General features: G+C 42.1%; 242 protein-coding genes, 3 pseudogenes and 1 riboswitch (2 of these 246 cut by a window edge). Of the genes and pseudogenes, 189 read left to right on the forward strand and 56 right to left on the reverse strand.

Annotated features, from left to right (window positions below; translation table 11 throughout):
- From TV75_RS10415 to TV75_RS10500, 18 genes are all read left to right on the forward strand, one after another.
- Positions 1-2,869, forward strand: the 3' portion of a protein-coding gene (locus tag TV75_RS10415) for a S8 family serine peptidase (RefSeq protein WP_052504519.1). 1,367 nt of this gene lie to the left of the window's left edge; the window shows 2,869 of its 4,236 coding nt (coding positions 1,368-4,236); its start codon lies off the left edge, out of view; it ends in the stop codon at positions 2,867-2,869.
- A gap of 178 nt (positions 2,870-3,047) precedes the next feature.
- Entirely contained in the window at positions 3,048-3,506 is a 459-nt protein-coding gene (locus tag TV75_RS10420) for a VOC family protein (RefSeq protein ID WP_044338685.1), read from the forward strand.
- A gap of 696 nt (positions 3,507-4,202) precedes the next feature.
- On the forward strand, positions 4,203-6,254 hold the full coding sequence (locus tag TV75_RS10425; RefSeq protein WP_172655695.1) for a sigma 54-interacting transcriptional regulator: 2,052 nt from the start codon (positions 4,203-4,205) through the stop codon (positions 6,252-6,254).
- Positions 6,251-7,669 carry a CoA-binding protein gene (locus TV75_RS10430; RefSeq protein WP_044338686.1) on the forward strand — a complete coding sequence of 473 codons (1,419 nt, stop codon included), beginning with the start codon at positions 6,251-6,253 and terminating at the stop codon, positions 7,667-7,669. The genes TV75_RS10425 and TV75_RS10430 overlap by 4 nt, the downstream gene beginning before the upstream one ends.
- On the forward strand, positions 7,644-8,330 hold the full coding sequence (locus TV75_RS10435) for a CoA transferase subunit A (protein ID WP_044338687.1): 687 nt from the start codon (positions 7,644-7,646) through the stop codon (positions 8,328-8,330). The genes TV75_RS10430 and TV75_RS10435 overlap by 26 nt, the downstream gene beginning before the upstream one ends.
- The gene (locus TV75_RS10440; protein WP_044338688.1) at positions 8,317-8,973 is read left to right on the forward strand and encodes a 3-oxoacid CoA-transferase subunit B; all 657 of its coding nucleotides are present in this window, start codon (positions 8,317-8,319) and stop codon (positions 8,971-8,973) included. Before TV75_RS10435 ends, TV75_RS10440 begins: the two co-directional genes overlap by 14 nt.
- Before the next feature lie 10 nt (positions 8,974-8,983).
- The gene (locus tag TV75_RS10445; RefSeq protein ID WP_253275510.1) at positions 8,984-9,973 is read left to right on the forward strand and encodes a TAXI family TRAP transporter solute-binding subunit; all 990 of its coding nucleotides are present in this window, start codon (positions 8,984-8,986) and stop codon (positions 9,971-9,973) included.
- Positions 9,974-10,013: 40 nt separating this feature from the next.
- Complete coding sequence (locus TV75_RS10450; protein ID WP_044338690.1) at positions 10,014-11,984, forward strand: TRAP transporter permease; 1,971 nt, start codon at positions 10,014-10,016, stop codon at positions 11,982-11,984.
- A 12-nt stretch (positions 11,985-11,996) separates the two neighbouring features.
- A complete protein-coding gene (locus TV75_RS10455) occupies positions 11,997-12,842 on the forward strand; it encodes a 3-hydroxyacyl-CoA dehydrogenase (RefSeq protein ID WP_044338691.1) in 846 nt (281 codons plus the stop codon).
- Between the two features lie 13 nt (positions 12,843-12,855).
- Positions 12,856-13,635 carry an enoyl-CoA hydratase/isomerase family protein gene (locus TV75_RS10460; protein WP_082051239.1) on the forward strand — a complete coding sequence of 260 codons (780 nt, stop codon included), beginning with the start codon at positions 12,856-12,858 and terminating at the stop codon, positions 13,633-13,635.
- Positions 13,636-13,648: 13 nt separating this feature from the next.
- Positions 13,649-14,809 carry an acyl-CoA dehydrogenase family protein gene (locus TV75_RS10465; protein WP_044338692.1) on the forward strand — a complete coding sequence of 387 codons (1,161 nt, stop codon included), beginning with the start codon at positions 13,649-13,651 and terminating at the stop codon, positions 14,807-14,809.
- A 3-nt stretch (positions 14,810-14,812) separates the two neighbouring features.
- Positions 14,813-16,003, forward strand: a complete 1,191-nt coding sequence (locus TV75_RS10470) for a thiolase family protein (RefSeq protein ID WP_044338693.1) — start codon at positions 14,813-14,815, stop codon at positions 16,001-16,003.
- Positions 16,004-16,031: 28 nt separating this feature from the next.
- Positions 16,032-17,042, forward strand: coding sequence for an NAD(P)-dependent oxidoreductase (locus tag TV75_RS10475; RefSeq protein ID WP_044338694.1), 1,011 nt, complete (start codon positions 16,032-16,034; stop codon positions 17,040-17,042).
- Positions 17,039-17,452: a PaaI family thioesterase gene (locus TV75_RS10480; protein ID WP_044338695.1), complete on the forward strand. Its 414-nt coding sequence runs from the start codon at positions 17,039-17,041 to the stop codon at positions 17,450-17,452. The genes TV75_RS10475 and TV75_RS10480 overlap by 4 nt, the downstream gene beginning before the upstream one ends.
- Positions 17,449-18,414 (forward strand): NAD(P)H-dependent flavin oxidoreductase, encoded by a 966-nt coding sequence (locus tag TV75_RS10485; protein WP_044338696.1) that lies wholly within the window; start codon positions 17,449-17,451, stop codon positions 18,412-18,414. Before TV75_RS10480 ends, TV75_RS10485 begins: the two co-directional genes overlap by 4 nt.
- A gap of 4 nt (positions 18,415-18,418) precedes the next feature.
- Positions 18,419-19,180, forward strand: a complete 762-nt coding sequence (locus tag TV75_RS10490) for an SDR family NAD(P)-dependent oxidoreductase (protein ID WP_044338697.1) — start codon at positions 18,419-18,421, stop codon at positions 19,178-19,180.
- Between the two features lie 13 nt (positions 19,181-19,193).
- On the forward strand, positions 19,194-20,291 hold the full coding sequence (locus TV75_RS10495; protein ID WP_044338967.1) for a tartrate dehydrogenase: 1,098 nt from the start codon (positions 19,194-19,196) through the stop codon (positions 20,289-20,291).
- Positions 20,292-20,347: 56 nt separating this feature from the next.
- On the forward strand, positions 20,348-21,691 hold the full coding sequence (locus TV75_RS10500; protein ID WP_044338698.1) for a hypothetical protein: 1,344 nt from the start codon (positions 20,348-20,350) through the stop codon (positions 21,689-21,691).
- Between the two features lie 177 nt (positions 21,692-21,868).
- Here TV75_RS10500 and TV75_RS10505 read toward each other — a convergent pair whose 3' ends face one another.
- The 3 genes from TV75_RS10505 to TV75_RS10515 form a co-directional block, all read right to left on the reverse strand.
- Positions 21,869-22,312 (reverse strand): hypothetical protein, encoded by a 444-nt coding sequence (locus TV75_RS10505; RefSeq protein WP_044338699.1) that lies wholly within the window; start codon positions 22,310-22,312, stop codon positions 21,869-21,871.
- 164 nt (positions 22,313-22,476) lie between these two features.
- Positions 22,477-22,893, reverse strand: coding sequence for a hypothetical protein (locus TV75_RS10510; RefSeq protein ID WP_044338700.1), 417 nt, complete (start codon positions 22,891-22,893; stop codon positions 22,477-22,479).
- Between the two features lie 318 nt (positions 22,894-23,211).
- Complete coding sequence (locus TV75_RS10515) at positions 23,212-23,442, reverse strand: hypothetical protein (RefSeq protein ID WP_044338701.1); 231 nt, start codon at positions 23,440-23,442, stop codon at positions 23,212-23,214.
- 219 nt (positions 23,443-23,661) lie between these two features.
- Between TV75_RS10515 and TV75_RS10520 the strand changes: the two genes are divergently transcribed.
- Complete coding sequence (locus tag TV75_RS10520) at positions 23,662-24,384, forward strand: HNH endonuclease (RefSeq protein ID WP_044338702.1); 723 nt, start codon at positions 23,662-23,664, stop codon at positions 24,382-24,384.
- Between the two features lie 213 nt (positions 24,385-24,597).
- Here TV75_RS10520 and TV75_RS10525 read toward each other — a convergent pair whose 3' ends face one another.
- On the reverse strand, positions 24,598-24,897 hold the full coding sequence (locus TV75_RS10525) for a helix-turn-helix domain-containing protein (protein WP_044338703.1): 300 nt from the start codon (positions 24,895-24,897) through the stop codon (positions 24,598-24,600).
- Between the two features lie 254 nt (positions 24,898-25,151).
- Between TV75_RS10525 and TV75_RS10530 the strand changes: the two genes are divergently transcribed.
- From TV75_RS10530 to dcm, 5 genes are all read left to right on the forward strand, one after another.
- Positions 25,152-25,475, forward strand: a complete 324-nt coding sequence (locus TV75_RS10530; RefSeq protein WP_044338704.1) for a nucleoside triphosphate pyrophosphohydrolase — start codon at positions 25,152-25,154, stop codon at positions 25,473-25,475.
- 64 nt (positions 25,476-25,539) lie between these two features.
- Positions 25,540-26,406: a phosphorothioated DNA-binding restriction endonuclease gene (locus tag TV75_RS10535; protein ID WP_044338705.1), complete on the forward strand. Its 867-nt coding sequence runs from the start codon at positions 25,540-25,542 to the stop codon at positions 26,404-26,406.
- Between the two features lie 227 nt (positions 26,407-26,633).
- Complete coding sequence (locus tag TV75_RS10540; protein WP_044338706.1) at positions 26,634-27,035, forward strand: hypothetical protein; 402 nt, start codon at positions 26,634-26,636, stop codon at positions 27,033-27,035.
- Between the two features lie 125 nt (positions 27,036-27,160).
- Positions 27,161-27,934: a GIY-YIG nuclease family protein gene (locus tag TV75_RS10545; RefSeq protein ID WP_044338707.1), complete on the forward strand. Its 774-nt coding sequence runs from the start codon at positions 27,161-27,163 to the stop codon at positions 27,932-27,934.
- A 191-nt stretch (positions 27,935-28,125) separates the two neighbouring features.
- Entirely contained in the window at positions 28,126-29,307 is a 1,182-nt protein-coding gene (gene dcm, locus TV75_RS10550; RefSeq protein ID WP_044338708.1) for a DNA (cytosine-5-)-methyltransferase, read from the forward strand.
- Positions 29,308-29,637: 330 nt separating this feature from the next.
- Here the strand turns inward: dcm and TV75_RS10555 are convergent, their stop codons facing one another.
- The 4 genes from TV75_RS10555 to TV75_RS10570 all read right to left on the reverse strand — a co-directional run bounded on the left by TV75_RS10555 (position 29,638) and on the right by TV75_RS10570 (position 33,116).
- Positions 29,638-29,832, reverse strand: a complete 195-nt coding sequence (locus TV75_RS10555) for a hypothetical protein (protein ID WP_044338709.1) — start codon at positions 29,830-29,832, stop codon at positions 29,638-29,640.
- 652 nt (positions 29,833-30,484) lie between these two features.
- The gene (locus TV75_RS10560) at positions 30,485-31,456 is read right to left on the reverse strand and encodes a type II restriction endonuclease (RefSeq protein ID WP_052504521.1); all 972 of its coding nucleotides are present in this window, start codon (positions 31,454-31,456) and stop codon (positions 30,485-30,487) included.
- Between the two features lie 209 nt (positions 31,457-31,665).
- Positions 31,666-32,736, reverse strand: coding sequence for a hypothetical protein (locus TV75_RS10565; RefSeq protein WP_044338710.1), 1,071 nt, complete (start codon positions 32,734-32,736; stop codon positions 31,666-31,668).
- An 86-nt stretch (positions 32,737-32,822) separates the two neighbouring features.
- Positions 32,823-33,116 carry a hypothetical protein gene (locus TV75_RS10570; protein ID WP_044338711.1) on the reverse strand — a complete coding sequence of 98 codons (294 nt, stop codon included), beginning with the start codon at positions 33,114-33,116 and terminating at the stop codon, positions 32,823-32,825.
- Between the two features lie 198 nt (positions 33,117-33,314).
- Between TV75_RS10570 and TV75_RS21180 the strand changes: the two genes are divergently transcribed.
- Together TV75_RS21180 and TV75_RS10580 are read left to right on the forward strand one after the other, a co-directional pair.
- Positions 33,315-34,952 (forward strand): AAA family ATPase, encoded by a 1,638-nt coding sequence (locus TV75_RS21180; RefSeq protein WP_052504522.1) that lies wholly within the window; start codon positions 33,315-33,317, stop codon positions 34,950-34,952.
- Between the two features lie 33 nt (positions 34,953-34,985).
- Positions 34,986-36,287, forward strand: a complete 1,302-nt coding sequence (locus TV75_RS10580) for an LlaJI family restriction endonuclease (RefSeq protein WP_044338712.1) — start codon at positions 34,986-34,988, stop codon at positions 36,285-36,287.
- Positions 36,288-36,774: 487 nt separating this feature from the next.
- Here the strand turns inward: TV75_RS10580 and TV75_RS10585 are convergent, their stop codons facing one another.
- Complete coding sequence (locus TV75_RS10585; protein WP_044338713.1) at positions 36,775-38,229, reverse strand: 3'-5' exonuclease; 1,455 nt, start codon at positions 38,227-38,229, stop codon at positions 36,775-36,777.
- An 11-nt stretch (positions 38,230-38,240) separates the two neighbouring features.
- Complete coding sequence (locus tag TV75_RS10590) at positions 38,241-40,067, reverse strand: ATP-dependent helicase (RefSeq protein WP_044338714.1); 1,827 nt, start codon at positions 40,065-40,067, stop codon at positions 38,241-38,243.
- Between the two features lie 134 nt (positions 40,068-40,201).
- Between TV75_RS10590 and drmA the strand changes: the two genes are divergently transcribed.
- The 3 genes from drmA to TV75_RS10605 are packed head-to-tail and all read left to right on the forward strand — an operon-like array spanning position 40,202 to position 46,141.
- Positions 40,202-43,549, forward strand: coding sequence for a DISARM system helicase DrmA (gene drmA / locus TV75_RS10595; protein ID WP_044338715.1), 3,348 nt, complete (start codon positions 40,202-40,204; stop codon positions 43,547-43,549).
- Between the two features lie 5 nt (positions 43,550-43,554).
- Positions 43,555-45,366 (forward strand): DUF1998 domain-containing protein, encoded by a 1,812-nt coding sequence (drmB, locus tag TV75_RS10600; RefSeq protein WP_044338716.1) that lies wholly within the window; start codon positions 43,555-43,557, stop codon positions 45,364-45,366.
- A complete protein-coding gene (locus tag TV75_RS10605) occupies positions 45,359-46,141 on the forward strand; it encodes a phospholipase D-like domain-containing protein (RefSeq protein WP_052504523.1) in 783 nt (260 codons plus the stop codon). The genes drmB and TV75_RS10605 overlap by 8 nt, the downstream gene beginning before the upstream one ends.
- A 286-nt stretch (positions 46,142-46,427) precedes the next feature.
- On the opposite strand, the gene TV75_RS21495 is transcribed toward TV75_RS10605, so the two are convergent.
- Positions 46,428-46,670 (reverse strand): DNA cytosine methyltransferase, encoded by a 243-nt coding sequence (locus TV75_RS21495; RefSeq protein WP_082051241.1) that lies wholly within the window; start codon positions 46,668-46,670, stop codon positions 46,428-46,430.
- On the opposite strand from TV75_RS21495, the gene TV75_RS10610 reads away from it, so the two are divergent.
- From TV75_RS10610 to TV75_RS10675, 14 genes are all read left to right on the forward strand, one after another.
- On the forward strand, positions 46,662-47,300 hold the full coding sequence (locus TV75_RS10610) for a DNA cytosine methyltransferase (RefSeq protein WP_044338717.1): 639 nt from the start codon (positions 46,662-46,664) through the stop codon (positions 47,298-47,300). The genes TV75_RS21495 and TV75_RS10610 overlap by 9 nt on opposite strands.
- Before the next feature lie 125 nt (positions 47,301-47,425).
- On the forward strand, positions 47,426-49,168 hold the full coding sequence (locus TV75_RS10615; RefSeq protein ID WP_044338718.1) for a DEAD/DEAH box helicase: 1,743 nt from the start codon (positions 47,426-47,428) through the stop codon (positions 49,166-49,168).
- A gap of 43 nt (positions 49,169-49,211) precedes the next feature.
- Positions 49,212-49,460: a hypothetical protein gene (locus TV75_RS10620; protein ID WP_044338719.1), complete on the forward strand. Its 249-nt coding sequence runs from the start codon at positions 49,212-49,214 to the stop codon at positions 49,458-49,460.
- A 76-nt stretch (positions 49,461-49,536) separates the two neighbouring features.
- Positions 49,537-49,953, forward strand: a complete 417-nt coding sequence (locus TV75_RS10625) for a very short patch repair endonuclease (protein WP_044338720.1) — start codon at positions 49,537-49,539, stop codon at positions 49,951-49,953.
- Between the two features lie 200 nt (positions 49,954-50,153).
- Positions 50,154-52,064 (forward strand): hypothetical protein, encoded by a 1,911-nt coding sequence (locus TV75_RS10630; protein ID WP_044338721.1) that lies wholly within the window; start codon positions 50,154-50,156, stop codon positions 52,062-52,064.
- 355 nt (positions 52,065-52,419) lie between these two features.
- Complete coding sequence (locus TV75_RS22330) at positions 52,420-52,917, forward strand: hypothetical protein (RefSeq protein ID WP_253275511.1); 498 nt, start codon at positions 52,420-52,422, stop codon at positions 52,915-52,917.
- On the forward strand, positions 52,907-53,665 hold the full coding sequence (locus tag TV75_RS10640) for a hypothetical protein (RefSeq protein WP_044338723.1): 759 nt from the start codon (positions 52,907-52,909) through the stop codon (positions 53,663-53,665). Before TV75_RS22330 ends, TV75_RS10640 begins: the two co-directional genes overlap by 11 nt.
- Positions 53,666-53,893: 228 nt before the next feature.
- On the forward strand, positions 53,894-56,203 hold the full coding sequence (locus tag TV75_RS10645; protein WP_044338724.1) for a HelD family protein: 2,310 nt from the start codon (positions 53,894-53,896) through the stop codon (positions 56,201-56,203).
- A gap of 131 nt (positions 56,204-56,334) precedes the next feature.
- Positions 56,335-56,574 (forward strand): hypothetical protein, encoded by a 240-nt coding sequence (locus tag TV75_RS10650; protein ID WP_044338725.1) that lies wholly within the window; start codon positions 56,335-56,337, stop codon positions 56,572-56,574.
- 308 nt (positions 56,575-56,882) lie between these two features.
- Positions 56,883-58,109 carry a DUF819 family protein gene (locus TV75_RS10655; RefSeq protein WP_044338726.1) on the forward strand — a complete coding sequence of 409 codons (1,227 nt, stop codon included), beginning with the start codon at positions 56,883-56,885 and terminating at the stop codon, positions 58,107-58,109.
- 588 nt (positions 58,110-58,697) lie between these two features.
- Positions 58,698-59,585 carry an alpha/beta hydrolase gene (locus tag TV75_RS10660; protein ID WP_044338727.1) on the forward strand — a complete coding sequence of 296 codons (888 nt, stop codon included), beginning with the start codon at positions 58,698-58,700 and terminating at the stop codon, positions 59,583-59,585.
- Between the two features lie 182 nt (positions 59,586-59,767).
- On the forward strand, positions 59,768-61,255 hold the full coding sequence (locus tag TV75_RS10665; protein ID WP_044338728.1) for a phytoene desaturase family protein: 1,488 nt from the start codon (positions 59,768-59,770) through the stop codon (positions 61,253-61,255).
- 15 nt (positions 61,256-61,270) lie between these two features.
- Positions 61,271-61,771 (forward strand): hypothetical protein, encoded by a 501-nt coding sequence (locus TV75_RS10670; RefSeq protein WP_044338729.1) that lies wholly within the window; start codon positions 61,271-61,273, stop codon positions 61,769-61,771.
- Positions 61,772-61,811: 40 nt separating this feature from the next.
- Positions 61,812-62,918 (forward strand): glycosyltransferase, encoded by a 1,107-nt coding sequence (locus TV75_RS10675; RefSeq protein WP_044338730.1) that lies wholly within the window; start codon positions 61,812-61,814, stop codon positions 62,916-62,918.
- Between the two features lie 135 nt (positions 62,919-63,053).
- On the opposite strand, the gene TV75_RS10680 is transcribed toward TV75_RS10675, so the two are convergent.
- Genes TV75_RS10680 through TV75_RS10690 form a run of 3 tightly spaced genes read right to left on the reverse strand, consistent with a single transcriptional unit; the run spans position 63,054 to position 65,153 of the window.
- Complete coding sequence (locus TV75_RS10680) at positions 63,054-63,398, reverse strand: hypothetical protein (protein ID WP_052504524.1); 345 nt, start codon at positions 63,396-63,398, stop codon at positions 63,054-63,056.
- 12 nt (positions 63,399-63,410) lie between these two features.
- The gene (locus TV75_RS22185; protein ID WP_044338732.1) at positions 63,411-64,262 is read right to left on the reverse strand and encodes an SAR2788 family putative toxin; all 852 of its coding nucleotides are present in this window, start codon (positions 64,260-64,262) and stop codon (positions 63,411-63,413) included.
- Positions 64,263-64,277: 15 nt separating this feature from the next.
- Entirely contained in the window at positions 64,278-65,153 is an 876-nt protein-coding gene (locus TV75_RS10690) for a S8 family peptidase (protein WP_253275512.1), read from the reverse strand.
- 432 nt (positions 65,154-65,585) lie between these two features.
- Here TV75_RS10690 and TV75_RS10695 point away from each other — a divergent pair, with 432 nt between their 5' ends.
- The 10 genes and pseudogenes from TV75_RS10695 to TV75_RS21505 all read left to right on the forward strand — a co-directional run.
- Complete coding sequence (locus tag TV75_RS10695) at positions 65,586-66,587, forward strand: LacI family DNA-binding transcriptional regulator (protein ID WP_044338734.1); 1,002 nt, start codon at positions 65,586-65,588, stop codon at positions 66,585-66,587.
- A gap of 18 nt (positions 66,588-66,605) precedes the next feature.
- Positions 66,606-67,559 carry a sugar kinase gene (locus tag TV75_RS10700; RefSeq protein ID WP_044338735.1) on the forward strand — a complete coding sequence of 318 codons (954 nt, stop codon included), beginning with the start codon at positions 66,606-66,608 and terminating at the stop codon, positions 67,557-67,559.
- A 9-nt stretch (positions 67,560-67,568) separates the two neighbouring features.
- On the forward strand, positions 67,569-68,192 hold the full coding sequence (gene hxlA, locus TV75_RS10705; RefSeq protein WP_044338736.1) for a 3-hexulose-6-phosphate synthase: 624 nt from the start codon (positions 67,569-67,571) through the stop codon (positions 68,190-68,192).
- Positions 68,189-68,737 (forward strand): 6-phospho-3-hexuloisomerase, encoded by a 549-nt coding sequence (hxlB, locus tag TV75_RS10710; protein ID WP_044338737.1) that lies wholly within the window; start codon positions 68,189-68,191, stop codon positions 68,735-68,737. The genes hxlA and hxlB overlap by 4 nt, the downstream gene beginning before the upstream one ends.
- Before the next feature lie 16 nt (positions 68,738-68,753).
- Entirely contained in the window at positions 68,754-69,404 is a 651-nt protein-coding gene (locus tag TV75_RS10715; RefSeq protein WP_044338738.1) for a bifunctional 4-hydroxy-2-oxoglutarate aldolase/2-dehydro-3-deoxy-phosphogluconate aldolase, read from the forward strand.
- Between the two features lie 22 nt (positions 69,405-69,426).
- Entirely contained in the window at positions 69,427-70,452 is a 1,026-nt protein-coding gene (locus TV75_RS10720; protein ID WP_044338739.1) for a TRAP transporter substrate-binding protein, read from the forward strand.
- A gap of 65 nt (positions 70,453-70,517) precedes the next feature.
- Positions 70,518-70,997 (forward strand): TRAP transporter small permease, encoded by a 480-nt coding sequence (locus tag TV75_RS10725; protein ID WP_367379309.1) that lies wholly within the window; start codon positions 70,518-70,520, stop codon positions 70,995-70,997.
- A complete protein-coding gene (locus TV75_RS10730) occupies positions 70,994-72,283 on the forward strand; it encodes a TRAP transporter large permease (RefSeq protein WP_172655699.1) in 1,290 nt (429 codons plus the stop codon). The genes TV75_RS10725 and TV75_RS10730 overlap by 4 nt, the downstream gene beginning before the upstream one ends.
- 49 nt (positions 72,284-72,332) lie before the next feature.
- Positions 72,333-72,614, forward strand: coding sequence for a cupin domain-containing protein (locus tag TV75_RS10735; RefSeq protein ID WP_044338740.1), 282 nt, complete (start codon positions 72,333-72,335; stop codon positions 72,612-72,614).
- A gap of 277 nt (positions 72,615-72,891) precedes the next feature.
- A pseudogene (locus TV75_RS21505) lies at positions 72,892-73,017 on the forward strand (Ltp family lipoprotein); the annotation flags it as partial.
- 368 nt (positions 73,018-73,385) lie between these two features.
- Here TV75_RS21505 and TV75_RS22525 read toward each other — a convergent pair.
- The 4 genes from TV75_RS22525 to TV75_RS10750 form a co-directional block, all read right to left on the reverse strand.
- Positions 73,386-73,514 (reverse strand): hypothetical protein, encoded by a 129-nt coding sequence (locus TV75_RS22525; RefSeq protein WP_286163102.1) that lies wholly within the window; start codon positions 73,512-73,514, stop codon positions 73,386-73,388.
- A 119-nt stretch (positions 73,515-73,633) separates the two neighbouring features.
- Positions 73,634-73,819: a hypothetical protein gene (locus TV75_RS10740; protein WP_044338741.1), complete on the reverse strand. Its 186-nt coding sequence runs from the start codon at positions 73,817-73,819 to the stop codon at positions 73,634-73,636.
- A gap of 53 nt (positions 73,820-73,872) precedes the next feature.
- A complete protein-coding gene (locus TV75_RS10745; protein ID WP_044338742.1) occupies positions 73,873-74,703 on the reverse strand; it encodes a type II toxin-antitoxin system SpoIISA family toxin in 831 nt (276 codons plus the stop codon).
- Positions 74,704-75,198: 495 nt separating this feature from the next.
- On the reverse strand, positions 75,199-76,737 hold the full coding sequence (locus TV75_RS10750) for a metal ABC transporter solute-binding protein, Zn/Mn family (RefSeq protein WP_044338743.1): 1,539 nt from the start codon (positions 76,735-76,737) through the stop codon (positions 75,199-75,201).
- 453 nt (positions 76,738-77,190) lie between these two features.
- Here TV75_RS10750 and TV75_RS22530 point away from each other — a divergent pair, with 453 nt between their 5' ends.
- Both TV75_RS22530 and TV75_RS10760 read left to right on the forward strand, forming a co-directional pair.
- Positions 77,191-81,252: a S8 family serine peptidase gene (locus TV75_RS22530; RefSeq protein WP_044338744.1), complete on the forward strand. Its 4,062-nt coding sequence runs from the start codon at positions 77,191-77,193 to the stop codon at positions 81,250-81,252.
- Positions 81,253-81,530: 278 nt separating this feature from the next.
- Positions 81,531-82,100, forward strand: coding sequence for a hypothetical protein (locus TV75_RS10760; RefSeq protein WP_044338973.1), 570 nt, complete (start codon positions 81,531-81,533; stop codon positions 82,098-82,100).
- 134 nt (positions 82,101-82,234) lie between these two features.
- Here the strand turns inward: TV75_RS10760 and TV75_RS10765 are convergent, their stop codons facing one another.
- Positions 82,235-82,975, reverse strand: a complete 741-nt coding sequence (locus tag TV75_RS10765) for a hypothetical protein (RefSeq protein ID WP_082051243.1) — start codon at positions 82,973-82,975, stop codon at positions 82,235-82,237.
- The gene (locus TV75_RS21510) at positions 82,953-83,117 is read right to left on the reverse strand and encodes a helix-turn-helix transcriptional regulator (protein WP_082051244.1); all 165 of its coding nucleotides are present in this window, start codon (positions 83,115-83,117) and stop codon (positions 82,953-82,955) included. Before TV75_RS21510 ends, TV75_RS10765 begins: the two co-directional genes overlap by 23 nt.
- A 152-nt stretch (positions 83,118-83,269) precedes the next feature.
- Between TV75_RS21510 and TV75_RS21835 the strand changes: the two genes are divergently transcribed.
- From TV75_RS21835 to TV75_RS10840, 18 genes are all read left to right on the forward strand, one after another.
- Positions 83,270-83,428, forward strand: a complete 159-nt coding sequence (locus TV75_RS21835) for a hypothetical protein (protein ID WP_156142393.1) — start codon at positions 83,270-83,272, stop codon at positions 83,426-83,428.
- Positions 83,429-83,504: 76 nt separating this feature from the next.
- The gene (locus tag TV75_RS10770; RefSeq protein ID WP_044338746.1) at positions 83,505-85,400 is read left to right on the forward strand and encodes a RiPP maturation radical SAM C-methyltransferase; all 1,896 of its coding nucleotides are present in this window, start codon (positions 83,505-83,507) and stop codon (positions 85,398-85,400) included.
- A gap of 28 nt (positions 85,401-85,428) precedes the next feature.
- The gene (locus tag TV75_RS21840; protein WP_156142395.1) at positions 85,429-85,593 is read left to right on the forward strand and encodes a hypothetical protein; all 165 of its coding nucleotides are present in this window, start codon (positions 85,429-85,431) and stop codon (positions 85,591-85,593) included.
- Positions 85,594-85,627: 34 nt separating this feature from the next.
- Complete coding sequence (locus TV75_RS21845) at positions 85,628-85,792, forward strand: hypothetical protein (RefSeq protein WP_156142397.1); 165 nt, start codon at positions 85,628-85,630, stop codon at positions 85,790-85,792.
- A gap of 81 nt (positions 85,793-85,873) precedes the next feature.
- A complete protein-coding gene (locus TV75_RS10775; protein ID WP_044338747.1) occupies positions 85,874-87,124 on the forward strand; it encodes a M16 family metallopeptidase in 1,251 nt (416 codons plus the stop codon).
- A gap of 14 nt (positions 87,125-87,138) precedes the next feature.
- Positions 87,139-87,690 (forward strand): winged helix-turn-helix transcriptional regulator, encoded by a 552-nt coding sequence (locus TV75_RS10780; protein WP_044338748.1) that lies wholly within the window; start codon positions 87,139-87,141, stop codon positions 87,688-87,690.
- Positions 87,690-88,952 carry an aKG-HExxH-type peptide beta-hydroxylase gene (locus TV75_RS10785; protein ID WP_044338749.1) on the forward strand — a complete coding sequence of 421 codons (1,263 nt, stop codon included), beginning with the start codon at positions 87,690-87,692 and terminating at the stop codon, positions 88,950-88,952. The genes TV75_RS10780 and TV75_RS10785 overlap by 1 nt, the downstream gene beginning before the upstream one ends.
- A gap of 62 nt (positions 88,953-89,014) precedes the next feature.
- Entirely contained in the window at positions 89,015-90,262 is a 1,248-nt protein-coding gene (locus TV75_RS10790; RefSeq protein WP_044338750.1) for an MFS transporter, read from the forward strand.
- Positions 90,263-90,695: 433 nt separating this feature from the next.
- Positions 90,696-91,709, forward strand: coding sequence for a nuclear transport factor 2 family protein (locus TV75_RS10795; protein WP_044338751.1), 1,014 nt, complete (start codon positions 90,696-90,698; stop codon positions 91,707-91,709).
- Positions 91,710-91,928: 219 nt separating this feature from the next.
- Positions 91,929-93,521 carry a sodium:solute symporter family transporter gene (locus tag TV75_RS10800; protein WP_044338752.1) on the forward strand — a complete coding sequence of 531 codons (1,593 nt, stop codon included), beginning with the start codon at positions 91,929-91,931 and terminating at the stop codon, positions 93,519-93,521.
- Positions 93,522-93,659: 138 nt separating this feature from the next.
- Positions 93,660-94,697 carry a LacI family DNA-binding transcriptional regulator gene (locus tag TV75_RS10805; protein ID WP_044338753.1) on the forward strand — a complete coding sequence of 346 codons (1,038 nt, stop codon included), beginning with the start codon at positions 93,660-93,662 and terminating at the stop codon, positions 94,695-94,697.
- Positions 94,694-95,455: an SDR family NAD(P)-dependent oxidoreductase gene (locus tag TV75_RS10810; protein WP_044338754.1), complete on the forward strand. Its 762-nt coding sequence runs from the start codon at positions 94,694-94,696 to the stop codon at positions 95,453-95,455. The genes TV75_RS10805 and TV75_RS10810 overlap by 4 nt, the downstream gene beginning before the upstream one ends.
- A gap of 53 nt (positions 95,456-95,508) precedes the next feature.
- A complete protein-coding gene (locus tag TV75_RS10815) occupies positions 95,509-96,702 on the forward strand; it encodes an ester cyclase (RefSeq protein WP_044338755.1) in 1,194 nt (397 codons plus the stop codon).
- Positions 96,703-96,756: 54 nt separating this feature from the next.
- Positions 96,757-97,983 (forward strand): iron-containing alcohol dehydrogenase, encoded by a 1,227-nt coding sequence (locus TV75_RS10820; protein WP_052504525.1) that lies wholly within the window; start codon positions 96,757-96,759, stop codon positions 97,981-97,983.
- A complete protein-coding gene (locus TV75_RS10825) occupies positions 97,980-99,410 on the forward strand; it encodes an aldehyde dehydrogenase family protein (protein WP_044338975.1) in 1,431 nt (476 codons plus the stop codon). Before TV75_RS10820 ends, TV75_RS10825 begins: the two co-directional genes overlap by 4 nt.
- Positions 99,411-99,456: 46 nt before the next feature.
- Complete coding sequence (locus TV75_RS10830) at positions 99,457-100,080, forward strand: cupin domain-containing protein (protein WP_044338756.1); 624 nt, start codon at positions 99,457-99,459, stop codon at positions 100,078-100,080.
- Positions 100,081-100,083: 3 nt separating this feature from the next.
- On the forward strand, positions 100,084-100,785 hold the full coding sequence (locus tag TV75_RS10835) for an alpha/beta fold hydrolase (RefSeq protein ID WP_044338757.1): 702 nt from the start codon (positions 100,084-100,086) through the stop codon (positions 100,783-100,785).
- A gap of 22 nt (positions 100,786-100,807) precedes the next feature.
- Positions 100,808-101,584 (forward strand): aldolase/citrate lyase family protein, encoded by a 777-nt coding sequence (locus TV75_RS10840; protein WP_044338976.1) that lies wholly within the window; start codon positions 100,808-100,810, stop codon positions 101,582-101,584.
- Between the two features lie 226 nt (positions 101,585-101,810).
- Here the strand turns inward: TV75_RS10840 and TV75_RS10845 are convergent, their stop codons facing one another.
- Positions 101,811-102,629 carry an STAS domain-containing protein gene (locus TV75_RS10845; RefSeq protein ID WP_052504527.1) on the reverse strand — a complete coding sequence of 273 codons (819 nt, stop codon included), beginning with the start codon at positions 102,627-102,629 and terminating at the stop codon, positions 101,811-101,813.
- A gap of 339 nt (positions 102,630-102,968) precedes the next feature.
- Here TV75_RS10845 and TV75_RS10850 point away from each other — a divergent pair, with 339 nt between their 5' ends.
- From TV75_RS10850 to TV75_RS10860, 3 genes are all read left to right on the forward strand, one after another.
- Complete coding sequence (locus TV75_RS10850) at positions 102,969-103,637, forward strand: Type 1 glutamine amidotransferase-like domain-containing protein (RefSeq protein WP_044338758.1); 669 nt, start codon at positions 102,969-102,971, stop codon at positions 103,635-103,637.
- Between the two features lie 351 nt (positions 103,638-103,988).
- The gene (locus TV75_RS10855) at positions 103,989-104,831 is read left to right on the forward strand and encodes a helix-turn-helix domain-containing protein (RefSeq protein ID WP_044338759.1); all 843 of its coding nucleotides are present in this window, start codon (positions 103,989-103,991) and stop codon (positions 104,829-104,831) included.
- A gap of 17 nt (positions 104,832-104,848) precedes the next feature.
- Positions 104,849-105,811, forward strand: a complete 963-nt coding sequence (locus TV75_RS10860; protein WP_044338760.1) for a proline dehydrogenase family protein — start codon at positions 104,849-104,851, stop codon at positions 105,809-105,811.
- A gap of 41 nt (positions 105,812-105,852) precedes the next feature.
- Here the strand turns inward: TV75_RS10860 and TV75_RS22110 are convergent, their stop codons facing one another.
- Positions 105,853-106,002: a hypothetical protein gene (locus tag TV75_RS22110; protein WP_172655702.1), complete on the reverse strand. Its 150-nt coding sequence runs from the start codon at positions 106,000-106,002 to the stop codon at positions 105,853-105,855.
- Positions 106,003-106,686: 684 nt separating this feature from the next.
- Here TV75_RS22110 and TV75_RS10870 point away from each other — a divergent pair.
- The 4 genes from TV75_RS10870 to TV75_RS10885 all read left to right on the forward strand — a co-directional run bounded on the left by TV75_RS10870 (position 106,687) and on the right by TV75_RS10885 (position 109,417).
- Complete coding sequence (locus tag TV75_RS10870) at positions 106,687-107,520, forward strand: S8 family peptidase (protein WP_044338762.1); 834 nt, start codon at positions 106,687-106,689, stop codon at positions 107,518-107,520.
- Positions 107,521-107,533: 13 nt separating this feature from the next.
- On the forward strand, positions 107,534-108,337 hold the full coding sequence (locus TV75_RS10875) for an SAR2788 family putative toxin (protein ID WP_044338763.1): 804 nt from the start codon (positions 107,534-107,536) through the stop codon (positions 108,335-108,337).
- A 17-nt stretch (positions 108,338-108,354) separates the two neighbouring features.
- Positions 108,355-108,909, forward strand: a complete 555-nt coding sequence (locus TV75_RS10880; protein WP_044338764.1) for a hypothetical protein — start codon at positions 108,355-108,357, stop codon at positions 108,907-108,909.
- Positions 108,910-109,201: 292 nt separating this feature from the next.
- Complete coding sequence (locus tag TV75_RS10885) at positions 109,202-109,417, forward strand: hypothetical protein (RefSeq protein WP_044338765.1); 216 nt, start codon at positions 109,202-109,204, stop codon at positions 109,415-109,417.
- Between the two features lie 92 nt (positions 109,418-109,509).
- Here TV75_RS10885 and TV75_RS10890 read toward each other — a convergent pair whose 3' ends face one another.
- Positions 109,510-109,881: a PH domain-containing protein gene (locus TV75_RS10890; protein ID WP_052504528.1), complete on the reverse strand. Its 372-nt coding sequence runs from the start codon at positions 109,879-109,881 to the stop codon at positions 109,510-109,512.
- Positions 109,882-110,388: 507 nt separating this feature from the next.
- Here TV75_RS10890 and TV75_RS10895 point away from each other — a divergent pair.
- A complete protein-coding gene (locus tag TV75_RS10895; RefSeq protein WP_044338766.1) occupies positions 110,389-110,904 on the forward strand; it encodes an SRPBCC domain-containing protein in 516 nt (171 codons plus the stop codon).
- On the opposite strand, the gene TV75_RS10900 is transcribed toward TV75_RS10895, so the two are convergent.
- Both TV75_RS10900 and TV75_RS10910 read right to left on the reverse strand, forming a co-directional pair.
- Positions 110,889-111,071 (reverse strand): hypothetical protein, encoded by a 183-nt coding sequence (locus TV75_RS10900; protein ID WP_044338767.1) that lies wholly within the window; start codon positions 111,069-111,071, stop codon positions 110,889-110,891. The genes TV75_RS10895 and TV75_RS10900 overlap by 16 nt on opposite strands.
- Before the next feature lie 803 nt (positions 111,072-111,874).
- Positions 111,875-112,309 (reverse strand): hypothetical protein, encoded by a 435-nt coding sequence (locus tag TV75_RS10910; RefSeq protein WP_044338769.1) that lies wholly within the window; start codon positions 112,307-112,309, stop codon positions 111,875-111,877.
- 230 nt (positions 112,310-112,539) lie between these two features.
- On the opposite strand from TV75_RS10910, the gene TV75_RS10915 reads away from it, so the two are divergent.
- From TV75_RS10915 to add, 3 genes are all read left to right on the forward strand, one after another.
- On the forward strand, positions 112,540-113,235 hold the full coding sequence (locus tag TV75_RS10915) for a response regulator transcription factor (RefSeq protein WP_044338770.1): 696 nt from the start codon (positions 112,540-112,542) through the stop codon (positions 113,233-113,235).
- Entirely contained in the window at positions 113,225-114,589 is a 1,365-nt protein-coding gene (locus TV75_RS10920) for a HAMP domain-containing sensor histidine kinase (protein ID WP_052504529.1), read from the forward strand. The genes TV75_RS10915 and TV75_RS10920 overlap by 11 nt, the downstream gene beginning before the upstream one ends.
- A gap of 110 nt (positions 114,590-114,699) precedes the next feature.
- A riboswitch (purine riboswitch) is annotated at positions 114,700-114,799 on the forward strand.
- Positions 114,800-114,852: 53 nt separating this feature from the next.
- A complete protein-coding gene (gene add, locus TV75_RS10925; RefSeq protein WP_044338771.1) occupies positions 114,853-115,845 on the forward strand; it encodes an adenosine deaminase in 993 nt (330 codons plus the stop codon).
- A 197-nt stretch (positions 115,846-116,042) separates the two neighbouring features.
- Here the strand turns inward: add and TV75_RS10930 are convergent, their stop codons facing one another.
- Entirely contained in the window at positions 116,043-116,948 is a 906-nt protein-coding gene (locus TV75_RS10930; RefSeq protein WP_044338772.1) for a zf-HC2 domain-containing protein, read from the reverse strand.
- Complete coding sequence (locus TV75_RS10935) at positions 116,945-117,433, reverse strand: RNA polymerase sigma factor (RefSeq protein ID WP_216593408.1); 489 nt, start codon at positions 117,431-117,433, stop codon at positions 116,945-116,947. Before TV75_RS10935 ends, TV75_RS10930 begins: the two co-directional genes overlap by 4 nt.
- 256 nt (positions 117,434-117,689) lie before the next feature.
- Here TV75_RS10935 and TV75_RS10940 point away from each other — a divergent pair, with 256 nt between their 5' ends.
- From TV75_RS10940 to TV75_RS10980, 9 genes are all read left to right on the forward strand, one after another.
- Positions 117,690-118,031, forward strand: coding sequence for a PadR family transcriptional regulator (locus tag TV75_RS10940; RefSeq protein ID WP_044338773.1), 342 nt, complete (start codon positions 117,690-117,692; stop codon positions 118,029-118,031).
- Complete coding sequence (locus tag TV75_RS10945; RefSeq protein ID WP_044338774.1) at positions 118,028-119,038, forward strand: HAAS signaling domain-containing protein; 1,011 nt, start codon at positions 118,028-118,030, stop codon at positions 119,036-119,038. Before TV75_RS10940 ends, TV75_RS10945 begins: the two co-directional genes overlap by 4 nt.
- A 313-nt stretch (positions 119,039-119,351) precedes the next feature.
- The gene (locus TV75_RS10950; RefSeq protein WP_044338775.1) at positions 119,352-119,573 is read left to right on the forward strand and encodes a superinfection immunity protein; all 222 of its coding nucleotides are present in this window, start codon (positions 119,352-119,354) and stop codon (positions 119,571-119,573) included.
- 59 nt (positions 119,574-119,632) lie between these two features.
- Complete coding sequence (locus TV75_RS10955; RefSeq protein WP_044338776.1) at positions 119,633-120,076, forward strand: GNAT family N-acetyltransferase; 444 nt, start codon at positions 119,633-119,635, stop codon at positions 120,074-120,076.
- Between the two features lie 123 nt (positions 120,077-120,199).
- Complete coding sequence (locus tag TV75_RS10960; protein ID WP_044338777.1) at positions 120,200-120,547, forward strand: hypothetical protein; 348 nt, start codon at positions 120,200-120,202, stop codon at positions 120,545-120,547.
- Between the two features lie 353 nt (positions 120,548-120,900).
- A complete protein-coding gene (locus TV75_RS10965; protein WP_044338778.1) occupies positions 120,901-122,034 on the forward strand; it encodes a serine hydrolase domain-containing protein in 1,134 nt (377 codons plus the stop codon).
- Between the two features lie 59 nt (positions 122,035-122,093).
- The gene (locus TV75_RS10970) at positions 122,094-123,074 is read left to right on the forward strand and encodes a Gfo/Idh/MocA family protein (protein ID WP_044338779.1); all 981 of its coding nucleotides are present in this window, start codon (positions 122,094-122,096) and stop codon (positions 123,072-123,074) included.
- 83 nt (positions 123,075-123,157) lie between these two features.
- Entirely contained in the window at positions 123,158-123,646 is a 489-nt protein-coding gene (locus TV75_RS10975) for a GNAT family N-acetyltransferase (RefSeq protein WP_044338780.1), read from the forward strand.
- Positions 123,636-124,175 (forward strand): GrpB family protein, encoded by a 540-nt coding sequence (locus tag TV75_RS10980; protein WP_044338781.1) that lies wholly within the window; start codon positions 123,636-123,638, stop codon positions 124,173-124,175. Before TV75_RS10975 ends, TV75_RS10980 begins: the two co-directional genes overlap by 11 nt.
- Positions 124,176-124,371: 196 nt before the next feature.
- Here the strand turns inward: TV75_RS10980 and TV75_RS10985 are convergent, their stop codons facing one another.
- Positions 124,372-125,367 (reverse strand): tRNA dihydrouridine synthase, encoded by a 996-nt coding sequence (locus tag TV75_RS10985; protein WP_044338782.1) that lies wholly within the window; start codon positions 125,365-125,367, stop codon positions 124,372-124,374.
- 408 nt (positions 125,368-125,775) lie between these two features.
- Here TV75_RS10985 and yiaA point away from each other — a divergent pair, with 408 nt between their 5' ends.
- Entirely contained in the window at positions 125,776-126,246 is a 471-nt protein-coding gene (gene yiaA / locus TV75_RS10990) for an inner membrane protein YiaA (protein ID WP_044338783.1), read from the forward strand.
- A gap of 62 nt (positions 126,247-126,308) precedes the next feature.
- On the opposite strand, the gene TV75_RS10995 is transcribed toward yiaA, so the two are convergent.
- Complete coding sequence (locus TV75_RS10995; RefSeq protein WP_044338784.1) at positions 126,309-127,499, reverse strand: MFS transporter; 1,191 nt, start codon at positions 127,497-127,499, stop codon at positions 126,309-126,311.
- 321 nt (positions 127,500-127,820) lie between these two features.
- Here TV75_RS10995 and TV75_RS11000 point away from each other — a divergent pair, with 321 nt between their 5' ends.
- Positions 127,821-128,444, forward strand: a complete 624-nt coding sequence (locus TV75_RS11000; protein WP_044338981.1) for a DUF421 domain-containing protein — start codon at positions 127,821-127,823, stop codon at positions 128,442-128,444.
- Positions 128,445-128,665: 221 nt separating this feature from the next.
- On the opposite strand, the gene TV75_RS11005 is transcribed toward TV75_RS11000, so the two are convergent.
- Both TV75_RS11005 and TV75_RS11010 read right to left on the reverse strand, forming a co-directional pair.
- Positions 128,666-129,181: a DUF3231 family protein gene (locus TV75_RS11005; RefSeq protein ID WP_044338785.1), complete on the reverse strand. Its 516-nt coding sequence runs from the start codon at positions 129,179-129,181 to the stop codon at positions 128,666-128,668.
- A gap of 192 nt (positions 129,182-129,373) precedes the next feature.
- A complete protein-coding gene (locus TV75_RS11010; RefSeq protein ID WP_044338786.1) occupies positions 129,374-130,471 on the reverse strand; it encodes a hypothetical protein in 1,098 nt (365 codons plus the stop codon).
- A gap of 270 nt (positions 130,472-130,741) precedes the next feature.
- Here TV75_RS11010 and TV75_RS11015 point away from each other — a divergent pair, with 270 nt between their 5' ends.
- Positions 130,742-131,083 carry a n-acetylglutamate synthase gene (locus TV75_RS11015; protein ID WP_172655705.1) on the forward strand — a complete coding sequence of 114 codons (342 nt, stop codon included), beginning with the start codon at positions 130,742-130,744 and terminating at the stop codon, positions 131,081-131,083.
- Between the two features lie 152 nt (positions 131,084-131,235).
- Positions 131,236-131,763 carry an AAA family ATPase gene (locus tag TV75_RS11020; protein ID WP_044338787.1) on the forward strand — a complete coding sequence of 176 codons (528 nt, stop codon included), beginning with the start codon at positions 131,236-131,238 and terminating at the stop codon, positions 131,761-131,763.
- Positions 131,764-131,788: 25 nt separating this feature from the next.
- On the opposite strand, the gene TV75_RS11025 is transcribed toward TV75_RS11020, so the two are convergent.
- Complete coding sequence (locus TV75_RS11025; protein WP_044338788.1) at positions 131,789-132,433, reverse strand: lysozyme inhibitor LprI family protein; 645 nt, start codon at positions 132,431-132,433, stop codon at positions 131,789-131,791.
- Positions 132,434-132,718: 285 nt separating this feature from the next.
- On the opposite strand from TV75_RS11025, the gene TV75_RS11030 reads away from it, so the two are divergent.
- The 10 genes and pseudogenes from TV75_RS11030 (at position 132,719) to TV75_RS11070 (ending at position 143,129) form a co-directional block, all read left to right on the forward strand.
- On the forward strand, positions 132,719-133,987 hold the full coding sequence (locus tag TV75_RS11030; RefSeq protein WP_082051247.1) for a S1C family serine protease: 1,269 nt from the start codon (positions 132,719-132,721) through the stop codon (positions 133,985-133,987).
- 176 nt (positions 133,988-134,163) lie between these two features.
- Entirely contained in the window at positions 134,164-135,051 is an 888-nt protein-coding gene (locus TV75_RS11035) for a peptidylprolyl isomerase (RefSeq protein ID WP_044338789.1), read from the forward strand.
- 84 nt (positions 135,052-135,135) lie between these two features.
- Entirely contained in the window at positions 135,136-135,993 is an 858-nt protein-coding gene (locus TV75_RS11040) for a hypothetical protein (protein WP_044338790.1), read from the forward strand.
- 191 nt (positions 135,994-136,184) lie between these two features.
- Entirely contained in the window at positions 136,185-136,889 is a 705-nt protein-coding gene (locus TV75_RS11045) for a response regulator transcription factor (RefSeq protein WP_044338984.1), read from the forward strand.
- Entirely contained in the window at positions 136,879-138,282 is a 1,404-nt protein-coding gene (locus tag TV75_RS11050; RefSeq protein ID WP_044338791.1) for a sensor histidine kinase, read from the forward strand. The genes TV75_RS11045 and TV75_RS11050 overlap by 11 nt, the downstream gene beginning before the upstream one ends.
- 175 nt (positions 138,283-138,457) lie before the next feature.
- Complete coding sequence (locus TV75_RS11055) at positions 138,458-139,780, forward strand: sensor histidine kinase (RefSeq protein ID WP_082051248.1); 1,323 nt, start codon at positions 138,458-138,460, stop codon at positions 139,778-139,780.
- A 151-nt stretch (positions 139,781-139,931) separates the two neighbouring features.
- Positions 139,932-140,378, forward strand: a complete 447-nt coding sequence (locus TV75_RS11060) for a GyrI-like domain-containing protein (protein WP_052504530.1) — start codon at positions 139,932-139,934, stop codon at positions 140,376-140,378.
- Between the two features lie 419 nt (positions 140,379-140,797).
- A pseudogene (locus tag TV75_RS22350) lies at positions 140,798-141,508 on the forward strand (aminoglycoside phosphotransferase family protein); the annotation flags it as partial.
- A gap of 171 nt (positions 141,509-141,679) precedes the next feature.
- Entirely contained in the window at positions 141,680-142,522 is an 843-nt protein-coding gene (locus tag TV75_RS22355; protein WP_253275522.1) for a serine/threonine protein kinase, read from the forward strand.
- A 199-nt stretch (positions 142,523-142,721) separates the two neighbouring features.
- Positions 142,722-143,129: a YbaN family protein gene (locus TV75_RS11070; RefSeq protein WP_044338793.1), complete on the forward strand. Its 408-nt coding sequence runs from the start codon at positions 142,722-142,724 to the stop codon at positions 143,127-143,129.
- 335 nt (positions 143,130-143,464) lie between these two features.
- On the opposite strand, the gene TV75_RS11080 is transcribed toward TV75_RS11070, so the two are convergent.
- On the reverse strand, positions 143,465-145,219 hold the full coding sequence (locus tag TV75_RS11080) for a S9 family peptidase (RefSeq protein ID WP_044338794.1): 1,755 nt from the start codon (positions 145,217-145,219) through the stop codon (positions 143,465-143,467).
- Positions 145,220-145,373: 154 nt separating this feature from the next.
- Between TV75_RS11080 and TV75_RS11085 the strand changes: the two genes are divergently transcribed.
- The 6 genes from TV75_RS11085 (at position 145,374) to TV75_RS11110 (ending at position 148,692) form a co-directional block, all read left to right on the forward strand.
- Positions 145,374-145,580, forward strand: coding sequence for a hypothetical protein (locus tag TV75_RS11085; protein WP_044338795.1), 207 nt, complete (start codon positions 145,374-145,376; stop codon positions 145,578-145,580).
- Positions 145,573-145,953 carry a hypothetical protein gene (locus tag TV75_RS11090; protein ID WP_044338796.1) on the forward strand — a complete coding sequence of 127 codons (381 nt, stop codon included), beginning with the start codon at positions 145,573-145,575 and terminating at the stop codon, positions 145,951-145,953. Before TV75_RS11085 ends, TV75_RS11090 begins: the two co-directional genes overlap by 8 nt.
- Positions 145,954-146,283: 330 nt before the next feature.
- A complete protein-coding gene (locus TV75_RS11095) occupies positions 146,284-146,958 on the forward strand; it encodes a lysoplasmalogenase (protein ID WP_367379310.1) in 675 nt (224 codons plus the stop codon).
- Between the two features lie 126 nt (positions 146,959-147,084).
- Positions 147,085-147,630, forward strand: a complete 546-nt coding sequence (locus TV75_RS11100; protein WP_082051250.1) for a sigma-70 family RNA polymerase sigma factor — start codon at positions 147,085-147,087, stop codon at positions 147,628-147,630.
- Positions 147,623-148,273 (forward strand): DUF4367 domain-containing protein, encoded by a 651-nt coding sequence (locus tag TV75_RS11105; protein WP_044338797.1) that lies wholly within the window; start codon positions 147,623-147,625, stop codon positions 148,271-148,273. Before TV75_RS11100 ends, TV75_RS11105 begins: the two co-directional genes overlap by 8 nt.
- Positions 148,274-148,341: 68 nt before the next feature.
- Positions 148,342-148,692 carry a DUF4181 domain-containing protein gene (locus tag TV75_RS11110; RefSeq protein ID WP_044338798.1) on the forward strand — a complete coding sequence of 117 codons (351 nt, stop codon included), beginning with the start codon at positions 148,342-148,344 and terminating at the stop codon, positions 148,690-148,692.
- A 62-nt stretch (positions 148,693-148,754) separates the two neighbouring features.
- On the opposite strand, the gene TV75_RS11115 is transcribed toward TV75_RS11110, so the two are convergent.
- Positions 148,755-149,045 carry a hypothetical protein gene (locus TV75_RS11115; RefSeq protein WP_044338799.1) on the reverse strand — a complete coding sequence of 97 codons (291 nt, stop codon included), beginning with the start codon at positions 149,043-149,045 and terminating at the stop codon, positions 148,755-148,757.
- Between the two features lie 282 nt (positions 149,046-149,327).
- Here TV75_RS11115 and TV75_RS11120 point away from each other — a divergent pair, with 282 nt between their 5' ends.
- The 15 genes and pseudogenes from TV75_RS11120 (at position 149,328) to TV75_RS11190 (ending at position 160,156) form a co-directional block, all read left to right on the forward strand.
- A complete protein-coding gene (locus tag TV75_RS11120) occupies positions 149,328-149,837 on the forward strand; it encodes a hypothetical protein (protein WP_044338800.1) in 510 nt (169 codons plus the stop codon).
- Between the two features lie 389 nt (positions 149,838-150,226).
- A complete protein-coding gene (locus TV75_RS11125) occupies positions 150,227-150,928 on the forward strand; it encodes a class I SAM-dependent methyltransferase (protein ID WP_044338801.1) in 702 nt (233 codons plus the stop codon).
- A gap of 309 nt (positions 150,929-151,237) precedes the next feature.
- On the forward strand, positions 151,238-151,438 hold the full coding sequence (locus TV75_RS11130; RefSeq protein ID WP_044338802.1) for a hypothetical protein: 201 nt from the start codon (positions 151,238-151,240) through the stop codon (positions 151,436-151,438).
- A gap of 105 nt (positions 151,439-151,543) precedes the next feature.
- A complete protein-coding gene (locus TV75_RS11135; protein ID WP_044338803.1) occupies positions 151,544-152,488 on the forward strand; it encodes an MBL fold metallo-hydrolase in 945 nt (314 codons plus the stop codon).
- A gap of 65 nt (positions 152,489-152,553) precedes the next feature.
- Positions 152,554-153,051 carry a DinB family protein gene (locus tag TV75_RS11140; RefSeq protein ID WP_044338804.1) on the forward strand — a complete coding sequence of 166 codons (498 nt, stop codon included), beginning with the start codon at positions 152,554-152,556 and terminating at the stop codon, positions 153,049-153,051.
- A gap of 84 nt (positions 153,052-153,135) precedes the next feature.
- The gene (locus TV75_RS11145) at positions 153,136-153,885 is read left to right on the forward strand and encodes a phosphotransferase family protein (protein ID WP_044338805.1); all 750 of its coding nucleotides are present in this window, start codon (positions 153,136-153,138) and stop codon (positions 153,883-153,885) included.
- 85 nt (positions 153,886-153,970) lie between these two features.
- Entirely contained in the window at positions 153,971-154,288 is a 318-nt protein-coding gene (locus tag TV75_RS11150; protein ID WP_044338806.1) for a hypothetical protein, read from the forward strand.
- Positions 154,289-154,494: 206 nt separating this feature from the next.
- Positions 154,495-155,076, forward strand: a complete 582-nt coding sequence (locus TV75_RS11155) for a GNAT family N-acetyltransferase (protein WP_044338807.1) — start codon at positions 154,495-154,497, stop codon at positions 155,074-155,076.
- 60 nt (positions 155,077-155,136) lie between these two features.
- Positions 155,137-155,754, forward strand: a complete 618-nt coding sequence (locus tag TV75_RS11160) for an NUDIX hydrolase (RefSeq protein WP_044338808.1) — start codon at positions 155,137-155,139, stop codon at positions 155,752-155,754.
- Positions 155,755-156,130: 376 nt separating this feature from the next.
- Positions 156,131-156,616 (forward strand): GNAT family N-acetyltransferase, encoded by a 486-nt coding sequence (locus tag TV75_RS11165; RefSeq protein ID WP_044338809.1) that lies wholly within the window; start codon positions 156,131-156,133, stop codon positions 156,614-156,616.
- 47 nt (positions 156,617-156,663) lie between these two features.
- Positions 156,664-157,455: pseudogene (locus TV75_RS11170) on the forward strand (phosphotransferase).
- A gap of 144 nt (positions 157,456-157,599) precedes the next feature.
- Complete coding sequence (locus tag TV75_RS11175) at positions 157,600-158,409, forward strand: class I SAM-dependent methyltransferase (protein ID WP_044338810.1); 810 nt, start codon at positions 157,600-157,602, stop codon at positions 158,407-158,409.
- 60 nt (positions 158,410-158,469) lie between these two features.
- A complete protein-coding gene (locus TV75_RS11180; protein ID WP_044338811.1) occupies positions 158,470-158,895 on the forward strand; it encodes a VOC family protein in 426 nt (141 codons plus the stop codon).
- A gap of 175 nt (positions 158,896-159,070) precedes the next feature.
- A complete protein-coding gene (locus tag TV75_RS11185; protein WP_044338812.1) occupies positions 159,071-159,535 on the forward strand; it encodes a GNAT family N-acetyltransferase in 465 nt (154 codons plus the stop codon).
- Positions 159,536-159,622: 87 nt separating this feature from the next.
- Positions 159,623-160,156, forward strand: coding sequence for a DUF4269 domain-containing protein (locus TV75_RS11190; protein WP_044338813.1), 534 nt, complete (start codon positions 159,623-159,625; stop codon positions 160,154-160,156).
- 89 nt (positions 160,157-160,245) lie between these two features.
- On the opposite strand, the gene TV75_RS11195 is transcribed toward TV75_RS11190, so the two are convergent.
- The gene (locus tag TV75_RS11195; protein WP_044338814.1) at positions 160,246-161,016 is read right to left on the reverse strand and encodes an SGNH/GDSL hydrolase family protein; all 771 of its coding nucleotides are present in this window, start codon (positions 161,014-161,016) and stop codon (positions 160,246-160,248) included.
- Positions 161,017-161,122: 106 nt separating this feature from the next.
- On the opposite strand from TV75_RS11195, the gene TV75_RS11200 reads away from it, so the two are divergent.
- The 5 genes from TV75_RS11200 (at position 161,123) to TV75_RS22115 (ending at position 165,290) form a co-directional block, all read left to right on the forward strand.
- On the forward strand, positions 161,123-162,049 hold the full coding sequence (locus tag TV75_RS11200; protein WP_172655707.1) for an ABC transporter ATP-binding protein: 927 nt from the start codon (positions 161,123-161,125) through the stop codon (positions 162,047-162,049).
- Positions 162,042-163,040 carry an ABC transporter permease gene (locus tag TV75_RS11205; protein WP_082051252.1) on the forward strand — a complete coding sequence of 333 codons (999 nt, stop codon included), beginning with the start codon at positions 162,042-162,044 and terminating at the stop codon, positions 163,038-163,040. The genes TV75_RS11200 and TV75_RS11205 overlap by 8 nt, the downstream gene beginning before the upstream one ends.
- A gap of 189 nt (positions 163,041-163,229) precedes the next feature.
- Complete coding sequence (locus TV75_RS11210) at positions 163,230-163,610, forward strand: hypothetical protein (RefSeq protein WP_044338815.1); 381 nt, start codon at positions 163,230-163,232, stop codon at positions 163,608-163,610.
- 567 nt (positions 163,611-164,177) lie between these two features.
- Positions 164,178-164,969 (forward strand): aminoglycoside N(3)-acetyltransferase, encoded by a 792-nt coding sequence (locus tag TV75_RS11215; RefSeq protein WP_044338816.1) that lies wholly within the window; start codon positions 164,178-164,180, stop codon positions 164,967-164,969.
- A gap of 180 nt (positions 164,970-165,149) precedes the next feature.
- Positions 165,150-165,290, forward strand: coding sequence for a hypothetical protein (locus tag TV75_RS22115; RefSeq protein ID WP_172655710.1), 141 nt, complete (start codon positions 165,150-165,152; stop codon positions 165,288-165,290).
- A 124-nt stretch (positions 165,291-165,414) separates the two neighbouring features.
- On the opposite strand, the gene TV75_RS11220 is transcribed toward TV75_RS22115, so the two are convergent.
- Both TV75_RS11220 and TV75_RS22360 read right to left on the reverse strand, forming a co-directional pair.
- Entirely contained in the window at positions 165,415-165,960 is a 546-nt protein-coding gene (locus TV75_RS11220) for a hypothetical protein (protein WP_044338817.1), read from the reverse strand.
- Between the two features lie 643 nt (positions 165,961-166,603).
- Positions 166,604-166,996 carry a hypothetical protein gene (locus tag TV75_RS22360; RefSeq protein WP_253275513.1) on the reverse strand — a complete coding sequence of 131 codons (393 nt, stop codon included), beginning with the start codon at positions 166,994-166,996 and terminating at the stop codon, positions 166,604-166,606.
- Positions 166,997-167,649: 653 nt separating this feature from the next.
- Here TV75_RS22360 and TV75_RS11230 point away from each other — a divergent pair.
- Positions 167,650-168,264, forward strand: a complete 615-nt coding sequence (locus tag TV75_RS11230) for a TetR/AcrR family transcriptional regulator (RefSeq protein WP_044338818.1) — start codon at positions 167,650-167,652, stop codon at positions 168,262-168,264.
- 172 nt (positions 168,265-168,436) lie between these two features.
- Here the strand turns inward: TV75_RS11230 and TV75_RS11235 are convergent, their stop codons facing one another.
- The 3 genes from TV75_RS11235 to TV75_RS11245 are packed head-to-tail and all read right to left on the reverse strand — an operon-like array spanning position 168,437 to position 172,229.
- Entirely contained in the window at positions 168,437-169,804 is a 1,368-nt protein-coding gene (locus TV75_RS11235; RefSeq protein WP_044338819.1) for a PTS ascorbate transporter subunit IIC, read from the reverse strand.
- Between the two features lie 27 nt (positions 169,805-169,831).
- Positions 169,832-170,098, reverse strand: a complete 267-nt coding sequence (locus TV75_RS11240) for a PTS sugar transporter subunit IIB (RefSeq protein WP_044338820.1) — start codon at positions 170,096-170,098, stop codon at positions 169,832-169,834.
- Positions 170,099-170,117: 19 nt separating this feature from the next.
- Entirely contained in the window at positions 170,118-172,229 is a 2,112-nt protein-coding gene (locus TV75_RS11245; protein WP_044338821.1) for a BglG family transcription antiterminator, read from the reverse strand.
- Between the two features lie 262 nt (positions 172,230-172,491).
- Between TV75_RS11245 and TV75_RS11250 the strand changes: the two genes are divergently transcribed.
- On the forward strand, positions 172,492-172,908 hold the full coding sequence (locus TV75_RS11250; RefSeq protein ID WP_044338822.1) for an HIT family protein: 417 nt from the start codon (positions 172,492-172,494) through the stop codon (positions 172,906-172,908).
- A 181-nt stretch (positions 172,909-173,089) separates the two neighbouring features.
- Here the strand turns inward: TV75_RS11250 and TV75_RS11255 are convergent, their stop codons facing one another.
- The gene (locus TV75_RS11255) at positions 173,090-173,272 is read right to left on the reverse strand and encodes a CsbD family protein (protein ID WP_044338823.1); all 183 of its coding nucleotides are present in this window, start codon (positions 173,270-173,272) and stop codon (positions 173,090-173,092) included.
- A 421-nt stretch (positions 173,273-173,693) separates the two neighbouring features.
- Between TV75_RS11255 and TV75_RS11260 the strand changes: the two genes are divergently transcribed.
- The 9 genes from TV75_RS11260 (at position 173,694) to TV75_RS11300 (ending at position 179,003) form a co-directional block, all read left to right on the forward strand.
- Positions 173,694-174,272 carry a histidine phosphatase family protein gene (locus TV75_RS11260; RefSeq protein WP_044338824.1) on the forward strand — a complete coding sequence of 193 codons (579 nt, stop codon included), beginning with the start codon at positions 173,694-173,696 and terminating at the stop codon, positions 174,270-174,272.
- A gap of 73 nt (positions 174,273-174,345) precedes the next feature.
- Positions 174,346-175,017, forward strand: a complete 672-nt coding sequence (locus TV75_RS11265; RefSeq protein WP_044338825.1) for a Type 1 glutamine amidotransferase-like domain-containing protein — start codon at positions 174,346-174,348, stop codon at positions 175,015-175,017.
- 35 nt (positions 175,018-175,052) lie between these two features.
- Positions 175,053-175,637 (forward strand): class I SAM-dependent methyltransferase, encoded by a 585-nt coding sequence (locus TV75_RS11270; protein WP_044338826.1) that lies wholly within the window; start codon positions 175,053-175,055, stop codon positions 175,635-175,637.
- A complete protein-coding gene (locus TV75_RS11275; RefSeq protein ID WP_044338827.1) occupies positions 175,634-176,200 on the forward strand; it encodes a histidine phosphatase family protein in 567 nt (188 codons plus the stop codon). The genes TV75_RS11270 and TV75_RS11275 overlap by 4 nt, the downstream gene beginning before the upstream one ends.
- A gap of 59 nt (positions 176,201-176,259) precedes the next feature.
- Positions 176,260-176,703 carry a cytidine deaminase gene (locus TV75_RS11280; RefSeq protein WP_044338828.1) on the forward strand — a complete coding sequence of 148 codons (444 nt, stop codon included), beginning with the start codon at positions 176,260-176,262 and terminating at the stop codon, positions 176,701-176,703.
- Between the two features lie 12 nt (positions 176,704-176,715).
- Positions 176,716-177,336 carry a kinase gene (locus tag TV75_RS11285; protein ID WP_044338829.1) on the forward strand — a complete coding sequence of 207 codons (621 nt, stop codon included), beginning with the start codon at positions 176,716-176,718 and terminating at the stop codon, positions 177,334-177,336.
- 73 nt (positions 177,337-177,409) lie between these two features.
- Positions 177,410-178,117: a zinc dependent phospholipase C family protein gene (locus TV75_RS11290; protein WP_044338830.1), complete on the forward strand. Its 708-nt coding sequence runs from the start codon at positions 177,410-177,412 to the stop codon at positions 178,115-178,117.
- 67 nt (positions 178,118-178,184) lie between these two features.
- Positions 178,185-178,409, forward strand: a complete 225-nt coding sequence (locus TV75_RS11295) for a hypothetical protein (RefSeq protein WP_044338831.1) — start codon at positions 178,185-178,187, stop codon at positions 178,407-178,409.
- Positions 178,410-178,448: 39 nt separating this feature from the next.
- Positions 178,449-179,003, forward strand: coding sequence for a GNAT family N-acetyltransferase (locus TV75_RS11300; RefSeq protein ID WP_044338832.1), 555 nt, complete (start codon positions 178,449-178,451; stop codon positions 179,001-179,003).
- 188 nt (positions 179,004-179,191) lie between these two features.
- Here TV75_RS11300 and TV75_RS11305 read toward each other — a convergent pair whose 3' ends face one another.
- Entirely contained in the window at positions 179,192-179,725 is a 534-nt protein-coding gene (locus tag TV75_RS11305) for a GNAT family N-acetyltransferase (protein ID WP_044338833.1), read from the reverse strand.
- Between the two features lie 628 nt (positions 179,726-180,353).
- On the opposite strand from TV75_RS11305, the gene TV75_RS11310 reads away from it, so the two are divergent.
- The gene (locus TV75_RS11310) at positions 180,354-181,547 is read left to right on the forward strand and encodes an MFS transporter (RefSeq protein WP_044338834.1); all 1,194 of its coding nucleotides are present in this window, start codon (positions 180,354-180,356) and stop codon (positions 181,545-181,547) included.
- A 208-nt stretch (positions 181,548-181,755) separates the two neighbouring features.
- A complete protein-coding gene (locus tag TV75_RS11315; RefSeq protein ID WP_044338835.1) occupies positions 181,756-182,256 on the forward strand; it encodes a YcxB family protein in 501 nt (166 codons plus the stop codon).
- Between the two features lie 68 nt (positions 182,257-182,324).
- Here the strand turns inward: TV75_RS11315 and TV75_RS11320 are convergent, their stop codons facing one another.
- Positions 182,325-184,046 carry an ABC transporter substrate-binding protein gene (locus TV75_RS11320; protein WP_044338836.1) on the reverse strand — a complete coding sequence of 574 codons (1,722 nt, stop codon included), beginning with the start codon at positions 184,044-184,046 and terminating at the stop codon, positions 182,325-182,327.
- A gap of 98 nt (positions 184,047-184,144) precedes the next feature.
- On the opposite strand from TV75_RS11320, the gene TV75_RS11325 reads away from it, so the two are divergent.
- The 17 genes from TV75_RS11325 (at position 184,145) to TV75_RS11410 (ending at position 196,241) form a co-directional block, all read left to right on the forward strand.
- Positions 184,145-185,416, forward strand: coding sequence for an MDR family MFS transporter (locus TV75_RS11325; protein WP_044338837.1), 1,272 nt, complete (start codon positions 184,145-184,147; stop codon positions 185,414-185,416).
- A gap of 41 nt (positions 185,417-185,457) precedes the next feature.
- On the forward strand, positions 185,458-186,039 hold the full coding sequence (locus TV75_RS11330; protein ID WP_044338838.1) for an AAA family ATPase: 582 nt from the start codon (positions 185,458-185,460) through the stop codon (positions 186,037-186,039).
- A gap of 223 nt (positions 186,040-186,262) precedes the next feature.
- Complete coding sequence (locus TV75_RS11335; protein WP_044338839.1) at positions 186,263-186,790, forward strand: GNAT family N-acetyltransferase; 528 nt, start codon at positions 186,263-186,265, stop codon at positions 186,788-186,790.
- 318 nt (positions 186,791-187,108) lie between these two features.
- Positions 187,109-187,939, forward strand: a complete 831-nt coding sequence (locus tag TV75_RS11345; protein ID WP_044338841.1) for a glycerophosphodiester phosphodiesterase — start codon at positions 187,109-187,111, stop codon at positions 187,937-187,939.
- Between the two features lie 117 nt (positions 187,940-188,056).
- The gene (locus TV75_RS11350) at positions 188,057-188,242 is read left to right on the forward strand and encodes a DUF4083 domain-containing protein (protein WP_044338842.1); all 186 of its coding nucleotides are present in this window, start codon (positions 188,057-188,059) and stop codon (positions 188,240-188,242) included.
- Positions 188,243-188,276: 34 nt separating this feature from the next.
- The gene (locus TV75_RS11355) at positions 188,277-188,933 is read left to right on the forward strand and encodes a hypothetical protein (RefSeq protein ID WP_052504531.1); all 657 of its coding nucleotides are present in this window, start codon (positions 188,277-188,279) and stop codon (positions 188,931-188,933) included.
- Between the two features lie 118 nt (positions 188,934-189,051).
- Positions 189,052-189,570, forward strand: a complete 519-nt coding sequence (locus tag TV75_RS11360; protein ID WP_044338843.1) for a hypothetical protein — start codon at positions 189,052-189,054, stop codon at positions 189,568-189,570.
- 165 nt (positions 189,571-189,735) lie between these two features.
- On the forward strand, positions 189,736-190,020 hold the full coding sequence (locus TV75_RS11365) for a DUF3784 domain-containing protein (RefSeq protein ID WP_044338844.1): 285 nt from the start codon (positions 189,736-189,738) through the stop codon (positions 190,018-190,020).
- Between the two features lie 13 nt (positions 190,021-190,033).
- The gene (locus tag TV75_RS11370) at positions 190,034-190,876 is read left to right on the forward strand and encodes an alpha/beta fold hydrolase (protein ID WP_052504532.1); all 843 of its coding nucleotides are present in this window, start codon (positions 190,034-190,036) and stop codon (positions 190,874-190,876) included.
- Between the two features lie 358 nt (positions 190,877-191,234).
- Entirely contained in the window at positions 191,235-191,714 is a 480-nt protein-coding gene (locus TV75_RS11375; RefSeq protein WP_044338846.1) for a DUF2975 domain-containing protein, read from the forward strand.
- Between the two features lie 9 nt (positions 191,715-191,723).
- A complete protein-coding gene (locus TV75_RS11380; protein WP_044338847.1) occupies positions 191,724-191,948 on the forward strand; it encodes a helix-turn-helix domain-containing protein in 225 nt (74 codons plus the stop codon).
- Between the two features lie 31 nt (positions 191,949-191,979).
- Positions 191,980-192,774, forward strand: a complete 795-nt coding sequence (locus TV75_RS11385; RefSeq protein ID WP_044338848.1) for a DUF817 domain-containing protein — start codon at positions 191,980-191,982, stop codon at positions 192,772-192,774.
- 270 nt (positions 192,775-193,044) lie between these two features.
- On the forward strand, positions 193,045-194,013 hold the full coding sequence (locus TV75_RS11390; protein WP_052504533.1) for an ATP-binding cassette domain-containing protein: 969 nt from the start codon (positions 193,045-193,047) through the stop codon (positions 194,011-194,013).
- Positions 194,003-194,782, forward strand: coding sequence for an ABC transporter permease (locus tag TV75_RS11395; protein ID WP_172655712.1), 780 nt, complete (start codon positions 194,003-194,005; stop codon positions 194,780-194,782). Before TV75_RS11390 ends, TV75_RS11395 begins: the two co-directional genes overlap by 11 nt.
- 179 nt (positions 194,783-194,961) lie before the next feature.
- Positions 194,962-195,357 carry a transcriptional regulator SpxA gene (spxA, locus tag TV75_RS11400; protein ID WP_044338850.1) on the forward strand — a complete coding sequence of 132 codons (396 nt, stop codon included), beginning with the start codon at positions 194,962-194,964 and terminating at the stop codon, positions 195,355-195,357.
- Between the two features lie 74 nt (positions 195,358-195,431).
- Positions 195,432-195,848, forward strand: coding sequence for an RrF2 family transcriptional regulator (locus TV75_RS11405; RefSeq protein WP_044338851.1), 417 nt, complete (start codon positions 195,432-195,434; stop codon positions 195,846-195,848).
- Between the two features lie 60 nt (positions 195,849-195,908).
- Positions 195,909-196,241 carry an IDEAL domain-containing protein gene (locus TV75_RS11410; RefSeq protein WP_044338852.1) on the forward strand — a complete coding sequence of 111 codons (333 nt, stop codon included), beginning with the start codon at positions 195,909-195,911 and terminating at the stop codon, positions 196,239-196,241.
- A gap of 83 nt (positions 196,242-196,324) precedes the next feature.
- Here TV75_RS11410 and TV75_RS11415 read toward each other — a convergent pair whose 3' ends face one another.
- The gene (locus TV75_RS11415) at positions 196,325-196,558 is read right to left on the reverse strand and encodes a DUF2651 family protein (protein WP_253275523.1); all 234 of its coding nucleotides are present in this window, start codon (positions 196,556-196,558) and stop codon (positions 196,325-196,327) included.
- A 278-nt stretch (positions 196,559-196,836) separates the two neighbouring features.
- Here TV75_RS11415 and TV75_RS11420 point away from each other — a divergent pair, with 278 nt between their 5' ends.
- A complete protein-coding gene (locus tag TV75_RS11420; RefSeq protein WP_044338853.1) occupies positions 196,837-197,775 on the forward strand; it encodes a ring-cleaving dioxygenase in 939 nt (312 codons plus the stop codon).
- Positions 197,776-198,086: 311 nt separating this feature from the next.
- Positions 198,087-199,106, forward strand: coding sequence for a C45 family autoproteolytic acyltransferase/hydolase (locus tag TV75_RS11425; protein ID WP_044338854.1), 1,020 nt, complete (start codon positions 198,087-198,089; stop codon positions 199,104-199,106).
- A gap of 141 nt (positions 199,107-199,247) precedes the next feature.
- Here TV75_RS11425 and TV75_RS11430 read toward each other — a convergent pair whose 3' ends face one another.
- Entirely contained in the window at positions 199,248-199,472 is a 225-nt protein-coding gene (locus TV75_RS11430; protein ID WP_044338855.1) for an IDEAL domain-containing protein, read from the reverse strand.
- 164 nt (positions 199,473-199,636) lie between these two features.
- Between TV75_RS11430 and TV75_RS21185 the strand changes: the two genes are divergently transcribed.
- The 10 genes from TV75_RS21185 to cntE all read left to right on the forward strand — a co-directional run bounded on the left by TV75_RS21185 (position 199,637) and on the right by cntE (position 209,859).
- Positions 199,637-200,308 carry a RibD family protein gene (locus tag TV75_RS21185; protein WP_052504535.1) on the forward strand — a complete coding sequence of 224 codons (672 nt, stop codon included), beginning with the start codon at positions 199,637-199,639 and terminating at the stop codon, positions 200,306-200,308.
- Positions 200,309-200,594: 286 nt separating this feature from the next.
- Positions 200,595-201,443 (forward strand): diaminopimelate epimerase, encoded by an 849-nt coding sequence (locus TV75_RS11440; RefSeq protein WP_044338856.1) that lies wholly within the window; start codon positions 200,595-200,597, stop codon positions 201,441-201,443.
- The gene (locus TV75_RS11445; RefSeq protein ID WP_052504536.1) at positions 201,443-202,249 is read left to right on the forward strand and encodes an rRNA methyltransferase; all 807 of its coding nucleotides are present in this window, start codon (positions 201,443-201,445) and stop codon (positions 202,247-202,249) included. The genes TV75_RS11440 and TV75_RS11445 overlap by 1 nt, the downstream gene beginning before the upstream one ends.
- A complete protein-coding gene (locus TV75_RS11450; protein ID WP_044338857.1) occupies positions 202,246-203,562 on the forward strand; it encodes an opine metallophore biosynthesis dehydrogenase in 1,317 nt (438 codons plus the stop codon). The genes TV75_RS11445 and TV75_RS11450 overlap by 4 nt, the downstream gene beginning before the upstream one ends.
- A gap of 44 nt (positions 203,563-203,606) precedes the next feature.
- Positions 203,607-205,199, forward strand: a complete 1,593-nt coding sequence (gene cntA / locus TV75_RS11455; protein WP_044338858.1) for a staphylopine-dependent metal ABC transporter substrate-binding lipoprotein — start codon at positions 203,607-203,609, stop codon at positions 205,197-205,199.
- Between the two features lie 45 nt (positions 205,200-205,244).
- Complete coding sequence (opp1B, locus tag TV75_RS11460; RefSeq protein ID WP_156142401.1) at positions 205,245-206,177, forward strand: nickel/cobalt ABC transporter permease; 933 nt, start codon at positions 205,245-205,247, stop codon at positions 206,175-206,177.
- Positions 206,178-207,077 (forward strand): staphylopine uptake ABC transporter permease subunit CntC, encoded by a 900-nt coding sequence (cntC, locus tag TV75_RS11465; RefSeq protein ID WP_044338859.1) that lies wholly within the window; start codon positions 206,178-206,180, stop codon positions 207,075-207,077. It abuts the gene before it with no gap.
- Complete coding sequence (gene cntD / locus TV75_RS11470) at positions 207,074-207,880, forward strand: staphylopine uptake ABC transporter ATP-binding protein CntD (protein ID WP_044338860.1); 807 nt, start codon at positions 207,074-207,076, stop codon at positions 207,878-207,880. Before cntC ends, cntD begins: the two co-directional genes overlap by 4 nt.
- A 1-nt stretch (position 207,881) precedes the next feature.
- Positions 207,882-208,628: an ABC transporter ATP-binding protein gene (locus tag TV75_RS11475; RefSeq protein ID WP_044338861.1), complete on the forward strand. Its 747-nt coding sequence runs from the start codon at positions 207,882-207,884 to the stop codon at positions 208,626-208,628.
- A 37-nt stretch (positions 208,629-208,665) separates the two neighbouring features.
- The gene (gene cntE / locus TV75_RS11480) at positions 208,666-209,859 is read left to right on the forward strand and encodes a staphylopine family metallophore export MFS transporter CntE (RefSeq protein ID WP_044338862.1); all 1,194 of its coding nucleotides are present in this window, start codon (positions 208,666-208,668) and stop codon (positions 209,857-209,859) included.
- A 100-nt stretch (positions 209,860-209,959) separates the two neighbouring features.
- Here cntE and TV75_RS11485 read toward each other — a convergent pair whose 3' ends face one another.
- Positions 209,960-210,754, reverse strand: a complete 795-nt coding sequence (locus tag TV75_RS11485) for a sporulation protein (RefSeq protein ID WP_044338863.1) — start codon at positions 210,752-210,754, stop codon at positions 209,960-209,962.
- Positions 210,755-211,311: 557 nt separating this feature from the next.
- Here TV75_RS11485 and TV75_RS11490 point away from each other — a divergent pair.
- A complete protein-coding gene (locus tag TV75_RS11490) occupies positions 211,312-212,124 on the forward strand; it encodes an MBL fold metallo-hydrolase (RefSeq protein ID WP_044338864.1) in 813 nt (270 codons plus the stop codon).
- A 79-nt stretch (positions 212,125-212,203) separates the two neighbouring features.
- Here TV75_RS11490 and TV75_RS11495 read toward each other — a convergent pair whose 3' ends face one another.
- Together TV75_RS11495 and TV75_RS21860 are read right to left on the reverse strand one after the other, a co-directional pair.
- Positions 212,204-213,046: a putative hydro-lyase gene (locus TV75_RS11495; protein ID WP_301280425.1), complete on the reverse strand. Its 843-nt coding sequence runs from the start codon at positions 213,044-213,046 to the stop codon at positions 212,204-212,206.
- Between the two features lie 79 nt (positions 213,047-213,125).
- Complete coding sequence (locus tag TV75_RS21860) at positions 213,126-213,287, reverse strand: hypothetical protein (RefSeq protein WP_156142403.1); 162 nt, start codon at positions 213,285-213,287, stop codon at positions 213,126-213,128.
- A 168-nt stretch (positions 213,288-213,455) separates the two neighbouring features.
- Between TV75_RS21860 and TV75_RS11500 the strand changes: the two genes are divergently transcribed.
- On the forward strand, positions 213,456-214,391 hold the full coding sequence (locus tag TV75_RS11500; RefSeq protein WP_253275514.1) for a cupin domain-containing protein: 936 nt from the start codon (positions 213,456-213,458) through the stop codon (positions 214,389-214,391).
- Positions 214,392-214,539: 148 nt separating this feature from the next.
- Here TV75_RS11500 and TV75_RS11505 read toward each other — a convergent pair whose 3' ends face one another.
- Positions 214,540-215,814 (reverse strand): M14 family zinc carboxypeptidase, encoded by a 1,275-nt coding sequence (locus tag TV75_RS11505; protein ID WP_044338866.1) that lies wholly within the window; start codon positions 215,812-215,814, stop codon positions 214,540-214,542.
- 292 nt (positions 215,815-216,106) lie between these two features.
- Positions 216,107-216,532 (reverse strand): methylmalonyl-CoA epimerase, encoded by a 426-nt coding sequence (gene mce, locus TV75_RS11510; protein WP_044338867.1) that lies wholly within the window; start codon positions 216,530-216,532, stop codon positions 216,107-216,109.
- A gap of 283 nt (positions 216,533-216,815) precedes the next feature.
- Here mce and TV75_RS11515 point away from each other — a divergent pair, with 283 nt between their 5' ends.
- Positions 216,816-217,142, forward strand: coding sequence for a four-helix bundle copper-binding protein (locus TV75_RS11515; protein ID WP_044338868.1), 327 nt, complete (start codon positions 216,816-216,818; stop codon positions 217,140-217,142).
- Positions 217,143-217,199: 57 nt separating this feature from the next.
- Here TV75_RS11515 and TV75_RS11520 read toward each other — a convergent pair whose 3' ends face one another.
- Together TV75_RS11520 and TV75_RS11525 are read right to left on the reverse strand one after the other, a co-directional pair.
- Positions 217,200-217,883, reverse strand: a complete 684-nt coding sequence (locus TV75_RS11520) for a response regulator transcription factor (protein ID WP_044338869.1) — start codon at positions 217,881-217,883, stop codon at positions 217,200-217,202.
- Between the two features lie 18 nt (positions 217,884-217,901).
- The gene (locus TV75_RS11525) at positions 217,902-219,263 is read right to left on the reverse strand and encodes a sensor histidine kinase (protein WP_044338870.1); all 1,362 of its coding nucleotides are present in this window, start codon (positions 219,261-219,263) and stop codon (positions 217,902-217,904) included.
- A gap of 172 nt (positions 219,264-219,435) precedes the next feature.
- Here TV75_RS11525 and TV75_RS11530 point away from each other — a divergent pair, with 172 nt between their 5' ends.
- Together TV75_RS11530 and TV75_RS11535 are read left to right on the forward strand one after the other, a co-directional pair.
- The gene (locus TV75_RS11530) at positions 219,436-220,032 is read left to right on the forward strand and encodes a YdhK family protein (RefSeq protein WP_437176710.1); all 597 of its coding nucleotides are present in this window, start codon (positions 219,436-219,438) and stop codon (positions 220,030-220,032) included.
- Between the two features lie 123 nt (positions 220,033-220,155).
- Positions 220,156-220,986 (forward strand): hypothetical protein, encoded by an 831-nt coding sequence (locus tag TV75_RS11535; protein WP_052504537.1) that lies wholly within the window; start codon positions 220,156-220,158, stop codon positions 220,984-220,986.
- A 163-nt stretch (positions 220,987-221,149) separates the two neighbouring features.
- Here TV75_RS11535 and TV75_RS11540 read toward each other — a convergent pair whose 3' ends face one another.
- On the reverse strand, positions 221,150-222,172 hold the full coding sequence (locus tag TV75_RS11540) for a serine hydrolase domain-containing protein (RefSeq protein ID WP_044338872.1): 1,023 nt from the start codon (positions 222,170-222,172) through the stop codon (positions 221,150-221,152).
- A 214-nt stretch (positions 222,173-222,386) separates the two neighbouring features.
- Between TV75_RS11540 and TV75_RS11545 the strand changes: the two genes are divergently transcribed.
- On the forward strand, positions 222,387-223,004 hold the full coding sequence (locus tag TV75_RS11545; RefSeq protein WP_044338873.1) for an HAD family hydrolase: 618 nt from the start codon (positions 222,387-222,389) through the stop codon (positions 223,002-223,004).
- A 46-nt stretch (positions 223,005-223,050) separates the two neighbouring features.
- Here TV75_RS11545 and TV75_RS11550 read toward each other — a convergent pair whose 3' ends face one another.
- Both TV75_RS11550 and TV75_RS11555 read right to left on the reverse strand, forming a co-directional pair.
- Positions 223,051-224,067, reverse strand: a complete 1,017-nt coding sequence (locus TV75_RS11550) for an ABC transporter permease subunit (RefSeq protein ID WP_044338874.1) — start codon at positions 224,065-224,067, stop codon at positions 223,051-223,053.
- Positions 224,060-224,944 (reverse strand): ABC transporter permease subunit, encoded by an 885-nt coding sequence (locus TV75_RS11555; protein WP_044338875.1) that lies wholly within the window; start codon positions 224,942-224,944, stop codon positions 224,060-224,062. Before TV75_RS11555 ends, TV75_RS11550 begins: the two co-directional genes overlap by 8 nt.
- Positions 224,945-225,060: 116 nt before the next feature.
- On the opposite strand from TV75_RS11555, the gene TV75_RS11560 reads away from it, so the two are divergent.
- From TV75_RS11560 to TV75_RS22535, 8 genes are all read left to right on the forward strand, one after another.
- Positions 225,061-225,735: a hypothetical protein gene (locus tag TV75_RS11560; RefSeq protein ID WP_044338876.1), complete on the forward strand. Its 675-nt coding sequence runs from the start codon at positions 225,061-225,063 to the stop codon at positions 225,733-225,735.
- 150 nt (positions 225,736-225,885) lie between these two features.
- Positions 225,886-227,088: a sensor histidine kinase gene (locus tag TV75_RS11565; RefSeq protein ID WP_044338877.1), complete on the forward strand. Its 1,203-nt coding sequence runs from the start codon at positions 225,886-225,888 to the stop codon at positions 227,086-227,088.
- A gap of 265 nt (positions 227,089-227,353) precedes the next feature.
- A complete protein-coding gene (locus TV75_RS11570) occupies positions 227,354-227,857 on the forward strand; it encodes a DUF1456 family protein (protein ID WP_044338878.1) in 504 nt (167 codons plus the stop codon).
- A gap of 3 nt (positions 227,858-227,860) precedes the next feature.
- The gene (locus TV75_RS11575; RefSeq protein ID WP_044338879.1) at positions 227,861-228,568 is read left to right on the forward strand and encodes a M48 family metallopeptidase; all 708 of its coding nucleotides are present in this window, start codon (positions 227,861-227,863) and stop codon (positions 228,566-228,568) included.
- A 56-nt stretch (positions 228,569-228,624) separates the two neighbouring features.
- Positions 228,625-229,014, forward strand: a complete 390-nt coding sequence (locus tag TV75_RS11580; protein ID WP_044338880.1) for a VOC family protein — start codon at positions 228,625-228,627, stop codon at positions 229,012-229,014.
- A gap of 203 nt (positions 229,015-229,217) precedes the next feature.
- On the forward strand, positions 229,218-229,658 hold the full coding sequence (locus TV75_RS11585; protein WP_044338881.1) for a Dps family protein: 441 nt from the start codon (positions 229,218-229,220) through the stop codon (positions 229,656-229,658).
- A 122-nt stretch (positions 229,659-229,780) separates the two neighbouring features.
- Positions 229,781-230,161, forward strand: a complete 381-nt coding sequence (locus tag TV75_RS11590; RefSeq protein ID WP_044338882.1) for a nuclear transport factor 2 family protein — start codon at positions 229,781-229,783, stop codon at positions 230,159-230,161.
- 142 nt (positions 230,162-230,303) lie between these two features.
- Positions 230,304-230,426, forward strand: coding sequence for a hypothetical protein (locus TV75_RS22535; protein ID WP_258549680.1), 123 nt, complete (start codon positions 230,304-230,306; stop codon positions 230,424-230,426).
- Positions 230,427-230,498: 72 nt separating this feature from the next.
- Here the strand turns inward: TV75_RS22535 and TV75_RS11595 are convergent, their stop codons facing one another.
- Positions 230,499-230,686, reverse strand: the end of a protein-coding gene (locus TV75_RS11595; RefSeq protein ID WP_044339001.1) for a glutathione ABC transporter substrate-binding protein. It continues 1,384 nt past the right edge of the window; only the last 188 of its 1,572 coding nucleotides appear in the window; the start codon falls outside the window, past its right edge; it ends in the stop codon at positions 230,499-230,501.

Consider the following 230,686-nt stretch of genomic DNA (forward strand, 5'->3'; position numbering starts at 1 on the left):
GACCCTTCCAATTGTTTATGCTGGTATGGGAGCGGAAGCTGATTTCACAGGAAAGGATCTGGAAGGCAAGATTGCCCTTATAAGCAGGGGACAAAGCATTCCACTAGTGAATAAGATCCTGGCTGCAAAGGAACATGGTGCAGCTGCCGTGCTCCTATTCAATGATAATCCGGAAGAAGGGCATATCCCTGCGTATTTTGCAGAAGGACGGGAGTATATTCCAACTTTCTCATTAAACAATGCAGAAGGACTGGCTTTGAAAGAAAAGCTTGAATCTGGTCAGAACAACTTTACATTTGGAGAAATGAAAGAAGAGAAAACAAAAGGCGGCACGCTGGCAGAATTCAGTTCCCGCGGACCATCCCGTACAAATTATGATATAAAACCTGAAGTGACGGCTCCCGGGGTCTCTATGATGTCCACCGTTCCGTCTGATGTAGTGAACGGGGATAAAGGGGACGATTATCAATACGCGTATCAACGATTTTCCGGTACCTCCATGTCGGCTCCGGTAGTAGCGGGGATATCGGCACTGTTAATTGGATCCAATCCTGATCTGAGTCCGTCCGATATTAAAACGATCCTGATGAACACAGCAGATCCATTAAGCAAGCCTTACAGCGTATTTGAGCAGGGGGCAGGGCATGTGGATCCGTATGAAGCCATTCATTCAACAATGGAAATCACAGTAACAGATGAAACTCAACTGATTGAAAACGGGGAAACCGAGACGATCGATGAAGAAACAGGAGGTCTTAGTTTCGGTCGAGTCGTTTACACAGGGGATCACATGTTGGATAAACGTTCTGTAAAGCTTACCAACAATGGGAAAAAGGATAAAACATTTGATGTGAAGGTACAATTCCAAACAGGATTGCGTGAATCTAAAGACGCAGAAAAAAATGGAGTAAACGTCACAACCACCGATACCATCACTGTAAAAGGGAACAAAAGTAAAAAAACGTCTGTTTTTCTCTCTATTCCAAAGACAGCAGAAAAGGGGACATACGAAGGTTATGTGACCTATACAAACATAGAAGATCCATCTGAAACGTACCAAATCCCTTTTGGTGTAACATATGAAGAAAATAAATTTGAGAAGTTCGACATTGTATCCGGCCAAACGATGGCGTCAGTGGGGTATTCAGATGTCAATCCCTTTATGAAGAATTATCTTATGATGAATTATCAGGTGAAAGGTCATATCAAACGAGTGGATTTCTTATACGTAGATCCGGAAACGGATGATATAGTCGGTCATGGTGGGTTTGTCAGTGGATTAAATGTAAAGCCAAATAACGGTAATTTAGTATTGAATACCGGTTTTTATTTACCATTCATTGGAGATCAGAAAGAGCCGTTTTCAACGGATCCTGAATACTTGCAATCTCAATTCTCGAATGTGGTGGCTCAGTTCGTTAAACCAGGTAATTATACACTAAGGGCCGTTGCAACAGACGATCAGGGGAACACATTTACCAAAGATCAATATGTGTTTGTAGATAATTCTGCCCCTGAATTCTCTATCACCTCCCTGCCACATGGTGTCTATGAATATGAAGAAGGACAGACATCCGTTCGGGTAGAGGGAAGCATCCAGGAAGAAAATATCGACCACATGAAGAAGTATGGGTTCGATGTTAACCAGGCTTCCAACGAGGTTGTATTATACTACAATAAAGAGGTTCCAAAGTTCAACCAATATATCAATATTCCTAAATATGCGCCAAATGCAGAAGTTCCCTTGAATCCGGATGGAACATTTGCAGCTAACCTGCCGCTTGATGATTCCCTTCCGATTCTTCCGGTTCGATTCTTCGGTGTCGGAATATCGAGTGCGGTGAATTATCCAAACGCACATGCCACCTACTTCGTCAAAAAAGGAACACCATACGTAGATGCGACACCGGACAAGATCAACCCGATGATGGGAGAAACTGTCACCTATACGATCAAAATGAATCATACGTCAGGAATCAAAGATCAAACCATTGCTTTTGATTATTTGAGCGACCATTTTGAGATAGAAAGTGTAACCGTCCATCCGGAATTGGAGAAAAAGGCAAGCGTCCGAATGAATCATGAGGATGCTGCAGGTGGAAATGGAACGAGAAAGCAGACCATTCATTTGACCATTAATGATCCTGAGGGTCTAACCGGCACCACCCCGGCTGTGAATGTAAAAGTGAAAGTCAAAGATGAAAAATACTATGAGGGTGTTTTACAATTACAAAATATAACGTCTACCTATACGAATGGGGAAGGCACTGAAGTCTCTCTTCCTAGTGTAGCTGTGGAATCTTATGTTGACCCGTCCTTTTCACAAGTGAAAGTTCCTATTTTCGCAGAAGGGATTCCGTTTGGAAATGATTTTACCAAAGCAGGAATTGACGGATATGCTACAGATGATTCCAACAATCAGTACGACGGAACGATTGTCATGGAGAATAACGGGATTGCTGAATATCCAAGACTTTATGTTAAATTGCCGATTACAGACAAAGAATTCACCTACACCATCCATGTACCGGGGCACTTTAAATATAGCAACCCATTCACGGTCTTTAAGCAAATCGGGGATAAGATTCGAGGCGAATTTGACACCGAGGGCTTTCCTCAGATGATAGCAGGAGATGTCAACGGTGACCAGGTCATTGATATCATGGACGCCATCTATGTGCAAACATACTGGGGAACGGATCACCGTGATGCGGATATCAACTTTGACGGTATTGTTGATATGAATGATTTCAAATTCATCGAAACGAACTATGGCAAACAAAATCCTACCGATCCACGTGCACCGAAAGCAAAAACAAAATACAAAAATAAAACGCTGGAAACAGTGAAGAAAGAATTAGGAAGCTAATATATTTGATTGAAGCAAGGGGGCAATCCTCTTGCTTCATTTTTTTAGAGCCGGGGGGACCAGACCCTGTAGCTTCGATCTTATAGTCTTCCATCAAAAGTCTTAGACAAACATCACACGAATTCCGGAGCCGTTGTTGTGTCATGGATAGTATGATGAAGAAAAAGGAGGTATCATCATGATTAAAGGGTTATATGAGGCACATCTACCTGTAAGTGATATGGGGAAATCAATCGATTTCTATCAAAAGCTTGGTTTGGAACTGGCGTATGACAACGAGAGGGTTTCCTTTGTCTGGATTGAGAAAGGGAAAAGCTGGCTTGGGTTGTGGGAGGCAGAGGAGGTAAATCTCCCGTATCATGCTTCCATCCGGCATATTGCCTTTCATGTCGAAGTGGAGGATATCATAAAGGCGAAGGAATGGCTAAAAGAAAGAGGAGTCGAGGTGAGGGAAGCGTTCGGGTTTTCACCAGAACGGCAGCCGATCGTCCTTCCAAACAATCCACAGGCCCATGCTTGTCTGTATTTCGTTGATCCCGACGGAAATTCACTTGAATTCATCGCTCCATTGCGATTGGATCATGAAGAAGCGTTTGAGATGATGACGCTTGAGGAGTGGGGGAATAGGAAGGAGTGAAGCAAGGGGACGGTTCCCGTGCTTCTTTTTTATTCTGAGGCAGCAGAACTCAAGAATTCGATACGGATTGTTGAGTGGAACCAAATGCTAGAATAAGTATGTTGACATTATATTAAAATATTCTCATATTAATCGGCAAATATGTTCTTGCGAGTGCAAACATTTGGGGAGTTTTCGTAGACCAGAATTATGTTGTCGCATCTGATATGGGAACAGGGTTAAAAGTTTTACAGAAAAATAATAAGTTAAGTTGGAGGGTTGTTCGTAAAGTCGAAATACTTTTCGGGCAGCCTTTTTTGTATGTTTATGGGCTTTCACCTAATCCGACACAATTTCCGCACAATCATCTCGGTCTTCCCCAGTGAAAGTGCAGGGATGGTTCTACTTCTACTCATTGTATTAAGAAGAAGCATAAGAACTGTCCCCATGATTCAATAGAGTAAAACGTTGCTAAAACGCAACGTTTTTTTAATGAATAAAAGACACATTGGTCTTTTTCCTATTTTTCGACCTTATTCCCTGCTGCATAATGGCACTCACGCAACACATGTTGCGCTATTGCAACATATTAGGATCTAATTTATAGTTTAAATATTGTAAAACATTAGAATAATCAGTATTTTATAGTATTTTTAATGTTGGCACATTTCTTGCAATTGAAATAAATGAGTGGATTACTCAGAGGGAGCGAGCACATTGTTAGTGAAAGATGCAATGACTAGTACTTCTATAAAGTATTTTGAAAACGATTACATTGAAGCTGTTGCAAATCGTTTACTAGAATCTCGAGTGAAGGGCGGGTTGGTTTATAACATTAAGGATGAGCTGGTGGGGTGTTTCACAGAGATTGATCTTTTAAGAGGCTTGCTAAAAAACAAATGCACACTATCTGACATTCATATAACGAACTTTCATTTTTTAAAGGAAACAGATGAATTAAAACATATAACAGAAATGGAGCATGGTATTTGGCCGGTGCTCAATAAGAACGGACAGATTTCTGGATTCTTGACTAAAGATCAGTATTTGACTTCCTATGCAAAGTTCTCTCAACTGGAAGTCAGCCGTTGGGATGCAATTTTCAAGTCTGCCCATAATGGTATCCTCTCCATTGATCTTGAAGGGAAAATCACATCGATCAACCCTCCTGCTGAAAAAATGGCTATGACGTCAAAAGAAAAAGCAATCGGCAAATTTTTGACGGATGTCGTAACACCGAGTGGCTTGCTGAATGTCATCCGAACTGGTAAAGGACACACGGAAAAATATCGTGTGGGAAGAAGAATGTATTTAACGCACCGAACACCACTCTATGATGGTGAAACCCTTACTGGGGCAGTAGGCGTCTTTCAGGATATTTCAGAAATAGAATTTGTTTCGAATGAACTTGAATCCGTTAAACAGCTTTTAAGGGAACAGGAAAGTGTACTGGAAAACTCAACCGATGGAATCTGTATTACAGATGGAGAAGGAATCATTATTAAAAGTAATCAAAGCTTTTGTTCTCTTTTTAATCTCGATTCCGAGACACATGAGACACCAGACTTTATTAAAGAGATCGTCAACAAAGTGGTAGCAAAGGGCAAACGACATAATGTCATGGAACCAAGCATTGGCAACGATAATTCTTTGATCATTACCGCGAACCCCATTAAAAATAGTAGCAATCATATGATCGAGAGAATTGTCATTTATGTGAAAGATATGTCCGAGTTTGATGCATTGAGGAATGAGCTTGAGAAAGCAAAGTCATTATTAGAGACCTTACACTTATCTGAGAAAACAGGTACCTTCATAGCTGAATCTTCAGAAATGAAGAGGTTGATTGAAACCGTGGAACAGGTGGCTAAAGTAGATGTCACAGTGTTATTAACAGGTGAATCTGGAGTAGGAAAAGAGGAAATAGCAAAATTAATTCAACAGGCCAGCCCAAGGACGGACCAGCCATTCGTTAAAGTAAACTGTGGAGCAATACCAGAAACCCTTATGGAATCAGAGCTGTTTGGGTATGAGGGAGGAGCATTTACGGGTGCCTTAAAAAAAGGGAAAGCCGGATTGTTTGAACAAGCAAACAATGGAACGATTTTTCTCGATGAGATTGGAGAGATCCCTACCCATCTTCAAGTGAAACTATTACGGGTCCTTCAGGAAATGGAGATAACCCGGGTAGGTTCAGCAGCTCCCAAGAAGATAGATGTCCGTGTCATTGCTGCTACCAATGAAGACCTGCAAGAACTGGTCCAAGAAGGAAACTTTCGTGAAGACTTATTCTATCGATTGAATGTCATACCGATTTCCATTCCACCTTTAAGAAAGAGAATGGAGGATATACCGCTCCTGGTCGATACGTATTCAAGAATGTTTGCTTCCAAATATGATAAGCATCTCAGATTTACAACGAAAGCCATACAAGTTCTTAGCAGCTACAGATGGCCGGGTAATGTGAGGGAGCTAGTCAATATTCTCGAAAGATTATATGTAACAGCTACAAACTATGAAGTTAGTGAAAACGATGTACGTTCACTGTTTACTAAAACGGATGAACAAAAAACAGTTACTGATAAAGCTATTGTGGTGAATGAAATTTTACCACTGAAGGAAGCGATAGAAGAGCTGGAAAGAGAGCTTATTTATAAGGCGTCGCTCACAGAAAAGTCTTACCGCGGCATAGCCCGGGCTCTTAAGGTGAATCCTTCTACCATTGTAAGGAAGGTTAAAAAATTAGAAGGGGGATCATTAAAATTATGAGTACACTACTACCCATCGTTTCCCCTAAAAGCATTGCAATCATAGGTGCTTCTGAGAGATTTCATCAGAATGCCGGACGTGTGATGGTCAATCTCCAAAAATCAAAATTCGCTGGGGATATCTATCTTGTTAATCCCAATTATGATTCGATTTCAGGGATGACTTGTTATCCAAATGTACTGGAGATTAAGGATGAGATCGATTTGGCATGTATAATCATCCCTTTTATACATACCCCAAAAATTTTAAAAGAATGCGTAGAAAAGCAAGTGAAAAATGTGATCATCCTAAGCTCAGGATTTTCCGAAAGCGGTCCGGATGGAATCATCAGGGAAGAAGAACTTAAAGCAATTGTAAAGGGAACAGATACAAGGGTTTACGGACCGAACTCACCTGGTTTCTATCACTTTATTGGAAATTGGGGAATCTCATTTTCACCTCGATTCGAACCGAAAAATTTTCATAAAGGCTCTGTTGGTTTGATCAGTCATGGCGGAAGCATCGGAAGGGCCGTACTTGATGCGAATGAGAAAGGTCTTGGGTTTTCCTACTGGCTTTCTCCTGGGAATGAGATGGATATCAACATGAATGACTGCTTTGAGTTTTTGATACATGATCCTGATACAGAAACGATTCTATTGGTTATTGAATCGATTTCAGAAGAAGAGCGGTTTTTCCGTCTCCTTCATCAAGCTTATCTTCAGCGTAAGCCTGTTGTCTTACTTCCAATTGGTCACTCGAAGATTTCGAGGATTGCCGTTAAGCATCATCTAGGCAGGAATAATGATTACGCCATTCCATGGGATATGGTCAATCATCCAGGGTTAATAAAGGCAGAGAGTATTGATGAAGTGGTGGCGATCTCCTGGCTTTTCGACTCCTACAAGAAGGCAAAGGGAGGGCGGTCCGTCATTTTCTCATGGGCTGGTGCTACTTCCATTTACTTGGCGGACTTATGCGATAAATATGGGATTGACCTTCCGCCTCTATCTGAGTACTTGCAAAAACAAATGATCCATATTACGGGAATAGAGAAGGCCTTTATGAATCCTTTAGATGTAACCACGATTGTTTATGACGATCTTTCCAAACTGACATCCTGCTTGGAGGTACTTCATGAATCAGGGGACTATGACAATATCATCGTTCCATTTCCGTTCCAAGTAGACTATCAAAATGAAATATTATCAGGGCATATTCAACAGTTGATGAAAGAAAGTAATTGTATTTTTCTCCCTATTTTTATGTCTCAGGGATATAACGATGAGTTGGCCATAGACATTTTGAAGGAGACCAAGAAGCCATATTTCTTTCATGAAAGCACAGCAATAAAATCATTTGCTACTTATGTGAATTACTCGGTATCTCAAAAACAAGGGGAGGAACATGATGAAGAAACGATTAAGTCTGGATGATGCACTTCTACACATTCATAGTGGTGACACATTGTTGGTCGGAGGTTTTGGGCTTTCCGGGACACCGCTGACCCTGATTGATGAACTGGTGAATTCAGATAAAGACAATCTAACGATTATCAGCAATAACCTGGGAGAGGAAGGGCGAGGCCTCGGAAAACTTTTAATTGCCGGAAAGCTAAAAAAAGCAAAGGGATCATACTTCACCACCAACCGGGACGCAGTCAAAGCCTGGTCAAAGGGTGAATTGGAAATTGAACTCATTCCCCAGGGGACATTAGCAGAAGCGATTCGCTGTGGCGGGGCTGGAATCGGTGGTTTCTATACGAAAACAGGTGTGGGGACGAAACTGGCTGAAGGAAAAGAAGAAAAAGAGATTGATGGTGAACCCTACATTTTCGAAAAAGCTATTAAAGGGGATGTAGCCATCATCAAGGCACTGAAGGCTGATACACTGGGGAATTTAATTTATGACAAGACAGCAAGAAATTTCAATCCAGTGATGGCAACGGCTGCGAAGATTGTAATAGCCGAGGTGGATGAAATTGTGGAAGCGGGTTCATTTGCTCCCGAAGAAGTCGTCACACCACATTTATACGTGGACTATATCGTTCAAAACCGCTACGTGAAGGAAGGGGGAAGATACGTTGAGTCAGTATGAAAGAATCACAATTGCTAAGAGGGTTGCCCAAGAATTGAACGAAGATGAAATTGTTAATTTAGGAGTCGGCATTCCCACTCTCATTCCGGATTATCTAGGTGACAAAAAGGTTTACCTTCAATCTGAAAATGGACTTCTCGGGATGGGACCGACACCTCCTGATACAAACATTGATATGGACTTGATCAGCGCAAGTAAAAAGCCGGTTTCCATGGATATCGGCAGCTCCTTATTTGACAGTTCAGATTCGTTCTTGATGATACGAGGAGGTCATATCGACACAGCAGTCCTTGGCGCTTTACAGGTGGACCAAACCGGGGAAGTTGCCAACTGGGCAGTACCAGGCGAAACCATTCTCGGAGTAGGAGGCGCCATGGACTTGGTTGCAGGTGCGAAACGTATGATCATTGCTTCCATGCATTTGTCTAAAGGGGGAAGTTCAAAAATTGTAAAAAAGCTCTCTTTTCCTAGCAGTGGGGTGAGAAAAGCAGACATGATTGTAACGGAACATGCTGTATTCAAGTTCATTGAGGAAAAAATGTATCTAGTTGAAATCCTCTCCGAAATTTCTGTAGAGGAGTTGCGAGAGATTACGGATGCGCAATTTTATTTATTAGAAAAGACAGAAGTTCAAACAAATTAAGGGGGATATAATGATGAGAAAATTTTTAATCGTAGTGGCAGCCTTTTTGTTAGTGGTATTAGCGGCGTGTTCATCTGAAGAAGCCGGAAGCACAAAAAAAGAAAATGCAGAGGGTGCTCCTAAAGACATGGCGTTCGGTTCAGCAACGGTCGGTGGCTTCTGGTATACATTGTCTGGTGCAATGGGGGAAAAAATGAGTGAAGTATACCCAGACTCATCTGTAACAGTAGTAGAGGGTGGCTCTGTTTCTAACCTTCTAGGTCTAAGTCAAGGTACTTTCGCTCTTGGATTCAGTAATGGTCAGACGGTTCCAGAGGCATTAAAGGGAGAGAACGCTTTTAAAGAAAAAGTAGATAATGTCAGCACGGTAGCAACTCTGTATCCGAATGTATTTCATATAGTCGTCCGCGCTGATTCTGATATTAAATCCGTAAAGGATTTAAAAGGGAAGAAAGTGAGCCCGGGGATTAAGGGATATAGTGGTGAACTTGCCTTTCAAGATATCTTAAAGCTTAATGATATGTCTTACGATGATCTTGGTGGAATTGAGTATATTGGTACCGCTGACGGTGCGGATCTTCTCCGTGACGGTCATATCGATGCCATTGTGGGAATGGTAGCAGCACCGGTATCCACGTTCCAAGAACTTGATACTACATTAGGAATTCGCTTAATTCCTTTGGATGATGAAACGATTAAAGGGCTGCATGAGAAGAATGAAGGTTATTTAGAATATACCGTTGAAGGCGGTACGTATTCCAATGTGAAGGAAGATGTGAACACGGTTGCCGGCTATACCGTTCTATTAGTTAATGATGACTTAATGGATGAAGAGACGGTGTATAAGCTTACAAAAATGATGGTAGAAGAAAAAGATACGTGGACAACGTTATCACCAATTATGAAAGACTTTAATGCAGAGTATTCAGTGAAAAACAATGTAGGTAAACTTCATCCAGGAGCAGAGAAATATTATAAGGAAGTCGGTGCTCTTGAGTAAGCGATGTATGTCATTATTTCCATGAAAAGAAGGTGAAAGTATGACTAAACAGGATTCGTCAACAGAAATAGAAGCATCGGAGATTGTAAATCAATATGATGAAGACGGAAACCTTAACAGCAAGCTGCGCTCTTTAAAGGGTGCAGCTGCCAAGATAATTTCCATTGTGGCTGTCCTTATGTCTTTGTTTCATTTATACACGGCGTTCTTTGGCGTATTTGAGTCGATTCTACAGCGGTCTGCCCATCTTTCGTTTGCCCTGATCCTTACATTTGCGATTTATAAACCATCCAAAAAAGCAGTGAAAAATGAGAGCATTCCCTGGTATGACTGGCTGTTTATGATTTTATCGATTGCTTGTTATTCCTATTTTGTGATGAATGCTCAGGTAATTTCTTCACGGATGAGTTATATCGAACCGCTCACCATGCTTGAGATTACTATCGGGATCGTATCAGGCTTATTGTTAATCGAAGCGACCCGCCGTGTGATTGGTAATACGCTCGTCCTCATTATTTTCATTTGTTTAGTGTATGGGATTTGGGGACATTTGATCACGGGTGAACTTTCACATCGTGAATTTACCGCCATGTGGATTATTGATCATCTTTTCTATACAGTGACAGGGATTTTTAGTGTCCCTCTTGGTGTATCAGCAACATTTATCTTCCTGTTTATCTTGTTTGGGAAGTTTTTGGAGGTCTCGGGAGCCGGCCAGTTCTTCATTGATCTTTCTGTTGCAGGTATGGGGAAATATCGTGGCGGCCCAGCCAAAACGGCCATCGTGGCCAGTTCCATCTTGGGAACCATTTCAGGAAGTGCTGTAGCCAACACGGTGACAACAGGTGCCTTTACGATTCCCTTAATGAAGAAAACAGGATATAGAAGCCATTTTGCAGCTGCGGTGGAAGCGGTTTCTTCTACTGGAGGGCAGATCATGCCTCCGATCATGGGAGCATCTGCTTTCATTATTGCTTCCTATCTAGGAGTGCCTTATATGGATATAGCGGTTGCTGCTATAATCCCCGCGGTCCTCTTTTACTGCTGTTTATATTTCCAGGTCGACTTAAGGGCAAAGCGTCTTGGACTGAATGGTTTAAAGAAAGATGAATTACCAAAGGTTTCAAGCGTTTTAAAGCATGGCTTCATGTTCTTTATCCCCCTTGTCGTCATAGTCTTCATGCTGGCATCGGGAGCATCTCCTATGAGGGCAGGTTTATTTTCAATAGGTGTGACGATTTTGGTGGCTGCTTTTAAAAGTTCTACAAGACTATCATTCTCGAAAATGTATAAAGCTCTCGATTTAGGGGCAAGGGCTGCCATTGAAACGGCCATTGCTTGCGCAGCGTCAGGTTTCATTATTGGGATCATAGGGCTGACTGGAATTGGACTGAAATTCAGTGGAATGATCATTGATATCTCTGGTGGAATTTTGATTGTTACTCTCATTTTCACAATGATCACGAGCATCATCCTCGGTATGGGACTTCCAACGGTTGCGGCATACATCGTTCAAGTGCCTTTAACCATTCCCGCGTTGATTGAACTTGGTGTATCACCACTTGCGGCCCATATGTTCGTATTTTACTTTGCCGCTTTATCTGCGATTACACCACCGGTGGCATTGGCTGCATTTGCTGCAGCAGGACTTTCGGGATCGGATCCGATGAAAACAGGAATGACAGCTGTAAGACTGGGGCTTGCCGCCTTCATCGTTCCGTATATGTTTGTTTATGGAGAGACATTGCTCCTGGTAGGGGATGCTCCTCATATCATTCTATCAGTGGTCACATCCATTATTGGAATCATAGGGGTTGCTTGTGCGGCAGAAGGTTGGCTTTTAAGGAATGCTCTTTGGTATGAGAGGATCATCCTGTTTATTGGGGCAATCCTCATGATCAATCCGGGGATTGTAACGGATATCATTGGATTCGCCATTCTGGCACTCGTATTCTTCTATCAAAAATTCAATCCGAAAAGCACGACTGTAGAACATACAATATCCAGCTAAGGGGGCTTTTAGGTGCAAACTATTACAGTGGTAGGCTCGGGAGTCATGGGAAAAGGAATTGCGTATACCTGTGCGGTTTCGGGTTTTAATGTTTACTTGAATGATATAAACGAAGAAATCCTGGAGAAAGCAAAGAACGATATCTTCAGCCTTTTGGAAGGCAGCCTACATAAAGGCTTTATCTCAGAAGATCAATATGGGAAAGCGAAGGATCGTCTACTATTTGAAACAGATTTGGAATCTGCGGCAAGAGATGCAGACCTCGTCATTGAGGCAGTGCTTGAAAAAATGGAATTAAAGATTGATATTTTCAAAAGGTTGGATCAGATCTGTTCCGAAGAGGCCATTCTAGCCACGAATACGTCAACCATGAGTCCGACAGAGATCGGGGCTCAGACGTCACGCCCTGATAAAGTGGTGGCGATGCATTTCTTTAATCCGGTTCATAAAATGAAGCTGATCGAAGTCATCCGGGGCTTGGAAACGTCAGATGAAACCGTAAGGCTAGTGAAGGAAGTCGGTGAGAGACTCAAGAAGGAAACGGTCGAGGTAAATGAATTACCTGGGTTTGTGACTTCCAGGATGAATTGCCTGATTGGAAATGAGGCTATGAATATGCTGATGGAAGGAGTGGCTTCTGCTGAAGATATTGATAAAGCATTGAAGCTGGGACTCAATCATCCGATGGGGCCACTTGAGTTAGCTGATTTAGTAGGGTTGGATACGCGGCTAAGAAATATGGAGTACTTGCATCAGACACTGGGTGAAAAATATCGACCTAGTCCTATCTTACTTAAGTACGTAAAAGCGGGCCGTTTTGGGAAAAAGAGCGGAAGTGGTTTCTATCACTATTCTTAAGGGAGATGAGAGCGTGCATCAATATGAGAATTTGCTTGTTCAAATCGAACAGGGGGCGATGTGGCTGACGATCAACCGCCCAGAATCCCGGAATGCCCTGAACCTCGAAACCCTTCAAGAGATGGAGGATGCTTTCGGATGGGCAGAGGCGAACGATGAAGTAAAGGTCGTCGTTGTGAAAGGGGCAGGGGAAAAGTCCTTCGCTGCAGGAGCGGATATTAAACAGCTTCAGCAAAAGAACATGCTGGATGCCCTGATACCAGGGATGCAGGGGTTATATAAGAATATACAGCAATGTAGCAAAGTGACGATTGCAGCAGTCGAGGGCTATGCGCTGGGTGGAGGATGCGAGCTTGCATTGGCATGTGATATCCGGGTTGCGACAAAAAGGGCAAAGTTCGGTTTGCCGGAACTGAACCTTGGCATTATTCCAGGAGCAGGCGGAACACAGAACCTTTCCAGGATCATTGGGAAGGGACGGGCACTTGATATGATTCTCACCGGTAAGATTATTGATGGGGAGGAAGCAGAAAGAATCGGCCTTGTTTCCTATCTTGCTCCTGAGGGTGAATTGGATAAGCAAATAGAAGAGGTGACAGCTCAGATTTATAAGAAAGGTCCGGTGGCTATCAAACTGGCAAAGTTAGTCGTTCATAAAGGCTATGATATCGATCTTGAGACAGCGATGCTGATGGAGAAGCTTTCACAAGCGGTAGCATTTGGGACAGAGGATAAACAGGAAGGCACTTCAGCCTTTTTGGAAAAACGAGCAGCGGAATTTACTAATCAATAAGGGAGAGGTACAGATGGACTTTAATTTTTCAGAAGATATAAAATTTTTAAGAGATAATGTACGGAAGTTTGTGAAAGAAGCAGCAGAACCTTTGGCAATGGAAATTGAAGAGAAGGATATGATCCCGGAGAAACTGGTTGAAATGTCGAAGGAAATGGGACTCTTCGGATTGAGTATCCCGGAAGAATACGGTGGACTGGGACTCGACATGGTGGGGAAGTGCGCCATATATGAGGAGCTTGGTAAAACTCATAATGGTTATACAACTCTGATCGGTGCTCACACGGGGATTGGGTCAGTAGGAATTGTCGAGTTAGGGACAGAAGCACAAAAGCAGAAATACTTGCCTAAAATGGCTACTGGAGAATGGATTGGTGCATTTGCCTTAACCGAACCAAGTGCAGGCTCCAATGCAGCAGCATTGAAAACCACTGCGGTCAGAAAAGGTGATAAATACATCCTGAACGGTTCCAAGCATTATATTACCAACGCTGTCGATGGGCATGTATTTACCGTAATGGCGGTAACGGATCGTGCCAAAGGAGCGAAGGGGATCACTTCCTTTATCGTAGAAAAGGATTTCCCAGGCTTCGTATTAGGAAAGGTAGAACAGAAAATGGGGCTAAAGGGGTCTCATTCAGCTGAGCTTTTCTTTGAAAATATGGAGGTTCCTGCAGAAAACGTCCTTGGAACAGAAGGACAGGGCTATATCAATGCGTTGAAAATCCTGGCGAATGGTCGAGCCGGTCTAGCGGCAAGAAACCTTGGATCATGTGAGAAGCTTCTTGAACATTGCCTGCAGTATACCCAGGAACGGGAACAGTTCGGCAAACCGATCATCGAAGTACAGGCCGTTCAGCATATGCTTGCAGAAATAAGTATGCAGATCGAGGTTCTTAGATCAATGACATACCGTGTTGCCTGGATGACCGATCAAAAGATGAGGGTAGTGAAAGAAGCAGCCATAGCGAAACTATTTGCTTCGGAAGTATATAACAAGGTGGCGGATTTAGCGGTGCAAATCCACGGTGGAATCGGATATATGAGCGATTATCCAATAGAGCGTTACTATCGTGATGCCCGCATTACTAAAATTTATGAAGGAACGTCTGAAATTCAGCGCAACATCATTGCGAATGAACTGAAACGCGAATCCTCATACGTGGGGGTGTAAGGAATGAATCAACCATACATCGTTGAATCAGTCCGGACGGCGATTGGAAGAATGGGAGGAACGATAAAAGGTGTTCCTGTAGACCATCTTGCCGAGAAAGTCATTAGGGAAGTATTGAATCGAAGTCAGGCTGAAGTGGAAGTAGATGAAGTCATTCTAGGTCAGGCAAAGCAAAGTGCAGACACCTCAAACCTTGCCCGTCTTGCTGCATTACGGGCAGAGCTCCCGATTGAGGTTACCGGGTATACCGTCCATAGACAATGCGGATCGGGACTTCAAGCGATTAATAATGCGGATATGCAAATCCGGCTTGGTTATTCCGATGTTGTGGTAGCCGGGGGAGCTGAAAGCATGAGTACAGCCCCCTATTATATTCGAAATGCCCGTTATGGTTTCCAAGTCGGTAATTCGCAAGTGTTGGATCCAAATACGGAAAGTCAACCTTGCTCTCAGCCAATAGAAAAGTACGGCAACCTGACGATGGGTCTGACAGCGGAAAACCTTGCTGACAAGTATACTATCAGCAGATCCGAGCAGGATGAGTTTGCCCTCAGAAGCCAGGAACTTGCTCAGTCTGCCATCGAGTCCGGACGGTTTGAAAAGGAAATTGTTCCAGTGGAATATAAGGAAAAAAGAAACACTCTTCAATTCAGTACAGATGAACATCCCCGGATCACGACCATAGAAAAGCTCTCCAAGCTAAAGGCCGTCTTTAAAGATAACGGCACTGTGACTGCGGGTAATGCGAGTGGAAGGAATGATGGTGCGTCCGCTGTCCTCATGATGAATGAAGATAAAGTCAATGAGTATGGAATAAAGCCAAAAGCCAAAATCATTGCCCAGTCCGTGAGCGGAGTATCACCTGAAATCATGGGGATTGGGCCAGTGACGTCAACATCTAAAGCTTTAAAGCAATGCGGACTATCCATCAATGATATGGGTCTGATCGAGCTGAACGAAGCGTTTGCTGCCCAGGCGTTGTCAGTGATCCGTGAATCAGGGATGGATATCAACAAAGTGAATGTCAATGGAGGGGCCATTGCGCTGGGTCATCCAATCGGAGCGACTGGAGCAATCCTGATGACGAAACTTCTTCACGAAATGGAACGCAGGGGTGAAAAATACGGTCTAGTCACGCTTTGTATTGGCGGTGGTCAGGGAATCTCGACTATTATTGAGAATCTTCAAGTCTAAAAGGTTAATGCCAAAAGGGAGTGGTGTAATGAATAAGCCTCATGTCGTTCAGGTTCTGCCCATGTACCATCACGACGGGGAGGAGCTCTTGAACAAATACGCGGAAGTTAAGAAGTTTACTAATTTCCACGAAGCGGAAATATCTAATTACCTTCAACATCATCATGTCGATGGAATCATCCTCCGGGCACCTGCCAGGATTACACCTGCGATTTTGGACAGTTGCCAGCAAGTAAAGGCCATTTCCGGGGCGGGTGTGGGACTTGATAATATCGATGTACGATATGCAACGACCAAGAGGATTCCCGTCTTACATGCACCAAAGCTGAATAGTACGGCAACCGCTGAACATGCGGTGAGCCTGCTATTGGCGGTCATGAAAAAAACAGCTTTCTTTGACAGGGAAACGAGAGCAGGAAACTTTCAGTCGAGGGATGGAGAATATACTCATGAACTGGAAGGGAAACATTTAGGCATTGTTGGATTCGGCAGCATAGCTCAAAAAGTTGCTAAGATATTAGTACATGGTTTCGGGATGAAAGCGATGGCGTATGTAAGAAAAATAGACGAAGTGAACCAGAAGGCTGCTGATCAAATTGGAGTGGAATTAACTACCTCCTTGGAGAAAATATTCTCCGAAAGTGATGCAGTGAGTTTACATATCCCTCTTACGAAAGAAACAGATAAACTAGTTGATCATCGATTGCTGACGCTAATGAAAGAAACAGCCGTCCTCATTAACACAGCCCGTGGCGGTGTGGTGAATGAGGCGGATTTAATAGATGTTCTGAATCAGAATCAGATTCTTGGTGCAGGAATTGACGTATTTTCAAATGAACCGCCACCGGAGGATCATCCGTTCTTTCAATTGAAACAAGTGACGATGAGTCCACATATCGGGGGAATCAGCCTTGAAGCAGCCCGTCAGACCTCGATCCTGATTGCAGAGAATCTAATCCGTGTGATCAATGGGGAAAAGCTTTCAGTAATTGCCAATCAAGCCGAACTTTCAGAAGCCGGAAAGGGTGCATTCTCATGACATCAGAGCATTTGCAGAAAGTAAGATCAGATTTTGAAAATAGCCCATTCTGGAATTTTATCGGATTAGAGCTAAAAGAATTGAAAGAAGGTTATGTTCTCCTGTCTCTTCCTATCCAGAAAGAGTTTATTAATGTGAGAAATTCAGTTCATGGAGGCATATATGCGTCTGTACTTGATACAGCCATGGGCATGACGGGTCGAACATTAGGATTCGATGAAGTGGCGACACTCCACTTAGATATTCAATATCTAAAGTCAGTCATGGAAGGGACGGTTTATTCAGAAGCATCGATTATTCATCAAAACCGGAATACGGTCTTCATTGAAGGAAGGCTTAAAAATGAAGACGGTGAACTCCTGGGCCACTGTACTGGAACATTTAAGCTCTCAAAGGGTGAAAGAACATGATGAATACAGCTATAACAAAGATGTTTAACATTCGGTACCCCATCATCCAAGGCGGGCTTCAGGGACTTGGAACCTCTCCTCTCGTTTCGGCAGTATCAGAAGCGGGAGGGCTTGGTCTCATAACAGCAGGTAGCTATTTTTCCAAGGAAGAGATATTGGAAGATATCGACGCTGCAAGAAGACTCACCTCTAAGCCATTTGGAGTCAATATTGCCATTGGGATTCGTAAGCCGATGGATGAATTCGTTGAGGCCGCCATAGAAGCCCGAGTTCCAGTCGTCTTTACTTCAGGAAACAACCCTGAGAAATATATGGCCAGTCTGAAAGGAAACGGGATCAAGGTGGTTCATGTCGTCCCATCCGTCAGGTTTGCCAAAAAGGCGGAAGCAATCGGCTGTGATGCAGTGGTGGTGGTTGGATATGAGTGTGGTGGCCACCCAGGAAGAGAAGACGTCACCAGCCTAACGTTAATACAGAAGGCTGTGGAGGAACTGTCAATACCAGTCATTGCAGCAGGAGGATTCTCAACAGGGAAATCCGCTCTTGCTGCTTTTGCTTTAGGGGCAGAAGGCATCCAGATGGGTACAAGGTTTCTAGCTTCAAAGGAAGTGGTACTCCATGAATCAATTAAAAGGAGATTAATCGATTTACAGGAAACCGATACCATCCTTGTGAAAAAATCGATTGGAAAAGCCATGAGAGTGATGAAAACGGAACGGGCGATGGAGCTTGTCGAAAAGGAGAGAGCAGGAGCCACCCTTGAAGAGATCTTTCCTTATATTAGCGGTGAATCCTATCAGGAATTACTCGCTACAGGAAATGACCATTCAGGCATCATTTCATTGGGGCAGACAATCGGATTAATCAACGAAATTAGAAGTGCTAAGGAAATCATACAGAACATCGTGGCAGAATATGAGCAGCAGCTTGAAAGATTATACCAGAATCATAGAGGGGAGTGAGGACATGCCACACTTAGAGAATCAGGTAGCCATCGTGACTGGGGCAAGCAGGGGAATCGGAAGAGAGATTTCCAAACAGCTTGCCTTAGAGGGGGCCACTGTTTATTTAGTAGACATCCATGAACAGGCTTTATCAGAGACATATCATCAGTTCATGGAAGAGAGTCTATCGGTTAAGGCCATAACAGCAGACGTCACCAAGGAAGCGGAAGTGGAAAAGCTATTCGCCCAGGTGGAAGGGAATCATGGGAAGATAGATATCGTCATTAATAATGCCGGAATCATTCGTGACAATCTATTGTATAAGATGAGTTCCAATGACTGGGACGGTGTAATGAATGTTCATTTAAAAGGCACGTTCCTCTGCAGTAAATATGCCCAGAAATCAATGGTGAAAAATCAGTATGGACGAATCATTAATCTATCTTCCGTTTCAGCACTCGGGAGCAGAGGTCAGGCGAATTACGCTGCAGCGAAGGCTGGGATACAGGGTTTTACCAAGACGTTAGCCATTGAACTTGGGAAATATCATATCACGGTGAACGCGATCGCTCCCGGCTTTATCATGACAGACATGACCAAAGCAGTGGCAGAACGGCTGGAGATCCCTTTCGAGGAACTGATAGAAGCCAAAGTCAAACAAATCCCTGTCAACAGAGCTGGTACACCGCAAGACATCGCGCAGGCGGCAAGCTTTTTTGCGAGCCCGGATTCTTCCTTTATAAGCGGTCAGGTGTTATATGTTGCCGGGGGACCAAAAGCATAGGAGGTCGAGGATGATGAAAAGGATGAAGATTGCCCTTATCCCAGGGGATGGGATAGGACCTGAAGTCGTAGCGGAAGGTGTAAAGGTACTAAAAATGATTGAGGAAGTCGATCCACAGCTTTCTTTCAGCTTTACCGAGTTCCCTTGGGGATGTGAGTATTATGTGGAAACCGGAAAGATGATGGCAGACGACGGGATCGATCAATTGAAGGAATTCGATGCCATCTACTTGGGAGCGGTAGGCTATCCCGGAGTTCCCGACCACATCTCCCTTTGGGAATTACTCTTGGAAATACGCAAGAAGTTTGATCAGTATGTAAACCTCAGGCCGATTAAACTCTTGCACCCTGATTTAACTCCCCTTAAGAATAAAAGTGAAAATGAAATAGACTTCCTGGTGATCCGTGAGAACAGCGAAGGGGAATATGCCGGAGCGGGTGACTGGCTCTTTAAAGGAAAGCCGGAGGAAGTGGTCCTGCAGACGGGCGTTTTTTCCCGGAAAGGGACTGAACGGATTATCCGCTATGCTTATGAAGAAGCACGAAAACAGAAGAAGACGCTGACAAGCATCAGTAAAGCGAATGCCCTTAATTATTCCATGGTCTTCTGGGATGAAGTGTTTAACGAAGTAGGCAAGGAATATCCTGATGTCCAAACTTATTCTTACCTAGTAGACGCAGCAAGCCTTTACTTCGTTCTTCAGCCGGAAAGGTTCGAAATTGTGGTGACATCCAATCTTTTCGGGGATATCCTGACGGACTTAGGAGCTGCCATTACAGGTGGTCTTGGTTTGGCGGCAGGTGCCAATATCAACCCTGAACGAACGTATCCTTCCATGTTCGAACCCATCCACGGTTCTGCTCCTGATATTGCCGGAAAGGGTCTTGCCAATCCCTTAGCTGCCATATGGTCTGTCAGTCAGATGATGGATCATTTTGGTGATGAAGAATGGGGGAATGCGATATTGTCGACCATTCAGGAGATTCTTTCCCGGAAGGATGCTCTCACCCCTGATCTCGGCGGAAGGGCAACGACTGAACAACTCGGGAATGAATTCAGGGATCTACTAAAGCAACATGCGCCCCTTCCGGATAAAGTACAAAGGGGATAAGGGAATCATTCCTGTACAATATAGATTGTTAGAGACTTAAAGAGAGAAGGGACAACATGTTACGTTTTTCTCTCATCATGAGTATGTGTTTACTTTATATTGTTGAAGCTTTTATGCCGAACGTTTTTATTGGTTTGGTTTTTAACATAGTGGCCGTTGCCGTATTTTTGCTTTTCCTTCCTTTATTACAATGGAAAGGTAGGATATTTACACTGAGCCTGTTTGCTGCAGGGGGAATCATTCACTATACAGTTGGAGATACAGGCTTTGATCTAGTCCAGGGAATCACTCAGAATATGCCCCTGTTATCGATTCTCATTTTGGCTCCTCTTCTGTCCGTGCCACTGAGAAGAGAAGGAATCATTGATTCTGTTATCCTTTATTTGAATGAGTTGAAAAACAACCCGCGAAAAACGTTTTATGGCATAAGCACGTTTATGTTGACCCTGGCACCCATCTTAAATATGGGTGCCTTAAGGATTGTTCATGGTTTTGTGGAAAGTATACATCTACCGTCCAAGTTACTATCAAGATCCTATTATGTAGGATTTACCCCGGCAGTCATATGGTCACCCTTTTTTGCTTCTGTAGGGATTGTACTATTTTATTTAGATATTACCTATCTCTCATATGTCGCCGTAGGAGTGATGTTTGCGGCTATTCAAATGACGGTAGGCTTTGTTCTTTTTCGGCCTAAGATCGTAGATGAAACTGCTGCCGCCAAGGAAAGAAACGAAATGATTTCACATGGTAAAGGGCCAAAGAAGGATATGTATCTCCTCTTTGGCTTTGTACTTGGACTGGTTGTGCTGTTGATTTTCATGGAGCAGGTATTCCAGAAGTCCATGCTTCTCCTGGTCAGCATCATTTGTTTTCTGGTTCCTGTAGCCTGGATGATCTTGCGGAAAAGGAAATCAATCGTTAAAGAAGAAATCATTCTCTATAAGAACAAGCTCCACTCGCAGAAAATGGAGACTTGCCTCTTCTTAAGTGCAGGGCTATTCGGGAATGCTGTATCCCATACACGTGTCAAGGAGTTATTGGAGAAGTCCATACAGTGGTCGGCCACACATTCTGTTGGCGTTTTGTTCCTCTTTATCATCCTATTGGTGACCTTTATGGCGTTTCTCGGAGTGCATCAGATTATCGTAACACCGTTGATATTAACCTCGCTTGACTTTACAGCGATGCCTAATGTAGCGGTCGCCAGTGTAGCGTTTATGTGCATTTTCACTTGGATGCTATCATCCGCGATTTCTCCGTTGAATGCTATGAATATAATCATCAGTCAGTGTGTTCAGAGGAATGGTGTAACCGTTGCATTTAAGTGGAATGGGGTGTATTTTCTTTCGATAACGGGGTTGGCGTTTGTGTATGTTTTTGTTTTGAATTGGTTGTGAGGGAGGTCCGTTCCCAGGGTGGGGGACGGACCTTTACATTTGTTAAAAATCAGTTGAAGTGCAAGTTTATTTCAAAATAACAGATTTTATATTACGGTTTTTGGGAAGGATCCCATTTCTTTTTACAATTAGAGGAAGCATTAGAACCTTTATTAATTGAAATCCATTGTTGAATTCTCATCTTTTCTTCTTTAACAATGTAGGGGCCGTCTTTCGAATAACATCCAAAGGTCCATCATATATTTTCTTTTTCACACGAAAATCTCTATTCTTTGCCTCCATAATTCTGCGAAGTTTATCTTGTTTTCGCTCTGCTTTAGTTAACTTCATTTTTTTCAGTAGAGGGCTATCTGGTGTGATTTTAGGTGGGTTATACTCTTGATACTTCACTTTTGCTGGGTCCGTGTTTAGGATCTCCGCTGCTTCCGCAAGCACCAATTCATAATCGTATTCAGGTCTGACTTTTGCAGATAGAATTTCTTTATACAACACCACTCTGGATTTAATACCCTTAGTCTCATTATCGAAGTGCACAATGCAAGCTCCTTTAGCATACCAATGAGAGTAAGTTCCGTTTCCATATACTTCATGCTTTATTTTATCGCCTTTTACAAAATTCATTATTCATCGCTCCCAGACAAATTATTTAATTGTTACTACAGAATAGTTAAATTTACATACATTTTTATACTTGAAAACCAAATATGATAGACAATAAGAGGTAGGTGGTACCGAAGGCTCCGATTAGGTAAAAGAGAAATGTCAGCAGCTTCTTCAATTCTTCTTTAATCATTGAACCAGCCAATCTTAATACCGAAGTATTGGCGTTTTCTTACGGGTTGAATGCCATGACCGAATGCTTTTTGAACCTGCTTTTTCTGATAGGTAGTTAAATTTGTCTTCTTGAACGTCAAATCTTTTCTAGAGTCATCTAAAATCCGGTCAAGGAGTGCTTTCTTCCTTCGTTCAAATTCCGATTGATTAATAGAGTTACCCATTTTGACAACACCTTCCTTAATGTAATGGACTAAGACCAGTCCGTTTTCTTTAATCTCGTAAAACACTTCATCAGATATGAAGTCTACGGTGGAACTACGGGTTATACCGACTACCCTCTTCAGCTGAGCTGAGCGCTTATTGAAATCCCCATTCTGTACGAAATAACGGTGCACACTTTCAAGGACGCTTTTGACGGCCTCCATCCTCCAGATTAAAACCGATTCCTGGTACTTTCTAGTCCGTTACCACCATTGTCATCTCCCATTAAGTCAGGAAGCAAATCTGCCACTTTTTCTGCTGATAAATGAATCGATGTATTTGGAAAAATGGTGAAGGGCTTATCGTCACCGGATGGCTTTGCACAAACACCTATTGTTGTATAATCGTCGATCGCTATTATAAACTGAGGTGAATTGATGCCATCTCCGTTATTTGATGCTCCGATGAAGTACCCTTATTCATTCATCATTCCGAAGAGGGTATTGATATGTTTCTCCATTATTAAATTTTTTTCTAGCATTTTAGTAATCTCCTTTTCTATTAATTTTATCGACAAACGGCTTCATCAATTGTGGAGCAGCTTTGCTGAGTTTCTTCCAATAGATATCCTTTGAATGACGAGGTACATATTTCAGCACCCAATCCACATCACCATATTTGACCGTTACAGCAACATCATTCTTAACGTAAAGCATCTTGTAGCAAACCCTTTTGAAATTACGGATGAAAAACTTTAAAGTAGCTTTGATCATTGTTACCTCTCCTCGTAAATAAATTATTTATTAGTTATTACCTTGATATTATTATTATCACTACTTAGTATTGAATTCTTTCCACATTTCTAAAAAAAAACTTATTAATATGTTAAAAGTCATATAAAGAGAATGGTATATTGATGATTACCTTCGAAGCGATAAGGGGATCGTTTTGTAGCGCTACTACAGGTAACTGCTAATCGGCGCCAATAAAAAATGCCCGCCGTATCTGGCTGGTGCCGGCTTGACTGGATACGTTCCTTCAACTATGAAAATGGTGATATCTTATTTTTGTATGTTTCAGGTAGTGTCAAAAAGGTCAGGTATAAGGTGGAAGTGATAGAAGGATTGGTTCAGATTGATACGGTCTATGATCGGTCGCTTTGGGTAGACCAAGAAAAGTATGTTCAATCCATTGGTGGGGATAAGACACGTGTCCGATTGTTAGATGTTGTTGATACGGATGGTTTATCACTCTATCAATTAAGGGATCATGGTTTGAAAGGGAATATCCAGGGGAAACTTACCGGTGAGCTCCGTGACTACATCATGTCTTTCTTTCAGAAGGATTTGTCAGCTGAGGTTTATCCTGAGGAAGTACCAGAAAGGTGGGAAGGGGAGCGTAGAATGATTACTGTTAATTCATATGAGCGCAATCCACTTGCACGCAAGCAATGTATTGATCTTTATGGTGCAGAATGCCAGGTATGTAAGATGAACTTTGAAGATACATATGGGGAAGTGGGGGAAGAGTTCATTCACGTACACCATATTAAACCCCTACATGAAATTCAGAAGGCCTATCACGTGAACCCGAAAGAAGATCTTATTCCTGTATGTCCGAATTGTCATGCGATGCTTCATTGGAAAGAGAATGGAGTGTATTTAACGGTAGAGGAATTGAAAGAGCGTCTTAAAATGAAATTAAGCACTCTATAAAAAAATATGAAAGCCGCAGCTTACTCCCGACGTAAGCTGCGGCTTTCTCTCTTAGCTAACTTTATAACTTCCTTCACATCCGAGCCTCTATAAACAGAAGTCCTCCTATTATGATCTGTAAAATATATCTCCCCATAATCATGCTCACGGGAAAAACCAACGATCATAAAATTATATGTATGCTTCCCTTTTAAAAGGGTCAATTCTTGTTTATTAATGGTAATCCCCCCAATTAACTACCAAGTCATTCTTTTGGCTTTTTGTCTTTTTGTCTTTTCTTATATTATCTATTTCCTGAAAAATCCGGTCAATACTAATTCCTGTATTATTATGTATTCTGCTTAGTGTTAATGAGGTTGGAATTCTTTCTCCTCTCTCAATCCTTCCGTAGCCATCTTCAGACATTTTAGTGATCCAGGCAAACTCAGCCTGGGTCATATCCATTTCAACTCTTCTTCTCTTCAGTAGCTTTCCCAGTAATTCCGCAAAAGGTTTATTTTCTTCTTTTACCAAAGGATTCCCCCCTTATTAGAACCATTATCAAATTGGGGAAAATCCTGTACCACGAACACTAAGTGGGATTATTACAAATCATGTAAAAAAATTAATTTATTTTTGTCACTGGTTATTTCAAAGGAATTATTACATTCAGGTGACTAATAGGGATTGAGAATTGGTAAGAAAGCAACTGATATATCCATCTTTGCTCTATGGACTCCATATAAATGTTAAAATATAGATAATATAATCTATAGGAGGTCACCAGCATGCCGACCTACAACAAGTTAGTCCGGGATAAAATTCCACAAATGATTAAAAGTAATGGTAAGGAGTTTTCAACAGAGATCCTCAACGATAAAGACTACATAAAGTACTTAAAAGAAAAAGCTTATGAAGAACTTGATGAATACTGTGCGGCTGAAACGGATGAAGAAGCTGTGGAAGAGCTTGCTGATCTCTTGGAGGTTGTCAGGGCTTTGTCAAAGCAACAAGGATCTACTATTGAAGAAATTGAAGCAGTACGGAAAGATAAGGCTGAAAAGCGTGGGGGATTTAAGGATAAGATATTCCTGATTGAGGTAAAGGATTGATTCAATGTAGGTTCCAACTTACCTATTATATAGGAAGAAATAAATCTATGAGTGGTGGAAAACGATGAACTGCTTTGAGTTAAAGGAAAGAATTAATAACCTGTCCACATGGAAAAAAGGGGATCAGAGAGCTCCCCATAAACCATTGTTAATCTTGTTTGCTTTGGGGCAGCTTCAAGCTGATAAACCCAGATTCATAAGTTATGAGATTACAAGAGAGAAGTTAACAGAGCTACTGAGGGAATTCGGACCGCTTAGGAAATCCTACCACCCTGAAGAACCTTTTGTACGGTTGAGGAGAGATGGGATATGGCTTCTTGATAAAGAAGCAAATCCTAAGAGTCCGAGTAATCGGCAACTACTGGCGGATGAAGTTGCCGGAGGTTTCACCCCGGATGTATATCATCTTCTAAAAGAGGACCCCAGGCTCGTCCAGGAGATTGCCCATATCATATTAGATAGTCATTTTCCAGAATCGACCCACCAAGATATTTTGGATGCTGTCGGACTGGATTTCACCGTTTATACGAAAAAGAAGAGGGATCCTAAATTCAGGGAGAAAATTTTAAGGGCTTACGGATACAGTTGTGCTGTTTGCGGTTTTAATGTAAGACTTGCCCATACACTCGTAGGGGTCGAAGCAGCCCATATTAAATGGCACCAGGCTGGTGGTCCGGATACTGAAGAAAATGGAATAGCTTTGTGTTCTTTGCACCATAAGCTATTTGATAGGGGAGTGTTTACTTTTACCACTGAGAGAAGGATGGTAGTTTCTCAGGATGCACATGGGAGTAATGGGTTTGAAGAGTGGTTGATGAGGTTTAATGGTGAGGCGGTACGTGAGCCAATTCAGTCAAATTATCAGCCTGATCGTTCGTTTATAGATTGGCATATCAGGGAAGTGTTTAAAGGCCCACAATATGGTTGTTAATTTCTGCAATACTGAAAATATGAACTAAATAATAGGAATATACTGTGGACGAAAGGCTAACGAATATGATCGTATATGAAGCTACTAAACAAGAGATGCAAATAGGGACTTGCAGATGTGTATTATTATGATTAACATTACTTTAATAATTTCAAATATGATACTTACATTAATGTCTAATAGTACTTTTCCATTAGTGGTTAAGTAAAAAAGAAGAGGCGTATTCAATGAAAAAAGAGTTAGAAATAGTAATTAAAGAAATCAAACAAGAGATGGATATTCGGCTTAAAAGACCAGATGACTCTAATCCAGATTCTTATATGGGATGGTGTAAGGAAGCTTCGGAAATAGCATTGGAAATTTTACATAAGGAAAAATATAAAGAGTACCAGTTAGGGAAATGTTTCATTGATGATGTTGATCATTGGGTTGTATTTAATAAAATCAAATATGATAGCAGCACCCCTTACTATTCTGGGGTTATTGATATGACTGCCATTCAATTTCATAATGACCCTAACGTCAAGGATTATCAAACAGAATTTAAGAAGTACACCTTTGGTAAGATACCTGATGAACACAGCAAAAAACATTATATGGTAAAAAGTGAAGATGTTCCTCTAAATTAAGGAATATGAAATGGTTATGGTCACTGGAAAGAATGCCTTACTATATATGTGGGCATTTTTTTCATTTTTATATACTATAGTAGCTTTTCTTTATTGAAAGAAGTTGTTAAAGGAGGTATTGTAGATTGGATCCAATAATAAAATTTAAAACTTATGGAGTTTATGAGTATTTTGTCTGGGAACAATTAGAAATCAGCAAAATAGGCGGGTATGGCGTTTATATATTTTTTGATATAGAGGGAGATCCAATATATGTTGGAAGGGCAACAAATATTGGAGGTAGAGTTTGCAATCATATACAAGCAAAGACAAAAGAATTAGCACGAAACAAAAAAGGAATGATAGTTAAGGAACATTATAAATTCCTACATTCTGTTAAACTTATAAAGCTTTCAACTACAGATTTTATCTGGTTTGAAGCTTTTACCATAGCAAAGTTGAAGCCGGTTTTTAATAAGGATTTGCGGTCAGATATACCTGATGATAAAACAAAGCAAAATCAGGACTACCATAAAGCTGTAGATCATTATTATCGGGAAAATGAGATGAGGAAAAGAGATAACTGGTATTCTGAATGGCCCTACTATCAAAGAAAGCTAATGGAATTCTATAAGAGTAAGCGTCTGGTACGTTATGGGATTGGTATAGAAGATATTGTATTAATGGAAGTTTTTAAAACAGAAATTGTGAATCAAAATATTGAATATGGAAAAGCAGATTTAAAAGAATTCAATAGACCGAAGAAACCAGAAGATAATAGAAACCATAAAGAAGAAATCATCAATTATATTATCTCAAGCTCAAGTGGTTGGACAAAAGATATGGTATTAAAAAAAGCAAAAACTATTGGAATGAAAGACAGAGTGAAATTGAAAACTTTGATACAACTAAAATTATAAGTTTGTATTAATCAGTTAATCCTGAATAGACAATTAATAGTAACATTGGATTACTCCAGAATAAAGATTTGTAGAATTACTGTATTTATAAAAAAATATATATAATTTTTTATAAAAGTATGGACAAGCAAATGTACGTTCGGTATAATTTGTGTCATATGAAGGACAAACTGACCTAAAGGAGACACAAAATGAAAATACAAGAAATTAAGGAAAAGAGAGAACGGCTTGGCCTTACTCAAAAAGAATTTTCTGATGCTTTAGGGCTAGGTAAAAATGGAGATAGAACATTGAGAAGATGGGAGAACGGTGAATCTGTTCCCTCTCCACTTGAATATAAAACTATTATGGATTTTCCTGAACAACCACCTTTTACTGAACCAGAAGATCCCCGTTTTACAATGATTGACCTTTTTGCGGGTATAGGTGGCATTAGATTAGCATTTCAAAAGCATGGAGGACTCTCTGTCTTTGCTTCAGAGTGGGACAAGTTTGCTGTTAAGACATATAAGATGAACTTTGGAGAGGAACCTGTAGGAGATATTACACAGGTACCAATAGGTCAGATACCGGAGCACAATATTCTTCTTGGGGGATTTCCTTGTCAGCCCTTTTCCCAAGCAGGTCTAAGAAAAGGGTTTGAGGATACACGGGGGACGCTCTTCTTTGATATAGCTCGTATTTTAAAAGAACGAAAACCTCAGGCGTTCTTGTTGGAAAATGTAAAACAATTAAGAGGACATAACAAAGGTAAAACACTAGAAACTATACTTCGTGTTTTAAGAGAAGATTTGAACTATACTGTTGATTTTGAAGTATTAAGAGCTGCTGATTTTGGAGTTCCTCAAAATAGAGAGCGAGTATATATAGTCGGTTTTTATAATCCTTTAGGTGGTAAGTCTATACCATTTTCATTTCCTGACCCTACCCATAAACCTACTAGAGTAGGTGATATACTTGAAAATAAAGTAGATGAAAAATATACTATTTCAGATAGATTATACCAAGGACATCTTAGAAGAAAAGAAGAACATAAGAAGAAGGGGAATGGTTTTGGTTTTTCCTTATTTAATGCTGAAAGTAAGTATACTAATACTATTAGCGCTCGATATTATAAAGATGGAAGTGAAATATTGATTGATCAAGGACCGGAAAAAAACCCGAGAAAATTAACACCTAGAGAGTGTGCTCGTTTACAAGGTTTCCCTAAGGACTTTGTAATACCGGTTTCTGATACTCAAGCATATCGTCAATTTGGAAATTCTGTTTCAGTACCTGTTGTTGAAGCAATAGCTAAGAATATGATAGAAGCAATCGAGAATAGTGTGGGATTCCAATATGCTAATGCATTGGAAAAAGAAAAAACAAAATAATAAAGGTTAAAGGGGAATCAGGGAGAATGATTCCTCCCTTTACCTTTTCGATTTTTCAAAAAAGAAACTAAACAATTTCATTTATGGTACTTCCCATGTCGCTTTTTATTTCATGCTCCCAAATTTTTATGATATTCCAATTGATTTTTTCATAATATTGAGTAACCTCTTGGTCTCTTTTTTATTTCGGTTAAGTTTTTCTATCACAAAATTCTTGATTGCTCTTAGGAATGGTCTTCAGTGACAAATTCAATCAGTTCTATATCGTCATCAGTGAGATTATATTTATTTTGGACGAGCTACTATCTAATTTAGGGTTATAAACACTTCTCATTTCCGTATACCATAATGCCTAGAGAATATCTTTTGCAACAGATGAATGTCAGAAATAATGTTGGTAGCTCTGGGTACAAGATTTCTATTCCTCATTGGTGTGCTTCGGGGCGGTTCATCATTAAAAATCTCATCTGCATACTCCTCAATCTTTTCCCTATAGTATTCGATTTCTCCTTTCTTATCGCTCATTTCTCTCTCTCCTTTAATTTCTGCTGTAAGGTCTCTTACCTTCTATCTATTCAATCCAGTATATTTTTATGTTTTTCACCTCGAATATTAAATTCAAGAAAGAATTGGGTTTTCTCTTCAGTAGAAGTATCCAATCTGTATGTAGTAGCGTCGACATCAGGCCAGAAAAAAAGGTAGGATTCACTAGAGCTTAGTTGAAGTGAAATGAGTGGAAAGGGCAAATTAAAGTCTAATATCAATATTTTAATTGAACTTAAAAAGGCTTCATTCCTTAGTTTAGGAGTGTAAAGAGAAGAATGAAAATCATTTGGCTTAGAAGCCAAGCTTTCTAAACTTGAAACTGAAGATTTGTCACGTAGGGTTATCACTTTGTGATAGCCTACCACGCAAGAAGAAATCTCACTTGAACTAGAGCAAGTTCTCCAAATGTTTGATGACTGGAAGATACGTTAAATAAGAGAGCCCTTAAAGTTGAATGAGGGCTCTGTAATTGTTTTTGATATCTTTTTGATTTGGAAGAGAAGTATTTTACGAGTTAGAACTATTCACTTAAACTGTAAATCCGGCTAGAGGTTTATTGAATAGACATCCCAGGATAGGAAAAACTATTCTATATCGATCAAGAGAATTATGTTTTTAGGGACACTGTTACTCAAAACTTGTCTAGTTTATCTTTAAATAGTGAAATGTAGCTCTCATATATTTTCTTTTCACTTGAAAGAGGAGTTGCGTTCTTTCTAAAATTATAGATTTTGATCTTTTCCTCATAATATGATTTTCCCAAGTGTGTTGGATTTTTGCGAGCCCAATAGCGCCTTATATCATCTAGTTCATAAAGAAATTCAGTCATTCCGTAAACTTTTGAATTAGTTTTATGTTTAGCCTCTTTTTCTTTATCAGGTACCACTAAGTGCACATTATTACCGTAGATTGTATCAATTTTAGGACCTGAAATATCTTCATCTAATGTTAGTAAATACATTGATTGAGCACCTGTACGATTTAACTCTTCAGGCACTTCCTGCCAGCGCTCCCTTAAGGTTGTTTTCATTGAAATTAAAGCACACTTATGCTTCTCTTGATTATATTCAACTACTCCAGGAACAGCAATATCAACTAGCTTTCCTAGTCCGACAGACTCAAACCTTTCGTTACCTAGCATTCCTTGATCATCAAATTGAAAATTCGCATGGGCTAGTAGCTTGTAAATTATATATTCAAATTCATTTCCAGCTCGAGAACGTCTTGATTGAGTATTGCTTAAATGTAAAGCATATAAATATTCGTCAAACTGCTTTATAAAGTCGCTAACAAACTTTGTTACTTTTTCTTCTGTTGTATATTTAGAATCAGTGACTATTGAAGAAAGCCTATCTGTATTACTATGGGCAACTAACTTCTCAGATGTATTCGCAGTGAATTTTTTTTCTAAATCTAAAAATTCTTTCCACACAGTTGCCCTCATTGTATAAATATATTCTGATGCATTCTCAAAAAAGTACTCTTGAGAAAATTCACCAAAATTATTATCCAAGAAAGCTTTATTTGTCATTTCTAAAGAAGTTGGCATAAATCTCCTGCGCTCACTTCGTACGAAATCATTTCTAAACCTATCAATATCCATTCTAATTCTCCTATTCTTCTATTTTATCCCAGTATAACCAAGGATACCCCTTAATTCTAGGGTTAGAATGGTTATTCATAATTAGAGCGTAATGTTAACATATAAAAAGGGGAGCGCTCCCTTCAAAAATATTGTTAAAAAAATCCATGAAGCAATATACAGATTTGCATTTTTACTTCAAGGATTTTTAATTTATTTATATTAACTTTTTAAGATTTAGAACATGCTTTGTAAGTAGAGCATCCCAAGAAATAGCTATATTTCCCATTAATAACTACTTGTTCATGCCCGCATTGGGGACACTTTTTAAGGGGGATCCATAAGGAGTTCAAACAATTGGCAACAGGGAAGTTTGTTAACATGAATTTATTTGCTGAAATGGATTTAAAATTTACAGTATGATCTCCAGCAATACTAGTTTCCTCCGGTGCTATAGAATCTGAACCAATTAGTTCTTCTTTATTTAAAATCACTTTCTCCCAGTAAAAGCTTGACTTTAGACTTTGTGAGGTTATTACTTCGAATATTCCAATGTTCTTTTTGCAGCTTGGGTTTTTAGCGATATAATGGTGGATAAAAATATCTTTCTTGAGTAACCAGTGAAATAGATTTGCTGGCCCCGTATTAATACCATAAGCCCCTTTACTATCTGGGTATTTGAATTTAATTTCAAATGCAGCTAAACCGTCAGAAAAGGCCATAAAGCTATCTATGTTAATTATAGAGCCGGAAAAATGTACTGTTAAAAAATAATTTGCAAAATATCTTTGGAGGGCAATTTCTTTTATAATATTATATTTCCGAAAATATGTAATGGCTCTATCCTGTAAGAAGGAGTCTCTAGTTTCATCTTTAGCTTTATGAACACTATTCTTTTTAATCAACTGATTTTTTGATAGAAAAACATATTCGTGTATATAGTTATGGAAATTTAATGGTTGCTGTAGGACTAGTTCATTTAACTCTAAAAAATAAAGGTTGTTCTTAGAGAGTAAAACATGATAAACGACTACTTGTTTTGACATTAATGTCTTATAAATATCAATATCATTAGCAGATGGAAAGATACTTGTAACGTGAAAAAGAATATAGTCTGAATCACCCTTTGGGTCATTAACTTTAGTTGCCCACCACCCAGTACTTATCCAAGGATTCCACTTTTGAGTATTAATTACATCTTTCATGAAAAAATCTTCGACCACTAAACCTTCTAAAAGCTTATGTTTATCACGCTTCAAAAAGTTTATTAATTGATTTTCATTATTAAAATCAAGCATCATAGTAAATTCCCCCTCAGCATAAAAAAAGAACCTCATTCTAACTACAATATAAGATAAACTTTAACAAGAGTAGATATTGTCTTATTTTAAGGGATACGTATCAAGTATACGACTTGAAATTTTTCCATTCTGGATAATTCTTTGATAAGCTTTAAGTCAAATTCATCCTCAATAATATGATCTATAATAATAATATCGAATTTATTAGGGGCAGAATTTAGAAAATTATCTAAATTACTTCTATCGTTGAAGTTGTCAAAAAACACATTAATAATTTTATATTGATTTTTCAAGTCAGCAATATATTTATCAGCGCTTTCTAATAACTCCTCTATACTCTCTTTTTTATTTTGTCTTAAATAAATAACTGCATGTTTCAATTATTTCCAACACCACACTATATTTAGAATACAAGGCCATTAGCTTTGTTAAATTATAGCCAATTTAACCATTTTATTAAAGGATATTTAAATCTTAGCTCAAATCTACTAGGCAATAAAACCAAACCTACTGAAAGTAATAAAAAAAAGGGTTATAATGGAAATGAGTAAAATTATACGATTTGGAGGAGAATTTTTGTGCTAAGAAATTTAAATGAATTAGCTATTTCATCAAGGCGAAATTACCAAAATAATTTTATAAATGAAGACTTTAGACTAAATAGAGATTTCAAAGAAAGATTTTCTCAAATCTTGGAGGGAAGAAATACAACAATTCAATTCTTTGATTATTCTGCTGAAATTACCTCCAGCTCTAACAATAAAATTTTCTGTCCAAATCAGTGGTTCTATATTGCTACATTTGTTGTAGAATTTGCATCTGAACTTATTAATTATAGGAACGTTTTAGATAGTATTGCTAATTCAGAGGTAGATGGAATGAGCCGTACACAGTTTTATGAAAAAGTAAAAAACCTGAAAGATAAAGATATAGAGGATTTTGCTCCAGAAATAAAGGAAGCGATAGAGCATTATTATCCTGATGATCAGAACAGTGTTAATTACTTATGTCGATTTTTAACTGATTATGAGTGGTGGTTTGGCAGTAAAACTGTCAATAGACATGATTATTATGTTTCACCTACCCTTAACTTACTTGGACTAGTTAATGTGAGTCAAACTTATGTTGCGGATATAGTATACTTTTTAGCCTCTGACAGACATCTAATGCAATATGCTCTCGATTTACGTGAAGAAGTTCAAGAGCTTATTGATCAAAAAGATTTCCGAACAGATTCTCCTGCCGAGAATTTAATTGTATATGGTGCACCCGGAACAGGTAAGAGTAAATACTTAGAAGATAATTTTTCTGATTTAACGAGGGTAGTTTTTCACTCGGAATATTCTTATTACGATTTTATAGGAAGTTATAAACCTACACCATTATATAAGCAAGTAGAAACCAGTTTGCGTAGAATAAGCGGTGAGGAATTTGAAGTTGGGGAGCCTATTATAGACTACCAATTTAGACCTGGTCCATTTATAAATGTATTGATCAATGCAGTTCGCAGATCAGATATTAAATTTACCTTACTTATAGAGGAGTTAAATAGGGCAAACGCACCAGCTGTATTTGGAGATATATTTCAGTTACTTGATAGGAAGACTGATGGGAGCAGTCACTACAAAATTAATCCAAGCGAAGAACTTAAGAACTACTTAATGTCTATAGAAGATGTTAGGCGTAAATTCATAGATGGAATATTTATACCTAAAAATATGAACATTGTTGCTACGATGAATAGTGCAGATCAGGGTGTTTTTGTACTTGATTCAGCATTTAAGAGACGCTGGAAGTTTAAGTACATGTCTATTAAGGAGAAAGGATTCACACATGAAAACAGCTTAATAACATATGCAAGAGAAGATTTTAAATGGAGGCATATTCTTAGCTCAATCAATAGAAAACTCAAAAATTTGGGTATAAATGAAGACCGATTAATCGGCCCATATTTTATTAGTCCAAGTGAGATAGGAGATAGTACCAGTTTCTCATCCAAATTACTGATTTACTTGTGGGATGATGTTTTAAGGTTGAAAAGAGATAATTTTTTTGATTCTGAAATTAGAACATATTCAGATTTGGTATCGGGATATGCTTCAGGAATTGATGTAATGAATATTAAAGATGATATATACGAGTTAGTAGCTGAAGAAGAAGGCGAGCGAGAGTTGGAACAACAAGAGCAGGCAGGAGAAGAGCAAGAGGATGAATAGAAGGATTAAGCTTACATATGGTGGGATGAATGAGTGAACCAAAGACCAAACTATACCACGGTTATAGAATATGTTGATTATCCAAGAAATGAATACCCAACTGAGCTAATAACTCAGTTGGTGAATAAAGGAATATGCAAGATCAGTAAGAATAAAATTAAATTTATTGCAACGGGCGTTTTAATTTATAGAAATAAATTTATAATTATATTTCCGAAAGCATACAATATTCCTACATATGAAGGAAATATATTAGAACATATACAAGTGCTATTTCAGGTTCTATTAAAATATAGTGCAATGGCCAATTTAAGTCCTGAGGAGATGGACTTGTTAGGTAGAAAGGACGGACAACAAGATGAAAACCTATATACTGCATACCGCCTTCTCCAAGATTTCACTGATAATGGTTTTCTAATGAAGGAAATCAAAGAAAAATCTTTATCTTTATCAGGAAAAACAGATTGGCCAGCGACAATAAATAAAATGCAACCAATTTTCTCAGGTCGGTCTGTTATTTATACTGAATCAATTTCACGAAAATCCACTATTGATCGTCAAAACAGACTATATTTATTACATAAATATTGTATTTATAAAAGTGTGGAAAGGTACGGTTGGTTATTTGGATTAACCGTTGAAAATATTAACTTAGAGGAAGTTGAGTTAGATTTTGATATACCGTATGGTGTAAACTTCTTAACATCTGAAATAAATAGCACTTTCGTGGAAAGAGAATTGAACGTCATAAAAATGATGATCGATTTCTTAGCAGGAATAGAAATAGAAAGTGATAATAGTGATAAGAACCTTGAAACATTAATTACACCATATTTTCAGAATGTATGGGAGTATATCTGTAGCTATAACTTCAAGAATCAATACAATAACCTTAAAAGCATAATTCCAAAATTAAATTGGGAAATCGAAAGTAATGCTCCTGTTCAAAATCAAAGGCCGGATATTATGGTAATGAAAGAAAAGCAACTCTATATACTGGATGCGAAATATTATAATATTGAAAGCAATTTACCAGGTTGGCCAGATGTAGTAAAACAGTTATTTTACGCTTTTACCATATTCAAGAATATAAAATCAGAGAATTTTAAATTAACAAATAAGCGTTTAGAAAGTAAACTGAAAAATCTAGAAGGTGTAGAGAACATATTCCTTTTCCCGTCAGGAGATATTGATCCGGTAAAATATATTGGCAGAGTAAATATTGAGAATAATAGTGACTTCGATGATATTAAGGCTTATAAAGTGAATACTTTCTTATCAATGAAATGTTTTATTGAAAAGGAAAAGTTCAATTTTATTAACAGGTTATCATAAGCGATTAATGATTTGTTATCAAAAGACAAAATGTGATGCAAACTAACCAAGTCTGTTCTACAAAGGCAATTTACATTCCGATGTGGAAAAGTGATTGTAAAGGTTAAGCAAACAATTTACAGGATATTAGAACTGAAGGGGCTCGGAGGAGAATCTCTGGATATTTATTGGTTAATTCCTATATAAACTGGAAATTAATTGGATAATAGTAGAGGATAATGACCAAGCGGAAATTCATTATTCCCCCAAAAAAAGAGCTATATGAGGTTTATTTACAGTTAACCTCTTTAGCTCTTTTTTTATATTGTTGGTAGTAAAATCATTTTTAATCTTATCGCGACTGTTTTTTGTTTGTATATTAGTCCTAAGAAAAAGCTAGTAAGAATTTTATCCTCAAAAATCATTAATTAGCATTAATTTTATTATTAGAATATTCGACAAATAAGTAGCGAAGAGTGGATTAATTAATTAATAGTCCACTCTATTTTTAACAATTATTTCTTTTCAAAGTATACAAATCTGTATTTAACTCATGAACAAAAGGAGAGTACTCTTTCTGAGCCACAAGTAATAGTGTTTTCTTGGCCCGTGTCATGGCAACATAAAGTTTTTTTCTTTCACGGGACATAAAATCTTGTTCATCCTCTCCCGGTGAAGGGGCTCTGTATGGCAATTTTCCTTTTTTTAGATCAGTAATTATAACATGATCAAATTCCAGCCCTTTGGACGATTGATAGGTAATTAATTTGACACCAGGGGAAATAATATCAGCGTTCTCTTCTTTAACAAGATAAACAGGAAATCCTTTTGTATCTAAAATTTCCTTGAGACGTTCCAGTTTTTTATGTGAATGAGCGATGATACCTATAGTACTAGCAGGATAAGAACTTCTAACGGTTTTGACATGTTCAATAATAGTTTCTTCTTCATTTTCCCGGTCTGGACATAATGCCAGTTCTGGTAGTTTTCCATCAATGTTTGGTTCTTCAGCACGGTAATAGTCCTCGTCTTTTACATACTGCTTGTCTTGTTGTTGAAAGTCATTAGCTAACCTTATGATTTCGCGTGTAGATCTAAATGTTTGCTTTAATAATTGACTTCGATTGCCTACAACTTTAATTCCTGCGTCTTTCCAGGTGAAAGAACGTCTGAATATTTGTTGACCTTTATCTGCACCAATAGTTAAACTTTGTTTAGTTGTTGAACTGATGGCTTTTAGTTGCATAGAATGTAAATCCTGTGCTTCATCTACTAATATATGATCGGGTTTAAGGTGTTCGGGGATTTGATCTGTCTTTTCAACCAGTAATCTGGCTAAATCATCTCCGTCAATTCCCTGATGGTTAGGGTGGTTAGATAGTAACTCATTATATTTCTCTAAAATATCATAAACTGTTTCCCGGTGTGCTTTCGTAACGCGAATATCTGTTCCGCGGCCTGCACGTAATATTTCGAGGTATTCTTTTCTGCTACTGATTCCAGCGCCTTTAATCCATTCAATTTCATCGCAAAGAAACTGGACTAAAGACTTATCACTTTTAGAATTTACTTTCATTTTAGGGAAATTAACAGTTTCATACCTTTTATTCACAATATTTTTTGCAAATCGGATTGCGCTTTCTCTTTTATCACCCACTATTAAACGAGTGTGTGGGTAATCGGTGTGCTCAAGCATTTCCTGGCCCCATTGATGAAAGGTCTTGGCATCAATGGGTGTAGAGATGGTCTTTGCGCAAAGTTGACGGACATAGTTAGTAAGTGTACGGCTGTATGTCAGTACAAGTAAAGAATCGCTTGGCAGTGTTTCTTTCAGATACGCTGCTCTGGCAAGCAGTATGGTTGATTTCCCGCTCCCGGGAATTCCTTGAATAAGTAAATCTCCTTCAGGTTTAAACGTTACACATGTTTTTTGTTTCTTAGTTAATTCAATGGCTTGTGACATGAGGCTCCTCCTTAAAAGAAATCCATTAACTTTCTTAATTCTTCCTGACGTTTTTTTTCTTCCTCTTCTTGTTGTTTTGTTGTTTGGTCGATTATATCTTTATCATCCTTGTTAAATCCTTCATTCTTTTCTTCGGCTGATGACGAGTGAAAGTGAACATGTGTAGTATCAGAATCAATACATTTATCCAGAAATCCTTCGAATTCTATTCCCTTCTTGCCAAGTACATACAGCTGATTTTGTGCCCGGGTCAGCCCGACATATAATAATCGCTTTTCCTCCTCAATATCCGGACGGCTGCTATGTGGGAACTCGCGATCACCTAAGTATAGAATAAATACAATGGGATACTCCAATCCTTTAGCATCATGTACTGATTTAATTGAGATGGCATCAGTTTCTGTATCTTCTGGTGTATCCTCTTCTATCTCAACAATATGTTCTGTGAGATCATCTGTATCCACGCCACCTTGGTTCATAACTTCAATAATGAATTTGATAAGTTCCTCTGATGCATTTTTCACTTTTATTTTTTCAATAACTTCTTCTAACGGCTCATCCTCATATATATCCCGTACATTTAATACTTGCTCGATAAGAGATTCAGTTTTCTCTTTGTTTTGTTTCTGTGTATTATAACGAATAGAATATTTATCAAATTGTTCAAATACTGCATCCGCCTGAGGGGAGTGCTCTGAATTCTTTCTGTAAAGAATACAAATATCTGAAAGAGAAACGCTTGAATCCTCAACAAGCTCGATTATTTTTTTGGCAATGAACTCTGCTGCCAGTTGAATGGAATGAGTTTCAACAACCAGTGGCTTCATTCCATTTCTATTGTTTGCGGGAAGAATGGTTTCGTCTTCAATAAAGTCATTTGCAACTTGGATAATTTTATTGGTGGATCTGTAATTATGAGTAAGATGTATAACTTCAGAACTTGCCGGAGCATTTCTTTTGCAGTAATCAGAGAAACGGTCCATATTTTTACTATTTGATCCGTTAAATGTGTAGATAGTCTGGTTCTTATCCCCAACTACTGTAACGGTTTGACTTTTGTCTATTAATCTTAGAAGAAGTTCTTCTTGAGCTAAAGATGTATCTTGGTACTCATCAACAAAGATATGCCTGAAACTCATTGATATATCATTATAAGTTCTTTGTTTTAGAGATAGAATACGAGTAGCTTCGTTAATGAGACCTTGAAAGTCTGTTGTATTTTTTATTTTTTCGATTTTATTTATTCTTCTCCAGAACGTTGCCAGATCACGTCCACTAATTAAAATTCTTCCATGTGTGTATGTGTTCACAGGATAATGAGCATCTTGAGAGATATCACTCCAATTATTTATGGGACGGGGTTCAAGGGTTCCCTGTCTAATTAAGTTATAAGCTTGTGACATCGATTTATTTACAAGATTACGATCCGTATACTTACTGCATAAGCCTCTGGTTAGTGAGGGATCCAAGTCAATGAAGTTTTCAGTATGAATTGTTCCGAATCCTTGCCGGAAGCGTGATTCATTATAATGAATACCATACTTAATAATTCGAAAAGCTAAGCTGTGAAAAGTTAGGATAGTCGGTTTTCCGCCGTATCCTATTATGCTTGTAAACTCTTCCATTTTATTTAATAAATGTGATTTGGCTGAACGTGAAAAAGAGATACCCAGTATATTTTCGGTTAGTATACCTAATTCAATCTGTGTATAGAGAATCTTGGCAGCGAGTGTTGTTGTTTTGCCTGTCCCCGGTCCTGCAATAATTTGTGTGTATCTTGATGAGGTCGTGACGACCTCCCTCTGTTGAGGGTTTAATAATCTAAGCAGTTTATCCATATCAAACGCCTTCCTCGGTGGTTTTGTGTTTAGTCACTGTCCTTCCAATATATTACCAGAAAAACAGCCAATTGTTTAAGAGAATTTGGTAAAATAGTAATAGCGTGGTCTAATTGAATCTGGGAGGATGTAAAATGGCAAAAGCTGATAGAAGAGTCAGGGACAAACTATTGGAGCGTTTACGATATGAATTAATTGGTTGTGAAGACGAGAAGGAAACGATAAATAATAAACCTTTGCAAAAATACCTGGCTGGTATTCTTTGGCCGATGCAATCAAGTGTTGCAGCTGAAGAGAATGAAACAGATTCTATGAATGGAAGAGAGACTTCTAAAGAAGCATTGGAATCCATTGCCCCTCTTGCCAAAGCGATGAATCCTTCGGCAATCGGTTTATCTTTTTTAGTGGATAAACAAAAACCGGTCATTAATGTAGACATTGAATTTGGGATGTATGAAGAAACAGGAGAGAAAAACTGGACCCGGATTCCCTATTTGCTAAAAGGTTTTCAAATAGATCTAACGGAAGGTCTCGGAATAAAACAAAAAGAGAGAGTTCCTCGTATAGAGTCTATTGAAGAAAAAGACACAAAGGAATCAATTAACATTGAATGGATCGTAAGACCCTATCAAAATTCATATGCTGTGAGTTTATTCCTGGTTAATCGATACATTCAGGAAACGGATCAACACGAAATTGATCATTTGTGTGTGTTTCAACCAAAGATCCGTGTGGCCGCTCCAAGTGGTTTTATGGTGAGAAATGCCTTCTCAAATAATGATAAAGGATTCCAGGACGAAGATACGAGGTCAAACGAACTTCTTTATCGTAATGAAGGGGTTTATGGTGTCGGCCATAATATTGCTGTCTGTTGGAATGAAGTGAACCATGAGACATCCAGAGCAAGTGTATTGGAGACAGAGGTTATTCCCGCACATGAGATCCCTATGGTTTTACCTCCTAAGTGGGATAAAGGCGGCACCTTGGATATGGACGTATTGGCTTCAAAGAAGACAGCAAGGGAAGTCGAAGATGCACTTATGCCTTTATTAACGGAATACGGGAATTGGATTCAAGAAAGATGGAAAGAAATCGATGATATAGAAGAAGAGTATAAAGAAACAGCGACATTGCATATAAAAAAATGCGAAACATCATTAGAACGGATGCATGCTGGTCTAAAAAAGCTTAGTGAAGATAAAAGCGCGTTGGAAGCTTTCTTGTTTGCAAATAAAGTAATGGCGGATCAACGAGCTCATACCGAGGCTATTGAAAGCGGAGAACCTCTTCAAACTATTAAGTCGGAATGGCGGCCGTTCCAGATTGCCTTTTTCCTGCAAAATTTAGAGGGTGTTGTAGATCCATTCTCCAAAGACCGGGGTATTGCTGATTTACTTTGGTTCCCAACTGGAGGAGGTAAAACGGAAGCCTACCTAGGGTTAGCGGCATTTACGTTAGGATATAGAAGATTAATGAATGTCCAGGGATACAGAACGGATGCCGGTGTTTCTGTAATCATGAGATATACCCTTAGATTACTAACCGTTCAACAGTTTCAACGTGCAACCGCAATGATTTGTGCTTGTGAGGAAATAAGGAAGAGCGATCCTGGGAAATGGGGAAGCACAAGATTTAGAATTGGATTATGGGTTGGGGATAATAGTGTTCCGAACAAATTTGAAGATGCCAAGAAAGTTATAAGTGCTAAAGAGGATGCGATTAAAAGAAAAATAGAGTTCTTTAAACCAAAAGGGATAAATGGAACACCAATTCAATTAGTTTCCTGTCCATGGTGCGGAGAGAAGCTTGTGGATGATAAAAAAAACCCTTCTATTTTTTACACTACATATAAAGTGAAAGATAAAAAGAAGAGATTACTTATTTGCTGTCCAAATAAAGAGTGTGGATTTCATAAAACAAATTCAGGTGGAGAAGGACTGCCCGTACTGGTAACGGATGAAGAAATATATCGGCTACTTCCGGATATGGTTATAGGTACAGTCGATAAGTTTGCCCGTATGCCATGGGAACCCCAGATACAGAATCTTTTTGGCAGGGTAAAGGGAGAGGTAGCCGGTTGGGGGTTCATGTCTAATGGGAATTCCCAAAATGAACTTGCAAACATAAAAAATGTATCAGGTACTACCAGTTTAACGAACACTGATCAAGTCCATCCTCCAAATTTGATCATACAAGATGAGCTTCACCTGATTTCCGGTCCGCTTGGAACAATGGTGGGACTTTATGAGACAGCTGTGGATCACTTATCATCAGTGTCCATCAATGGGAATGAATACGGACCTAAGATCATTGCATCAACGGCTACAATAAAAAATGCCCATAAACAGATAAGTGGACTATATACAAGGGACACTCAAATTTTCCCGAGTCCTGGTTTGACCCATAAAGATTCATTCTTTGCTAAACAAAGGAGCATTGAAGAAGAACCAGGTCGGATGTATGTCGGCCTGTTTGCTCCAGGCAGAAGTATGAAAACATCTCAATTAAGAATATTTGCTAACTTGTTATCAAGTGTGACGGCAATGGAGCGTTCATCTGAATTTAATCTTGGAAATCTTGATCCTTATCAAACTTTAGTAGGTTACTATAATAGTATCAGGGAGCTTGGCGGTGCTGTGAGATTAATAGAAGATGACGTTCCCGCAAGAATGAATACATTGGAGAAACAGTATACAGATGAAAATCGATTCAAATTTGTTCAAAGGGAGTTGGATCGGGATGTTCCTGAGTTAACCAGCCGTATCGACTCAGGGAAGATACCGACATTATTGGATCGTCTAATGCAGCCCTTCAACGATGAAAGAAAATTAACTCCTGTTGATGTGCTGCTTGCCAGTAATATGATATCTGTGGGTGTAGATGTTCCCAGGTTGGGGTTGATGGTTGTAAATGGGCAGCCTAAAACAACTGCAGAATATATCCAGTCCACGAGTAGGGTAGGCCGAAGACACCCAGGTCTGATCATTACAGCTTATAACTGGGCGAGGCCAAGAGATATCTCACACTATGAAGAGTTCTACGCCTACCACGCAGCGCTTTATAGATATGTAGAACCTATAAGTGTCACCCCTTTTGCATCAAGAGCACGGGATAGAGGATTAGCGGCGGTGTTAGTATCCATGTTGCGATTGGGTGAAAGTGCACTCTCTCAAAATTCAGCAGCTAATAATGTTGATAAAGTAAATGAATTGGCAAAGGATACGATTAAAGTGTTCCTAGAAAGAGCACGCAAGATGGGTGTATCACCGAAAGAAATTGAAGAACATCTTGAGCATCTGATAGAAAGTTGGGAAGAAGACTCCAATAAAAGTAAATTGATTTATTCCTCTTTTAGAAAAAAAGAAAATGAGTCTAATCTTCTCTATCCATTAGGACAAGATTCTTCAAGAGGCACCTATAATACACCAAACTCTATGAGAGATGTTGAGCCTGTTGCCGGTATCTACATTGGAAAGGACTGATTTTATTGAGTAAAAAGATTGGTGAACTCAGACCAAGTCAATTCATCACGACGTTTGGTCCAGGTTCTATAGTGGACTTACCGGACTATTCCGTTATAATGGGCGGAATTGATAAATGGGATTCATTTGATGTTTCAAAATCGAAGACAATTGAAGAGAATCGACTGAAAAAGAAGTTGGGTATCCAGCAGATAAAAGCAATACCAATCAGCGACAGTAAGGAATTTGGAACTATCCCCGCTTATCGTTTTCCTGAATATCATGTCTGTCCAAAATGCAGAAAGATTGGAAAGTACTGTGGAAGAGAATTTGTGGAAGAAGAAGGAGTCCTTTATTGTAAGAATCCTGATGCTGAAGGAGAACCTTGTAATAAAATCAAAACACATCCTGTCCGTTTTATTGTAACGTGTAAAAAAGGTCATATAAATGATTTCCCATGGGGAATGTATGTGCACAAAAAAGGTAAGTACGATCCGAAGTCCTGTAAGTTATATTTGCTGGATGAAGGAGAAACAGGGTCTCTAAAAGATCTTGTTGTATATTGTAAGACTTGTAATCAAAAGAGGTCTGTGAGTGAAGCATTTACCAATAATAAGATATTAGGGAAATGCAGTGGGAGAAGGCCCTGGTTAAGAGATTTTGAAAAAGATTGTGAGAATGATAAAGAACTATTATTAAGAGGGGCATCAAACATATATTTTTCTTCAATTGAAAGTTCTATAGTAATTCCGAAAGCGCTGCAACAAGAAGGAATTGAAGGCTTTATTAAGGATAATATAGACTTTTCCGATGAGGAACTTATTAGTGATAGACGAGTGTTTGATTCTGTTATGAAGAGAGACCCAGATATTATGAGGCTTGGGCTAGATAAAGTATGGGATATTGTACAGAAACTGAGGACCAAAAGTGAAGGAGAAGATGTCGATCTCCGAACTCCTGAATACCATGCATTACTGACAGAACATCATAACTATGAAGAAATTGATTTTGAAACAGAGCCGGAGGTCGTACCAGACAGGTTCAAGGAGTATATTTCAGATCTTGTAAGGGTCAAGAGACTTAAGGAAGTAATGGTATTGAAGGGCTTTACAAGGATTCATCCATTACCGGATTTAACGGCCAGACTTTCCGGTGAAACAAATAATTCTAGTGATGATAATCAATCTGGTAACGACCAAGTAGAGCTGGCGCCATTAAGTTCAAGCCCCCAACCCTTTTTACCAGGTGTCGAGACATATGGAGAAGGCATCTTTTTGACAATAAATCAAGAGAAGTTAAAAGATTGGGAAGAGAACCATAAAGACTATGGCGCTGGTATGGCTACAGCTCATAAGAAAATTTATCTTGAAAGAAAAGTTCCTGAAAATGAAATCCCTGCTTTTCCAGGATTGAGATACGTATTGCTTCACACACTTTCACATGCGTTAATCAGGGAGTTAACGATGCATTCCGGTTATTCATCATCAGCACTAAAAGAAAGGATATATTCCGACCCGGAAAAGGAGATGGCTGGTATACTAATATATACGGCTACTGTTGATTCCGAAGGGAGTCTCGGGGGATTGGTTGAGTTAGGTACTAAAGACAAATTCGAGTCGATATTAGCCCGTACTTTATCAGCTGCCCATTATTGTTCAGGCGATCCCCAATGTGCTGAAAAAGATGTTGATATCTTAAAAGACGTCAATGGTGCTGCTTGTCATAGCTGTATGCTGTCTGCAGAGACTTCTTGCGAGAAATCGAACCGTTATCTTGATCGATCTTTATTAGTGAAGACGGTAGCTAATCAGAAACGGGAGTTCTTCGATATTGAATAAGTTAAACGAAAAAATTGTACGATTTATCTCAGTTTGTTTTGCATCATCTAATGAACATTTGCTGCAGAGACTTTTTGAACAAATTGATAATGGGACAATCACCAATGAATTTATTACTTGGCAATCTAATTTAAAGTTTCCTTTCGAACTTGAGTTTTTAGCCTACGATATGCTTAATGAAGCTGCTGAAAATAGTGTTCAATTAATAGAATTAAAAAAATATCTTGATCTCGCCTATATGATGGCAAAACAACATAAAGAGCATGAGCCAAGTATTTCCCCTGTTTGGACAGGTCCTAATCTTGAAAGTGGTCTAATAAAACTAAACACTTATGATACAGTTAAGTATTTAATAGAGTCTGCTGAACAAGAAGTCTTTATTGTGGGGTATAGTTTTTCATTCAGGGAAGAGTCGGTCAAGGAACTATTGAAGAGTGTGGAACGGGCTGTAGAGAGAAACTGCCGGGTAAATATTATCGTTAATGACGTGGAAAATAACTTCAAAGAGATAATGAAACACTGGGAAATTGATAACTATCAGTTAAATGTCTATCATTGGATTGGCACGGATTCGAGTGATTATACAAGTTTACATGCCAAACTAATAATAGTAGACCAACGTAAGTTGTTATTGACATCTGCCAATTTTTCTTATCATGGTTTCCGTAAAAACATTGAAACAGGTGTGATTATAGAGAATCATGAAATTTCGAGGGATATTTGGAAACAGTACCATTCTTTAATGAAAGAAAATCAGATGAAACGAGCTTATTGATAAAACTATTATTTGAAATGACTCCGGTAAAGATCCGGGGTCATTTCTATTTTGAATTATACTCTCTGTAAAAAGTTCATGATTCTCTTACCCGCCTATCTTTGATAAAATAAGAAAGATGGATTAATGAATAAAAAGGAAGTATTAGTATGAGAAAACTTAAAGTGCTTGATCTACATCAGCATCAATAGTCTCTGATAAAATTAGCAGGTTCTCATTTCGTTCAAAATATTTTTCAGCTAATTTCCTTAAATCTTTAGCAAATTCATCTAGACAATACGTATAATTACTTAGTCAGTAAAGTAAGGAAACACAGAGATATTAAGAAAGCTATTGGCAAATTACCTGTGCGCCTGCCCTTTACAGCTTCAAGTTTAAGTATGGCTTCTCCGATCACTTTTCCCAGTAAAGGTGGAACCGCATTTCCAATTTGCCTATATTGTGCATTTCTTCCCCCAAAGAATGCATAATCCTTTGGAAATGACTGTAATAATTGAGCTTCATAGGGGGTGAATGTAAAGTGCTTGATCTATTTGCCGGTGGCGGTGGTTTTTCTACCGGGTTCTTGCAAGCTAAAGAGGAATATTTAAGATTTGAAATTCATCGGGCACTTGAAATCAACGACAGTGCTTGTGATACGCTGCGCAATCACATAGGAAAAGATCGCGTTATACAAGGAGATATAACAGAGGAAACTGTAAAATCTGAAGTAATAAATTCGTGTAAAGATGTAGACGTTATTATCGGGGGGCCCCCCTGCCAAACATTTTCTTTAGCAGGACCGGCACGTTCCGGATCAAAAGAAATGCGTGAAAAGCTAAAGGATGATCCCAGAAATACTTTATATAAACATTTTTTTGAATTGGTTTCTATAATAAAACCTTCATATGCTGTATTTGAAAATGTAGAAGGAATGCAGCATTTAGGAATTAACGATAAAGATTCTTCTAAAAAGCTGATATCCCATCAATCCAGGGAGCATAACTTCAGGGATGTGATCATCTTTATTTTAACAAAAGAAGGCAGTAATTCTTCAAGATTTATAAATCCTCTATCTGGTGATTACCATAATTTTCTTAATGAACTGTATCCATATGCCAGAAATAAGCATAAGGATACTTATGATGCAAAAGAGGAAAAAATAATGGTTAATAGTTAATGTTTAAAAAGGACAGTGTAATGCTGTTCTTTTTATTTTTTTATGAATTCTCTTCTCTAATTATAGGTTTGGCAGATTAATGGTAAAATAGTCTATATTAAAATTATTTTTTAGGGGATGTAATCTTGAGCGGCTTTTTAACAGAAAATGAAATTGAACAAACAGTGGAAAGTTTAATTAATGTATATAAAATCGATAGAAATCTATTAATTAAATTTATTGGTACTGATAAGTATATAAAATTGAATAGAATGTTGATGGACTTAGAAGTAGGCGTCATGGATGATTATCAATTGGCCAGGATGATAGTAGTTGAAAAAGGATTATTTTTGTTCGCAGGAAGTAACGATGTCGTTAGGGATCTAAGAGCATTATTATTGAAACAACTTGAGGGTGAACAATTAGTTAGATTATATGAGAGAAATCCGATTAGCAATCGGAAAATACAATCCCCTTCATATATGCCTAAAGCTTTAGCAGGTAAAAGGTGGGTTATGGGGGGCCGATGGGCGAGAGATTTTGTTCAGACATTGGGTTTCCCTTTAGCTTTTTCCGGTATATCTATCCCAAAAGATCACAGTACAGACCCAGTACAGGATATTGAACCAAGGAAGTCAGTACCTCCACTCGTAGAATATCAGCAGGGATTAAAAGAAAAAATGCTTTCTGTATTAAATAAAGAGCAGGAAAAAACAAGATGTGTGGTCACCTTACCTACCGGTGGAGGTAAAACGAGAGTAGCAGTTGAGAGTTTCATTGATTGGATGCAGCCCCGCTTTAATGAGGGACAATATTTGTTATGGATTGCACAGGGAGAAGAGCTATGTGAGCAGGCAATTTCCTGCATTACAGAGATGTGGCAGGAAAGAGAATTTCCTGAATCTTTGAGGGTTTACAGGTATTTTGGAGGTAAGGCAGTTAAATATGAAAGTTTAATAGGCGGTGCAGTCATATCAAGTATTCAACAGCTGTATTCAAGGATACAAAGTGATGATGAAGCATTAAACGAGATTCTCGCTAACTGTGGTGCAATGATAATTGATGAGGCACATCATGCTACCACAAAGAGTTATGAGGTTCTATTTAACAAGTGTAAAGAACTGGCAGGTGAAAGCCTTTTTCCTATTTGTGGTTTAACTGCAACACCTGGACGCAGTAATGAAGAAACAATGACCCTGGTAAACCAGTTTGAAGCCTATTTAATTCATCCATCCTTACCGGATATGAGAAGATATGAACTGAATCCCCTACTATATTTTAGAGAAGAAGGATATTTGGCAGAACCGATTTTTTTGCTTCATGAAAATGGAGAAGAGATAGAGGTATCCGAATATATAGAGGATGAACATGATGACTTGAGTAAGGAATTTCTAAATGATCTGGCAAACAATGAAAGAAGAAACTTCCAAATTATTGAATATATGAAGTCGATTCCACTGGACTCCTCTTCTCTTGTTTATGCATGTACAGTAGAGCACGCTGAATTTTTGGCAATGATGATGAATTCTATAGGTAGAAAATCAGCAGCTATATCTGCCGATACACCAAAACCTATAAGAAGAATGCATATAGCTGCTTTTAAGCAAGGTGATATTGACTTCCTTTTCAACTATGGAGTATTAACAACAGGATTCGATGCACCAAAGACAGACCATATCCTCATCTGCAGACCTACATCCAGTATTATTCTATATGAACAAATGGTAGGAAGAGGCCTGAGAGGGGAAAAGTTCGGGGGAACTGAATACTGTAAGATAGTGGACTTCTCAAAAAATATTAAGCGACATGGTGAACCATTAGCATATGCGAGATTTATTAATGATTGGCAGATAAGAGATGTGCGTGATATTAGTATGAAAATGCACTGAAAAATAATTAGTCCAATTAATTGAAAAGGGATGGGAGACAAACATGGCTTCTAAGAAAGATTTAAAGGTATGGGCTGTAGAGGCCTTGAAACTAAACAGAGGACGTTTAAGTTTAATAGATATATGTAAGTATGTTTGGGATAAACACGAACAAGATCTTAAGGATTCAGGAGATCTCTTTTACACGTGGCAGTACGATATCAGATGGGCTGCCACTTATTTGAGAAAAGAGGGCATCTTAAAACCGGCAGAAGAGAGTCCAAAGGGTGTTTGGGAATTGATTCAAAAATAATATTACATCAAATTAACTTCGATTTGAGTTATTATTCCTTTTTTAAGGGAAAATAAGATAAAAAGGAGTTCTTAAATTGGTCGATGTAATGACTAAAGAACAGCGAAGAAATAATATGAAGGCAATAAAATCGGTTTCTAAATTGGAAGACGTTGTGTCCAGGAAGCTATGGAAAAAAGGATTTCGCTTTAGAAGAAACGCTAAAAATCTTTTTGGTAAACCTGATATTTCCATAAAGAAATATAAAGTAGTCATATTTATAGACTCCTGCTTTTGGCACCAGTGTCCTATTCACGGCAACTTACCGAAAACTAATTCTTCTTTTTGGAAAAAGAAACTAGAACGAAATGTCGAACGTGACAAGGAAGTCAATAGCTACTATAAAGACAAGGGTTGGAAGATAAACAGGGTTTGGGAGCATGAAATTAAAGATGATTTAGGCAAAGTAGTAGAGGAACTTGTCTCCTTTATTACAAGTGCAAAAGTGAAGTAGTTCTATTCTACTGATCTTTTGTTAACTTAAAACTCAGATGCATGAGAGTGTCTGAGTTTTTTTATTGTTGGAAATTAATATTGATAACTTTTCCAGTAGGGTTGACCTACCTTAATTACATCAATTTACATATTCACCCTGATCTTTTAAAATGTAAATAGGTAGAAAATACAGGTTTTGATTGAGAAAAGGAGTAACTCATGAATACAAATCAACGAGAGCCATTATGGAAATTCTCACCTATTCCTAACATAGAAGAATCAAACTTTAACAAAATACTAGAGCGTTTCTATAACATGCGTGTAACCGGTCTCACCCGGGAAAATACCCAAAATTCAATGGATGGCCGGTTAATTGGATCTGAGGGACCGGTTACTTTAACCATAAAGACTGGAAGTATTAAAAAGGAAGACATTCCTGGGATCAATGATGTGATTGATCGCATCAAGTCTTTACAAGGAAGAAACAGTTATACAAAAGAAACAATTCAACATATGCTAAATAAAATCAACCAGGATGAGGTAAGATACATATCGTTTGAAGACTCCAATACAAGGGGGCTGACTGGTGCTAAAAATGGTCAAAGTAACTCTGCACGTGATACTTGGGGGATTTATGCCTATAACAAGGGCGTTCACTTTGAAGAAGCTGATTCTGAAATGGAAACGTCTCGTGGGGGGTCTCATGGAGTTGGAAAGATAGCCTCCAATGCAGCCTCAGACTTACACCTTATGTATTTCGCTAACTGTGATGAACATGGTGATAAGCACCTTGGTGGAACAGTTCAATTAATTGAGCATTTCTACGAGGGGAAATATTATCGTTCGACTGGTTATTTTACAGATATTAACGAAGATCAGTCTAAATTCTATCCTTATGAAAATAACTTTCACCCAGCTTTTGCAAAGGACAACAGGGGGCTAAAGATCATTATTCCGTTTCTGAGGGAAGAATATGATGATGAGAATGAAATCATAAAGAGCATTTGTGACAGTTTCTTTGTATCTATCTTAGAGGGGAAACTTGAGGTTATTGTCAATGAAGAGAAAATTACCCGTGAATCGATCATACATTATGTGAAAGATACTAAGTATTATGAACAGGACATAACCGAGGCTAAGAAAACGTTTACGCCTTTATATGTAGAAACTTATATGAACGAAACACCAAAAGAGCTAACTGTTTCAGACAGTGTCAGAGATTATCATTTTAATTTGTATTTCCGATATGATGAAAGAATTCCAAAAGGCCGTGTTGCCATTGTGAGAACGATTGGAATGAAGATAGAAGATTTTAAAGTGACTTCTAATGCAAACAAACCGTATAACGCTGTTTTGATAGGTGGTTCAGATGAAGACGCTTATATTAAATCCCTTGAAAATGAATCCCATACAGAATTATCCTGGGAGCATATAAAGGATTCTAAGCTGCAAAGGCGCGCAAAACGATTTATCAATAATCTATCCCGTGAAATGGCGAAAGTCATTGAAGAAGCAATAAAAGAAAATAATCCTACAGATGGTGTGATGAACACTGAGGATATTCTTTACGTGGTAGAGACCCAATTCAAGAATGATCTATCCAGCAGTCTTGGGACTGTGATGATTAACAAAGGTAAGTCGGTTGTAAAAGCATCTGCAGATGTTCCGAAAAAAGCGAAAAAGAAAAAAGCAGAAGGAAATGATGGCAAGGAAAAGCCAGAAAATAAACGGGATCCCCTGAAGCGGAAAAAAAGAGAAGAAAAGGGTACGGCATCAGTTGAGCAGTTAAAGACAAAGTATAGTGCAAATCCGGAAATGGTAGAACGGATTATTTTAGATAATAAAGAGTTAATTAAATTTGATTTTACCGGGAGTGATTTGATTACCAACGAAGAAACATGTGACATCTCTCTATCCATTATTGATGGAATGGGCGTTGAGTATGCGGATGAGTTTAATATTCCTGGTAATTACAGTTCTATTGCAGACCTGAATTCCGGAAAAGAATACGAGATTGATAATAATGTTATAAAGGACGTTCGAATCCACCAAGGTGTCTCAGAAATTCAATTAGGACTGAAAGATAACTTCAATAAGTCACTAAAATTTGTTTATTACATCGAGGTGTAACATGATTTATAAAAAAGAAGCCAATTTTCCTTATCCAGTCCTGACTAATACGTCAAATAGCTATACTTCCAGTCAGTTTATTTTAGATGTAGAACTACATGAAAATGTTCATCACTACCAGTTTGACTTTAACTATGAAATGGACTCAGAATTCATTAGTAATCTGTTAAAAAACGGTCGGGCTCAGATCATATTGATTATCCAGTCTAAGGACAACAAGTTTTATAAGTTGGAATCAAACCAAAGGTCTATAAGAATACTAAAATCCCGCATCTCCATAAGCAACCGTACTTCTATTCAGATGCACATTCAATCGACTGAGGATATATCCTTTAAATATAATGATGACCTAAGTATGTTTTACGATAAGTTTAAAGATGAGCTGGTAGTACCTGGACATTCCATTCTGGGCTATTCTAATGTCGTTATGTTCGAAGGAAGTACTACAAAGCCATTAGAACTATTTGAAAAGAAACTGAATCCAGATCTTAAGTCAGCCATAAAGATAGAACTTAGCCACGAAACCATAATCATTCAGTATCAAAATGAAGAGTTTCAGTTCAATAACTTGCCAAAGAGTAATACATTAAATAATCCTTATGTCTATACGGGAATGCATATGGCTCTGCAACGATTCATAGTGAATAATGGAGAGGATAATGAGTACGTGGATTTACTTGAGATCGATCCGCCAACTAATCCTTTGGAGCTGAAACTGTATCATCTTATGAGAAAGAAAATGGTAGAAGAGTTAAGTATTGATACGATTGATGAAGTGATTTACATCATATCAGACCGGATGATTGAGAAATATACATCTGTTGTAAAGGGGTTAATTTCAAGTGGAAATTAGACTACTGGAAAAAGGCTATAAACAAAATGAGCAGTTCTACAAGGACTTCTTAGAGGATCAAATTCAGTTGAATGAAGACTATTTCTCCGGTGAAGTAATACATTTGGATAAGGCACCGGACTTTCCAATTTATATAGCTCAAGGCAACGAAGTTGAACGTAAGGAATTGTTTTTACAAGCGTTCCGTGTGCTTACCGACTATTATCTGGATACGGATAGGGATGTCCATTTAAATGAACTATTTTGGCATTCACTACTTGTAACTAAAAGAGACTACCTACTGGAAAATTACCCTAAAATTTATGAAGGTATCAATCATTTTAATAATATCGTACTAAAGAAATTCGACTGGGAGAACTATATTTATAAGTGTGTTCTGGGTGCTCAGTATGTAAATGATTTAGTCACAGATCCTGAGGAAAGGGAACGTTATTATTCATTGTTGATCGACAATTTAGATATTTATAATTATATTATTAAATATGAGATTTTTCGTAATGACCGTTTTTTAATAAATATATTGGATATCATTGATGAATTAGAACTGTCCAAGATCCTCAAATCAAAAATAAAAGATCGCGATGACTTAGGAAAAGACGAACGGGTAGGCAGGCGGGTCATCTTTGAATTTAATAAGAGTTACCCGGTTATTATGTCACCTATGTTAGAGAAAGAAGAGTTGAAGCCTATCTTTCTCAAGTATTTGAGTTATTATTACGATTCAACTGAGGTATTTGAAGAGGTGTAGATTCTACTCTCTGAATAAATTAATTATCAGGTTTTTGCGGCCGGAATATTATTCATGTTCCGGTTTTGTTATTAAAGGAGAAAAATTATCTTTCAGGGGAGCAGGCCATATCACAAAATATTATTGAAGATTATATAAGTTCTAATTTTCTGACATTTAATGCTTGAAATATAGTATTATAGTAGCGAAAGGAAATTTCTACAATAATACTTCAGGGGTGTAATGAAAGTGGATCAAAAGCATTTTCATCAAGAACAGAAAAATTTAGATACTACGATTAAAAGTATGGAGGACCATACTTTTTACATATGGGAATTGCTTGACCGAAAGAAACAGCAGTTTAAAGATCAGACAAGTTTTATAGGGGATAGTGTATCCTACAAGCTTGGAAAAAGTGATAAGGATAAGCTGGAGAAGGCGATCAATCAGCCGTATTTTGGAAGAATTGATATAGTTGAAGATGGAGTTAAAGAAACATTTTACATAGGGAAGCATGGTGTAAGGGACAAACATGAGCAAATTGTCGTGCTCGACTGGCGCATGCCGATGGCTTCAACCTATTACAATTTCATGCCCGGTAGACCGCAACAAAAATATACAGTGATAGATAAAGACGGGCGGAAACATGTCAGTACCATAGAGGTGCAGCAGAAAAGGGATTTTACAATTAAAAATCGAAGAATCCTGAAAATCCTGCAACAGGTTGCAGAGAGCAAAAGTGATTTGAATATAACTATGACTGACAAGGGTGAGCAACTGACTGTAACTGATGATTTTTTGAGAGAAATATTAGAGTCTAGTGAATCTACCGGCTATCTAAAAGAGATCATTGCCACAATACAAAAAGAACAGGATATAGCAATTAGACAAACCATCGACGCAAATGTGGTGATTCAAGGGGTTGCCGGTTCCGGGAAATCATCCATTGCCCTGCATCGTCTATCGTATCTTTTATTCAATAATAAAAACTTGAAGCCGGAAGAACTGCTTATTCTGGGCCCTTCCAACTTATTTATCAGTTCTACCCAGGGAATGCTTCCTGACCTGGATTTAGATGGAATCCGTCAATCCACCTTTCAGGGGTTGGTCTTTCAACATTTAAAACCTTTCCTTCCAAGTAAGGTGAATCTTGATTATCATTCTTATTTTGATCAAGTACTTTTCACACCTGGATATACAAAGGAAAAGGACATTAATGAATTTAAAGGGTCTGCTGCATTTATGAAGATTTTGGATTCATATGTGAATGAATTCCAACATGGATATGAAAACCGATTTAAGCCGATAAAAATCTTTGACGAGCATCTGTCGACATCTAAAATAGTTGAAATATACGATGGCTATACTTATTTACCTTTTATAAAACGGGTAGAGAAATTTGTACAACATATCGAGAATCACTTTAAAAGAATGTTGGATATTAAAACTCAGGAAATTGAAGATCAGCATAGTATGATTAGTGATACTTTCTTGGAGAACGGTGGGCTGAATGAAGTTGGATTAAAGGCTTTGAAGAAACAAATCTGGTCCATCCGAGACTATAAGATAAAAAAACTGATACAGGAGTACAAGCTAGAGATTGCTGCCTGGAAGCAGACAATGGCTCTTCCGAATCCGTTCTCAATCTATCAACAGGTTCTTTCTTATGAAGTGCTGGATAATTTCAGAGGGGATATTGGGAAAGATATTCCTCAACTCTTTAAGGGTTATAAAGTAGATGAGGTTACTTACTTTGATTTAGCGCCTCTCTATTATATCTATCTTATGATGTTCGACCCGCCTGAAAAATTTGCACACATAGTCATTGATGAAGCACAGGATCTAAGCTTTATTCATTTTGCCGTTTTGAAGAAAATCACCAAAACTGTAACGATTCTCGGTGATAAGGAACAATCCATCTTTCTTGGGTACGGCCAATACAATTGGAATGACTTAATGAGAAGTCTGTTCAACGATAAGAAATATATGCTGTTGTCACTGGACACCAGTTATAGATCTACCAAACAAATTATAGATGTAGCAAACACGGTGTTGGGTAATCACTACGAAAAGAATAAGTTCTTCCCAATCACGCCACTTAACCGCTCTGGTCCTGAGGTAACGTTAGAAAGGGTTCTTTCGGGAATAGACCTGCTTGAAGGGATTGTTTCAACGATAACAAACTGGAAGAAGAAATATAAGAGAATTGCAGTGATTCATAAGGATGAAAGAAAAGCATTGCAACTGTCCAAGTATTTAAGCAACCAATTCGGACAGGAAGCGATTTATGTCAACCCGAATACGGAAGTCAAACAGGGATATGTATCGGTTCTGGCATCTTACTATAGTAAGGGAATGGAATTTGATGCTGTCCTGGTCGTCAATGCGAATGAAGATAGTTTTCCAAATGACGAACTTCATGCACGGCTTCTATATGTCTTACTAACACGGGCTCAACAGGAGGCTAAGGTCTTCTATCAGGATACACCATCCAGTCTTTTGGACGGTCTTGTACATGAAAGGCCTCTTGTGACATCGGAATTTGATGATATTCTATAGGGATCGCAAAAGGTAGCCTTGAATTTTGTACTTATATATCTGAAAGAAAGCTTATCTTAATTTACCTTGCACGGCTGTGCTTGGAATAGGCTTGATTGGTGAAATTAATTATTATAAAGGAGAAAAGATTAATGGCAGTTTTTGAACCGAAAGGAATTGTTTCAAAGGAAACAGAAAAAAGTATATTTAAAGACGGTGCAAGTTTCAGAGTATGGATGGATAAAAAAAGTAAGGCCATCAGGTTAAAGTTTTACGATTTGGACTCGGTTTATTATATTTCTAAAGGTAGTAAGCTCTACAATGACTTGGCTGAAGATTTCTTTGATATAGAAAGACCAAAAGAAACTGAGGTGAAGATTGAGAATGAATGAATGAATAAAGTTAATTATGTAGCTAAGATAGCACTCTGAATGATTAGTTTATTCAATTATTTAGGGTGTTTTTATGGATAAGGGAGAACAGAGGAACAGTCAAGGTATGTTTATGCATTAAAACAATGTTTCAGGTGTGTGGTTATCCGACCATTTTACTCCCCTGTAGCAAAACTTCAACCTTTTATCAAAGGATAAAGTGGAAGAGAGTTGTCCATTGTGAATCTCTATCTCTAATTTTTTGAATTTTCCACCTAATATAGCTACTATATTGATAGAGAGAAAAACTGTAAAAAGGAGGAAACGTTTTGGAGCAGACGTTAATTAAAGCCGATGATTATGTAACGTTGTGGGGAATCATTGTCGTGTGGGCTTCAGTGAGCATTATATTAGAACAGCGCTACAATTGGGCGGCAAAGATTTCTGGTGCAATTATTGCCCTGATCGGGGCTATCATTCTATCAAATACGAGAGTCATTCCAACAGCCTCACCTGTTTATGATGCTGTCTGGACATTTATCATTCCGCTTGCCATTCCGCTGCTGCTTTTTCATGTGAACTTTAAAAAGATCTGGCAGGAAAGCGGACGTTTGTTGATTCTTTTCTTGATCAGCTCCGTCGGTACGGTTGCAGGGGTGATCATCAGTTTCTTTTTGTTAAAGGATCATATACCAGTCCTTGATAAAATTGGTGCGATGCTCAGTGCATCTTATGTTGGCGGCGGGGTAAACTTTGCAGCCATGGCAGCGAAGTTCGAAGCGCCTGGTGAAATGGTTTCTTCCGCAGTGGTCGCAGACAATTTAATGATGGCGATTTATTTCATTGTTCTGATGATGATTCCGGCCATGAGCTTTTTCAAAAGACGCTTTAACGCACCTCATGTGGAAAAAGTGGAAAGTGGAAGAATGAGAGAAGAGGGAAAGACACTTGCGGAAAGCTTTTGGGAGCGAAAGGATATCTCCCTTAAGGATATTGCACTGTCTGTTGGGACTGCCTTCCTGCTTGTGATGGTGTCATTTAAAATCGCCGAATTCCTGGACGGATTGATTCCTTCCGGTGAAGAGACGTCTTTCTTAATCAATTTGTTGAATGGATTGTTTGGAGACAAGTACTTAATGTTGACGACATTGACATTCTTGGCACTTGCCCTGTTTCCGAAGTACTTTGAATCGATTAATGGAAGCCAGGAAATCGGTACGTTCCTCATTTACTTGTTCTTTGTGGTTATTGGTATTCCGGCATCGATCCCCCTCATCGTTCAAAATGCTCCGTTGCTGCTATTATTCGTGTTCATTATTGTTGTAGTGAACCTGGCCGTTTCTTTGACTGCAGGAAAGCTATTAAAGTATGACCTTGAAGAGATCCTACTAGCCAGTAATGCCAATGTCGGAGGGCCGACAACGGCTGCGGCGATGGCCATTGCGAAAGGCTGGAAGGATTTGATTGGACCGATTCTTGTGGTGGGGACGTTGGGTTACATCATCGGGAATTATATTGGAACTACACTCGGAATATGGTTTTCCGGTTTAATGTAAATGGCTCTGCCCGCAGTTCTTTGCGGGCTTTTGTCAATCTTATGACCGCAAAAAATCGGTTTTGTTCCCCTTAAGTTAACAGAACAGATCAAGCAAAATCTTGAAGGGAGATACACAATCAATTTCTCCTGTGGGACAAAGTTATGCAAACAAAGACTATTGAAGTAAGCGGACGGGTATAGGAAACCAAGAGCCGCGTGTCTCTCGTTTTACCTATACAGAGATTAAATTCTTGAAGAGGATGGAACGGTCGTGTATCCGGGGTTGGATGGATAGTATGGAGTGGGTACGATGGCCACTTCACCTTATACTTATTATGAACCACATAATGAGTTCAATATCTATTAGAAAATGAGTTAAGAACCATCCTCGGTTCATCTATAAAGAAGGGGTATCCTACTTTTTCGTGGAATACTAGATAGTAGAAGGCCTAACGAACCTTATCTATTAATATCAAAATCCCTACATACTTCCTGAAATGTCGGCCGTTCATACTTTTGTCCGGAAAGAAAGACGGATACCCCTCATTCCCGGAGCAACACGCCTTAAAAAATGTCAGCTACTATACTACTAAGGGAGGTAATGTTCATGTTCCGTGTCATGATGGCAAAGTTACTGCGCCTCTTTTCTGATCAATCCACCAAAACACCTATGATCCCCCGGCAGGATGTACGAATGAAAAAAGATGTGTTAGTTGAAACCACTGTCGGGCCCACTTACGTTTCCTTCTATTATCCTTCGGCAGCAAAACAGAAAAAACTCCCTCTCTATATTAACTTCCATGGCGGGGCGTTCATCATGAATGATAAGGAGATGGATGATCCCTATTGCCGTTACCTGGCGAATCAGGCTGAATGTGTTGTTCTGAATGTCGAATATGGCAAAGCACCCGAGTATCCTTTTCCGAAAGCCATTGAACAGGGCTATGACATCATTCGATGGGTGAAGGGAAGAGCGGAGGAGCTGGGCATTGAGGCGGAAAAGGTCATGGTTGGCGGACAAAGCTCAGGCGGAAATATTGCTGCAGCCCTTTGCCTCTACCTTGAAGAAAAGGGGGACGAGCAGCCCCTGCTTCAAGTGCTCTCGTGCCCTATGCTGGATTTTGTTACCCCTCATGCTGAGAAGCCGGAACCAGACAAGTGGCGTTCCCGTTTTCCTAAAGCAGCCCATTTTATCCATATGTGTTACGTCCCAGGGAAGGGACAAGCGGGGCATCTTCTCGCTTCCCCAGTCCGAGCCGAGGTTAGCGGCCGATTAGCCGCAGCCCTGATTCTAATAGCTGAGTCCGATGCATTCAGGCCGGAAGCCGAATGCTATGCGGAGAAATTAAAAGCAGCAGGGGTGAACGTTCAAGAGGCGATATTCAGGGGCTGTGCCCATGCGTTTACCCATCTGGGACCGAAAGAAAGAGCAGAAGAGGCCTGGCAATTGATCGCAGGCAAAATCAGGGCTGTTTCTGAAGCCCCTCCATATTGAATCTTGTCCCAAACACATTCAACGTTTTTTCTTATAGGCAGTGAGGGTATAAAACAAGTGTGGAGGATACAGACTTGATGTATTGGAAAAAACACTGGCACAGGGCCAGGCAGATGTTGAATGTGTTATAGAGAACCATACATACTCCAAACAAGATTTCCGAACAGGAGGAACGGTAACCATTGAAAAATAAAACGGTACTTATCATTGGAGGCGGACTCGGCGGGGTGTCGGCTGCCATAACACTCGCACAGGCGGGATACGATGTCTCTTTATATGAAAAAAACGATCACATTGGAGGAAAGTTGAACCGGCTCGAGCAAGACGGCTTTGGCTTTGATCTTGGCCCGTCCATTTTGACGATGCCCCAGATCTTTGAGAAATTGTTTGCGGCCAGTGGGAAATCGATGAAGGATTATGTCCAGATTGAAAGGCTGGATCATCAATGGCGTTCCTTCTTCCCCGATGGAAATGTCATAGACTTGTATGAAGATATGAAAGACATGCGGGTGAAGAATGCCTCTCTCAGTGAAAAGGACATTCGTGAATATCAACGTCTGCTGGAGCATTCGAAGACTCATTACGATATGACGGATAAAACCTTATTTAAAGGTGCGGATACGGCCAGAGGAATCGTCAAGCAGGCGGGACTGTTCAGTGTCTTGAAGAACATTGACCTGATGTCCACGGTGCATAAATCCCTCGATAAGCGGATCAGTCATGAGCAGTTTCGCGATATGCTCTCTTATTTTATCAAGTATGTGGGTTCGTCCCCTTACGATGCGCCGGCCGTGATGAATATGATGATCTACATGCAGCATGAGCAGGGAGCATGGTACGTTCCCGGCGGTTTGCACAAGCTCGCCGATGCTCTTGTGAAGCTGGCGGAAGAAGTGGGGGTGACCTTTCACCTCGGAAGGCAGATCGTCAAACTAGACAAGAAGGATGGCGACATCACCGGAGCCGTTTTGGAAGACGGGACACGGGTGACGGCCAATCATTATGTGTCCAATATGGAAGTCATACCGGTGTACGAACGATTACTGGAGGAAGACAGCGATTATATTCATAAATTAAAAAAGAAATTCGAACCGGCGAGTTCCGGTCTCGTCATGCACCTCGGTGTGAAGAAGAGTTATCCGCAGCTCCGTCATCACAATTTCTTTTTCGCCGAAAATATGAAGGAGCAAATGGAATCGATCTTCCACCGCCATGAACTGCCAGAGGACCCTGTCATTTATCTCGTCAATGTCAATAAGACCGATCCGACACAGGCCCCTCCAGGACATGAAAACATCAAAGTGCTTCCTCACATTCCGTTTATCCGGGATGAGAATCCGTATACTCAAGCCGACTATGAACAATTCGTAGAACGGGTCCTGATCAAGCTGGAGAAGATGGGCCTCGATGGCTTGCGTGAGAACATTGTCACGAGGGACATGTGGACACCGGAAGATATCAGGCGTACGTATGGATCCGACCGCGGGGCGATTTATGGGACGGTGTCAGACAGTAAGAAGAATAAAGGGTTGAAGCATCCGAAACAGAGTGAACGGTACGACAACCTCTATTTTGTTGGGGGGACGGTGAACCCCGGAGGTGGAATGCCGATGGTTACCTTAAGCGGCCAGCTTGTCGGAGAGAAAATTATGGAGAGGGATTCTGGATAAAAAAGGGGTGATGTCATGATCGTCTCACTGCCTGACCATTGGATCATCCTCATTGATGTGATTGCCTGGACGTTCTTTCATCTCGCCATTTCGGCCGTTTGTTTGAAACTGCCGTTGACGTGGTTCCTGAAAGACCATTACTGGTTCCGGACGTTCCCTTTTGAGCAATCCGGGGCATTGTGGCAGCGTTTATTCCGGGTGAAAGCGTGGAAGGGATTGATTCTGGATGGCACGATTTTTTTCAAAAAGGGATACAGTAAAAAGGGGCTGCATGGAACGAAGTCGAGGGACTTGATCGTATTTGCGGCGGAAACAAAACGTGCGGAATTGACCCATTGGCTATCCATTCTCCCTGCTCCGTTGTTCTTCATATGGAATCCGGTATGGGCAGGATGGGGGATGGTCCTGTATGCCCTTGTCTTTAACCTTCCGATTATTGTGGTTCAGCGGTACAATCGGGGGCGGATATCGGCGATTACGTCAGGTGTTGGAAAGAAAAAACTACATAAAGGTTGAATGGGGATTGCCGCAATTCTAGAGGAAGGAGGTAGATGGCATGACAGCTTCAGAAGTGATCAATCTCATCCTGGGTGTCCTGGGGGTAATCATTGGCATGATTGTGTTTTGGTCATTGCCGGTTCCGAGATTCACCTCCAAACATACGGCGGGGTTGCCGTTTGTGTCCATCATTATCCCTGCCCGGAATGAAGAAGGTAGGATTTCCCCTTTATTGAAGTCATTGCAGGAGCAGCGATTCAAGGCATTTGAGGTTCTGTTGGTGGATGATGATTCATCGGATCGAACCGTTGATGTCGCAGAAAGCTACGGTGTGACGGTCCTGCACAATAACGGGGCAGGGAAATCATCTGCCTGCTGGCGGGGTGCCAAGGAGGCAAAAGGGGACTGGTTATTGTTCCTGGATGCCGATACCCGGTTCATGAATGTGGATGGATTACGGAATCTTTTGCATGTCTACGAGAGGAAAGGAGCGAGGGGAATCCTCGCCTTGCAGCCCTATCACATCGTGGAGCGTGTGTATGAACATCTCTCTATCGTTTTTAACATCATCGTCGTGGTGGGGATGAATCTATTCACCCTCTGGGGATCCCGTTTTAAAGCCGCCGGCTCGTTCGGACCTTGTATTCTATGTAATCGAGACGATTATTTTTTATCCGGCGGGCATGAAAAGATTGAGGGGGCCATCATGGATGATCTGGCACTGGGAGAGGCCTTTCTTGATCAGAACCTTCCCGTTCGCTGCCTGGGCGGCAGGGGGATCATTTCGTTTCGCATGTATCCGGAAGGGGTGGGAAGCCTGATCGAAGGCTGGTGCAAAAGTTTTGCCGTTGGTTCCAAGTCCACTCATCCCGTCGTCATGTTGATGGTCATCCTCTGGATTACGGGAAGTTTAACGAGCGCGTCTTCATTGATTTCTTCGATGATAGAGGGAAGCACTTCCGCTATGATCATCTATGGAGTATTGTATATCCTCTACGGCGTTCAAACAGCATGGTTTGCCCGAAGAGTCGGGGATTTCAGGTGGGGGTATTTCCCTTTTTATCCTTTGTTCTTTTTATTCTTTGTGGTGATTTTCCTTTATTCTTTTGTTCGGGTGAATGTGTTTCATTCGGTGAAGTGGAAGGGGCGGAAGATTAAGGTGTGAAGGGGAGAGTGGGGACGTTTCCCTCTCTATTTTTTTGCATGAGAGGGAATTCTCCAATAAAAAAGCGCCACTATCCACAACTTGTTTCACCAGAAAAGTAGACTAAGAACCGTCCCCTGTTTGTCTCGTCCCTATTCAATTCAGTCTTAATGATTTCTTGAACTCATTATAGGCCTGCAGAGAGTAATCATCCCCGAATTCCAGGATGATTTTTTCTATGTTTTCTTGTTCCTGAACCAAGGTTGGATGCACTTCCGTTGTATTGGCTATTTCATAGACGGTATGAAGAAAGTCTACCATTTCTCCTATTAAGAAGGCGTTTCGTAACTTTTTAAACTCTTGAATGACGACCGGGATGTATTGAAATGCCTCCTCTGAAGTCATATTTGCGGTAATTTCTTCAAAGGATTGGCTGAAGTACCATTCGTCATGATCGAGCTTCTCCTGCCAGTTTATAAATATTTCATGTAATGGTTTCATGGAATTCACCCTTTACTTAAACTTAAAATCATCAAATTTCTTCGTTTTTTTATTATAATTAAAATGGATGGAAATGGTAGACTTACCTTTGACTTTGAACGTCCTTTGCATCTTTACCCATCCATCTTTACCCGGCCAACGTTTGTCTGTCATTTTAGACGCGGGTATGACTTCTTTTGCGCCGGATAATGGATTAGATAATACGCTTTTCATAGCAATTTGTTCTTCCAGGTTATTAGCAACGGTTCTGCCTGTTGATCCCTTCTTTAGAGATTTTTTTGCAATTTCTTTGCTTAAATCCTTTACAGCATCTTTAATGACTTTTTGTCCGTATTTTTTAACAATCCAGCTAATGCCGAATCGTGCAAGCAACCCAACCAAGATAGGGATTGCCGGTAATACAGAAGCTCGTATCTCAGTACTATCATATTCCGAAATTTCACCAGTCATTTGATTAATAAAAGTAGCTCGGAAAACTTCTTCACTATATTCTGTAATGATAACTTCATAATTGAATTTTTCAAGTGAATCTTCTTCGGTTGGGATTGTTCCACTGACTACAATGGTTTCAGTTTCAAAATCCATGTTCACATTTACTGTAGAATCGATTTCTTCAGAAATAAGGTTTGTTTGAAGGGCTACACTATCGTCCTTTTCCTGAACTTCTACCTCTAATTCTTCCGTATTCTCGATATTAAGATTAAATTCATTTGCTATTTGTTTTATTTCCTGATTCGAAAGGTTAGTAAAGTCCTCTGTTTCTTCTATTCCATGGGCGGAGGCTCGTTCTACATGAGGCAATAGTGAGACAAACAGTGTAAATACAATTAGATTTATTACGATTTTTGAAAGTTTATTGAGCATGTGTTTCTCCTAATGTTAATTTAGTATGATTAAACCTTCGCCATAATCAGGGTCAAAATCCTTTTCTCCCAAATCACATATATAAGGCTTAAGTAGTTTTCTAATCTCGTTTTTACTATTTTCATTGTCAGATAATATTAATGCCAAAATCCCAGTAAAGTAGGCAGCAGCAAATGAGGTCCCACTAAATGTGTCGTATGAACCATCACTTGTTGTAGAGTATATGTCCACTCCTGGAGCGGCGTAATCAATTTTCCCTTTCGCTGACATATTCGATCTTTGGAAATTCTTATTTACTGCAGAAATAGATAGCACATTTTCATACTTTGCAGGATAATCAACACTCAACCCCATTGTATTTCCTGAAGCAGCAACTACGATGATTCCTGCATCAATTGCTTTGTTAATGGCATTGGATAATTCGGGTATATCGTTCTGTAATCCAAAGCTCATATTCATTAGATCAACTTCTTCGTTTATTGCCCATTCAATTCCTCTTATTACTGCTTTGGTGTTACTCTTATTCATAGAGTCAAGTACCTTAACATCATAGATTTCTGCATCTGGCGCAACTCCCACAGTGCCAATCTCGTTATCATTTGCTGCAATAATTCCTCCAATCGCTGTACCATGTCCGCTTTCGTCACTAATGGCTTTCCCTGGGCTCAATGCATTGTATGAGTTAACAACTTTACCGGATAAATCTTCATGAGAACCATTAATGCCACTGTCTAACACGGCAATTTTAATGTTCTGTCCTCGATTCTCACTTTCTTGAAGATGAAGTTTTTTTATACCCCAAGGTGTTACTTGCTTCTCTTCAGAGAAAACAGATACTTGTTTATGAGTGGTGAAAAAACATATTGAAAATATGATTAGTGCTAGAATCAATAAAAAGATGAAAGATGAAAAAACTATGGTTCTATATCTGATCGTACATTTCCCCTTAGAATATCAGTGTTGTGTATGAAATTTCCTTCCCTCCTTTAACGTGTATCACTTATTAGGTCCATACTTCGCCATTAACACATTAAGTGTACATAACTTACTTAAAGCCAAACTTAAAGCAGCCTTAAATTAACCATAAATTTCAATAATTCCACGATTTTCATTGTGAAGTGAGTCGTGAATAATAGAAAACCTAATCATAATTTTTATATAAACGCGTCCCCACGCGTTTTTTTCTTTTGTCCAAAACAATAATCCAGTAAATTTTCAAAAATATGTTGTAAAGCGCTTTCAATTATCATATAATTTCAATAAATCGATTTAGTAAACCGGTTTAGTAAAACGGTTTAGCAAATGAAAGTTGGAGAGTATGGAATGAAAAAAGTAACGATTGCTGATGTTGCTCAGCATGCGAATGTATCGAAGAGTACCGTTTCCCAATATTTGAATAATCGCTTTGATTATATGAGGGAAGAAACGAAGAACCGAATAGAAGAATCCATCAAAGAGCTTGGGTATCGACCGAATATTGTCGCGAGAAGCCTCAAGCAGAAGTCGACGACGACGATCGGAGTGATTGTGGCGAATATTCTCCACACGTTCTCGACCCAGGTGATCCGTGCGATCGAAGACACCTGCCAGGAAGCAGAATTTCACACGATTGTCTGTAATGCAGATGATGATCCAGAGAAGGAACGGAAGTATATTGAAATGCTACGTGCCAAACAGGTGGATGGCATCATTCTGCTGCCAACAGGGGATAATGCAACCTTATACAATGAGATGCTGAAGGAGGGCTATCCGATCGTGTTCGTTGACCGGACGGTGCCTGATGTAAACATACCGGCTATGCTTCTAGACAATGAGAAAGCATCCGGGCTTGGCGTTCAGCACTTCATCGACAGAGGCTACACGAAGATCGGCATCATCACGAATGTAATCCGGAATGTCACGCCGAGGATGGAGAGGATCAACGGTTATAAGAACACGATGAGAGCCAATGGACTGGACATCCGGGATGACTATATTAAGAGTTTGGAAGTAAACCGGATCAAAGAAGGGGTTCACGAGCTCCTATCCTTGAACAATCCTCCGGAAGCGATCCTTGCGGGAAATGATTTAACGCTCATTGAAATCTTGAAATATGTAAAAGAGAACCATGTGAAGATTCCTGAGGATTTGGCGATTATCGGAATCGATGATGTTTCCTTTGCCGGTTTTTATGAGCCGGGATTGACGATCGTGGCACAGCCCACCTTTGAAATCGGCAAGAAAGCGGCGGAATTTTTATTAAATAAAATCCAGAAAAAAGAGGATCAGGAAGAGGGTCTTGTCTTCCGATTCGATCCTAAGTTAATCATACGAGAATCTTGTTAGACAGAAAGGGTGTTACCCATGAATGATGTAGTAACAATTGGCGATGCGATGATTACTCTTGATCCTTCATCGACGGGCCCGATGAGGTTTGTCTCTTCTTTTGAACGGAAGATCGGGGGAGCCGAGCTGAACTTTGCGATTGGCTGTGCCAGGCTAGGGTTAAAGACCGGCTGGGTCAGCCGACTGGGGAATGACGAGTTCGGAAGACATATCTTCAACACCGTACGCGGTGAAGGGGTGGATGTGTCCGAAGTGGAGCTTGCGGATGGTTATCCGACTTCTCTGAACTTCAAGGAAATCATGGGGGACGGTAGCGTGCGGACCTTCTATTACAGAGACCGTTCTCCCACAACGGTGTTGACGAAGGAAACCTTGAATGAAGAGTTTTTGAAAAACACAAGGATCCTCCATATTACAGGAGTATTCCCTGCGGTGGATAAAACAAAAAATATTGAGCTGATTCGCCACGCGATCATTGAAGCGAAGAAGCATGGAGTAATGATTTCATGCGATCCGAATATTCGATTGAAACTGTGGAGTGAGGATGAAGCAAGGGATGTGTTGAGAAGTTTCCTCCCGCATGTAGACATCCTTCTGACGGGAATCGAAGAAGCAGAGCTGTTGTTCGGAACATCCGACACCAATGAAATCATTGAGCATTGTAAGAAATTCGAGATCACACATCTTGCTATCAAGAAAGGCGAGGAAGGCTCGGTTGGATATGTGAACGGTGAGTATGTGGAAGCCCCGGCCGTAAAGGCGAAGAAAGTGGTGGATACAGTAGGTGCCGGTGATGGATTCGATGCAGGGTTCATTTACGGGATCCTTCAGAACTGGCCACTAGAGAAAGCGCTTTACTTCGCGAACATCATCGGCTCGATGGTCGTTAGTGTGACCGGTGATAATGAAGGCCTGCCTTATTTAGAAGATGTGCTTGTCCATTTGGGAGAAAAAGAACGAGTGGAAAGGTAGGGGGATGACATGAATATACAAGTTGCGCTTGACCGCCTGACCAGGGAAGAATGCTTTCAGATTTTGGAGAAGACGGGTCCTTATGTGGACTGGATCGAAGTAGGAACGGGTGTTATTAAGGAATATGGAATGCCAATCATCCGGGAAATCCGCGAGAGGTATCCCGATCAAATCATCGTCGCGGACATGAAAACATGCGATGCCGGTATACACGAGGCTATCCAGGCTTTTGATGCCGGGGCGGATATTACGACTGTCATGGCGTTCTCTGCAGACAAGACGATCAAGGATACTCTCGAGGTGGCAGAGAAGCATGGCAAGAGAGTCATGATTGATTTACTAGGAGTATCGGAGAATAAGAGAGTCCAAGAAATACAGGAGCTTGGTGTTTCCCTTGTCAGCCTGCATATTGGGAAGGACATGCAGGAAACGGGGGCAGGCACTGACAATCTGTTTCATCTGATCCAGGGAATCAGCGGACTCGAGACGGCTGTTGCCGGGGGCATCACCCTAGAGACACTGCCATCCATTGTTGAAAAGAGGCCTGATACGGTCATTATTGGCAGCGCTATCACGAAAGCGACCGACCCGGCAGAGGCTGCAAGGGCGATGAAAGGACTGATCAGGAAATGAAATCTATCATCACGACGGTAGCCGAAGAAATCTCAGAAGTTTTATCAAAAGTGAATGAAGAAGAGGCAATACATCTATCCCAGCAATTGAAAACAGCCAATCGGATTTTCGTCTATGGTGAAGGACGTTCCGGTTTGATGGGGAAAGCATTTGCGATGCGTCTGATGCACGGTGGCTTTCAGGTCTACGTCATCGGGGAAACGATCACACCGAGCATGGACGAAGGGGATTTACTTATCGCGATTTCGGGATCAGGCTCAACAGGGGCGATTGTCCAATTTGCCTCAAAGGCGAAAGAAGTTGGGGCGAGTGTGTTCCTCGTGACAACGAATAGGGAATCCAAGCTTGCGGCGATCAGTGACGGGATCTTGGGTATACCTGCAGCAACGAAGTACCGGAGAACGGAGGAACCGGAAACGATTCAGCCACTTGGGAATCAGTTCGATCAGTCCGTCCATCTAGTGTTAGACGCGGTCATCATAGGTACCTTGGAGCAGGGAGAAACGAACGAAGCCATGGCCAAACGGCATGCGAATATAGAATGAAGGGTGAGGTTAGACAGTGAACCCAGTAGAGTTTATCAAAGAAGAAGTCCTTGTGGCCGTCATCCGGGAAGCTACTCCACAAACGATTCTGCCGATTGCAGAAGCTTTGTATGAGGGTGGAGTGAAAGTACTTGAAATCACGGCTGAGACACCGAAGTTTACAAGATTGATTGAAATCGTAAGAGAGGAAATGGGCGGTCGTGTCCTGACCGGAGCAGGGACCGTCCTCGATCCGGAAACAGCAAGGGACGCTATCATGGCGGGAAGTGAGTTCATCGTTTCACCTTCTTTCAACCCGGAGACGGTGAAGATGACGAAGCGCTACGGGATCCCGAGTATACCGGGAGCCCTGACGCCGACGGAAATCCTGACGGCATTTGAGCTCGGGGCAGACATGATCAAGGTCTTTCCGGCAAACACATTTGGACCAGGCTATGTGAAAAGCATTCACGGTCCTTTCCCGTCTATCCCGTTAATGGTGACCGGGGGGATCAATATGGATAATCTCGCAGAGTATCTAGAGGCAGGGGCCCTGGCAGTGGGTCTCGGAGGAAATCTGGTCAATCCGAAGCAGTTGCAACATGCGGAAGATTATCAGCGCTTGACACAGAAAGCGCGTGAATACACGCAAATCGTTCAGAAGGTAAAGGCAGTTCAAACCATTTAATCATAACAAGGGGGAACTAAGGATGAAGAAATTTTTCTCAATATCATTTGTATTATTGTTGGCTCTTTCCGGTATTCTGGCTGGATGTGGAAGTGACGAAGCATCAGGGGGAGAAGCAGGTAAGAAAATCAAGATCGTAGCGGCACATAACCAGACATCACCGGACAATCCATATCAAACAGGACTTTTGAAGTTCAAGGAAGTCGCTGAAAGCAAGTCAGACGGTGATATCGAAGTGGAAGTGCACGCAGGGACCATTGGAACGGAAGAATCTGAACTGGTTGAAAAGCTGAAGCTTGGCGGCGCGGATGTGGTCCTTGTTTCACCTGGTTTCATGACTCAGACGGGAATCAAGGAAATCGACCTTCTGGCACTGCCATACCTTTTTGACAGTTACGATCATTGGGAAAAAACGGTTGACGGAGAAGTTGGGGAAGAAATGGCGAAATTGATCAACGATAAATCAAATAATGATTTCAAATTGATCGGGTACTGGTCTGCCGGCGTAAGACATTATTACGGGAAAAAGCCACTTGAAAAGATGGAAGACCTCAAGGGAATGACGTTCAGAACGCAGACTTCAGGTGTAGTTGCGGACTATTGGAAGAAAGTCGGAGCGATCCCGACATCAATTGCATGGGGAGAACTGTATCAGGCCCTTCAGCAAAATGTCGTCGATTCAGCTGAAAACTCGTATCCGTACTTCATCCAGCAAAACCATCACAAAACGAAAAACGGGAAATATATCACCGAAACAGCGCATGATTACACCACTCGTTTCCTATTGGTAAACGGTAAGAAGTTCGATTCGTATTCAAAGGAACAACAGGATACCATCATCGAAGCAGCCAAGGCATCTGTTGAAGCAGAAAGAGAAGCCGTGTATGCCCAGGAAGATGAGTACAAACAGAAAGCGATCGATGAAGGGGCGGAAGTAAACGAAATCGACCGCGAAGCATTTATCAAACTGGCAGAGCCTCTTCAAGAAAAAGCAGCAAAGGAAATGGGAGCGGAAGATCTTCTTGAAAAGGTCAAAAAACTTAAGTAAAAACGTTCGTTAAAGGGGAGAGATGATCTGTTCTTCCCTTTAATTTTGAAAGGGGGAAGACGATCATGATGATTAAGGCGCTTGAAAAAATCCAGATGACCATCGGTGCTATTTTCTTAGTGATCTTTTTTGCAGCCATCATGGTTCAAATCGTTACCAGACATTTGGGTATATCTGTCATATGGACAGAGGAAGTGGCCAACTACTCGTTCATTTGGTCTGTGTTTATGGGGGCTTCCGTTATGGTGAGCAAACGGGAACATTTCAGCTTCGACTTCCTTATAGGGAAGTTGGAAGGAAAATCGAAAGTATCCTTGATGATCGTGATTGATGCAGTCATCTTATTATTCTCATTTGCCTTGTTCTACTATGGAATTGAAGCAGTACAGAACTTCTGGAACTACAACTGGACGTCCATTCCTGACTTGAAGATGGGTTACGTCTGGATTTCCATCCCAATCATGGGGGCGACCATGATGATTTACTCTGGGAGTCAATTAATCAACAATATCAAAGCGCTTAAAGGAAAGGGGGCACAGGCATGATAGGTATAGGATTGGTTGGATTATTTCTCATCCTGATGTTCATCGGTGTACCGATTGCCTTTGTCATCGGTATCATTGCCCTCCTTGGTATTTTCACGGTTCCTTATATTCCTGAGGTGACGGTCCCAATGAAGATGCTGAATGGAATCGACTCGTTCGTCCTGCTTGCCGTGCCGCTATTCATCCTGGCAGCCAACTTGATGAACCACGGAAAGATTTCACAAAAGCTGATTGATCTTTCATTGACGATGGTCGGTCACATCAGAGGGGGCCTTGCCCACGCGAACATCTTGGTTTCGATGATATTTGCAGGGGTGTCGGGAGCCGCACAGGCTGATACGGCGGGGGTCGGGAAAATCCTGATTCCAAACATGAAGAAGCAGGGATATGACACGGAAACGGCAGTTGGCGTGACGGCAGCGTCTTCTACGATTGGTGTCATCATCCCCCCTAGTATTCCGATGATCATCTTTGCGGGATTGACGAATGCTTCTGTGGGTGCTCTATTCCTCGGGGGAATCGTTCCCGGCGTCCTGATCGGGCTCGGCATGATGCTCTTCATTTATATCATGGCTTTGAAAAGGGGATATCCGAGATCGAAAAGGGCAACATTCAGCCAATTCTTTAAGCTGGTGTACGAAACGGTACCAGCTCTGGTCACGCCAATCATCATTATCGGTGGGATCATCTCAGGGTTCTTCACCCCGACTGAAGCAGCCGCCGTTGCTTGCTTGTACACATTTTTGATTTGTATGTTTTTCTATAAAACATTGAAACTATCGGATCTTCCAAAGATTATCAAAGATACACTGGCCCTGAGCTCCCTTTCACTCTTCGCCCTTGCAGCTGCAAGCGCACTGGGTGAACTAATGAGCTATTATCAATTATCGGTCAAGGCACAGGAGTTTTTCGTGAACAACGTCGGGGCAGAGTGGGTATTCATCCTGATCATCATCGTATTCTTCCTGTTCGTCGGTACGTTCATGGATGCGATCCCAGCCATGATTTTATTCGTCCCGGTCATCTTGCCGACAGCCAATCTGTTCGGAATGGAGCCTGTGCACCTGGGCCTGATCGTGGTTATGACTCTTGCAATCGGACTCGTCACACCTCCTTACGGGTTATGTCTCTTGCTGGCTGCTAAAATAGGCAAACTTAGCATCGAGAAGTCTTTCTCTGCCGTCATGCCGTATATATTGATTGTCCTCGTTGTCCTGTTGTTCGTGGCATTTTTACCGGAAGTAGCATTCTATCTTCCTAAATTAATAAACCCAAGCCTATTCTGACGATCCGGCTTGAGGCTCTGAGTATAGTTGAAAAGGGGAGTGGACAGTAATGGTGAAAAGAGAAGTATTAAGCAGCGAAGGATCCATGATGCTCGTAAAGGTGGAGCTGGCGGAAGGATTCGTCGGTGATATCGATCAGCATCCCGAAGAACAATTAAGCTTTATTGAGAGAGGGCAAGTGGAGTTTGAAGTCGATGGAAAAAAAAGAATCCTGAATAAAGGGGATACGCAGTACATTCCATCGAGCATCCAGCACCGTGTGAAAGTCCTCGAGGAGTGCGTGATTTTGGATATGTTTTCGCCGATTCGGAAGGATTTACTACAGGGATAAAAAAGGGCTTCACCCCATAAATTTGGGTGTGAAGCTCTTTTTATTTGTGAGAAAGATTCAAACTGCTTTTCGTCTTTAGTGTCGAGGTACCAGTCCCATTGGTTTCTCATAGCCAATGTTTTTCCTCCTGATATTTTGATTTGTTCTATAGATAGCACACTCAATTAGGAAATATAGGGTATGGGAACGATAAGTTGCGACAATATTTTGGGAATTTAAACCTAATATTAGTACTATATGGATAGTGAGGAAAACTGTAAAAAGGAGGAAACATTAAGCAAAAAGTTATCAAGACTCCATGGCCATGTCACCAGAAGCGATACGAGACCAATTAGTTTCTGAATACGGCGAACAGTTCACTCAAGAGGAAGCGGATTACGCTATTCAACATTTAACTGAATAAAATCTTAAACATAAGTTAGTGTTTGACCGTTAACATAGTAAAACGTTACCGTTCAAAGGGAGACACTATTTTTTTACAAAAAGAGAAACATAAACTTATAAAAGGAAAAAGACGTCGTAGAACATTCAGGACGCTCTTTTTCCTTTTTCTTCATACTGTACTTCGGAGGTTTTCTCTAAGTAATCCCTAAGATAAGCTGCATTTTACTGACAACTCCAAAACCGAACCCGGTAGTATGAATAGGGGCTTTTTATTTTGGACATAGCAGTCACGGCCATATACACATTAAAAAAAGCGAGCTCCATGCTTGCTTTTTTATGTTTCATATTCTTTTTAGAATGATTCAATCCTGCTGTCTATCCACTACCTTACCCAAACATCCCTTTAATTGACTTAATGACTTTCAGTGCTTCTTTATTCTTTTTATCTATTTTGGTTTCGCCTTTGAGATGCGTGACTTTTTTGGGGGTTGGTTTCTTATTGGGGTTCTTGTCCATGTTTTTTTCCCTCCTGTCAGGGTTTCATTACTATCCATCTTATTCAGGAGGGGGAAGAAGTATACAACCAAATAAAAAAGCAGGATGCATGATTGTGCTTCCTGCGCGTCTTGTGACTTCTATTGATTGTTGATAAATTGCAGCACCTTTTTATTCAACTGCTGGACATTCCGATACATTTTGCTCGTTGATTTCTCAGATAGATGGGTCACTCTGGAAGCAGTGGCTGACACTTTCACCCGCCGGCCGTTTACCGTGATCACTTTGCCTTTTCTTGATTCTTTTTCTTTAAATTGCCCGATCATGTAAAACCCTCCCTTTATGAAGTGGTCTTTCTATCATTATACCACGGTTCGTTTTAAAGCGAATAGAAGAGATAGATTAAATTGGTGATGTGGATCGCATCTACCTCTAACACATCACCCATTTCCTTTTTTAAGACGATAATGAACTGGTCTGTATTCATAAATACCGGTACAAGCATGCTTTCGTCATCAACAAGGGACACGACAGCTGATTGTGCCAGGCTTTCTACATCTTCTTCTTCACTGTTTAAATCAAAATTATTAATGGTCTTGATTTGTTCTACTGTCATCCTGATTCCTTCTGTTAAGCGGTAGGCTTCGACAAGCACTTGGATCTCATCAGCAGCCAATCCTCCTATCACGGCCGGATCTACATCCTCTGCTGAAAACTCTATATCCCGGACCCGGTGAATCTGCACGTTGAATCCGAACTTCTCGGCATACATAACCAGATAGTTTTTCAACTCTTGTTCCGTGTAACTTCTTGAGGAAGAGAGAAGCTCATTGTTTTTCTGGATCATTTCAGAGACTGCTTCAACCCGGTAGACCATGGCTTTATGGATCTTGTCATTGGTCTTGATGATATCTTCCACATAATCGGTGTATTGAAACTCGGCACTCCAAATTTTCATAATGCTCGGAGTAAGAAGAATGGCTAAATCCATAAAAATCACGATTGCAGTCAAGGTCAAGATAAACTCCCAATTAGACAATTGGAGTTCATCCATCAACAAGCCGATGGATATCGCTCCTATAAACAATGTATACAGGGTTTTCCGCAGTGTCCGCAGAGACAAATGATATTTTAATGGTTGAAAAATGAAAAAAACCAAATTCGCCACCGAAAAGACCAACAAAACCGCGATGTAAATTTTAAACGCCATATCTACCCTCCATTGCTTATATCGTTTCCTGACTAACACTCTATTATTCTAATTTTCATTAAACTTTCTATCTATTTTATCTTACCGGAAAATAGGTTGATGTTTCCATTTATTTTCCTTGGGTAGTTTGAATCAGCTACAGTCGATGCACCAGAAAAGCAGGTAACGCGGTTTTTTTTCTGAAAAAAGACCGGAGTACATGTCCCTGTGGGTTCTCAAGACGGCGAATGAAGTGGAAGTGAAGATCGCGAATCACTAAATTAAAATCATTGATAAAGAAGGGAGCCACTATTTATTCAAGAGGCTTCCTTTAATATTGACTCACCCTTATGCATTTCAACATTCATTAATGGTAAGGAGCAGTATCAATGTATACACTATTTTAAATGTACGAAAATCACTTCTCTCTACAAAAATATCCGGTGCCCTAATGGGTCACCGGATATCATCCTATCGGAATAGATTGTGAATTGTACTCGTCCCAAGAAGATGAAATCAATGCATCATCATTTCATCAGCGATTTCCTTGCCGCTAAAGTCAGAAGGGTAATAGGTTGGCCAGTTCACGACTTCCTCAAGCAGCGCTTCCCGGTCATCTCCCCAATACAAGTGATAATGGTGTGAATCGGTAGGGTCAATGCTGTGATCACTAAATTGGATATAGTTTGGCATCTTTCCTTCCGTCTCGTTCGCAAGCTTGAAGATATAGCGCACTCCACGGTTTCCCTTCTCATAAGTTAGAATTTCATACCCGTCATAGGTATAGTGTCCAGACGATTTTTTCCCATTTTCAAAGAAGGTGAACGTATCCCCATCAATCTTGATGCGCTCGACGCCTGTTTTGTATCCGATTGTATAGTACTCTTTATACTCTTCCGCCGTCTTATCGCCGTCTTCTGCTTTGTGAGCAAATACTTCATCGAGGGTCCCATCCAGTAAATAAGGGTAAACGGATTGCCAGTCACCTTCCCAGTCAGATAGCTCTCGATCTTTCACTTGCTCATCTTCAAAGTACCCATCATAAATTTTCTGGGCTTCTTCATCTACTCCATGATCATGGTCATGCTCTTCCGGTTCTATAGCAGGTGCACCTTCCAATGCTGTCTTCAGCTGTGTCAGGTTACGTCTCATCAGTGTAAAATAGTCTTCATCCTTTTCAATATCTTCATCCGTCAGTACAGACAGGTTATGAAGTCTGAGTGTTTCTGCACCTATTTCATCCCTTACCACTCCAGCGATTTTCGTTGTGATGTTCTGCTCGAAAAAGACATGCTTTAATCCATATTCTTTAGCTGTCTCAACAATGGTCTGGAGTTCTTTCTGAGATGGTTCATGTGTCGGGCTCAGTCCCGAAACAGCAATCTGGTGTACACCATACGCTTCTTCCCAATAGCCATAGGCGGCATGAGAGACGATAAAGTGATTGCCTGATGTTGCTTCCAGTTCAGTGGCGAACTCCTGATCAAGAGCTTCAAGGTCAGCCTTGAGGGCTTCAAAGTTTTCATTGAATAGTGCCTCTTCTTCAGGCTTCAATTCTACTAATACATTCTTAATGTTCTCTGCCATTTCAATGGAGCGGATCGGGTCCAGCCATACGTGAGGATCAAGGTCTCCGTGGTCATGATCTTCTTCATGATCGTGGTCATCGGCTCCTTCATTCATCTCAATCCCTTCAGATGCTTCAACTACTTTCACATCTTCAGCCTCTACAGCCTCAGTAATTTTGTCCGCATACGCCTCCATCCCCGCGCCATTCATAATAAATGCATCTGCTTCGGCAATGGCTAATACATCTTTAGAAGTGGGTTCATATGTATGTGAGTCCGATCCGGGAGGTAAAAGGGATTCAACATCGGCTTCTTCACCAGCAATCCTTTCTGCAAAAAACTGCAGGGGATATACCGTAGTGAAAAGTTTCACCGGTTCCGTTGAAGACGCTTCCTGTCCCTCACTATTAGTCTCATTATCTTCTCCGCATGCAGCAAGGGAGAGGACCATTACTATACTAAATAAAGCCATCCATTTTTTCTTCATATGTATCCTCCTTATGAGTTCATAGAATAATATATCGTAACAATTACGATTTGTAAATAGGAATTGTTACGATTTGTGGTTTGATGGGTGCCCAGTTGCGACAGGTACCTTGGCAACCGCAGTGATCTTATAAAAGAAGAGGGAATAGCAAAATAAACTAGAAAAGTAGAAGATACTCCTTGTTGGGAAAGTAAAATGACTGTATAGGTCCTGGTTTTTTTATCCTATAAATTTACTTGAAATGGAGTTTCTGGAATGGACGAACCTGGGCCAATACTAGAGTATATCAGGCGAATCAGCCTGAATTACGTGGCTGATTATCCATCCATTTTCGGTTTTCTTATCTTTGAAATAAGGTCTATATACCTACATGGATTTCCCAATAGGTTACAGGCGTGACCAATGCTATATTCAAAGTGTTAGAAAATTAAGACAAAGGGGATGGATAAGTAAATGAAGCGAAAGAACAAAATGTTAGTGTATGCATTGGGTACAGGTCTGTTGCTCGGTTCGGGGAATATCCCTGCCATTAATGTCCTTGCAGAAAAACCAACTTCCATTGAATCCGTACTTGCCAACATGTCTCCACAGCAGCTGGAAAACTATAAGCAGCTCCAGTCGGTGGAAAAACAAGGTCTTTATTTAGATCGAACGGTTAACCTTAAAAGTGACAGCCCGGTGAAGGTCATCGTACAGCTTGACCACCACCCTGAAAAAGTCGCTCAGTTGAAAGCGAAACTGGAAGGTAAAACACTTGACGCTCGTGAAGCAAAGGCGCGTGTAGAAAAGGATCAAAAAGACTTCAAAAACGAGTTGGCCAACATGTTCGGGGATAAAAGTAAGAATGGTTATAAGGTAGACCAAACGTATAAAAACGCCATGAACGGTGTTTCCCTGGAACTTCCTGCTAATAGAATTGAAGATTTAATGAAACTAGATGTGGTAAGAGCGGTCTACAGCAACGTCGAAGTTCAAATTGATCCACCGGTTCCATCAGAGGCTCAGTCTAACAAATCAGCAGAAGAGTATATGATGGAAAGCCTTCCTTACTTAGGAGTCGATAAGCTACATAATGAAGGGTTTACCGGCAAAGGAATCAAAGTGGGGGTTCTTGATACAGGTATCGATTATCACCATCCTGATTTGGATGAAGTCTATAAAGGCGGTTATGACTTCGTGGACAACGATAATGATCCGATGGAAGCAACGTATCAGGATTGGAAAGAGTCCGGTTTACCGGAATTCTCGAATGGCAATTCCTATTATACTGAACATGGGACGCATGTTGCCGGTACGGTTGCCGGTGAAGGCGATAATGAAAGTGAATACAGTATAAAAGGGGTAGCTCCTGAAGCAGATCTTTATGGCTACCGTGTCCTCGGACCTTATGGAAGAGGGTCGAGTGAAGGGGTCATTGCAGGGATTGATCGCGCTGTTGCCGACGGAATGGATGTCATCAACCTTTCTCTTGGTGCAGGTGTCAATGATCCCCTGTATCCGACCTCTGTAGCGGTGAACAACGCTGTTCTCAGCGGTGTGACGGCTGTCGTTTCTGCTGGTAATAGCGGAAGTGGATCCTTTACATTAGGCTCGCCTGGAACCGCTGCACTTGCCTTAACAGTAGGCGCAAGTGATGTTCCGATCGATATCGCGACATTCACTGGTCAATATGGAGCAGAAAGCGTCAATCTTCAGCTAATGGCCAGAAACTATAGTGATCATCTCGCAGATTTAGAAGGTAGTAGTATGCAGCTTGTAGATGTTGGTCTTGCTACTAGTAACAATGATTTTATCGGTAAGCAAGTAGAAGGGAATATCGCATTAATCAGCCGTGGTGACATTTCATTTGTTGATAAGATTAAAGCAGCAGCTGCGCGTGGGGCTGAAGCCGTCATAATTTATAACAATAACGGTGAAGAAGGACACATCCCTCATTTCCTTGGAGAGGGAGTCGATTATATTCCTACATTCTCCTTGACCAAGGCTGAAGGAGAAGCGTTGAAGGCAAGCATCCAGGAAGGTGCAACCTTTACCTTTAGCGATATGCAGGCCATCACCACAGAGGGTGACCGCCTTGCCGATTTCAGTTCAAGGGGCCCATCCAGAATGAATTATGATATCAAGCCTGAAATTGTTGCCCCTGGGGTGGGCGTGCTATCAACGGTTCCTTCCTATATCAACGATAAAGAAAACGGAACGTATGATTACGCCTATGCGAGGTTATCGGGAACCTCAATGGCATCCCCGCATGTAGCTGGGATGGCGGCACTATTATTACAATCCAATAAAGAACTGGAACCAGCTGATGTGAAATCCATATTCATGAACACCGCGGATCCTATGAACGGCGATTACAGTGTCTATGAAGTCGGCGCCGGCAGGGTGGACCCTTATGAAGCCATTCATTCAGATATGAATTTTCAGGTCATTGATGAGACAACCACCCTCATGAATGGAGAAGAAATGAACATTGATGAGAAGACCGGTGGGATGAGCTTCGGATTTCAGTATATTGAGAAGTCACTGAGAGATCAGCGTACGATTATGATTGAGAACTCCGGTGAAGAAACGAAAACATTTAATGGCAGTGTGAAGTTTACCAATCAGTCCCATGACGCTTCCAAAAACGGAATCCATCTATCTTTTGATGAAAAGGTTAAGGTCAAGGCCGGGAAGAAAACAAAAACGAACGTATTCTTAACTGTCCCTAAAACAGCGGAAGAGGGTTACTATGAAGGGTATATCCGTTATGTGAATGAGGAAAATCCATCTGAAGAATATCAAATCCCATTTGGTATCCGAATTTCCGAAGAAGGATTTGAATCAGTCAGAGCTTTCAACTTCTCGACTAAAGAGAATAATCAATTCGGAGCTATATTCAATTATACCCCAATGGATTTCACATTGAAGTCACCTATGGAACAGATCAGCGTCGTGTTGGTCGACGGGAAGACGAATAACGAAATGGGACTGGTCGGAGTCATGGATTCTTCAGGTATCAATGAGGGACAGAGGATCATCATTAACTCTGCCTTTGCAGGTTACTATTACCCGTATGAAGATAACCGTATTTCAGTCAACCCTGCATTGGCACCGGAAGGTCACTACAAGTTAAGATTAGTGGGGGTCAACAGTGAAGGAAAAACCTTCACGAAAGAAACGGATACGTTCATTGATAATACAGCCCCGGAGTTTTCAAGTACATTGCCGACCGGCGTGTATGAGTATAAGGATGGACAAGAGACGGTTCCATTCTCCATGTCCCTCTTTGATAAGACCATTGAAGATATGAAGAAAGCAGGACTGGAAGCATCCCAATCCAATAATTACATTGTCTATCATTATGGATCACCATATCCATCGGGGGCATTATTTACGGATGCTGAAGGGAACCTTTCGGATGAAATCTTAATGAACCCGATCCTCAGCAGGTATCCTGTTGGGTTCTTCGCACACGATTCCGCCGGAAACTTCGCGCAGGGTGGACCCATTGTCAATAGCTTTGTAAAAGAAGGTACACAGTACGCCACGGCTTCCATGGATAAAAAAGAAATCATGGCTGGCGATAAGCTGACGTTGACACTGTCGTCCCATAATGTGAAACAACTGAAAGAAGGATCCTTCTCAGTAGATTACGACAGCAATCAACTCGAGTTGACGGACGTGAAGATCCACCCGGATTTCCTTGAGTATGGTGATGCTGAGATTACGTATGAGGATAAGGAAAAAACCAGTTCGAAAAGACATCTTGATGTTCATCTGAATGTGGAGAATCCGGAAGTGGAAGTAAATGGAGACATTCCAATGGCAGAAGTTACGTTTGAAGCGAAGGATGCTAAATTTTACAGAATGAACTATGTAACGGCGCCGACCTTCTCAAGCAAGTATACAGACGTAAACGGTCAAACGACTAATTTGAAGGGTTATTTTGAAGGGCAATATCCGGAACTGCTGCGCAGTTATTCAGAGATAAGAGGGGACATTAAGGCCCAAGGATTCTTTGGTATCGACGGAGTATATGACAATAGTATAGATTATTCAAATGCTCCCGTTTCCATCAAGGTGACCGATTGGGAAGGCAACGTACATGACGGGGAAATGGTCCGTAACAATGACTTCATAGCGAAGCTTCCAGTGACCGATAAGCCTTTCCAGATTGAAGTGAGTATCCCTGGACATTTTCCGGTCAAATCCACTTTCAATATCTTTGAACAACGGGAAGATAAGGTTGTCGGCACATGGCATGGCTTGCCTCTGCGCACGCAGGATGCCGGGGACATCAACCAGGACAGTGTGATTGATATCATGGATGCGATCGAGATGAAAAACAGCTGGGGAACGGATGATCAACATTCGGACCTGAATTTCGACGGAATCGTTGATGCGAAGGACTTCGAGTTAGTCGAATACAATTTCCTTGAAGCCGATCCTGGAGTGGATTCTGCACCGAAACCAATGGAGAAATACAAAGGAAAGACCTTGGAAGATATCAAAAATGAATTAGGTATTGAATAAATAATCGAGACAAAGGCACGCGCTGCCTTTGTCTGGAGTAGAGTGGGGACGGTTCCCACTCTACTTTTCTCTATTTTACAAGGAATAAATCATATCATCGAAACTTAACGACATGTTTCGATGCACCATAAGAAAGCAGGGTAAGAACCTTCCCTAATTAACCCTAAAGTTTTACTTGAGAGGATGACTCAGGTTTGAAATAATTGGAATATATAAATGTATCATTATAATGACGACAAATAAAAGAAGTTTAATGGATGTGGAAAGGGTGTGACGTAATGAAAAAGCTGATATTGGTTTTAGTATCTGTAGGGATGGTGGTGGTCATGTTTATGTTGAGTAATTATAGATTCACGCCTGAAAGTGCAGCCCTGAGCAACCCTGCCCTGACAGATGACTTTGAATATGTGGATCAACATGGATTGGGAGAGGCCGAGGTTCTATTATTCAAAAGTGATGAGAAAGAGGAGTACATGACAGTATTAGCCGAAAAGTCGGGCTTGCTTTATAGAAGTAATAGTTCTACATATACACCCTATACCTCGGACCCCCTTCAACTCGTTGGCGGCATGAGTCTTGCCACGGAAGAAAATGCTCTTACTTATTTGAGTGTCATTTCAAATGATGATAAGGTCGCTTATATTGAAGCAGGGGTAGAGCCCCATGTCGAGCGAAGAGGAGTGAGTGTAGGTGAGCGTGTTTCTTTGTTGTTTCCGTTTAGTGAGAACATAAACAAACTAAATGCCACGGCGTTTGACCAAAATGGAAAAAAGCTCTATTACCTTGGTTATCCAAAGGGTACCAATATGTTCAGACAAGAGGATTTCAGATGGCATAAGTATGAGTGAGATACAAAAGTAGAGTGGCGGCAGTTCCCACTCTACTTTTCTCTTTTTTACAAACATACCATCCTGCACCTTGGAAAGTAGGGTAAGAACCGTCCCCAATTAACCGCTTGACCCCAATTTGATGGGGTTCCCCATCATTTCTCTAAAAGTAACATAACCTCGTTTAAATCCTGTTCCGTCTTCAAATAATAGGCCTCATTTTTCTCAAGTCGAAACAAGAATTTAGCTTCTAGTAAGTATTCCTTCGCTTGTTCATAATCCCCACCCATTTTATGTATTTTCCCAAGCATATGTTTGGTTTTTCCAAGAATAAAACTCAGCTGTTTGCTTTCCAGTAATCCAATGATTTGATATGCGAGAGTCGTAGCTTCATTTAAATGACCATTTTTGACGTGACAATAAGCTAAATTATAGGCAACTCTCGGGGCTAGCGTATGATCTTCTAATTGAGGTAGGTCTTCAATGGCTGTATAAGCTTTATTAAAGTAATCGAATGCCATGGAGACACCATCTTTACTTAATGTCACCAGTCCTAGAGAATTGCAGACGCCGATGTCGAATTCTGTTCTTAAGTTCATATCAAGAATGCTTTTCAATTGTTCTTCGGCTTTTATTATATTCTTATCTCGAACATGCAGAAGAATGGCTTTGTTCCAGGTGATGAATTTCTTGTTAGTAAGATATTCTACATGATCAGAGTTTTGTTCTATTAGATTTTCAAATTGTTCAATCGTCAAGGAAAGGGCTTCGTAATCTTGATAATAGGTATGTTCTCTGCAAAGGTTTTTATATTTTTCTATTTCTTTAAAATCACTGAATGGCAGTTCACTCATTAATAATTTTAAAGGTACTTTAAGTTTTTTTGCTAATTTCAAATAATAGATCCAGTCTTGGATTTTGAGATCCTTTTTCAATTCTAAATAAAGTAGACTCATCACAAATGCCTTCTGCTAAATCTTTTCGTGTCATGCCCGCTTTCTTACGATAATATTCAATATTCTTATCAATGATTTTCATTTTCCCCTCCAAAAATTGATAAATAATCCATTGAATTTACAAATTATTGCACAAATGCATATTTTCATTTTATCCTACTAACTTCATAATGAAATTAATCAAAAAATAATCCATTAGTTATAGGGATACTATACCACACCAGGGGGATATATATGAGAAAAATATTGTTATCAAGCCTTTTATCCATTGTATTACTGCTAAATACCAGCACATTTATTCAGGACAAAGGAACTATTTCGGCTGGAAGTGAATTATCATTAGGTGTTATATCACCACAATATAATGATGAAATTATCGAAGGAAATCATTAATGTTCACTCAATCTATAAAAATATTAGTAGATATTAGTCCAGATAGGGTAAAAAGTTATCGATTGGGGGAAGAGTTTTGAAAGTAGCATTAATAAATATGCCATTCGGTTCTTTGTACAGACCTTCTATAGGTTTAAGCCTTCTTAAAGCGGGTCTTACTAAAAACAATGTCGAATGTGACGTGCATTATTTGAATTTAAAGTTTGCTGATCAAGTTTCCCCTGAATTGTACGACTTAATTGCTGAAGGGACTACATTTTCCAGTAATGCTTTAGCTGGAGAAATGATCTTTTCTCAATCGCTATTTGGTAAAGATACTCTACATTCTTATATGGTAGAAGCGAAAGAACAGTTGGGAAATACAGATGAGGATTTTGATGTTATTCGTGATTTACGGACATACGTTGAGAGCTTTCTTGATTCCTGTTTAAAGGACATAGATTGGGATCAATATTCTGTCATTGGTTTTACCAGCGTTTTTGAACAAAACGTAGCCTCAATAAGTCTTGCAAAAAGGCTTAAAGAAAAATTCCCTAATAAGTTTATTATTTTTGGCGGGGCAAATTGTGAGGAAACGATGGGTAAGGAGTTGCTTCGACAATTTTCATTCATAGATGCGATCTGTTCAGGTGAAGGGGATAATTCATTTGTGAAATTTATCTCAGAGTGGAAGGTCAATGGTGAAATTCCAAATGTAAATGGAATATTTTTAAATGAATCCTTAAGGTTCAAGATCAATTCGCAACCGATCCATATATCTGCAGTAAAGCTTGATGAAACCCCATACCCCGATTATTCTGATTTTTTTGAACAGTTCATGAATTGTCGCTACAAGGAAAAAATCAGCGAAACCAGGTTCTTATTTGAATCTTCAAGGGGATGTTGGTGGGGACAAAAACATCATTGTGTATTTTGCGGGTTAAATGGTACAAATTTAAATTTCCGAAGCAAGTCTGCAGAAAGAGCATTAGAGGAACTGATTGATTTGAGTAATGAATATAAAGAATACACTTCTAAAGCTGCTGCAGTAGATAACATCATTGATATGGGATATTTTAAAAGTCTTTTACCTGCTTTAAGGGATGAAGGACTAGATTTAGATATGTTTTATGAAACGAAAGCGAATCTGAAGAAAAACCAAGTGCAACTTTTTAGGGACGCCAAATTCAGAACCATACAACCAGGTATTGAAAGTCTTCAGACATCCGTTTTAAAACTCATGAATAAAGGTGTCACCATGCTGCAAAATGTCCAATTATTAAAGTGGTCAAAGGAATATGGTGTATTTCCGGTATGGAACATTCTTTTCGGGTTTCCAAATGAAGATCCAGAAGAATACAAAGAATTGCCGGGGTTAATCAATAAAATTACACACCTTACTCCTCCAGGGAGCGTCGCTCAGATCAGGTTGGATCGATTTAGTCCGTATTTTAACAATTATAAAGAAAACGGACTTACAAATGTTAGAGCTATGTGGCCGTACAAATATATTTATAGTGCGTTTGAACAGTCAGAACTTAATAGAATCGCTTACCATTTTGATTACGATTACCAGGAAGCACGCAATCCAAAGGCATATACACAGCAGATGCGTAAATCGGTTTCAAAATGGGCCAGAATGCACGCGGAATTCGATTTGTTCTATATCGATAATCATTCTGAATTAATTATTTTTGATATGAGAAAAGAAAACGATATAAGCACTTTTGTATTGAAAGATGAAAAAAGACAGCTCTACTTATCATTAGATTCGGTGAAGAGCTTGTCGATTGCATATAAAGAATTACAAAACTCCGGGTTCGATATCACTATGGAAAAGGCTCAATCAATAGTGACCGAGTTTACAAATGATGGGCTAGTTCTAGAAGAAGATAATAGATTCATCAGTTTAGCACTAAATGGAGAGAATTATAGTCCGAAAAAGACCTCCCTTTTACGCATACAGGAGTGGAATAACAGAGAAATTATCTAGATCATTCCTGAAGGGAGGTGAATGGAAGATGACAAACAGAAAAGTGATCTTGACTCCAGAAATCTTTAAAGTGAATGAAAATGGTGAAGTCTTAATTAGCGATGCCCAATTAGTTGAACAAATCGAAAAAGCGACTGATGAGATGTCTGCTAGTGAACAAGGAATTAAAATTTCCTTAAGCATGGATAATTGATTCCAGATCATTCTTGAAAGGAGGTGAAAGGAAGATGACAAATAGAAAAGTGAGCTTAACTCCAGAAGTATTTAAAGTGAATGATAACGGAGAAGTGGTCATCAGTGATGCTCAATTAGTTGAACAAATTGAAAAAGCAACTGATGAGATGGCAGCTGGTGAACAAGGAATCAGAATTTCAGTATCAGCTAGTTTCTAGGAATTATATTTATTGTCGTACGGGGATGTCTTTCAGGAGCTCCCCGCACATCTTAATCAGGCATCATGAAGGAGGGATAACGTGTACTATGAATCTATATCTAAAGCGATGCTTGAAAACTGCATGAAAGTCATTGTCAGGAGAACAAAACAATCTCGTAACCTATCTGTTGGTATGTATGTAAACCATGGTTCAAAAGATGAGGATATAACAAATAATGGGATTTCGCATTTCATAGAACATATGGCTTTTAGTCACGAAAATATGAATGACACAGCTAAAAAAATGGTTGGGAATCTTCTGGATAGCGGCGCATTATATGAAGCATATACAGGGAAAGAAATGACCAGGTGCTGCATTACCTCACAAAAAAGTTATAAATCAGACATCATTAAAACACTGTCAGAGATCGTAAAGCTGCAGGATGTAGCAAAAGAAAGAATAGATCATGAAAGAGCAATCATATTACAGGAAGCAGAGACCTATTTTGCTTCTTCAAAAGTGAAAACAGAACTGGCAGAAAGGGCGTTATGGGGCGACAGATCTTTAGGGTTATTTGTTATCGGCAATCAAGATAACATTTCTCGTTTTTCAAAAAATGAAATAGAAAGTCGATTTCAGCAATTCTATTCTCCCAGTAATACATTGATTGTTATTCAGGGTGATGTAGATCCAGATGAAACGTTTAATGAAATCGCTAATCAATTTGATTTTTGGAAAAGTGAAACGGTAAGCAATCAATCTCCCTTACTTGAAGTTTCACCAAGTGTTATGGGGATAGGGAACTCGAATAGAGTGAATTTAACAGCTACTTTCGTTGGCCCGTCATTTCGTTCAAGAAAGAGATATGCAATGGCTTTATTGTCAGATATTTTAGGTGAAGGATTAAAGTCAAGGCTTTTTGTTGAACTTAGGGAGAAAAGAGAGCTTGTGTACTCCGTTTATTCATATGCTTTAAGCTATGGACTTGGTGGATACATGGCAATAGATCTTAATTGTAGAAAAGAATCATTAGAAGAAAGTTTTAAAGTAATAATGGATATCATTAATGACATTCAACATAATGGTGTAACCAGCGAAGAACTGGAAAGAGCAAGGGCTTCTCGAATTACTTCTACATTGCAAATACCGAATGATGCAATACGTCATCTCAACACTACCGGGCGATATGCAATGTACAATAAAGATTTTTTTGTAGATACTGAAGTATTTGAATTCATGAATGTAACGGACGAAGACATTCGTGAGGTTTCTAAAGAGATGTGTGATCAGTCAAATATGGCCTTGTCTGCAGTGGGTACAGATTCTGAGTCACTTTTAACTCTACTTTAAAATGAGGTGATTGTATGTCTAATCATACTGAATATATAACCAATGCGGATACTGATTTCCTCGATACTATATTAAACGATGGTGGAATGGAAGTATTAAGTATTCTTTCTGTCTCTTCTTTAACTGCAACAGAAGTTTCAAGACAAGTAAATGTCCCACTTGCAAAGGTGAACTATATTATAAAAATTTTGGAAAAGAATAAACTTGTATTTGTGAACAGTACTAAATCGAAAGAAGATATTGTTGAATCAGCTTATAAAGCGGATGTAAATTCGTTTGCTGTCAGGTTGAGTAATCGCAATTCTAATGAAGTAGAAAAAATAAAGTTAATCACTTATATGATAGAAGAAGTTAGGGCTGGAATGTTAAATGCTGTTTCTGGAAATCTTCCAGCAGACTTTTCTCTCGTCAAAGCAAGGATTCCAAAAGAAAGAGTTAAGGAATATATTCACTTGTTACGTCAAATAGGAGATGAGATTGATACAAACCAAGAAAGTGACGATGATCCTTATACATTTGCTGTATCATTATTTCCAAATTTCACTACGAATAGGATGAAAAACTAATGTTATCATTTCTGCAGCCTTCCAGTATGGAAAATGATCAAATCTATATGCTTGGTTTAAGACCCTTTTCTCAGAGAGTCCATAAAATTATGGAAATCATTCAAGAGTTAGACAAGATTCCGACACACACCCTTATGTTATTAAAGGAATCTTTGGCTTCACAGGAATTTCTTAAAGCTATATACAGCCCTGGTTCGAATTATTTTACATACTTTCTTACTACTTACTCCTCAGGTGGAATCATATATCAAGATAAATCTCCCCAAATTATTGAGAAATTGTTAACCGACAGCAACTTAGAAAAATTCATTAACTACTTTATAGTAGCTTGTGCCAAACAGGGAATTACCTTGCAGTATAAAGTAGATTTTTCACCTGATGGATCACTTGAAATTCAGGGGTTTCCTTACAAAATCAGATTGAAAGACTTTAGCAATATAGAAGCGTGTTCCATCATCACTTCTAAAAATGAAATAGCTTTTTTAGTTGAAGATAAAATCATCGGTACAATTATTACGATGGATGATTTCAATTCGGATTTTCAGGTAACCGGGACACAAATCAGCTGTATCCGGAAACCGTTTGACAATAAGAATATGTTTCATTTCGAACTTTCGGAAGATATTATCAGCCAGTGTCTTTCTGAAAACATTAATCTCCTGAATGTCAGAAATAGTGAGTTAGTAGATAACAAGTTAAAAAGTATTTCTTTTACCCCGAATGACTTATTATTTTATGAATCCTGTTTGAATACAATCAAGGATGTATGGCCAGATTATTATTTGGAAATTAAGGGCCATATAAAACTTATTGGAATCATGGATACTGACGCTTTTGGTGGTTTTACAACAGATATTTTACCTGATGCCATCTTCATCTCACATCACCCATATGATTTTATGTGGGTAACTGAGAATCTGGTACATGAATGTGCACATTCTCGTTTAAACCAACTATTCCTAATCGATCCAGTTGTATTGAATGATCATGAAGAAAGATTCAAGTCACCCTGGCGGGAAGACCCAAGGCCAATGAAGGGGGTATTTCATGGGGCCTATGCATTTGCTAGAGTGGCATTATGGTTGGAAAGACTTTATGGCGTCTACAAAGATAAAAAAATCTTAAATAGACTAGAATTTGTTGAGGGACAGTTGAAAGAAGCAATTGAAGTAATAAACACCCATGGAAAACTTAGTCCCCTAGGGGAACATGTTTTTAAAGAAATTTCCTCTGTAACAAAACCGGAAGTTGTGGTGTCATAATAACCTTTTGTCTTATTATATAAAAAAATGAATGGAAATTATCTATAAGTAGGAGGCGAAATATGACAGGAGCAGCAGTAGAAACTCAATTAAATCCAGAGAGCAAAGAAAATCAGGATAGCTTTAAAAATCTCCTTGCTATTAAAGATTATCGTTTTCTCATTGCCGGACAATTTGTATCAGCATTGGGAGATGGAGTATATGCTCTATCATTGATCTGGGCTATGAAAGTATTAACCGGTTCCTCCTTACTTATATCCTTTGTACTGGCAGCGGAAGTGATTCCCACGATATTATTTGGGATATTCTCAGGAGTACTTGTCGATAGAGGAAATCAAAAAATCTACATGCTTGTAGCAGATCTATGCCGGGGAATTGCTGTAACTGTGGTGGTCGTTCTTTTCTGGTTCGATATGCTAAGTCCGTGGATGCTGATAGCTGCCGCCGCACTCACCTCATCGTTTGATTCTTTTTTCATTCCAGCTAAGTCTGTAGCAATCAGAACGATTGTCCCAGATCATTTGATAACGAGAGCTCAAAGTCTTTCATCAACGATCCAAACAGTCGTAGGTTTAGGTGCCCCTGCAATAGCGGGGATTTTATTAGTATACAGTTTACCGACAGCATTCTTATTTAATGCATTGACCTTTTTTGTATCCTTTTTCTTCATCTTACTTATTAAGGAAAAAGGGTTATCGAAAAGGCCTACAGATAAATTAAATATGAAAAAGTTTTCACTTGATTTAAAGACAGGATTAAAAACCATCATATCAGTCCCGATTTTAAGAGGGATGATCATTTATTTAGTTTTAATAAACTTTATGTTGGCGCCGGTTGCTGTTTTGTTTCCTTTATTCGTTAAAGAAGCTTCAGAGTTGGCAATGATTGAAATAGCTTTCTTTATTGGGATATTATTTGGGTCCATATCAATCAATCTATTTAACAGGTTCCGAAAAATTGTTCCAATGATTGTCGGTTTAGTCATGATGTTAGGTTCATTTGGAATTTTAGCATTTACTGATAATTTTAAACTAGTACTGGTTGTCATCCTCATTGCTGGTCTAGGAAGCCCCCTTGTAAGTATTGCTTTGCAGTCACTCTTTTTGATCAAGGTTCCACGAGAATTACTGGGCAGGTCTCAAAGTACGATGAGGGTGTTGCTTGAATCTAGTAAACCGATTTCACTGTTACTCACAGGTTCGTTGCTCGTACACTTTAGTATCAATAATTTATTTTTGGGAATCTCAGTATTTGGAGGAATTATTGTTCTATTGATGATGTTGAATCCCGTTATTAGGAAGAGTTCATAATGGAAGATGCTTAGTATAAAGGTGATGTCTGTCCCATTTTTAGTTATGCTAAAAGGGATGGACATTTTTTTGATAAGGAATGTAGGATAAAGACCCAAGGGGACAGGTCAATTGCTTGATTGATCTATAGAACCTGTCACCTCTGTTTTTTATAGAGGAGTTGGGTTAGAAGCATAGGGACGGTTCTGGTAGATTCCATCAAGAATTAAAAGGAAGCATATGAACCGTCCTCGAGCTTCTATTATTTTTTCAAGAAGAAAGAGCCGAAACACCTAAAAACCAAAGGAATTTAAATTTTAACAATATTCAAAATTAACTATTTACATTTATCTGAAAATTAGATAGTATTCAATGTATACAAAAGCTAATTGTTTTATGAAATTTTGAATGCGCATTCAAAAACATGTTTCTTGAAATAAAGTGGGAGGTAACCATGAGTAATTATCAAGAAGAAAAAAGAGTTGTAAGACGTTACTTCGATGAGCTCGAGAAATCTACACCAGAAAACGTACAAAGTGTCTTAAAGGAATTTACAGGTGAACATTATAGTTGGCAAGGAGTGTATCCCTTCCGTGAACAGGAGGGAGTTCAGGCAGTAGCGGAAACCTTTTGGGTCCCTTTATTGAAGTCCATAAAGAAAATGCAGCGACGTCAGGACATATTCATGGCTGGAACAAACGAAATAAGTGGCGAAACATGGGTCATGAGCATGGGGCATTTCATGGGCCTCTTTGATCAAGACTGGATGGGGATTCGACGTACAGGGAAAATGATTAACCTAAGATATGCAGAGTTCCATTGTGTAGAGGATGGTAAAATCACCAAAACGGGGTTATTCGTTGATCTGATCGGATTCATGATCCAGGCAGGAGTGAACCCGCTGCCTCCTTCAACAGGTACATACTTTGTTTATCCAGGTCCAAGAAATCACGATGGTCTGCAATTTGCAGATGCCCCAGAGGAAGAGGGAATCAAAACCCTGAATCTTGTCAATCAAATGGTCAATGACTTATCAGAATTGAATAAGAGCGGAGTCATGGGGTGTCCTCCAGAGGTCTTGGAGCGAACATGGTCGGAGGATATGATTTGGTACGGTCCTGGTGGGATCGGGGCAAGTTATACCATTCCGAGATATCAACAGCAGCACCAGCTTCCTTTTAGAAATGGTCTTAAGGATAAGGAATTCAATGGTCATGTGTGCCGGTTTGCTGAAGGACAGTTCGCGTGCTTCTTTGGATGGCCGAACCTTTCGAATACACCAATAGGCGGATTTCTGGGGCTGCCAGGCGGGAATGTTCGAGCGGACATGCAAGTGGTGGATGTGTATTACCGTCAAGGGGATAAGCTTTCTGAGAACTGGGTTTTAATTGATATCCCTTATTGGCTGAAGCAGCAGGGATTGGATATTTTTGAGCGAACCCAAGGGATTATGAATCCGTCACTTTAAGGATCAGCGTCATGGTTTCGTACATGATCACTTCTCCAACAAAATGGAGATAAGAAATAATGAATGCGTTTACAAATTAAATACTTTAAACTCTGCCTATATCGATTCTATACATCGTCGTCTCAAGCATAAGCCTCTTTATAAAGGCAGTGGGTAGATCATATTGCTTGTTTATGAATCCGCATTCAATAAATATGGATATGGGGGTCTTAGTTCAATATGGGTTGGATTGATATGACGATTGTTGCCGTATATATGATTGCTCTGATCATTATGGGTTATAAGCTGGGGAAGGGAAATCACACACAGGATGACTATTTTGTAGGTGGGAGATCTGTTGCAACATTCCCGATTGCTCTTTCCATAGCAGCCACCACGGTCAGCGCAAATGGATTCATCGGCGGCCCAGGGTGGGCGTATGGTTCAGGGTTAATCGCTTTTATGTTGAATTTTAGTATACCGATCGTATTGATTTTAACATTATCGATATTCCTACCGTTTTTCTACAATCTGAGGGTGACCTCGATCTATGAATATATCGAAATGCGTTTAGGGGGGAAAAGCAGACTTTTAGTTGTCTTTGGATTCATTGTTTCAAATGTGATTCAAGTAGGTTCGTTCTTATTTATTCCTTCACTGGTCATCCAAACCTTTACAGGATGGTCACTGACGATTGTCGTTCCTATGGTGGTAGCCGTGGCGATCGTGTATACATTACTAGGTGGGATTAAGGCGGTTATCTGGACGGATGCGATTCAAATGTTCGTTCTGTGGGGAGGAGTCATCGCCGCATTTGTCATTATTTTAAGCAATTTAGATATTGGCTTCTTTGAGGCGATGAAGGTTGTGAAGGAGGAGGGGAAACTTGATGCACTTGATTTCTCGCTTGATGCTAAATTAGAGAATGGTGTCTGGGTTGGCCTGATTGGCGGTCTCTTTATGTGGCTTAAATACTATGCCACGGATCAGACACAGACTCAAAGGATGTTTGCAGCAAAGTCGATCAATGAAGTGAAAAAATCGATCTGTATCAGCGGATTTGTGATGAATATCATGTATTTTGTGTTCATGTTCATAGGAGTATTGCTCTTCGTTTTCTTTGACGGCAGGGAATTCGATAATTCCAACAACATTATGATTACTTTCATTGCAAATAACATCCCTGTAGGAGTCTTGGGGCTGATCATGGCAGGGATCTTTGCGGCTGCCATGTCCAGTATTGACTCCGTCTTAAACTCAGTGACGACCGTCTTCATTAAAGACATTTATGAAAAGTTCATCACGAAAGGAAAGCCGGCTTCTCTCAAGGTTTCAATGGTCTTTACCCTTGTGTTTGGGGTATTGCTGATCGGATTTACCTTGATGGCATTCAGCGGTACAACCGCTTCGATCTTAAAGACAGTGGGGAGCTACCTCTCATACTTCTCAGGATCGATACTGGCTATGTTTCTTCTGGCGATGTTCACGAAGAAAGCAAATGATAATGGAGTCGCCATCGGGTTTGTATTGGGAATCGTCATCACGACGTATATTGGAAACCTTGGCCTGGTGAACTGGCTCTGGAATTATCCTATCGGATGCGTGATCACCCTTATCATCGGTTACATTTTCAGTTTACTATTTCAAAAGAATAGAAGAATTGAATTGGAAGAATTCACGTTTAATGGTCAAAGAGCCAGGTTGATAAAAGAAGGAACTGTAACGGATGAAAACGGTCATTCCATCGTTCCAGGGGGCATGGACAAATACTCGTATGCACTCATCGGATTGTTTATCGCTCAGATTGTCATCTTGGGGCTTATCCAGTTATAGGGAATGAGGCTTTGTCATTATCTGAATTTTTAATTATAATAGAATGTGAATCCGGATTCATAGTTGGAGATAGTTGAACTCACCATAAAGGCATCCGGATTTAATAAATGAAGGTAACATTTGAAAGGGTTTTGAAAAATGAACGGCAGAATCAGTGCATATGATGTGGCGAAAAAGGCAAGTGTTTCACAATCTACAGTTTCCAGGGTCCTGAACAATTATCCTCATATCAAGGAATCTACAAGAAGGAAAGTCCTTGAAGCGATAAAGGAATTAGGATTTACAAGAGATGAGATTGCAAGAAGCCTTGCCAGTAATAAAACGAGAACCATCGGGTTAATCGTCGGGGATATCACGAATCCCTTTTTTGCAGAATCAGCGAAAGTGATTACAGGAAAAGCACAGGAGATGCAGTATGATGTGATCCTCTGCAATACCAATCATAACGAAGAGAATCTGGATAAATATATTCAAACCCTTAAGGGAAAGCGAGTCGATGGGATCATCATCGCGTCTGCCGATAAGGACAATCAAAGGATTAAAGAATTGTATGATCAAGGATTTCCTGTCATTCTTTTCAACAGTATCCTGGAGCACGAGAAGGCGAATTATATAGCCGTCAACAATTACAAAGGGGCAAGACTTGCGGTGGAACATCTTTATCAGCTAAACCACCGTCGCATCGGATATATTGCAGGTCCTTCGAAGTATGTAACCACGCACTTGAGGAACTTAGGATACAAAGAAGCACTTGCGGACTTGGGCATTGTAGGGAATGATCGGTTTGTCTATGATAAAGAGTTCTCTTACGATGAAGTCTATCAATTCACGAGAACGTTATTAAAACAGAGCGACCGGCCAACGAGCTTTTTCTCTGCTTCCGATCAAATGGCCCTTGCCGTGTTAGATGCGGCAGCAAGTGAAAACATCAAGGTACCGGAAGAACTATCAGTCGTCGGATTTGATGATATTGATTTGGCTAAGAATCAATATATTGGACTTACCACCATCACCCAACCGAAAGAAAAAATGGCAACCCTTGCCTTGGAAAAACTGATCTCCCTCATTGAAGAGGGCGAAGGGAAAGATGAAGGGTTCCAGATCATATTAGAACCCGATTTAATTCAACGAAAAACAACGGGAGTATGCAGGTACGAGAAGGAGGATAAGAAGTGACGCACTTTGCTGAACTCAAAGGTAAAAGGGTCTTGGTTACGGGAGGAAGTAAAGGCATTGGGAAGGATATCGCGCTCTCCTTCGCCAAACTGGGGGCAACAGTGGTGATTTCAGGGAGGGATGAAAAATCCCTGTCAGCTGCTGTCCTTGAGCTGAATCGTTACTCCCCCGATTGTTCTTATGTGAAGGCTGACATCCGGCATGTTGCTGACATTCATAGGATGGTGGATGAGGCAGCCGCTCATATGGGGGGACTGGATGTACTGGTCAATAACGCAGGAGTGAATATTCCTAAACAAGCCATGGAAGTGACGGAGGAAGATTGGGACTCAGTCCTTGATACAAATCTTAAAGGAAGCTTCTTCTCCTCCCAGCGTGCAGCGAAGTACTTTCTTCCACAAAAAAGTGGGAAGATCATCAACATCGTGTCACAGATGGCATTCGTTGGCTATATCAAGCGGGCAGCCTATTGTTCCAGTAAGGGAGGGGCCGTGCAAATGACCAAAGCTCTTGCTGTTGAGTGGGCACCCTACAATATAAAGGTTAACGCAGTGGCCCCGACATTCATTGAAACGGAACTCACCTCCAGCATGTTTGAAGACCATGACTTTTATCAAGATGTTCTAAACAGAATTCCATTAGGGAAACTCGCACAGCCTTCCGATGTGACAGGAGCGGTCCTATTCCTAGCGTCAGACATGGCAAACTTTGTAACAGGTGAAACCATCAAGGTTGATGGAGGTTGGACCGCAATTTAAAGAGTAACTCTTATTGCATTTTGAATGCGCATTCAAATAAAGGAGGAATAAAGATGCCGAAAGTGGATGAACGAAAAGAGGAAAAAGTAGAAGTGGATCGTCCTCTTTATCAAGCACCTCAACATGACAACGTATTCTATGGCGACTCAAACGAAGTGAACCGGGTCGGCTATTCGGATTACAATGAATTCTCAAAGAATACGAAACGTAAACAGCGAATGAATGGATTTGACGAGGAGTATCTCGATTTTGTGGATTATATCATCAAGATCACCCATCGCATCTGGGAAGAGAAAGGGATCGGGATTATTTATCAAACCTATCATAATGATGTCACCATGCACACGGGAACAGCCCATATACAAGGTGTAAATGAGGTGGTGTCAGGGACCTTACAGGCTTTGCACGCCTTTCCGGATCGAAGGCTTGTTGGTGAAAATGTCATATGGTCAGGTAATGATGAGGAAGGATTTTTATCTTCTCACCGTATCGCATCGAGTGCTACCAACCTGGGGGATTCCTCATTCGGGCCCGCTACAGGTAAGAAAGTTTTCTTCCGGACCACGGTTGACTGCTTTGTCCATTCAAACCGGATCGTGGAAGAGTGGCTGGTACGAGACAACCTGTATCTAGTCAAGCAGTTAGGATTCGATCCCATCGAAGTGGCCAAGAAACTGGCACAGAATTCGGCAAACAAGACCCCGGCATTGCAATCCCACTTCGGTTCAAGCGGGGCAATGGAAGGGCAGCTGATGCCTGCCGTATATTCTTCGAAGTCAGAAGGTTTTGAAATTGGTGATTTTATTTTAGCCATGTACAACAAAGTGTGGGAATGGCGATTATTCAATCATGTGAAGGACTTCTACGCGAATCATGCGGTGGTCCATTATATTTGCAATAAAGATTTGATTGGGACCAGCCAGATCCAAGGAATGCTCGTCAGTTTGTTTGCCTCTTTCCCAAGTGCGAAATGTATGGTCGAGAGAGTGACCTGTAACGAGGGAGCCCAAAAGGGTGAATGGGATGTTGCCGTAAGGTGGAGATTGCAAGGGATTCATGAGGGGATTGGATATTTCGGTCAGCCAAGTGGAAAAACAGTAGAGGTATTGGGTATTTCTCACCTGAAAATCAGGAATGAGAAAATTGTAGAAGAATGGATGACATTTGATGGCTTGGATGTACTGAGGCAGATTTATCTGGGTACAAAGATTAATGCTGACAATACAGAAGCCGGAAAATATGAATAAATCATCTTTCTTTATGTAGTTTTGAATGCGCATTCAAGAAAGGGAGGCAATACCATGTCAGTACAAACGTCAATTCAGAAAGATCCTACAAGTATAAGTCATCCGGATTTTCATATGCCCGGGAATGTCCGTTTTGGAGTCGACACATTTTATTCATTGCCGGATGAGATCAAGAAATTAGATGTCAGTAGAGTCGTGATTATTAGTGATAAAGGTCTTGAACGGGTCGGAGTCGTTGAACGTGTACTGGAAGTAGTGGAATCGGCAGGAATTGAGAGTAACGTGTTTACAGATATTGAAGGAGAGCCGACCTTTACTTTGGTACAAAAGTCAGTAGAGTTTGTGAAGAAATCAGGAAGTGAACTCGTCATCGGAATCGGAGGCGGAAGCGCTCTGGATGTGGCGAAAGCGACGGCTGCCCTGGTTGATAAAGATGACGTGAGTCCTTATTTAAGTGGAGTCAAAACCATTGAATCCAGGCAGGTCAAGTGCATTCTGCTTCCAACGACGTCAGGAACCGGATCGGAAGTGACGATGAATGCCATATTCGGGGATGAAGAAGAGGAAGTAAAACGGGGGATCGTCAGCAGGCATCTTCTGCCGGATCTCGCCATCATCGATCCCGCCCTGACACGCTCCTGTCCACCGCGGGTCACCGCTGCTTCAGGAGTGGATGCTTTCACACATGCCATTGAATCGTATGTTGCCGTGAAAGCCACCCCCTTAACGAAGATTTATGCTGAAAAGGCCATGAAGTTATTCAGTTCGAACATTACGAAGGCGGTTCATCATGGTAAGGACATGGAGGGTCGCATCGGAATGAGTTGGGTAAGCCTGTTGGCCGGAGTTTCGTTAGCCAATGCAGGAGTGGGGGCCGTCCATGCTTTAGCCTACCCCCTCGGTGGAAAATATCACATCGAACATGGGGTTGCCAATGCTCTCCTTATGCCGTTTGTTTTCGAAGAGACCGGGAAAACGTGCACTCAGGAAATGGTAGAGGTTGCAGGCTATCTTGAATTAGGGGATTACTCAAAAAATCCACACCAAGCGCTTAAGGCAGTAGTGGGGTATTTATATGAATTACTGATGAATCTTGACCTCCCGACATCGTTAGCGGAGCTTGGGATCTTGGAGGAAGACTTGCCTCTTCTTGCCGGGCAAGCCTCACAGATTGAGCGCCTGTTATCCAACACACCGTACCAATTGACGGAAAAGAAAATCTTAGACATTTATAAAAAGGCATTCACGGGATACGAGAAAGGACGTGAGGAAGGTTGCTGAAAAATCAACTCAAGAAGAAACTCTACATCGATGGCAGGTGGCAGGAAGCAAAGGATTACTATGAGTTAACATCCCCATTCAGCGGAGACGTCATTGCCAGCGTCCCCCTGGCAGATGAGCGTGAAGTGGAAGACGCCTTAGAAAGCGCACAATCAGCTTCTGAGAAAATGAAGCAGTTGACTTCCTTGGAGCGGTCAGAAATCCTTGAGCGGGTTTGGCGACTTTTTGAAGAGAGATCTGAGGAGGCAGCAGAAATCCTTGCCATGGAATGTGCGAAGCCGATAAAGGCAGCTCGTGCTGAAATCGCGCGAACGATTGAAACGTATAAATTTGCAAGCGAAGAGGCGAAAAGGATCCATGGAGAAACCATCCCCATGGATGCCGCCAAGAGTGGAAAGGGACGGTTTGCCTTTACGATCCGTGAGCCTTTAGGCGTCATTGCAGCGATCACGCCCTTTAACTTCCCATTCAACCTTGTTGCCCATAAGCTGGGTCCCGCTTTTGCTGCCGGGAATTCAGTGGTCCTGAAGCCGGCAAATCAGACGCCTTTAAGTGCACTCCTTACAGCGGAAATCTTTGAGCAGGCAGGTTTGCCGGAAGGGGCGTTAAACGTCGTCACTGGGAGAGGCAGCGTCATTGGAGATCAGCTCGTGAAAGATTCGAGAGTGAAAATGGTCACTTTTACGGGGAGTGTGGAGGTTGGACTTGGCATTAAAGAAAAAGCAGGTCTGAAAAAAGTAACACTTGAACTGGGTTCGAACTCTGCAGTCATCGTAGATGGAGCAGAGGATATGGCTGCCGTCGCAGCCAGATGTGTGGAAGGGGCTTATTCCTTTGCAGGTCAAGTATGCATTTCGGTGCAGAGGATATACGTGCAGGAACAACTCTATGAATCTTTTGTTGAACAATTCGTTGAAAAAACGAACCAGCTTGTGATCGGTGATCCCCTGTCAGAAGGCACAGACCTATCTGCCTTGATCAACAAAGGCGAGGCAGAGAGAATTGAAGATTGGCTCAAGGAGGCAACAGAAGCAGGTGCGCACATCTTATATGGAGGAAAGCGGGAGGATGCCATCATACATCCAACTGTGATCACAGGGGGATCATCCACTTTATCCCTGAACTGTAAGGAGGCATTCGCACCCATTGTCACGATCACACCATACGGTTCGTTGGATCAAGCGATTGAACTCGTGAACGATTCGGAATACGGATTGCAGGCGGGTATCTATACTACCTCTGTTCACAAAGCTTTCGATGCCCTGCACCGCCTTCAAGTCGGAGGAGTCATGATTAATGATATCCCTACTTACAGAGTCGATCAGATGCCTTATGGGGGAGTGAAGAACAGCGGTACCGGACGTGAAGGAATCAAATATTCCGTGGAAGAGATGACAGAATTGAAATTAGTGACGTTTAAATTATAGGAATAGTAAATAAATAACATTTTGAATGATAGAAAGGGAGATTACTATGCCGACAGAACAACCGAAAGTGAAACGATATGTATCCAATGAAAAGATGGAAGAAAACTGGATCGTCCGATTTGATGATCTAAAATCAAAAGCGATCCCCCTCATGTTTATTGATAGTATCATACCTGGTCATCAACGCTTGAATTACGCCCTGATCGGGGATACCGCCAGTGAAAATGATGCCTATTCCCCTGAAATAACAGAACCACACGGGTTTCAAATTGGTATGGTGAAAGCACCTCCCGGGAATGGACCGGCTTACCATACTCATGACTACATCGAGGCGTTTCTCCCTCTTTCCGGAAAATGGCGCTTCTATTGGGGAAATAGTGAAGATGAGATCGAGGGTGAAACCATCATCGAAGAATGGGATTTAATTTCCCTGCCTCCAGGGTTATGGAGAGGATTTGAGAATATCAGTGATGAAGATGCTTGGATCTTTGCCGTACTTGAACAGCACGAAGTATTCAACGGGAAAGACCCATACTGGGCTCCACAGGTCGTAAGGAAAGCTGCGGAACATGGCTTCCATGCAGATACATCAGGAAAAATGATCAAACCTGAGAATTTTTCCGCACTTGAGAAACAAATGGCGGAGAAGCTGCGAGCGGGAGAAAAATAGAAGATGAAGAAAGAAGCGTTAGTATTATTACCGGGTACGCTATGTGATGAGCGACTTTGGGAGCATCAGTTGGAGCATTTGACTGATGTTTCCGATCCTTTCGTCTGTATGCTGACAGAAGAAGATACCATAGAGGGAATGGCCGAATTCGTCTTGAAGCATGCCCCTGAACGCTTTGCTCTAGCTGGGCTTTCACTTGGTGGGATTGTGGCCATGGAAGTCATTCGCCAAGCACCGGAAAGAGTGACCAGACTTGCCCTATTGGACTCGAATCCACATGGCCCCAAGCCAGAGCAGTTGAAGAGCTGGAAGGACCTTATTTCAAAGGTGGAAACCGGGCAGTTTCAAAGAATAGTAGAGGAAAAGTTGTTACCGAATCTCATTCATCCCAGCAGGCAGGAAGATGACCAGTTAGTATCAATCATAAAGGATATGGCGGAGAGAATCGGGCCAGAAGGATATGTGCAGCAATTAAAGGCCGTTTCTACGCGTTCTGACCTTCGGGAAGTGTTAAGGGAAATCAACATTCCCACGCTCCTTTTAGTAGGAAGGGATGATCAGGTTTGCCCCTTGTCCTTACATGAAGAAATGCAGGAATCTATTTCAGAGTCACGGTTAGTTGTCGTAAATCACTGTGGCCATTTAAGCAGTTTGGAGCAACCGGAAGAAGTGACGGCTGCTTTACGCAACTGGCTGATGGAGTGAATGGATGGAAAGTAGGGAGGTAATGTCATTGATCAATCCTGTAAAGGACAAACTCAGAAGGGGGGATAGAGTACTGGGAAGTTTCATAGGATTCTATTCTCCTAACTTCATTGAAATGATCGGGTATGCCGGATTTGATTTCGTGGTCATAGATGATGAGCATGGGGCATTCAGTCCTTCTGAATTAGAAAACATGATTCGGACAGCCGAATCAGTGGATTTGGTCCCCATTGTGAGAGTCTCATATGATCCGTCCAGTATCCAGAAGGCATTGGATAGAGGGGCCAAAGGAGTACAAGTACCGATGGTCAATTCAAAGGAAGATGCCATTAATGCTGTGAAAAGGGCGAAATTCCCCCCTTTAGGAACCAGGGGTGTCGCTTATTCACACAGGGCGGCGCGCTATGGAAATGAAGGCGGTAAGGCATTTTTAGATAGCTCCGATGATAACATCTTAGTCATTCCACATATAGAAACCCTTGAAGCGGTGGAGAATATTGAGGAGATTATGGGTGTTGAAGGTATCGATGTTATTTTCATCGGTACAACGGACCTATCGGTTGATATGGGGTTTAAAGAAGAAGGTGCCAAGCATCCAGAAGTACAAAGAGTCCTTGGAACATTGTATGAGAAAGCTTCAGAAGAAAACGTTGTACTTGGAACTGTGGCAGCTGATAGCACCAGAGCGCGACAAGCTTTTGAAAAAGGTGCAAATTATGTGGGGGTTGTAGCGAATTCCGTGATTCTTAAGGCACTGCAGGGAGTAGTAGGAGATACTGAAGAGCAGAAAATTAAATGATTCAATAGCGGTATTAGAAAGTGAAAAAAGGAACCTTCAAAAAAACCTCGTAAAATGAATGGGAAAGAAATCAAGTTAACTTACTATTTAGGGAATAAAGGGACGGTTCTCGTGCTGACGAAGCATGAGAACCGTCCCTGTGGTTTTTTTTGGACCTGCCTCCCAACCAGTAGGGGAGACAGGAACCAAACCTCGTCCTTCGAGCAAAGGAACCTGTCTCCCCGACTTACACAAATTTTTTCAAAGCTATATGGAGACTAGATGTCACAGTAATGTTCGAAGAATCGATTCCGAGATGGGTCATGGTCTGGGCAATCTCGGGTCTTATTCCAGATAGGATGGTTTCGACTCCGATCAGGGATAAGGCATCCACTACCTTGAAGATACGGTCTGCTACCATCGTATCAATGATCGGAACGCCGGATAGGTCAATCACCACGTATTCTAAGGACAATTCGCTCCCTCTTGACAGAGCTTTATCCATCAGTTCTTGGGCTCTTTCGGTGTCAATGTCACCTATTAAGGGGATTATGCCAACTTGATTGGTTATTTTAATCACCGGGATTGATAATTCTAACGCTGTAGCTTCTGCAGCGTTGATCTGTGTAAAAAATCTTCTTGTATACGACAAGCTCAGCCAATGTACAGCCCTGTCCACCACTGCGTCAAAATCTGAGATCAGGTTATAGAATTGATCGAATGTCAAGTTGAAAGCGGAAGCTTCCTCCTTAATGATTTGTCCGATTAAATTTCGGTAGTCTCTTACCTCGTCCAGAGCAACCTCCAATGGAAGATTGAAATTAACGAGAGTATCGACTGCTTCTGATCCCCACACCTGTAATTGCTCAAAGGCCATATCCAAGTCACTTTCGATCGATTTTGCGTAAATGTCAATGATATTCTCACGCCAACTATGAAGCTTCGATTCTATGTTGCTGTATTGGGTGGATCTCAGATTGTCTTTTTGAACGATGAGCTCTTGCTTTTGACTCAATACTTTGTCACAAATAGCTTTCGTGTATGTTCGTTTACCTTGATCGTTCATGTACTCACAGTCTCTCCTTTTACTGTAGTTTCCAATTATATTTTAACATAACTAAAAGGGAGGGGTGGAGCATGAACGATTGAGTTGAGCCAAGTGAGCTGAGAGGACAGGTCCCTTGGCTCAGGAGTAAACAATGATATGGGGAAGAATTGCGTGATTGGGGGGGAAAGGGAAGGATTAACGGCCATTTTTGTTGAATTCTCTTATTGAATCAACCGGGTAGGTTAAGGAAAAAGAAAGGTCTATTAAGGGGTTGGTATATTATAAAAATCAAAGGTTTTCAGTCTTAGAGATATGTAAAACGGTGACAATACCACACAATGATAAGGAGTTGGAATTATGAAGTTTCTACTCACATCTGCAGGCGTCAATAACAAAAGCATACACGACGCGTTGGTTGACATGCTTGACAAGCCGATCGAAGAATCCACAGCCCTGTGCATACCCACTGCGATGTACGGACACCCCTGGGTCGGACCAGGCGTCAAAGCATGGGAGTTCATCTCGGGCAATTCCGAGAATCCAATGGTCGACCTGGGATGGAAATCCGTCGGCGTGCTGGAGCTAACGGCGCTGCCAAGTATCGATGAAGAACGATGGATGCCGCTGGTCAGGGAGACGGACGTCTTGCTGGTCTCAGGCGGGGACGCCCTCTTCCTGAGCCATTGGATGCAGCAATCCGGGTTTGCTGACCTCTTGCCGTCGCTGCAGGCAGTCTATGTGGGAATGAGTGCCGGGAGCATGGTGATGGCACCTAACATTGGTGATTTCTTCGTTGGCTGGACTCCTCCAGGTGGTGGCGATGATACGCTGGGTATGGTCGATCTTTCAATCTTTCCTCACTTGGATCACGAAATGCTGCCGCATAATACCATGGCTGCCGCAGAGAAATGGGCCGCTGACATGCAGGGGCCGGCTTATGCGATTGACGATCAAACGGCCATCAAGGTGATGGACGGAGCGGTCGAAGTAATCTCTGAAGGGAATTGGAAATTGTTTTCGAAGTGATAAGGGTAGAGTGGGGAGGGTCCTCACTCTACTCGAACCGTCTTTAAGACATAAAAACCCCCCCCCTAAAGACAAACAGATTTTTGTTTATAAGTGAGCATACCTCTGTCTGCGTGGCTTTTAATATGTGGTAAAATATGGTTTTTTAGTGGGGGAAGATTGAGAGAGTTATAGAAAGGGGTCTGTGACCCGGGTATGGTGTTTGGCCCTGTAAGAAGTGTGACGGGGATCGGACATCATTTTTTTATGAAAGCAAAAGAGCCGCCCCATGTTTACGAGTCAATATCATACAAGAGAGCCTTGGGGGAATGTGTTACACTGTTCTTCAGAAATAACAGGGAGGTTGTTCGCATGGGAAAAGGCGAAAGAATGGTACGGTTCGATCGGGATTTACAGATAGAATCGTATCGTTTTGAGGGCATTATGCAAACATTTCCGAACCACTTCCATGAATATTATGTGATTGGTTTTATTGAAAGTGGCCAAAGACGAATGTCTTGTAAGAATAAAGAGTATGATATCGGTCCGGGAGATTTGATCTTTTTTAATCCTCTGGACAATCACTCCTGTGAACCGATTGATCATCAACCTATGGACTACCGCTGTTTGAATATCAATACTGATATCATGCGAAGAGTGACAGAAGAGATTACAGGAGAGGATTATCTTCCTTCCTTTGCTTCTCCTGTTGCCTATAGCAGTGGTCATGCTCCATTACTGAAGAAGCTTCATCAGATGATCATGGATGAGATTTCAGATTTCGAAAAGGAAGAGACCTTTTATTTCCTATTTCAACAGCTCATCCAAGAATATGCCTCGGAAACCAGGGAGGCAGAATGTAGAGTGGTGAAGCAGGAAATTGAGGATGTATGTGATTTCCTGAAAGTTCATTATGCAGAGCCTGTAACCTTAGATGATCTGGCAAGGATAGCGAATATGAACAAATATTCATTATTGCGCTCCTTTACCCGATTCAAGGGCATCACCCCGTATCGTTATTTGCAGACGATCCGTGTCGGTGAGGCGAAAAAGCTGTTGGAACAAAATGTGAAACCGCTGGATGCTGCCATAGAGACAGGATTTGTGGATCAAAGTCATTTCAGTCGTTTCTTTATGGAGTTTATTGGTCTCACGCCGGGACAGTACAGGGAGATCTTTATCAAAGGTGAATCTGCAGTAAATAAAAACATGTAAGGATGTGAACCGGGTTTATGCTAAATGAGGAAATCCGCTTTTCAAAAGCCCTGAAATCGATTGCCAGAGATCAGGAACTGAAAAGCTATTTACAACATTCAAAGGAACTTTACCCCATTTTCATGAAAGGTGCCAAGCGGTTTGTGGCAGGTGAAACGCGCAAGGAAGGAATGGAACGCGTGATTTCCTTATCCAATGAAGGGTATGAGGTGTCATTGGAATATGTGGGAGAAAATACATCAACAGAGGAGGAATGTATCCTCGCAAAAAATGAATTCCTTAAATTAATAAAAGATCTCGGAGGAGCCGAACTTCGGGCTACTGTCTCATTTGATCTTTCCCATATCGGCATGATGATATCTGATGAGCTGGCACTGAATCATCTGAAAGAATTGGCCAAAGAGGCACAGGGGCAAGGTATTCAACTGATGATCAGTATGGAGGAATCCCAGAAGACCGAACGGATCCTTTCAATTTATAAAAAGGCTTCTACGGAATATCCAAATGTCGGTATCACATTACAAGTGCATTTGAAACGTTCAGATCGCGATCTGGAGGAACTATTGAAATATCCCGGCAGAATCCGTTTAGTCAAGGGGGCTTATCAGGAGCCAAAGGATCTTTACATTCCAAGATCTTCAGAGCTGGATGAGCGCTATATCGAATTTGTCACCACATGTGTCCACCATCAGCATCCTCTGTCCGTTGCGACTCATGATGAAACGATCGTAATGAAGTTAAAAGAAAATGGATTGCTTGATCGACCTACTGTAGAAGTAGAGATGCTGGATGGGGTGCGTCCGGACTTAAAAGCGTTCCTAAAAGATTCTCATATCCAGACAAAAGTCTATGTCACATACGGGAGCGAATGGTACTTATATCTCGTTCACCGGATCGCTGAACATCCAGCCAATATCTATCCTTTCATCTCAGATATTATTGAGTGGAAGCATGGGGACGGTTCTCCTGCTCTTACTTGATTAAATAAGAAGCACGGGACCGTCCCCGTGCTTCTATGAAACTAATCATTTTCATTAATCTTACCATCGTTCCCCTTGTCACTGCCCGTCGCATTATTCACTACTTGAGAAACCAAGTTCAACCCCTGATCCATAGCGTTCATTGCATCTGCTTTTTGGCCAATGTCTTTTGATTTTTCTTGTTCTTTCATTATGGTCACCTCCTAGTAGATCGATTCACCTATTTATTCAGTATGTTCACAGTTCAATTTGGATATTCAAGAATCGGAGAGCCAGGGGCCAGGTGGAGCCACGAGACCTTTGACCCCGGCTATCATCATAAAGAAAATTCGACACGGGGGATCGATTATTGTAAAAGAGGATTAATAAATCAAAAAGAGGATTTAAAAAGTTTAAACAGGATTAATCTTTTTGAATCAGGATTGATTTTGACCCGATATGGATCAATTCCACAGCAGAAAGGATTCGATAAATGGATTTCACTCAGATTCCGGTACTCATTATCACTCAGGGACCGAATCTAGTTAAACTAACGTCCTTTTCCGTCGAAAAACAGATAACAAGAGGACCGATGGACTTCAATTCGAACCTCAGGCCGGATGATCGATGCGAACCCTCCAAGGTTCACTTTGATTTGAGCTTGAAAATAAGTGAAGAGATATCGAATATACGCCTTTTCCCGATTGGGATCGGGCGTTTTTTTGTGCGCCTAAAAACTTAAGGTTGCGTTAAGCTTCCGTTAAGTTTCTTGTAAATGTTTCCCATTATAATACATAAAGAAGAATTCTTCATATGAATGTGAGTCGATCGATTGATACGGCAGATTCAACATGATGTATCTGCCTTGACTAATAGAAAGGTTACGTCAAAAAAAAATGAAACGTAAAGAGACTTATCGTGTAATAGGCATCATTGCATTGTTATTTGGTATAGCGCTGCTGCACTTGATTTATGAGAAGCAGCCAATCAAGGTCGCTGTACTCGATAGTGGAATCAATAAAGACCATCCGGCATTGAAAGGAAAGGTCCATCAATCATTTAATGCCATAGAGCCCAACCAACCGATTGAAGATCATTATGGTCACGGGACTGCCATTGCAGGCCTCATTGCTGCCGAGGATACGGGAGGCAAAATGAGCGGGCTGGCTAAGAATGTGTCCATCTATGATGTGAAGGTTCTAGATAAGAAAGGCAACGGGAAGGTAGCCGATTTGGTCAAAGGAATCAACTGGTGCATCAAAGAGAAGGTCGACATCATCAATATCAGCTCCGGTTTTCAAGTGGATGATCGTCAGCTTAAGAAAGCCATTGATGAGGCGCTGTCTTCCGGGATTATCATCATAGCGGCAGCAGGAAATACACTGGGGCAGGAGGCTGACTACCCGGCACGCTATGAAGGGGTATGGTCCGTCACATCCGTAAACTCCAATAGGGTCCGATCTTCTATGGCAGCAAGGGGAAAGGTTGATTTTGCCGCAGCTGGAACAAAGGTTCTTTCGACCAGTAAAGATGGGGATTTCGCATCCTTCAGCGGTACTTCCTTCGCTGCTGCCCAGCTATCTGGATATACAGCCCGCATACTGGATTCTGAACACTCCCGTCATCGTGACATCAAGAACATTTACAAGATGCTGCAAAAAGAAGCAATTGATTTAGGAAAAGCAGGACCTGATCAAGACTATGGACATGGACTTGTAAGAATAAAATAAAGAGGTGCGCTCATTGAAAAAACTACTAGTAAAAATTTTAATCATCACATTGTTGTTCTCCATCCTCCCTCAAGGCAGTTTGGCCGCAACAGAGGAAACGGTTCAACCACAGGGAATCGATTTAGAACAGGCTGAAAGGTCACTTAGTGAGGAACATGATATTAACCTCTCAGAACAAGTGAAAGTAGAGCTTAAAGAAGATAGTGCTGAAAAACTTATCTTGGATATGAAAGTAGATGAAGAAGACCTTAAAGTGGATACCGAATTGACCATGGATCTTGAGAGCCAGGATGCCGTGCTTACAGGCAGCATCGTGGATGAGTCAGGGAATGAATACTATGAATCCTATCATGTGGTCTTTCACGAAGTGGACGATGAGATCCTGATCGCCACTCTGATTGATACCGAAACAGGCGAAGAGTACGAGATCAACTCTACTACTCTACAAGCTTCGGTTATACCGATTATCGTCGGTGTTGTATTACGTCTCGGTATCAAGTATGCTATTAAAAAGTTTGGGAAAACAGCCGTAAAGAATGCCCTGAAACAAAGCTTGAAGAAAAAATGGAGTGCAGACGATTTAAAATCACTTCCAAAAGCAGATCAAAATGATATCAAAAAAATGTACGGCACGGCGTCCGATGCCTGGGATTTCTTCAATGCCCAAGTTTCCAGTCATAGGGAAGTTTCACCTGGAGTATTTGTCGGAAAAGACAAGAACGGGGTTACCTTTACATACAGGAAATCTTCTAAATCAGGGCCGCCTACCATTGATGTAAACGGCATAAAAGGAGTTAGAAAAATAAAGTTTCTTTAGGGAAAGAGGGATAAAAAGTGGAAAGATTTCAAAAAGCAGACGACATCTCCCGGTTAAAGGAAGCCTTCCATAGAGTATTTACGAAATCGGATCCATTTGGCAATCCATTTCAAAAAACCCTCAACGAAAGGGTGCTGATCTTCCCGACCAACGGATATTATCTTCAGGAAAATCAGTTCCATGCTCTGATGAAAACCATGGAACAGGTTGGACAGGGGACCTTTTACGTGTCGGAGTCGGAAGGGGATTCTTTTACTCTTTCACAGGACTTTTTCTCTGAGTTGGCACCGCACCACTGGGGCTCCGAGAATACCATTGCCTACGAAGACTATCAGTCCATTCCTCTTGTGGTCGAGAATTCCCTCTATTCGCCACATGGAGAATGGGGCTTGCAAGTCTCTCATGAAGATCACGCAATCCTTGCAGGGACTTCAACATTCATTGATGCCTTTAAAGAAGCATATCCTGAATGGGAAGAGGATAAAGAGAAATTTCTTCAACATTGGCGTGAAGTAAATAAGGAATTTTCTGCGGATAGTACGTGGATTCATGATTTCTTAAAACAATTTTAAGCAAAAGGTCTACAATATCGACTTCCAAATATAGTGAGTAGAGTGGGGACGGTTCCCACTCTACTTTTCTTCTTTTGCAAGGGGAAAAACTCCCCTAATAAAAAGCCCCGCTACGTCTCAGTTCACTAGAAAAATAGGATAAGAACCGTTCCCGGTTAGTCCATGTATCCTCTACCTATAAACTTTTCAATATTGAGCTTATCAATGAAATCTGACAAGTAAGTGATATCGTAGAGAAGGGACTTATGAAACAGAAATGTAGAAACACATTCCCTAGACAAGGATGATGATGATGAAACATAAAGAAAAACTATACTTCCGCGGATACTTTCTCGTATTCCCACTCATATTCATTACGAGCTTTTTGTTATGGGGGTTTATGATAAAAGGAAGAGATCTATGGACCGTGTTAACAGATGCGTTATCAATCATAGGAATCTATTATATCCTTACGAGTATTATCTTTAGCTTTGTTATGAGGAAAGAAGTGAAGTTCGAAAATGAATGAAATGGAAATGCCCCCGAACGTTGAAACTTTCAGCGGACGGGGGCATTTCTTTTTTAGTTAAATTTATGATCTATCATACTGGGTTTACATCATTAATCAATCACAATATTTGAATTGATTTTTAATAGTTCCTTAATAAATCTCTCTTTATCTTTTGGGGAAATGGTAACAAATTTTGATTTTGAGTGTGTAAGACCTATCCGATCGACTGAAAGAGCGGGACCTACAAAGGGGCTTTTTAAATAATGTAATCTTTGAATGTCATGAATATTCACTTTGAATTTCATGGGTCCATATATGATGATGATTTTTTCATTGATTATTTTATATCCTGTTCTAAACCACACAAACAAAGAAATCAATCCAGGAATAATCAGTGTAATGATTAGAAGGATTGAAAAATCTTCGGACCTTGCTGGCAATACAATCAAAATAAAGGCTGCTAAAAAATGAATACTACTCATCCAGATATCTCTTTTCGAAGGGAAATACATTTGACCACTCCACATTGTCATTTAGAGGTAAAAATTTTGCTATCAAAACCTCCTTTATTTTACCATAAAATACCTTTTCTAAATGCTCTTTCTTCATATTCTTATACCCGACCCACAGCACGGGAAAGCTGGGGGTCAGACACCGTTTTACGTTACTCCCTCCTGTTGAAAATCAGAAGCTCATCAAGAACCTCAAAACCAAAGCAGGGAATAAGGAATCTTTGAAGAATAGTAATAGCGGATACTGGTTTCTTACAGGCTGTTGATCCCATTCATGCTATAGCTTCTTTTCCAGATATCATGTCGGCTATTGATTTGACATGCGTCAAGTCTTCTCTATTGCAATGAGGGATCATTGGGTATTTTTCATCATAGGGTATATTTTGATTGCAGTGTCCTACGTTTTTACCGTAAAAACGAAATACCGTTTTATGATGTGATTCGAATCAAAATACTCTTATGTCGGGAGGAAATGAAATGACCAGCAATACGTTGACTTCAAGGGTGGAAAATGATCGGGTACTTGTACTTGAGCGAGAATTTGATGCGCCCCGTGAGCTAGTGTTTACAATGTTTAAAGACTCTGAACATCTCAAACAGTGGTGGGGACCAAGGGGCTGGGAGCTTCCCGTATGTAACGTGGATTTCCGGCCGGGAGGTGTGTGGCACTACTGCATGAAGTGCGCTGATAAAGGTCAAGGAGAATACTTCGGTATGGAATCTTGGGGAAAAGGGGTTTACAAGGAGATCATCGAACCGGAGAAGATCATCTATGTCGATTCCTTCTCAGATCCGGAAGGCAATACGAATGAAGACATGCCGTCGACGACTAATACATTGGAATTCATCGATTTGGGTGGCAGGACGAAGCTGGTCAACCGTGCTGAATATGCTTCGGAAGAGGCACTCAAGACCGTTACTGACATGGGTATGATAGAAGGCATCACCGAAACGTGGAACCGCCTGGAGGAAGGCCTTCAGCAGATGAAATAATGAAGAAAGCGGGTAGAAGTGCCGTCCAAATAGGGAGACCAGTTCCATACCTCCACTGTGATTTCTTGATCTTTATCACTTACATTCGCTAAGTTCACTACTGCAGATACTGTTCCAGGCTCTTTTCGTAACACACCGGTTGATAATGTTTTTTTCCCATTTTTCATCCTCCTTCCATTAGAAAATAGACCTTCATTTAATAGTATGGGAAATAGTAGAATGTAATGGATCCTTTGACTAGAAATAGGATAAATCCGCATATGCATGTCATGTGGATCAGGGGAGGAAGACTATTGGATTTGCCGCTGGGAGTTTTCTGGACAGAAACAATTCTGTATGTGTTGTTGAAGTGAGTCAATCCGGTGAGCATTGATGGTTGCCCCTCATTCTATGTGGGGAAAGGAAACTGGGGTATGAACCTCCGTTTGCAATGATGATGGATAGGATGAGTGCTTGGTTAAACTTGGGAGGGTGAACGGTGGGAGTTAACTTGGTAGAGTGGGGATGGCTCCCACTCTACCATTTATTATTTTGTAACGAAAACGGGACGAAAAGGAAGATGTAACACATAAACTCACCAAGTAGAATGGGAACCGTTCCCATGTAAACTCAGCTCTTAGTAATCTTTACACTTTACTTTTATTAAAATAGTTAGCTATTTGTTCAGTAGAGTAGAAAAGTATTAACCCTACAGATAAGATAATGAACGAACTACTTATTAACGGTCTATTATTTACCATTTCAAAGAGTGCATTTATAAAAAGGGTTACTCCCCAAAATATAAATGTACTCTTAAATGCCGTATTAACACTATTCTTATTAGTTTTTTTATCGTTCTTAAAAAACATAATTATTTCCTCTCATTGTCAACGATTATATTTTAGGGTTATTGAGGTTTGACACTCAGCGAATCGAGGGGAGTCACTGTTTTTCAGACGGATCTCCTACTTCAGCAAGGTTCGCCCCTCGTTCACTTATTCAAAAACTTTTTAGCAACTACATGCTCAGGGTCCAATGACAGCATCCTTCTCGCCGTATCATACGCTTCCTCTTCACTGACAACTTTATCGGGGATATAATGCAAGAATAACAGATTGGATAAGTACCTGATATCTTGTCGGTCTGTTAATTCCACACACCTCCTTGCGTGATAAAGGGCAGCGTAATAAGCACCGTTCAGGTAACTTAGCGGAATAGCCATTATTCTAAACGCCATTTCATGTAACTCAACGTTTTCCTCTTCAACTAGTAAACTCATTATGAATGCGTAATTCGTTATACTTGAATTCTTGAAGGTCATTTCCATCAGTTCTCCATCAAGTTCTGGATAGGAAAGTTCATTCGTCATTTCTTTTGCCTCTTTAAAGTGTCCTTTTATGATGAACTCATTTAGTTTGTTTGTCATGTTCATTACCCACCAAATACTACTTTTTTTAATATTGCCTGAGCCATGGGGACAGTTACAATGGCACTTGGGGCCGGGGTACCTATCCCCATGGTTCCCATTCATTGTACACAACTTCCTTAACCCCAACCTTAAAGCAACCTTAAATTAACCATAAATCTCAAAGACCACCGTCATTTTCATGATAAAATAGGATGAAAATTCGATTTTACAAGACTGGGAGTAAAGGTATGGCAGAGTTGATTTATATAGCGGAAGATGACATGGAAATTAACCAGTTGATCGCCCTTCATTTGCGGAATGAGGGGTATCAAGTGGAGCAGAGTTATGATGGAGACGAAGTGATCCGTAAATGCAGGGAGAAGCGGCCGAGCCTTCTCATCCTGGACTTGATGATGCCGAAAGTGGACGGGTTTCAGGTGATCAAAGAGGTTCGGAAGTGCTGTAAGGTGCCGATCATGCTGCTGACAGCGAGGGCGGATGATGCGGACAAAGTACTGGGATTCGGTCTGGGGGCAGATGACTATGTCGTGAAGCCTTTCAGTATGATTGAGCTGGTCTCGAGGGTGAATGCCCAGATTCGGCGGTATACGGATTATAGTGTGGTGAAGGAAGACGGGGTCATTCAAAACGGCGCCCTGGAATATCACCCCATCAATCAAACGGTGACCAAGGATGGGGAGCGGCTCCTATTGACCCCGAAGGAAACGAAGCTGTTGTCCATTTTCATGAAGAATGTAAACCGGTTGTATACGAAGGCTCAGTTATATGAGCTAGTATGGAAGACGGACTACATCGGTGACAGCAATACGATCATGGTTCATATCAGCCGGATCAGAGAACAAATCGAAGCAGACCCTAAATCCCCGACCTATATCACGACAGTAAAGGGGCTCGGCTATCGGATGGAGAATCATGAAGACTAATCCGATTCTCCTTAAGAAGTCCATTTCCATCACCAGACAATTTTTTATCAACTATGCTTTATTGTTCATCATCATACTGGGAGTGGGGACGTTCACTTTGGTGGCAAACTTTGTGTATGTCGAGACCGTGTATGAGGACCTGGATCAGGATTTCCTTCAAGGGACGTATGAAGATGCGAAGAAATGGGGGATGAAAGAAGCATTCAAGAAAAATGAGCTGCCTGATCATGCCTACATAGAGATTGTGAGTACCGACTATAAGGTGGTCCAACAGTTCAACAGTCCACACAAGATCGGGTATAACTATGGATACAAAGAATTTTTGAAGGAAACAGATACATATGATACGGATTTATATATACCTGAAAAGGGCGAAGAGTATCTATTACTCTACTTTCCCGCAGAGGACTATTTCCAATTGGATGATGTGTTCTTCTTCACCATCCTCTTTTTCATGGTGTGCTTGATCGTCATCCTGTATTGGTACGTGAAGAGGACGTCCGTCCAGCTCATTCAGCCGATCCAGAAGCTTCTGAAGGGGATCGATTCGATTTCATCAGGAAACTATGGAGAGAAAATCGAGTTCGAGGCGAATCAGGAACTGAACCAGTTGAAACATACCATTAACCAAATGGCAGAGAAGATCGGCACCGAAATCGCATTGAAGGAAAGATCCGAGAACTTGAGGAAGCAGCTGATCCTGGATATTTCCCACGATCTGAAAACCCCATTGACCAATATACAGGGTTACGCCGAAACGTTGACCAGCCTGACGAATCTGAGTCGTGGGGATCAGAAGAAATATACCGATATCATCGTGTCCAACAGCAAGCGGGCAAACCGCCTCATCCACGACCTGTTCGACCTGTCCCATATGGAAATCGACAGGGATTCGGTTTCCCTTAAGGAAAAGGATATGGCCGAATGGCTCCGTACCATGCTGACTTCTTTTGTAGAAGAGTTTGAAGAAAAAGGGATGGAGTATCACCTGGATATTACCGAGGAACCCTTGATGGTGACGTTCGATGCTTCAAAGCTTGAAAGGGCGATTACAAACATTCTCCATAATGGGATGGCGTACAGTGATGGGTATCTGTCCATTTCACTCAAGCGCCAAGGGAACCAGGCCGTAATGATCATCGAAGACAAAGGGATAGGGATCCCCGCCGACTACCATGAAAAGATATTTGAACCGTTTGTGCGGATGGATGAATCCCGGAATGGTGAGACCGGGGGAACAGGTCTCGGACTCTCGATTGCGAAGAAAATGATTGAGCAAAATGGTGGGAGAATTGAGTTGGATGGGGGATATGATGGGGGCTGCCGGTTTAGGGTGATGTTCGATTCAGTCTAAGAAGTCGAGCCAGTTCCTGTTTCTATCAAGTTATTTCCTGACGGGGGCACGAGAACCGTCCCCTCGATCTCCCTTGACAAGTATTGAAAATTTTATTATCTTAATAAAAAATCTAATACGATTCTCACATTCGTATAACTCCAATAATATGGTTTGGAGGTCTCTACCAGGAACCAATAAATCCTGATTACGAAGAAGATACATTTAGTTGTATTTTCTTCGTAATCAGGATTTTTTTATTGGAAAATTGAGGAGGTACAACAATGAAACATTCTATAATGCCTAAAATTGAACTGCACTGCCATTTGGATGGGAGTGTAAGACCCGAGACGATCATTGATATCGCAAAGAGGGAGGGCATCCCTATTCCTTCCTTTGATATTGAAGAGATGAAAGAGGAGCTCATCGCCCCATTAGACTGCAAATCACTGGATGAATACTTAGAGAAATTCTCGATTCCTAATGCGGTCATGCAGTCAAAAGAAAACTTAAAGAGAATCACTTTTGAGCTTTATGAAGATGCAGCGGAGGAAAACGTGAAATATATGGAGGTTCGATTCGCCCCTTTGCTTCACACACAGAAGGGATTATCTGTAGAAGAAATCATTGGAAGTGTAATCGAGGGAATGAAAGAAGCGGAAGAACACTTTGATATTAAAGGGAATATCATTTTGTCCTGTATGAGAACGATGTCTGCAGAACGTGCCTTTGAGGTCGTTGAACAGGGGAAGATCTTCCTTGGAAAAGGAGTTGTCGCAATTGATTTATGTGCTTCCGAAGAAGAAGGGTTCTGCGGGAAATTCATTGAACCCATCGCACTTGCCCGGGAATATGGCTACAGAGTCACCATCCACGCCGGTGAAACGGGAATCGGAAGAAATGTCCTCGAGGCGGTTGAATGGCTGGGGGCAGAAAGAATCGGACATGGTGTTTATATGACAGACTGTCCGGAAGCTTATCAGGTTGTAAAGGAAAAACAGATCGTGCTTGAAATCTGTCCAACGAGTAATGTTCAAACGAAAGCCGTAAACCAATTCCGTGATCACCCCCTATACGATTTTCACAGGGACGGGATCAAAATCACCATCAATACAGATAACAGAACGGTATCCGATACCACGATGACGAAGGAATGTGACCTAGTCTGGAATGAATTTTCGATGAGTGAAGAGGATTATAGAGAGATCTATATGAACAGTGTGGAGGCTGCTTTTGCGAGTGATGAGGTGAAGGAAGGTTTGAAGAAGTATTTGTGAGCCATGGGGACAGGTTCCTTGGCACCATTTGTATGAGAACCACGGCACCTGTCCCCGTGGTTCGCGTAAGTTAAAGAAGGATCAAAGAACACCCCAACGTTCTTTGATCCTTCTTCTTTTTTAAAGGCTATGTTAAAGGTTATTGTTGATAATCGCTGATTGGTGAGCCTATTATTAACCAGTGAAAGCAACAACTATTATAAAGTGCTTTTCGGCTTCTTAATTGATACTTTTTTTAATATGTTCCTTCCAGCCAACAACGCAACATATAAAGAAATTGTAACAAGTAATAGTACATAAAGGTCTCGTCCAGCAAGGTAAGTGGCAGAGTGAAGACCTTTTATAAGTAAGTGAGCAAACAGGTACGAGATAGGCAATAGAATCATTTTTTCTAGTCCATTTCTTCTTTTTTCGTTCTTACGGAATATAACCAATCCAATTCCACAAATAAGTAAAAATCCTATAGCAAACAACACATAGTAGCTTAAAACAAGCCGAGGTAACGTCATGACAGAACCATCCGTTATTGGCTCTCCATAAATTAAAGTATTTTCAGTTCCATCGGTATTGTAATAGTAGATCGAAGCGACCGTTTCCCCATTCGGGTTTAAGACCGTATTTTCCAGGTTGTTTTTGTTTATTTTCTGTTGCCAAATCGTTTCCCATGTAGTTATATCATAGACATAACCTGAATTGTCTGCTGCTGGATATTGATTTACATTATATCCAGAGACTTCTTCACTAAAATTCAAAAGTATGGTTCCGTCTTCCTTTTCAATAATTGAAACTGCATTTTCATCATACGAGATGTATGCTGGGGTTGTCAGATAAGCGATTGTAACCACTGCAAAAACCAATGTTACCATGACTGAAAGAATAATCGTTTGCAGCTTTTTCTTTCGCAATGTATTTTGTATGTTTCTTAAGGGAGCTATATCGGTATCTACTGGGGGTTCTTCAAAAGTCCTCATTTCTTCAAGTCGTTTTTTACAGTTCTCACAAGAAGCTATATGCTCTTCAACTAGATCTCTAGTATCTTGACTTGCCATATCCTCGACATATAACGGCAGTATATCCCTGATCATATTACAGCTGATTTTCATCGATAATCCTCCGATCGCGCTTTGATTTTTTCTCTAGCGCGGTGATAAGTAACACAAGCCCAGTTTTCACTTTTTCCAAACAATTTGCCAATTTGCTTAAATGACAGTTCTCCAAATGCACGGAGAGTAAAGACCTTTTTGTATGGCTCTTTCAAATTCTGGATAACTTCATGTACCTTCATAGACGCTTCTGAAACGGCTATTTCTTGTTCTACATTGTCTCCACTAGCTGATTCTGGAACCGACTCAAGATCCACTAAGCTTTTATTCTTACGCAAATAAGAGTAATAACTGTTTTTGGCAATTTGGCATAACCAAACACGGATATCACTATTCCCTCTGAAACTGTCTAGCGATGTTAATGCCTTCATAAAAGTTTCCGAAGTGATATCTTCAGAAATATGCTTATCGCCAGATAAACTATACACATATAAAAATACATCTTTAAAGTATGTATTATAAATATCCTCAAGCTGTGTCACCATCTCACCTCCTTACATATAAGACGCGATAAACTCGAATATCTTACAAAAATATAAAAAAAAAACCGAACAAAGTACGCCTTCATTCTTTTTCCGTATTTTAGAAAAATTGTTCCTGGGATACAAATATCAACAGAGTTATTTAACATAGCTTTTTTTTAAAAAAAACGTTCTATTACGCACTTCTATAGTGTATGATACATAGTATAAACCATATAGTGTACGACACACAGTATAATTCAATCAAAGAGGTGAACCTATGGATAAGTCACTGCTGACATCTCTGACGACGGAGCTGCGGAGGGGGACATTGACCCTGGCTGTATTAAGTCAATTGCGGACACCCCAGTATGGATATTCACTTGTCCAATTACTGGAGAAAAGCGGAATCTCGATGGAGCAGAGTACACTCTATCCGCTGCTGCGCCGTTTGGAGAAGCAAGAACTGGTCACTAGCAGCTGGGACCGGTCGGAAAGCAGGCCGAGGAGATATTACGTGCTGAGCGAATACGGCACTGAGATCCTGGGACAATTACAGGCCGAATGGGAAAAGATGTCTGGTGAATTGGCCATTTTATTAAAAGGGGATGAGGAAGGATGAAGCTTGTTGAACTATATATTCAAGAAGTAATGAGAAGGCTGCCGGAGAAGAATCGGGAAGATATTGCCCTTGAATTGACATCCACGATTGAAGACATGCTGCCGGAGGATTATACAGAGGATGATGTGAGGGAGGTACTGACGTCACTCGGGAATCCTGCGGTGCTGGCCTCGAATTATCAAGACAGGCCGATGCACCTGATCGGGCCAAGATATTATGATTTGTATATGACGCTATTGAAGATCATTCTTCCGATTTCTGCAGCCATCACGTTCATCGTGTTAGCTGCTACATCTGTTCTGAACTACTCAGGGGAATCAAGCCCCGTTGAGATCATCCTCTCCATCGCAGGAAATGCCGTGGTCGAGGTCATCGGAACAGGAATGCAGGTATTCTTTTGGCTGACGCTCATCTTTGCCATCATCGAGCGGACCGTTTCCTCGGACAGTCAGCTTCCAATCACCATGAAAGGAAAAGAATGGACGCCTGATGACCTGAAAGATATCCCGTATGTCCCGAAAGAAAAACGGATTTCCAAGCTGGAAATTTTCGGTGGCCTGATTTGGACGGTGATTTGGTCAACCTGTTACTTTAAAGCGTCGAGTATCGTTGGCTTGTATGAAAAAGGTGACAACGAAAGAGCGTTCACTCCCTTCTTTAATCAGGAAGTGCTCATCGGGTATTGGCCGTTGGTCGTGCTCCTGATCGGTTTGGAACTTCACCTGCTGCTTCGAAAATGGAAAGAGGGGATCTGGACCAGGAAGCTTGCGATCTTAAACGCCGTCTATCAGTTCATACCTGTTGCAGCCTTTATGTTCATTTTCCGGAACATGGAGGTGCTGAACCCGGAATTCACAGATCGGATACAGGAACTGTTCAACGGCTCCTTCAATTTTCAGTGGTTGTACTTGACCGTAGCGGTTGGATTATTGGTCGCTTCGGTGATTAACAGCTATGAGGGGGTTAAGAAGGCTCTAAAAATGAATGGGGCGGATAGGGTTCTGTGAATGGAGTAAGGTTCTGATCAGGAGATCGGAGCCTTTTTTTCTTGGCTAGAGGTAAATGAGTTTGCTTTTGAAAAGAAGATAGTGAATTAGCAATCGAGTATAAAAGTGCAAAGGCATTGTTCTCAATAGTTGGGATGTGTTAGAAATTATAATAAACAAAACTAATAGGTAATTTATGTTAAAATATCTTTAGAAACGGGGCGCAATCCATTAACAGGATAGTGAAGAAGAGGAATAACGAATGATAAAATACAATGATTACATTCGTTGACGTAAATACCGATACCAGAAGAAATGGAGGGAGAGAGATTTTATGGAAGTGATCTTGGTCATTTTACCTTTAATTCTAATAGGTTTTATTTATTTTATTCCAAGCTACATAGCTAGTAAAAGAAATAAGCATAACAAAATTCTCATTTATGTTATTAATTTCTTTTTGGGATGGAGTTTGTTTGGTTGGTTTGCCGCTTTATTTTTGGCACTTAAAAAAGATCATCGCGACCGATTGTCAATTAATAAAGGGCTTAGTAAATAAGACGTGAGCGATGGCTCCTTTGACCCAACAAAAAAACAGTACATAAGAGGTGTCCAATCATGAATTGGGAATTAAAGAGCTTTAATGAACTATCCACACACGAGTTATACGGGATTTTACAGGTGAGGACCCAGGTCTTTGTGGTGGAACAGCAATGTCCCTACATGGAAGTCGATGGGAAGGATCTGCACGCGTACCATCTTTATAAAGAAGAAAACGGGGAAGTTGTGGCCTATGCAAGACTTTTACCGCCAGGAGTGTCATATAAAGAACCGTCGATTGGGAGAGTTCTTGTGAAGGAGGATTATCGTGGTAAAGGACTGGCAAGCGAATTGGTAAAAAGGGGATTGGATTTCATCCATGATGAGTTAGGGGAAAGAACCGTGAAGATTCAGGCTCAGGAATACTTGCGGGAGTTCTATGGGTCATATGGATTCAGGGAGATAACGGAAACCTATCTGGATGATGGGATCCCTCATATCGATATGATTTTGCAAAAGTAACGGCCCCATTTCGTAAGGCTATAGGTGAGGGGAAGGCTTTTTTCTTTGAATGGACATTATTTCGGTTAAATTTTATAGGACGTTGGGGATTCTTCTTAATAGTAACAAAAGAGGAGTGGACGTATGAAGGTAGATGGGAAAAAGTTCAAAGACAGGGCTATGGCCGCAATGAATAAGTTTAAACACAATATGACGGGGACGTACTATTCTATCGCTGATATACCCACTGCTTCCGTGCAGGAGCTGGCGGATTTCATTCAGATACATCCTGAAACGAATCAAATCGAGAAGCATCTTCTCGGCAACACCTATACCTTTTTCAGACTTCATTTGAACAACTACCGGTTCTACTTAGAAACCACCCATGGCCGTATTTTGCAACTGGATGGTTCTTTAAATGAAAAGGAATTGGTTTCCTATCGATCCTACCGGGATTCTGAAGATATAGATTTGCCGGTTAGATTGAGTTAAAAACGTTTTCTAGAAATGACAATCCCTTCAATATGGTTTTCATTTCAGAGGTTCCGTGGGTGTGACCCTTTTGGATTGGGGACAGGTCCCTTGGCTCGAAATTCTCTTGAATTGGGTCATGAGAAGAGTTGACATGTTATCGGTGGAAGTAATGGTAAAATCGTAATAACTAATTCTTATGGAAGCACTGGGACGGATCTCGTGCTTCCATCCTCATATCTGGAATGGTCGTGTTAAAATATAGGGGATCTATGTTATCAATTGGCAAGTTGATAGAATAGGAGATACTACTAAAAAGGGTCGAAAAATACTAGCGTTGAGCGATAACCCGGAACCGCATATAAGGGGGCAATATGAAACACTTTAATGAAGAAGGTAACCAAATAACACAATACATAAATGAATTACTTAATGATCATAAGGGAGTCGGAGTAAGCGTTACCATTGTAAAAGACGCAGAAACAATCTATTCTAAAGGTTTTGGAAACGCCAGGATCCGACACGGAGAACGCCCGATTGACGGTGATACGAAGATGAGCATCCAAAGTATATCCAAGAACTTTATGGCCCTGTCCATTATGCAGCTGGTAGAGAAGAACCTGATAGCATTGGACGATGCGGTTGTTACCTATTTGCCATACTTCCGAACGAAGAATAAAGAACAAAGTGACGCGATCACGATCAGGCATGTGTTGTCCCACACGGCAGGTTTTCCCTCAGAAGTGGGAATCGCCAATATGATTGCTCCGAATGTAAGGGAAATATTCTCCGATACACCGACGGAATTTCAGGAAGCATTAGATCATTATCAGCTGACAGAAGAAGAGATTACTAGTATAAAGACGCGCGAAGATATCACGAAATGGTTCAAAAAAGTAGAATTGGAATACACGCCAGGAGAGGGATGGAATTATTGCACGGATGCGTATGTGATCCTTGCCGATCTGTATGAAAAAGTGACAGGCTGCAAATGGGAAGTATCCCTTACCGGTGACATCCTCACACCCCTCTGTATGAAACGGACAACGAGTGATCCCCATGAGGTGCAAGAGGATCCGAACAGTGCCAGGTATTATATAGGCGAGGAGAAAAAAGAAACGCCTTTTCCCATCAATCCGATCTCAGCGCCAATCGGGTATTTGTATTCAACAGCCAACGATTTAGCCAACTACGTATCCTTCCATTTAAATAAAAAAACGCCTGTTTTACGTTCAGAATTAGTAGATGAAATGCAAAAGCCGGTCCATCTTGTAAGCGAAGAATGGCGGGCGCCTGGATGTGATGTCAGGAGCTATGGTCTCGCCTGGTTCACGGATACTTATCGGGGATACAAAATCGTCGAACACGGGGGTGGGCAGTTAGGCGTAAGATCCCTGATCACCATGGTGCCAGAACTCAATCTGGGTGTGGTGGTGTTACTGAATTTTGATGGGACCATCCATCATGATATTTGTGATAAGATCATGGATGTTTTTATTGATTCATAAGATGATTGGGTCATGCACTCAACAGGGTAAAGGATTAACAGTAGAAGGGGGATCCACCCATGCACTATGAAAAAGTCCGATGGGGAATCATCGGTTGCGGAGATGTGACAGAAAAGAAAAGCGGCCCTGCTTTTCAAAAGGTTGAACATTCTGAGCTTGTTGCGGTCATGAGAAGGACGGGGGAACTGGCAAGGGATTATGCGGAAAGACATCAGGTTCCGAAGTGGTACGATGATGCGGATGCTTTGATAAACGATTCTGAGGTGGATGCGGTTTACATCGCCACGCCGCCTGGCTCTCATATGGAATACACGCTGAAGGCGGCGGCTGCGGGGAAACCTGTATATGTGGAGAAGCCGATGGCACGTACCTTTGATGAATGCAATGAGATGGTGGCCGCTTGTAAGAGTGCCGGTGTTCCTTTGTATGTAGCTTATTATCGCCGTGCACAGGAGCGCTTTTTGAAGATAAAAGAACTGCTGGATCAAGGGGCGATCGGGGACGTTCGTTTTGTCTCATCGACTCAGTATCAAAAAGCGGGGGACGACGTGAAGGATCCGGAACGTCTTCCTTGGCGTGTCCAGTCTGATGTTGCCGGTGGGGGATTATTCTTTGATCTCGCCAGTCATACCCTCGATATTCTTGATTTTCTGCTCGGACCCATACAAGAAGCAAAAGGCTTTGCCTCGAATCAGGCGGGCTATTATGAGGCGGAAGATATTGTGACCGGTACCTATCGATTTGCATCTGGCGTTCAAGGGATCGGAAAGTGGTGTTTCACGGCTTTTGAACATGTGGACATGAATGAGATTGTCGGAAGTAAAGGAAAGATCAGCTTTTCCACTTTCGGGGATGATCCCGTGATCTTGACGACAAATGAAGGAAAAGAGCAATGGAGTTTTGAACGACCCCTCCATGTTCATCAGCCCCTGGTTGAAACGATCGTGAAAGAGCTGACCGAGGGTGGCGATTGGTGTCCGAGTACTGGAGATTCTGGTGCACGAACGAATTGGGTGATGGATGCGATTGTTGGGAAGTAGATGCCAGGGGGACAGGTCCCTTGGCCCCCTCCCCGTCGCTCGAGTGCTTTATGAATGTCAATTGGAAGAGGGGGAGATTCTTCATGAACATCGTATCAACAGAAGAGATGCCGAAAGAGACAATAGTCGATTTCTTCAATCGGTATTGGGGCAGTCCGAAGATGGTGATTTCCAGCGGAATCTATGATTGTTCTACTTTAGACGGCTTTGTCGTTCTAAATGAAGACCGTGAAATCATTGGTTTGATTACGTATATTTTCAGGGACGGAGAATGCGAGATTATTTCACTTGATAGTCTGGAAGAACGGAAGGGGATCGGCACCGCCCTTATGAAAAAAGTAGAAAAGGTGGCTGCCGAAAATCATTGCAAACGGATCACGCTGATCACGACCAATGATAATTTACTGGCACTGAAATTTTACCAAAAGAGGGGCTATATGATTTCACATATCCACCGGTTTGCCGTTGAGAAGGCAAGAAAAGTAAAACCTGAGATCCCCTTGATCGGGAATGACGGGATTCCGATCAGGGATGAGATAAGATTGGAGTGTGACCTGACGGATGGAACATAATCATTGGCCAAAATGGGCTGTGGAAACGATCGAAATCGTGCCTCCAAACCCCTATTGGATCGAAAGGGGAAATGCTGAAGTGAAGGAACTTCAGCATGTGTTAGTCCCCTTTGGAGTAAAGGAAGTAGAGCACGTGGGAAGCACCTCGATCCGTGACCTTCCTGCCAAACCGATCATTGACTTGATGGCCAAGGTCCCATCCTTTGGTCGTCTTGAAGAGATTGCCGAAAAGCTTGGGGAGGATCAATGGCACTATGTACCGCCTAAGCTCGATAACCGGCCGTGGAGAAGGTTTTTCATCAAAGTGGAAAAAGAAAAGCGTGTCGCCCATCTACACCTTATGCTGGAGGGGGAACCAAGATGGGAACAACAGCGGTCATTCCGGGATCGGTTGAACGGAAATCCCTCTTTGAAGGAAGAATATGCAGAGCTCAAAAAGCATTTGGCGGACCAATTTCCTGAAGACCGGGAAGCCTATTCGGAAGCGAAAGCAGCATTTATTCAAAGAGTGTTGGATATGGAGAGGTGAGGTTTGAGAAAGGATGTGTAGAAAGCTTATAAAGCAATCCTTTTTGATCTAAAAGATACCTTGCTTGATAGGGATCGTGCGGTAGATCAACGGTTTTTGATTATTTGGTAGTTCACTTTCAATACAAAATAATGGGTGGGAGCCCCATGCACGATCAATGTGCTTGGGGGCTCGCACCCATTTTAAATAAGAGCTCTTACTTCGTCACAGAAAAGCCTTCCTCATCTTTCACTCCATCTGCATACTCATCAAGCAGAGCGCGTACTTCGTCGGTGGTGACGGTTTCCATCAGACGATTTCTCAGCTCGCTTGCTCCACGGAACCCGCGGACGTAAATCTTGAAGAAGCGGCGAAGAGGTTTGAACGGCCGTGGCTCGAGTTCATCGTTATATTTATCATGAAGATCCAGCTGCAGCCTTAGGAGGTCAAGCAGTTCTTCACTTGTATGTTCTTTCTTCTCTTTCTCGAAGGCGAACGGATTATGGAAGATTCCTCTACCGATCATGATGCCGTCCACGCCGTATTTCTCGGCGAGCTCAAGTCCCTTCTGGCGGTCGGGGATATCACCGTTGATCGTCAGTAAGGTATGAGGCGCAATTTCGTCACGGAGTTTCATGATCTCCGGGATCAGCTCCCAGTGAGCATCGACGTCACTCATTTCCTTTTTCGTACGGAGATGGATGGACAGATTGACAATGTCCTGCTCCAACAGGTGCTTCAGCCAGTCATGCCATTCCTCCACCTTGGTATAACCGAGGCGGGTCTTCACGCTGACGGGAAGTCCTCCCGCTTTGGCAGCCTGGATGAGCTCCGCTGCGACATCCGGTCGGCGGATCAGGCCGGAGCCTTTTCCGTTGGCTGCAACATTGTGCACAGGGCAGCCCATATTGATATCGATTCCTCGAAAGCCCATTTCAGCCATCCCGATACTCATTTGACGGAAGTATTCGGGCTTGTCCCCCCAGATATGGGCGACGATCGGCTGTTCATCTTCCGTGAACGTCAAACGCCCGCGTACACTGTCTTTGCCTTTCGGATGACAGTAGCTTTCTGTATTTGTAAACTCTGTAAAAAACACGTCAGGTCTTGCCGCTTCACTCACGACATGACGAAATACCACATCGGTCACGGCTTCCATCGGTGCCAGAACAAAAAACGGCTTAGGCAACTCGTGCCAGAAATTATCTTTCATACTCTATTTAAACCCTTTCCTTTAGGGAATCATGTTCCCGAAATTAAAAAGTAGAATGCTTCAGATTGATCCAGTCCCGGTCAGGACGGATTCCAACCAGTATATACTTTAATGGTATTAGGTGAAAAGTGCAAGGGGACGGGTCGTTTTCTCTTGAGGAACATTCACTTTAGTAGTCGAGGATAAGAGACAATGAAGGGAACCTGATGATGCTGTCATTAAACCGGGGAACCCTATCAGAAATAGGGGTTCCGCTAGTCAGCTGCCGGGCGCCAGGAATGTATTCATATCTGAAAGATGAAAATATACCCAAAAATAACAAACAGATTCTGTAAAAAATTGCTATAATGATTCTTATAGTGCAGTGCAGGCACTCACATATCGAATGACAGTAAAGGGGAGCGACCTATGTCTGAGTTTAATGAAAATCCGTTAATGAAGAGCGATGAAAAGAAACCGAAGATCAAGGTGGAGAGAAAAGAAGGGGAACCGACTGCCGCCTTCAAAGGGGCGAGCTGGGCCGCTTTCGTAGTGGGTGCTTCCGCTTATCTGATCGGCCTGTTCAATGCCTCCATGGAGCTGAATGAGAAGGGGTATTATTTTGCGGTATTGATATTCGGTTTGTATGCAGCTGTTTCCCTGCAAAAAGCGGTAAGGGACAAAGAAGAAGATATCCCTGTTTCCGGCATCTATTATGGACTCAGCTGGTTTGCGGTCATCGTGGCCATTTCCTTGATGGCGATCGGACTTTATAATGCAGGGAGTATCATCTTAAGCGAAAAAGGGTTTTATGGTATGTCATTTGTCCTTTGTCTATTTTCGGCCATTACCATCCAGAAAAACATCCGGGATACGCAGTGGGCAAGAGAGAGGGATTAATTCCTAATAAAAAAGAAGTATCCAAGAACCATCCAATGTTCTTGATACTTCTTTTTTTGTGTTTAAGCCGAAGCCCCATGCTTCCGGTCCAATCGATGACTCATGAAAGTCAACAGGCTCGCACAAAGTGCAACGACTCCGCCGACTAGTGTCACATTCAACAATGGCCCTCCATGGTAGACAAGGCCCCCGAGTGCCGAGCCCATGGCGATGCCGACGTTACTTGCAACGGGCATCAAGGAAGCGGCGAGTCCCGTCGCTTTCGGCTGATACACACCCGCAAGGTCAATCAGGTAAAGCTGGGTCGAGGTGGTGAGCATGATGGCCATCAAGGACATCAACCCAATGTTGATCAATCCGATGACGAAATGGCCGGTCGTCACGTACAATCCGAACAGGACAATCGCCTGGATAAGAAAAACGAATCGGAGGCGTCCGATGGCATTGTGACTGGCAATCTTCCCGGCCAGGATGTTGCTGAAGATGGAGATGAACCCGTAGGCGAACAGGATCAAGCTGATGGAACTGCCTGGTGCACCCATCATGTGCAGGATCGGGACAAGATACGTAAAGACCGCATAGGTTGCGCCGAATCCAAGAGCCGGGATGAAGAAAGCCATCAGGATCCGAGGGTGGGTCAATAAAGAAAATTGATCACGCATGGAACTGCGGTATTGACTGAGCTTACTCGGCAAATTCATGAAAGAGGCCAAAAAGGCAACCGCACCAAGAATCGTGGTTAACAGGAACGTGGCATGCCAGTCGTACCACTCCGCGATGACGGTACCGATGGGAACCCCGATCACATTTGCCAGAGTGAACCCGCCAAAGACGAAGGAAATGGCCACTCCCCGTTTTGTCACGGGAATTGCTTCGCTCGCGATCGTCATGGCAAGGGAAATTGAAACACCTGTGACGATGGCCGTCAGCATCCGGAGGACAAGAAGCATGACGTAGCTGGACGAAATCACACACAAGGCATTCAGAAGGATAAACGCCCCTATCAAAGACAACATCCATTTGCGCTTAGGAAAATGGCTTGTTGCGGACATCACGATCGGGGTGGCGATGGCAAAGGTAATCGCAAACGCCGACACCAGCGTACCTGCCTTTGCGTTCGTTATATGAAGGCTCGAGGAAATCTCCGTTAAGATTCCGACGATGACAAATTCGCTTGTCCCGAGAACAAAAGTTAGTAAACTAAGTGTGAAGATAAGAAACCAATGCTGTTTGGATAATACAGTCTCTTGCATAAGTACCTCTTTTCTAGGATGAATATATATAAGTATTTGTTTGGTTGAACAATTTAATTATCATACCATAAAACATTTATCCCCTGCTTACAAAGAGGGGCCTATCCACTTTTCTTACCTGCGTTTTCCTCATATTGGTATCATGTTCTCCTTTGGAAATTCAAATACTTGGTTAATCAATTTGACGAGAATACTTTGCCGGCTAATCGGAAGCAGCATTAATCGAATACTTTTAAGCCTATAGGGAAAAATAATTAGACATAAACCTTTTCCCTCTTCATCTGAAGAGGGTTTTTCGTGATAGAAAGGCAGGGGAAATTCATGGATCTAGATTGGATTTGGAAAGCCGTACTCATTGTACTGGCGGGAACTTTGTTATTAAGGGTTGCCGGGAGGAAGTCGATTTCCCAGATGACATTGGCACAGACGGTCATCATGATCGGAATCGGATCATTACTCATTCAACCCGTTGCCGGAAAGAATATCTGGATGACGATTGGTGTCGGCCTTATTCTTGTTTTAACGTTGATGGTCATGGAATATCTGCAGGTGAAATTCGATCGTGTCGAACAGTTCATCACAGGGAAATCCAAGATTCTTATGGAAAATGGCGTCATCAATGAAAAGAACTTTAAAAAGTTACGTATGACAGTGGATCAACTTGAAATGAAATTACGTCAGCAGGGAGTCAGTAAACTTTCGGATGTGAAATGGGCGACGCTTGAACCGAATGGACAAGTTGGAGTGGAATTGATGGACGGGGCAAAGCCGGTGACGATGAAAGATTTTGAAAAACTACAGGCAGAAGTACAACGGCTGATTAATATGCTCAATGTCCCGCCATCCACGACGAGGCCGGTCAGTCCAGAGGTGGGAGGGGAAGATCTATTTCAGGAAATCAAACAGAAATCTTCCGTCAATCCTCCTCCGAAACATCTTCAGTAGAAACCTGCGAAAGGAAGGTGTCCATGAAAAACGTCACCTATCAAGGAAAAAATTTCGTAGCCGTCAAGAAAGTAGAGGACCCGCCTTGCTCCTGAATATGTAAATGATACCGTGCCGATGCCTCCAATGATAAATAATTTCGTTCTATTAAAGCATCAAAAAAAGATTCTCAGGTTGACTGGAAATGTCAGAACAACCTGGGAATCTTTTTGATTCAGTGATTACTCACAATGTTCATTTTTGTTCTTGTGAAGCGGTGGTGGGATCAGCCATCCCTTTTCTTTGTTTAACTTAAGCACTTTAGCACCCATTTGGGCTTTTTGCATATGGAATTGGCCGAACATCATGGCTACATCTTCACGGATACTCTGTCCCATGACTGTGCTGCATGCGACTAAACCTGAAGCGATATTAGCGGATAATCCTGCTGCTATGGCAGGATCCGGCATGCGGGCACCTGTCGGAATATCATCCAGGCAGGCATGTGGAGGCTCTGGAGGAGTTGGAGGTAATCCAATCCCATTTTCTTTCAGAAGCTTTTCCACTTGCTTGATCTCTTCTTGCCCAGCCTCGACGCTGTCCTTCAGTAATTTCTTCAGATCATCATCACCGGCATGGTTCAGCTGCATCTGATATCCTCCAACAGTTGCTTTGGCCGTCAACAGATAATTCCACGTTCCAAATACTTCACCATAGTGCAACGGTTCTTCTTGTGGATTTCCACTCAAAATGCCCATAATCATCCTCCTGATTGTCATGATGTGCCGCCTTTCAAAGTGAATGTGTTAGCACAAAAAGTATTTTTACACTAAGTACATTGGAATATGTAAATGGTTTACATTTTTTTATGGGAATCTAAGGTAGGGAAAAGCACTGGGACGGTTCTTATGCTTCCAAAGCAAGAGATCCGTCCCAGTAGTTTGTTAGCATTATTGATAGTTGACGATCGCAGGGCTCGGGTCCATTTTCAATACATCTTCCGGCTCCAGGACCGGCACGTCTTTATCATAAAAGATCTTGAATGCACCATATTGTTTCGGTTCATCACGTATGTATTTCCCGTACAGAGCCTGCTTGTCCGCAGAGGCTCCCCATCCGTCAAAGTTTATGGCGACTTCGACGTTATCGGTCGGTTGGATCGCATCTTTATTCGTCAGTACATCACCGGTGAACTGGTGAACGAGGACGATTTTATCAGGGAGGTCATTCTTTTCCGTAAGCTCCGACACATATTCGACGGCTTTCTGTATTTCCTTGCCGTCCACTTGCCCGAGATCCTCTCCAGGTTTCTCCCCTTCAGCTACGTGGAATTCCGTATCGATTGCCAGATGAACTTGCGGGTGCTTAAGCCACTTTTCGACCATTTTTACCTGTTCCATGACTGTGTCCTTTCCGAGCTGAATATCGAGCAGCACCAGGGCGTCATGCTTTTCAGCAAGTTCCACATATGTTTCGATATTTTCCTCAGATGTCATTCGCACATAATCTCCATCAGGACCCGGCTCACTCTGTGCCATAGTTGTAATCAACTCGATCGTCGGCACCGCCGGCCGGTCGGGATCAGCGTCAGAATAGGCCTGTGTCTGTTCCTTCAGCTTTTTCATGTACTCCTCCGGCTCCATCTCGCCAAGAATCCCCATATTTTCAGAATCCGGCGTCCCGTAATAGGCGACCAACCGGTGATCCTTTAAGGGTCCGTGGGATGGATCTTTCACTCCTTTGGCAAGTGTCTCACCTAGAGGAACCGTACGCTCGGAATTTCCGCCCAGCGCAGCCTGCATTTCAGGGATTTCCTGTTGTTCCTTTTCTGATAAGCTTTTCTTCAGAGAGACAGCATCTTCAGACGGTTCCAACGGTTTGAAGGGCTGTTTCGTCTCTTGTTTTTCTTCGTTTTCCACTTTTTTCGTGTTCGATTCGCTCTGGTCGGAAGACGGCGATTCCTTCTGACTCTCTTCTGTCATCGAGGGATCAGCGCACGCTCCTAGCAAAAGTACTCCAGCTGCAAATAGCAGCACTAATTTCTTCATATCCTCACACTCCTTTTTATATAGAAGAATATGGAGGACTTTAACACATTTTCCTGTAGATGAAACCTATGTAAAGGAATTGATAGAAATTTTTAATTCAAACGTTAATGCTTATAAGTGAAGAACTTGGAAACGGGTTTATTGAAAATATTCTGATATTAAACAAGGGAAAATTTGGTACAATCAAAGTAGAGCGAGCCAAAGGGACAGATCCCAAGGCTCCTTTTCGCACTGGACAGCTTTAAAATGAGAGATGAAGGAGGACTATAAGTGATCAATTATGATGGCCGCATGTTCGTATCCACTGAAAATACGACAAATGGTGAAGTTTCATCAAAAACAGTTTTTGAATATAAGCAAGAAGGAAATATTCTTTCAGCAACCTATAGTGGTGGAGAAATTATGAAGGGAACCCTGATTGGCATCGTGAATGAAGATGGCTCTTTAACGTTTAGATACAACCATGTAAACGTTCATAGTGAGATAAGGGGAGGTCAATGTACTTCTGTTCCTGAATTTCTATCCGATGGAAGGATAAGACTTCATGAAAGCTGGAAGTGGATGGATCGTGACCAAAGTGAAGGTGAATCAATTGTTGAGGAAGTGATGTGAATAGTAGCTGTTGACTGCACCATTAATGCAGCATCTTTCTCAAAGCATGGGTCGGGGTGAAGGGAATGGGGACATATGTGTAAAGCTTGGATGAAAGGGCTTTATTTCTATAGAACTATTTAGCGTATTCCAAAAATCAGGAGGGTGTCACTATGTTCAACAAATTTAATTTTGAATCGATCTATCGTGAACGAGATGCTCGCACCCCCCTGGTGGTCATGATGTGTGGTGTGGCCGGCTCCGGGAAAACGACATTCTCTCAGCAATTAGAGAAGCATGGTTTCGTACGCCTTTCCATTGATGAAGAAATATGGGCGACTCATGGTCGTTACGGGATCGATTTCCCTATGGAAAAGATGGAGGAATATAAGAAAGAGGCAGAATGTAAATTGCGAAATGAATTAGTAAAGTTCATTCAAGATAAAAAACAGGTGGTCATCGATTTCAGTTTTTGGGACCGTGCAAGGAGGGACCAATACAAACAATTAATTGAAAAGTCCGGTGGTAAATGGAAACTGATTTACTTGAAAGTTTCCCCTGATGATTTGCGTAGACGTCTTAAAATAAGGAACAAACGCTTTGATGCTAATGCTTTCCCGATTACGGAAGAACTGTTGACTTCCTACTTGAATGGTTTCGAAATTCCTAATGGTGAAGGCGAAATGGTCATTGAGAATTGATTTCCTCTCATGTCGCCTTCATCATTTAATCCGTCATATACTCATTCACTAACTCATAACATCTATCCTTGGTCGACTCATATAAAGAGATGTACCACGCAACATTCTCAAACGTCCCGCCTTCATACTTCAGTCTCTCTTTCTCCGCTTTCTGTTCTTTTTGTTCGATCCATCTTAATTGTTCAGCTTTTAACTCCTTCATTACCTCTGGAGACAGTTCTTTTTCCAGCAGGGCGTAGATCTCATTCAATGCACCATCATACTTTTCGTAGGATACTCCATAATAGTTTTTCATCGCATTCGTGACACCTTTATCTGAATCCTTCTTATCTGGCATGGCCTCAAGTTCTTTTTGGATGTTGTCGAGTTTGTTCAGGTAATCTTTTCTTCCCGGTACTTTTGTTTTGGGAGTACCACCCTCCTCCTGACTACTGTCTACCTTCGCGCTGCTATCTTCCATAGAGGATTCTTCAGATTGACTCTCTCTGTCGTTATCGGATGTAACTGTGTTTTCCGTAGATGAATCATTCGATTGAGAGGAATCATCTGTACTTGCTGGAATCGTATCAGGCTCAAGATTAGAAGCATCCTCTTCAGTTGAATGGCTACAAGCTGACATAGAGACGAATAAAAAAGTTAATGCCCCAATAATAATTTTCCGCTTTTTCATATTTACAGCTCCAATTCTTAAATGATAGTACTGGATTATTTTAACATATAAGGGAATGTCCTTCTAGCAAGGTTCGTGGGTGCAGGTCCCATGGGCGAATTCTTAAAGAAGCATTTTCAGTTCAGAATAAGCTCATTTATGGGTCTTATAAGAATTAAACCAAGGAATTTTTTTAAAACTTCTTACCCTGTACATAGATTGTTAATAGTTTCGTAATATTTTCCCTCTAAGATGAAATCAACAGCAAAGATCAACCGAGAAAAAATCAATCGAGGAGGATATAAAATGCTAGAACACAACAATCAAAATGAAGAAATGAATCATATAGAATCAGACACTACGGAAGCCGTGAAGAAAGAAGAAATGCAACGAAGCCCGAAGCCGAAGAAGCCTTTTAAAGGACGGGGGTTTCTAAACACTGTAGGTGCCGGCATCATCGGTTCGGTCCTGACGCTGACGGTATTGCCTCAAACCGATTATTATCAGAATCTGGCCCAGCCGGGCATCGAACAATCGACAGGTGACAACGGGCAGGTGGAGAGTTCGGGTGATTCGGGAATCAATCCTACAGCGGTTTCAACGGGTAGCGGCGATATAGCCAATATTGTGGAAGATGCCTCTGAATCGATTGTCGGGATCGTAAATTATCAGCAGCAGAATGGCATGGGTGGTTCACAAGAGGCTCAAGCAGGCACAGGTTCAGGCGTTCTCTTCAAAAAAGAGGGGGACAGTGCGTACATCATCACCAACAATCATGTCATTGAAGATGCTTCCAAGATTGAGGTGTCTCTCTATGATGGTGAAAAGACCGAAGCGGAGCTGATCGGAGCGGATCCCCTGACAGACCTTGCCGTATTAAAGATCGATGGGAAATATGCGGACAATCTGTTGGAAGTAGGGGATTCCAGTGCATTGCGTGCCGGTGAACAGGTGATCGCGATCGGAAACCCACTGGGACTCGATTTATCAAGGACGGTTACACAAGGAATTGTCAGTGCCGTCGATCGTACCATTCCCGTGCAGACATCTAAAGGTGAATCCGAATTGAATGTCATCCAGACGGACGCGGCCATCAATCCCGGAAATAGCGGAGGGGCACTGTTGAATTCAAAGGGTGAGTTGATCGGTATCAATAGCGCAAAGATTTCGAACTCTGGTGTTGAAGGACTTGGATTTGCCATTCCAAGTAAGGATTTTCTGCCGATCGTGAGTGAAATCATGGAAAAGGGGAAAGTGGAGCGCCCGTATATCGGAATCGGCATGACGAACCTGACCGATGTTCCACGTAACTACTTGGGGGATTTGCCTAATGAAGTGGAGAAGGGTGTTGTTGTAGCCAATATCGATGGCACATCAGCGGCAGCCGAAGCCGGGATCAAAGAGGGCGATGTCATTACGGAGTTGAATGGAAAAGCAGTAGCGGATGTGGCCGATTTAAGAAGACAGCTATACGCTGACCTGAAAGTGGGAGATGAGATTGATTTGACCATTTTCAGGGGTGGAGAAGAAATGACGATCAGTTTGACTTTGACTAGTAATGCGATGGTTAACTGATCGATTTGATGTGTGGTGCCAGGCACGGAACGGGTGAATGGTGCCAGGCACCAATCGGGTGGAATGTACCAGGTACAAACCGACGTAACTGTACCAGGTACAATTCGTTCAAATTGTACCAGGCACCAGAAAAACAACCGAATTACAAATAATTGAAGATAAAGGAGTACGGGTGAGTGGATAAAAAGAAGCGTTCGATTACATTATGGAGTGTCATAGGAGGCATTGTCGTCGTCGGCACGTTGCTTGTGATGTTTGGATTTTCGAAGGATGAAGTGGTGGCGAAGGTGGGGGACAAGTCGATCAGTAAAGAGGACTTGTATACGACGCTTGTGGACCAGTATGGGGATGCGGCCCTGGATACAATGATTGCCGAGAAGATTGTGGAGCTTGAGAGTGATGAGCAAGAGATTACAGTCAAGGACAGTGAAATCGATGAGGAGCTGGAGTCCATCAAAGCTTCCTATGGGGGCGAAGAGGCGTTCAATGAGGCACTGGCCTCGAGTGGAACGAGTCTTGATAGTGTCAAAGAGAATATCCAATCGTTTTTGCTAACGGAAAAATTGCTGAAGGACAGAGTCTCGATTTCGGATGATCAAATAAAAGAATACTTTGAAACGAACAAAGACTCGTTTGCTCAAAATGAGCAGGTAGAGGCAAGCCATATTCTTGTAGAAGATGAAAAAACGGCCCAGGAAGTGAAGACAAAGCTTGATGACGGAGGGGATTTCGCTGAGCTTGCGAAAGAATATTCCACTGATACGTCCAATGCAGAATCAGGAGGGGAGCTAGGTTTTTTCGCAAAAGGTGAGATGGTGACGGAATTTGATGATAAGGCATTTGCCATGAAGAAGGGTGAAATCAGTGAGCCGGTTAAGACGGAGTTTGGCTATCATATCATCAAGGTGACGGACAAGAAAGAAGCGAAGGAAGCGGTTCTTGACGATCATAAAGAGGAAATAAAGGATATTCTGTTTGATCAGGCACTGCAAACGGAGTATGGGACTTGGTTAGAGGAACAGAAAGAGGATTATAAGATCGAAAATTTATTGAAAGATTCATAAACCGGCCATGGTTTGTTCATGGTTTGGTCATAATTACTGGAAATACTGTTAGTGCAGCTGCAACCTATAAAAGGAGGAAATCAAATGAACAATAAGAAAACACTCACGTTGGCAGGTGTATTAGCAATCGGGATCGCGGGAGCTCTTCCCGCCTTTGCCGCTGAGGAGGATGGCGCAAAGACGAACGGCTCGGCAGTTGTTAGCGAAAAGACGGATCGGGCATTTGGTGGACACCGTGGCAGCGGGCACGGGAAGTTCCATCTGAATGAGGAACAGTTGAAGGGAAAAGCCGAAGAACTCGGAATCGACAGCACCGATAAGGATACACGGGAACTCGCCAAAGAGATCATGGATGCTGAACTCAAAAAAAGAGCGAAAGAATTGGGTATTGAAACAGAAGGCAAAGATCATCGTTCCGTCATGGATGAAATCCGCCAGGCGGAACTGAACAAAAAAGCGAAAGAGCTGGGGATTAAAACAGAAGGAAAAGACCAGGAAGAGCTCTTCCAAGCGGTGAGGGAAGCATTGCTTAAACAGAAAGCCAAAGAACTTGGGGTGGAAACCGAGGGCAAGGAACTGGATGAGCTTGCCCATGAAGTAAGGGAAGCAGCACTACTGAAGCAGGCGAAGGATCTAGGGATTGAGACAGAAGGAAAAGAGCATCATGAATTGAAACATGAAGTCTTTGAAGCTTCCATTCTGAAAGCCGCCAAAGAACTGGGCGTTGAAACAGAAGGCAAAACGTCCAAAGAACTGATGGAAGAGATCATGACCGATCATGCCGATGAAGCGAAGAAACTGGATTTCTTCCCATTCAATAAGAAAGAGGGCTTCTTTTTCCTCAAGGGCGGCAAGGGCCATGGAAAAGGTCCTCATGGATTTGCACCTGAGGCAGAACAGAGCGAGGCACCTGCAGCCGGATCTGAGGGTGATACATTATAAAGGATGGAAATCCCCGCCAAGTGAGCGGGGTTTTTTCGTGATGAGGAAATCATTAGAACCGAGGGCTAAAAACGACTATAATCAAGATAGAAAGAAGTCGGGGGGAGTCATGGGGACAGGTACCTTGGCACATTCTTTGATAGGGGGCCACGGTACCTGTCCCCATGGTTCTAGGGAAGGGAGCGATATTTATGAACGTGTTGGTGGTTGAAGACAATAAGAGTGTCACGTCGATGCTTGAGATGTTTTTTATAAAAGAAGGGATTCAAGGGGAGTTTGTCCATGACGGGGCTGAGGGGTACCGGCGTTATAAGGAAGGGAATTGGGATCTTGTCATTCTGGACTGGATGCTGCCGGGGATGGATGGTGTGACCATTTGCAGGAAAATCAGGGAGGAAGGGTCACAGATCCCTGTCATCATGCTGACGGCGAAGGATAGTGAATCGGATCAGGTGCTCGGGCTCGAACTCGGCGCCGACGATTATGTGACCAAGCCCTTCTCCCCCCTTGCCCTGATGGCCAGGATACGGGCGGTCACGCGGCGATATCAAGGGGAGAAAAACAGTGGGTCAAATGTACACGATGTCACAACGTCCGACTTCCAAATCAGCAAGGAAACCCGGGAAGTTCTCCTGAAAGGCGTCCCCCTTACCAATCTGACGCCCAAGGAATTTGAATTGCTTTATTACCTTTCACGTCATCCTCGTCAAGTGTTCTCGAGGGAACAGCTTCTCGAACGGGTGTGGGGGTATGATTTCTACGGGGATGAACGGACGGTCGATGTCCATATCAAGAGGCTCCGCAACAAAATCGGCAGCAAGGAAAAGCCTTATCTTCATACGGTTTGGGGAGTAGGGTATAAATTCGACGAGACGGCGGTCGGGGATGAAAATTAGATATCTCTATCAACTGCTTCTAAGTCACACAAGCGTACTCATCATCGCCTTCATGATCCTCGGTCTCCTTTTTTCCCAGTATGTCGAAAATCTTGTTTACGAAAATAAGGTCACGGAGCTCCGGACGTATGGGGAGAAAATTTTGTCAGACCTTGAAAGACCAGGTCCGAGAAGACCCCTGTATCTGGAGGAATACAGCAACTTGCTTCACGCCCGGAACATCGATGTGATCACGTTCAACCGACAAGGGGAGGTATCCTTCTCCAGGGGAGGGGTGTACCCGCGGATCGAGCTCTCACAAGAAGAGTGGCAAAAAATCGAACGCGGTGAAACCGTCCCTCTGAAGAAAGATTTCGGACGGTTTGATCAGGCTGTATCCCTCGTCATCATGCCAAGGGTCATCAATGACCAGCTTGCCGGCGGACTGATCCTGATTTCCCCGATCAGCGGGACGAGGGAAATGCTGAGTGAAATCAATAAATATCTCCTGTATATCGTGCTCCTGTCACTGGCCATTTCACTTTTGATCAGCTTGTTCTTATCCAAGCTCCATGTAAAAAGGATTCAGCGGATCAGGGATGCCACTTCACGTGTATCATCCGGTCATTACGATGTCCACGTCCCAAGCTCCAACTTCGATGAAATCGGAGATCTGGCCGAAGACTTTAATGAAATGGTGACGAAACTACGGGCATCCAAAGAGGAAATCGACAGCCTGGAGAACCGTAGAAGGCAGTTCATGGCGGATGTTTCACACGAGTTGAGAACACCTCTGACAACGATCCGGGGTGTCATCGAGGGAATCAGGAACGACATGATCCCCGAAGAACAGAAAGAGAAAAGCTTCGGTCTCGTAAGTGAGGAAACGAGGCGCCTGATCAGACTGGTGAACGAAAACCTGGATTATGAAAAAATACGCTCCAATCAGGTTGCGATCACGAAAGTAACCTTACCATTACTGGATGTATTGGAAGTCATCAAGGAACAGCTCGACTTGCAGGCTGAAGAAAAGGGGAACACCATCAATATTTTTGCAGATTCAAATGCCTTGGTGCACGCCGACTATGATAGGCTAATTCAAATATTGATAAACATCACGAAAAACAGCATCCAATTCACCTCTGGAGGAAGGATCACGATAGGCGGCTCCTCTTTCGGTACAGAAACCGTCATCGAAATCGAGGACACCGGAATCGGCATGGACCCCGAAGAAATCCGTTCGATTTGGCGCAGATTTTATAAAGCAGATCTGTCTCGGACGAATAATCCATACGGGGAATTCGGTATCGGACTCTCCATCGTGAAGCAATTGGTGCTCATGCATGAAGGGACGATTGATGTCTTCAGTGAGAAAGGCAAGGGGACGAAGTTTGTGATTCGGTTGCCGCTATGAGGGGGCACAGTGGTCAGGGAGGTAGGTACGTAGCTTGGTCGGTTCTTTTGGAACCGCGGTACCTGTCCCCCTGGTCCCAAAAAATTTTTTAGTAGATAACAAATCGATCAATTTTCGTTATAATAGGTGAAGAGTGAATTTTTCTACTATTAAAAATACGGAAAGTAGGGAAGAAATGCCGATGTATCATTCTGAGTTACTGACGGGTTTACTACTTAACCTCCTTGTCATTTTAATCATTATTTTACTTATCAGCTTTCAGTATCTTTCCCGAAATAAAGTACATAAGCTTCACATTAAACCACTGCCGATCTATATAGTCAGCTCGCTTCTCCTGTTGCTTAGTCTCGCTTTGAGTGTTCGATTGGAAGATGGATTTGTCTATGATTTGCGGTTCGTCCCTTTTTTACTTGGGGGGATTTACGGTGGAAACCGGGTCTTACTTTGGCTTGCGGTCACGATGATTGCGATCCGTGCGCCGATGCTGGGACCGGGACTGTGGGTGACTGTTGTTATGGCGATTGTCTTCTCGCTATTGATCATTTATATGCGTCCGAGATTGGAGTACAAAGCATGGAAGACGAGGGTTTACTGGTATACGCTCTTTGCGTTCACTTACTCGGTTCTTTCATTGTGGATCCCAGCCCAGATCTTTGGTTTCGATTATTCCAGCTCGTTCCTTGTCTATTCTGCCGTCCTTAGCGGGTCGACGTTTTTTGTCTTTTACCTGTGTGAAATCATCAGAACGATTTATACTCTTCAGTTGGAAGCGATAAAATATGAGAAGATGCAGGTGGTCAGTCACCTGGCTGCGAGCATGAGTCATGAGGTGCGGAATCCGTTGACGACGGTGAAGGGCTTTCTTCAGCTGATTAATGAAGACCCTTCCAACGTAAGCACCAATAGCGAACTGTCCAAGGTGGCCGTCAGTGAAATCGACCGTGCCACAGAGGTGATCAATCAATACTTGAACTTTGCCAGGCCCCACCCGGAGCTTGAAGTGGAAGTGGGAATCCGGGAAGAAATAAACCGGACAAAGGAGATCATCATGCCTCTGGCAATCAAAAGAGGGATCGTCCTGAAGGCGAACATCCTGCATCACCATTCCATTGTAGGTGATCCCAACAAGCTTCAGCAGGTCCTCATCAACGTGATGAAAAACGGGCTTGAAGCCATGGGTACGGGCGGTACGCTGCGAATCTTCAGCTACCACGAAGGAAACAAGGTGTTCATTGTCATTAACGATACTGGAGTCGGGATGACCAAGGAGCAATTAATGCGCCTCGGGGAACCTTACTTTTCCATGAAAGGAAAGAACGGGACAGGCCTCGGAATGATGACTGCCTTCCAACTCACAGAAGGCATGAAAGGCACCATCAAAGTCCTAAGCAAACCCGGCAAGGGAACCTCCGTCATCCTCTCCTTCCCGATCTATGAAGGAGAGCGAAACCCAAGCAGCCTTACACAAACAACAAAGGTCCGTCCCTCACTGCGTTAATGCTTTAGTAGAGTGAGGGACGGACCTTTTATTAGATGGGAGTCCAGGATAGGTGTACCGGTAGACTTCGGAAAAAGATTCTCCAAAAAAGGAATTTAAAGTAATTAAGAGAATTATTATGTAGATAAGGTCTAAGAAGGAGGTCCATGGGGTGAACGCTAAAAAGATTAAAAAACACTTCAGATTTGTAGGCATGAAAGGAAAGGGAGCTTTTGCGGATTTCGGTGAGGAGATCCCGAGGGCTGCCCGACAATTTCTGGTACGTTCAGGTGAAGTGGGACAGAGCTCCGGTACGGAAATGGCCATTTATGAACCAAAAAGGGATGCGGCTCATCTTGAAGGCACTTATTATGTAGGCATGATGGTGAACCGGATTCCGAAAGAAGTGCCGACGGGGATGGACACTATGGAAGTAAAGCAAGACTATGCTACCGTCAGTGGACCTATCAGCCAAATTGGCAGCTTGCACGACATGTTAGTGAAATGGACAGTCGACAATGGCTATAAAAGAAATCCGGGCGCATTTATTGTTGAGACGTATCATCCATTGGAAAATGGAGAGGAGAACGTTGAGATTTTCTTGCCGATTCATTCATGAAATCAACAAAAATAATAGGCGATGTGCTCTGTAACTCAGTTCTAATGACTGAGTTTTTTTGTGACTGGCCGGGTCAGTGGGGACAGGTCCCTTGTCCCAGCATGTCTACTCCCTTCGGATGTAAGACCATCCCCACGATGTTCACCGGGCAAATGGATGTTACTTCTATGTATTTTATATAAACAAAACGGCTATTCCAATAAACAGGAAAATCATGAGGATCGATAATAGGATTACTCTTCTATTCATGGTAGCAGCCTCCTAAGGTGATGAAATCATACTCATCATACCATAGATTCTTTGGGTCTTGATTGGGGTTTACTGAGAACGCATCGAAAGACGGAGGAGGGGCGGTGTCATTTGACGGGTCCGGCTAGCAAGGATCCCACAGGTTAAAACGCTGAAAGGGAGGTACCATCTTGGAGGATATAAAAAGCTACAGCACATTCAGGAAAATAGAACCGATCAATAAGGGTTGGTCGAGGGACAAAAAATACTATATTGAAAACGATACGGGGGAGAAGCTGCTGCTCCGTACGGCTGATCATTCAGCATACGAGATGAAGAAAAGCGAGTTTGAGATGATGAAGCGGCTCTCTGTTAAGGGCCTTCCCATGTCGCAGCCGATCGAGCTTGGCATGTGCGATAACGGCCATTCTGTCTATTCGCTTTTTACCTGGTGCGAGGGAGAGGACGCTCAAGTTATGCTGCCGAAACTCACGGATACCGAGCAATATGAACTAGGGCTTAAATCGGGGCGTATCCTGAGGGAGATCCACTCGATTCCCTCACCTAATGACCGAGAGGATTGGGAAACGATATTCAACCGTAAAGTGGATGGCAAGATCAAGCAGTACAAAGACTGCCCCATTAAGATAGAGGGGGGCGACCTCATTATTGCCTATATAGAGGCGAATAGGCATCTCCTTAAAGGGAGGCCGCAATCGTTTCATCACGGTGACTATCATGTGGGGAATATGGTCATCTCGCCAGATAGGGAACTCTCCATCATCGATTTCAACCGTCATGACTTCGGTGACCCGTGGGAAGAATTCAACCGCATTGTGTGGAGCGCTTCTGTCAGTCCTCATTTTGCCACCGGCCAGCTTGATGGTTATTTTAATGGAAGGCCGCCGGAGGAGTTCTTCAAGCTCATGGCTTTTTACATAAGCAGCAATATGCTGTCGTCCGTTCCCTGGGCCATGGCTTTCGGTGAGGATGAGGTGAATGTCATGAAGGAACAGGCGAGGGAAGTGATGAGCTGGTTTGACGGGATGAATCATCCAGTGCCGACCTGGTATTTGGAGGACTTCTCTATTCAGTACATCAATCGGATTCCATACAAATTAAAGTCTCCTTTCGACCTCTCGTTCATCGAAAAATACGGGGAGGTTTTCAAAGTCTACGATGATCAGGATTCAGGCAATATCTGCTTCGGAGTGAAGGACGGAGATGAGAGGTATTTCATCAAATTTGCCGGTGCACCGACAGAGAGGAATGCAGGCAAACCGGAAGAGGCCGTCACGAACCTTAAATCCGCCGTTCAGGTTTATCAAGATTTGACACATCCTCATTTGATCAGGTTGATCCGAACGGAGGAGGTCGGCGGAGGGTTCGCCGCCATCTTTGAATGGACGGATGGAGCGTGCATGGGGAAAATGTATCCACTATCCAGGGAGAGGTTCTTGCAGATGCCGGACACTACCAGGTTCGAGGTATTCGCCGACATCCTGGACTTTCATATCCACGTGATCAAGCAGGGCTATGTAGCCATCGACTTTTATGACGGCAGCATCCTGTATGATTTTGACAAGGAGGAGACCTTGATCTGTGATATCGATCTCTATTCCAAAAGACCCTACATCAATACGATGGGAAGGATGTGGGGTTCGTCTCGCTTTATGTCGCCGGAAGAATTCACACGTGGTGAAGAGATTGATGAAGTGACGAATGTGTATGTCATGGGGGCTACCGCCTTTGCTTTGTTTGGCGGGGAAAAAGACCGGTCGATGGAGAAGTGGCGGTTGAGCAAGGAGTTATATGAAGTGGCGTTGAAAGCGGTCAGTGATGAGAGGGAGAAGCGCCAGCAGTCGCTTACGGAGTTTAAGTATGATTGGAATCGGACGAGGATTGCTAGGCGTTAGGATAGTAAATACGAAAGAAACCAACAGGGGGACGCTTGTGGGGCAGCCCCATTCCTTCATCGCCCAGTAATCGTCACATTTAACAAAAATCCCCTAACCAACTACCCGGACCTTCCTGTTATAGTTATAGTACAATGAAGGTTGAAATAGAGTAGAGAATGAATGTCTATTAATATAGCGATGGTAGGGGAAATTACTCATGACACTAAAAAAGGTGAAAAGCATCCTGTTCATGCTTCTTGGATCGGTATCCCTGGGGCTCGGGATTGCCGGTACTGTGTTACCCGTTCTGCCGGGCGGCCCGTTTTACCTATTCGCGGCTTACTGCTTTGCGAAAAGCTCCAAGCGGATCGATCGTTGGTTCAAGGGCACAGCCATATATGATAAATATGTTCTAGCTTTCCTTCAAAAGAAGGGGATGACGCGGAAAGAGAAGATCAGGATCAACGTGACGGCCGATTTCTTTATTCTGCTTTCAGTCGTGTTCGTGGATATCCTGTTCGTCCGAATCATCTTAATCGGACTCGCTTTGTATAAGCATTATTATTTTATCAAGAAAATCGAGACGATCTATCCGGAGTCGTATCAGGTGGAGAAGAGCCAGTAATCAACGGGATTACTGGCTTGCAATGAGCCGAGGAGTTACTAAAGACAATGCTGAAAAGATATCAATTAAAAAGCGATTTCAGAGGGTTCATAAAGGGGTCCGAATTTTATTTGATTGCTGAATCTGAGTATATTGGCATCAAGGAATTTGTTTTACGAACGAAAGATTTATCCATCAGAATGATTATATCTGAAAGGGAAATGGAGAAATATTTTTTTCCTTTGAAATGATACTGCCTAAAAGATTCGTCGATGAGACGAGTCTTTTTTAATGGCAAGATAAAGAACGAACGAAGGTGAAAAGGAGCCAAGGGACCTGTCCCTTTGGCCCCTAATTCACCCTTTCACCAAACCATCCAAAAACCCGCGAATCTCCTTATAAGCTTTCATCTCATTCCTCTTCTTCGAAAATCCATGTCCCTCATCCTCAAAAAGAAGATACCTCACATCAATCCCCTTTTCCTTCAGGTGGTTTACGATACGCTCTGATTCCTCCGTTTTCACTCTGGGATCGTTCTGTCCATGAATGATGAACATAGGTGCATTCATATGATGTATATACGTAATCGGCGAATCCCTTACAAGTTTGTCGTAATCTTTCTCGGGGTTTCCCACCAACTGATTCATAAGGGGCTTCCAGCTAGCCGGAACGTTCTGTAAGAAGGTGAGAAGATTGGATATGCCGAAGATGTCGACGATGCCACAGAAATACTCCGGGTGTCTTCCGGCAAGGAGGAGGCTCATGTATCCGCCGTAGCTTCCACCCAAGGAAAAGATCCGGCCTTTTTCCGCGATTCCTTCCTGCAGCAGCCAATCCATTCCTGCTACACAATCGAGCCTCGGTCCGTCCCCCCAGTTCTGTTCCACCATCTTTTCAAAGGTGGCACCGTAGCCCTTGCTGCCCCTGAAGTTCGGGGCGAAGAGAGTGTATCCGCTTTGGACAAGGTATTGAAATAATGGTCTGTACTTCATGCGCACTGCCTGCTGGGGACCCCCGTGAGGCAATAAGATGGTATAGCCGTTCGGATTTTGAGGTCTGAAGAGCAATGCTTCGATAGTGAGTCCATCGTAGCTTTCATAGTGGACGATGTCCGGCTTGATCAAACTTCCTTCCTGTATGCCAAGCACTTTGGTATTGGTCACCCGGGTCCATTCACCGTCTGAATCCCTTTTGAAAATCGTATCGGTCCTGTCGGCTGACTGGCCTAAAACAAAAAGCATTCCATTCCTTGTGACCATCATTTTTTTAATGATATCACAGGGCGTGTCGATGGGTACCAGTTCCCCACTCGTAACATCATACTCATATAGCCGATCTCCCACACCTTTTTCTGTGGAAACGACCAAGGAGTTCGCACTGAACTGGATGGAGGTGACTTCCTCCTTTTCCAAGGTGAAGACAGGCTGAAATTCGTAGGTTGAGAGATTAAAAGAAGCGAGATATGAAAATTCCTTTTCGTAGTTGGTCGTAAAATACACGGTATCGTCAGCAATCAGAACATCACGGATGATATGGGTGATACCGGGATCCGGGACAAGTGGGATTCTTCCTTCAGTAGATTGATAGAATGCTGCTACATGGGTGTTGGAGTAGGTTTCCGTAAACACATAGGTCCCATCGGGAGAAACGGCTGCAACCACGATTGGAGCGTTTTCCCCTTTTTGGATCAGGGTGGTTTGGTTGGTTCGTACATCCGTTTTATAGATATTCAATAATGGGTTTTCGTGATTGGTAGAGTAGACGATTTCATGGTTCGTAGTAAAGCAGGCATGATAACAGGTCGAACTTGATTCTCCTTCAATGAGAGGCAGGGGGGATCCTCCTGACATGGGCAAATAATGCAGCTGATAATTTTCATCACCATCCTTCTCAAAGGTAGCGACTATGTAATCTGGGCCGATATGGATGAGGCTGCTGTTCTGGTTAATGGTCGTCAGTGGATAGGGGAATGTTTGGGGCAAATCCATGGCCCACAGGTTATATTCCCCGTTCAGGTTGGTGCTGAAAACTAGTTTCTCCCCGTTTTCATTTACATTAAACGTGTTGATTTCAATGGTTTGAAAGTATTGTTCAACTTCAGGTGATGGCATACGGATAGGACATTCCTCCAGATGGATAAGGTGTAGGTATATTATTCCATTTATAAGTGAGGGATTCAATCATTAATAGGTGTTGCCCAACACCAAAACATTTGAAATAATTGACATTAAGGGAACATAAGAAGTAAGGAGGGGAGGAAACCCAATGATGTATTTTTTTATTTTCGTCGGAATTCTGGTCCTTTACTTTGCTATCAGGATTTGGATCGGTTCCAGGAAGATGGGGTTTTACGGAGATAGCATCAAGAATACGTCCCGAAATCCAAGGGATGAAGCATACGAAAAGTCCGCCCGGCATTCCCAGCAGGCCATGAATCAGAATCACCATTCGGGTGGCGGACCGAATGTTTGACGGGAATGGGAAGTTTCATTTAAGAAGACTTATGATGGCTGTTGTAACCTCTATGGTTATCCTTTCATTATTAGGCTGCCAGAATGATGGAACGGCAGGCATTGATAGTGAGAAAGCTGAAGCCATTGCCATGGAACAATTTGAAAAAGATGTAAAGGAACATAATGAAACACGCTTTGAAAAAATAAGTATGGATGACACGGAACTCCTTTCGAAAGAAACCCATTTCAGCAGTGATTCAAAGGCTTGGGAAATCACGTTTAACTTTAAGGATGGGCTTACGAGAGAAGACTCAGCGACCAACTCGATTGCTCATTATCGTGTTGGTTCAGGTGGAGAAATCATTGAAAAGTCAACTTCATTCAATGAATGAACGCAAGAACCACTTCTTTCATGAGTGGTTTTTGCGTTCATTTTTTATTTGGGACCTGACCAACCATGTTAGCAATAAAGAAAATTCGACATCTAGGATGTATTAATAGATAAGGGGATTAATAATCCATATTCAGGATCGATAAGTCCGGAACAGGATCAATCATCCAAACCGGATTAATTACTGGTCTTGTCCTTGAAAGGGAGGGGAGATTTCAAACTATTATTGAGATGGACTCTTCATATAAGGCTAGAAAGAAGGAATTTTTTCTTCAAAGGGAGTATATATGCCATAGAAATAAGAATAAATCGCTTAAATAGGATGTGAAACATGTTGAAAAAATGGATGCTCCCTATCCTGATCGTACTAATATCAGCCATCTACCTATTCGTCATTCCGCCAGAACCTTTGACATTGAAAATCGTCTTTAAGCTGATCCCGATGGTGCTCATCATTCTCTACGCATTACGTCAGCTGCCTGCCAGACCAGCACCGGCCATGCGCCTCATCGTCATCGGTCTGTTTTTCTGCATGTTGGGTGACGGGTTTATTGCCTTGTCATTTATAGCGGGTCTCGGAGCCTTCCTTGTTGGACACATCTTCTACTTGATGGGCTTCATCAAAATGTCCCGTATCAACAAGTCACGCCTCACCGCTATACTGCCGATTGGGATGTATTCCTTCATCATCGGCCGACAACTGATTGCCGCGCTCCAAACAGATGGAAATGATGGTCTAGTGATCCCGGTCGTGGCCTACATGCTGGTCATTTCCCTGATGGCCCTATCCGCGATCCTGACCGGTAACCCTTGGGCTGCTGCCGGAAGCATCCTGTTTGTCATCTCGGACTCTATCCTGTCATGGAATATGTTCGTGTCAGCCATTCCTTATTCGGATGTCTTGATCATGACAACCTACTACTCGGCACAGTTTCTGATCGCCACCAGCCTCGGAAGCATAGGGAAAACAGTCAGGCATGAAGAGGGAAAAAGGATCTCCATGTAAACAACGCGTGCGCCTGGCGAGAAGTTCCGCCAGGCGTGTTTTTTTGACAAATTGTGAAATTATCCAAACTTTTTCTCTATACGAAACGTCTTATTTAGTGAAGATACATACAAAGCAGGTGAGCATTTGATATCCGGAAATATCTCCAAATCGGAAAAGGATAGACTACTAGAAAAAGCCATGACCGAATACGGAAATGATGTTTATTACATTGTCTATTCCTATGTGAAGGAACATGGCCTGGCTGAAGACCTGACACAAGAGATCTTCATCAAGTTTTATCAAAAGATGGATACCTTTCGCGAGGATTCCACCCTTAAAACATGGATCATCAGCGTGGCTGTCAATCACTGTAAGGATTATTTAAGGCGCTGGGATACACGTATGATCAGCATATCCAATAAAATCAATGACATGGTGAAAGGAAAGATGGGGGCTCCGGAACAAACCGTGATCGAGAAGGAAAAGAATTCCGAGCTGATCCAAAGCGTGTTGTCCCTGCCCATAAAATATCGGGAGGTCATCTTTCTTTACTATTTTGAAGAAATGAAGCTATCCGAGATCGGGGCCTGTATGGATCTGAACACAAATACCGTCAAGACCCGATTGACAAGAGGAAAAGCATTGCTCGGTTCAGCGATTAAACGGAACGAGGTGTATAACAATGGATGAACTTAAACATTTGCGGGGTCTGATGAAAGAAAAGACCTTCAAAGAGCGTGGTTTCACCAATAAGATGAGGGAAAACATTTTGAATGAGATCCATTCGAAACGGTCAAGATCGTTCACTTTCAATAAAAAACCTACCCTGGCTCCTTTCATGTCCTTTTTATTCGTTGCCGTATGTCTCTCTTTATTCGTTTATTTCGGTGGAACCCAATTGGGACTCATTGACGGAAATAACGCCAGTGCCCCTTTTTATCAATACGAGGCCGAAGATCGTCCTAAATCCCTTAGCAGAGAATTCAAGTTTCTGACCAAGGCCCCATTTGAAGTAGCGGAGGTCACGACCAAGACAAGTGAGGATTCTTCAGGGAAAATAGAATGGGTGACTTTGACGGGAGAGGAAAGGCAAACGATCAGACTATCGTTTCAATCCATTGATCCGAGTGAAGAACTGACCTTGTCCCAGGACGCAGTGGAAGTCGGCGGGGCCAAAGGAAGCTATTACGAGTCAGAAGGCACGGCAAAGGTCAACCGGTTGATATGGATTGAAGGGGGGACCATTAAATATGAAATGGAATACCTGCCCGGGGGATCTGACGTCACCTTGTCCAAAAAGGATATGATTAAGATGGCGGAGTCGTTTCGTTAAAGGCTCTCGAATTTTATATAAGTAGGTCCTGCCACTAGAAGGCAGACAGACCTTTGGAGGTATATCTCATGTACTATTTTATCGCTTATATTGTCTTCTTCCTGGCCTTGTACTTTATTGTTGAAAAGATTGTCAGGAGATGGTGGAACATCCCGTATAACAGAAAATCCCACTTAGAAGGGGCTGGACTGATTCACACTTGGGTTATGAGAATCAGTTGGACAATTTTTTTTATATGTATTGTGTTTTTTCAAGCAGAACTGGTTGGGGCGCTGATTATTTTCTTCATTTGGGGATTCGAGGCCATTATACAATGGAGAATGAATAGAGACGAAAGAGAGTATATTATTACACTTCTGGGTCTTGTATTCTTCATCCTATTTTTAACGGTTGGTTATACATTGGATTTCTTAGTGTAGAAATATTCGATTCACTTGAAGAAAAGGATGACGGATCCAGAATCCATCATCCTTTTTGATTACTAGTATGTTCCATACAAAACCTTAATGATGTATCCATATTGATTATAGGTCACTTCCTTCCACTGCTTCCCGCCGTTTGCACTTCGATACATGACGATGGAATAACTCCCTGAATATTTCCGATAATACTCCGTCCAGGTGACTCCCCCTTGTCCGCCGCCATCTTCTATGACCATTGTACCGGCATTCTCTGCGGCGAATGTCTTCGGAACTTCTACGGCTGCACCGGCAGAAAGAATCAACGAAGACGCCACCACATATTTTACTGAACGTTGAATGATATCCACCACTATCGCCACCTCCTTTTGTTAAAAAATGTAATTATGTAGTCAATCATACTATGGATATCCTTATTGGGTATAGGTCATATTCTTTATTGTTTGTAGATAAATACCTCAGAATAGGAACATATCTCTAGAATTCTTGGTAGGATATAAATATTTTAATATTCATTGCAAAATGTAATTGGTTATGGGGAATGGAGACTTTGAAGATGAAAATCACAAAATATACATAAAATTCCTATTTTAGGAGAACATACAACAATCTATTCAAATAATGGGGGACGTAGTGTGTCTAGTAGGAATTCAACTATATTATCTTTCTGTACTCTGGTGCTTCCCTGGTTCACAGCACCATTCTTAGGGAAGAACGTATTCAGGCGTTTTACATCCGTAGCTATTGTGACGAATGTCATTTGGAGTATCCTCAGTGTATTTGCCAATAAAAAAAGGTGGTGGAAAGCGGATCCTTTTATCTTGAAAAATGTCCCGATCGATATTCCGTTTGTGGCGGGGATGTACTTTATTACGATCCTATGGGTGTTTAAGCTGACTTTCGGAAACTTTATAAGGTATTTCGCGTTAAATGCCGTAATCGATTTCCTGCTCGCCTTTCCTGTTGTGAAGTTTTACGATCAAGTGGGGGCTTTTAAGCTAAGAAAGATGAGCTCCACCCTCTTTTACATGATTGTGCTGTCTTTGGCTATTATCATTTATGTGTATCAATGCACCATGGAAAGAGTGATGAATTGGATGAAGGGAAAACGGGTACACCCTGTCATGGGTGAAGTGTCAGACTAGATGAAATCATTTTCAATACTAAAAAAGGAGGGTGGATCCTTAGTCCACCCTCCTTTTTGCATCCAGTCCATATAGATGGACCTTATTCCAATATTTATTGTTACATAAATGTAATAATTGTAATATTTATCGTTAAAATATCAATCGGTTTATCTTCCAAATCAACGTATATAGGCTCTGTGTGACGTTCTGTTAAATATGCTTACTCTCCTATTAGAAGTATTTTTTAACCTGAAAATGAGTTTTTTATTATGGTTAAGGTTGATTTAAGCCGTTGGGTACAGGTGCGTTTCTTCCTGTGAAATAATCTATTTGTAAAATAGTAGAAACAAAGGAAGATACTTTCTTTTATATAATGGAAGTATCACATTTTGACAGGGGAGTTTACGATGACTGAAACGGTTAGAAATTATGGGGATTTAATGAAAGTCCTGGATTCACTACTGCGGAATCCGGCCATATTTTGGGATGGATTCTATGCAAATCGAGAGAAGGAAATCCCCATTTTTGTCAATTTACCAGATGAAAATTTAGTGAGCTACCTCCGGGAAGGAATCATACCTCCGGGAAAGGTGTTGGATCTCGGATGTGGAGCCGGAAGGAATGCCATCTTCTTAGCTGAAAATGGGTTTGAGGTCGATGCTGTGGACCTATCGATCACTTCACTGGAATGGGCGAAAGAGCGTGCAGATGAAAGGGGGCTCTCGATCAATTTCATACATGAAAATATATTTGAATTGAACGTAAAGAAAGAAGAATACGACTTTATCTATGACTCCGGGTGCTTTCATCACCTGGCCCCTCACAGAAGGATTACCTATCTCGAACTACTACAAAGGGGTTTGAAAGAAAGAGGACATTTTGGGATCACTTGTTTTCTTGTAGGCGGCAGTCTAGGCGGGGCTGACCTAACCGACGTAGAAGTGTACAAAAAAGGTACGTTAATGGGTGGATTGGGATACACAGAAGAATCCCTGGCCCAAATCTTCAGCGAGTTGGGGCCGGTGGAACTCAGAAGAATGAATGAAGGCAGTGAGGCAAAGGGGACATTTGGTTCCAATGAACTTCTGGCGGGTTTGTTTGTTAAATGAGAATTTCGTGAAGGTTGATACCCTAAATCGATCATACATAGTGAAGAAATTTATGAAAATCTCGGATTTGAACAAATGATGGATATGTCGAAGCCACTGTCTTAAATGTGACTGGAAGGGCATCTTGCTCTTTTGCACTATATGTTTCTTCAATAAACGAAGCTTATCCAAAGGGGTAAGCTTTTTTTGAGGAAATTTATCTTGAGTATGATTCACAGATTTGAAATAATTGGAATTAAGCTGAACAGGTTTCTCATTGTCGAAGTAGAAACCTTGGGAAGGATTGTCAAAAAGGAATGGTGATAACTGGTGGGGAAAATAAAAGAAATACCTGAAAAGGTGGCCTTTACAATAGGGCTATCTTTACTATTAGTCAGTCCACTAATGTTTCTAGTATTATCTATAGGCAGCTTAACCATGATACTACAAGCAATTGTCATCGGGATTGCCACCTTATTTATACTAAGTGCTGCTGATCAGCGACATCCGCGACTGAGAAAGGATAAGTGAAGGATTGCTTAATATGAAGGGGAAAGTTTTATACGAAAGATGTGTCATATGAAATAATCATTAATAGAGTGGACAACCAATAAAGTTCCTGTAAGGGTGAAAAGAGTGAAAGAAATAATCCGAGAAACCGATTTTTTTAGCTTATGTATCTTAAGTGACGGAGTTTATGCAGCTATCGCTAAGCAGGGCCAAGGTGCCTGGAGTAATGCCGGTATCGTTGACTTGGGTGAAGAATTGCTGATTTTCGATTCATTTTCCACTCCTTCCGCCGGTTATGAGCTGCGGAAGCAAGCGGAAGAGATGACTGGGAAAAAAGTGAAGTACCTGATTAACAGTCATTATCATGGGGATCATGTATTCGGTAATCAAGCATTTGCCGAAACAATGATCATTTCCACTTCCCTCACAAGGAATTGGTTTGAAAAGAAAAATAAAATAGTAGATTTGAAGACAGAAATAAAAGAAACGGAAGACTATTTGAATAAGCTGGAAATGCAAATCAAGTTAACTGCAGACAGAATCTTGAAAGCCAGTCTCACAAATCAATATAAAGAAATGTCAGCCATTCTAAAAGACCTGCCTGCTATGAAGCTGGTCCTCCCAACCGTTCTTTTTAAAGAGAAATTGGTGATACAAGGTGCTCATCGAAAGGTTGAATTGCACTGTCTGGGAGGAGGCCATACCCCAAGCGACACATTTCTGTACTTGCCAGAGGAGAAGGTCGGGTTTATGGGTGATCTGGTCACCGTTGATTTACATGTACCCATTTATGATCCTGAAGAATTTAGTACCATTCTAGAAAAGGTGAAGCTATTGGATATGGAGACTGTCGTACCTGGTCACGGATATCCAGGTGGGAATGAATTACTTTGTACCATGGAAAAATATTTGGCCTTTTTGATTGGAAAAACGAAAGAAGCAGTGAAGAATAACGTGCCTTTGGAAGTCTATGTTTCTAACTTGGAAATACCTGATGCGTATACTGTGTGGAGAGGAGTTAACGGAATTAGAGGTAACTTATCTAAAGTCTATGCGTATTATTCAGAGTAGAATCTGCTGGAATGATCTTTATAGAACCGCCACTGGACATCAGTAAATAGAAAGGGAGTATTCAAATGAGTGACATTAAACTTCTTATTACTTTTAAAGGTGACCTCTACAATTATTCAATAGAACAGCTAAGGTATATCTCGGAAGAAGGGGTATGGTCGATCGGACAAATGTATGACCACTTAATTATTGTTGCCCATGAGTATCTTGATCGTATGGAAGAATGTGCTGCATTGAATGAGGAACAGCCCTTTGGGAAAACCCGGTTTGGTGAGCAATTATTCGAGGACGGAGGGTTTCCACCTATCAAAATAAGGTTACCAGATGAACTGAATTCTCCACCAAATAATTCAGACAGCAAGGAAGAACTCATCAGCAGGATGGAACAATTGATTCAACGAATGACGCATTGGGAAACGAAAGTGGATGATATACACCCAACTAAAAAGAGTGAACATGGAGGATTCGGCTGGCTGAATGCAAAGGAATGGTATGATTTGGTCGGAATGCATTTTCAACATCATTTACGTCAAAAAGAAGAGTTGGAACGTTACTTGGTTTAGAGGAAATCACATAGCGCTTGGACGCATCTCGTGCTTCTTTTGCATTCAATTACTGGAAAAAATAAGTGAAAGGAGTGAGAACCAGTGAATTTAGGAACCCCTATTGCAATAGGAAATACAGCAAAGGTATATCTTTGTGAAAACAAGGTGTTCAAGGTTTTTAATGATTCATTACCAGATATGGAATCTACTAATGAAGCTTATAAGCAAAAGTATGCTTATTCGTGTGGACTCTCTGTGCCGGAAATATTTGATGTAACCACAATAGATGGTAAACAGGTCATCATAATGGAACATATAAAAGGGAAAACGATGGGGGATCTTCTAACGGACAACATGGAAAAAGCGGAATATTATCTGAACATGTCTATTGATGTACAAATGGACATTCATAAGATGAAAGCTAAATCCATTGAACCTATGCCTGAAAAATTACGTCGACAAATAGAATCTGCACCAGGACTGGATAATATACGCAAGTCTACTTTACTAAAAAAATTAGATTCGATCACCTCCGACGAAAAACTCTGTCATGGGGATTTTCATTTATTCAACTTAATTATGTCAGAGCATAACGTCACCATTATCGACTGGGTTGATTCAAGTGCAGGGGATATACGTGCTGACATCTATCGTACTTATCTTCTATATTCACAGGTTTCGGTTGAATTGGCTGATAGGTATATGCGTCTTTATTGTGAGAAAAGCGGTCTGTCTAAAGACGAAATTTTTCAATGGGCGCCCATTATCGCCGCGGCAAGACTGTCTGAGTGTGTTTCATCAGAAAAACCAGAGCGTCTTTTGGAGATTGTACATCAGCACTGTCCCATTTAATAGGGAAGAGCCACTTCATCAATTGTACTGTAATCAGAAGTAATTCAGTAACAAAGGGCGAATTGAAAATGGGGAGTAATAACATATGAAAAGATCCAAAATATTGATTTGTATATGTCTGACAATTCTAATGTTTGCAGGGGCGGGGTATGGGTTTATCCAATTCAAGCTCTCATCTGCAAAAAAAGCAATAGAAAGCTATTTGATAAATCAAAAGGATATGACAAAAGAGAGCATTGAAGAGATTGATGCCTTTATTGCAAACTTGCCTGGCGATAAAAACTGGTTAGTATACGTGAAAATTAAAGGAGATAAAAAGAAATACCATTATTATTATAATCGTTCATCAGACAGAGTCATTCTTGAATCTTACATATTAAATGGACGGGAATATGTTGAATAAGGAGCCTCGATTAGAATAAAGGATACAGAAGCGTTTATTAATAAATAGGTCAATGATGGTTTTGGGCTTATCCGCAATAAGGTAAGCTTCTTTTTTATGGAATTTAGATATTGAGTTTACATCACTAATTTGAAATAATTGGTATAAAGTTAATGGCAGGTTAATGTTGATAATCGAAAAAGGCATATCTTACAAGGGGAAGAGTTATGAAACATAAAACATCAGAAGGATTATTCAGAATTGATTGCGAAAATATTTATCTTCAAGAGTTCTCTATTGAAGATGCAGAAGATATATACAGAATATCAAACCAGCCGGAAATTGCTCATTTTCTACCAGATTGGAAATCTACTAAAGAACAAAGGGTAGAATGGGTTACCAACTACGAAGTACCGGAAAATAAATCCTTTCTTGATTGCGCACCCGACGTAGAAGATCTTCCTTTAAAACTAGGGGTATTCAGTAAGAAGACGGATGAAATGATTGGTTGGTGCTGTACGGGTATGAAGAATGAGCTTCCCGCACCGAATAGAGAGATTATGTATGCCATTTCAAGTGAATATCATGGGAATGGCTACGCGACTATAGCAACTATGGGGTTGATTAAATATCTATTTACCCATACAAATGTAGAAATTGTTAATGCAGTAGCTTTGATTAACAACGTTTCATCCAATAAAGTGATCGAGAAATGTGATTTTGTCTACCAGGGTCAACAGATGATCGAAAATGAACGGTATCATCATTATAGATTGAGTAAGTCAGAGTGGAAGAGAAACATGAAGTAAAGTGAGACAATCTTCCGTCAACATATATATGTGTATGAAATTTAAGGTGGTGCAAGAACAATGAGTGATCAATGGTTAGAATGGGCCAAAAGGATTCAGGCGTTATCTCAATCCGGACTGGCCTTTTCAAAGGATGTTTACGATATTGAGAGATATGAAGAATTACGGTCGATCAGTGCGGAGATCATGCAGGAATACACAGACTTAGAGATGAGAAAAGTAAGGGAATTATTTACGAATGAATCAGGTTATCAGACACCGAAAGTAGATGTGCGCGGTGTCGTATTCAAGGGTAACAAAATCCTGATGGTCCGAGAGAAAGTAGATGATAAATGGTCTTTGCCAGGTGGGTTTTGTGATGTGGGCCTGTCACCAAGTGAAAACATCGTCAAAGAAATAAGAGAAGAATCAGGTTTTGATGTAACTCCTATAAAATTACTCGCAATACTCGATATGAACAAGCATCCCCATCCCCCGCAGCCTTACCATTACTATAAACTATTCATTCAATGTGAGGTGACAGGTGGAAGGGCAGAAAGTGGAATCGAAACAAAAGGAATCCATTTTTTTGAAAAAGATCATTTGCCTGAGCTATCAGTCGGAAGGAATACAGAAACTCAGATCAACCTGCTGTTTGAATTCTTGAGGAATCCGCATAAAGAAACGGTTTATGATTAATGGTCATGTCGTTTAAGGGATGTATGAAAGAATTTGGAGGCCAAGGATGAATAGTATCCTTTTGCTATCCTCCATATTGGAATTGGATTAGCATTCATATACTTTTACAACAGATTACCAAAAGCATTGACCACATTCGTGATTGTATTTTTTACGATGTGCATTTTGTATTGGGTTCAGGTGGTTTTAGATTTTTATTTTAATAGAGTTTACATGTTGTAAATAATATGTCGCCGATGATTATAAAAGGTTCAAGAAGCAGATACAAAATTTCAGGTAGGATTTAAGCAGCAGTGTTTCCTTTGTTAATCCAAATGTGCGCGTGATTCTTTTCCTGATTGACGGAAAAAATATAATACTTTAAGGGGTGTGAACGATGGAATATACCATTCGCAAAATGGAGAAACAGGATATAAATCAAGTTCAGAAAGTCGCAAGAAAAAGCTGGAATACGACATACGAAGGCATCATTCCACTTGAAATACAAGAAAGTTTCTTAAACTCTGCTTATAGTGATGAAATGATGCGAAAGCGCTTAGAGGTTTCTTCGCTGTACGTTGCTGAAAAGGACGGAAAGATTGTGGGATTCGCTAATTTCTCTCCTGTAAAAGAAGAGGGGGAAGTGGAACTGGGGGCCATTTACTTAGATCCGGAACATCAAGGTGGAGGAATTGGGACTGCCCTGCTCCAGGAAGGGATAAAGGACTTAAGTGGTGTAAGGTCAATCTACATAAGTGTTGAGAAAGAGAATAAGACAGGAACCCATTTTTATCGTGCAAGAGGGTTCAGAGTTGTTTCTGAGTTCGATGATGATCTTGAAGGTCATATAACGAAGATGTTTAGAATGGTATTGAATGTATAAGGTTGACTATTTAGTTATAGGGCAACCCCTGAATTGGGGGAATTTAAATGAAGAGTGAAAAAGAAGAAATGCTGACAGGCGGGAATGTCTCGAACGTATACCGTTCGGGAGACACAGTCAGACGGGATGTAAAGCCGGACAGTCCCAACATTCACAAGTTATTAAAGCATTTGGAGAGTAAAGGGTTTGGTTATGCACCGAAGCTTTTAGGCATCGATGAAAAAGGTAGAGAGATAGTATCATTCATTGAAGGGGAAGCCGGCAATTATCCTTTTAAAGAACACATGTGGTCAAATGATGTATTGATAGGAATAGCGGGGATGCTTCGTCAGTACCATGATGCGGTTAGTGATTTTCCTTTAAGTGATGAATGGCAGCCCATGGACAATACTCCACTGAACATGGAGGTGATTTGTCACAATGACTTTGCCATCTACAATATTATCTTTCATCACAAAAAACCAGTAGGAATCATAGATTTTGATGTTGCCGGCCCCGGCCCGAGACTTTGGGACATCGCCTATACTCTTTACACCTGCATCCCTTTAAGCCGGCATTATCATACCGAAGCGGGTGAAGCCGTTCACTATCATCCTACACATGATGCGGACCGTATCAAATAAAAAGTGAGACTGTTTTTTGAATCCTACGGTATGCCGGGAATGGAAGAAGGGTATTTGGAGATGGTATTGCTGCGCTTGGAAGGGTTGTGTAAATACATGAAGAGAAAAGCCGGCGAAGGTGACCCTGCTTTTCAAAAGATGATTGATGAAGGTCATTATGAACATTATCAAAACGATCTAACATTTATTCGTGAACATGGGAAAGAGTGGATTTGAGAGCAAGTTCAGCAATCGGCGCGATCATATTATATCGCGCTTTTTTGCTGGATGAATTCATTACTAATTGGTATGTAGTTTAAGCAGGATTTGACCGAGGTTGCACCGAATATATAGGTAAAAAGTGGAATATGGGTGAAATGAATGAGTAAGATCATTGAGTATTACAATCAATTTGATGAGTGGGGAAGACTTGAACGTGAGCCAGTTGAATTTCAGGTGAATTGGCACTATATAAGGAAATATATGCCCAAAACGGGATATGTGCTCGATAATGGTGCCGGGCCGGGGAAATATTCGATGGAACTTGCCAAAGCCGGTTATAAGGTAACACTGACCGATTTGACCCCAAGATTAGTTGACATTGCTAAAGTTAAAGCGGAAGAACTTGAGTTAAACGAACGATTTGAAGGGTTCCATGCAGCAGACGCCAGAGACCTTTATATGCTTGAGGATGAACAGTTCGACTCCTCATTCATGCTCGGTCCCATGTATCATTTGCAGGAAGAACATGACCGTATAAAGGCAGTGCAAGAATTAAAGAGAGTGACTAAAAAGGACGGGCTGGTCTTTGTTGCCTTTATGCCCAGAATCAGACACATCCTTAACTCGCTCCTGGCTCCTGAAAATTGGAAGCCGAACAATGATGTCGATACCATTTTGCAATTTTCCCAATCGGGCTCCTTCAATCACGCAGATGAAGGACGTTTTACAGGTGCGTATTACTTTAATATAGAAGACATCAATCCTTTTATGGAAGAAAACGGATTTGAAACCATCGAGCTGATCGGATCCAATGCAGGTGCGGTCTTGAATAATGGCAATTGGGATTACTGGAGAGAAAAAGGGGAAGAGGAAGTAAGGAAAATAATTGACTTGGTTATAGAGAAGGCAACAGATCCTTATATTCTTGGTATTTCATCTCATTTGCTTTATATTGGCAGGAAAAAGTAAACCTGAATTTTATCAGGATATACAAGGTATTGAACTTATACGAATGCGGGAGGATGTTATATGAATGAAAAATTAGTAAGGGTCGGAACAACGTATATCCCGGTCACAAATGTAGAACTTTCAGCTGAATGGTATGTCAATAAATTGGGTGCAGAGTTAAGCTATAAAGATGAAGATAAAGCGATCGTGAATCTTGCCAACCAAAGCATCTTTCTTGTTAAATCAAAAGCAGATCAAAATGCTAATTTCATAGATGTTCATGGTGAGGAACGTTTTTCGATGACATTCGAAGTGAATGGTTTGAATGCTTTAGAAACCATTCATGGGGACTTTACCAAAAGTGGGATGCGGGTTGGGGAAATTGAAAACAGAGGTCACTCAGGAAGGAATTTTGTTTTCTATGATGTAGATGGTAATAAATTCGATGTGTGGAGTGAACTTAGTCCGGTATTCAGAGAGAAATATTTGAGTTCCCATAACAGTTAAAGGGAAAATTGGATGAGGGCCATACATATCATATGTGTGGTTTTTTATTATCAACGGGTTCTGATTTAGCTATGTCGAAGCGTGGGACCAATAAGAACCACGGATCCATGGAGAGAGTAAAAGAAGCGCCGGGCCCCTTCGACAAAGAGGAGAAGGTAGTGGAAAGGAGATATGTATGACTCTTAAGTTTGAAACGATGACTCAGGAACAAGCGGAAGATATTGCCTTTAACTGGTACTATGATGGCGAATATTCTTTTTATGATATGGAAGCCGATCAAGAAGATTTAGATGAATTTTTAGACTCTGACACTAGAGGTGACTCTGTGTTTGCCGTTTTGAAAGAGGATGAACTTATTGGATTTTTAAGTGTTGATCAAGTGGGTCCGGAAATGTGTGATATTGGATTAGGGATGAGACCGGATTTGACTGGTAAAGGAAAAGGATTAGAGTTTCTGAATGCTGGTATTAATTTCGTTCGGTTAACATTCAGTCCAGTTAAGATTACCTTATCAGTCGCTATTTTTAATCAAAGAGCTATAAAAGCCTATAGAAAGATAGGATTTAAGGATATTGACACTTTTATGCAAGATACGAATGGAAGCACTTATGAATTTGTGAAAATGGGGTTTGAGTGCTAACTTGAAGAACCTTTGTAGGTGGTAGTAGGTCGGAAGCGCCGGAACGGTCCTATTAAAGATCTCGTCAGACAAGGGGGTGTACCATTAATGGATTTATTCGAAAGAATGAATATGGGGACGGAAAAGCAACAAAATGCATACGCGGCCATCATGGAACTGGATATCTTGAATGATTTAAGTACCTATACTCCTGTCCTATGCGGAACACTGCCCATTGGCATAGACATCTCAAGTTCAGACCTTGACATCATTATGGAAGTACATGAATTAGAACCATTTGAAGAATTGATTCGAACGATATACAACAAAAAAGACGGCTTTACAATCAAAAGAAAAATGATCAATGGGAAAGAGGTCGTGAAGGCGAATTTCGCTTATAGTGGTTTTGAGTTTGAGCTGTTTGGCCAGGCACAGCCGGTACATAAGCAACGTGCGTATCTCCATATGATGATCGAACATGAACTGTTGCAAAAATATCCTGCCCTCAAAGAAAAAGTGATCCATCTCAAAGAACAAGGCTACAAGACAGAGCCGGCTTTTTGTAAGGTATTTGGCATCATGGGAGATCCTTATGAAGGTCTGATCCGTTTTGGGATTGAAGAAGGGATGATCACAGAGTAGTCAAATGAAATCTCTTAAAAGGTGGAACTGCGATGAAGTCTAATCGATGGTATAAGAAGCCACGGTACCTGTCCCCGTGGCTTCCGGGATTATTCTATAATGTTTTTTTCAATGACAAGTGATAGGCTTTCAGCTATTTGCTGATAAGTAGCATCATTAGGGTGGAAGTTGTCACTTGAAAGATCGCGTTTGGCATCCGTTACCAAATTGAAGGTATCCACCACTTGAACGTCGTATGTTAAGCCTAATGTGCGGGCGGCTTCATTCCATTTTTGGATGACAGAATCAAAGGAATCCCCGTCCGACAATTCCTTAAAGGGATTATATAGTCCCATATAGAGGATGACGGCATCCTTATTAATGTCACGAATGGTTTCAAACGTTTTTTCCAAGTTGGGAATTTCGGTTTCCAGAATGCCAAGGGCGGCAGCTTCCGAATAATTATTTAAAATCTCACCAGAATTAAAGAGATTGTTTCCCCCGATCGTGATGGAAATGATTTTGGCGTCCTTAAGAGATCTCTTGACATCCTTTTGTTCTAACTGGGCCAGTAAATCTTCAATCCTTGCACCTCGTATACCTAAGTTTTGGTACCGCTCCACGGTATTCGTTTCTTTAAGTGGATTTCCGACCAGCGGGACAAAACCTTCTCCCTTTGATGACCCTACCCCCCTTGTTAAAGAATCGCCAAGTGCAATATATGTTTCTCCAGGAGTGACAGGGGCTTCTTCTGCTTCTGCTACTATCTTCTCTTGGGGAGGGTTGGTGACATCCCAATAGGCTCTTGTAAATCCATATCCAAATAGGACGGTCAGTGCAAGGGAAAGGGTGATAAATAATTGCCACATCCATTTTTTCATCTCTTAATCTCTCCTTCTATTATGATTGTACCAACTTTTACTCCTGCTGAGTATTTATAAGAGCAATTGAGAAAAAAGTTCGCTAGAATAGATGTAGGGTGATGATATGAGCATAAAGCCAACCGTTCAATTGAAAAATGTAACGAAAGTAATAGGGAAAAAGAAGATCATTGATAATATATCATTTGACATATATCCAGGAGAAGTATTTGGATTCCTTGGTCCCAACGGTGCTGGAAAAACGACTACGATTCGGATGCTCGTCGGTCTGATCAAGCCAACATCGGGAGTCATTAAGATCTGTGATTTTGATGTGAGGAAGCAATTTGTACAGGCGATGCAGTGCCTTGGTTCGATCGTAGAAAATCCAGAGTTATATAAGTATCTGAGCGGTCGGGAAAATCTGCAACTATTTGCACGGATGCTGCCCAAGGTGGATAGTGAACGAATACAAGAAGTAATCGATCTCGTTGATTTGACTGCACGGATCGATGACCAAGTACAGACGTATTCACTGGGAATGCGTCAGAGGCTCGGGATTGCACAAGCATTGTTAGGCCGTCCGGATGTGCTTATATTGGATGAACCTACGAATGGATTGGATCCAATGGGCATAAAGGACCTTCGTACATTTATAAGGAAACTGGTCGACGAAACGGGTCTTTCCGTTCTTGTATCCAGTCATATATTAAGTGAAATCGAGTTGCTTGCCAATCGAGTGGCGATTATGAGCCATGGGAGAATCGTGAAGGTAGGTACGGTAAGTGATTTAGTGGATGCATTGTCATCAGGTGTGGACTGGAGAGTCAATGATGCTTTTCGGGCGCTTGATATCTTTAAAGCATCTCCCTATGTCCAAGCTGCAGAACTGTACGATGATCATACGGTCCATACTCTTATGGATGAAAGCAAAACGTCGATCCTGAATGAAGCTTTACTAAAGGCGGGAATCGAGGTATGGACAATCGAAAGGAAGGTCCAGACATTGGAGGACTTATTTATTAGTTTGACAGGGGGCGATCATATTGTCTAACCCAAATATGATTGGTCTGATTCATAATGAAGTAATGAAAATCGCTTCCAAAAAACGCTTTGCGGTTGTCATCGCCATTTTGATCATTCTAGTCTCCATGTTTACATATGCACAATACCGGGAGATACAAGATAAGTTGGAAAAGCAGGGTACCCTGGACTGGCGAGTGGAGCTGCAGCAGGAGATAGTCGATCGGCAAAACCGGCTTGCATCCAGTGGGATCCAGGATGAGGTCAGACAATTCCTTGAATTTGATTTGAAGCAAAAGCAATATTACTTGGACAAAGACATCAACCCGAATTATCCTGGAGCGCCTACATTCATCCGCATTTTTTTCTCACAGGGACTCACCCTGGTCCTGCCTTTACTCATCATTATTATTATGGCTGATGTTGTGAGTGGGGAATACAATGATGGGACCATCAAGACATTACTGTCACGGCCGGTAAAACGATGGAAGATCCTGATGGCCAAATGGCTGACGGTTTTGCTGTATACATCGATGCTGATGGCAGCTACGGTGATTGTCTGCTATGGGATTTCAGGGATTGTCCTTGGATATGATGGCTGGACGGCACCCATTCTGACGGGCTTTCAAGCTTCTCCATCTGGTGAGTTTTCGACGACAAATATCCATACCCTTCCGATGTGGGAATACTTGCTGATGTCAGCAGGTCTCGCATGGGTCGTGACAGCGACTGTTGGAACCATAAGCCTGATGATTTCAGTACTTGTGAAAAATACAGCAACCGGTATCGGGGCAATGATGGCTGTGTTGATTGCAGGCACCCTATTATCTTCTATCGGTTCAAGCTGGACGAGCTCAAAGTATTTGGTGAACTTGAATTTTGATCTGATCAATTACTTAGAGGGTCAAGCTCCTCCAATCGAAGGGATGTCACTGCCTTTTTCATTAACAGTACTTGGAGTATGGACTGTCGCTTGCCTTGCCATTGCGTTTTGGAATTTTACTCAGAAGGATATTTATTAATAATTAGCAAGGCACCTTTTCATTATCTAATTTCATTATGAGGGCAAAGAATGAAATTCAATTCTATGATTGATGTAGACTATGAACTTACATACGAATATGTTGGGAGAAGCTGTAAAATATTGAGATATTTACGTAGAAATGAGACTATATTTATATCAAACTATTTGCAGTGAGAGAGGTATAAATATGGGCTTGAGACAAGAGGTAATTGAGACTGATGTAATGGCTTCAGAATCAATAGGTCATTCATTAGGGATTTTTGTATTTATTTGCTTGTTTGCTATTTTAGCGGTTCCTTTGATAATGTTTGAAACAAATGATGTGGAAAGGTATGAAGAAGTAGCAAAGAATGTTTCTATCGTTGTGATAGAACGTTTAATTAGCGAAGGGTACGCCAAGGATGAAGAGAATTCAGAATGGACTTCACAAGATGTAAAATTAACCCTTAACCAGGATGGGAAAGGAAAAGGTCAAATCAAAACTGCCAATGGGAATTATACGTTTCAATTCCACTATAAAGATAAAGATAATATTAAACTTATGGAAACGAAACTGCTGGAAGACTAATGAGGATTACTGTTTTCTTCATGGATTGACCGTTTAGTCTGCCGGAAATTGTATCGGACTTTTCCTTTTTTAAGAGGTCCATCCTTATGCACATAATTAAAAGAGGACTCCACAAAATCGTGGGGTCTTTTTATATTTTCCTGAAAAGGCTATCCGGAGGACGATAAAAAACCCATTCACGACCTAACAAAAGTTTAGGGTGTGTATGGGGCACTCGCGTGAATTTAAGAAATCTTTATTTGGCGATGCAGCAGTTGGGATCTTACACGGCTTGGAATCTCAAAACTGTAACTGCGCTTCCTGTTTAGGGAATATTATGGAAATGGATTGTGGAATACTGATTTTTTTGAAATAATTGGAATTACCAACTGAAAGAAAAACATGTGGAGAAACCAAACCTGAAAACGGGTAAGCTATTATTCATTGCCGGGTTACTCCTCAATCTATTTATCTACCCATATCGTATTCGTTGGAACGTTACTAGGCGCAGATGACGGTATGATGCTCGGGGTCGGAAGATATTTCATAGGGACCAATCAGGCGAATCGAACTAGAGGAGAATAGACTATGGAAAAAGGAAAGCTAATAACCAAAGATCATATTATTAAAGATTTGAAGCGGATGGGTGTCACAAAGGGAATGAGCCTCATCGTCCACTCATCATTAAAATCAATCGGCAAAGTCATTGGCGGACCGGTTTCCGTGATTCTGGCACTGGAAGAGGCAGTCGGTCCCGATGGAAACATCGTGATGCCGACCCAAACCGAGCATCTTTGTGACCCGACTGAATTTGGAAGTGGATATACCGATGAAGAGCTGAAACTCATCCGTGACAATATGCCGACCTTTCGTCCTGATCTGACGCCGACCTCATACATGGGATTCATCCCCGAGACGTTTAGAAAGCAGGATGGGGTGAAACGGAGTCCGCATCCCCACACGTCGTTCGCTGCGTGGGGAAGGGATACTGCGTATGTGACACAGGACCATGGACTGGATGATTCCCTGAACGAGGACTCTCCTTTAGGGAAATTGTATGAGCTCGGGAGCTATATCCTACTTCTGGGTGCACCGACGGATTCCAACACTTCTTTACACCTTGCTGAATACAGGCAAAACAACACCTTTGTGAAAGGGAAAGTATGGGATGTCAAAGTGAAAAGAGGGGACAAGGAAGTCTGGACGACGTATCGTGATATCAACAATGAATCCGATGATTTTGACCGGTTATTTAACGATTTTCACAGTGAAACGGACTATGTGAAAATGAGTATGGTAGGAGATGCACAGAGCTATTTAATGCCGATGAGACAGATGGTGGATTATGCTGTCGGCTGGATGGACAAAAACAGGAAATGACCTGGAGGGATTGAATGGTTGCATTCAACTTACTGATCGGGGCAGCGGCCGCTTTTGTTTTACAGGCTTTACAAAAATCCGGAAAAATCCATTCTTTTTTTATGTGAAGCTTTTTTCGTTCTCATCCTTTTATCTGCCGCATGCTGGTTGATCGGTTTAGCGATTGGTGGATGGAGTGGCATGAGCCTTAGCAAAATGGGACTGGCTGCGCTGTTTATATCCATATCAGGTTTGATGACTTCATTCCTTTTAAATATGGTTATGGGGAATGAAGAGTCAAGCCAGGGGGCAGAAGGACAGGTTTCTTGGCATGATTTATAAAAAGCCAAGGTACCTGTCCCCGTGGCTTCCTGTACTCATCATTCCGATATTCAACTTTTCCCAGAACCTAAACCTATCATTCTTCTAATGAAAGCTACTCGCATTACATTAATAGATATTTACGCTAGTTAAAGGATTTAATTTCATCAATCAATCTTTCCATTTTACTACTGGGACCACTGTCCGATAAAGACTTCCGAAAGTCAACATAAAGTGATCCTTCAGCCAATAAGCTCTCCACCAATTTATTTTTGGGAAGACAAACTGTGATCATTTCATAAACGGTATTCCAACCTGCATCCCAATGATTCCAAGTGAATAATATAGAGTCGTTTTTATCTTCTTTTATTAATTTCATTTCCCAATCCAATGTCCGCCTCGAGAAGCCGCTAATACCATGGCCATATTTCAAGCAGTGTTTCAGAGATTCAAGAAGGGAAAGCCATAATTCATCAACATCATCCCATTCATTAAAGGTAGAAAGAGGTTTTTGATAGATGGAGATCTCAACAGCACCATAGATTGAAATTCCATCTGATTTCTTTAATTGATTATTTCCATACTCTTTTGACAAAGGTGCGTCAAGTTGTGAAAAATCACGATAGATGGCACCACTTAAGGTCATCTCTTTGCAGTCTTTTTTTGAAATGTATGTCTGAATTGTTATCATTCAAAAATCACCTTTTATAAAGTATTTAGATTTCTCGATTATATTTAAGGGTATCAATTAGTCAGTATTGTCATTTTTAACTCGTGTTTTTTCAGAAGGCTCTTTTCGCAAAGTTTGTGGTTATCTTAAGGAAGAGAGTAGTAGTTGATTTCCGCTCCAGGATGCTCGCTTTCCGCGGGGCTGGCGGTGAGCCTCCTCGGCTGCGCCTCCGGGGTCTCACCTGTCCAGCTATTCCCGCAGGAGTCGAGCATCCTTCCGCTCCAATCAACTTTCTGAGCATAAGTCCTTGTTAGAATTAGTGAAAAATAAGACTTTTAGCAAACAATCTTTTTTTAGGTGAGTAGAATTAATGTCCTATTGAAGAAGAATTCTTTCTTCTAATTAGTTCGTTTTTACACCTTTAGCTCTGTCACTAAAAAACGTTTAAAGATGGTGATGGGAACTACGTAGACTCCGGAGAATTTCGGGCGTGCCTAGACCCTGTTCCTCTAACCTGAGAAGGCTCAGGCGAACGCTAGTTGCAAGCGGAGCAGTTCCCATCACCATCAAGCACATACTGATTGACAGCGCTCAAGCAGAACTTAAGTTTAAAAAGCAACAATCTTTAAGAAAAGAGCCTTTCAGAAAACCTAACTCTGGGTTCTTAAGGGGAGTTTTTTGTGATATTTTTACTCTGGAAGATTGCCGTACCGAGCAAGGAGGTTATTAGGCCTAGTTCAAAGAAATTTGTGATGGCTCCGCTATCGATCGGTAAACTTACAGCACTTCCGATGATCATGGCAAGGGAACCGGCAAAAAACCACTTCCATTTTTGTTTAATCCAGATGATGATTGAAGCCACAAGTAATACAAGTGAAACTACCAATACCATTAGGGGCGGGCCGATTGAAGGTTCGTCAGAGCTATAGCTTAGGACACCGTTTTCCATATTTGCCACTAAGTGAAGTCCTGATACCTCAGTAAAAAGTTCAAATAATACCAATGAAAAAGTCAATGCATAGGCAGAAAATGTACTTAAAGGTTTCTTAGCCCACAATACTCCTCCTTGTTTCAATGTTTTCCAAGAAAATAACACGAGAAGAGGTGTGAAGCATGCATGTATCCAAAAACGTGCGAGGTTTAATCGTTCTAATCGTAACCCTTCCCCTATGAACTGACCTATTGCTATGATTCCGTTGTCATAAATAAGGCCGACAACAACGGGCAATAAAAAAACTAAACTTTTTATTTTGTAAGTTCTAAGACTGATCACTCCAATAACCAAAATCACGACGTAAGCAATTGAGAAGAAGCTAAAAAGAAATGTATCGATTTTGATTCCCTCCATTCTCGTATTCTTTTAAATAAATACGATTGTTACTTATGAATAAATCAATTTCCAAAGGTAAAGAGCTGACTCACACCACCGTTTAATGTCAGGCTATCTCTGAGCGAGATGAATACTTACGTTTCTTTTGTGATAGCCCTTACTTTATACTTAGTATGAGCATCACAAACGTAATCGTTTCAGTCGGGTTGAACATGATCCAATCTTGTGATCATGTATAAAAGGCTTTTTCTACATTTGTTTTTTTACCTAAATTTATTACAATGGATTCAGTCAGTATATCTTCATTAATTATATATACTCGAAGGTTAATTAATCAAATGATTAATAATGGATTTTTTTTGAACATCAAGGAGGTACCCATGAATAGCGAGTTACCTAAAAAACCTGGAAGACCAAAAATAAAGATCGAGAACAATCTAACGAGGGAGAAAATCTTAAAGACATCTGCACATCTATTTTTAACATATGGATATGAGGGTGTTTCCATGGAGCAGGTGGCTGAGGCATGCAGTGTGACCAAAGCTAGCGTTTACTATTATTTTAAAAACAAAGCAAACCTATTCTCAGTGGCTGTGTCAAGTATGTTCCAACGAATCACAATACAAACAGAGAAACTATTACATAGTTCTAATGGCTTGAAGCACAAATTATATGAAGTCACACTGGATCATCTAATGAGACCCCACATTGATTTTGAAACGTTATTAAAAGAAGCTGCTTTCTCACTGACAGAGAATCATATTCAGGAAATTCGAGGTGCCGAGAGGGAAGTTCATAGGGCGCTGGAAGGTATATTCAAGCAAGCCATGGAAAAAGGGGAGATAGTGGTGACAAATCCATTACTGCTTGCGCATGCATTTTCTACAGTGGCAATGATTCGTAATAAAACAGATTTAATAGAGGAACTAGGTGGTCCCCAAAAAACAGCACAAGCTTTGGTTGACCTTTTTTGGGAAGGTATTGGTCCAAAGTAATTAGAATATGTAAGACTGTGGACGGGTAATCAGTGTCTAACTGCCATCATACACAATCTGGTTGAGGCTGAAGCAGGCGATATTCCAGCATTCGATACAACGATAGAATAGCAAAGGATCAAACAAAATAAGTAGCCACCCTCAACAAACATAGAGGGTGGCTACATTCATGCTATGCTACTTCTGTTTCTTCCTCCTCCCCAGTCCCCTTTGACTTAAAGCTGATGAAGAAGAGGACGGCAAGAAGGACAATGATTGAAGCAAAAACAATCATATTCGATTCAATCAAGGTGACAAGGTTTCCAAGCACGATGCCGACCAATCCAAAGTCTGCATCTCCAAACGTTGTTCCCTGGAATCCTAAGTTTCCTAAAACCGGCAACAAGAGGGCCGGCAGGAAGCTGATCATGACACCGTTCGCCATCGACCCGATGACAGCACCCCTGCGTCCGCCGGTTGCATTGCCGAACACTCCGGCAGCTGCACCTGTGAAGAAGTGAGGGACAAGTCCCGGTACGATTACTTTTAATCCTAATAAAGGTAAAAATAACATGCTGACAAGACCAGCAATAAAGCTGAATAAGAAACCGATGATGACGGCATTCCCTGCGAATGGGAAGATGGCCGGGCAATCAAGGGCGGGTTTCGCATTCGGGACGATTTTATCCGCAATCCCTTTGAAGGCCGGGACGATTTCACCAAGGAGCATGCGTACCCCGGCTAAAATGATATACACACCAACGGCGAATGTGATCCCTTGCATAAAGGCAAAGACCAGGAAGTTTTGTCCGCCGCTCAATTCTCCTTCAACGAAAGCTGGACCTGCTGCACCTGCCACGATAAAGAACAGGATGACCATCGTCAATGATACGGAGACGGATGTGTCACGGAGAAAGCCGAGTGACTTTGGAACTTTGATTTCTTCTGTCGATTTAGAACCTTTTCCAACTGCTTTACCGACCGCAGCCGAAACCAAATATCCGATCGATCCGAAGTGGCCGACGGCAAAGTCATCAGACCCGGTGACTTTACGGGTGAAAGGCTGAAGCATCGCAGGCGACAGGACCATCAGTGCACCGAGGATGATCGAACCGAGAATGATCAATGGTACCCCGGTGAATCCTCCTGTGGTCAAGATGACAGCGATCAAGCAAGCCATGAACATGGTATGATGTCCGGTTAAGAAGATATATTTAAAAGGACTGAATCGTGCGATCAGAATATTGACAACCATACCGAACAGCATGATCATCGCTGTCTCCGTACCAAAGCTTTCCTGTGCAAGGGCGACGACGGCTTCATTGTTCGGGATCACCCCGTCGACTTCGAAAGCATGATTGAACATGCTGCTGAATTGCCCGAGGGACTGGACGAGTACATTCGCACCCGCCCCGAGGATGACGAAGCCCATGACCGTTTTAAGGGTTCCGGACACGACATCCCCTGAATTCTTGCGTTGAATCAGGAGCCCGATTAAGGCGAATAAACCGACAAGGATCGCGGGTGTACCGAGTATATCCTTCATTATGATATCAACCATTTGTATCGCTCCTTCCGTTTTAGTGGACTAGATATTTTGTTCCAGTGCTGCGCGGAGTTCGTTCTTATCCATCAGGTTCTTCAATTTCACGACATTCTTGCGGCCGTCTTCAAGGCTTTCGACGATATCCTCAGAACCCAGGAAAAGATCCGCCTGTTCTGTCTTGGCTGTTGTCAGGTCCGTGTGGGACACCTCAGCTTCTTTTCCCATATCTTTAAGTGCTGCTTTCACGTTCATCTCTACGATCATGCTGCTTCCTAATCCATTTCCACATACGACTAATACTTTTTTCATTTTAATTTCCTCCTCTGATTTATACTTCTACTGTTTGATTGATTAATTCAATAATGGTTTGACGATCACTTGCTGAGATTAACTTTTCCACGTTGTCTTCATTGGATAAGAGTTCTGTCAGCTGTGCGAGTGCCTTTAAGTGGGTTTGATTATCGATTGCCGCAAGCACGATGATGAGCTGCGCGCGATGCTTTTCTTTTTCGGAAAAGTAAACGGGTTCCTTGAGTCGAAGGAAGCTCATCCCCAGTTGTTCGACGCCTGTCTCCGGACGTGCATGGGGGATCGCGATATTTGGTGCAATGACAATGTAAGGACCCAGTTCCTTTACGTTCGTGATCATGGCCTCAACATAATCCGGGCGAATCGACTCCTGGTCGACGAGTGGCTGGCTTGCCACCTTGATGGCTTCCTCCCAACTCGAGACACGGTCTTTGAGCTGAATCGTTTGTTCTGTCAATAATTCATTGAGCATAGGCTTTCTGATCTCCTTTATTCGGGGAGTATTTTGGTCTAAAATGTGGACCAATTCTTTTTTCAGTGCATCTTCTTGATGGATCGTCGCATGGCGTTTGATGACATCCATCAGGTGATCGGTCATATTCTTTTCCTCAGGCTGCGAATCGAAAAGCTCATTCATACGCTGGATGACCCGTTCCTTTTCGAGATTCGTCAAGATGGCTGGGACATGGACAACGGGAATATCCTTCTCCTTGATATAATTGGTGGAAAAGATGACGTCTGCTTTGTACTCTTTCGTTCGATATTCCCTCATGGAGATTGTGGTGATGACATTCAGCCCGGCAATCAAGTTCTCTAATTGGGTACGGAGCATATTCGAAGTCCCGATCCCATTCTCACAAACAATGACGGCATGGAACTTTGTCTCGACCTTTTTTTTCTCTTTCGTCAACCATCCACCAAAATGCAGGGTAATATAAGCGACTTCCGCGTCGGGTATGGTCTTCCCGACATACATTTCCAAATGCCTCATCACGCGTTTAGTCAAATGGAAGATGTCCGGGTAGGTCTTTTGAATGCTATCCGCCAGATCATTCGCGATCGATAGCCCGTACTTCAGGCGATAATACGTCGGTTTAATATGGGAAATCAGATTTTCTTCCAGTCCATTTTTATCGTCGAACACCACACAGGAGTAAATTTGAAAATCATCAATCATCTGTTGAACGACTTCCTTCAGACCGGATAATTCCCGTTCGGTATAGCGCTTGAAGTTATCCTGCTGAACTTTTGATCCCAACAGATTCATCGTAATGAAGCAAACCTCATCATCGGGAAAAGAGACTTCCTTTACGTTTCCAAGTTTATTCGTAATATGCAGGGCTGCCTTGTATGCTTCTGTTTGCTTGAGGACCTGCTTTTCTGCTTCTGGAACAAGAATATACTCCTGCAGCTCGATTCTCTTCATGATCATCAAGATCTGCAGGGACAGAATCTCGACCATTTCATCTGTCAGCGTCAATCCCAATTCCTTCTCGGCTTCGTAAAGAACCTCTCTCACCAGGCGCCTTTGATCCGTTTCATGTGACCACGTGGCGGCTTCCGGCTGGATCATCTTATGGACCTCGTTCCGGACGTTCTGCCAATCCGGCTGCGAGAAGATGGTTGCCAGGATATTCGAAAGCACCGTTCTTTTCGCATCCTCAGGACCACTCAAACGGTATCCTGAACCTTTCTTGTAATACAACCGCAAACCGGCTTCCCTGAACTCTTGCTTGATCTCTTTAATCTCCTTGGCAATCGTCCCGCGGCTCATGCTTGTCAGTTCCATGAACCGTTGCATCGAGGCATCTTCTTCTTCTAATACTATTTTGGCTTTAATCAGGACTTCTCGTTCCTCTTTCGATAACTGATACTGCCAATCTTCGAAACCTTGATCCTTCGAAACCATTAACTTCGATTTCGATCCAGGAGGCAAAAACAATCCCTTGCCATGTTTACTTTCAATGGGTTCTAATCCTTGAGATCGTAACCAACTATTAATCTGATCCAGGTCGTAATAAATGGTCCGTTGAGACAAATTCATCCTGGCCACCAGATCCTTGGTCGGAATCGGGGCCGTCGAATGCTGAATGATGGATAATAAGTGTGCACGCCTTTTATCCAGTACCATGGGGATCCCCCTCTATTATCATTTTTGCATAATTGTATTGTTAGTTTATTAGATGATCATCTTATGAGTTTAGTATAAGGGCTATTCGCTTGTTGTGAAAGGGTTTTCAATGTGTAGAGTTTGTATGGGGTGATTTTGCAAAAATGAACAGATGGGTGAAGAGGGCATCAGAGAGGGAAGCTGGGATTGTCAATCGTATAGGAGTTTGAAATAATTGGAATTAAGAGAATGCCAAAAAGAGAAATAAGAAAGGGGAAAGTTTATGAGCGATCAAGAAACCTGTCCATTCTGCAATCCAGATGAGGACAAAGACCAAAACATCGTATTTGAAAACGAATCCTGTTATTTCCTGCAGCATAACAAGCATCAGGATGTATTAGAAGGGTCCGGCGTCATTGTTCCGAAAAACCATCATGCAAATGCATTTGAATTAACGGAAAAAGAATGGAACGATACATACGAACTATTACAAAAGGCAAAGGAATACGTAGACCAAGAGTTTTCCCCAGATGGATATACACTTGGTTGGAATGTAGGAGAAGTGTCCAATCAGTTTATTTTCCATTGTCACCTGCACGTCATACCGAGATATAACGACGAACCCTTGGCTGGAAAAGGAGTCCGTTATTGGCTGAAGCAACCTGAGAATAAAAGGGGAGGGCTGAAAATGAATAAGTAAGTAGACGACAAGAATTTTTAGGCTAATGTGACCGCGAACCGTGTTCCTGATGGGGACTGACTAATGTTAGTGATGAAAAAGGACGATTCTCCTGCTTGTTGGAAAAGCAGGAGAATCGTCCTTTCATGGTTTATTTGCTGTCAGCCATAAAGAAGCTCTAGTGGAAACCCTCTGATTGCCGTTACCAATTCTTTTTAAAGGATTCCTTCACATCACCAACCTTTTCTTGCATCTTTCCTTTATCCTTGTCGCGTTCGCCTTCCGCAATTTTAGAATCGTCGTTAATAAGTTTACCTAAACCTTTCTTCAAATCTCCCTTTGTCTGCTTTCTCTTTCCTTTTACCTGATCTTCATTTACTCGCATTTTCACTACCTCATTTCTATAATTTTTTTTCTTATTATTCAATATCCAAATGAGATTTGAAATAAACTAAACGGTAGTTAAAAAGTAATAGCAATTTATGCTAATTGAGTAACAAGAAAGAAATATTTGGCTCCGCCGGTAGTTTATCCAGAATAGGGTATGCTTCTTTTTTAAGAAATTAATGATTGAGTTTAATGGGATGTTTTGGAATAATTGGTAGTAAGTTGATGGGCGGTCTAGTTAAAGAGAAGCATATTATAGATTCTTAAAGTGTTGAATGTTCAAAGGAGAGGAAGAATGAAAGGACTAATCATAAAATCACCTTGGATCGAATTGATATTGGAAGGGAGAAAGGACGATTGGTGAACTCGAAGTGCCATTGAGCAGGTTTAGAATGGATACATAAGGGAAGGGTGGGAGAATGACAACAATCGGATTGATTCGGCATGGAATAACTCATTGGAACTCCTTAGGCAAGGCACAGGGAGTAAGTGATATTCCTTTAAATGAGATTGGCAGAAAACAAGCATCTGATATTGGAGATAGACTGGGCCAGGAAGAAAAGTGGGATATGGTTATTTCGAGTGACTTATCAAGGGCGATTGAAACCGCAAAGATTATTGGAAGTAAAATAAATTTACCCATCAGTCATGTGGATGAAAGGATTCGAGAAATTAACTGTGGCGAAATTGAAGGAACGACAGAGGAAGAGAGAGTGAAGATATGGGGGAGTAAGTGGCGTGATTTAGAGCTTGGAATGGAAAAATTTGAAGACGTATCTAACAGAGGAATCGATTTTTTGAAGGATACAGTTCATTCATATAAAGGAAAACGAATATTGGTCATAAGTCACGGCGCCTTTATCGGGTTAACATTGCAACAATTACTCCCTCAGAAATTCCAGACGACTTATATCCATAATACGTCTATTACTATTTTAAATCATGCAGAAGAAAGGTGGGAGTGTAGTTTATATAACTGTACGAAACACTTAAACTGATCTTTGATGATTAATAATGAGAGAAATGTGGATTGTCGGGACGATTCTTGTTTAGGAAGATTAGGAGGTATGTATGATGAACTTATTTCTTTCTGGAGGAGGAGATAAGGAACAGTCAGAAATGATCGATAAGGAATTTGTTAAAGTACTGGATCTTACTAAGCCGATGCTGTATATCCCAATTGCGATGCAGGGGGAAATTCCTTATGAAAATTGTTACAAATGGATACATAGTGTGTTTAATCCTCTAGGCATAAATGAAATAGAAATGTGGACTGATTTGGAGGCCAAGTCTTTAGAGGATTTAAGTACTTTCTCCTCCATCTACATCGGCGGGGGAAATACGTTCAATCTGCTAAACGACTTACGGGAGACAGGTTTTGATAAGATTCTAAAAGAGTATGTAGACAACAATGGAATTGTATATGGCGGGAGTGCCGGGGCCATTGTTTTGGGGAGGGATATTTTAACATCCTCGCATATGGACCCGAATCATACGGATTTAAAGACCTTTGAAGGCTTGAGTTGCTTTGGTGGCTATTCAATATGGTGTCACTATGAAAATAGCAGCGATGATTCAATTAAAGAATATGTGAAGAAATATGGGTATTCTGTCATCGCGCTCCCGGAAGAAACGGGTGTTTTTTTTCATGACGGAATAGTGAGAGTCGCAGGCTCATCTCCTGCTACTATTTTTAGGGAAGGCGATATAAAAGTCGTCAATCCCGATGAGATCGTTAAATAGATCAACAGAAATACAATGAAGAGAGGCATTCCTGAATGAGCAAAAATCCACATGAAATGAAAATTGTGATCGGAGCAGGAGAATACGTCAACAATCCCGGCTGGATCCACACACAGGAAGAGGAAGTAGACTTATTGGACGAACGTACTTGGGAAAACAGGTTCGATGAATGTTCAATCGATGCTATTTTGGCTGAACACGTCTGGGAACACCTTACGTACGAAGAAGGAATAGAGGCGGCTGAAATATGCAGGAAATACCTGAAGCCTTCCGGGTATATTCGATGCGCTGTTCCGGACGGCTATTTCCCCGATGAAACGTATCAAAGCATTGTCCAGGTTGGAGGCCCTGGTCCAATAGATCACCCGGCTGCGAGTCATAAGATCGTTTACAATTATCAAACGTTGACGGACATGTTTGAATGTGCCGGGTTTACAGTGACCTTACTGGAGCATTTTGATGAAGAAGGAAACTTTCATCAAAACCATTGGGACGAAGCTGACGGGGTAATTTTTCGCTCCAAGAAGTTCGACCCTAGAAACCAGGGGGACAAACTTGCTTTTCCTTCCTTGATTGTTGATGCTTTTAAAACAGTCGTGAATCACGGAGAAAAACGATGAACACATTCATATATATGGTCAGGCACGGAGATTCACCTAAGGAAGGCAATGAAAGAACAAGAGGTTTAACTCAAAAAGGTTTACTGGATGCCGAACGGATATCGGCCATTTTGAAAGAGGAAGAAATCGATGCTGTGATATCAAGTCCCTACCTGCGCTCCATGTTAACTGTTGAAAAGGCTGGTCACCAAATAGGACAGGAAGTGACAGTGGTTGAAGATTTAAAAGAGAGAATCTTTTCTGCCCGAGACGACCGGATTTCTGATCAGGAATTAGTTCCACTGTTGGAGAAGTCCTTTTCAGAACCGGACTTCGCTTTAAAGGGTGGAGAGTCAAATGCCGAATGTCAAGAAAGAGCCATAAACGCACTAAAAGAATTATTAAATGCCTATAGAGGAAAGAAAGTGGTGGTAGGTACCCACGGAGCGATTATGACGTTGATGATGGGATACTACGATAGCCGATTTGGTTTGGAATTCTTACATCGTACATCTAAACCTGATATGTATAGAATGGAATTCAAAGGTCAGGAATTCGTGGGTGTTCAAAGACTATGGGAGTGATTAACCGGAAATCCATTTCACCGAACTATTAAAATGAACAACCAAGGGGGACAATTGTCATGTTAAAAGTTAGACCGTTAGATGAGAGAGATTATGAATTAATCAGGGAAGCGGAAAAGGTCATCGAAAAGAATTATCGATACGGGCGACATCACATTGGTTCCGCTGTCAGGTCGGTATCCGGACAGGTTTATTCAGCTGTGCACGTAGAAGCGAACGTTGGAAGGATCACGGTATGCGGGGAAGCGATGGCCATCGGGAAGTCGATTTCTGAAGGAGACCACGAATTTGAAACGATTGTGGCAGTGGCTCATCCCCATCCACACGAAGATATAGAGAAATGTTGGGTCGTCGCCCCGTGTGGAATGTGCCGGGAGTTAATAAGTGATTATGGAGAAAATACTGATGTCATCATTTCTTACAATGGAGAACTGGTTAAGTGCCGTGTGTTGGAACTGTTGCCGGAAAAGTATAGTAGTGATGTTGAAGAAAATAAGGAATGACTAGGTAGGGAGATGTCTATCTTTCAAGTAAAGGAAACGCTGTTAACCAGATATCAAAAAGATTTCAAGGAAAATCGGCGCTTCATTGTGGGGATCGATGGATTAGGAGGAGCAGGTAAGTCCACGATTGCAAATGAGCTTCGACATGCATTAGAGCTGGAGGGTTTTGAGGCTCACATCTTTCACCTTGATGATCACATTGTTGAGACCCATAAACGATATGGGACCGGGAATGAAGAATGGTATGAATATTATTTCCTCCAATGGGATATTGGAATGATCGAAAGAGAGTTGTTTGAAAAGCTGCATGCTAGCAGCTCTATTACTCTGCCATTCTATCATCCTCCAACCGATACCATCAGAATGAAACCAATCCATCCGGCGCCGTCTGCTGTCATTCTGATCGAAGGTGTTTTCTTACAAAGGAAAGAGTGGCGCCGATATGTTGATTTTATGATCTATATGGATTGTTCACATGAAGTAAGAGCTGAAAGAGTTTTGAATCGTGACCTATATCTTGGTGATGATCAAGCAAGGCTTGATAAGTATAAAAGAAGATACTGGTTAGCCGAAGATCACTACATTGAGCATGTAAATCCGAAAGAGAGCGCTGATTATATACACAGAAGTTAATAATCGTTTTGATCGTTTGTCCCATCCGGGACTAATGAATAAGACAGTGAATGTAAAAGGGGGATGAAAGAAAATGGCGACTTGGATGGTACATTTCAGAATTGCAGAGAATTTGCTGAATAGGGGCTTACTGGTATCTGAAAAAGAGTTTGTAGTAGGTAATATCGGACCTGATTGTGGATTGCCTGATGAAGTCACGGGAGAATTTTTTCCTGACAAAAGAGTAACCCATTTTAAACTGGATGGGGGAATCAATCCAGACCTGTTTCTGGATCAGTACATAATGAAAGATAGAATCGATTTTGCCAGCCCACGCTTCTCATTTTATTTAGGGTATTATCTTCACCTCGTAACCGATGTGGAATGGAGCCATCTACATCGGCAAAAAAAGAAAGAGCCCAATTATCAAGACATACTCGGAACACCTGAATACACCAGAAAGATAAAAAGCGATTGGTATGGTTCTGATTTTGTGTATGTAAATGAGAATAAGGATACGATTTTTCAACATGTATTTCAACATATTAAGAGTTTCCCGGATTATCTGGACATTTTTCCTGAAGGACAGATTTCAAAACAGATTAAACGGATTACTGATTTTTATTTAGGCGATTCCTATGCTTTCGCTTTGGATCCTACATATAGATTTGACTACTTAACCCCCGATGAAATTTCTCACTTTGTTGACAAGACGACCGAGAAGTTAGTAGCCCATCTACAAGCAATTTTTGATGAGGAGACTTTATGGGATAAGCGACAATTATCAGTGAGTGAAGGATGAGAGTGTTTGCAATAATTGCAATCGAGGTGGGGAACTAAAGCTATACCTGTGTAAGGGGGACGTACATATGAGATTTCTCTGGGCGAGCTTGAACCTTTTACTGCCTGTGCTGGTATTATTTTTGGCGTTTGCCACCTGGATAGGATACATTGCTGAAAATATCCGGGTGTCTTATCACTATAAGTGGGGAGCCCTCCTTCTTTTCTTAGTCGGTTACGGCTTACAGTTTTATAAGAAAACAATCGGCTTAGTCATCGTAGGTTTGAGCCTAGTCATTTGGTTTTTATTGTAGTGGGGATTTTATTGAAAAAGTAGATTAAGAGGTGTTTAGTTGAACGTTTTTGCGACTAGTTCAGAGACTGAAAGATTGATTATACGACCATTGAAGGTTGCTGATTATCATAACTGGCTTGCGGAATTCGAAAGCAGATCTGCTTCCTCCAGCAGGCACGATGAAGGAAAGATCGATATGAGCGAATGCACGGAAGAATGGTTCGATCAATTGGTGAAGAAACACCAAGAACTGGCCAGTAACGATATTGCTCACGTTTTCGGGATTTTCAGAAAAGCAGATCATAAGCACCTGGGAATGGTGGACTTTTCAACATTATCAAGGAATGATTTTCAATGGGGCAGGATAGGTTACACCATACATAATCAGCATTGGAAGAAAGGGTACGGCAAAGAGGCAGTGAAAGCTGCATTGAATATGGCTTTTAATGATCTGAATTTCCACCGTATCGAAGCTCATATCAACCTTGATAACATACCCTCCATCAAGCTGGCTGAAAGTACCGGAATGAAGTTTGAGTGTATGAGGAAAGGGTTTATCTATGAGTTTGGTGAGTGGACGGATCATCTGATCTATTATCTTAATTCAAAATAATGGATGTGGAGCGCGGTGGTGTACCGCTTCGGATCGAAGAGAACCGGCACCGCGCTTCTTAGAGGGGAAAAATCGAACAATATCATTTTGCAGGCTTATGTTGAAGCAATGTTATTTTAAGAGCATTTTAGTGTTTTTTATGCCCTGTATTTCGAACAGAAAAAAGGCTGTCCCGGGACAGCCTGACTTTATTCCGAAAAAGCTTCCGAATAATGAACGACACCTTCTATATGTTCAAGAGAACGTTCCGTTAATTCAATGGCCATAAATACTTCATCCGGTACTTCAAACGGAGGCTTGATATTCCATAATGCCGCTCGCTTAAAGCCAAACTTCGGATAATAGTCTTTATGCCCTAACACAATCACGGAATGATAACCGATTTCCTTAGCCTTTTCAAGGGCTGCATGAATTAATTGGCTACCGATTCCTTTATTTTGATAGTGGGGAGCTACAGACACGGGAGCAAGTGCCAAGGAGTCTGCAACTTTATCGTGGTCTACGATCGTGATTTTAGATAAAAGGATGTGACCGACCAGTTCATTGCGATGATTGATGGCAACCAATGAAAGCTCGGGAATAAAGGCATCTGATTTTCTGATGTTTCTTACAAGCAGATGCTCTTTTTTATTGCTATATTCCTCATGTAAAAATGCTTGCTTCGTCATTTCTTCTGTCTTGCCATATTCTTCAGGGCGTTCTTGTCTGATGAAGATATCCATTCATAGTCTCCTATTCTATCATTCGATTTATCGGGTTGAGTATTGCTATAAATGGTAAACTCGATTTGTACCTGGTACCAACAGCCAAAATTGTACCAGGCACAAACCATCATATTTGTACCTGGTACAATGAACCTCAAATGTACCAGGTACAAATTATATATACTATTTTGCTATGTCCTTATTTTATTAAGTGGGGAAATCCGGGTCAAGGATTGCTTGTCCGGGACTGGAAAGAATTATATAATAAAAAAGGATCTTAAACATAAAGGAGGGAAAATTCATGCATTCGTTCACTTTAGACATCAAAGCTGAGAAAAAATATCTTGTCTTCATGATGTCTATTTTTGGAATTTCAGCCATCCGAGGGACAAGTCTGTCCTTTTTCAGCTAAAATTTCAATCATGTGAACGTACGTATGATTTCCTGAAAATAGCGAAAGCCACAGGGAATGATTCCCTGTGGCTTTTTTGATCTAGCTGCGGTGGCTAGAGGCTCGAGGTCATAAGCTAAACATGCCAAAAAGGCAAAAAACGCCTTTCCGGCATGTCCATCTTATGCTTGTCGCCTCTGGGCAAGCCGCCTCCGCTTTTCTAGTAACTTTGTGTTTAAGAGAGGACGAAATAAAATGATGAAAACAAAAAACAATATATATCTGCTGTATTTTTATCTCTTTTTTGCCCAGTTGTTCTTTGACCGGGCGTTGTGGGTCATCTACCTTGGGGATAAGGGGATGACCTTCGGCGAGATCGGCATATTGGAGGCGTTCCTCCATTTGGCCATTGTCCTGTTTGAGGTTCCGACCGGGATGATCGCTGATTTGTATGGGAGAAAGGTCAGCCTGGTGATCGGGAATGTGTTCAGCCTTCTTTATGGGTTGTTCATGCTGATGAGCGGCTCGTTTTCGATGTTTACCCTGGCCTTTTTATCCATGGGGCTCATGGTCACCTTCCATTCGGGTGCCGAGCAGGCATTTGCTTATGATACGTTGAAAGATGAGAAACGTGAAAAGGATTATACACGGGTGATTGGAAGTATGACGGCGATTTCCCTCTTATCATTAAGCCTTGCCAAATTCCTCGGGGGATTCATGGCCGAGATCAGCTGGGAATGGGTATATGGTGCTACCATTCTGACCCATATCCTGGCCTTGATTCCACTGTTTTTCATGAAGGAGCCGGTACGTGAAAAGACGGAGGATATTGGCGGGCGCTGGTATAACCAGTGGGTTCATCAATTTAAATTAGGTGTTGCGGTTTGGAGAAATAATACGGTGATTCACCAGCCGGTTGTGCTGTTTGTCTTAGCGAGTGCCGTCATGGTGATCATGGTGTTTTACGGACAGGAATACTTCATTCAATTAGGCTACTCCCCTGTGGTCGTCGGAGCTGTGTTTACGATCGAAGGACTCTTGGGCGTCGTGATGGCGAAGGTCGCTTACAGGGTGGAGGCACGATTTAAGTTTTTCAATATTTTATATTATGGCTTAGGTCTTTTTCTCTTCTTTTTCATCCTGTTTATCTTTGCCACAGACTGGGCGATCCTGTTATCATTTCTGATTCTTGCGCAGCTCCTGAGTCTGTTCGAACCAATCTTTAGCTCATTTGTGCAAGGCTTTCTAAAGAGCAACATCAGATCTACTTTTCTTTCGTTGATCGGGTTAATGGAAAGCTTCGTCATCATGATCAGCTTCCCGTTATTCGGATTCGCCATCGAACGTACAGGATTTACCGACGGATTTGCCGGCCTGCTGCTACTCTTTTTCGTGATTGCAGGTGGGTATCTGGTTGTTGAAAGGCTTAAAATAGAAAGAAAGAGTTAAGATAGGGAGCTTCTCATTTAGTTGAGGAGCTCCTTATTTTGTTGCAGGATAGATGATTTTTATTTCTGACCGGCAACTTCTTCTATCCCAAAAAAAATAGCATACTATGTTATAGTGTATGGGATATATGTAACAGAAAGAGGGATTTATTATCAGCAGTGTAAACGAAAAAACAGAGCCATTATTATCATTGAAGGGTGCATTGACGTTGGATGATTATAAGTTATTCAATGCTCTCCACACCAAGAGGACGCTCCGGATCATTTCTTTGTTATACTTTGTTCTCATCTTCTTAGTTTTTGCCTGGACGACTTCTTCAGGTTTGGAGAACGCCTTGGACGTTGTCATTGTAACCGTCTTTAACTTGATCTTTTCATCAGTAGCCACTTTGCTTTTGTTTCTTTTGGCAAAGGTCGTTCTAAGATGGAGAGGAATCAAGGAGTTTAAAAGTGATCAATTAATGAAGAGGGACTATACATACCACTTTGACGAAAACGGCATCACCCAGATCAGAGGGAGATCCACCAGTTATTTTGAATGGACGGATATCCTTAAAGTTCAGGGCCAAAAACGGATATTTTTGATTTACCTTTCCAAAAACAAAGCGATTCCTCTTCCTGAACGTTTCTTCAAGTCTCAAATGGACATGGACTCATTTAAGAAAGTCGTTACTGAAAACATGGATTCAAAGAACATTCACTTTAAATAAACATCTTCTCCATATGAAAGAAACGTGGGGCCGGCCCCCGGCATTTAATTGTGGGCCGAGTGGATTATCTACCGTGGAATCCAAAGCTTAGAGAAATCAAAATGCCCGAACGAATGGAATTTCACATCCTTGATCATGGGGTGGAAGGTCCTTGTCTTAATCGGATGATGCTGAAAGAGTAATAGATTATTCTCACGGATATGTGATTCGATTTCCGCCATGATCCGCTCCCTGTTTTCCGCCTCTTCCTGCTTGAAGATCTCGAGTTTCCCGTCGATCCATTCCAGGGATTCGAGGGGGAACATCCTTCTAAATAGAAGGGTGTCGTTGTAAAAGGCAGCAAGGAACGACAGGTGGGGATCCAGGGAAGAAACCTCGCCCATGAAGATCAGGTCTGCTTCCCGGTCCATTTCCCGAAGATAGAAATCAGGAAAAGTAAACGGATGCAGCACGAAGTTGATTCCATATTCTTCACCCTGCCTTTTATACCAATCGGCAACCTCGAAAGCTTTCTGGTAGTACATATAATAAAGTGTGATCGGCTCTCCGTTATATCCCGCTTCTTCCAAAAGGGGGAGGATGGCTTCCGGGTCCCTGGCTTGAGGCGAGGACCGTGTATTCACGAAGCTGCTTGCTTCCACCCAATGCTCCCATCCGAGGGCCTCAGCCATCCTGTTGATATCCATCAGATGATACAGTGCCTTTCGGATGGAAGGGTGCTGGATCACGGTTCGTCTTCTCATGTTGCACATGAGGAACCGGAAGCCTGTTTCAAGTTCATGCTTACTCAACACTTCTTCTGTCGGTGGATTTTGTACAGTGAAATCCACAATGGTGGCGGCATCCTGACTCACTCTGTAAAAATGGAGTTCATCCAGGAGGGGCCGTTCAAGAAAGTAGCGGTCAAATGCTTCGAGCACCACTTTGTTTTCTGAACGCTCTTTTAATAAAAAGGGACCGGTGCCAATCCATTCCTCTTCATTGAAAGACTGACTGGAAGGAAGAATGCAAAAGTTGGGCGATGCGATGTATCTGAGGAAAAATGGATTTTCTTTTTTCAATGTGATGACGACTTTATAAGGACCAGGGCATTCCACTGTTTCAATATCCTCTGCAAGCCATTGATGGGAGGATTCATCACTGTTTTTGATCCGTTCCACGGTATAGGCGACATCTTTGCTTGTCAGTGTTTCCTGATGATGGAAATAAACTCCTTTCCTCAAGTGGAAGATCCACTTCCTTTCATCAACAGACTCGAAATGGTGTGCGATATGGGGGAGGATCCGGTCTTCTCCTGCATCATATTTGACGAGGTTATCTCCCAGGTATTCAATTAAATGGGCTTCAAATGAGATGGATACCTTCAGGGGATCAAGGGTGGTGAAGTCCCTTGAAATAAACGCGTGAAGCACATCCTTGGATTCCGTTCCCTGCTTGAGCCCGAACATATCCCGGATATCCGTAGAAACCTTTGCAATCCATGACTTCGGAATCGGAAGTCTGAGGAGCTGGGCTGCCTGATCGAGCTTACCGTTTTCCATACAGTCTTTCATGAAATCTTCTACTTCTTGCTGGAAAGGGTGTCTGAACGTTACCTTCGAGGGATTTCCTCTCCCTGCACCAGGAAGGTACGTGAGCCTGCCAGACTCCTCGAATTGGTGCAGGATCCTTTTCACATTCTTCAGCGAACAAAACCATCGTTCTTCAAGCTCCTTTAATTTAAAGAAGCATTCGCCATTTACTTCTCGTTCGAGAAAATGAGCTCTCATGGCAAAATAGCGATCATTCATATCCATTCTCCTCCTAAAAGGGGACATTATTTCCTTTATTGTACCCTTTTTACCCCTTTTCTTCTAGCACATAATGGAAGCATAGAGGAGATGATACGATGTTTTCAGCATTACACCCAAATATCAAAGTCAGGATTTATACTTCATTTTTAAGCCGGGTAGTGGGCTCAGCTGTTTTCCCATTCATGGCCATCTACTTCACGAAGGAAATCAATGCATCCGTTGCAGGGATCCTTCTTCTGATTCAAGTCGCGGTTCAGTTTACCGCCGGACTTTACGGGGGGTTCCTCGCTGACATCATCGGCAGGAAGCGGCTGATGGTAGCAGGTGAAGTCATGAAGGTCGGTGCATTTGCCGGACTGCTTGCAGTCAATTCACCAATCTATACATCCCCGTGGATCACCTTTATCATGTTGCTCGTGATCGGCATTTCATCCGGGATGGTCAACCCTGCATCCGAAGCCATGCTGATCGATGTCAGCACAAAGGAAACAAGGGCATTCATGTACTCCGTCAATTATTGGGCCGTGAACTTCTCCATCATGATCGGTCTGATGATCGGGGGATGGTTCTTTGAACATCACTTCTTTGAATTGATTGCGGTTCTACTCCTTATGGGCATCGTGACGCTATGGATGACGGCAGCGTTAATCGTAGATACCTATCAAGTCAATCAAATAAAAGAAGAAAGAACTTACGGGATCAAGCCCCTTTTGAAAAGCTACAGCATGGTCATGAAAGACTGGACGTTCATGGCGTTTACCTTCGGAGGAATTGCGATTCTATCAATCGAATTTCAACGGAATAACTTCATTTCTGTGAGGCTGGAGGAAGAAATACTCCCTCAAACCATACAGCTGTTCAACCTGTATTCATTCGATATGGACGGGATCCGATTATTGAGCCTGCTGACCGTCGTCAATACATTGATGATCGTTCTATTCACGGCAGTCGTTGGAAAATGGATTACTGGCAAGAAAGAGGAACCCATCATGTACACGGGATTCATCCTCTTCGGACTGGGTTATTTCTTCATGGCTTTCAGCAACCATACGCTCACCCTATTCCTCTCCGTGATCGTCCTGACCATTGGCGAACTGCTCTATGTACCGACACGACAATCACTCCTGGCCGATATCGTGGATGACAGCAAGCGGGGAGCCTATATGGCCATGAACGGATTGGTCTTTCAAATCGGGAAGATGATCGGTGCTGCAGGCTTGATTGTCGGGAACATCGTTGGTGGAATGGCGATGGGAGCCGGGTTCTTAGGGCTCGTCGTCCTTGGGATCTTCTTTTCAAAAGTCGCTTTAAAGAGTGCTGGAAAGGAAGCTTCTGTCATCAAGACAAGTGCTGCGGTGGGCAAATAATGTGAACGTGGTTGATCTATTTAAATAAAGGGGGCAAATCTTTGAAACTCATATTATTATTCGGACCCCAAGCCGTTGGAAAGATGACGGTGGGGCAGGAATTAGAGAAAAAGACGGACTTAAAACTATTTCATAACCATATGACCATCGAACTGCTCCAACCGTTCTTTGGATTCAGTGAAGAAATGTGGAGCATATGTCATATGATGAGAGAAGAAATCTTTAAAGCCTATTCAAAAGGTGACGAGTACGGGATGATTTACACGTTCATGTGGGCATTCAACGAAAAAGGGGACTGGGAATGGGTCGAGAAGGTCACAGGTATTTTCGAAGCGAATGGTGCAGACGTGTATTTCGTAGAATTGGAGTCTGACTTGGACGTACGATTAGAAAGGAACAAAACACCGAACCGTCTGCAGCATAAACCAACCAAGCGAAATATAGAAGACTCTGAGAAAAGATTGCTTGAATCATTAGACAGCCTCCGGTTGAATTCTTATAAAGGAGAAATCGATCGAGAGAAATATTTGAAGATCAATAATACAAATTTGAGTGCAGAAGAAGTCGCTGAGATGGTGATCAGGGAGTTTCAATTGGAGCAGGGGGACACTGCCTGGGAATAATGATAATTCGACACGGAGGATCGATTATTTCCAATCGGGATCAATCAATCGAAACCAAGATAAAAAATAGGAAACAGGATCAATTATCCCGAATCCGGATAGAAAGTTGATCAAACGGGATGTATTATCGGAACAGGTCGATTTTCTATGACGTTTCACTAGCGGTTATGTCTCACTGTCCGGGAATTGGGACCTTTATTCCAAAAGAAAGGAGAAATCAAGAATGATAGAGTTGAAATACTTTTTGGAACAGGACTTCAATCAGCTGATCGATTGGGTGGAATCACCGGAGTTTTTGCTGCAATGGGGAGGTCCGGCATTTCATTTTCCATTGGATAAACCCCAGCTGGAGAAGTATCTAGAGAACGCCAATCAAGAGGGGACAGAAACCCTGATATATAAAGTAGTGGATCATGAGAAGGTCATTGGTCATATCTCCCTCGGGAAAATCGATCGTCGCAATCGATCGGCTAGAATTGGGAAAGTACTGGTTGGTGACAAAAGCACAAGAGGCAACGGAGTAGGACAGCAGATGATGAAAGAAATCCTCCGCATCGCCTTCGATCAACTTCACTTACACAGGGTAAGCCTGGGTGTATTCGACTTTAATGCTCCTGCCATTAACTGCTACGAAAAGGCGGGGTTCACGAAAGAGGGATTATTGAGAGATGCCAGGAAAAATGGGGACGAATACTGGAGTCTGTGGGAGATGAGCATACTGGAGGAGGAGTGGAGGATGAGATCGACATAGAGTATGATGGCCGGCCCCCTGCACGTAAGAGTAATGTGCAGGGGGCGGCCATCATTTATTTAAAGAAAATTCGACACGGAGAATCAATTACTGGCCCGGGTGGGTCTACCATGACCTTTCAAGCGCAGAAATATTTTCAAATAAGCACTATTGACCACAAACACACCAGCCTCCAACCAATTGTAAAAAATCGTAAGAAAAAAGGTCGAATTTTGTTAACACAATCTTCATTAAGCCTTATTTTAAACGACATATTCACTCAATATCCCTTTCCTAAACTGAAGTAGAAATACATATTCAGGATAGGAGATGAAGAAATTGAACAAAAAATTACTAATTGGTACAGGGGTTGCTTTTTCATTGTTATTCAGCCCTTTTAGTCAGGCGTTTGCCGAAGAACCGACAGCAGGGGAAAGAAAGCAAGTGGACAATGTAGCTCACCGCGGGGCGGCAGGGTATGCACCTGAAAATACGATTGCCGGTTTTGATGTGGCAGTTGATATGAAGTCGGATTATATCGAAATCGATGTGCAGAGAAGTAAAGATGGTGAATTGGTCGTCATTCATGACACAACGGTGGACCGTACTACAGATGGAACGGGAAAAGTAGGAGATTTAACACTTGAACAGCTTAAAGGTCTTGATGCTGGTAGTTGGAAGGGAGAATCATTTGCGGGAGAACCCATTCCGACATTTGAAGAGATTCTTGATCGTTACCACGGTAAGGTTGGAATCTTAATCGAATTAAAGGCCCCTGAACTTTACCCTGGTATTGAAGAACAAGTGGCAGAAGCATTAAAAGAACGGAATCTCGACAAACCTCAAAATGAAAAAATCATTCTTCAATCTTTTAATTTTGACTCGATGAAAAAAATGGATGGGCTGCTTCCACATGTTCCAGTCGGTGTGTTAACGTCCAACCGTGCACTTACTACACCGGAAGCGTTAGAAGAAATCTCAACCTATGCAGAATGGTTCAACCCAAGTTACGGAATCGTGACAGAAGAAGTAGTGGATAGAGTCCACGCCCAAGGGATGCAAATTGGATCATGGACGGTGCGCAGCCAGGAAGCGGCAGACTTTCTATTCGACATGAACGTGGATGCGATCATTACGGATTATCCGGATTATGTAGATCCTAGAAACTAATATTCTAATAAAAAGGGAGTAGCTTCTGCTGCTTCTTTTTTTCGGGTCTGACCCTCTGCACTTGGGGTCAGATCCTCTTTTTTTGTGGTATAATTATCCAAAAAGAAGGTGGTCATCATGTATCTTGGAGATTTACTCTTTCAGTTTGTCTTCTTTTCATTACTGCTACTCGGAGCTGTATCCTTTACCCTTTTCATCAGAAGAATCAACATCGATAGACGTAAAGAAGTTCATGCTTCTGATGATATCAATAAGAAGTTAGATAGAATCATTGAATTGCTGGAAAAGCAGAAGGGTGGCTGAACAGCCTAAAAGATGTATAGAGAGGAGACATAAGATGCAGTTATTTCACTATCACTGGTGGACGGACAGAGCGGAAGAGATGGAAAGTTTTTATCGGCAGTCAGGATTCGAAACCACGTTAAGAGTCGGTCGGTACAATGGGGAAATGCACACATTCAATCCTCCTTTGAACTGGGAAGATTTTAGAGATAAAGACATTCGTTTTAGAATAATTGAAATGGTCAAAGGTCAAACCAATCTAACATTTGGACACGGGAAAAGGGATATGTTCGACCATATTGGCTTCCTGGTTACGGATACTGAGTATTCAGAGATCATAAATAGGGCGGGAGAACTGCAGTGGAAGGTAGATGAAGGCGAACGAAGAACGTTCATCTCCACTCCCTGGAAGTTTCGGATCGAACTACAAAAAAGGCGGGAAGTGGTGAGTGAAGAAAAACACCCATCTATACAAGCTGTGGAGATTCACATGAATTTCCGCGAAGACCCTGCCTTAGTCAGCGGGCTTTTAGGTTTTGAACTGACAGAACAAACGAATGGAAAAGTGACAATGGGGAACGAAGAATGCACCCTTATTTTTTGCAGCAGTGAGAAAAAGGAGACGCGTCTGCATTCCGTTACGTTCCTTGCCGATCATAATTTCACTATGGCCGACACTGTTCATACGAAATTAATCGGCAGAACACAATGATGGAGTGGGAATCAATGAGACGGCACCGTGGCTAAGGGGATTACCAGTATGTTCTTTTATTAGAATAACCTAAATATAGATGACCTATCTTATCGCTTGATCAGAAAGGGGGAATTTCATGTTTTTGTTTATCGCAGTGGCGCTATTCTTCCTGAATGTGGCGTTTCTTATCTTAAAGCTGGTGGCTCCATACTCTGAAATGATGAACTCATTTAAAACAGTCAATGGATTCTGGAAGGCTCAAGCCGCTTGCTTGGCTTTTGTCCTGCTCTTCGTATTCCTGCATTTTTCAGGGGAAGAGAGGGCCAAATGGCATACCAGCCCGGACTTTGTTTCAGAAGGCAATTTGTATTTGGGTGATGAGAAGGGGAGCATCGAGTACAATTCATTTGTGGTGGAGGAAGAAAATGTTGAAACGAATCTGATACTGCCTGAGAAAGCCGTAGGTGCCGATAAAGTACGCCTTCTATTCACTCATGATGGAGATGGAAAAAAAGCACCCCTAACGCTGCCACATTCCCGGGAGAAGGAACAACCAGTGACGCTGTGGTTTCCAGACAGTGGGCAATGGAGAATCGCTATTGAAATAGGTGGTTCCATATCTTCTTCAATTGTCTTGCCGGTCAAAGAGAAATAAGTAGATTAACAGGGATAGGTCCCTTGGCTTTATTGCCAAAAAGAGCCAAGGAACCTGTCCCTGTGGTCTCCTCTGGATAAAGGAAATGGGATCATTTGGAACCTTTTTCTCCGTAAATCCGTACATGTAAGAAAGACGATTTATTCCCATGAAGGAGGAGTCGAGATGGATTACGGATTACTCATTATTGGATTCGCTCTGTTACTGATTTCGTATCTCGTCGGTGTGAAGAAACAAACGTGGCTGCTGGCCGGCTTTAATGAAAAGATGATTAAAGATAAGTCGTTGTTAGGCACGATAACGGGACTACTATTCTTTCTTCCCTTGGGGTTGCTTGGAATCGGTAACAGTCTGTTCGATTATGCCCATGAGGGGATCATTTTCATCATAGTCATGTTGACGTTACTTACCGTTGTGTATGTTTTGATTAATAGAAAGCTCCTCAAATGAAGGGTGTGTGAAGATGAAAGGAAAGCATATTACGATTAATGGGAAATCGATTTATGTTTGTGTGAAAGGGGAAGGGGATCCAATCATTTTTCTCCACGGCGGTCCAGGCGGGAGCCTTGACTACTTTCTGCCCAACATGGATCCTCTAGCTGAAGACTATCAGATGATTCTCTATGATCAAACAGGATGCGGTAAGTCAGGGGGCGATACCTATTCTATAGAAGAGGAAATCCACACTCTTGAAGGAATAAGAAAGGCCCTTAACCTGGAAAAAGTGACCCTGTTCGGCGAATCGTGGGGGAGTATCCTGGCTTTGTCTTATGCAGCAAAGTATCCATCCCATATCCATAAAATCATCCTGACAGCCGCCATCGGTTTATCCTCGAAAGACTATGTAACGTTTAAAAAAGTCTTCCTTCAAAAGTTGGGTCCCTATAAAAAAATGCTGCTCGGTTATTTCTCTTTATCATCCATTTTCGGAGTGGATGTCTCCCGGAGGCTCGACAATCTGATCGACCCTTACTATGTATATTCAGTCGAGACATTGAAAAACAAAAAAGAGATCCCCTTCAACAAAGAGGCCCTTCATAACATAGGCAGAGATATTGAACAAAATTACAACCTATTCCCACTTCTGTCTCAAATCGAATCGTTACCTATTTTGATCGCTCAGGGAGCATTTGATATTCTTCCCCCAGCCTATATACAGGAAAATGTCCTTCCATATTTGAAAAGCGCAGAACTTGTGGAAGTCAAAGAAAGCGGGCATTGGACCATCTTGGAACAACCTGAAGAGATGCTGGCATTGACCCGATCGTTTATGAGTGGAGGAAAGGTGGAGAGCCGATGGATATAATCTTTCGGGTAGTGTTGTGAACAATATACATAATCATTCTTGATTAATAATAGGGGATGATTAATGGGGCTTATCGGAGACTTGGTAAGCTTCTTTTTTATGGAAAGAATGCGACAGAGGGAACGAGGAGATTTTTACTTACTTATATTGAAAGCTTTAAAAACTAAGCAAGAATGAGATCAATGCAGGCTTTATTAGAGCTTTCTTGTAATGAGGGGATTGCTTTATATTTTGTCTCAAATGAATAGTTGTCTATCGATAACCATAAAAATATTATTAAAAATAAATAAATATTTATTGATAATCAATAAATGGAGTGGTAGATTAAAATCAATAATAAATAAGCGAGGTGCTTTTTATGAAACGGGAAACACTCTTCTTAAAGATTGCTGTTTTTCTTATCGGGGCTCCCATAGTTGCTTTGTGCGTTTTGGGGTTACCCTGGTTAGCCATGGATGTAGCAGAAAGTGATTCGAAGCTTGCGTATGTGGTATATGGCATTCTGGTCGTTATGTATATATCCGCTATACCGTTTTTCATCGCATTGTTTCAAGCCTTTAAACTTTTAAGCTTTATCGACAAGAACAATGCGTTCTCGGAATTATCCGTAAAAGCCTTAAAGACGATAAAGAAATGTGCCATTGCCATCAGTCTTTTCTACGTGGCAGCGATGCCGCTCTTTTACATTCTGGCGGAGGTTGATGACGCCCCTGGTATCATATTGATCGGGATGATCTTTATTTTCGGCGCAGCGGTGATTGCGGTCTTTGCGGCTGTCCTTCAGAAGCTGTTGAAAAATGCCATCGATATCAAATCTGAAAATGATTTAACGGTCTGAGGTGAAAATATGACGATAATTATCAATATTGATGTGATGCTGGCTAAAAGGAAAATGAGTGTAACAGAGCTTTCGGAAAAGGTCGGAATCACGATGGCAAACCTTTCGATCTTGAAAAATGGAAAGGCAAAGGCGGTGCGGTTCTCAACGTTAGAGGCGATTTGTAAGGCTTTGGAATGTCAGCCGGGAGATATTTTGGAATACCAAAGAGATGAAGACAATCAAGAGCAATAAGTCATTTGAAAAAAGGCAGGAGGCACGCATGATGAGAGCACTGAAACAGCTCGTTCGATTTGGTTGGGAGCAGGCCTTGTCATGTCTTTTTCCCGTCGTTATTTTTTCCTCACTGGCACTTACACAGATCCTACCGCTTCCTTTTCTGCCAAGGTATGACTGGCTTCTCTTCATCTGCCTGCTCATGCAGTGGGGGATGGTGAGATCGGGACTTGAAACAAGGGATGAACTGAAAGTAATCACCTTGTTCCACCTGATTGGTCTGGCACTTGAATTGTTCAAAGTCCATATGGGCTCCTGGTCGTATCCCGGGGAAGGATATTCAAAAGTGTTCGGAGTGCCATTATACAGCGGATTCATGTACGCAAGTGTGGCGAGTTATCTTTGCCAGGCGTGGAGGAGGCTGGGGGTTGAACTGATTCAGTGGCCGCCGTTCTCGGTCGTTGTCCCCCTGGCAGCTGCGATTTATTTGAACTTTTTCACCCATCATTATTGGGTCGATATCCGCTGGTGGTTATCAGGGCTTGTCATGTTCGTCTTTTGGAAATCATGGGTCACATACGAGGTGGGTGGAATCCGTTACCGCATGCCCCTCGCCCTTTCATTTGTACTCATTGGATTTTTCATATGGATCGCTGAAAACATCGCCACCTTCTTTGGCGCCTGGGAATACCCGAACCAGACCGATGCCTGGAGTATCGTTCATCTGGGAAAGGTAAGCTCATGGCTCTTACTGGTGATTGTGAGCTTTTTGATTGTGGCGACGTTGAAGCAGGTGAAAGGAAAGAGTTCTGTCAGTGCAGGAACCGGTTACTATTTAAAATAGCAACAAAGTTGATCAGTAGTTCACGGGCTACTGATCATTTTTATTTGAGTTCCCACAGGGACAGGCACCTTGGTTTCGCATTTTCCTAAGGGGAAAAGAGCCGGGGAACGTGCCCCATTCTGGTTTCAACCTGAAAAGGAAGGAGCAGATAGAAGAAACCTAAAGATCCCCACACTTCTTCTCCATCCATTCACCACAACCAAACGCACCTATTAAAGGATAATCCCAACCCCTCCTCGAATAGAAATAGATAGAATGGAGGGGATGCCCATGAATGGCAAGATCGAGGTTGAGAATTTGACCAAAGCGTTTAAAAAAGGAAACGTCCAGGCGGTAAAAGGCATCACATTCCAAGTCGATGAGGGCGAGTTTTTCGCCTTCTTAGGACCCAACGGAGCGGGGAAATCGACGACGGTACAGATTCTGACGACGCTCATCAATGCTTCATCTGGAAGAGTGGAAGTGGCAGGTTACGATGTAATCCGGGAGCCGGAGCATGTTCGCCGCCATATTGGAGTCGCCCTTCAGGAAACGGGGGTCGATCCGGATCTGACAGGGCGTGAGATGGTGGAACTTCAGGCGTACATATTCGGATTCGGGAAGGAAGAAGGGAAAAGGAGGGCTCAGGAACTGCTTGAGATCGTTGATTTGTCAGAAGCATCCGAGCGGAGGATCGGAGGTTATTCAGGGGGCATGAGGAGAAGGCTGGATCTGGCCCTTACCCTCGTCAACGAACCGAATATCCTTTTCCTGGACGAACCGACGACGGGACTCGACCCGTCGAGCCGGGCAGCGATCTGGAAGGAGCTTCGCAGGCTGAATAAGGAAAAGGGAACGACGATTTTTCTCACAACGCAATATTTGGAAGAAGCGGATTCCCTGGCGGATCGGATCGGAATCATCAATAAAGGCGAAATCGTGGCCATGGGGTCTCCGAAGGAATTGAAGGCACAGATCGGTCAGGACCTGATCACCCTTACGCTGAAAGACCGTGAAGCGATCGATCACAGTGTGGATTTGATCCGCACACAAATGGAAGGTGTCGATGTCCTGGCTCAACAAGAAAAGATCCTCGTATATGTAGAGGAAGGGACAAGGCAGCTGCTTGAGGTCGTCCGCATCCTGGACACTGAAAACATCGGGATCATCGATATTCAATTGTCTTCCCCTACCTTGGATGATATTTTCTTGAAACTGACAACTGAGACGAAGAAAGGGGTGAAGAGCAGTGGGGAATAATGTACTCAAGGATACGTGGCTGATGACCATCCGCAATATCAAAACCACCATCCGAAACCCGTTTTCCTTCATTCCTAACTTAATCATTTCTGCTTTCTTCCTGCTTGTGTATGAAGGTGGACTGAGCGGGATTTCCGAGCTGCCGACTTTTGAAGGGGCCGACTACCTCGCCTTCATCCTTCCCGTTTCGATTGTTTCTGCTGCCATCGGTGGAGCCGGAGGAGCAGGGCAGAGCATTGTGAAGGATATTGAGACCGGATTTTTCTCAAGATTGCTTCTCACACCGGCATCGCGCCTGGCCATCGTCTTAGGGCCGATTATTGCCGGGATGCTCCAACTGCTCGTTCAGACGCTACTTATCATCGGGATGGCCTTTTTACTGGGGCTGAACGTCAAGACCGGGTTTGCCGGTATTCTGTTCGTTCTGTTGATCGCAATCGGCTGGGGCCTTGCTTTTGCAGGATATTCTGTGGGGATTGCCTTGCGGACGAGAAATGCCCAGGCAGCTCAGGCGGGGACGTTCATCTTTTTCCCGCTTATCTTCTTAAGCACGACGTTCGTTCCCTATGAATTGATCGAAGCACAGTGGTTAAAGATCGCAGCCACGATCAATCCTACCACCTATGTGTTTGAAAGCATGCGTACGGCCCTTATTGACGGTTGGGTGTTCTGGGATTTGATGCAGGGTGTAATTGCCATTGTCATCGTCTGCGCCATTACGATCACATTTGCTGCCTTTTCCGCCAAAGGGGCAGTTTCGAGAAAATAGTCTGATGTAGAATCCTTCTAGATGTGGAAGGATTCGTTTTTTTTTTTTTTGTTAAAAATACAGTTGACAATCTTAACTGTAAATAATATTATTACAGTGTACACGAAAAACAACGAGTATATTTTTTATATAGAAACTGTTACTTTTTTTATTACAATTAAGAAGGAGTGTGTAAACAAATGGTCAATCTATTTCTGACACCAAGCTGTACGTCCTGCCGCAAAGCAAGGGCATGGTTTGAGGAGCATTCTATCGAATATGTCGAACGCAACATGTTGACGGAACCGTTGACACCTGACGAGATCAAAGCCATTCTTCGCCTGACGGAAAATGGAACAGAGGACATCATCTCAACTCAATCAAAGGCGTACAAGGAATTAAAGGTAGACATTGATTCATTGCCGCTCCAGGATTTATATACATTAATCAGGGAGAATCCGCAAATGCTGAAGAGACCCATCATGCTAGATGAGAAGAGATTGCAGGTTGGTTATAACGATGAAGAAATCCGTAGCTTTCTGCCAAGGAAAGTGCGTACATTCTCATACAATGAACTGCAAAGGCTTGCCAATTAAACGAAAAACCGTATTCTTGACAGTCTAAACTGTAAAAGTTACCATTACAGTAACATCCGTGAAGGAGGCAGGCCATGAATAGTGACTTTACCTTAGCCATCCACAGTTTAACGTACCTGGCACTGCAGACGGACCGCATGTCCACAAGCGACGCCATCTCAGAAAGTGCCGGCGTCCATCCAGTCCGGATCCGCAAAGTCCTTAGTCTGTTGAAGAAGAAGGGATTCATCGCGTCCAAAGAAGGAACGGGTGGCGGATTCATCTTTGCCAGGGAACTGAGCGATATCCATTTATGGGATATTTATAAAATCACATCAGAAGGCGCACTACAGCCAAAATGCACGGCTTCCAACGAAAAGTGTCTTGTAGGGGCGAACATGAAAAACGTCCTTTTTCAGATTTTTCTTGGGGCAGAAGAACAACTGGGTGATTACTTAAAGGATTACACCATCAAAGATATCATCGAGATGATCAATCAAGAGAAAGCATAGAAGGCTTTCTTTTTACATTAAATGTAACAAATAATATTACAGTTAAGAAGGTGAAGAGGTATGTCAAACCAGCATTCTATATTAAAAATTGGAGATTGGGTCAAAGGGAAATTGCTGACTGGTGAATTGGTCATCGGCTATATAGAGAACCTTGATACCCAAGGGGGAGCCGTAAAAGCGAAAATCGTGACCAGCGACAATAAGACCATTGAAGGAAAAAGCATTCCCCTGTTAAACAGACAGGTAAATAAAATCCCTGATGCAAATGTCAAAAATAAGGAGCAGATACAGTTCCTCATTGACCTTGCCTTGGAAACAGGAGATGAAGAGTGGTTCCTGGAGCTCACTGCTAAATTGAACTCCATGCGGGAACTTGCCGAAGGTGTGAAATGAATAATGTGAAGTAAAGCTGAAGAGAGGGATTCTTCAGCTTTTTTTCGGTGTATGGGGGTGTCACTTCGGTTGTCGATCTACCTCTATAATGCCCCCTTTTTTTCTTTGGAGATTTTCACTGCAAATCCAGCAAGGAAGGCTAAACAGGTATACACCAAAACCCATACCAGGAACGAATCATTGAATACCGTAAACGTGGCAACAAGCGTCGCTAGGAAGACAACCAGTGGTGAGACGAAGATGTTTTTAAAGAGGAAATAACCAACCATACCGACGATTATAGAAATGACCGGAAATCCAACTAAAATCATGAGCACAATATCCAAAGAGAACCACCATCCTTTTAGTGTAATTTTACACAAAAAGGATATATTTATCAATTGGTTATTTTGAAGCAATGTATGTATCGAAGACATTACTAACCAAAGTGAAAACAAGTTGACTTCAACAAACATACGATATATAATTATCTCATATTCAAGATATTTTAAATAAGGATTTATTTTTTTAGGTATATATCTCGAATTCAAGATAATAGTGAAGGATACGAATCCACACTTTCGATAACATTACCTATAATAGGAGAGTGAATAGAATGAACAAACAAACAATGGGGATCCATCATATCACGGCCATCGTCGGGCATCCGCAGGAAAACGTGGATTTTTATTCCGGTGTCCTTGGACTGCGAATGGTTAAGCAAACCGTCAATTTCGACGATCCGGGTACCTATCATCTATATTTCGGGAATGAAGGCGGTAAGCCAGGTACGATCATCACATTCTTCCCATGGGCTGGAGCTTATCAAGGGAAGATCGGGGACGGGCAGGTGGGAGTGACATCCTATGTCGTTCCAAAAGGCGCAATGGGCTTCTGGGAAAAGCGACTTGAAACGTTCAAGGTTCCGTTTACAAAAATGGAACGATTCGGTGAAGAGTATTTAGAATTCGATGATCCACACGGACTTCACCTGGAAATCGTGGAACGGGAAGAGGGAGATGCCAATACATGGGCGCACGGAGGAGTGACGCCTGAAGTTGCCATCAAAGGTTTCGGTGGTGCGACTCTCTTATCGGCTCAACCGGATCATACGGCGGATCTGCTGGAAAACGTCATGGGGCTCGAACTCGTCGGGGAAGAAGGAGATTTCAAACGCTTCCGCTCACCTGCTGACATCGGGAACATCATAGACCTGAAATTAACTCCGATCGGCCGCGGTCAGGCAGGCGTCGGCACCGTTCATCACATTGCCTGGCGTGCAGTCGATGACAAAGACCAGCTGGAATGGCAGAAGGTCGTGGCCGACAATGGATACCGCGTCACACCGGTACAGGACCGCCAATATTTTAAAGCCATCTATTTCCGGGAGCACGGTGAAATCCTGTTTGAAATCGCAACGGATCCCCCTGGATTTGCACATGATGAATCACCTGACACAATGGGGGAAAGCTTGATGCTTCCGGAGAGATACGAGGCTCATCGGGAGCAGATTGAACGTAAGTTGATTCCGATTGAGGTCAGGGATCTGGATTGATTTGAATGAAAAGGACGGTTTGCTTGCCTATAAGCAAACCGTCCTTTTGTATAATAAATCCTACCGTTCGGAATGACTCCTAACTATTTTAATTCTCTAAAGACCAGACGTTCGAGTCGCGGAAAGTTCGTTCACTTAATTCCGAGTGTCCTCTGCTTATTTCATTTTGGATAAAATATTCCCTTTATTTGATGATTTATGCTTTAGGTGTCAAAACAAAGCACAAAATGACAGGTGTAAAGTTATCAGAACGATTAAGATAAGACCGTAATCCTGTTAAAAGGAACGACATTAAAAAGGGGGAAATGAATATGCCTAGCTTCAATGTAAGTATAGTTCAGGCAAGAGGAAGCTCTTTTCAGATTGGCTTAAAAACGGGTGAAAATGTCTGTAATACTCCCATCTTGAAAATCTTTGAATCGGTCACCAAGGAGGAGATTGATCTTTATAGCATGAAGTCGATCTATTCCACATTTGCCCCGCATTTGCTTGAAGAATTAGAGGGGCTGGCACAAGGATTAGGGATTTCGCCGGACAGGGCAGCAGCTTTGTTTAGTGGATATGATGTCCCAAAGACTGAGGAAATGGGGTGTTCCACACTTCTTACTAACGAATATTATGTGAGGAATTATGATTTTTCTCCCGCTCTATATGATGGGATATTCAGTTTGATACAAGCAGATGAAACCTTTGCTACAGCCGGGTACAATCTTCAAGTTCTGGGGAGGCACGATGGAGTGAACGAGAAAGGGCTTGTTGCAGGATTGCACTTTGTCAGTCATGATGGGTACGGGAAAGGAGTTTCTCCCTGGACCGCTATTCGGATGGTACTGGATCGTTACTCTAACGTTGATGAGGCCGTCGCCATGCTGAAGGAAATCCCTCACTCTGCCTGTTATAACTTTTCCCTTGGTGATCGAAAAGGAAATATGGCAGAAGTCGAAGCGAGCTCTGAGAAAGTGATTGTCAGGTATGGAGACTCAGCCCTATCATGCGTGAATCATTTTCAGGATGACCGGCTTAAAAGTAAAAATCGGGACTCCATTGAAGGTTCGGTCCAGCGTAATGAACATCTTCTTCGGTTAGTGGATAAAAGCCTTACCCATCATGACATGTTCCGCCATTTTAAAAGTGTAGAGTCACCTATCTTTTTCACTGATTATGAAAGCTTATTCGGAACCCTCCATACTTTTTCGTACTCCTATCAACATTCAAGGATCCTCACGACCATTGCCCGGAGCAGTCAGATACTGGATATAAACTTAAAGGATTGGGTAAAGGGAGAAGACATCAGGGAAGAGTGTTTAAGTGGATTTATTGTTGAAGGATAGATAAGAGGGGGCAGTAATAAACTGTGATACTCCATTTTCTTTCAGGTTACTCGAAAAAAACAATGCCCCTGCCAGGTCAGCAAGAGCATTGTCCTCATTATTCATAGAAATCCATCGGCTTATTTATATCCTGAAAATCTTTTATACGGTTACATCCTTTTCCTCGTGATCTTTTCGAATTTGATTTAACTCCTCCGTCAACCGCAGGAATTCTTCTTTGTTTCGATCACGTAATGATTGGTCGATTTTCTGTTCGAGTTGCTCTTTCCGGAATGTTAGCAGCGCCTTGTCCAAAATCATTTCTGCAAAAAGAGAGTCTATGCCTAGTACCTCGGACTGTGGTGAATTTAGCAAATACTTCTTCATGAAAAATCAACTCCTTGACCTTTTTTTTATTATACTAACCATTATCTCAATATTCAAACATTTTAAACAAAAAAGTTAAATTTGTTTTGAAAATGTAAAAACACTGACATTCTTTTTCCGTTTCTTTTACCATGATAGATAGAACGTAAAAGGGGGATTTCATTTTGAATAAGCCAGAAATCATATTGAATGTCTTTTCATCTATTGATGGAAAGATCACCACTGCTCCGAACCGAAATGTAATGGAATGGACAGCGGCAGGGATAGACGGGGAGGCGAATGACGTCACGCATCGGCTGTATGATGAATTGGATTGTGATGGGTTGGTATCAGGAAGTGAGAGTCTGATTGTGTGGGGAAACGATTGGGTTGAACTGGAGAAATCGATTTATGAGCCCGGAAAATCAAAGGCATATATTGTGTTTGATGGAAAGGGACGCATTGACTGGTCTCAGACTGAAGGCTTATTGGTCGTCACAAGGGAGGATGTTTCGGGTGATTATATCGAACAATTAGAAAGTAAGCGAATTTCCTACCTGCAAGCGGGTAGAGGTGATTACATCGATCTGCCTCTCGCGTTACATAAACTCTATGATTCAGGCTTCAGGCGATTGGGGCTTAGTGGAGGCGGTGGGATCAACGGAGCGTTTTTAAGACAGGGTTTGATTGATGAAGTGAGCCTGGTGATTGCCCCTTTAGCGATAGGTGGAACGGCCACACCTTCCATTTTCGATTCCCCGGATTTAACCGATTTGGGAGGTGCGGCCCGATTGGAATTGAAAACGATGAAGGCTGTCGGTGAGGGTTCTGTCTGGCTTCATTATAAGGTGAAATAGTAGATTGATTCAGTCTTGCCCTCATTTTAGTGAGGGCGAGATTCTTTTGGAAGGAGGCCCACTGTTACAGGATGCTCAAGGGCTAGATCCTTTTTCCTAATTGTGCTGATTATCAGAAATACAATTGACAGAGATAGAAAAAAACAATAGGATAATAAAGGTAAATCGAAATCATTACGTTTAAACTCTTTATTTTTGGTCGGTAAATCGTAATGATTACGTATTGTTCAAGTGAAAGTCCGATCACACTTGAAATCTTTTCAACAAAAGAAACAGAGGGATCGAAATGATGCAGGAGATCGATTTTATTAAATTCAACCCGACGGAGAATATGACAGTACTTGTAAAGACCAAACACCTCAAGGAAGAATATCATCGGATTGCGTCAAAGCTTATGGCATATGACAGTTTATATGCTGAACAGGTAGGGTTCATTGAAGAGTCAAAGAATTCTGCTGCGGATTCCAGCCTGCAGATGGCAGGGGGAGAATTCTGTGGGAATGCCTGCATGTCGTTGGCTGCCTTCATTGCTTCGGGAAAGGCGCTGCCCCTCGGTTGTTGGACAACCATTCTGATGGAAGTCTCGGGCACCGACGAGTTGGTCCGGTGTGATGTGAAGAATGAGATGGGCCTGTACCGATGCAGCATGACAATGCCTATACCCGCAAGGATCAAGATGCAAATGTGGGTGGTGGATGGAGAGGAACTTCCCATTACGATGATCTATTATCAGGAGGCGGTTCACGCTGTATTGGAAGCGGGACAGTTGGACTCTTCATTACGCCGATCGGCAGAAACTCTGGCACGATTGATCAACTCCTCCTATGAGGCCAATCTGGTTGGTGTTTTACTCTATGATCCTGAAACACACGAACTTGCCCCCCTCATCCATGTACCGGATGTGAACAGCATGATGTGGGAACGGGGATGCGGATCGGGGACCGGATCATTGGGTGCTTATCTCGCATGGAAGCAAAGGCGCTGCATCTCGCTGCAGGTTAAACAGCCTGGAGGGGAAATGCATGTAACCGCAGATTGGGATGCAGGGTCCATTAACTCGGTCAGGATTGAAGGCACTGTAGGTATTGTGGCCGAAGGGAAAGCATTTATACACATGATAGAGGAGGTTATATGATGAAGGCGAGTAAGACCTTTGAAGCGGATCTGAAGATCTATTTGGAACGATTTGATGATGCCATTCAAGAGAGTAGCCTTATGGAAGAGGAGGCTGTGGCGTTAGAGGAATTAATCAACGAGTATTCACAATTCATTCTTAATGAAGAGTACATAAAGAGGTGGGATCAGGTAGCGGATCCGCACCTGGTAGATCAGTTAAGAAATCTATCCGCCCTATCCGTGGCCAAGATGGAGAAGCACCGGGCCCGGAAGCTGTTGAGGGGTGAAGAAGAGATAGCAGACTACTTTCGAAACATTGAATCAAGCATTGAAGAGGAGTTCGGGCAGTTTCAGGTGACAGGGGAATCAACTGTACTCCTTGTCGGCTCTGGTTCTTTTCCGATGACACCGCTCCTTATTGCGGGACGCACTGGCGCAAAGGTGATCGGAATCGACATTGACGAAGAGGCGGTCACCCTGGGAAGGCAGGTTGTGAATCGGTTAGGCAGGGATTTAAATATTGCACTGGAACTTTCGTTTGTGGAACAGCTCAGAGATCTCAAGGAAGTGACCCATATCATCTTCAGTTCGACGGTTGAAGTGAAGTATGACATCATGGATCAGTTATATGAGTTGACCAATGAAGAGGTCGTTGTGTCGATGAGGTACGGGGATGGACTGAAATCCCTCTTCAACTTTCCTTCCCGTGAAGTAGATAAGGAGAAGTGGAGAATAGCAGAAAACAGTCTGCGTCCCCAGCAAATATTTGATATCTTACTTTATGAAAAAATTCGCCCCGCTTCAAGTCAGGAGGGGAAACGATGAAAAAGGATAAACGGGTGTTGGTCATAGGCACGGGACCCGCTACGGTGCAGCTTTGTATGATCGTAAAGAATCACCTGGGATGCGAGGTGGGGCTCGCAGGGAGGAATTCCGTCCGGTCGGAATCATTTTTCCAATCATTAGAGATGAATGGAAATCAGATTCGGGTGTCTGTTCAAAATCAGAAGAATGAGAGATTACAAGGTGAATGCCTGATTGATCATGTGTACCGCGGTCTCGACACGATAAGGGGAGAGTGGGATATCGTCGTATTGGCCGTCACTACAGACGCGTATCTGGACGTGCTCCACACTATTCCGAGAGAAGTATTCAAAGGCGTGCGGTCGATCGTATTGGTTTCACCGACTTTCGGATCCAATAGTCTTGTGAAGCATGATCTGGCTGACGTTCAACCAGAGGCGGAAATCATCAGCTTCTCTACTTATTTAGGAGATACGAGGTGGATGGAGATGCACCCTTCTCACCATATCATTACGACGGCGGTGAAGAAGAAGCTCTATATCGGATCGACCCATCGTCAATCGAAGACGATTCAAAACCTGATTTCGTTAGGGCAGGAGCTCGGGATAGAGTTAGTGCAGACTGAATCCCCATTAGAAGCAGAAACACGTAATATTTCCCTCTATGTACATCCACCGCTCTTTATGAATGATGTGACACTGCGGGAGATATTCGACGAGGGACCTTCCATGAAATATGTGTATAAGCTGTATCCCGAAGGACCGATCACCCAGCATCTGGTCCGGGATATGCTCGCCCAATGGCAGGAAATGATGGAAATCCTTAAAAGAGTGAATATCAAGCCACTCAACTTACTTCGATTCATGACGGACGATACCTATCCAGTAAGATTGGAAAGCTTATCAAGGAGTGACATCGAAGGGTTTGAACAGCTGGATAGAATCCACCAGGAGTATTTGCTTTACGTACGCTATACCTCACTTTTGATCGATCCCTTTTCTACTCCTGACGAGGCAGGAAGGTATTTCGATTTCTCGGCCGTTCCAATCAGGAAGATGTACAGGAACGCAGGGGGCGAGCTGGATATCCCGAGAATGCCTAAGGAAGATTATTACCGGATCAAGATCATCCAGGGAATTGCACGATTCCTGGAAGTACCTAGCCCCACCATTGACAAGCTGATCGGGATCTATGAAAACAAGCTGACCGAAGTCGCGGGAGTCCATCATGATCAAAAGCTTTCCGAAGCCTTTTCCATTCGAAGTTTCGAAGAGGATCTAAAGAGGATCACTAGTGAGATGGGAAAAGAGTTGGTTACAGAATTTAAATCGTAATGATTTTGTTTTATAAAAAGAATATAAAAGGAGAGAAACATGGGATGAAGAAGAGATGGACAACAAGCGTAATGATTCTTTTGATGATGATCCTCACTGCCTGCGGAGCGAAAACAGAAGGTGAACAGGACACAGATAAAAATGAACTGGTATATGCGACGGCCAAGGATATCAATGATATGAACCCACATTTATACACAGGGTCTATGGCTGCCCAGGGGAAAGTGTATGAATCATTGGTTGAAAATACAGAGGATGGCATCAAGCCGCTCCTTGCTGAATCCTGGGAGATTTCAGATGACGGCAAGGTGTATACATTCCATCTCAGGCAAGGTGTCACCTTCCATGATGGGGAGCCGTTCAATGCCGAGGCCGTGAAGAAGAACATTGAAGCGGTACAGGAGAATGCGGAGAAGCATGCGTGGATCAAGCTTTCCACTAAAATCGAGGAGGTTCGGGTCGTTGACGAGCATACGGTGGAACTGGCCCTGTCTGAACCCTACTATCCTGCCTTGACAGAGCTTTCGATGACAAGGCCATATGTGTTCCTTTCACCCAATGACTTCATGGGTGGGGAAACGAAGGATGGTGTGAATGGTTATCACGGCACCGGTCCCTATATGCTTGGGGAACATAAGGTAGACGAGTTCGCACGGTTCGAAGCAAACGAAGACTACTGGGGAGGAACCCCTTCTATTAACGAAATTACAGCGAAGGTGCTTCCTGCAGGGGAGACGACATTCATGGCTTTACAAAAAGGGGAGGTCAACTTTGCCTTCACAGATGATCGCGGTACTGACAGCCTGAATGTGGAAGCGATGAACGAGCTGGTCGAAACAGGAGATCACCAGGTGGAAAGAAGTGAGGCGATGAATACGAAGATGATTGTCGCCAATAGCAGCAAAACGGATAGTCCCGTTACCGAGACAGCGGTTCGGGAAGCGATCTGGTATGCCATTGACAGGAAAACGATTTCAGAAGATATTTTGGACGGGACGGAAACAGAAGCCCATACCTTATTTTCATCCAATGTCCTTTATGCAGATATAGATCTTGAGAAGAGGGAATTTGATGTCAATAAAGCTGAAAAGTTATTAGAAGAAAGTGGATGGAAATCCGGTAATGATGGGGTTCGTGAAAAGGATGGACGTCCTTTGGCCATGAAGCTCTATTATGACGTCAATTCCCCTTCTCAAAAAACAGAGGCTGAATTCATTCAAAGCTCATTGAAACAAATCGGTGCGAGCCTTGAAATTGTAGGGGAGGAATCCACATCCATCGCAAATAGACGATCAACTGGTGAATATGAATTATTATTTAATCAAACATGGGGTCTCGCGTACGATCCGGTCAGTACAATCGCGGCATTCACTTCCGATGCTTCGTACCTTCATACAACGAAAGGCATCAAGCAGGCGGATGAGCTTTATAGGAAAATAAATGAAGTGATGGTGACGACGGACGAAGGAAAGAGGAAAGCCCTCTATAAGGAGATTTTGACGATCGTTCATGACGAAGCCGTATTTATTCCAATATCGAATGGCCGGATGACGGTTGTGGCTCCTAAAGATTTAAAGGGACTGACATTCAAACAAACACAGTTTGAGCTGCCATTCGAAAAGATGAGACTCCAATAATGAAAAGGGAAGTCGTTACCTTGGATTTCCGAGAGGAGGATTGTCTTGATACGATACATCATTAGAAGACTAGTGGTATCGATTCCTGTCCTATTGATGATTTCATTTATAACGTACGTGTTGATGAGCCTGTCCCCCATGGATCCGGCTGAGGTGGTCCTGAAGTCCCAGGGGGTACCGGTCATTACGGATGAATTGGTGGAAGAGACGAGGAAGGAGCTCGGATTTGACCGGCCTTTCCTCCTTCAGTACGGGGATTGGTTGATGGATTGTCTCCGGTTGGACTTTGGAGCATCCTTTGTGACGGGACAGCCTGTATGGTCGCTCCTTGGACCAGCTTTAATCAACACAGTGAAGTTGACGCTCCTTTCCTCGGTTGCGGTCATAATTCTCTCGGTTTTTCTTGGAGTGATCTGTGCATTGCAGCAGGACAAAGCGGTGGATCAGTTTGTCAGGGGCGTCTCGTTCTTCTTAACGGCCATGCCTTCCTACTTACTGGCATCTTTGTTGATCTGGTATTTTTCTGTGAAGCTCGATTTATTTCCGACGAATGGCATGGACTCCTATACAAGTTACATCCTCCCCGTACTGGTCATTACCATCAGCTATGCGGGGATATACTTCCGGGTCGTTCGAAGCTCGATGCTCAGTCAATTAAGTGAGGATTATGTACTTTATGCCAGGGCATGCGGCTTGAAGGAATGGAGAGTCACTGTCCGTATCATACGCAACTCCCTGCAGGTGGCCATTTCGGTCTTTTGTATGGCGATACCGATTATATTGGGGAGTACGGTTGTCGTGGAAAGTGTGTTTGCCTGGCCGGGAGTAGGAAGTTTGAGTATCAGATCCATTGTCAGCAGGGACTTTCCAGTCGTTCAGGCGTATGTACTGATCGTGGCGGTGGCATTCGTGGCCTTCAATGCCATCTCAGATATCTTGAATGCCGCAGTGAATCCAAGAGTAAGGAATGATCATTAAATGAGACAATTAACGAATTTACGTCATGATAAGCTGGCGATGGTATCGTTGATCGTCATTCTCTTGACCTTCCTTGGCGGTCTGTTTGCGCCATTCATAGCTCCACATGATCCAGCGGAAGTCGATATGAGCTTACGTTATGCACCCCCTTCATGGGATTATCTGTTAGGGAATGATCATTTGGGACGCTGCATCTTCTCGAGGATCCTTTTCGGCATCCGGCCGAGTGTCTTGTGGGTCTTGCTCGCACTGGCCATTTCCGTGGTCATCGGGGCAATCGTCGGTTTCCTGGCGGGATATTTTGGGGGAAGAATGGATGCGGTTCTGATGAGAGTCTGTGATATCATGCTGTCGTTTCCCGGATATGTCATGGCCCTTGCCATTATCGGTGTACTTGGGGTCGGGCTTGAAAATATACTGATTGCCTTCATTGTCACAAAGTGGGCATGGTTTGCCCGTGTCATCCGGACATCGGTCAGACAATTTGCCGAATCTGATTATGTCAGGTATGCAAGGGTCATCGGGGTGGGGCACGGAAGAATCATGCTCAAGCATATCCTGCCCGTGACGTTCGCCGATATCGCGGTCATTTCCAGCAGTTCAATTTCCTCGATGATTCTGCAGATTTCAGGCTTCTCCTTTCTCGGATTGGGGGTCCAGGCGCCAACTGCGGAGTGGGGGATGATGCTTAGTGAAGCCCGCTCGGTGATGTTTACAAGGCCGGAGCTATTATTGGCACCCGGTTTCGCCATCATCATCATTGTGATGGCGTTCAATTTTCTCTCCGATTCCCTGCAGGTTGCTTTGGATCCAAGGAGCCGGGGCACAAGGGTTCACAGGAGGAACAGCCTGTCACTTATCAATACGGAATCAAGAAAAGAGGTGGCTGAAACTAAATGAATATTCTCGAGGTAAACGGACTGTCCATCGTCGATGAAAAGACGGACCATTGGCTTGTGAAGGATAGCTCCTTCCACGTGAAGAAGGGGGGGACACTCGCTATCGTCGGGGAAAGCGGAAGTGGCAAATCCCTGACATGCCGTTCGCTGATGAGATTGAACCAGCCATGGCTGAAAGAAACAGGTACCGTCCTTTTTAAAGGGGAAGATCTCCTTACCCTTTCGAAAAAAGGGATGAGGCAGAAACGGGGCAAACAGATGTACATGATCATGCAGAATGGGATGACCGCATTTGATCCAACACGGGTCATAGGCGTTCATCTACGTCAGGCGACAGCGGAACATTTCAACTGGTCTAAGGTGGAGACGGAACGAAAGCTGAAAATCGCCATTGAAAGCGTCATGATCAAGAATCCTGAAGAAGTGCTCAATAAATATCCTTATCAATTATCGGGAGGTATGCTCCAAAGAATCATGATTGCCCTTGCCCTCATCCTCGAACCTGATCTCATCTTAGCTGATGAGCCGACGACAGCACTTGATACCATCACCCAGTATGAAGTGGTGAATCAGCTGATCCGGTTACGGGAAAGGACGGGGTCCTCCATGATCTTCGTCTCCCATGACCTGGGAGTGGTCCGTCACATAGCCGATGATTTATTGGTGATGCAGGACGGCAGGATTATTGAACGGGGAAAGGCTCAGTCGGTTTTCACAGAGCCGGAAAAGGAGTATACGAAATACCTGGTATCCACCCGCAAATCGTTGAGTCACCATTTTAACAGTCTGATGGGGAGTCCTTAATATGCTGAATGTGAATCATGTAAATAAATCATATCAACGTGGTGGCCTCTTTACAAAAGAGAGGAAGCAAGTGCTGACCGATGTCAGCTTTGAAGTGAAGCGGGGAGAATGTCTGGGTATCATCGGGGAAAGCGGAAGTGGTAAATCGACTCTGGGCCGGCTCTTGACCGGGATAGAAAAACCGGACCGGGGAACCGTTAGCCTTGACGGTGTCGATGTAGCAGACACGAACCGGCGAAAAGGGAAGATCAGCGCGGTGTTCCAGGATTACAAATCCTCCATCAATCCATTTTTTACGGTAGAGCAGGCCATCCTTGAACCACTCGAGCTGCAGAAAGTATCAGAAGATCAGAAGGCTTATAAGGTAGACGGACTGCTGAGTGAAGTAGAATTGCCACTTACATACAAGCATAAATATCCCCATGAATTGTCCGGTGGAGAGATTCAAAGGGTGTGTATCGCAAGAGCGATCTCCACCGAGCCCGACTGCATCCTCTTTGATGAAGCCATCAGTTCCCTGGATGTGTCGGTTCAATTACAGGTATTGAATCTTCTCCGGAAATTGAAAGAAACCTACTGCATGACCTATGTGTTCATCACCCATGATATTCAGGCTGCCGCCTATATCTGCGACCGCATCCTCATCTTTCGCAACGGACAGGTGGAAGAATTGGTTGAAACGGAAAGCTTAAAGGACGTTCAGTCCGATTATGCGAAACAGCTGTTGCGGGCACTAATCACGTTTTAGTCCCGGAAATCATCAAGATGAGAGGAGGCGATAGACAGTGAATGGAGCATTATCGTGGCCATTTTTACGACTTTATCTGGTAGTCCTTTTTTATTTCAGTTCCAACGCCATCCTGAACGTGCTCATCCCCCTGCAAGGAAAAGAGTGGGGAGCAAGCAACACGACGATCGGACTGGTGATGGGGGCTTATCTATTTACGACGATGTTCTTCCGGCCCTGGGCTGGTCAGATCATTCAAAAGCACGGACCGACCCGGATCCTGCGTATCATCCTGATCCTGAATGGGCTTGCCCTTGCTCTATATGCCATTTCAGGCCTTGGAGGCTATTTAGTGGCCAGGATGCTGCAGGGGGTGGCGACGGCCTTCTTTTCTATGGCCATGCAAATAGGGATCATCGATGCACTCCCTGAGAAAGACCGGTCGCAAGGTATCTCGCTTTATTCTTTGTTTTCCTATATCCCGGGAATCCTTGGTCCGCTACTAGCCATCGGAATCTGGCAGGAAGGAATGGATTCATTCGGTTACGTCATGATTGGGCTTGCCGTAGTGACGGGCTTATTTGGGTATAGCGCCAAGTTGGAAACGAAAGAAGATGAACCGGTAATAGATGGGAAAGGGGGAAAGATGCTTGCCTCCTTTACCCAACTGGTGAAAAATCCTTTCCTGTTCCGGTGCAGCGTACTGATGCTTGGTTCTTCCATCATATTCGGGGCCATCACCACCTTCATCCCTCTATATGCATTACAGATGGAGAGTGGAAGTGCCGGAATATTCCTTATGCTGCAGGCTGCAACCGTTGTGTTTGCACGTTTCACCTTGAGAAAGCATATTCCATCTGACGGCAAATGGCATGCCCCCTTTGTCATGGGGACCATGCTTCTTCTCGCCCTGTCAGCCCTATGCATCAGCTTCTCCCAGGCGTTGGGGAGCGTCCCTTTCTATGTGGGGGCTGTCGGGATCGGAATGTCTCAGGCGCTGATTTATCCAACACTTACAACGTATCTATCATTTGTTCTTCCGAAAGTGGATCGGAATGTCCTCCTGGGGCTCTTCATTGCGACGGCCGACTTGGGAGTTTCCCTTGGAGGAGTAATGATGGGACCACTCGCCGACCTCTCGTCTTATTCGTTCATGTATGGGATGTGTGCGATCCTGGGTGTAGTGATGATCCTTTTTTCTTACAAAAGGAGAACGGAACCTAAATGGGCCAGTGGGAGAGAATCATGTTAATCTTTGATCCCTTGTTTACTACAGAGGATGTGATAAAAACGATCAGGATCTCATACTTCTGATCGTTTTTTTGTTATGATTTTCTTCATCCATTTACGTTTCAAAATACATCATCAATAATCTCCTCAAACGTATCACTCACACGTCTTCTGTTAACCAGGATCTCCTGATTGTCGAGGGTCACGCTTCCCCTGTGTTCATCCAGGTTGAACTTTTCTTTCAAGACAGCCATCGATCCTTTGCTGTGTTTGTCGATTTCGAAGTAGATAGTGGTCTCATGGTCCCCTTGAAGGATATATACTTCAAGTTCGTCTAGCTTCCGGCTGTATTTCCCAAAGGTTGGTGTGAATTCGTATTGCTGCACGAATGGACGGTTCGTTTTCACCCAAACCGGGGTGTTCTGACTTTCCATCTGCTTGAATTTAAATCCGATGACCTTGATGGCATTGATAATATTTTCATGAACGGTTGAAGGGTCTACAGATACATAATCCCTGTCCTTGGGATCGACGGCATTCTTGATATCGATGCCCGTATCGATCCAGACCGGCGGAACATTCTTCTGAGTTTCAGGGTGAACCATGGTAATTGGGGTATCAAGAGGTACCTTGAATGAGAACGGAATGATCTTCTTTTCTCCCTTTGAAATGGTAAAGGGCTCATTTAGTCGGTGGGCTTCCACGACGGCAGGTGACAGGCGGTCGCCCCCTTCATGGCCGTACAGCGTCATCAGCTTCAGGTGGATTGACTCGATTCGTTGCTCCGTGCTTCCACCTTTTACCTCCACGACTCCCTCGAGCATCTCCCCCTGATGAATATAGGCATTCTTCACCTTGGTATCAACCGTCGCCGAACCGATGCCTAAACTGGCAATCACTTTATTGAACATGGACATGTGAATTCATCCCCCTTCTTGTTATTCCCCATGGTAGCATAGATTTCCAGGTTGAGAGGTTAGGGAAATGAAATAAAAAAGTGTTCATGCTTGATGAACACTTCAATCTCTATGATTGTCACGCCGCCAGAATGGCGTAACGCCAATCCTATAAGGTGAATGTGATCCCTCACATTCTTCTTTTAGCCTAAAGTATGAAACGGGTTTCATAGCAAGGGGAATTTGAAATTAAAAATAAGCATTGCCTGTTGAGTCTCCAGTGAGCCTAAAGAAAATTCGACACAGAGGATCAATTAATTGAAATAGGATTAATAATTCAAATTTCGGATCAAAAAATTCTAAACCGGATTGATAATCCGAAATCAAGATTGAAAGTGATTCAAACCGGATTGATTATGTCGCGGGGGACAATTGACTGAAGAAATGCTTAGTTTTGGCAACCTTTCCTCCTAAAGTCGTAGAAAATTTCTAACCATTCGATGGAAGTGAATTAATGGAAAATGGAATAGAATAATAGCAGTTAAAGAAACGGTGAAGATAAAAGGAGGAGCAATACTATGAACAAATATGTATGTACAACATGTGGTATCCAATATCCCATTAGTCAGGAGGTCCCTGATCGATGCCACATTTGTGAGGAAGAAAGGCAGTATGTTAATCCCAATGGTCAAAGCTGGACTACCCTGGATGAAATGATCAGGAGCGGACTCTATCAAAATACCATTCTGGAGGAAGAAGCAGGATTGTACAGTATCACTACCACGCCCAAATTCGGCATCGGACAGACAGCCTATCTGATAAAGACTGGAGGACTCAATATCTTATGGGACTGTGTCACGTATCTCGATCAGGAGACGATTCAGACCATAGAGGAGTTGGGAGGCATCGATGCAATCGCCGTTTCCCACCCGCATTATTACTCAACCCAGTTGGAGTGGGCTGAACGGTTCGATGCGCACCTGTATCTCCATCGGGATGATCAAAGCTTTGTCATGGAACCGGGAGAGCGGATCCGGTTTTGGGATGGGGAAGAGTTGACTCTAAACGATGAGGTTTCATTGTACCGTCTCGGAGGGCACTTTAAAGGAGGAGCAGTCCTTCACTGGAGCCTGAGCGGGATTCTCCTGACAGGCGATATTATTCAGGTGGTGGCGGATACGGACTGGGTCAGCTTCATGTACAGTTATCCGAATCTGATTCCGCTTCCGGCAGGAAAAGTGAAGGAAATGGCTGAAAAAGTAAAGCATCTATCTTTCAGTAAACTGTATAATGCCTTTCACCGGGTGGTGGGAAAGGATGCCGATCAAGTGGTTCAACGATCTGCAGAGCGATACATTATGGCTTTGGAAGGTAAGCTGTTCTCTACATAATGATTGGGAAGGGTACAGTCACCGCCTCCAAATAAGATAAAAAGAGGGACGGACCTCCATCCAGAGGTCCGTCCCTATCTTATTCTCCTTCATTCAAATACTCTTCATTCTTCCAATCCGTGACAAACATACAGCCTGGAGCATGGGTGATCATGTAGGGGATCTTTGCATGGAGAGCGACTGCTTGAGGTGTCACACCGCAAGCCCAGAACATAGGGGTTTCGCCATCCTTGATCCCGACAAAGTCACCATAATCGGGCTGGGTTATATCTTCGATGCCTATTTCACCAGGTTCGCCGATATGAACAGGAGCCCCATGCATCTTAGGAAATAACGATGTAATGTCCGTTGCTTTCTGTACGAGGTGATCGGGAATCGGTCTCATGGAAACCACCGTCGGACCCTGGAATACTCCCGCTTCTTCCGTCTGGATGTTTGTCGTATACATCGCGACGTTCTTATTTTCCTCAATATGACGCAAAGGAATCTCACCCTTGATCAGCTGACTTTCAAATGTAAAGCTGCAACCGATGAGAAAGGTGACGAAATCCTCTCTCCAGACATCTTCAATCTGCGTTTTCTTTTCGACCAAATGACCATCTTCATACACATGATACATTGGGATATCCTTTCGAATATCTGAACCCTCCGCGTATCTGGATTCGAATTGACCCGCTTCCAATACTTCGACGATGGGGCAAGCCTTTGAATTTCGGGTGGTAAACAGTAAAAAATCGAAAGCATATTCTTTAGGAAGAACCACCAGATTGGTTTGGACATAATCCTGGCAATACCCGGACGTATGGGTTTGGTGTTTTCCGTTCCTGATGTTGGATCTTAGCTCAGATGGTAGCATGGTTTCAAACTTCCTTTCTCTTGTTCGAAGGTTAGGGAATAGTAAGAATATTATATATTTTAACATAGTATTGGGGGAGGGGGGCAGGTACTGGCGACAGACAAGGAGTTAGTGCTCTTAACCATAGTGCCCCTATATTGACAGGCTACTTGTTCTCTCTTCTTCTATTAAGCAAATACATCCCGAAAAATCCCATAAATGTTCCGAAACTATACAATAGAATAAAGGACAGTTCCTGCTTTCCTATAAAAAATAACCCCAGGAAAACAAGGATTCCAACAAGGAATGAAAAATACCAACGATTCATGATCGTCACCTCTTTTTTATTTTTAGAAATACTAATTTTTCCAAATGCACTTATAGAACTATACCCGATTAATGAGTTGCTAACCTGGATTACAGAATTAGGGCAGATGCACATCTCCACCCACATCGCATATGATATCGTGGTAAAAACCTGAAAGGAATGAGTAGAGTGTATAATGTTCCGATGCCTTATCCATATCATACCTATGTGAATACAACGTTTCATAACAACGATTCCATGACACGAAACGGACAGGAGAACCACCAGCAGCTAGTGGATGTCCTCTTAAATGGAATCAAAGGAAAAGCTTCATCTGCGGAGTTTTATAGCCGGTTAGCGAGTGTAGCACCGAACCAAGATCACCAGCACAACCTCCTTCAAATGATGGAAGATGAACAACGACATTGGTGGCAACTCACCAACCTCTATGCATCGCTTACAGGAAGCCAGCCTTCTTACCAGGTCGAGAGTGTCCCATTTTATTCCTACCGGGAGGGACTGCAGAGAGGATACGAAACAACATTAGCGGACTATGAACAGTTTCGGATTGCCTGCTTGCAAGCGCAGCATTCACCTGCGTATGAAGTTCTCCTGAACACTTGTAAAGATGAATGGGAGCATGCGAAGCGATTGAGTCATCTGGGGGCAGATGCGGACCAGCGAGTCACATTGAAGGATTATGGTCCTGCGCCGTTTGTGGTGAACATCGACGAGGCCACGGTCCAGAATGATACGTTCCGCACGGCCTTATGGACGGGAAAACATTTTCAGGTCACTTTGATGAGCATCAATCCGGGCGAAGATATCGGTCTGGAAAATCATCCTTATCTTGATCAGTTCCTGCGCCTTGAACAAGGGCAGGGGATCGTCCGAATGGGAGATCGGCAGGATAATCTATATTTTGAGAGGGAAGTGGAAGAGGACTTTGCCATCGTCATTCCAGCTGGCACGTGGCATAATCTGATCAATACGGGTGATACGCCGATCAAGCTGTACTCGATATATGCTCCGCCACAGCATCCATTCGGGACGGTTCATGAGACGAAGGCGGATGCGGAGGCTGCTGAAGCAGCAGAGCAGGGGCGTTATTACTCAGGGTACTGATGGAATTCCAGGGGCGGTTCTGAGCCGTTCCTTTTTCATGAAAAAACCTGAGCCCTTGTTAATGGGCTCAGGTTTTTACTTAAAATGTTTTGATAATATAGAAGCATCAGAATCAAACGCTACTGAATCTTTTTCAAAGGATTCCAATTTAATAGCGAGTACTCGGATCACTAACACTACCATAAGCAGGAGGGATCTCATCATATAAATCCGCATTCACATTCTCCACCGTACCATCAGCAATCGAGTTCAAAATATCATAAATCGGTGCTTTAACGGTTTCCTTCAGCATCCCATTCTGTTTTTGGCCAAGTGTTTGGGTTTGTCCCTTCACTTCAATCAGCATAGTGGCGGTTCCATTTAGTTGTATGGCTCCAAGGCCGGATCCAGGATAGTTCACTTGTGGATACTGCTGGATCGCTCCGAACGAGGAGAAGCCTCTTTGCAAGGATTGATAGCCTAAAACGGTGATTTGTTTACTAAGCTTTTCAACGTCATCCTTCACTTCATAGGTTTTTCCTGTGAATGGATCTGTGTAGGGTTTGGTTGTAAATAGACCAAGGACGGAAATGGAAACAGAGCGGTTATCGTCTTCAGAAAGAACGTTGAATCCTCTATGATGCACGTCGATGGCGACATCTGGGTTAAATTCTTTCGCTACATTTGTCACCGCCTTGGCTTCTGGAGAAACCACAAACCCTGTTGAAAAAGGATTATTCGTAGACTCGCTGTTCAACACATCCGCAAGCTTTTCTTTATCCACCTCATTGATATCAAAATCATAATCGGGATTAAAGTCACGATTTAAATCATAACCGGGGATGCCATAATTGATTCTTTCACCATTGGCTTGTCCTCTTTCCGATCCATCGGGATAATAATACCAAGGGGAAGCCGTGTCAGACGACATTCCCAATTCTTCCGGGTTCCACGCTTGATGGTTGTAGCGTACCGGGTACCACTTATCCTCGTATTGAGTCATCGTTCCATCAGGGTTGACCCGTGGCATGATCCACACTGACACCTTCTCCAGCATGTCGTTGATTTCTTTACCGCCAGAGTTGAATTTCTGCATGATTTCCATGGCTGCTTCCGTGCCAAGAACTTCATTTCCATGAATCTGAGTGTAGAGTAAAACCCGCTTTTTATTTGGATCATTATCTCCATACTTCGCGACATAGAGAGGAGTACCGTTATTGGAATAGCCTGCGATGTCCAGCTGCATTTTCCCTTGTGAGGAATGTTCTAATTTCTTGAGTGTCTTTTCTAATTCTTCGTTCGTCATTAAACTGGATAGTGACACATTTTGTTCTTTTTCTACATAAGGGCCATTTGGATTGGATTGCGGATTTGCATATGTACCTTGTGAAGTGATCAATGCAAGTCCCAGGGAAGTAGTGAGAATAGCTAGTTTCTTCTTCATGATCTTCCTCCTGAGTAAATATTTAGCGTTACGAAATAAACGCTTGTCTCCATACTACGCATCCAATTTCGGGAAATTTGTTGAAATTTGAAGGCTGGCATTAAAATGAGGCTTATTCACTAAGGTTCTCAACATCCAGGGGTTCCTTGGTCCTGCTGGAGGGACATGGGGACAGGTTCGTTGTCCCGGGTTGTATCTTGCCAACAAGAAATTGGGACACGGGACCTGTCCCTTTGTCCCAGCAAACAAAAACGCATTGAGCTCAAGTTGAGCTCAATGCGTTTTTGTTTGGTTAGATCGTTTCCCCATCGGGATAATCACAATACTCAATGATCGTGCCTTCCGTATCAGCAGGGTTCAAATAGATCAATCTTCTGCCATGCTTGTTGATGCGAAGGCTATCCTCCAATGTGCGGATCCCCTTTTGTTTCAGTTCCTCGAGAGCGGCATCAAGGTCATCCACGCGATAAGCGATATGATGGACTCCCTTCCCTTTTTGCTTGATGAACCTGGCGATCGGTGACGTATCATTATTCGTCGGCGCAAGTAACTCTGTTCTGGCGCCGTCCACCTCCATGATGGCAATCTCACTTTCAACACCCTTGGCATCACTTCGGTAGCGGTCGATCAGTTTCGCCCCGAGGACATTCTCATAAAAGTGGATGGTATCATCCATGTTTCTGACAGCTACTCCGATATGGTCGATTGTCTTTTTCATGCTCATTCTCCTAAAGTCTGAATCAGTGTAGGTGTTATCTTACCATATCTATTTGATGACGTGAAAGTATCAGTCGTCCTTGTGCATGTCCGTCTCTATTAATAACGGTTAAAACGAGGCACGCTTAAAAAATGACCTTGTTTACCCTCAGTTTTTGCAAAAAACATGCAGACGAAAATAAACTCCAAACTTATTAAAAAAGTTTATCTAAACCGTTTATCGCAGAAAGAACGGGATATAGGTAAAGTGTAGTAATTACACAATCTTAAAGGAGGAGTTCACATTGTCACACGAAAAATACCAATCGGCAATCAACGCACTACATGAATGTATGGTGGCTTGTAATCATTGTTACGATTCTTGTCTAAAGGAAGAAGATCTCAATATGATGAAAGAATGTATCCGGTACGATCGGGAATGTGCGGATATGTGCGCATACTTAGAACAATCTTTAGTAAGAGGGACACCATTTGCTTCTGAACTTGCAGGGGTGTGTGCTGCGATTTGTGAAGCGTGTGGGGAAGAATGTAAAAAGCATGATCATGATCACTGTCAGGCATGTGCCGATGCATGCTTCAAATGTGCAGAAGAGTGTAAAAAAATCGCCTAAAGGAATTAGCATAAGAAAAGATCAAAGGATTAGAGCCTTTGATCTTTTTTACTGTCTCTATATTTTCCACTGATAGCCGATTCCCCATATCGTCTTAAGGTGATGTTCAATGGGGAAGCCTGCTTTCTTCAGCTTTTCCCGTAAATTTCTGATATGGGAATCCACGGTTCGGATATCGGTCGTGGAATGTATATCCCATACCATGAGAAGGAGCTGTTCACGGGTGTATACCCGTTCTGTGTTCTTCATCAAAGAGTGCAGGATTTTATATTCTTTTAACGTCAGAGAACTGATTTCATTTTCGTATTTTAACGTGTAGGAGTCTCCATCTAACGTAAAAGCTCCTCTGGTCAAACGTTGATCTGCTACTTGGTCATACTGTTTGATCCTTCTGAACTGAGCATTCACACGTGCGACCAGTTCGCCTTCGTCAAAGGGCTTCGTGATATAGTCATCAGCCCCGGCGTTTAAGCCTTTTATGATGTCACCCTTATCCCCCCTGGCCGTTAACATGATGATGGGGACATTTGAGAACTCCCTGATTCTTTCACAGGTCTGAAAGCCACTGAGCTCAGGCATCATGATATCTAATAAGACCAGATCTACGGAATCTTTCTTAATCGCCTGAATTGCGTCATAGCCGTTATTTTTCTTTTTGCATACATACCCGTGAGGCTTCAGATAAAGCTCCAGCAGGTTCAGCATCCTTCTTTCATCATCGATTAATAAAATGGTATTCACCAGACTGACCTCCAAGCTTCACAGAATAATGTTGATCGATGTTCCTTTATTTCGTTCACTTTGTATGGAAATTTGACCGCCATGTGCTTCCACCAGTTCCTTCACAATGGATAGCCCGAGACCGGATCCACCAAATTCCCTGGAACGTGATTTCTCCACCCGGTACATCCTGTTGAATACTTGTGGTAGTTCATCCGGTGGGATGCCCGTTCCCTGGTCGTCAATCATGAGGCTCATATTCCCTGAATCGGTCCGCTCAACCGTTACCTCAGTGGTTGAATGAGAAGGCGAATGTTTTAGGGCGTTATCCAACAGGTTCATGACGATTTGCTCGAGACGAATGGGGTCGGCATGGAACGTGAAATCTTCCTTTACATTTAAAATGAGGTTGATCCCCTTTCTTTTAAAAACAGGAGTTATCTTGTTGATGACTCTTTGAAAAAAAGGACCCGAATCGATGACTTCAGTTTGAATGGAGAAATTGTTTTCATCAATTTTTGCCAGCTCAAATAAATTTTCGATCAACGTCAGGATCGTTTTGGATTCTTCCTGGATAATGTTCAGATATTCTTTTCGTTCAGATTCCAGGATGTCCTCTCGAAGAGCCACGTTGGCATACCCTTGTACATAGGTCAGCGGGGTCCTGAGCTCGTGTGAAATATTGGCTAAGAACTCAGTTCGTTCCTGTTGAATGGTTTCTAAATCTGTCGCCAGTCTCTGAATGGAATTGGATAGATCCCCAAGTTCATCCTGACCCAGTTCCGGAAGTTTCACCTCGAAGTTCCCTTTGCTCAATTTTTCCGTCGCCTGCTTCATTTTTAACAGGGGTCGTGTCAGGATTTTCGATAGGAGAAAATGGATCCCCGTTAAGATGATGAGACTCAGTATTCCTGCAAGAAGGAAATGACTGTTCAATTGGCTGATCAGATTCCGTAATGGTGCGGCGCTCTTAAACATATAGACATATCCTTCGTTCCGTTCACTTTCGAAGGATGTGACGGTAGCTAAATAATTCATATCCTTCCAATTTGATTCGATGACCCTTCCTTCACGCGTCAACGTTTCAGGCGTGACTTGGATCAGTTCACGCATTCCATCTGTTAATTCACTGGAGCCAATGATGACGTTATGGCTTTGATCCGTGATCACGACTTCCGTTTCCGTTTTCGATTCCATAAGGGCAATGTGATGGAGTGTCGTTTCTGAATAACGGTCCTCTAACACATCACGATGACTGTTTCCCCGGGATAGAATCGATTCAAACTCCTCATCGATCCGTGTATCGATGATATTGTCATGTAGATAGAGCATCAACAACCCTTCCATCACGAGTACCGCGATCGTAAAGTAAAGAGCTAACTTGGTTGAAATTTTCTTCATGGTATAACCTCATTTTGTCATTTCCTTTATTCTATCGAAAAAATATGAAAAAACTATGCATAATGCCTGAAAGCCGGATGGCAAATGTCATAAATTCTTCATGGTTCTTGTCAGTTTCTCCATATAAATTGCAATTTTACAGGATAAACTTTAGTGGAAAGATAAAAGGAGGATGACCATGACTACAAATAGTAAAAAATCGATCCTGTTACTCTTTACAGCACTGTTTCTCCTATTGGGGGCCTGCTCCAATAATGAAGAGGATATGGGACATGAAGACGGAAATGGCCAGGAAATGAAGGAAGAAATGGACGGGATGGACCATAGTGACATGGATCACTCAAGTTCAGGGGAAGTACCTGAAGGCTTAAAGGAAGCGGCGAATCCCACCTATGCAGCAGGAAGTAAAGCCATCATCCAAGATGACCATATGGGAGGGATGAAGGGAGCCGAAGCCACAATCACAGGTGCTTACGAGACCCTCGTCTATACCGTTTCCTATACACCTACCACTGGTGGAGAAAAAGTGGAAGATCATAAATGGGTTATTCATGAAGAAATTGCCGATCATGGTGAGGAACGTTATTCATCTGGGGATGAAGTCGTCCTGAACGCCGATCACATGAAAGGGATGGAAGGCGCAACCGCGACAATTGATTCCGTTGAAGAGACGACGGTGTATATGGTGGATTTCACACCAGTAACAGGTGGGGAAGAGGTAAAGAATCATAAATGGGTGACAGAGAGCGAGTTGTCACCGGCTGAATAAAGGTTGTTTAGTAAACCTTAATGCATGAGCTTATTCTAAAAAAGGATAGGCTCTTTTTTGTGCAACAAAGAATTGAAGGAATCTTAAATATTTGAAATAATTAGGAGAGAAGGGGGAATACCCATGAGCCTTACAAAACGGGTGTTGATCCTATTAGGGTCAGTGGATGCACTACTGATCATCATGTCTCTGATGGATTACTACATACTTTTCTTGAAGCCCACGGGATTTGTGTTTCCGATGCTATTGAATATCATTGTACTGGCTGTCATCGGGTTTCGTTCAAGATTTCATAAGGGGTGGACCATCGCCTTCTTAACCGTGAGCATACCGGCCCTGCTCATACACAGTGTCATGGTCTGGCTAATGGAGAACCAATATGCGACCATCGAGTCTCCGGAAAATAAGTCTGTGACCATAGAATACCGTTCCTTCACCCTGGGTGAAACCACGTATCTTTATGAATTTTACAAGACATCGTTCGGTTTTATCGGTAAGCACCTTGATGATCAAACGATAAAATTGATCATTCAAGGCAAGGATCATCCAACGGGTTTGGGTGCTGAAGATGCTTTAGGCTTGGGTACGGCTGAATGGATCACTGATGATACCGTTCGGTTCTCTACATGGCAAGGGATAAAAGAGCTATCATTGAATTCCTCGAGATCTTCCGGAAGGACAGAAGACATCACGTCTGATATTGAATCGTTCATGACGAAGCTTGAGAGTAAGGAGAGCGGTGACACCATCAACGTAAATGGAAATCGATTAGTGGCGCATTATGATGAAGCAACGGATCAGCCCTGGATCGAAATAACGGCTGACAATGATGAGGGAGCCATTCCCAGACAGCAATGCACCCGTATCGTGCGGGATGAAGAGAGGGGCTATTATTTGCTGGAGGAATGCACACATAGATGGGAATATCCTCTGTATCCATTAAATGATAGTTAAAACGAAGAAGTCGGCTTTACTAGTCTTACTTTTAACCATTGTTGCGCTGGGTGTTTTAATATGGGGAGGTAGGATATATTTCACTTGAAGCAGCTGAAGAAGGGAGGCTCCATCGTTCTTTGTTAGTGGAATGCCGGACGATGAAGCCTATCATTTAATAAAATTAGATCCCGAAAAATCCCTCAATGGATTTCGTCACTTCAAACGGTCCCGAGTCTCTATTGGATGGAATCGACAGCTTCAAGTCAAGCTGAGGATAATAAGAGGCACGAAAACTGACTCCGGGATCATACCCCATCACATGGAACTTGTAGATTTCATCATTCCTTAGATTCATCCAGATTCCATAGCCATAGTGGACCTCTCCATTCACATGGACATGAGGGGTCAGCAGCTTCCCCGTCGTTTCTTCATTTACTAGTTTATAAGCAAATAAAGCTTCCCAAAGGTTCATCATATCCGAGGCAGTGATGAACGCCCCGCCGTCAGCCCCGCCTTTTACAGGGATGGAGTAGAGATTGGTTCTCCAAGTATCCTCTTCTTCTATATACCCCACTGCTGTATTGGAAGGAAGGCAGTCCAATGAAAAATATCCTGAACTTCCCATGCCCGCTTTCTGGAAAACCTCAGATTCTATGTAATCTGTAAAAGGCTTCCCTGTTTGCTGTTCGATGATCAATCCCAATAGGATGAATCCCGCATTGTTGTAATGAAATCGATCGCCTGGTGTGAATTTCATCTGACTTGTTTGAAAGAATGGAAGAAAGTCCTTAAGGGATCTCATATGGTAGACCGGGCGTTCTTTCCACAGCTCTTCAAAGTCAGACATCACTTCTTCATCGAAATAATCCGGGATGCCTGACGTGTGCGTCAATAGATGATGGATGGTCACGCCGTCATCAAAATGAGGAAAGTCGATATCCAAACAATCTTTTAAACGGGTGTCGAAGGAGAGTATCCCCTTTTCAACTAGTTGGCCTATCCCTATGCTAGTAAATAACTTACTCCCAGAGGCAATCCCGAATCGTGTACCCGTAGTGTTGGGAAGGCGATCCGATCGATTCGCATAGTCATGGGCGCTTTCCGATAATACTTCTGTTCCTTGTTTGACATGGACGACACCTGAGAAGTCGAGTTCTTTGCAACTTTCATGTATCAGGTTATACAGATTGATATGTTTGCTCATTGAATATTCCCCCAATATAGTCTATGACTCTAGTTATCTATTTGAATATTTTAACATAAATTTCCTTAGTGGGACATCGGGGACAGGCACCTTGTCCCACTAATCAAGCGACCCTTTATAGAGCTTAGGAAATAACCAATCTGCCTGAACATTTCTGTTATACTACATACAATGACAATTTTCCCCTATCAAGAATGAATTGGAGGAACCAATCATGGACAGCATCATCTTCGACCTGGACGGTACACTCTGGGATCCCATCGAATCCGTTCTAGAAGCATGGAACAACGTTATCAACGATCATAACCAGTTAAAAGATGGTATAACAAGGAAGCATCTTGAGGGAACCATGGGGCTTCAAATGAAAGAAATCGGGAAGATATTGTTCCCTGAATTGAATGAAGAGGAGCGGGAGCAACTTTTGAAAGATCTTTCCCGCCATGAAATTCCACACTTAAGCAAGAACGGAGGCAATTTATACAATCATGTTGAAGAGGTGCTTGTAGAATTGTCTAGAGAGTATAAGCTGTTTATCGTAAGCAACTGCCAGGACGGATACATAGAGGCCTTTTATGACTATCACGGACTGGATAAACATTTCAAAGATTATGAAAACCCTGGCAGGACCGGACTTTCAAAAGGTGAAAATATCAAATTGATCATCGAGCGAAACTATTTAAAGGATCCAGTATACGTTGGAGATACAGAAGGGGACCAAAAGGCTGCAAAGGAAGCGGGGATTCCATTTGTCTATGCCCGCTATGGATTTGGGGAAGTGGAAGAATATACGCAAGCCATTGATTCGTTTGATGAGTTGCTGAAACTGTATTGATAAAAAAGAGACGCCGATTGGTCCATGGGCGTCTCCTTTTTATATGTTAACTTTTAAGCGTAAACAAATCCGTTGAAGCAGTGCTGGTTGTTTTTTCCTTGACTTCTTTAACTTTCTTCACTTTCACCATAAAATAGTCACTCTCGATGAACACTTTCCGAAGCGTCGAGCTTATGCTATTTACGCACAGAATGATGAGGGAGAAAAAGGTCAGTGGAACAAGGACCAGGAGGGGATTAGAGAAAATAAGCTGGATATTCATACTGATGGTGGCGGACCATTCATTCGTTTCCGAGAAATACACTGGGTTACTTGGGTCGAGGTCCGTGAAGGCAAACTCAGCTATCTTCAAACCGCCGAGGGCCATGAGCATGATTCCAAGCTGGATTAGTAAGGATAGGGCTTGTGCCACCTGCTCGGAAAACAATACGATGGAATGCCTCATAAATTGCGGGATAAGATGTCTCCTCATGATACTGAATCGACCGGCTCCCATAGTCCTGGATACGTCGATAAATTCCTGATTCATGTAAAGTTTCATCTCTTCCCCCAGGTAGGTACCGAGGGAAGGAGTTGTGATGATGGCAATCACACATAATTGAATGACAAAGTACTCTCCCGAAGGCAGGAACCCAGGCTCAAACGAGCTTTCTAAGGGAATCAGCATGGCAAATACGACGATGGCAAGAGGGACATATTGAAAGGACTCTCCCAAGCCTTTAACGTACCTCCCGACGATTGACGGTACAAATGTGTAAACGATGGCAAACATGAACCCGAATACAATTCGCAGAAAAGCAATGAACAAGGCAGCAAAAATCGTATACTTCGCACCGGCCAATAATAATAGAAAGAAATTCCTGCCGAGACGGTCGCTGCCTAAAGGGGCCATCTCACTTGGTGAAAAAGGAGGGGCGGCAATGAGTATTCCGTCTTCATCCTTTAAATAATTTACGACTGCATCATAATCCGGAAACCATACAGGAATCAGGAAGCTAGTGATGATCATCGTCACTATGACGAATACAGGAACCGATAACCCTTTTACAAGTTTCCTAGACATGATACTCTCCTCCCTTTAACCATTTCTTCAGGATAAATGCCCCCGTTTGAAAAACGATGAAGAAAGGCACGAAAATCAGAAGCATCCCAAGAAAAAAGGCAGCGGCTGAACTAGTGGATGCCCTGAATAACACCATCATGAAGCCATTCATATTAAACAGGATTTCAATGACAAGTAAATTGGATAGCATCAGGAGAAAGATCGGCTTTAAGTGAAGGAAGAAATGGATCCATACATTACGGAACAGGTGAAACCACACCGTATATGATTTCCTGAATCCTTTCGCCAGGGAAAACTCTACATAGGGTTTGCTCTCTTCTTCTTTCAACTGAAACAAAAACTGCTTTACAAGGAACACAACCGGTAGGATGGAAAGGCAGACGATCGGCAGAAAATAGGTACGTTCATCATGGATGGCATAGATATTGAAGAAAAGAATATCCGTCCTTTTATATAACCAGATGGTGATGATCTGGAATGATACGACGATGAAAACATCCGGTAGTGCATCAAGTACATTCAAGAGTTTCATAGAAAATCGATAACCACTCCGTGAAGATAACATAATGATGTAGCTTACCAATACGGAAAAGCATAGGGCAAAGAAAAACGAACTGATCAGGATTATAAACGAATATCCATATGTATCCAGAGCTGCGTTGATCAGGGAATATGGTCGATTCTGTTCTCCCAAGTAAACCGTGATGGCAGACGGGTCCATCAGATCGAAAATGGCATCATACAATTGATGGATATAGTAACCGACCGTGACGACCAGCTGCGTATCATAAGCTAGAAGCGACCCGACACCGCTCAGTAAAAATAATCCCGCAACCACAATAAAAAAATGAAAGGACGAATCCACAACCCTTTTCATTAAATCCCTCCACAATATTTTACAAATTCATACAATTTTTTCATGTCTCATGTTACAATATGTAAATGAATTTGTAAACAAAATTCTGACTACTAACCTGAAGGCAGGTGTCCGATATGAACGTGAAAAAAAGAATCCTTTACCTGTTCATTCTCCTTGCCCTTACCATATTAACAGCCTGTCGACTGGACTTTTCAGAGGATAAAAGCAGCGTGCAGCAGATGGTTAAAAATGATGGTAGCGTTGGAAAGGCAGAAAAAAAAGGTACTGAAAACAAGTCCGCTTCTGACGAAAAAGAAGAACCAGCCTATACGTTCAATGCAACCGTCACATTGGATTCTACCAGTATGCTAGTAGAGGGAGATTCAACCCTTCCACCGGATGTGACTCTCTATGTCAGACTGAGAGCATATCCCGAAGATGCCTCAGTTACAGACATCAAAGACTATCAAGCAGAACCTTATACGAAAGTCATTTCTGAAGATTATATGAGCATCCGGGAAGATGGAACATTCAAATCAAGTGGATTGGAGAGACCGGATTATCCACAAAGTTATCTGTTGGAATTGATTTTTGCACCAACGAGATTTGAAGAATCGATGCAACAGAAGCTTGTGACAGAAAGTGAAAGTGTTGAGGACCTGCCTGGGATGATTCCGATTGACATGCCCACTCAAAATGAATTCTTGGATGATGTCGTGCCCAGGTATATCAAACACGTCAACATCATGCTATCTGACGAGGGGGATGGTGATGATGTCACATTGGAGCTAGTGCCTGTTGAATCGTAGATGCCTCTTTTTATCAAGAGGTGGTGATTTTTGGAGGTAGATGGACGTTTACCAAACGTTCCTTCAGTGATTGACTTTTCCCGGAATATGACAGATAGTTAGAATGTCATAGAATTACAGAAATAGATTTTTCTAGTGGGAGCAATTTTAATGAAAGAATTTAATGGTCCATTACATAAGAAATACTATTATATCATTGTTTTGTTCATCATCATCCTGATGTTAGCGGGCTTGCTGGTGGATAACCCTGTGAATTCACGATTCGCGGTGCATGGAGTGATGATCGCAATCATCTCTATCTGTCTATTGGTCTATCCGTGGTATGAGAATGCGTGGATGAGGTACATGACGGTCATCTCATCAACCGGTTATTTTTACATCCTGTTTTACTTATATCCTGAAACGTGGGCAGAGTTTGTTTTACTCTGTTTTATTCCTGCCCTATCCATTCTCTTTTTTGACAAAAGGCTTTTTTATTTTTCTCTTGTGATCAATCTTGCCTTCATTCTGTTTACATTCGGTTATATCGGGTTCGTGGATAAGGGTCAAGATTACCCATACATATACACAGATTTAGTAGGGAATGTAGTGAACTTCTTGGCAAGTCAGGTCCTACTGTATTTCATCTTCCATTTAACGAATCTGAGAATCCAGAAGCAACGTGTGTATTATGAACAGATTCAGCATGCTGAGCGGATGAGGACAACGGGGCAGTTGGCGGCAGCTGTCGCCCATGAAATCAGGAATCCTTTGACCGTCGTAAATGGATTTCTTCAATTTTATATGGAAGATTCCGCGTTCAGCCAAAGCCAAAAGCAGAATTTCTCCCTTATGATCAATGAACTCGATACGGCGGAGCATGTCATTTCCCAATTCCTGTCCGTTTCAAAGCCCGAAAAAGGGGGGAAGGTGGACAACGTCGATGTTGAACAGGTTCTGCAAGATGTAACGGAACTCCTCAACATGTACGGTCTGTTGAATGATAATTCCATTGATCTCAACGTAGAAAACGATTGTCATGTGGCCGCCAATTCCATTGAGTTAAAACAACTTTTCATCAATCTAATTAAAAATGCCATCGAAGCCTCCCCACATAGTGGATCCGTTAAGGTAAAAGCTTTCAAAGTAAAAGGCCATGTCTGGATTCAAATTATAGACAAGGGACGTGGAATGAGTAAGGAAGAAGTCAAGAACCTGGGGACTCCATTCTACTCCTTGAAGAGTAAAGGAACCGGTCTGGGTCTTATGATTTGTTTCAACATTGTGGAGAAATACAACGGAAACATACAGTTTGACAGCGGTCCGGGAGATGGAACAACGGTCACATTAAAATTCCCCCTTGTTCCTAACTAAAAGAAGGTCCGTCCCTCAACGCATTAAAGCATTGAGGGACGGACCTTCCTCTTTAGTTTGTCATCATGGGGCCCTTCATCCGGTTTCTCTTTGCTAATTGTGTTAAGGGGAAGAGGATTGCTGAAGCGGTCCATTGATCGAAAGATGCCGAAGAAGCTTATCTGTATCAGGTAAGCTTCTTTTTCATTGAGGCTATACTATTAAACATGTCCTTATAATGGTAAGCTAATATTTTAGTGATAGGAAAATCTCAGGAGGTTGACATATGAACCTAAATAATAACGATCTATTGATTCGATTACGATATGCATTGGATCTTAAAAATACAGAAATGGTTGAGATCTTCAAACTTGGTGGCATTGAACTGTCAAAGGAAGAAGTGCTGAAGGTTCTCACGAAAACACAGTACAGTGATGATTTCGAGGACGATATCCTTGAGGATGAAGACCATATCCCATGTGATGATGAAATGTTCGAGTCATTCTTGAACGGCTTCATTACATTTAAAAGAGGGCCAAAACCGGGACAGACGGAACGACCTGAATTGACGTATGAACATGTGAATAATCTTCTATTAAAAAAGGTGAAAATCGCCCTCTCGTTAACAAGTGAGGATATGATCGAGATCTTGGATCTGGCTGGAGTGACGATTACAAAAGGCGAACTGGGAGCGATTATGCGAAGAGAAGGCCACAACAATTACAGAGTGTGCGGTGACCGGTATGCACGGAATTTCTTAAAAGGATTGGCCATCCGATACAGGGGATAAAAGATGAACCATACTTATTCTGGTGAGACCATACAGTTTGAGATCAAATATAAGAACAGGACCTCCATCGGCATCTATCTGGATACCTGTGGACATATCGAGGTCCACGCACCTAAAGGGACCCCGGATGAATCGGTGATCCGGCTGCTTGAGGATAAATGGGGTGTGATCCTGGAGAAATCGAATGAGATGAGGGATCGTCTGAATGGGCCGCAAGAGAAGGCCTATGACCATGGGGAGCCCTTTTTGTATCTGGGAAAGAACTTTCCCATACACGTTCAACACGATCCGTCGGTCACTCAGGATCATGTCACATTTGACGGGAAAACACTGCTTATCCAAGTGAAAGAGCTTGAGGATGAACGAATCCAGCAGGCGTTAAAACGTTTTTACTACAAACAGTGCAAAGCATTGGTAGAGAAAAGCATTGCGGTCCAACAACGTCACTTTAAAACCAAGCCCCGTTCCATCCGCATCACAGACAGTCAAACAACCTGGGGAACCTGTGATGGGAGGAGGCAGCTTACCTTCAACTGGAAGCTAGCCATGGCTCCCCTGGACGTCATCGACTACGTCGTGGTCCATGAGATGTGCCACATGGTCCACCTCAATCACGACCGGTCCTTCTGGCGGCTCGTCGGGAAAATCGTGCCCGACTATAAAGAGAAAGAACAATGGCTGGCACTGTCCAGTTGGAAGATGACGGTGTAGTGGTGGTACAGGCACCTTGTCCCATTTAAATAGTTGAATAGAAAGAAGTGAAGGGTATGATTAAATATACGTGTCTTCATCACGTCAGTCTTACGGTGACAGATTTGGAAAAAGCAAAAGATTTCTATGGAAAAACTTTGTGTTTAAACGAAATACCGCGTCCGGATTTTGATTTTCCAGGCGCCTGGTATGAAATAGAGGGACAGCAGCTCCACTTAATCGTCGATCCTTCGTCGCAGACCATACGTCAGGATAAGCGCCTATCCAGCAGGGAAGGTCATTTCGCCCTTAGAGTGGAGAACTACTATGATACTCTCCAATGGTTAAAAGAAAACAAAGTGGAAACCCTCGAAAAACCACAATCAAAAAGTGGGTTCGCCCAAATATTCTGCGCCGATCCAGACGGTAATCTGATTGAACTTAATGTGGAACAAAAAGATCTATAATTTCCTATGAAACCAACAGGAGTGATGGACTCAAAAAAGAGTCATGCTCCTGTTGGTTTTGTTTTTAGGGGATGCCGTATGTTATCTATATCAGTGGAAAGAATAAGGGTGTAACGTATTTTATCGATAATACTTATTAATTGATAATAATTATAAATAAGGATATAATACATTTATAACACAGACAAAAGGAGAGAGCATACATGAATCAACAATTAGTCGTGGCACTTAACAAACAACTTGCAAATTGGAATGTCCTTTATACAAAACTACACAATTATCATTGGTATGTAACGGGTCCGGAATTCTTCACCCTGCATGAGAAGTTTGAAGAATACTACAACGAAGCAGGAAATTATATTGATGAAGTGGCAGAAAGGATACTGACGATCAAAGGGAAGCCAATCGCTACATTAAAAGAATATCTTGAAACGGCTACCATTGAAGAATCTAATGGAAAAGAGTCGGCCGTTGAGATGGTGGACGCGTTAGTAAACGATTTTAAACAAATCGTGAATGATTCTAAGAAGATCATTGAAGCTGCAGAGGAATCTCAGGATCAGCCTACAGCAGACTTATTCATCGGGATTAAAACTTCACTCGAACAGCATATTTGGATGCTGAATGCATTCAATACACGATAAGACGAGAAAGCATTGACCTGTAAGGGGCAATGCTTTTTTTAACATCATGGACATTCATTCGCCCATTCGCTCCTTTTCCTATAAAATGAAAAGATCACGGTTGAAATGAAAGGATGATGAAAATGAATGATTCACTCACGAATAAAGAAAGAGCAATCTCATTTCTGGAACTTGTGGCATCAGGAAACGTCCGGGAAGCATACGAGCGTCACGTTGGACCTGACTTTCGCCACCATAATCCGTATTTTCCAGGGGATGCAGATTCGCTTAAGTCTGCCATGGAAGAGAATGCAGCCGGGAACCCGGACAAGATACTAGAAGTCAAACGTGCCATCCAGGAAGGTGAAACAGTAGCGGTTCACTCGCATGTGAGACAGAATCCAGAAGACCTGGGAGGGGCAGTCGTCCATATTTTCCGCTTCCAGGATGACGGGATCGTTGAGTTGTGGGATGTTGGTCAAGCCATCCCGGACGATTCACCTAATGAGAATGGGGTTTTTTAACTTCTACATAAAAAAATAAGTCGATTCCTTTGGGAGTCGACTTTTCTATGTTCACCAATTGGCCAGGAGAAATTTCGAGCTGCTTCATATTTATTGCCAACCTTGCGCACTATATAAATAAAACAAATAGGGTGGTGAAAGAATGTCGAAACAAAAGAATAAAGACCTTAAGAATAATAAAGCAATGCCAAAGTCAGATGTGGAATTTGCACAGGATGGTCTTGAAAAGGTGGCTATTAAGGCGCAGGAAAGAAAGAATAAATAGATAGAAATAAAAAATGAGAAGTTAGGCAACTTCTCATTTTTTGGTCTTATGGTATCGTTTAGATGAAAAAGGTTATTGAATGCTAATATCATTGATTTCCAAATAACCGGCGGGACTGATAGAAAAATCTTTTACGTTGTTCCGAATCGCAGCCATGTTTTCAATCACCCGAACCGGAATATAGACCGCGTCTTCCATTTCCAGCTCCTGAGATTTTGCGTATAGCTCCAATCGCTTCTCTGGATCCATTTCAGAACGTG

Origin of the sequence: Rossellomorea aquimaris, from assembly GCF_000935355.1 — a bacterium.
In the GTDB taxonomy this organism is placed as follows: domain Bacteria; phylum Bacillota; class Bacilli; order Bacillales; family Bacillaceae_B; genus Rossellomorea; species Rossellomorea aquimaris_B.

Coding starts and splice junctions, on each gene's coding strand:
- TV75_RS10420 (WP_044338685.1), top strand. CDS start 3,048: ATGATTAAAGGGTTATATGAGGCACATCTACCTGTAAGTGATATGGGG.
- TV75_RS10430 (WP_044338686.1), top strand. CDS start 6,251: ATGAGTACACTACTACCCATCGTTTCCCCTAAAAGCATTGCAATCATA.
- TV75_RS10435 (WP_044338687.1), top strand. CDS start 7,644: ATGAAGAAACGATTAAGTCTGGATGATGCACTTCTACACATTCATAGT.
- TV75_RS10445 (WP_253275510.1), top strand. CDS start 8,984: ATGATGAGAAAATTTTTAATCGTAGTGGCAGCCTTTTTGTTAGTGGTA.
- TV75_RS10450 (WP_044338690.1), top strand. CDS start 10,014: ATGACTAAACAGGATTCGTCAACAGAAATAGAAGCATCGGAGATTGTA.
- TV75_RS10465 (WP_044338692.1), top strand. CDS start 13,649: ATGGACTTTAATTTTTCAGAAGATATAAAATTTTTAAGAGATAATGTA.
- TV75_RS10470 (WP_044338693.1), top strand. CDS start 14,813: ATGAATCAACCATACATCGTTGAATCAGTCCGGACGGCGATTGGAAGA.
- TV75_RS10475 (WP_044338694.1), top strand. CDS start 16,032: ATGAATAAGCCTCATGTCGTTCAGGTTCTGCCCATGTACCATCACGAC.
- TV75_RS10480 (WP_044338695.1), top strand. CDS start 17,039: ATGACATCAGAGCATTTGCAGAAAGTAAGATCAGATTTTGAAAATAGC.
- TV75_RS10485 (WP_044338696.1), top strand. CDS start 17,449: ATGATGAATACAGCTATAACAAAGATGTTTAACATTCGGTACCCCATC.
- TV75_RS10490 (WP_044338697.1), top strand. CDS start 18,419: ATGCCACACTTAGAGAATCAGGTAGCCATCGTGACTGGGGCAAGCAGG.
- TV75_RS10495 (WP_044338967.1), top strand. CDS start 19,194: ATGAAAAGGATGAAGATTGCCCTTATCCCAGGGGATGGGATAGGACCT.
- TV75_RS10500 (WP_044338698.1), top strand. CDS start 20,348: ATGTTACGTTTTTCTCTCATCATGAGTATGTGTTTACTTTATATTGTT.
- TV75_RS10505 (WP_044338699.1), bottom strand. CDS start 22,312: ATGAATTTTGTAAAAGGCGATAAAATAAAGCATGAAGTATATGGAAAC.
- TV75_RS10510 (WP_044338700.1), bottom strand. CDS start 22,893: ATGGAGGCCGTCAAAAGCGTCCTTGAAAGTGTGCACCGTTATTTCGTA.
- TV75_RS10515 (WP_044338701.1), bottom strand. CDS start 23,442: ATGATCAAAGCTACTTTAAAGTTTTTCATCCGTAATTTCAAAAGGGTT.
- TV75_RS10520 (WP_044338702.1), top strand. CDS start 23,662: ATGCCCGCCGTATCTGGCTGGTGCCGGCTTGACTGGATACGTTCCTTC.
- TV75_RS10530 (WP_044338704.1), top strand. CDS start 25,152: ATGCCGACCTACAACAAGTTAGTCCGGGATAAAATTCCACAAATGATT.
- TV75_RS10535 (WP_044338705.1), top strand. CDS start 25,540: ATGAACTGCTTTGAGTTAAAGGAAAGAATTAATAACCTGTCCACATGG.
- TV75_RS10540 (WP_044338706.1), top strand. CDS start 26,634: ATGAAAAAAGAGTTAGAAATAGTAATTAAAGAAATCAAACAAGAGATG.
- dcm (WP_044338708.1), top strand. CDS start 28,126: ATGAAAATACAAGAAATTAAGGAAAAGAGAGAACGGCTTGGCCTTACT.
- TV75_RS10555 (WP_044338709.1), bottom strand. CDS start 29,832: ATGAGCGATAAGAAAGGAGAAATCGAATACTATAGGGAAAAGATTGAG.
- TV75_RS10560 (WP_052504521.1), bottom strand. CDS start 31,456: ATGGATATTGATAGGTTTAGAAATGATTTCGTACGAAGTGAGCGCAGG.
- TV75_RS10565 (WP_044338710.1), bottom strand. CDS start 32,736: ATGATGCTTGATTTTAATAATGAAAATCAATTAATAAACTTTTTGAAG.
- TV75_RS10585 (WP_044338713.1), bottom strand. CDS start 38,229: ATGTCACAAGCCATTGAATTAACTAAGAAACAAAAAACATGTGTAACG.
- TV75_RS10590 (WP_044338714.1), bottom strand. CDS start 40,067: ATGGATAAACTGCTTAGATTATTAAACCCTCAACAGAGGGAGGTCGTC.
- drmA (WP_044338715.1), top strand. CDS start 40,202: ATGGCAAAAGCTGATAGAAGAGTCAGGGACAAACTATTGGAGCGTTTA.
- TV75_RS10620 (WP_044338719.1), top strand. CDS start 49,212: ATGGCTTCTAAGAAAGATTTAAAGGTATGGGCTGTAGAGGCCTTGAAA.
- TV75_RS10630 (WP_044338721.1), top strand. CDS start 50,154: ATGAATACAAATCAACGAGAGCCATTATGGAAATTCTCACCTATTCCT.
- TV75_RS22330 (WP_253275511.1), top strand. CDS start 52,420: ATGTTTTACGATAAGTTTAAAGATGAGCTGGTAGTACCTGGACATTCC.
- TV75_RS10650 (WP_044338725.1), top strand. CDS start 56,335: ATGGCAGTTTTTGAACCGAAAGGAATTGTTTCAAAGGAAACAGAAAAA.
- TV75_RS10660 (WP_044338727.1), top strand. CDS start 58,698: ATGTTCCGTGTCATGATGGCAAAGTTACTGCGCCTCTTTTCTGATCAA.
- TV75_RS10670 (WP_044338729.1), top strand. CDS start 61,271: ATGATCGTCTCACTGCCTGACCATTGGATCATCCTCATTGATGTGATT.
- TV75_RS10675 (WP_044338730.1), top strand. CDS start 61,812: ATGACAGCTTCAGAAGTGATCAATCTCATCCTGGGTGTCCTGGGGGTA.
- TV75_RS10680 (WP_052504524.1), bottom strand. CDS start 63,398: ATGAAACCATTACATGAAATATTTATAAACTGGCAGGAGAAGCTCGAT.
- TV75_RS22185 (WP_044338732.1), bottom strand. CDS start 64,262: ATGCTCAATAAACTTTCAAAAATCGTAATAAATCTAATTGTATTTACA.
- TV75_RS10695 (WP_044338734.1), top strand. CDS start 65,586: ATGAAAAAAGTAACGATTGCTGATGTTGCTCAGCATGCGAATGTATCG.
- TV75_RS10700 (WP_044338735.1), top strand. CDS start 66,606: ATGAATGATGTAGTAACAATTGGCGATGCGATGATTACTCTTGATCCT.
- hxlA (WP_044338736.1), top strand. CDS start 67,569: ATGAATATACAAGTTGCGCTTGACCGCCTGACCAGGGAAGAATGCTTT.
- hxlB (WP_044338737.1), top strand. CDS start 68,189: ATGAAATCTATCATCACGACGGTAGCCGAAGAAATCTCAGAAGTTTTA.
- TV75_RS10720 (WP_044338739.1), top strand. CDS start 69,427: ATGAAGAAATTTTTCTCAATATCATTTGTATTATTGTTGGCTCTTTCC.
- TV75_RS10725 (WP_367379309.1), top strand. CDS start 70,518: ATGATGATTAAGGCGCTTGAAAAAATCCAGATGACCATCGGTGCTATT.
- TV75_RS10730 (WP_172655699.1), top strand. CDS start 70,994: ATGATAGGTATAGGATTGGTTGGATTATTTCTCATCCTGATGTTCATC.
- TV75_RS10735 (WP_044338740.1), top strand. CDS start 72,333: ATGGTGAAAAGAGAAGTATTAAGCAGCGAAGGATCCATGATGCTCGTA.
- TV75_RS22525 (WP_286163102.1), bottom strand. CDS start 73,514: ATGGACAAGAACCCCAATAAGAAACCAACCCCCAAAAAAGTCACGCAT.
- TV75_RS10740 (WP_044338741.1), bottom strand. CDS start 73,819: ATGATCGGGCAATTTAAAGAAAAAGAATCAAGAAAAGGCAAAGTGATC.
- TV75_RS10745 (WP_044338742.1), bottom strand. CDS start 74,703: ATGGCGTTTAAAATTTACATCGCGGTTTTGTTGGTCTTTTCGGTGGCG.
- TV75_RS10750 (WP_044338743.1), bottom strand. CDS start 76,737: ATGAAGAAAAAATGGATGGCTTTATTTAGTATAGTAATGGTCCTCTCC.
- TV75_RS22530 (WP_044338744.1), top strand. CDS start 77,191: ATGAAGCGAAAGAACAAAATGTTAGTGTATGCATTGGGTACAGGTCTG.
- TV75_RS10760 (WP_044338973.1), top strand. CDS start 81,531: ATGAAAAAGCTGATATTGGTTTTAGTATCTGTAGGGATGGTGGTGGTC.
- TV75_RS21510 (WP_082051244.1), bottom strand. CDS start 83,117: ATGAAAATCATTGATAAGAATATTGAATATTATCGTAAGAAAGCGGGC.
- TV75_RS21835 (WP_156142393.1), top strand. CDS start 83,270: ATGAGAAAAATATTGTTATCAAGCCTTTTATCCATTGTATTACTGCTA.
- TV75_RS21840 (WP_156142395.1), top strand. CDS start 85,429: ATGACAAACAGAAAAGTGATCTTGACTCCAGAAATCTTTAAAGTGAAT.
- TV75_RS21845 (WP_156142397.1), top strand. CDS start 85,628: ATGACAAATAGAAAAGTGAGCTTAACTCCAGAAGTATTTAAAGTGAAT.
- TV75_RS10780 (WP_044338748.1), top strand. CDS start 87,139: ATGTCTAATCATACTGAATATATAACCAATGCGGATACTGATTTCCTC.
- TV75_RS10785 (WP_044338749.1), top strand. CDS start 87,690: ATGTTATCATTTCTGCAGCCTTCCAGTATGGAAAATGATCAAATCTAT.
- TV75_RS10790 (WP_044338750.1), top strand. CDS start 89,015: ATGACAGGAGCAGCAGTAGAAACTCAATTAAATCCAGAGAGCAAAGAA.
- TV75_RS10795 (WP_044338751.1), top strand. CDS start 90,696: ATGAGTAATTATCAAGAAGAAAAAAGAGTTGTAAGACGTTACTTCGAT.
- TV75_RS10800 (WP_044338752.1), top strand. CDS start 91,929: ATGGGTTGGATTGATATGACGATTGTTGCCGTATATATGATTGCTCTG.
- TV75_RS10805 (WP_044338753.1), top strand. CDS start 93,660: ATGAACGGCAGAATCAGTGCATATGATGTGGCGAAAAAGGCAAGTGTT.
- TV75_RS10815 (WP_044338755.1), top strand. CDS start 95,509: ATGCCGAAAGTGGATGAACGAAAAGAGGAAAAAGTAGAAGTGGATCGT.
- TV75_RS10820 (WP_052504525.1), top strand. CDS start 96,757: ATGTCAGTACAAACGTCAATTCAGAAAGATCCTACAAGTATAAGTCAT.
- TV75_RS10830 (WP_044338756.1), top strand. CDS start 99,457: ATGCCGACAGAACAACCGAAAGTGAAACGATATGTATCCAATGAAAAG.
- TV75_RS10835 (WP_044338757.1), top strand. CDS start 100,084: ATGAAGAAAGAAGCGTTAGTATTATTACCGGGTACGCTATGTGATGAG.
- TV75_RS10840 (WP_044338976.1), top strand. CDS start 100,808: ATGTCATTGATCAATCCTGTAAAGGACAAACTCAGAAGGGGGGATAGA.
- TV75_RS10845 (WP_052504527.1), bottom strand. CDS start 102,629: ATGAACGATCAAGGTAAACGAACATACACGAAAGCTATTTGTGACAAA.
- TV75_RS10850 (WP_044338758.1), top strand. CDS start 102,969: ATGAAGTTTCTACTCACATCTGCAGGCGTCAATAACAAAAGCATACAC.
- TV75_RS10855 (WP_044338759.1), top strand. CDS start 103,989: ATGGGAAAAGGCGAAAGAATGGTACGGTTCGATCGGGATTTACAGATA.
- TV75_RS10860 (WP_044338760.1), top strand. CDS start 104,849: ATGCTAAATGAGGAAATCCGCTTTTCAAAAGCCCTGAAATCGATTGCC.
- TV75_RS22110 (WP_172655702.1), bottom strand. CDS start 106,002: ATGAAAGAACAAGAAAAATCAAAAGACATTGGCCAAAAAGCAGATGCA.
- TV75_RS10870 (WP_044338762.1), top strand. CDS start 106,687: ATGAAACGTAAAGAGACTTATCGTGTAATAGGCATCATTGCATTGTTA.
- TV75_RS10885 (WP_044338765.1), top strand. CDS start 109,202: ATGAAACATAAAGAAAAACTATACTTCCGCGGATACTTTCTCGTATTC.
- TV75_RS10890 (WP_052504528.1), bottom strand. CDS start 109,881: ATGAGTAGTATTCATTTTTTAGCAGCCTTTATTTTGATTGTATTGCCA.
- TV75_RS10895 (WP_044338766.1), top strand. CDS start 110,389: ATGACCAGCAATACGTTGACTTCAAGGGTGGAAAATGATCGGGTACTT.
- TV75_RS10900 (WP_044338767.1), bottom strand. CDS start 111,071: ATGAAAAATGGGAAAAAAACATTATCAACCGGTGTGTTACGAAAAGAG.
- TV75_RS10910 (WP_044338769.1), bottom strand. CDS start 112,309: ATGACAAACAAACTAAATGAGTTCATCATAAAAGGACACTTTAAAGAG.
- TV75_RS10915 (WP_044338770.1), top strand. CDS start 112,540: ATGGCAGAGTTGATTTATATAGCGGAAGATGACATGGAAATTAACCAG.
- TV75_RS10920 (WP_052504529.1), top strand. CDS start 113,225: ATGAAGACTAATCCGATTCTCCTTAAGAAGTCCATTTCCATCACCAGA.
- add (WP_044338771.1), top strand. CDS start 114,853: ATGAAACATTCTATAATGCCTAAAATTGAACTGCACTGCCATTTGGAT.
- TV75_RS10930 (WP_044338772.1), bottom strand. CDS start 116,948: ATGAAAATCAGCTGTAATATGATCAGGGATATACTGCCGTTATATGTC.
- TV75_RS10935 (WP_216593408.1), bottom strand. CDS start 117,433: ATGGTGACACAGCTTGAGGATATTTATAATACATACTTTAAAGATGTA.
- TV75_RS10940 (WP_044338773.1), top strand. CDS start 117,690: ATGGATAAGTCACTGCTGACATCTCTGACGACGGAGCTGCGGAGGGGG.
- TV75_RS10945 (WP_044338774.1), top strand. CDS start 118,028: ATGAAGCTTGTTGAACTATATATTCAAGAAGTAATGAGAAGGCTGCCG.
- TV75_RS10950 (WP_044338775.1), top strand. CDS start 119,352: ATGGAAGTGATCTTGGTCATTTTACCTTTAATTCTAATAGGTTTTATT.
- TV75_RS10955 (WP_044338776.1), top strand. CDS start 119,633: ATGAATTGGGAATTAAAGAGCTTTAATGAACTATCCACACACGAGTTA.
- TV75_RS10960 (WP_044338777.1), top strand. CDS start 120,200: ATGAAGGTAGATGGGAAAAAGTTCAAAGACAGGGCTATGGCCGCAATG.
- TV75_RS10965 (WP_044338778.1), top strand. CDS start 120,901: ATGAAACACTTTAATGAAGAAGGTAACCAAATAACACAATACATAAAT.
- TV75_RS10970 (WP_044338779.1), top strand. CDS start 122,094: ATGCACTATGAAAAAGTCCGATGGGGAATCATCGGTTGCGGAGATGTG.
- TV75_RS10975 (WP_044338780.1), top strand. CDS start 123,158: ATGAACATCGTATCAACAGAAGAGATGCCGAAAGAGACAATAGTCGAT.
- TV75_RS10980 (WP_044338781.1), top strand. CDS start 123,636: ATGGAACATAATCATTGGCCAAAATGGGCTGTGGAAACGATCGAAATC.
- TV75_RS10985 (WP_044338782.1), bottom strand. CDS start 125,367: ATGAAAGATAATTTCTGGCACGAGTTGCCTAAGCCGTTTTTTGTTCTG.
- yiaA (WP_044338783.1), top strand. CDS start 125,776: ATGTCTGAGTTTAATGAAAATCCGTTAATGAAGAGCGATGAAAAGAAA.
- TV75_RS10995 (WP_044338784.1), bottom strand. CDS start 127,499: ATGCAAGAGACTGTATTATCCAAACAGCATTGGTTTCTTATCTTCACA.
- TV75_RS11000 (WP_044338981.1), top strand. CDS start 127,821: ATGGATCTAGATTGGATTTGGAAAGCCGTACTCATTGTACTGGCGGGA.
- TV75_RS11005 (WP_044338785.1), bottom strand. CDS start 129,181: ATGGGCATTTTGAGTGGAAATCCACAAGAAGAACCGTTGCACTATGGT.
- TV75_RS11010 (WP_044338786.1), bottom strand. CDS start 130,471: ATGAAGAAATTAGTGCTGCTATTTGCAGCTGGAGTACTTTTGCTAGGA.
- TV75_RS11020 (WP_044338787.1), top strand. CDS start 131,236: ATGTTCAACAAATTTAATTTTGAATCGATCTATCGTGAACGAGATGCT.
- TV75_RS11025 (WP_044338788.1), bottom strand. CDS start 132,433: ATGAAAAAGCGGAAAATTATTATTGGGGCATTAACTTTTTTATTCGTC.
- TV75_RS11030 (WP_082051247.1), top strand. CDS start 132,719: ATGCTAGAACACAACAATCAAAATGAAGAAATGAATCATATAGAATCA.
- TV75_RS11040 (WP_044338790.1), top strand. CDS start 135,136: ATGAACAATAAGAAAACACTCACGTTGGCAGGTGTATTAGCAATCGGG.
- TV75_RS11045 (WP_044338984.1), top strand. CDS start 136,185: ATGAACGTGTTGGTGGTTGAAGACAATAAGAGTGTCACGTCGATGCTT.
- TV75_RS11050 (WP_044338791.1), top strand. CDS start 136,879: ATGAAAATTAGATATCTCTATCAACTGCTTCTAAGTCACACAAGCGTA.
- TV75_RS11055 (WP_082051248.1), top strand. CDS start 138,458: ATGCCGATGTATCATTCTGAGTTACTGACGGGTTTACTACTTAACCTC.
- TV75_RS11070 (WP_044338793.1), top strand. CDS start 142,722: ATGACACTAAAAAAGGTGAAAAGCATCCTGTTCATGCTTCTTGGATCG.
- TV75_RS11080 (WP_044338794.1), bottom strand. CDS start 145,219: ATGCCATCACCTGAAGTTGAACAATACTTTCAAACCATTGAAATCAAC.
- TV75_RS11085 (WP_044338795.1), top strand. CDS start 145,374: ATGATGTATTTTTTTATTTTCGTCGGAATTCTGGTCCTTTACTTTGCT.
- TV75_RS11090 (WP_044338796.1), top strand. CDS start 145,573: ATGTTTGACGGGAATGGGAAGTTTCATTTAAGAAGACTTATGATGGCT.
- TV75_RS11095 (WP_367379310.1), top strand. CDS start 146,284: ATGTTGAAAAAATGGATGCTCCCTATCCTGATCGTACTAATATCAGCC.
- TV75_RS11105 (WP_044338797.1), top strand. CDS start 147,623: ATGGATGAACTTAAACATTTGCGGGGTCTGATGAAAGAAAAGACCTTC.
- TV75_RS11110 (WP_044338798.1), top strand. CDS start 148,342: ATGTACTATTTTATCGCTTATATTGTCTTCTTCCTGGCCTTGTACTTT.
- TV75_RS11125 (WP_044338801.1), top strand. CDS start 150,227: ATGACTGAAACGGTTAGAAATTATGGGGATTTAATGAAAGTCCTGGAT.
- TV75_RS11140 (WP_044338804.1), top strand. CDS start 152,554: ATGAGTGACATTAAACTTCTTATTACTTTTAAAGGTGACCTCTACAAT.
- TV75_RS11150 (WP_044338806.1), top strand. CDS start 153,971: ATGAAAAGATCCAAAATATTGATTTGTATATGTCTGACAATTCTAATG.
- TV75_RS11155 (WP_044338807.1), top strand. CDS start 154,495: ATGAAACATAAAACATCAGAAGGATTATTCAGAATTGATTGCGAAAAT.
- TV75_RS11160 (WP_044338808.1), top strand. CDS start 155,137: ATGAGTGATCAATGGTTAGAATGGGCCAAAAGGATTCAGGCGTTATCT.
- TV75_RS11165 (WP_044338809.1), top strand. CDS start 156,131: ATGGAATATACCATTCGCAAAATGGAGAAACAGGATATAAATCAAGTT.
- TV75_RS11175 (WP_044338810.1), top strand. CDS start 157,600: ATGAGTAAGATCATTGAGTATTACAATCAATTTGATGAGTGGGGAAGA.
- TV75_RS11180 (WP_044338811.1), top strand. CDS start 158,470: ATGAATGAAAAATTAGTAAGGGTCGGAACAACGTATATCCCGGTCACA.
- TV75_RS11185 (WP_044338812.1), top strand. CDS start 159,071: ATGACTCTTAAGTTTGAAACGATGACTCAGGAACAAGCGGAAGATATT.
- TV75_RS11190 (WP_044338813.1), top strand. CDS start 159,623: ATGGATTTATTCGAAAGAATGAATATGGGGACGGAAAAGCAACAAAAT.
- TV75_RS11195 (WP_044338814.1), bottom strand. CDS start 161,016: ATGAAAAAATGGATGTGGCAATTATTTATCACCCTTTCCCTTGCACTG.
- TV75_RS11200 (WP_172655707.1), top strand. CDS start 161,123: ATGAGCATAAAGCCAACCGTTCAATTGAAAAATGTAACGAAAGTAATA.
- TV75_RS11210 (WP_044338815.1), top strand. CDS start 163,230: ATGGGCTTGAGACAAGAGGTAATTGAGACTGATGTAATGGCTTCAGAA.
- TV75_RS11215 (WP_044338816.1), top strand. CDS start 164,178: ATGGAAAAAGGAAAGCTAATAACCAAAGATCATATTATTAAAGATTTG.
- TV75_RS22115 (WP_172655710.1), top strand. CDS start 165,150: ATGAGCCTTAGCAAAATGGGACTGGCTGCGCTGTTTATATCCATATCA.
- TV75_RS11220 (WP_044338817.1), bottom strand. CDS start 165,960: ATGATAACAATTCAGACATACATTTCAAAAAAAGACTGCAAAGAGATG.
- TV75_RS11230 (WP_044338818.1), top strand. CDS start 167,650: ATGAATAGCGAGTTACCTAAAAAACCTGGAAGACCAAAAATAAAGATC.
- TV75_RS11235 (WP_044338819.1), bottom strand. CDS start 169,804: ATGGTTGATATCATAATGAAGGATATACTCGGTACACCCGCGATCCTT.
- TV75_RS11240 (WP_044338820.1), bottom strand. CDS start 170,098: ATGAAAAAAGTATTAGTCGTATGTGGAAATGGATTAGGAAGCAGCATG.
- TV75_RS11245 (WP_044338821.1), bottom strand. CDS start 172,229: ATGGTACTGGATAAAAGGCGTGCACACTTATTATCCATCATTCAGCAT.
- TV75_RS11250 (WP_044338822.1), top strand. CDS start 172,492: ATGAGCGATCAAGAAACCTGTCCATTCTGCAATCCAGATGAGGACAAA.
- TV75_RS11255 (WP_044338823.1), bottom strand. CDS start 173,272: ATGCGAGTAAATGAAGATCAGGTAAAAGGAAAGAGAAAGCAGACAAAG.
- TV75_RS11260 (WP_044338824.1), top strand. CDS start 173,694: ATGACAACAATCGGATTGATTCGGCATGGAATAACTCATTGGAACTCC.
- TV75_RS11265 (WP_044338825.1), top strand. CDS start 174,346: ATGATGAACTTATTTCTTTCTGGAGGAGGAGATAAGGAACAGTCAGAA.
- TV75_RS11270 (WP_044338826.1), top strand. CDS start 175,053: ATGAGCAAAAATCCACATGAAATGAAAATTGTGATCGGAGCAGGAGAA.
- TV75_RS11275 (WP_044338827.1), top strand. CDS start 175,634: ATGAACACATTCATATATATGGTCAGGCACGGAGATTCACCTAAGGAA.
- TV75_RS11280 (WP_044338828.1), top strand. CDS start 176,260: ATGTTAAAAGTTAGACCGTTAGATGAGAGAGATTATGAATTAATCAGG.
- TV75_RS11285 (WP_044338829.1), top strand. CDS start 176,716: ATGTCTATCTTTCAAGTAAAGGAAACGCTGTTAACCAGATATCAAAAA.
- TV75_RS11290 (WP_044338830.1), top strand. CDS start 177,410: ATGGCGACTTGGATGGTACATTTCAGAATTGCAGAGAATTTGCTGAAT.
- TV75_RS11295 (WP_044338831.1), top strand. CDS start 178,185: ATGAGATTTCTCTGGGCGAGCTTGAACCTTTTACTGCCTGTGCTGGTA.
- TV75_RS11305 (WP_044338833.1), bottom strand. CDS start 179,725: ATGGATATCTTCATCAGACAAGAACGCCCTGAAGAATATGGCAAGACA.
- TV75_RS11310 (WP_044338834.1), top strand. CDS start 180,354: ATGATGAAAACAAAAAACAATATATATCTGCTGTATTTTTATCTCTTT.
- TV75_RS11320 (WP_044338836.1), bottom strand. CDS start 184,046: ATGAATGATCGCTATTTTGCCATGAGAGCTCATTTTCTCGAACGAGAA.
- TV75_RS11325 (WP_044338837.1), top strand. CDS start 184,145: ATGTTTTCAGCATTACACCCAAATATCAAAGTCAGGATTTATACTTCA.
- TV75_RS11335 (WP_044338839.1), top strand. CDS start 186,263: ATGATAGAGTTGAAATACTTTTTGGAACAGGACTTCAATCAGCTGATC.
- TV75_RS11350 (WP_044338842.1), top strand. CDS start 188,057: ATGTATCTTGGAGATTTACTCTTTCAGTTTGTCTTCTTTTCATTACTG.
- TV75_RS11355 (WP_052504531.1), top strand. CDS start 188,277: ATGCAGTTATTTCACTATCACTGGTGGACGGACAGAGCGGAAGAGATG.
- TV75_RS11360 (WP_044338843.1), top strand. CDS start 189,052: ATGTTTTTGTTTATCGCAGTGGCGCTATTCTTCCTGAATGTGGCGTTT.
- TV75_RS11365 (WP_044338844.1), top strand. CDS start 189,736: ATGGATTACGGATTACTCATTATTGGATTCGCTCTGTTACTGATTTCG.
- TV75_RS11370 (WP_052504532.1), top strand. CDS start 190,034: ATGAAAGGAAAGCATATTACGATTAATGGGAAATCGATTTATGTTTGT.
- TV75_RS11375 (WP_044338846.1), top strand. CDS start 191,235: ATGAAACGGGAAACACTCTTCTTAAAGATTGCTGTTTTTCTTATCGGG.
- TV75_RS11380 (WP_044338847.1), top strand. CDS start 191,724: ATGACGATAATTATCAATATTGATGTGATGCTGGCTAAAAGGAAAATG.
- TV75_RS11385 (WP_044338848.1), top strand. CDS start 191,980: ATGAGAGCACTGAAACAGCTCGTTCGATTTGGTTGGGAGCAGGCCTTG.
- TV75_RS11390 (WP_052504533.1), top strand. CDS start 193,045: ATGAATGGCAAGATCGAGGTTGAGAATTTGACCAAAGCGTTTAAAAAA.
- spxA (WP_044338850.1), top strand. CDS start 194,962: ATGGTCAATCTATTTCTGACACCAAGCTGTACGTCCTGCCGCAAAGCA.
- TV75_RS11405 (WP_044338851.1), top strand. CDS start 195,432: ATGAATAGTGACTTTACCTTAGCCATCCACAGTTTAACGTACCTGGCA.
- TV75_RS11410 (WP_044338852.1), top strand. CDS start 195,909: ATGTCAAACCAGCATTCTATATTAAAAATTGGAGATTGGGTCAAAGGG.
- TV75_RS11420 (WP_044338853.1), top strand. CDS start 196,837: ATGAACAAACAAACAATGGGGATCCATCATATCACGGCCATCGTCGGG.
- TV75_RS11425 (WP_044338854.1), top strand. CDS start 198,087: ATGCCTAGCTTCAATGTAAGTATAGTTCAGGCAAGAGGAAGCTCTTTT.
- TV75_RS11430 (WP_044338855.1), bottom strand. CDS start 199,472: ATGAAGAAGTATTTGCTAAATTCACCACAGTCCGAGGTACTAGGCATA.
- TV75_RS11440 (WP_044338856.1), top strand. CDS start 200,595: ATGATGCAGGAGATCGATTTTATTAAATTCAACCCGACGGAGAATATG.
- TV75_RS11445 (WP_052504536.1), top strand. CDS start 201,443: ATGAAGGCGAGTAAGACCTTTGAAGCGGATCTGAAGATCTATTTGGAA.
- TV75_RS11450 (WP_044338857.1), top strand. CDS start 202,246: ATGAAAAAGGATAAACGGGTGTTGGTCATAGGCACGGGACCCGCTACG.
- cntA (WP_044338858.1), top strand. CDS start 203,607: ATGAAGAAGAGATGGACAACAAGCGTAATGATTCTTTTGATGATGATC.
- cntC (WP_044338859.1), top strand. CDS start 206,178: ATGAGACAATTAACGAATTTACGTCATGATAAGCTGGCGATGGTATCG.
- cntD (WP_044338860.1), top strand. CDS start 207,074: ATGAATATTCTCGAGGTAAACGGACTGTCCATCGTCGATGAAAAGACG.
- TV75_RS11475 (WP_044338861.1), top strand. CDS start 207,882: ATGCTGAATGTGAATCATGTAAATAAATCATATCAACGTGGTGGCCTC.
- TV75_RS11485 (WP_044338863.1), bottom strand. CDS start 210,754: ATGTCCATGTTCAATAAAGTGATTGCCAGTTTAGGCATCGGTTCGGCG.
- TV75_RS11490 (WP_044338864.1), top strand. CDS start 211,312: ATGAACAAATATGTATGTACAACATGTGGTATCCAATATCCCATTAGT.
- TV75_RS11495 (WP_301280425.1), bottom strand. CDS start 213,046: ATGTTAAAATATATAATATTCTTACTATTCCCTAACCTTCGAACAAGA.
- TV75_RS21860 (WP_156142403.1), bottom strand. CDS start 213,287: ATGAATCGTTGGTATTTTTCATTCCTTGTTGGAATCCTTGTTTTCCTG.
- TV75_RS11505 (WP_044338866.1), bottom strand. CDS start 215,814: ATGAAGAAGAAACTAGCTATTCTCACTACTTCCCTGGGACTTGCATTG.
- mce (WP_044338867.1), bottom strand. CDS start 216,532: ATGAAAAAGACAATCGACCATATCGGAGTAGCTGTCAGAAACATGGAT.
- TV75_RS11525 (WP_044338870.1), bottom strand. CDS start 219,263: ATGAAGAAAATTTCAACCAAGTTAGCTCTTTACTTTACGATCGCGGTA.
- TV75_RS11530 (WP_437176710.1), top strand. CDS start 219,436: ATGACCATGACTACAAATAGTAAAAAATCGATCCTGTTACTCTTTACA.
- TV75_RS11535 (WP_052504537.1), top strand. CDS start 220,156: ATGAGCCTTACAAAACGGGTGTTGATCCTATTAGGGTCAGTGGATGCA.
- TV75_RS11540 (WP_044338872.1), bottom strand. CDS start 222,172: ATGAGCAAACATATCAATCTGTATAACCTGATACATGAAAGTTGCAAA.
- TV75_RS11545 (WP_044338873.1), top strand. CDS start 222,387: ATGGACAGCATCATCTTCGACCTGGACGGTACACTCTGGGATCCCATC.
- TV75_RS11550 (WP_044338874.1), bottom strand. CDS start 224,067: ATGTCTAGGAAACTTGTAAAAGGGTTATCGGTTCCTGTATTCGTCATA.
- TV75_RS11555 (WP_044338875.1), bottom strand. CDS start 224,944: ATGAAAAGGGTTGTGGATTCGTCCTTTCATTTTTTTATTGTGGTTGCG.
- TV75_RS11560 (WP_044338876.1), top strand. CDS start 225,061: ATGAACGTGAAAAAAAGAATCCTTTACCTGTTCATTCTCCTTGCCCTT.
- TV75_RS11565 (WP_044338877.1), top strand. CDS start 225,886: ATGAAAGAATTTAATGGTCCATTACATAAGAAATACTATTATATCATT.
- TV75_RS11570 (WP_044338878.1), top strand. CDS start 227,354: ATGAACCTAAATAATAACGATCTATTGATTCGATTACGATATGCATTG.
- TV75_RS11575 (WP_044338879.1), top strand. CDS start 227,861: ATGAACCATACTTATTCTGGTGAGACCATACAGTTTGAGATCAAATAT.
- TV75_RS11580 (WP_044338880.1), top strand. CDS start 228,625: ATGATTAAATATACGTGTCTTCATCACGTCAGTCTTACGGTGACAGAT.
- TV75_RS11585 (WP_044338881.1), top strand. CDS start 229,218: ATGAATCAACAATTAGTCGTGGCACTTAACAAACAACTTGCAAATTGG.
- TV75_RS11590 (WP_044338882.1), top strand. CDS start 229,781: ATGAATGATTCACTCACGAATAAAGAAAGAGCAATCTCATTTCTGGAA.
- TV75_RS22535 (WP_258549680.1), top strand. CDS start 230,304: ATGTCGAAACAAAAGAATAAAGACCTTAAGAATAATAAAGCAATGCCA.